This window comes from Streptomyces sp. WY228, from assembly GCF_019287315.1.
Lineage (GTDB): Bacteria > Actinomycetota > Actinomycetes > Streptomycetales > Streptomycetaceae > Streptomyces > Streptomyces caviscabies.
This window is the reverse complement of record NZ_CP079114.1, coordinates 6209047-6439732: the sequence shown is the minus strand read 5'-3', so window position 1 is coordinate 6439732 and position 230686 is coordinate 6209047. Positions and strand designations below refer to the sequence as shown.

Genomic DNA, 230686 nt, shown 5'->3' with positions numbered 1-230686 from the left:
GATCCGCACGTCCGGGCTGGCCACGGCGTACGCGATGTTCTTGGCGAGCGCCGTGATCTTCTCGACCTTCACGGCGGGGCCGAGCTCGATCTCGTAACGGGTGACCGTCGGGCCCCGGGTGAAGCCGGTGACCGCGGCGTCGACCTTGAACTCCGAGAAGACGTTGGTCAGCGAGGCGACGACCGCGTCGTTGGCGGCGCTGCGGGTCTTGCCCGGTCCGCCGCGCTCCAGCAGGTCGAGCGAGGGCAGCGAGTACGTGATGTCGCCGGACAGCTGGAGCTGCTCGGCGCGGGCGGGCAGGCCCTCGGAACGCTCCGGAGCGGGCTTGGTCAGGTCGGGAACGGCACCGGACCGGTCGGAGGCGCCACCGGAACGGTCACCACCGGTCGGCTCGTCGGTGTCACCGGACCGGCGGCCCGCCCCGCTCTTCCCCGCTCCGTCCCGCTCGGCCTCCCGGGCGCCGGGAACGGGCGTCCCGGTGCGCTCGCGGTCCACGGAGACGCCCTGGGTCAGATCGGCGACGATCGGCGAGGGCGGCATGCCGTTGAGCACGGCCCCGTCGAGCGCGGCGGCAGCGGCGGCCGCGACGTCCACCGCGTCCAGCGGCCGGTTCATCGCGGGCTGCGCGGCGGGCCTGCGGGACCTCCTGCGCTTGGTGAGCGCCTCCGCCTCGGCCTGGTCGTGGTCGTAGACCGGGTCTGCGTCCGGGTCCGTGCGGCGCGCGCCGCGCCGCTGGTGCCGCTCGGGCAGTGCCTCGCGCCACTGTTCGTCGTAGCGTTCGTCGTCGTTCTCGTCCCCCTCGCCGGCCTCGGGCAGCGGTTCCACGATGCCGAGGCGGACGCCGAGCTGGCGCAGCCGCTGCGGGATGGCGTTGACCGGGGTGGCGGTGACGACGAGGAGTCCGAACACGGTCAGCAGCACCAGCAGCGGTACGGCGAGGACCTCGCCCATCATGAAGATCAGCGGCTTGGAGGTGGCCCAGCCGACCAGCCCGCCCGCGTCCTGCATCGCCTCGGTGCCCTCGTCCCGGCCCGGCGAACCGCAGGCGATGTGGACCTGGCCGAGGACTCCGATGACCAGCGCGGACAACCCGATGACGATGCGTCCGTTGGCCTCGGGCCGCTCCGGATAGAGGATCAGCCGTACCGCCATCGCGCCCAGCAGTATCGGCGCGAGCAGATCGAGCCGGCCGAAGGCCCCGGTCACCAGCATCTCGACCAGGTCGCCGACCGGCCCCTGGAGGTTGGACCAGGTGCCCGCGGCGACGATCAGCGCCAGGCCGAGCAGCAGCAGCGCGAGGCCGTCCTTGCGGTGGGCGGGGTCAAGTCCTTTGGCGCCACGCCCTATCGAGCGGAACAGCGCGCCGACGCCGTGCGCCGCCCCGAGCCAGACCGCCCGCACCAGCCGGTAGATGCCCCCGGTGGGTGACGGTGCGGGTTTGGGCGCGGGCTTCTTGGCCGCCGCCTTCTTCGCGGGGGCCTTCTTCACGGGAGCTGCCGACTTCTTCGGCGCGGTCTTCTTGGCGGGCGCGGCTTTCTTCGCCGGGCCCGAGGTACGGCCGACGCGCTTCGCGGTGCCCGCCGTGCCCTGGGAACCCTTGCCGGACGTACGTGAGGCCATGATGCCGAGGTTACCGCTGTCGTCGCCCGTGAACACGTTCGCCTACGGGTTCACTCGACCGTGTCGCCTCCGGACGGCCGGGAACTGACGCCGCCTCACGGCAGGGGACAGCCGGTCAGCCCTGCGCGGGCAGCACGCCCGTGCCTCCGCCGGTGCCCGGCTCCAGCGCGTCGAGCGCGCGGCGCAGGCCGGTCAGCTTGCGTTCGAGATGGGCGGCGGTGGCGACCGCCGCGGCGTCGGCCGATTCGTCGTCGAGCTGCTTGGAGAGCGCTTCCGCCTGCTCCTCGACCGCCGCGAGCCGCGCGGAGAGCTCGGCCAGCAAACCGGCCGGCTCCTTCTCGTGCTCGCCGCCCGCGTGGCCGTCGCCCTCCAACTGGAGCCGCAGCAGAGCGGCCTGCTCGCGGAGCTTGCAGTTCTTCATGTACAGCTCGACGAAGACCGAGACCTTGGCGCGCAGCACCCACGGGTCGAACGGCTTGGAGATGTAGTCCACCGCACCGGCCGCGTAGCCGCGGAAGGTGTGGTGCGGACCGTGGTTGATCGCGGTGAGGAAGATGATCGGGATGTCCCGGGTCCGCTCCCGCCGCTTGATGTGCGCGGCGGTCTCGAAACCGTCCATGCCCGGCATCTGGACGTCCAGCAGAATGACCGCGAAGTCGTCCGTGAGCAGCGCTTTGAGCGCCTCCTCCCCTGACGATGCCCGGACCAGTGTCTGATCGAGCGCAGAGAGGATGGCCTCCAGCGCCAGCAGATTCTCCGGCCGGTCATCGACCAGGAGGATCTTGGCCTTCTGCACCATGGCCCGCCCTCCTCGCCCCGGAAATGCACCGGGTGCCGCCCCAGGGGACGACTCCCTTGCGCCGTCCGTCCTTGTGCCGGTCATGGTAGCCGCACCCCGCCCGTCACCACACCCTGTCACCGCGATGTCACTGTGCACATACCGCAAACGCGGTGGGAGACCAGAAGGTTCCCCGAATGCAGCGCCTTCACACCCGTTCGAGCACAGTCGGTCAACAACTCACGCCAATTCGTTCAATCCTCGATCACTCTCCGTGCATCCACTGCTCCATCACCGCGAGCAGGTGATCAGGATCGACCGGCTTCGTCACATAGTCGGAAGCCCCGCAATCGATGGCCTTCTCCCGGTCGCCCTTCATCGCCTTCGCGGTGAGCGCCACGATCGGCAGGCCGGCGAACTGGGGCATCCGCCGGATCGCGGTCGTCGTCGCGTAACCGTCCATCTCGGGCATCATGATGTCCATCAGCACGACCGTCACATCGTCGTGCTGCTCCAGCACTTCGATGCCCTCACGGCCGTTCTCCGCGTACAGCACCGACAGTCCGTGCTGCTCCAGCACGCTGGTGAGCGCGAAGACATTGCGGATGTCGTCGTCGACGATGAGCACCTTCTCGCCGCGGAAGCGGAATGTCCGCCGGGGCGCCGGCTCCTCCGCCGCGGCCTGGCCCTGAACCTGCCCATCGCCCTGGCTCCCCGGCGCCCGCTCCTCCTGCTGCGGGGCGCTCTCGGACGGGGTGCGGCCGGCCGGCAGCGCGGCCCTGCCCGCCGCCTCCCCCAGCGCCTTGCGCCGCCGCCGGAACATCCCGGCGGAGTTGGCCGGATCGCCGTACGGAGCCGACTGGCCCTGCGGGGACTGCGGCTGCCCCAGCTCGCCCGTACCGCCCAGCACCTCGGCGGAACCGGAACCCACCGGCGGGTAGCCCTGGGGCGGCAGTTCGGCGCGGTGCAGCGGCAGGTACAGGGTGAAGGTGGAACCGCGCCCCGGCTCGCTCGCCGCGTGGATCTCGCCGCCGAGCAGCCGTGCGATCTCCCGGCTGATGGAGAGACCGAGGCCGGTGCCGCCGTACTTCCGGCTCGTCGTGCCGTCCGCCTGCTTGAACGCCTCGAAGATCACCAGCATCTTGCTGGACGCGATCCCGATCCCGGTGTCGGTCACCGAGAAGGCGATCAGATCGGCGTCCGCGTCCCGCAGCGAACCCGCCTCCAGCAGGTGTTCACGGATCGCGTTGGGCACATCGGCGCCGGCCGGCCGGATCACCAGCTCCACCGCACCGCTGTCGGTGAACTTCACCGCGTTGGACAGCAGGTTGCGCAGCACCTGGAGCAGGCGCTGCTCGTCGGTGTGCAGCGTCGCGGGAAGCTCCGGCGACACCCGTACGGAGAAGTCGAGCCCCTTCTCCGCGGTGAGCGGGCGGAAGGTCGCCTCCACGTAGTCGACCAGCTGGACCAGCGCGATCCGGGTCGGGCTGACGTCCATCTTGCCCGCCTCGACCTTCGACAGGTCCAGGATGTCGTTGATCAGCTGGAGCAGGTCGGAACCGGCCCCGTGGATCGTCTCGGCGAACTCCACCTGCTTCGGCGAGAGATTGCCCTCGGCGTTGTCCGCCAGCAACTTGGCCAGAATCAGCAGTGAGTTGAGCGGCGTACGCAGCTCGTGCGACATGTTCGCCAGGAACTCGGACTTGTAGCGCATCGAGACCGCGAGCTGCTCGGCGCGCTCCTCCAGCACCTGCCGCGCCTCCTCGATCTCGGTGTTCTTCACCTCGATGTCGCGGTTCTGCTGGGCCAGCAGCTCGGCCTTCTCCTCCAGTTCGGCGTTGGACGCCTGGAGGGCCTTCTGCCGGTTCTCCAACTCCTGCGAGCGGTCACGCAGTTGCTCGGTCAGCTCCTGCGACTGCTCCAGCAGCTTCTCGGTCTTGGTGTTGACGCTGATCGTGTTGACGCTCGTCGCGATCATCTCGGCGAGCTGGTTGAGGAAGTCCCGCTGGATGTGCGTGAACGGCTGGAAGGAGGCCAGCTCGATCACGCCGAGAACCTTGCCCTCGAAGAGCACCGGCAGCACGATCACATGCGCCGGAGGGGCCTCACCCAGACCGGAGGAGATCTTCAGATAGCCCGGCGGCACGTTGTCCACCTGGATCGTCCGCTTCTCCTCGGCCGCCGTCCCGATGAGCGTCTCACCGGGCCGGAAGGAGGTCGGCATCGAACCCGCGGAGTAGCCGTAACTCCCCCGCATCCGCAGCTCGTACGCGCCGGCCTCGCCGTTGTCCGGACCCACCTCGTCCGAGTCGCCCGCGGCCATCGCCAGGAAGAACGCACCGTGCTGCGCCGAGACCACCGGCGTCAGCTCGCTCATGATCAGCGAGGCCACGTCGTCCAGATCGCGGCGGCCCTGCATCAGACCGGAGATCCGGGCCAGGTTGCCCTTCAGCCAGTCCTGCTCCTTGTTGGCGAGCGTGGTGTCGCGCAGGTTCGCGATCATCGTGTTGATGTTGTCCTGGAGGACCTGGATCTCCCCGGCCGCGTCCACATCGATCTTGAGGTTCAGATCGCCGCGGGTCACCGCGGTGGCGACGGCCGCGATGGCCCGCACCTGACGGGTCAGGTTCCCGGCCATCTCGTTCACCGACTCGGTGAGGTCGCGCCAGGTGCCGTCCACGTCCCGCACCCGCGCCTGACCGCCCAGCTGCCCCTCGGTGCCCACCTCGCGGGCGACCCGGGTCACCTGCTCGGCGAACGAGGACAGCTGGTCGACCATCGTGTTGATGGTGTTCTTCAGCTCCTGGATCTCACCGCGCGCGTCGATGTCGATCTTCTTGGTCAGGTCGCCCTTGGCGATGGCGGTGGTGACCGTGGCGATCTGCCGCACCTGACCGGTCAGGTTGGAGGCCATCGAGTTCACGGACTCGGTGAGGTCCTTCCACGTACCGGCGACTCCCGGCACCCGGGCCTGGCCGCCCAGCTCGCCCTCGGTGCCCACCTCGCGGGCCACCCGCGTGACCTCGTCGGCGAACGAGGAGAGCGTCGTCACCATCGTGTTGACCGTGTCGGCCAGCTCCGCGACCTCGCCGCGCGCCTCCACGGTGACCTTCTTCGTCAGATCGCCGTTGGCGACCGCGGAGGAGACCCGGGAGATGTTCCGCACCTGGCTGGTCAGGTTGTTGGCCATCAGGTTGACGTTCTCGCTGAGGTCCTTCCAGATGCCGGTCGCCCCGCGCACCCGCGCCTGACCGCCCAGGATCCCCTCGGTGCCCACCTCACGGGCCACCCTGGACACCTCGTCGGCGAAGTTCAGCAGCTGGTCGACCATCGTGTTGACGGTCGTGACCAGTTCGAGGATCTCGCCCTTGGCGTCGACGGTGATCTTCTTGGAGAGATCGCCCTTGGCGACCGCGGTGGTGACCTCGGCGATGTTGCGGACCTGGAGGGTCAGGTTGTTCGCCATGCCGTTGACGGACTGGGTGAGGTCCTTCCACGTACCGGACACGCCCTGCACCTCGGCCTGTCCGCCGAGGATGCCCTCCGTACCCACCTCACGGGCGACCCGCGTCACCTGCTCCGCGAAGTTGGACAGCTGGTCCACCATCGTGTTGAGGGTGTTCTTCAGCTCCAGGATCTCGCCCCGGGCGTCCACGTCGATCTTCTGCGACAGGTCACCGCGGGCCACCGCCGTGGCGACCTGCGCGATGTTACGGACCTGAGCGGTGAGGTTCCCGGCCATGCCGTTCACCGAATCGGTGAGATCGCGCCACACTCCGGCGACGCCGGGCACCTGCGCCTGACCGCCGAGCCGGCCGTCCGTGCCCACCTCGCGGGCGACCCGGGTGACCTGGTCGGCGAAGGCGGAGAGCTGGTCGACCATGGTGTTGATGGTGTTCTTGAGCTCCAGGATCTCGCCCCGGGCGTCCACGTCGATCTTCTGCGACAGGTCGCCCCGGGCCACCGCCGTCGTCACCTGGGCGATCTGCCTCACCTGTGAGGTGAGGTTGCCCGCCATGAAGTTGACGGAGTCCGTCAGCTCCTTCCACGTACCCGAGACGCCGTCCACCCGCGCCTGGCCGCCGAGGCGGCCCTCGGTGCCCACGTCGCGGGCCATCCGCGTCACCTGGTCGGCGAAGCTGGACAGCTGCGCCACCATCGTGTTGACGGTGTTCTTCAGCTCCAGCATCTCGCCGGCCACGTCCACGGTGACCTTCTGCGACAGATCACCGTTGGCGACCGCCGTGGTGACCTGCGCGATGTCCCGGACCTGACCGGTGAGGTTGCGGAACGCGGTGTTCACCGAGTCGGTGAGGTCCTTCCACGTGCCGGCGGCGCCCGGCACCTCGGCCTGGCCGCCGAGCCGTCCCTCGACGCCGACCTCCCGGGCCACCCGGGTCACCTCGGAACCGAACGACTGGAGCTGGTCCACCATCGTGTTGACGGTGTTCTTCAGCTCCAGCATCTCGCCGGCCACGTCGACCGTGACCTTCTGCGACATGTCGCCGCTGGCCACCGCCGTGGTGACCTGCGCGATGTCACGCACCTGCGTCGTCAGGTTCCGGAAGACCGTGTTCACCGAGTCGGTGAGGTCCTTCCAGGTCCCCGCGGCGCCCGGCACCTGCGCCTGACCGCCGAGCAGCCCCTCGCCACCGACCTCGCTGGCCACCCGCGTCACTTCGTCCGCGAAGGTGCGCAGCGTCTCGGTCATCTGGTTGATCGTCTCGGCGAGCTGCGCGACCTCGCCGCGCGCGCTCACCGTGACCTTCTGCGTCAGGTCACCGCTGGCGACCGCCGTCGTCACCTCGGCGATACCGCGTACCTGGGAGGTGAGGTTGCCCGCCATCGTGTTGACGGAGTCGGTGAGGTCCTTCCACACGCCGGCCACACCCGGCACGGTCGCCTGACCGCCCAGCTCGCCCTCCGTGCCCACCTCACGGGCGACGCGCGTCACCTCGGAGGAGAACGAGGACAGCTGGTCGACCATCGTGTTGACGGTGTTCTTCAGCTGGAGCATCTCACCGGCCACATGGACGGTGACCTTCCGCGACAGATCACCCTTGGCGACCGCCGTCGTCACCAGCGCGATGTCCCGCACCTGGGCCGTCAACCGGTACGCCATGGTGTTCACGGAGTCCGTGAGGTCCTTCCAGGACCCGGACATCCCGCGCACCTGCGCCTGGCCGCCGAGCTTGCCCTCGGTGCCCACCTCGACGGCGACCCTGGTCACCTGCTCGGTGAAGACCGACAGCTGGTCGACCAGGTTGTTGACCGTACGGGCGACCTTCAGGAACTCCCCGCGCAGCGGCCGGACCGTCTCGTCCTGCGTGTGCGACCGCAGCTCCATCCGCTGCTCCAGATCACCGTCGGCGACCGCCGACAGCACCCGGCCCACCTCGGACACCGGTCGCGCGAGATCGTCGACGAGCTCGTTGGAGGCGTCGATCGCGGCGGCCCAGGAGCCCTCGCAGGCGCCCGTCTCCAGCCGCTCCGTGAGTTTGCCCTCGCGCCCGACCACCCGCCGTACGCGCGCCAGCTCACCGGTGAGGTGGAGATTGCGGTCGGCGACCTCGTTGAAGACCGCCGCGATCTCCGTCATCACACCGTCGCCGGAGACGGTGAGCCGCCGGCGGAAGTTGCCGTCGCGCATCGCCACGAGGCCCGCGAGCACTCTGTTCAGAGCTGCCGCGTCCACTTCGACGGTGCCATTGCGCTGCTTTTTCACGGACTGTCCGCCTTTTGTACGCGCCTTCGAACCCTGCGCCGCCACGCCAGACTCCACCGTGTCCCTCCCGCAGGGGTTGACCGTTTCACTCGGGCCTATCCGGAAGCTTGCCCAGTTCCACTTTGGCTCACCGCCACTGCACACCGTCAACGGGCGACCGGGCGGACGTCAAATCATGGCAACGTACCAGGCCGGAACCGGTCGGCGGGCAACCTGCACCGGTTGCCCCCCATCCCTTGCACCGGGAGTCCATACTTGTGCGCCCGCGCACCACCGCCGGACCGCTCTGTCCCGAACTCGGCCCTCGTGTACCCGGCACACTCGACGAACGTCTAGCCTGGCAAGCGAATCGAAGCGGCGATAAACGGGCACAGGACTCGGGGAAGCGACGAGACACCAATATGGGGAGTGCTGTGATCACCGCGCGCGCGGCCGCCACCTTCGAACCGGTCGGACGCTCCGTCGCGACCGCCCGCGCCTTCGTCCGGGACACGCTCCAGGGGTGGGGCTACAACGATGTCGTCGACGACGCCGTCGTGCTCACCAGCGAGCTCGTGACCAACGCCGTCGTGCACGCGGGGACCGCGGCCGACGTGCTGTGCCTGCGCACCGAGGACGGCGTCCGGGTCGAGGTCTCCGACCACTATCCGGAACGCGAGGTCCCGCTCCAGAGCAACGGTCTCGACTTCGGCAGCCCCGACCGCGAGAACGGCCGCGGTCTGCTGCTCTGTGCCGCCCTGGCCTCCCGCTGGGGCGTCGAGTACTCCCCCACCCGTAAACACGTCTGGTTCCAGCTGGACCTGCCCGACCGGCCGGTGGGCATCCGCTCCGCCGGCCCGGTCCTGCCCACCTCGCTCCTCCCCGTCACCGACCAGCGGGTCCGGGTCGCCGTCGTCCAGATCGACAGCACCGGCGCGATCAGCGCGTGGAACGACGACGCCGCGTACGTCTTCGGGCACACCGCGGAGCAGGTCACGGGCAAGCAGTTCACCGACTTCGTGGCCTGGCCGCACACCCCGGGGACCAACACCGGCATCGCCGACGCCCTCCAGCTCTCCCGCTGGGAGGGCAGTTACGGGATCCGCGGCGCGGACGGCCGGACCATCGCCGTCTACGCCTCGCACCTGCGGGTCCGCGACAACGACGGCGACCCGTCCACGGTCTGCCTCCTCGTCCGCGACGACGAGCGCGCCGTGCTCCAGACCCCGGTCCGCGCCCCGGTCTCCGACGCCACCTCCGACAGCCGCGCCGCGGACCCCTTCGAGGTCTTCATCGGCTCCCCCGCCCCGGACGACCTCGACGGCCTGCTCCAGCGGACGGTCGAGCGGGCCCGCGACATGCTCGACGCCGACGCCGCGTTCCTGCTGCTCGCCACGGACGACGAGACGGAGCTGGAGGTCCGCGCCACGACGGGCCTGCCCTCGGCCCGCCAGCGCTTCGCCCGGGTCCCCGTCGAAGCCGGAACGGGACGCTACGGCTCCGCCCGGATGCCGGCCGTCCACGAGGACCTGACCGCCGTCCCCGGCGCCGTCCCGCTCCTGACCGACACCGGGATGCGCTCGGTCGTCACCGTGCCGCTGAAGGTCGAGGGCCGCCTCACCGGCTCCCTCGGCGTCGCGGCGGAGGGCGCGGGCCGCTACTCGAACGAGGAGGCCCTGCGCCTCCAGTTCGCCGCCGACCGCATCGCGCTGGCCGTGGAGTCCGCCCGCCTCGGCGAGCTGGAACGGCTGCGCCGCGGCTCGCTGTCCTTCCTCGTCGAGGCCTCCGACCTGCTGGCCGGCACGCTCGACCGGGACCAGACGCTGGCGCTGATGGCCCAGATGACGGTCCCGACGCTGGCCACCTGGTGCGCCGTCTACACGATCGCGGACCAGTCGTCCGAGCCGTACCTCTCGTACGTGCTGCACGAGGACGAGGACCTCATCGACGGCCTCAAGGCCCTGCTCTCCAAGATCGCCCCGCCGGATCCGGTCCCGACCCCGGGCGCCCGCGTCTGGGCCGCCCCCTCGGAGGCGGGCCACCGCGCGGCCCTGTCCACGTCGACCCGCAGCCTGCAGCACGACGCTCCGCTGAGCATGAGCACGGCCACCCGCACGACGCTCGCCACGGCCCAGGCCGTCGGCGGTGAGACGGTGGTCCTGCCGCTGGTCGCCCGTAACCGTGTGATCGGCATGCTGACGCTCGGGAAGCCTTCGGACGACCACTTCCGCCAGGAGATCCTGGAACTGGCCGAGGACCTCTCCCGCCGGGCCGCCCTGGCCCTGGACAACGCCCGCCTGTACTCGGAGCGCATGGCGATCAGCCAGTCCCTCCAGCGCAGCCTGCTGCCCCCGGGCCTCCCCGACGTGCCGAACGTCGAGATCGAGGTCATCTACCGCGCCGCGGGCGAGGGCAACGAGGTCGGCGGCGACTTCTACGACGTCTTCCCGATCAGCGACGGCGCGTACGGCTTCGCCATCGGCGACGTGTGCGGTACGGGCCCGGAGGCGGCCGCCGTCACGGGCCTGGCCCGCCACGCGCTGCGTCTGCTCGCCCGCGAGGGTTTCGGCGGCCCCGCGGTCCTGGAGCGCCTCAACGCGGCGATCCTCGACGAGGGCGCCCGCAGCCGCTTCCTGACCCTTCTGTACGGCGAGCTGTGGCCCCAGGAGGACGGCAGCGCCCTCCTGAAGGTCGTCTGCGCCGGCCACCCGCTGCCGCTGCGCCTGCGCCAGGACGGCTCCGTGGAGTCCGCCGCGGAACCGCAGCCCCTCCTCGGCGTCATCGAGGACCTCGACCTGTACGAGCAGGAGGTCGTCCTCAACCCCGGTGACGTCCTGCTGTGCGTCACGGACGGCGTCACCGAACGCCGCGAGGGAAGCCGCATGCTGGGCGACGACGGCCTCGCGGACGTCCTGTCGACGTGTACGGGCCTGACGGCCGGAGCGGTCGCCTCACGCATCCTGCGGGCCGTGGAACGCTTCGCCGCCGAGCCGGCCTCGGACGACATGGCCATCCTCGCCATGCGCGTCCCGGAACCGCCCCTCGTCTGAGCCCCGCTCTCCACACCACCAACGCGAAAGGCCCCCGCCAGTCGGCGGGGGCCTTTCGTTGTGTTCTGAGCCCCAATGCGGAATCGAACCGCAGACCTTCTCCTTACCATGGAGACGCTCTACCGACTGAGCTATTGGGGCCTCGTTGCGCTGTGGCAACGAGGTAAACCATACACGGGATCCGGAGATGCTCATAATCGCGCCCGGCCCCGGTCCGACAGCTCCCGCACCCCTCCCACCAGGCCATACGGTCAGGGCACAAGGCGCTTGGAGTACCGCCCGGGAAGCACAGCCCCACAGGCCGGCGACCGCACCCGGAACGCAGAAAAGCCCCGCACCAAAAAGGTGCGGGGCTTTCCCGGAAAAATTGTTCGGCGGCGTCCTACTCTCCCACAGGGTCCCCCCTGCAGTACCATCGGCGCTGAAAGGCTTAGCTTCCGGGTTCGGAATGTAACCGGGCGTTTCCCTAACGCAATGACCACCGAAACACTATGAAACTGTGAACACCGGATGTAAACACGGCCGTTCATTATTTCAGAACTAACACAGTGGACGCGAGCAACTGAGGACAAGCCCTCGGCCTATTAGTACCAGTCAGCTCCACCCGTTACCGGGCTTCCACATCTGGCCTATCAACCCAGTCGTCTACTGGGAGCCTTAACCCCTCAAAGGGGTGGGAATACTCATCTCGAAGCAGGCTTCCCGCTTAGATGCTTTCAGCGGTTATCCTTTCCGAACGTAGCCAACCAGCCATGCCCTTGGCAGGACAACTGGCACACCAGAGGTTCGTCCGTCCCGGTCCTCTCGTACTAGGGACAGCCCTTCTCAATATTCCTACGCGCACAGCGGATAGGGACCGAACTGTCTCACGACGTTCTAAACCCAGCTCGCGTACCGCTTTAATGGGCGAACAGCCCAACCCTTGGGACCGACTCCAGCCCCAGGATGCGACGAGCCGACATCGAGGTGCCAAACCATCCCGTCGATATGGACTCTTGGGAAGATCAGCCTGTTATCCCTGGGTACCTTTTATCCGTTGAGCGACAGCGCTTCCACAAGCCACTGCCGGATCACTAGTCCCGACTTTCGTCCCTGCTCGACCCGTCGGTCTCACAGTCAAGCTCCCTTGTGCACTTACACTCAACACCTGATTACCAACCAGGCTGAGGGAACCTTTGGGCGCCTCCGTTACTCTTTAGGAGGCAACCGCCCCAGTTAAACTACCCATCAGACACTGTCCCTGATCCGGATCACGGACCCAGGTTAGACATCCAGCACGACCAGGTGGTATTTCAACGACGACTCCACAACCACTGGCGTGGCCGCTTCAAAGTCTCCCACCTATCCTACACAAGCCGAACCGAACACCAATATCAAACTATAGTAAAGGTCCCGGGGTCTTTCCGTCCTGCTGCGCGAAACGAGCATCTTTACTCGTAGTGCAATTTCACCGGGCCTATGGTTGAGACAGTCGAGAAGTCGTTACGCCATTCGTGCAGGTCGGAACTTACCCGACAAGGAATTTCGCTACCTTAGGATGGTTATAGTTACCACCGCCGTTTACTGGCGCTTAAGTTCTCAGCTTCGCCAACCCGAAAGTCAGCTAACCGGTCCCCTTAACGTTCCAGCACCGGGCAGGCGTCAGTCCGTATACATCGCCTTACGGCTTCGCACGGACCTGTGTTTTTAGTAAACAGTCGCTTCTCGCTGGTCTCTGCGGCCACCCCCAGCTCAAGCAGCAAGTGCTATCACCGGTGATGGCCCCCCTTCTCCCGAAGTTACGGGGGCATTTTGCCGAGTTCCTTAACCATAGTTCACCCGAACGCCTCGGTATTCTCTACCTGACCACCTGAGTCGGTTTAGGGTACGGGCCGCCATGAAACTCGCTAGAGGCTTTTCTCGACAGCATAGGATCATCCACTTCACCACAATCGGCTCGGCATCAGGTCTCACCCTTAACGTGTGACGGATTTACCTACCACACGGGCTACACCCTTACCCCGGGACAACCACCGCCCGGGCTGGACTACCTTCCTGCGTCACCCCATCGCTTACCTACTACAAGTCTGGTTCATCGGCTCCACCACTACCCTCAACTCCGAAGAGATCGGGCCGGCTTCACGGACTTAGCATCGCCTGATTCAGTACTGGGCGTTTCAAAGCGGGTACCGGAATATCAACCGGTTGTCCATCGACTACGCCTGTCGGCCTCGCCTTAGGTCCCGACTTACCCTGGGCAGATCAGCTTGACCCAGGAACCCTTAGTCAATCGGCGCACACGTTTCTCACGTGTGTATCGCTACTCATGCCTGCATTCTCACTCGTGAACCGTCCACAACTCGCTTCCGCGGCTGCTTCACCCGGCACACGACGCTCCCCTACCCATCCGTACTCCCGTTGGGGATACATGTACGAATGACACGACTTCGGCGGTACGCTTGAGCCCCGCTACATTGTCGGCGCGGAATCACTTGACCAGTGAGCTATTACGCACTCTTTCAAGGGTGGCTGCTTCTAAGCCAACCTCCTGGTTGTCTCTGCGACTCCACATCCTTTCCCACTTAGCGTACGCTTAGGGGCCTTAGTCGATGCTCTGGGCTGTTTCCCTCTCGACCATGGAGCTTATCCCCCACAGTCTCACTGCCGCGCTCTCACTTACCGGCATTCGGAGTTTGGCTAAGGTCAGTAACCCGGTAGGGCCCATCGCCTATCCAGTGCTCTACCTCCGGCAAGAAACACACGACGCTGCACCTAAATGCATTTCGGGGAGAACCAGCTATCACGGAGTTTGATTGGCCTTTCACCCCTAACCACAGGTCATCCCCCAGGTTTTCAACCCTGGTGGGTTCGGTCCTCCACGAAGTCTTACCTCCGCTTCAACCTGCCCATGGCTAGATCACTCCGCTTCGGGTCTAGAGCGTGCAACTCAAACGCCCTATTCGGACTCGCTTTCGCTACGGCTTCCCCACACGGGTTAACCTCGCTACACACCGCTAACTCGCAGGCTCATTCTTCAAAAGGCACGCAGTCACGACACAAGGACAAGTCCTTGTGCGACGCTCCCACGGCTTGTAGGCACACGGTTTCAGGTACTATTTCACTCCGCTCCCGCGGTACTTTTCACCATTCCCTCACGGTACTATCCGCTATCGGTCACCAGGGAATATTTAGGCTTAGCGGGTGGTCCCGCCAGATTCACACGGGATTTCTCGGGCCCCGTGCTACTTGGGTGTCTCTCAAACAAGCCGCTGATGTTTCAGCTACGGGGGTCTTACCCTCTACGCCGGACCTTTCGCATGTCCTTCGCCTACATCAACGGTTTCTGACTCGTCTCACAGCCGGCAGACTGTAAAAGAGAGATCCCACAACCCCGAATGCGCAACCCCTGCCGGGTATCACACGCATACGGTTTGGCCTCATCCAGTTTCGCTCGCCACTACTCCCGGAATCACGGTTGTTTTCTCTTCCTGAGGGTACTGAGATGTTTCACTTCCCCTCGTTCCCTCCACACTGCCTATGTGTTCAGCAGCGGGTGACAGCCCATGACGACTGCCGGGTTTCCCCATTCGGAAACCCCCGGATCAAAGCTTGGTTGACAGCTCCCCGGGGACTATCGTGGCCTCCCACGTCCTTCATCGGTTCCTGGTGCCAAGGCATCCACCGTGCGCCCTTAAAAACTTGGCCACAGATGCTCGCGTCCACTGTGCAGTTCTCAAACAACGACCAGCCACCCATCACCCCGCCCTTAACAGACGAGTTCACTGGGACCGGATCAGAAGGCAGCCTCTCGGCCGTACCCTCAGACACCCAACAACGTGCCCGACACGATCAACCCGTTCCCGTTTTCCACGCCGAAGCAGTACTAACGAAACCGTGCTCACCGTGCCGAATAGTCAACGTTCCACCCATGAGCTGACCACCGTCGAACATTTGCCGACGTAGTGGCTCTGGATTCCTTGCGGAATCTAGATGCTCCTTAGAAAGGAGGTGATCCAGCCGCACCTTCCGGTACGGCTACCTTGTTACGACTTCGTCCCAATCGCCAGTCCCACCTTCGACAGCTCCCTCCCACAAGGGGTTGGGCCACCGGCTTCGGGTGTTACCGACTTTCGTGACGTGACGGGCGGTGTGTACAAGGCCGGGAACGTATTCACCGCAGCAATGCTGATCTGCGATTACTAGCAACTCCGACTTCATGGGGTCGAGTTGCAGACCCCAATCGAACTGAGACCGGCTTTTGAGATTCGCTCCGCCTCGCGGCATCGCAGCTCATTGTACCGGCCATTGTAGCACGTGTGCAGCCCAAGACATAAGGGGCATGATGACTTGACGTCGTCCCCACCTTCCTCCGAGTTGACCCCGGCAGTCTCCTGTGAGTCCCCATCACCCCGAAGGGCATGCTGGCAACACAGAACAAGGGTTGCGCTCGTTGCGGGACTTAACCCAACATCTCACGACACGAGCTGACGACAGCCATGCACCACCTGTATACCGACCACAAGGGGGGCACCATCTCTGATGCTTTCCGGTATATGTCAAGCCTTGGTAAGGTTCTTCGCGTTGCGTCGAATTAAGCCACATGCTCCGCTGCTTGTGCGGGCCCCCGTCAATTCCTTTGAGTTTTAGCCTTGCGGCCGTACTCCCCAGGCGGGGAACTTAATGCGTTAGCTGCGGCACCGACGACGTGGAATGTCGCCAACACCTAGTTCCCAACGTTTACGGCGTGGACTACCAGGGTATCTAATCCTGTTCGCTCCCCACGCTTTCGCTCCTCAGCGTCAGTAATGGCCCAGAGATCCGCCTTCGCCACCGGTGTTCCTCCTGATATCTGCGCATTTCACCGCTACACCAGGAATTCCGATCTCCCCTACCACACTCTAGCTAGCCCGTATCGAATGCAGACCCGGGGTTAAGCCCCGGGCTTTCACATCCGACGTGACAAGCCGCCTACGAGCTCTTTACGCCCAATAATTCCGGACAACGCTTGCGCCCTACGTATTACCGCGGCTGCTGGCACGTAGTTAGCCGGCGCTTCTTCTGCAGGTACCGTCACTTTCGCTTCTTCCCTGCTGAAAGAGGTTTACAACCCGAAGGCCGTCATCCCTCACGCGGCGTCGCTGCATCAGGCTTTCGCCCATTGTGCAATATTCCCCACTGCTGCCTCCCGTAGGAGTCTGGGCCGTGTCTCAGTCCCAGTGTGGCCGGTCGCCCTCTCAGGCCGGCTACCGTCGTCGCCTTGAGGCCATTACCCCACCAACAAGCTGATAGGCCGCGGGCTCATCCTTCACCGCCGGAGCTTTTAACCCCATCCCATGCGGGACAGAGTGTTATCCGGTATTAGACCCCGTTTCCAGGGCTTGTCCCAGAGTGAAGGGCAGATTGCCCACGTGTTACTCACCCGTTCGCCACTAATCCACCACCGAAGCGGCTTCATCGTTCGACTTGCATGTGTTAAGCACGCCGCCAGCGTTCGTCCTGAGCCAGGATCAAACTCTCCGTGAATGTTTACCCGTAATCGGGTGCACACATCACGAGAGCGGAACAACCGGTCGGAATAAGACCCGTTGTTCACAGCGTCCTCGCTGTGTATTGCCTACCGCCACCCACAAGGACGGAACGGCAGGACTTTCAAAGGAACCACCAACCTGCCGAAGCAGGCCGGGGTATCAACATATCTGGCGTTGACTTTTGGCACGCTGTTGAGTTCTCAAGGAACGGACGCTTCCTTCGGTCCCGTTTCACCGGGGCCCTCCGGGCGCTTCCCTTCGTTCTTGCGTTTCCGACTCTATCAGACTCTTTCGTGTCCGATTCCCGGTCGAAGCGGGGTGCTTTCGAGGTTCTTCGCTTTCGCGTTTTCCCTTTCCGGCGGTTCCAACTTTACCAGACTCTTTTTCGTTCCGTTTCCGGTCCGAATTCGATTTCCGGTGGCCTGTGGAGTGGCCTTGCCTTTCGGCGGATCCGACTTTATCAGAGATTCTGAGTCGGAATTCCCGCCCCGTTCGGGGGCCTCCGGGCACACGAGTGCGCGCGGTGCTTCCCGTTCAGGCGGAGACGTAAACGTACTGGAGCGGGGCTCCCCGATGCAAATCGAGGGCCCCGCTCCAGGTCAGGCGGTTGCGAGGGGTCAGACCTCGACGACGACCGGAAGGATCATCGGGCGCCGGCGGTAGGTGTCGGAGACCCACTTGCCGACGGTCCGGCGGACCATCTGCTGGAGCTGGTGGGGCTCCATCACGCCGTCCTGCGCCGACTTGTCCAGGGCTTCCTGGATCTTCGGGGTCACGCCGGCGAAGGCGTTGTCGTCGATGCCGGAGCCGCGGGCCTGGATGTGGGGGCCGCCCACGATCTTGCCCGAGGAGCTGTCGACCACGATGAAGACCGAGATGATGCCCTCGTCGCCGAGGATGCGGCGGTCCTTGAGGGAGGTCTCGGTGACATCGCCGACGGAGAGGCCGTCGACGTAGACGTAACCGGCCTGGACCTTGCCGACGATCTTGGCCTTGCCGTCGATGAGGTCGACGACCACACCGTCCTCGGCGATGACGATGTGGTCCTTGGGTACGCCGGTGAGCGCGCCCAGCTCGGCGTTGGCCCGCAGGTGGCGCCATTCGCCGTGGACCGGCATCAGGTTCTTCGGCTTGCAGATGTTGTAGAAGTACAGCAGCTCGCCGGCCGAGGCGTGGCCCGAGACGTGGACCTTGGCGTTGCCCTTGTGGACGACGTTGGCGCCCCAGCGGGTCAGGCCGTTGATCACGCGGTAGACCGCGTTCTCGTTGCCGGGGATGAGCGACGACGCCAGGATCACCGTGTCGCCGGGAACGATCCGGATCTGGTGGTCGCGGTTGGCCATCCGGGAGAGGGCGGCCATCGGCTCGCCCTGCGAGCCCGTGCAGACCAGCACGACCTCGTCGTCCGGGAGGTCGTCGAGGGTCTTGACGTCGACGACCAGGCCTGCGGGGACCTTCAGGTAGCCGAGGTCGCGGGCGATGCCCATGTTGCGGACCATGGAGCGGCCGACGAAGGCGACCCGGCGGCCGTACTCGTGGGCGGCGTCCAGGATCTGCTGGATGCGGTGGACGTGGCTGGCGAAGCTCGCCACGATGATGCGCTTCTGGGCGTTCGCGAAGACCGTGCGCAGGACGTTGGAGATGTCCCGCTCCGGCGGTACGAAGCCGGGAACCTCGGCGTTCGTGGAGTCGGACAGGAGGAGGTCGATGCCCTCCTCGCTGAGGCGCGCGAACGCGTGCAGGTCGGTGAGACGGCCGTCCAGCGGGAGCTGGTCCATCTTGAAGTCACCGGTGGCCACGGCCATGCCCGCGGGGGTGCGGATGGCGACGGCCAGCGCGTCCGGGATCGAGTGGTTGACCGCGATGAACTCGCAGTCGAAGACTCCGATGCGCTCGCGCTGCCCCTCCTGCACCTCAAGGGTGTACGGGCGGATGCGGTGCTCCTGGAGCTTCGCCTCGATGAGCGCGAGGGTCAGCTTCGAGCCGATGAGCGGGATGTCCGGCTTCAGGCGCAGCAGATACGGGACACCACCGATGTGGTCCTCGTGGCCGTGCGTGAGGACGATGCCCTCGATGTCGTCCAGGCGGTCCCGGATCGTGGTGAAGTCCGGGAGGATCAGGTCGATGCCCGGCTGCTCCTCCTCGGGGAAGAGGACACCGCAGTCGACGATGAGCAGGCGGCCGCCGTACTCGAAGACCGTCATGTTGCGGCCGATCTCGCCCAGGCCGCCGAGCGGGGTGACCCGCAGGGCGCCCTTCGGGAGCTTCGGCGGGGTACCGAGTTCAGGATGCGGATGACTCAAAAGACTCTCCTTACCACGCACGCCACGTACCGCTGAGGCACGTGGCGCGCATGTCATTCGTGCACTTGCTGTTGTCTTGGGGTGATGCTCGATGCGAGTCGCCTCGCGTGTTCAGTTGTGAAGTCTGTGATCAGAGCTGTACCCCGCCGGCGGCGAGATCGATCTTGAGCTGTGCCGTCTCCTGGGCGGTGAGCTCCACCAGGGGCAGGCGCAGCGGTCCGGCCGGGAGGCCCTGGAGGGTCAGGGCGGCCTTCGTGGTGATGACGCCCTGGGTGCGGAACATGCCCGTGAAGACCGGGAGCAGCTTCTGGTGGATCTCGGTGGCCTTCTGGACGTCACCGCTCAGGTGCGCCTCGATCAGGGCCCGGAGGTCCGGGGTGACCATGTGGCCGACCACGGAGACGAAGCCGACCGCGCCGACCGAGAGGAGCGGCAGGTTGAGCATGTCGTCGCCGGAGTACCAGGCGAGTCCCGATTCGGCGATGGCCCAGCTGGCGCGGCCCAGGTCGCCCTTGGCGTCCTTGTTCGCGACGATCCGCGGGTGGTCGGCCAGCCGGACGAGGGTCTCGGTGTCGATCGGGACGCCGCTGCGGCCGGGGATGTCGTACAGCATCACGGGCAGGCCGGTGGAGTCGGCGATGGCCGTGAAGTGCCGGAGCAGGCCCTCCTGCGGCGGCTTGTTGTAGTACGGCGTGACGGCGAGCAGGCCGTGGGCGCCGGTGCGCTCGGCCGTCCGGGCGAGCTCGACGCTGTGGCGGGTGTCGTTGGTGCCGATGCCGGCGACGACATGCGCCCGGTCGCCGACCGCTTCGAGCACCGCCCGTACGAGCTGGTCCTTCTCCGTGTCACTGGTGGTCGGGGACTCACCGGTGGTGCCGTTGACGATCAGGCCGTCATTGCCTGCGTCCACCAGGTGGGCGGCGAGCCGCTGGGCGCCGTCGAGGTCGAGAGCGCCGTCCGCCGTGAAGGGCGTGACCATAGCGGTGAGGACCCGCCCGAAGGGGGTCTGCGGAGTGGAGATCGGAGCCATGGGTAACACGCTACTCGCTGCTCAGCGCGCGGGGTCCCCTCGGGGGGACGGGGAAGAGGAGCCCGGCACTGCCTGCTCGGGGGTTCAAGCAGTGCCGGGTCCGTTTGATCAGCCTAGATGAACTTCTCGAAACGCCGCAATACGGACACCGCCTACGGGGCTACGCGTCCATTTTTGTTGAAGGCCGCATGAGTCAGCGGCATAAGCCGCTCCCAGTGGGATTCCATCTGCTCGCCGACCATCTCGATCTCGCGCTGCGGGAAGGACGGGACCTTCGCCAGCTCGTGCTGGGTGCGCAGGCCGAGGAAGTGCATCAGGGAGCGTGCGTTGCAGGTGGCGTACATCGAGGAGAACAGGCCGACCGGCAGGACCGCGCGGGCGACCTCACGGGCCACGCCCTCCGCCAGCATCTCCTGGTACGCCGCGTAGGAGGCCCGGTAGGACTCCTCCATGGCCCGGGTGGTGACGTCGTACTGCTCCTCGGTGCCCTCGACGAAGACGTACTTGCCGGGGCGGCCCTGCTGGACCAGCTTGCGGGAGGTTCCGGGGACGTAGAAGACCGGCTCCAGCTCCCTGTAGCGGCCCGACTCCTCGTTGTACGACCAGCCGACGCGGTGCCGCATGAACTCGCGGAACACGAAGATCGGGGCGCTGATGAAGAAGGTCATCGAGTTGTGCTCGAACGGGCTGCCGTGCCGGTCCCGCATGAGGTAGTTGATGAGCCCCTTGGAGCGCTCGGGGTCCTTGGTGACCTCTTCGAGCGACTGCTCGCCGGCGGTGGAGACCCGGGCGGCGAACAGCACGTCCGCGTCGCGCGCGTCGCTCTTCACCAGCTCGACGGTGACATCGCTGCGGAAGTGGGGCTTTGCGGGTTCGGGGGTGTCGGTCACCGACAGGGGTCCTTCCAGGGGCTTCGCTCGGGCGGCGACCACTTTACGGGCCGGAGGACCGTGCATGTACGTGGCGGTCTCGGGCAGCCGTTCGTGGAGTTCCCCCAACAAGTACGGCGATTCGGGCACCGATTCGGGCTGTCGTACGTCTGACTCAATAGCAGCACCCGTCATGCAGATCAAGGAGAGTTTCCTCATGTTCCGCCGGCGTGAAGCCGTCCCGTTCTCGTTCGTCGCCGAGTCCGACCGGTTCCGCAGTAATGTCACTCCCCCTCCCGCCACCCGCGCCACCGTTCCCGAGCTGCTGGGGCGGTCCCTCGTCGGGCTGACCGTGGTCGCCGGTCTCGTGGGCTCCCTGCTGCTGGGGCTTCCGGCGCTCGACTCCGGGCCGTCCGCGCAGCACGGCAAGCAGTCCACCGCGTCCCAGGGCCGCTGACCACGGACCGCTGTCCCCTGGTCCGCTGACTCGTACGGCCCCCCTGGGGTGGTCGGGTCGGTGGCACCCTCGGTAGCCTCACCGGGCACAGCAATCGAGCGTGCTTGTGAGTGAGGATGAGTCGTGCCCCTGCCCTTTCTGACGGCCGACCGCGCATTCGATGCGAGCGCGGAGGACGTTGCTCTGCCGTTCGACGACCACGACAGCTGGCGGCGGCCCTACCGCCCCGGCCCGTGGCGGGTCGCGGCGGCGGCCACCCTGTTGTTGCTGGCCTCGTTCGTTCTGCTCGCGGCCATGATCATCGGTGTGGCCGGAGCGCCTTCGGGCGCCACCGTGTGTCTGGTTCTGGCCGGTGCGCTGATCGCCGCTGCCCTGCGCCTGCTGCGGGTCGGCGCGTGGGTCAGCCGCCATGGTGTGCGGCGGGTCGGCTTCTTCGTGACCACCACGGTGGCCTGGAGCGGCACGTCGGCGGTTCGTACGGTCCAGCAGCCCGTGAAGTGGATGGGCTTTCCCCGTACGGTCCAGGGCCAGGCGCTCGTCGTGGTCCGGCGGAGCGGTGAGACGCTGCCGCCGCTGGCCACCGATCACAACGCGGATTTCCTCGGGCGTGAGGAAGCGTTTGAGCGGGCGACGGATGCGGTGGAGGCCTGGGCGGACGAGTATCGGCAGGGGTGAGACTCTGTCTGCCGTCGTCTGTACGTGAGTGAGCCCGGGGCCCTTGTGGGTCCCGGGCTCATCTGCGTACGGCGGGAAAGATGTCCTCAATCGCCGGACGGGCTTGATTGGTGTCCTCAAGCGCCGGACGGGCTGGAGGGTGCGGCCGGGCTGGAAGGTGCGGGGGTATCCAGCGCGCTGGAGGGGGTGGAGGTACCCGGTGCGCTGGAGGGGGTGGAGGTATCCCGTGCGCTGGAGGGAGTGGGATGGGTTGAAGGAGAGCGTGGGCCGGAGCGGTGCAGGGCGATGGCTCGCTGCATGGCCTTGCGGGCTCTGGGGGTGTCCCTCGCGTCCTGGTAGGCGACCGCCAGTCTGAACCAGGTGCGCCAGTCGTCCGGGGCATCCTCGGTCTCCTCGCGGCGCTTGGTGAAGACCGCGTCCGCCGCGTCCCGGTCGATGCGTCCGGACGGCGTGCGGGCCAGGTCGTCGACCGGGAGGCCGCCCTCTGCGTCCAGCTCGGCGGCCAGGGCGTTGGCGCGGCGGACGAACTGGGTGTTCTTCCAGAGGAACCAGACGCCGATCACCGGCAGGATCAGCACGGCGATGCCGAACGTGACCGTGACGAGCGTGCCGTGCCGGATGAGCATCAGGCCGCGGCTGCCGACCAGGACGAAGTAGAAGACCAGGACGGCGGCCGTGACGAGGTAGGTGATCTTTGCGCGCATGGTGGGCTCAGTCAGTTCAGGTCGAGGAAGTGTTCCAGGCCGAACGTGAGGCCGGGAGTGGTCGCCACGCGGCGGACACCGAGCAGGATGCCCGGCATGAAGCTGCTGTGGTGCAGGGAGTCGTGGCGGATGGTGAGGGTCTCGCCCTCGCCGCCGAGGAGCACTTCCTGGTGGGCCAGCAGGCCCCGGAGCCGGATCGCGTGGACCGGGACGCCGTCGACGTCCGCGCCGCGCGCGCCGTCCAGGGCGGTGGCGGTGGCGTCCGGCTGGGGCGCGCTGCCCGCTTCGGCGCGGGCCGCCGCGATGAGCTGGGCGGTGCGGGTGGCGGTGCCGGAGGGGGCGTCGACCTTGTTGGGGTGGTGGAGCTCGACGACCTCGACCGATTCGAAGTAGCGGGCCGCCTGCGCCGCGAACTTCATGGTCAGGACGGCGCCGATGGAGAAGTTCGGGGCGATCAGGACGCCCGTCCCCGGGGAGTTGTCCAGCCAGGTGGTCAGCTGCGCGAGCCGTTCGTCGGTCCAGCCCGTGGTGCCGACGACGGCGTGGATGCCGTGCCGGACGCAGAAGTCGAGGTTGCCCATCACCGACGCGGGGGTGGTGAGCTCGACGACGGCCTGGGCGCCCGCATCGGCGAGGGTCTCCAGCTTGTCGCCCCGGCCCAGGGCCGCCACCAGCTCCAGGTCGTCGGCGGCCTCGACCGCCCGTACGGCCTCGGAGCCGATACGGCCCTTCGCACCGAGAACGGCTACGCGCAGCTTACTCATGGTGATTCCTTAAGGGATTAGGAGACCGCTTCGTCGAGGCGGTCCGCCTGCTTGTCCTTGAGCGGGCCGATGACCGAGAGCGAGGGGCGGTGGGTGAGGAGTTCGCCCGCCACCTCCCGCACGTCGTCGGGGGTGACCTCCGCGATGCGCGCGAGCATGTCGTCGACGGACATCTGCTCGCCCCAGCACAGCTCGCTCTTGCCGATACGGTTCATCAGCGCGCCGGTGTCCTCCAGGCCGAGGACGGTGGACCCGGAGAGCTGGCCGATGGCACGGGCGACCTCGTCGTCGTCCAGGCCGTGTGCGGCGACCCGGTCCAGCTCGTCGCGGCAGATCTTCAGGACGTCGTGGACCTGGCTGGGCCGGCAGCCCGCGTACACCCCGAAGAGGCCGCAGTCGGCGAAGCCCGAGGTGTAGGAGTACACGCTGTAGGCCAGGCCGCGCTTCTCCCGGACCTCCTGGAAGAGGCGGGAGCTCATGCCGCCGCCGAGGGCGGTGTTGAGGACGCCGAGCGCCCAGCGGCGGTCGTCGGTGCGGGCGAGGCCGGGCATGCCGAGGACCACGTGGGCCTGTTCGGTCTTGCGGTTCAGCAGCTCGACCTTGCCGGCGGTGCGCAGGGTGCGGGAGCCCTCGCGGGGCGCCATGGGCGCCGCGTCCGTACGGGAGAGGGCGCCGGCCTTCTCGAAGGCCTTGCGGACCTGGCGTACGACCGTGGCGTGGTCGACGTTGCCCGCGGCGGCGACGACGAGGTGCGTGGGGTCGTAGTGCTTCTTGTAGAAGCGGGCGATCTGGCCCCGGTTCAGCGCGTTGATCGTGTCGACGGTGCCGAGGACCGGGCGGCCGAGGGGGGTGTCGCCGAGCATGGTGTGCGCGAACAGGTCGTGCACGCAGTCGCCCGGGTCGTCCTCGGTCATCGCGATCTCCTCGAGGATGACGCCGCGCTCGGCGTCGACGTCCTCGGGGGCGATCAGCGAGCCGGTCAGCATGTCGCAGACGACGTCGATGGCCAGCGGCAGGTCGGTGTCCAGGACCCGCGCGTAGTAGCAGGTGTACTCCTTCGCCGTGAAGGCGTTCATCTCGCCGCCGACCGCGTCGATCGCGGCGGAGATGTCGAGGGCGGTGCGCTTCGCGGTGCCCTTGAAGAGGAGGTGTTCGAGGTAGTGGGTCGCGCCGTTCAGGGTGGGCGTCTCGTCGCGGGAGCCGACGTTCGCCCAGATGCCGAAGGTGGCGGACCGGACGGAGGGCAGGGTCTCGGTGACGATCCGCAGACCGCCGGGGAGGACGGTCCGGCGGACCGTTCCGATGCCGTTGCTGCCCTTGAGAAGCGTTTGGGTACGGGCGACGGCCCGCCCCTCCGAGGAGGTGCGGGCCGTCGTCGCGGAACTACGGGACGTCACTTGTCGGTGTCGTCCTTCTTCTCGTCCTCTTCGCCCTCGATGACGGGGATGAGGGAGAGCTTGCCGCGGGAGTCGATCTCGGCGATCTCGACCTGGACCTTGGCGCCGACGCCGAGCACGTCCTCGACGTTCTCCACGCGCTTGCCACCGGCGAGCTTGCGGATCTGCGAGATGTGCAGCAGACCGTCCTTGCCCGGCATGAGCGAGACGAACGCACCGAAGGTGGTGGTCTTGACGACCGTGCCCAGGTAGCGCTCGCCGACCTCCGGCATGGTCGGGTTGGCGATCGCGTTGATCGTGGCGCGGGCGGCCTCGGCCTGCGAGCCCTGCTGGGCACCGATGTAGATGGTGCCGTCGTCCTCGATCGTGATGTCGGCGCCGGTGTCCTCCTGGATCTGGTTGATCATCTTGCCCTTGGGGCCGATGACCTCACCGATCTTGTCCACCGGGATCTTGACGGTGATGATCCGCGGGGCGTTCGGGGACATCTCGTCCGGGACGTCGATGGCCTCGTTCATGACGTCCAGGATGTGCAGACGCGCGTCACGGGCCTGCTTCAGCGCGGCGGCCAGGACCGAGGCGGGGATGCCGTCGAGCTTGGTGTCGAGCTGGAGCGCGGTCACGAACTGCTTGGTGCCGGCGACCTTGAAGTCCATGTCGCCGAAGGCGTCCTCCGCACCGAGGATGTCGGTGAGGGCGACGTAGTGGGTCTTGCCGTCGATCTCCTGCGAGATCAGGCCCATGGCGATACCGGCGACGGCGGCCTTGAGGGGCACACCGGCGTTCAGCAGCGACATGGTGGAGGCGCAGACCGAGCCCATGGACGTCGAGCCGTTGGAGCCCAGCGCCTCGGAGACCTGGCGGATCGCGTAGGGGAACTCCTCGCGCGTCGGCAGGACCGGCACGATGGCGCGCTCGGCGAGCGCTCCGTGGCCGATCTCGCGGCGCTTGGGCGAGCCCACGCGGCCGGTCTCGCCGACGGAGTACGGCGGGAAGTTGTAGTTGTGCATGTAGCGCTTGCGGGTCACCGGGGAGAGGGTGTCCAGCTGCTGCTCCATCCGGAGCATGTTGAGGGTGGTGACGCCCAGGATCTGGGTCTCGCCACGCTCGAACAGCGCCGAGCCGTGCACGCGCGGGATGGCCTCGACCTCGGCGGCGAGCGTACGGATGTCCGTGACGCCACGGCCGTCGATGCGGACCTTGTCCTTGATGACGCGCTCGCGGACCAGCTTCTTGGTCAGCGCGCGGTACGCGGCGGAGATCTCCTTCTCGCGGCCCTCGAAGGCCGGGAGCAGCTTCTCGGCGGCGATCTCCTTGACGCGGTCCAGCTCGGCCTCGCGGTCCTGCTTGCCGGCGATGGTGAGCGCCTGCTTCAGCTCCGTCGTGACGGCCTTGGCGAGGGCGTCCAGGACGTCGTCCTGGTAGTCCAGGAAGACCGGGAACTCGCCCTCGGGCTTGGCGGCCTTGGCCGCCAGGTCCGCCTGCGCCTTGCAGAGGGTCTTGATGAAGGGCTTCGCCGCTTCCAGACCGGCGGCGACGATCTCCTCGGTGGGAGCCTCGGCGCCGTCCTTGACGAGCTGGATGGTCTTCTCGGTGGCCTCGGCCTCGACCATCATGATCGCGACGTCGCCGTCCTCCAGGACGCGACCGGCGACGACCATGTCGAAGACGGCGTCCTCGAGCTCGGTGTGCGTCGGGAAGGCGACCCACTGGCCCTTGATCAGGGCGACGCGGGTGGCGCCGATCGGGCCGGAGAAGGGCAGGCCCGCGAGCTGGGTGGAGCAGGAGGCGGCGTTGATCGCGACCACGTCGTACAGGTGGTCGGGGTTGAGCGCCATGACCGTCTCGACGATCTGGATCTCGTTGCGCAGGCCCTTCTTGAAGGAGGGGCGCAGCGGGCGGTCGATCAGGCGGCAGGTGAGGATCGCGTCCTCGGAGGGCCGGCCCTCACGGCGGAAGAAGGAGCCGGGGATCTTGCCGGCCGCGTACTGCCGCTCCTCGACGTCCACCGTGAGGGGGAAGAAGTCGAGGTTGTCCTTGGGCCGCTTGGAAGCGGTGGTGGCCGACAGCACCATGGTGTCGTCGTCCAGATACGCGACGGCGGAGCCGGCGGCCTGCTTGGCCAGGCGGCCCGTCTCGAAGCGGATGGTGCGGGTGCCGAAGGTGCCGTTGTCGATGACGGCCTCGGCGTAGTGGGTCTCGTTCTCCACTAGTGATTTCTCCATACTCGTCGTCTTTCGTCCGCACGCCCGTGTGGCGCGGGACGGTGCGGGAGAGGCGCACCGTGGATGCGGGCCGGTCTTCGATCGAAGCTCCCGGGCATGTTCCCGGGGGCCACTACCGAGGACCGGCGGCGGCGTCGTAGCGCCTCTCCCTCGTTCTTGCTCGTTCCTGCGGGTCGCGCGGGTTCGTCGCGCGGGTCTTGCGGGTCGTGCGGGTGTCGCTACGCCCAGGTTACTGAGCTTGACACCGGTCGTGCACGTACGGCAAAGGGAGCGGTCCCCTCAAACGCGGGAACCGCTCCCTTTCCACAGCGTCCTTACTTGGCGCCGCCGGCCGCGCCACGGCGGATGCCGAGGCGGTCGACGAGCGCACGGAAGCGCTGGATGTCCTTCTTGGCCAGGTACTGAAGGAGGCGGCGACGCTGGCCGACCAGGATCAGCAGACCACGACGGGAGTGGTGGTCGTGCTTGTGCGTCCGGAGGTGCTCGGTCAGGTCCGAGATCCGGCGGGAGAGCATGGCGACCTGGACCTCGGGGGATCCGGTGTCACCCTCCTTCTGGGCGAACTCGGACATGATCTGCTTCTTCGTAGCGGCGTCGAGCGGCACGCGTACTCCTCTTGATGTTCGAAGCGCCCACGAGTGCCCCTGGTCTTGATCTCAGGGGAGCTTCCGTGACTCGGAGGCGAAGGTCCGATGAGCGCAGCCCCCAGGATGATCCGAGGACGCGTACACAAACGGCCACGGGACAGACTACCAGCCGTTCGGGTCACGCCCCGCCGCCCCGCCGCCCTGGTCAGGCGGCGGGGCGGCGGTGATCAGCCGGTGAGGGCGCGGGCCCGGACGAAGACGTCGAGGACCGCCAGGCAGAGCGGGACCAGCGAGAGCAGCACCACGCTCTCGGTCAGGTCGAGGAGACGGCCCCAGAACGGGGAGAGCCCCTTGCGCGGGATGACCAGGCCGATCGCGGTGAGCAGGGCGGCTCCGGCGGCGACGGCGGCGGAGAGCCAGATCGTACGGATGTCCAGGGCGCCGCGGTCGCCGTAGCGGACCAGTTCGTACAGGAGGTCGGTCGGCGGGTTCAGGGAGAGGCCGAGGACGAGGAGCCCGATGGCCCCGATGCCGGCCACCAGGACGCAGGCGACCTGGGAGGTGTAGCGGAAGAGGCGGGCGCGCAGCAGCATGGCGAGGCCCGCGGCCAGGGCGAGGACCTGGCCCCAGATGTTGTCGGAGAAGCCGAGGACGGCGGCCGAGCCGACGACCACGGCCGCGCAGCCGCCGACGAGGCCGAGGAGCATCTCGTGGCCGCGGCGGGCCTGGGCGGCGATGCGCTCGGCGTCCACGGGCTCCGGGTCGCCCTCGGGGGTGTTCGGGTCGGTGTCGTCGTAACCGGCCGGAGCGGTGCGCGGCGAGGCGTAGCCGATGGGCAGGCGGGCGAAGCGGGCGGAGAGACCGGGCAGGAAGGCGACGAGCCCGAGGGCGACGGGGGCGCAGACGGCGGCGGTCTCGGTGGCGGAGGCCTCGGTGAGGATCGCGACGAAGGTGGCCAGGGTGCCGACGGTGGCCAGGAAGGTGGTCGCGACGAAGGGCGCGTCGCCGCTGGGGGTCAGGGCGACCAGGACCACCGAGGCGATCAGCACGGCGACGCAGCCGAGCAGGAACTGCAGGCGGCCGGGTCCCTGACCGGCGTCCGGGCCGATGATTCCGGAGCCGGCGATGAGGACGAGCGGGAGGGCGCCGAGGCCGAGGGCGACGGCGGTGGAGCGGTCGCCGTACACCCGGGCGCGTACGCCGGCGAAGGCGGTGAGGAGCAGTCCGGCGGAACCCGCGATGATCCCGGGCAGGCTGTGCATGTCGTGGCGCACCGGGTCGGCGAACCAGATCACGAAGGCCATCAGGACGAGCAGCAGGACGCCGCCGACCAGGCCCGCGCCGCGCAGGAGTTCGTCGCTCCACAGGTGGCGGTCGCGGGTGACGGCGGAGGCGACGGCGTCGGAGACGTCGTCGAAGACCGCGGGCGGCAGCGACTGGGCGAAGGGGCGCAGGCTGAGGATCTCGCCGTCGAGGACCTGCTGGGCGCCGAGGGTGCGGGCGCCGTCCAGGACCGTTCCGTCGCGGCGGACGAGGTGGAATCCGGTGGGTGTTCCGGCGGCCTGGGTCTGGCCCGTGAGACGCAGGATCTCGGGGTAGACGTCGGCGACGGCGATGTCCTCGGGCAGGGCGACGTCGATCCGGCTGTCGGGTGCCACGACGGTGACGCGGCAGAAGCCCGTAGCTGCGGTCGTACTCACGTGTCTGGTCCCCCTGATTCGCGGTTGCGCACGGTGCGCGCGCCACCCTACCGGGAGGGCGCCGGGTGGCCTGCAAGTAGGATCGCCGTCGCGCGGACGGAAGTTGTGCGCGCACGCAGCCACGGGGGCGTCGGTGCGGATCAAGACCGGCCTTCCGCCCGTCCGTATCGAGGGATTGATGTTCCGGTGAGCCAGATCGTCGTGAAGCGACCTCCGCGGTCCCTGCCGCCGGAAGTACCGGCGGAAGAATTGACGTTGGAGACCCCTCCGGAGCTGCCGCGCGGGCAGCAGGAGGGCATGCTGATGCAGATCCTGCCGGTGCTCGGCATGGGCTCGTCGGTGGTCTTCTTCTTCTCTCCGCAGGCCCCTCCGTTCATGCGGATCATGGGTGTCCTGATGCTCGTCTCGACGGTCGGCATGGTGGTCGCCCAGCTTGTCCGGTATCGCCGCGGTACGCAGGGGCAAATGGCAGATGTCCGCCGTGACTACCTCAAGTACCTGGCGCAGACGCGGCGCACGGTCCGGCGGACGGCGCGCAAGCAGCGCGATGTGCAGCTGTATCTGCACCCGTCCCCCGAGCAGTTGTGGTCGGTGGTGGCGGAGGGCTCCCGGCTGTGGGAGCGGCGCGTGGGCGACAAGGACTTCGCGCAGGTGCGGATCGGCCTCGGCGCACAGCAGTTGTCGACGCCGCTGGTCGCTCCGGACACCGCGCCGGTGGACGAGCTGGAGCCGATGTGCGCCGGTGCGATGCAGAGGTTCCTGGCGGTGCACGGGTCGCTGGACGGGCTGCCGATGGCGGTCTCGATGCGGGCCTTCTACCACGTGACGGTCTCCGGTCATCCGGAGGCGGCGCAGTCCACGGCGCGTTCGATGGTGGCGCAGCTGGTGACGCTGCACTCCCCCGAGGATCTGATGGTGGCCGTGGTGGCGGCCCCGGGCGCGGTGGAGCGCTGGGACTGGACGAAGTGGCTGCCGCACGCGCAGGTGCCGGGTCAGATCGACGGGGCCGGTACGAAGCGGCTGTTCGGCGACGACCTCGGTGAGCTGGAGCAGCTGCTGGCGGGCCGTCTGGACGGCCGGCCGCGGTTCGGCCGGGACAGTCAGCCGGTGCTGGACCAGCCGCACATCGTGGTGGTCCTGGACGGCGGGATGGTGCCGCCGGACTCGCTGTTCGCGGCGGCCGAGGGGCTGCAGGGCGTGACCATCGTCGAGGTGGTCTCCGGCGATCTGGACGAGCAGCGCGGTGGTCTGTCGGTGGTGGTACGGCCGGGGCTGCTGCGGCTGGAGTCGGGGGCGGGTCTGGCGTACGAGGGTGTGCCGGACACCTTGTCGCTGCCGGCCGCCGAGGCGCTGGCCAGGCAGCTGGCGCCGCTGCGGACGGGCGGGGGCGACGACGACGAACCGCTGCTGGCGAACCTGGACTTCACGGATCTGCTGAATCTGGGGGACGCGGGTTCGGTCGATGTGGCGCGCACCTGGCGGCCCCGGTCGGTGTCGGAGCGGCTGCGGGTGCCGATCGGCATCGGGGAGGGCGGCGCGCCGGTGATGCTGGATCTCAAGGAGGCCGCGCAGGAGGGCATGGGGCCGCACGGGCTGTGTGTCGGCGCGACGGGTTCCGGCAAGTCGGAGCTGCTGCGGACGCTGGTGCTGGGTCTGGCGGTGACGCATTCGTCGGAGACGCTGAACTTCGTGCTCGCGGACTTCAAGGGTGGCGCGACCTTCGCCGGTATGTCCCAGATGCCGCACGTGGCGGCGGTCATCACGAACCTGGCGGACGACCTGACGCTGGTGGACCGCATGGGCGACGCGATCCGCGGTGAGCTCCAGCGGCGGCAGGAGCTGCTGCGGTCGGCGGGCAACTACGCCAACATCCACGACTACGAGAAGGCGCGGGCCGCGGGCGCGGCTCTGGAACCGCTGGCCTCGCTGGTGCTGGTGATCGACGAGTTCTCCGAACTCCTCACCGCCAAGCCGGACTTCATCGACATGTTCATCCAGATCGGCCGGATCGGCCGTTCGCTGGGTGTGCATCTGCTGCTGGCCTCGCAGCGTCTGGAGGAGGGCAAGCTGCGCGGTCTGGACACCTATCTGTCGTACCGGATCGGTCTGCGGACCTTCTCGGCGTCGGAGTCGCGTACGGCGCTGGGTGTGCCGGACGCGTACCACCTGCCGTCGGTGCCGGGTTCCGGCTATCTGAAGTTCGGTACGGACGAGATGACCCGTTTCAAGGCGGCGTACGTGTCGGGGACGTACCGCACGGGCGGTGCGGATCTGTCGGTGGGGCAGCTGTCGGTCGACCGGAGGCCCGCGGTGTTCTCGGCCGCGCCGGTCCCGGTGGTGTACCGGGCGCCGGATCCCGAGCTGCTGGCCGCGGAGGCGGCGCGGGCGCAGGCGGAGGACGACGCGCTGGCGGACACGGTGCTCGATGTGATCGTGCGGCGGCTGGAGGGCCAGGGGGTGCCGGCGCATCAGGTGTGGCTGCCGCCGCTGGACCGGGCGCCGACCCTGGACCAGCTGCTGCCGGGGCTCGCGCCGACGGCGGACCGCGGGTTCACCTCGACCGAGTACACGCGTCCGGGCGGGCTGGTCGTGCCGCTGGGTCTGATCGACAAGCCGTTCGAGCAGCGGCGCGAGGTGCTGTACCGGGACTTCTCCGGTTCGGCCGGTCATCTGCTGATCGTGGGTGGTCCGCAGTCCGGCAAGTCGACGCTGGCGCGTGCGCTGATCTCGTCGTTCGCGCTCACGCACACCCCGGCCGAGGTGCAGTTCTACGGGCTGGACTTCGGTGGTGGGGGCATGGTCTCGCTGGAGGGGCTGCCGCATGTCGGCGGGATGGCCTCGCGGCTGGATCCCGAGCGGGTGCGCCGTACGGTCGCCGAGGTCGCGGGGATCCTGAACCGGCGCGAGGAGTTCTTCCGCGCCAACTCCATCGACTCCATGGCCACCTACCGGCGCAGGCGTGCCCGTGGTGAGCTGCCCGGTGAGGCGTGGGGCGATGTGTTCCTGGTCATCGACGGCTGGAGCGCGTTCCGGACCGAGTACGAGATGCTGGAGGAGGTCGTCACCGATCTCGCCTCGCGCGGCCTCGGGTACGGCATCCACCTGATCGCCACGGCGGCCCGGTACATGGAGATGCGCGCCGCGCTGAAGGACCAGATGCTGGGCCGGCTCGAACTGCGTCTCGGTGACACCATGGACTCCGAGTTCGACCGCAAGGTCGCGGCGAACGTCCCCACGGGGGTGCCGGGCCGCGGTCAGGTGCCGGAGAAGCTGCACTTCATGGGTGCGCTGCCGCGTATCGACTCGGTCAGCGACGCGGCGGACCTGTCGGAGGGCACGGAGGCGTTCGTCTCCACGCTGCGGGCCAACTGGTCGGGCCCGTCGGCGCCCGCCGTACGGCTGCTGCCGCGCAAGCTGGACGCGGACCGGTTGCCGAAGGGGTTCGAGTTCCCGGAGCGGGGCATCGCGATCGGCATCGACGAGACGGCGCTGGAGCCGGTGTTCGTCGACTTCGAGACGGATCCGTTCTTCCTGATCTTCGGCGACAGCGAGTCGGGCAAGACGAACCTGCTGCGGCTGATCGCCAAGCAGATCGCGGAGCGCTACTCCCCCGACGAGGCGAAGCTGGTCGTCGGCGACTACCGCCGGGCGCTGCTGGGCGCGCTGCCGGAGCAGTATCTGCTGGAGTACGCGCCGATGGCGAGCTCGATGCAGATGCACATGGAGGCGCTGGCCGGGGTGTTCTCCCGACGGCAGCCGCCGACGGACGTGACGCCGCAGCAGCTGCGCGACCGCAGCTGGTGGACCGGTCCGCAGATCTTCATCATCGTGGACGACTACGACCTGGTGGCGACGAACGCGGGCAACCCGCTGGCGGCGCTCGCGGAGTATCTGCCGTTCGCCCGGGACACCGGGGTGCGGTTCATCATCGCGCGCAGTTCGGCGGGTGCGTCGCGGGCGATGTACGAGGGGTTCATGCAGCGCATCAAGGAGCTGGGCGCGCAGGGTGTGGTGCTCTCGGGCGATCCGGCCGAAGGCGATCTGATCGGCACGGTGCGCGGTCACGCGATGCCGCCGGGGCGCGGGTACTTCGTCTCGCGGCGGCGCGGGGCGCCGATGGTGCAGATCGGGCGGCTTCCGGAACAGCACTGAGACAGAACCGAGACCGGGAGCCGTACACCGAAGCGATGTACTGGAGCCCGAGGAAGGATCCATCGGTGCGCACGAAGAACCGCACCGGCCATGACCGGCGGATACGGGGATTGTGATGGGTTTCGACGAGGAGTGGGCGCAACTGCGGGCCGAGGCCACGCAGCGGCAGGCGACGAGCACGCGGCTCAACGGGGTTCCCGACGAGCCGGGCCCCGGTTTCGGGAACAACGTCCTGGCCTCGACGCCGCAGGAGAAGGCGGCGGCGTCCAAGACGATCCAGGAAGAGCTGCTGGGCAGCACCGCCAAGGCCACGAACCACGCGGACGAGTCGTCGAAGGCGGCGGCCAGGGAGTTCACCGACTGGGCCACGGGGCCGGCCATCAAGAAACTGGACGAGACCTGGGACAAGCAGGTGAAGACCTTGACGAACCGGCTCCAGACCGAGCGGGACGGCCTGAGCGGGACGGCGAAGAACTTCGCGGGGCAAGAACTGGACATCAGGTACCAGTTCTCTCCGCTCATATCCCGGTACGGCGCGGGGACGTCGGTCGGCGACGGCCAGAAATAGGCGCCGGGGGCGCGATGTCTGCGCCCATCTCCCGCCCCTCCCCGTACACGCACGTCGAAAGGTCCCTCCCTTCCATGAAACGAACACGGCTGTGCCGCGGCGGCGCGCTGGGTGTGCTGCTCGCGGCGGCACTGCTGACCGGTTGCCAGCAGGACGGTGGCGACGGCGCATCCGGTGCGGCAGCGGACGGGACCGTGAGCGTGTCCGCGCTGCGGGCGGCGGTCGACGAGGTCGGGCCGGACGGAGCGGACGAATGTCCGCTGCCGTACGACGTCGCCGAGGCGGCGAAGAAGGCCGGACTGTCCGGGAAGACGGGTGCGGGGCCCGCGCCGGGCGACGACTCGGACGATCCCGCCGTCACCGGCGAGTCCAAGTGGGCCGTGGACGGGCCCGGCGGCTTCGAGAGCCATCCCGGAGCGCTGATCAGTTGTCGGTTCCATGTCGGCGGCGAGAGCGTCGAGGTCCACACGGTCGCCACGGAGTCGCGGACGGCCGAGAACGTGCTGATGCCGGTGATCGTGAACGCCGGCGCGCTCTCGCTCGATGACGGCACGTCGTACCTCGAGCGGACGGCGTCCGCCGCGCCCGGTGAGGCGGTGGCCACCGAGAACGGGGGCTGCGTGACCGTACGGGTGAAGCCGGCCGACGACGGTGACGCCGCTCTGGTGGTGACGGCGGGCGAGGGCGACGGCGACGGGCCCGGCCGCGAGAAGCTCACCGCCCTGGCTTCGGCGCTGCACGCTCAGCTCGGCTGACCGGACGCCGCCACCGGACGGCCCGGTTCCCGCCGCCCGTCCGCTTCGACGAACACCGCATCAAGGGGGAGAGATGCTCACCTACAGCGAGGTCATGACGACCGACCTGGGCAAGCTGACGACGGCCGCGGACAAGTGGGACCACGTGGCCGCGGAGATCAAGAAGGTCGAGACCCGCTACCAGGACACCGTGCAGCGCATCAGGATCGGCCAGTCCTGGTCGGGTGCGAGCGCGATCGGCGCGGGGCTCAACTTCGCCGCCACCCGGTACGAGTACGCCGCGGCGCAGACCCAGGCCAAGGCCATCGCCTCGCTGCTGCGCGACGCGCACAACGACTTCGTACGGCTGAAGCGGAATCTGGAGAACCAGCGTGCCGCGGCGATCAAGGCGGGCATGAACGTCTCCGAGGGCGGAGTCGTCTCGTACGACTACCAACGGCTCACGGACGGCGAGCGGTCCGCCGCCCGCCACGACCCGGACTACATGGAGAGCATCCGCAAGGCCGTGGCGTCCTGGTCGAAGGCGCTCGACGACTGTGTCAAGGCGGTCGACGACGCGGACCAGGGCGTGAAGCTCGCGCTGGAGGCGGTCACCAAGGACGGTCACGGCGACAAGAACGACAACACGCTCGGCATCGGCTTCAACGGGAACGCGAAGGGCGACGTCGAGGCGTACGAGGCGGCGAACACCGCGGACATCGCCACCCGCCTCAACAACGGCGACGACGTCTCCGCGGCCGAGATCGCGGAGTTCCAGCGCTCGGTGCGGGACAACAGCCACGACAAGCGCTTCTCCGAGACGCTGCTCAACAGCCTGGGCCCGGACGGGCTGATCAAGACCAACAACAAGCTCAACGACCGCGCCTACGACTCGGACACCAAGAACAAGAGCCAGTACCTGGAGATCCAGAAGGGGCTGGCCAACACCGTCGCGACCGCCACCCGGGTGCCGGGCAGCGTCAAGGACGCGCCGCCCGGATCGAAGGCGTTCAAGGACTGGGTGGCGTCGGACCAGGGCAAGTTCTACCGGGAGTTCACCGGTGAACTGCACCGCGAGGGCACGACCAATGGGGCGAAGAACACCAACCCGCTGTACGGGTACCAGTCGTTCGTCAGCCTGATGCAGCACGCCGACACCAAGTTCGACGATCAGTTCCTCTACGAGATGGGGGACAAGATGATCGAGGTGGAGGAGGACAAGCCGGGAATCTTCACCAAGTGGGGCCCCGGCCACGACGGAATCACGACCGACGCCATCGACGGCCTGCTCGGGGTGATGAGCAAGAACCCCGACGCGGCCACCGCGTTCTTCGACCCGGACGGCAACGGCAGCGGGGAGAACCACGTCGACAACAAGCATCTCGCCTATCTGGTCGGCGACGGCGACAACTCCCGCGACTGGCCCCGCCACACGGTGACGGGCATCGCCAACGTCACCTACGACGACCCGACCAGCAGGATGGGTCTGGGGCTGGCCCTGGAAGCCGCGGCGACCGGGCGCGAGCCGTTGGCGTCGGGGCAGGACCCGTGGCCCGAGGCCAAGCACACCGAGGAGCAGGCCCGGGTCATGAACGGGATCCTCGGCCAGCTCGCCCCCGGCGAGGACGGCGGCACCGAGGCCGGAGTGCCCGCGAACCTCCGGCGCCCCGTCGCGAACGCGCTGGCGGAATACGCGTCGGACACCCACGAGATCCTCGGCCTCGTGAACGAGGACTACAACAACGCCGCGGCCGAGGGGTACTTCGGCGAGGGCGGGAACGGTCACCTGGCGACCAATTCCAAGGAACTCACCCAGGTGATGCGGGGGTTGTCCGAGGATCCGGACGCTTACGCCGCGCTGCACAAGGCCGAGGCGCGGCACATCAACAACGAACTCGACCGGATCCCCGAGGGTGCGACCGGTTTCGCCCAGAGCGGCAACTGGGACCGGGCAGGGGCGGTGCTCGGCACGTACACCGCGATCCGCGAGGACGTCATCAACGACGAGCGGATGGCCGGGTACAGCGAGGCCGACTGGAAGGCCAAGGTGGCGTACCACATCGTCGGCGGCATCGTGACCCCCATGGCCATCCCCACAGCGGGCGGTTCCCTCGTGGTCGGGGACGCCCTCCAGCGCGGTGTGGACACCTGGGCCTGGCAGTGGGGCAACGACATGAAGGCCGGGCACGACGCCAAGGCCAACGCCGCCGTCGCCGATCTGTACCTCCAGGATTCCAGCCAGATCACCAACACCGTCCAGGGCTGGGCCAACGGACGCAACGACCTCGACCTCACGAACGCGACCGACAAGGACACCGTGACCACCCTCAAGACGACGATGCTGGGCGGCTCCGACCGAGGTGAGAAGCAGGCCCACAAGTACCTTTCCGATATGTCCAACTGATCCGCCACCACGTCCGGCTCCACCTGCCCCGAGGAAACGTCCATGCCCGACTCCGCCCAGCGCCCGAGCCGTTCCCGCCGCACTCGGCGATCCGTCCTGAGCGCGGTGAGCGTCCTGGCCGCCGGGGCGCTCGCCACGGGAACGTGGCTGGTGGTCGCGGACTCCGACGACGGGCCGGCGGACTGCGGGCGTCTGGTGGAACAGCAGCGGATGCGGACCGCTCTCGGCGACCGGGCGCCGAAGGGCCCGGAGTGCAAGGAACTCGGGTCGGCGATCGTCGCTGTCACCGGCGGCGACGCCCCGGGGCCGCGCACGGCGGAGCAGGCCGGTGCGATGAAGAACGTGGTGCTCGCGGTGGAGAGCGCGGCAGGGCGGGACGGCGGAGCCGTTCCCGCGCCACTGCGCCGTCCGCTCGGGCAGGCGCTGCGGGGGTACGCCGGTGACCTCTACGAGATTCTTCACGGCCTGAACCCCGCTTACGTCAACACCGCGGCAGTCCCCTCGTCCGGTCCCTGGGAGGACGGGACGGGCGCGCATTTCGCCGTGCCCGCCGACACCGCGCTCCGGGCCGTCCGCGCCGTCTCCGACGGACCGGCGGAGTATGCCGCGCTCCGCTCCGCGCTGGACGACGAGGGCGTACGACGGTTCGCCGCCCTGGCCGAGGACGCGCGGGGAAGCGCGACGACGGCCGTGGCCGCGACCGACGCCCGCGTCACGGGAGCCCTCGCCGGAGTGGCCGACCAGGTGGCCGAGGGGGCGAGCGGAGGCGCGGACCGCTGGTACGGGGAGGTCTTCGCGGCTCTGACGGAAGGGGACCGGCAGGTCCCGTCGGCGGCGTCGGACATCGGCGGTCACCTCACGGGGTCCTGGAAGTCCTCCCTGCGGGCGGCGGCGGAGCCGGACCGTGCGGATCTGCTGCTTCAGCGCAGCGAGCGGCTGTTCGTCCTGTGGGCGGATGCCCGGAAGGTGCCCGCCCCGGAGCGAGACGCGACGCTTCTCAACTGCCGTAAGAACGCGCAGGGCGCCTTCGAGGACGCCGTCGCCGCGCTGAGCGGAGACTGATGCGTATCGGGTTCGAGGGCCTGCGCGACCACCGGCGGAACACCGGCGGGCAGGACAGGGGATGAGAGACGGGAGGGGCCTCGTGGACCGCTCCGGGAAGTGGTCGCGTCCCAGGATCCTTGTCGCCTGGTTCACCGTGCTCGCCGTGGCAGTCGGGGGCCTGTGGTTCTTCCTCGGCCCCGAGGCGAACCGCGACCGGGCCGGCTGCGAGGAGCTGGGTCGTGACGCACGTGTGCGGGCGGCTCTGGCCGAGGCGCACCGGCCGGACATGACGTGCGAGGAACTGGGCCGGGCCATGAAGCGGGCGGCCGTGCCCGGTTCTTCCGCGGACGGGCATACCCGGGAAGCCGCCGCCGCGATGAAGAACATCCTGCTGGCCGTGGACGACGACATCCGGCGCCGGGAGCAGTTGGGGGTCGACGCGGGCCTGCGGCGGCCTCTGGCGGAGTCGCTCGCCGCCTACGCGGACGTCAACGTCATGCTCACCGACCCGACGGACTCCGTCTACGTCCGGGAGAGTCTCTTCTCCCGTGGGCCGTGGGAGGCGGAGGACGGCTTTCACCTGGCGGTGAACGACGACACGCTCGTACGGGTGATCAGGGCCGTGTCCGCGGACCCGGCGGCGTACGCGGTGGTCCGTCAGGCGCAGACCTCCTGGGAGGCAGGGCGGCTGGCCGCGTTCCCGGCCGGTTCTGAGGCCCTGCGGTGGAGCGTCGGCGCTCGGGCGCTGGGGAAGCTGGACGGTGTGGCCGAGCATGTGCGAGAAGGGCTCTCCCAGGACGAGGCCCGGGAGTGGAACGCCGCCGTGGTACGGAAGTTGAGCGCCGGGACGGCCATAAGGGAGGGCACCGAGGCGGTGCCTGCCGCCGGGCGGATCGAGCGGGCCTGGCAGCGCGCGCTCGCCCGGGCGCCGGAGGCGGAGCGGGACGCGGTCGTGGAGCGTCAGTGCGCGGTGATGCTCGACGCGGCCGGTCTCACCGCGGCCACGGACCAGTGCCTCAGTAACGCGTCCGGGACCGCCTCACGTGCGCTGCGCGTCCTGCGCGCGGTGTGACCTGCCGTGCGGGGCCCGGCCGATGGCCGGTCCCCGTCCCCGCGCGCCGGGGACGGAGATAATCTGCGACGGGGCGATGAGCACGTTCCCGCGGCGCGAGAGAGAGGCAACTGATGGGCACCCAGCAGGAGAAGGACGAGCTGTACGCACTCGACATCTCGGGGGTGGAGTGGCTGAGCGCCCCGGGGACGGAGGAGGCGGAGGAGCGGGTGGAGATCGCTCATCTGCCGGGCGGCGCCGTGGCGATGCGGTCCTCGCTGGATCCGGACACCGTGCTGCGCTACACGGAGGCCGAGTGGACCGCCTTCGTCCTGGGGGCGCGGGACGGGGAGTTCGACCTGAAGTAGCCGGTACGGCATGCGAGAGGGGCACGCTCACGGTGGAGCGTGCCCCTCTGTGCCGTCCGCGCGCGTTGGTGCGGAGGGTGGTTCAGAACGCCTCGGTGAACAGGCGCGAGGACTTGACGTCCGTGGAACGGTAGCTGTCCTTGCCGTTCTCGATGATCTGGGCGACCGACTTCAGGCGCAGGTGCATGTCGTCGGCGCGCTTCTTGTACTTGCCCTGGAGGATGACGTACTCGGCGTGCGCCTCACCGTCCCAGGTGCCGGTGACGACCTTGAGGGCGGCGTCCATCTCCTGCAGGTCCTTGGCGATGTTGGCCGAGACCTGGCGGATGCGGTTCGCCATCTCCTGGACGCTGTCGTACCTGACCTTGGTGTTGCTCGGATCCGCGGCCATCAGTGTCTCCCGTGTGTGCGGCGGTAATGGGTGTGGTGGAACGGCTCAGATGCCGTTGAGCGCGGAGCTGTTCTTGGCCTTGGCGAAGGCCGCGTAGACCTCTTCGTCGTTGGCGTTGCTGAGGTTCTTGGTCTGGCCCACGGCGTCCAGGAGCACCCTCAGGAGGCGTCGGATGACGTCGTGGTCCTCGTTGAGCTGGATCTGCGCGGACGCGAATCCCGCGGCTCCGACACCCGTCCAGCCCGCGCCCGCGGTGGCGAGGATGTCGGCGAGTTCCCGGGACTGCCGGGACACGGCGGTGGCCGTCTCGATGATCTTGTTCTTCGCCTGGACGACCGGGTCGTCGGCCAGTCCGAAGTTGGCCGAGGGGTTGGGCGTGCTCATCCGAGGTCCTCTCTCTCGATTTCCGGGCCTGTCCGCGCGATGCGGGCAGGTTCTCTGTCCCCCGTGTGATCCGGATCAGGAGTGGGGTTCAGGCAGGTCCCTGAGGTGCGTGGCGGTGTTCCCACGCCCTGGACATCGGACTCGGCCACTTCTCGTTCCCCCATCACACACGTGAAGTCTGCTACCACCCTAGCCACTTCGTCATCTCACCCCAACTGCGGTTTATCGGGAGAGAGCTACCTCACCCGCCGCCCCTCCCAACGCAAAGTGCTCCGTCGCCGGACATCACGGACGACGGTCGCGGTGCCCGCCACGACGGAGACGAGGACGGCCGCGAGGGCGAGCGCGTAGGTGGCGTAGCGCTCGCTGCGCTCCTGCGAGGTCTCGGACATGGCCAGGTGGGCGGGTTCGGGCGCGGGGGCCTTCGGCATCGGCGGATCGGGCTTCGGCGCGGCCTGCGGGACGTCGTCCTTGTCGCCCGCGAGGGCGCGGACCGGGTCGACGACACCCCATCCGACGAACGGGTCGTGGCCGGTGACGGAGCGTTCGGCGGTCTGCTCGATCCGCGCGATGATCTCGGCGGGCTTCCAGGACGGGTACTTGGCGACGAGGAGGGCGGCCACTCCGGCGACGTACGGGGCGGAGAAGCTGGTGCCGTTGTCGCTGCACTGTCCGAAGCCGGGCACGGTGGAGATGATGTCGACGCCCGGGGCGGCGACTCCGACGAACTCGCCGGCCTGCGAGAAGGCGGCCCGCTCGTTGTTGCGGTCGGAGGAGGCGACGGCGAGGACTCCGTCGAAGGCCGCCGGATAGGTGTTCTTCTGCTTGCCGTCCACACCGTCGTTGCCCGCGGACGCGACGACCACGATCTCCGCCCGGATCGCCCGTGCCACGGCCCGGCCGAGCGCCGAGTCGGCGGTCAGCGGCTTGGTGGTGTCCTGCGAGATGTTGATGACGTCGGCCTTCTTGGCGATCGCGTGGTCGATCGCGGTGGCCATGGTGGTGTCCTTGCCGCTGTTCTTCTCGTCGTTCTGCCGGATCGGGATGATGGTGGCCTCGGGGGCCAGGCCCACGAATCCGGTGCCCTTGGCGGGGCGTGCGGCGATGATCCCGGCGACCTTCGTGCCGTGGCCGATCGTGTCGCCGGTGCCGTCCGCCTTGCCGCCCTTGAGGAGGTTGCGTCCGGCGCTCGTGTCGACGGCCGGCTTGAGCTGCGGATTGGCGTTGTCCACGCCGGTGTCGATGACCGCGACCCGGACGCCCTTGCCCTTGGTGTCCTGCCACAGCTCGTCGAGCAGGACCCGCTGGAGCGACCAGGGCCGCCCCTCGAACTGCTTCTTCATCGGGAAGGAGCACTCGCCGCTGCCGTCGATCCCGAGGCCCACGGCACCGGGTCCTTCGACGGCGTACGCGGCGTGCGGCACGGCCAGGACCGCCAGTGCGGCGGCCGTCACCATCGGCAGCCGTACGGTCTTCCGGTCCACCATCTGTTCCTCTCCCCCGAGTTGTACGGTATCGCGCGTCCGGCCCGGCGGCCGGTCAGGAGCCCTGCGGCTGGCGGGCGCTGTTGGTGTCGAGCCGCGGCCCCTTGGAGAGCCAGTCCGACCACTCGATCGGGACCAGCGACGGGGTCACCTTCTCGTAGCCGAGGCGGATCTGGGCCTGGCTGGGCTCGGGGCGGCCGTCCTGGGTCTTCTGGCCTCCGGTGCCGATGTCGGAGCGCTCGGCGTCACTGTCGCCGTTGGCCTGCACGGCGTACCGCAGTCCGGTGTCGGTGACCAGGAACAGCGAGCCGTCCGGCCGCGTCTGGCCGGTCCGCATCTGTGTGTAGAGGAGACCGCTGCCCGGGGTGACGTAGGTGCTGGTGCCGCCGGCGTTGATGTCGGCGGGATAGGCGGTGCCGGCCCAGGTGGTCAGTGTGGTGCGCCCGCGCTCGTCGACCTTGGTGAGCACATTGCAGACGGTGTCCCGACTGCCCTCGCCACCGGTCGAGTTGACCTGTGCCGCCTTGCGCTCCGGCCAGCGCCGGCCCTGTCCGGCGAACGTCTCGCCGTCGGGGACGAAGTCCTGGAGGCCGACCGCGCGGGCCTCGCTGTTGAGGTTCAGCTCGGCGGTCTGCGGCGAGTTGATGAGCAGCCAGGCGGTGAACTCGGAGATCGGCTGGACCTTGCCGGCCAGCACCACGTAGTGCTGAGTGCCTTCTCCGGTGCGGGTCTTGAGCACCATGCCGATCTTGTTCTCGTCGGCGGAGAGCTGCCCCTGCACTCCGGCCTGCGCGCCGATGTCACCGGGGATCTCCGGGAAGGCGACCGGGCTGCCCCGGTGGAGGGTCGCGAGCCAGTCGTCGGTGACGGGCTGCGGTGTGCGGCTGCCGACCAGCGCGTTGGTGAGGATGCCGTTGTCGGCGGCGGTCTCGTCGACCAGGTACTTGGTGCCGGTCGCGTCGACGAGATAGCGGGCCTTGCCCTTCTGGCCCTGGACGTACAGCACCTGACCGCCGCTGAGCTGCTTGGCGCCTTCGGTGAGCTTGTTGTCGCGGCCCGCGAAGACGAAGGCCGCCTTCTGCACGGTGTTGCCCTTGCCGCCCGGCTGTACGCAGACGGCCCAGCGCTTGGCGGTGCCGGCGTCGGTCGCCTCCGGCAGCCGGTCCGGCGCGTACGGGATGCCGAGGATCGGGCCGCGCGGCGGCTTGCCCGCGTCCAGGATGTTGTCGGCGACCTGGATGACGCCGAACTCCTGCGGGGTGAGCAGCAGCCGGGCCGAGGCGAGGTTGAGCACGGGGTGGAGGAGGTTCTTGCGGTCCTTGCCCTTGCCGGTGGGGAGCACCACGTAACGGGTGGTGGACTCCTTGCCGACGATCACCTTGGATCCGGCCTTGTCCCAGCCCTTGGGCGCGGTCGGCTTGAACATGCCCCAGGCGCCGAAGCCGGCCAGCACCAGCGCGCCGACGATCAGACTGGGAACGATGGCGCGCAGCGGCCGGGGGGCGCCCTCCTCGGTACCGGTGGCCGACGGTTGGAGGAATGCGGCGACCGTGCGCTTCTTCGCAAAGGTGTACGCGTTGAGCTCATCCCGCCGTGATGCCATGAGTCTGTCTGTCTCCCGTGTCTCCCCGCGCGGCCCCGGGAGCGGGCGATGCCCTCGCTCCCGTGCCGGACCCCCGATGCCGGACGCTGCTGCCGGACCGGCCCCCTACTATGCCTGCTGACGCCGGGCCCCGGTGGGCCGGGTAGGGTGATCCAGCCCCCAAGCCCCCGGCGGGGCAGGGGCGATCGGGTTGACTTGAGGCCTTACGAACGGGGGAATGCCGGAATGATGGCATCCGCAACGCGGACACGTCAGGCCGGGCGAGGGGCCTCCTCGGGGGTCCGCGGAGCAGGGGGGCCACCGGCGCGAGGCCGGGGTTCGCGCTCCGCCGCCCGGGGCGCCCCGGACCCCGCGGCCCGGACCGGCGGAGCGGCCGCCCCACGGCTGAACGGACGTGCCGGACAGTTCGGTTCGTTCCGTTTGCAACAGCTCGTACTCATCGAAATCGCCGCCGGTCTGCTGCTCACCGCCTGGGTGATCGATCCGCTGATGCTCGCCCCGGCCGGGATGATCGCGGCGGTGCTGGTGCTGCTGGCCGTGGTCCGCAGGCACCGCAGGTCGCTGCCGGAGTGGCTGAGCACGGTCATCGCGCTGCGGGCCCGTACGCGCCGGGCGGCAGCGTCGACGCTGCCGCCGGACGTCGAGCCGGGGCTGGCCCCGGCCGTCGAGTGCGATCCGGCGCTGCACACGCTCTCCTTCAGCGACGGCGACCGGCGGCCGGTCGGAATCATCGGCGACGGTACGTTCGTGACGGCGGTGGTCCAGGTCGAGTCGGACGCCACCGCGCTGCGGCCCGACCGCTCGGCCCGCCCGCTGCCGTTGACGCTGGTCCGGGACGTGCTGGAGGTCGACGGCATCCGGCTGGAGTCCGCGCAGGTCGTCCAGCACACCCAGCCCGCACCCGCTCCGCACCTCCCGCAGCAGTCCGTCGCCGCGCGCAACTACGCGCCGCTGCAGGCCCAGACCGGTTCCCCGGCGCTGCGGATCACCTGGATCGCCCTGAAGGTCGACCCGGAGCTGTGCCCGGAGGCCGTGGCGGCGCGCGGCGGCGGCATCGTCGGAGCCCAGAAGTGCGCGGTACGGGTGGCGGACCAGCTGGCGAGCCGGCTCACCGGCGCGGGATTCCGGGCGACGGTGCTCACCGAGCAGGAGCTGACGTCCGCGATCGCCACGTCGGCCTGCGTCAGCCCGATGGCGATGACCCACGCCAGTCGCGCCGAGACGCCGGGCCGGCGGACCCAGGAGACGGCGCGCACCTGGCGCTGCGACGACCGGCGGCACACCACCTACTGGGTGGCGCGCTGGCCGCAGCTGGGAGGCGGCGGTGCGTCGATGCCGCAGCTCGTGGCGCTGCTCACCTCTCTCCCGGCGCTGGCCACCACGTTCAGCCTGACGCTCGCGCAGGGCAACCGCTCCGAGGTCTCGGTCACCGGCCATGTCCGGATCACCGGCCGCAGCGACGAGGAACTCGTCGCCGCGCGCCATGAGTTGGAGCGCACCGCACGCGGTGTGAAGACGGCGCTGGTGCGGCTGGACCGCGAACAGCTGCCCGGCGTCCTGGCCACACTGCCGCTGGGCGGAACCCGCTGATGCCGGCGGCGGAGAAGACGGCAGCGGAGCCGACGAGCGCGAGGAAGCCCGCGGCGGAGAAGACGGGGAAGCACGTGGTCATGGTCACCGGGACGTACGGGAGCAGGTACTGATGTCCACTCCGACGAGGCCCGCCCAGGCGGCCGGCCGTGCCCGGCGCGGTTTCGGGCTGATCGGCCCCCGCCGCGGCCGTCACACGGTCTCCCTCGACGAACTGGCCACGCTGGGGCTGCCGGTCGGCGACGACGGCACGGTGATCGGGGTCGACGCCGAGGGCCGCCCGGCGGTGATCGGCATCAACCGGCCCACCCCGTACGAGGTGACGCTGATCGGCGGCATCTGGACCGCCCAGGTCCTGGCGCTGCGCGCCGCCGCGACCGGGGCCCGGATCGCGGTGGAGACGGGCCGGGCCCAGGCCTGGACCTCGCTGGCGCAGGCGGCGGGCGGCGGGCAGCCGTGCATGTCGCTGCACGACGTCGGCCGGGTGCCGCCGCAGGGCGCTTCCGCCGGTTCGCCGGTGGTCGTCGTCCGCGACTGCGGGATGCGGCCGCCGCGCGGCCGGGTGGTGTCGGGACCGTGGCAGTCCGTGGTGACGCTGCTCCCCTATCTGAGCCCGGTGGCGCCGCGGCTGATGAAGAAGTCGGCGCTGGTCGGCGTCCAGCGGGTCTCTCCGGACGAGGCGGCGCAGATCGGCCGCATCCTGAACCTCTCGCCCGCCGAGACCCAGGCGCTGTCCACCCTGGCCGACGGCGTCACCCTGTGGTGCACGGACCGGGACCGCCAGTTCGTGATGACCCAGGCCACGGACGCCGAATCCGGGCTGCTGGGCGCCGCGCGCCGGATGGACTGAGCGGGCGGCGGCCCCGCGCTCCGGCCCGGCGACGCTCGTCACCGTCCCGGCCGGCCGGTGGGCCGGCGTGTGCGGGTCCTGTGGGGACTTTGCACACCCGTGCCGCTCTTGGACCGTTCTCGTAGCGTTCCCTGTCCGCTCCTGGTCGGCCGGTGACGTAACGGACAGGTTGAGCGATGCCGAACGGCCTGCCTGAGTTCACCGGATGGCGATTAGGGTGGGTGGGGCGCGGCAGAGGAAACCTGCGAGCAGGTGATGCGCGTCGCAAGGGGGAGAGCCGGGCGGACCGGTACGTCGGGAACGGTCGCCCCCACCCACCACGGCACAAGGGTGCTCGACCACATCAGGAGGCAAAGTGAACGGCGATCGGAACGAGATCCGCGACGGATGGGACCTGCCCGTCGACGAGTCGTCCGACGCGGATCCCGCCGAGATGACGGGTGAGTTCACCATCGACTACACCCCTCCCGCCTGGTACACGCAGAACGCGGCGGGGGACTCGTCGGGCGGCGCGGGCTCGCATCTGGCGCCCCCTCCGCCGCCGGTCGGGGCACCCGTGGCCGCGCCCGACCTGTCGGCGGCGCCCGGCGGCTTCGACCCCAACTGGGCGCCCGCACCGCCGGCGCCGGCCGAGCCGGTGGCTCCCCCGGCTCCGGAGACCCCGGTCTCCCCCGCCGTACCGGAGACACCGCGGACACAGACACCGCAGGCACAGAGCCCGGCCGCGCAGACGCCGCCCCCTCCGGCCACCGACGCGACCGGGGACACCGGTCCGTTCGGCGGCGGGGACGTGGAGAGCGGCGCGACGATGCGGTTCTCGCCCGCCGCGCTCAAGCGGGAGATCGCGGAGCGCGAGGCGGAGGCCGCCGCCCAGGCCGGGTCCGATGCCGCGTCCGATGCCGGGGCGAAGAACGAGGAGGACAACAAGGAGGACAGGGAGGACGGCAAGGACAGGAACGACGAGAAGGCCGGCGCCTCCGTCTCCGCCCCCGTCTCTGCCTCCACCCCCGCCCCCGTCACGTCCTCGGAGGACGCGTCCCCGTCCGGCACGCCCTCCGAGCCTTCCGCCTCTCTCCCCTCGCCCGGCGACACCGACTCCTCCGCCGTCTCCCGTACGGACGCGGGCTCCGCGGATTCCGAGGACGGCGACGCGGCCGGGGCGCACTCCGACGGGGCTCCGGGCTCCGTCGCCGTAACCGACGCCGTCGCGGACGCGGGCCCCCAGGACGCGCCGCCGCAGGACGCGCCGCCGACGCCCGTCGCCGACGCCCCGCAGCCCGCCGCCGCGCCGGTGCCGTGGTCGCCGCCCGCGCAGGGCGGTGCGCTGCCGCCGCTGCCGCCCGCCTTCCAGCCCGCCGCTCCGGCGCCCTCCGCGCCGCAGCCCGCGGCGCAGTGGCCCGGTTCCGTCCCGGCGAACGAGGCGCCCGGCGGTGGCTACGGCTTTCCGCAGGCCGCCCAGACACCCCAGCCGCCGCAGGCTGCCCTGCCTCCTCAGGCACCTCAGCCGCCGCACCAGCAGCAGCCGTACCCCGGTCAGCCCGGTCAGCCCGGCGCACCGCTGCCCCCGCAGGCGCACCCCCAGGCCCCCCAGGGCGCGGGCGGCTACGGCTTCCCGCCGCAGGGCGGCTACGGCTTCCCCCAGCCCGGACAGCCGGGGCAGCCCGGACAGCCCGGACCGGCGCCTCAGCAGGGTCTGCCGGGGCAGCCCCCCAACGCGCTCCAGCCCAACGCACCGTTCCCGGCCCAGGGCACTCCGAACCTCCCCGCGCCCGTCGCCCCGCAGCAGCCGGAGGCGTACGGGCAGCAGCAGCCCCCGGTCCAGGGCCAGCCGCCGCACCAGCAGCAGCCGCCCGTCGACCCGCGTACGGGCGGGGCCTGGCCCACCCCGGTCGCGCACGACCAGCGCGAGCGGTCGGTGCCCGGCGCCCCGCTCGGGTACACCGCGGCCGTCGAGCTCTCCTCCGACCGGCTGGTGCGCGGCAAGCAGAAGGCCAAGAGCAGCCGTAACCCCTCCGCCGCCTCCCGGTTCAAGCTGGGCGGCAAGAAGGAGGAGGCCGAGCGGCTGCGCAAGCTGGAGCTGATCCGCACCCCGGTGCTGTCCTGCTACCGGATCGCCGTCATCAGCCTCAAGGGCGGCGTCGGCAAGACCACCACGACGACCGCCCTCGGTTCGACGCTGGCCACCGAGCGGCAGGACAAGATCCTCGCCATCGACGCCAACCCGGACGCGGGCACGCTGGGCCGCCGCGTGCGCCGCGAGACCGGGGCGACCATCCGCGACCTGGTCCAGGCGATCCCGTACCTCAACTCGTACATGGACATCCGGCGGTTCACCTCGCAGGCGCCCTCCGGTCTGGAGATCATCGCCAACGACGTGGACCCGGCGGTCTCCACGACGTTCAACGACGAGGACTACCGGCGCGCGATCGAGGTGCTCGGCAAGCAGTACCCGATCATCCTCACCGACTCCGGCACCGGGCTGCTCTACAGCGCGATGCGCGGGGTGCTGGACCTCGCCGACCAGCTCATCATCATCTCGACGCCGTCGGTCGACGGCGCGTCCAGCGCCTCCACGACGCTGGACTGGCTCTCGGCGCACGGGTACGCGGACCTGGTGCAGCGTTCGCTCACCGTCATCTCGGGCGTCCGCGAGACCGGCAAGATGATCAAGGTGGACGACATCGTCCAGCACTTCGAGACGCGCTGCCGCGGCGTCGTCGTCGTCCCGTTCGACGAGCACCTGGCGGCGGGCGCCGAGGTCGACCTCGACATGATGCGGCCCAAGACCCGTGAGGCGTACTTCCACCTCTCGGCGCTGGTGGCCGAGGACTTCGCGCGGGCCCAGCAGCAGCAAGGGCTGTGGACGGCGGACGGCCAGAATCCGCCGCCGCAGTACGCACCGCCGCTGCCCGGCCAGCAGGGCTATCCGGGACAGGGCCAGCCGATGCCGGGCCAGCAGATCCCGGGGCAGCCCGGAGCCGGACAGCAGGTTCCCGGACAGCCCGGAGCCGGACAGCAGATCCCGGGGCAGCCGATGCCCGGTCAGCAGCCGTACGCACCGCAGCAGCCCGGCCCCGGACAGCCCTATCCGCCACAGCAGCACCCGGGGCAGCCCGGGCAACCGCAGCCGGGGCAGCAGCCGTACGCGCCGCAACAGCCCCAGGGTGGACAGCAGCCGTACGGCGGGCAGCCGCCGTACGGGGGATATCAGGCGGCGGGTCAGCCGGGTGCTCCGCAGGCCCCCTACCCTCCGCAGCCGGCCCCGGGCGGACCGCAGAACGGATGGCAGCAGGCGCCGCCGCCGCAGGCCGGGCCGGGTGCGCCGGGGGCCGGTGCGCCGCAGCAGGGACAGCCGGAGCAGCAGGGTGGTCAGGGCAACCCGGCAGGCCAGCCCGATCTGCACGGTCCGGTGCCTCCGGCCGGCTGGCAGCAGACGCCTCCGCAGCCGCCGCCGGCGCCTCCGCAGTAGGCCCGGCGACAGGCCGCCACCCGGCCAAAGTGGTTTAGACCAATGAGGGCTCGCATCGCTCACGCGGTGCGAGCCCTTCCGCATTCCCGCAGCCCACACACGGTTTGACACACCGTTGACGAGCCTCGACCACCGCTGATAAACCTTCGCTTCACCAACTGGCGAACCAGAGATCTGCCCGCCTTCTCCCAGCGAGTGATGACGCGAGGTCCCCGTCCATGGTCACAAGAGTCCCCACCCGCTCCTCCCGGCCACGCCGACGTCTGCGCCTCCTGCTGGCCTCCGGCGCGGCCGCCCTGGCGCTCGCCGCCGGGTCCGTCGTCCCGGGAAATCCGCTCGCGCCCGCGCCCTCCGAGGCCCGCGCCGACGACGGGAAGACGACGCTCACGGTCGCCGTCGCGCAGAGCGTCGACTCGCTCAGCCCGTTCCTCGCGCAGCGGCTGGTCAGCACGAGCATCCACCGGCTGATGTACGACTACCTCACCAACTACGACGCCAAGGACAACAAGGCGATCCCGGGCCTCGCCACCGCATGGGAGCCCTCCGCCGACAAGCTGACGTGGACGTACACGATCCGCTCGGACTCGAAGTGGTCCGACGGACAGCAGGCCACCGCCGAGGACGCGGCCTGGACGTTCAACAAGATGATGACCGACGAGGGCGCCGCGACCTCCAACGGCAGCTTCGTCGGGAACTTCGAGGAAGTGACCGCGCCCAGCAAGGACAAGCTGGTCATCAAGCTCAAGGAGCCGCAGGCCACGATGGCCGCGCTCGACGTCCCGATCGTCCCGAAGCACCTCTGGGACAAGGTCGGCGACTTCTCGAAGTTCAACAACGACCAGGAGTTCCCCATCGTGGGGAACGGTCCGTTCATCCTGACGGACTACAAGGTCGACAGCTATGTGAAGCTCAAGGCCAACAAGGACTTCTGGCGAGGCTCGCCCAAGTTCGACGAGCTGGTCTTCCGCTACTACAAGGACCAGGACGCGGCCGTGGCCGCCCTGCGCAAGGGTGAGGTCTCCTTCGTCGCGGGCAGCCCCAGCCTGACGCCCGCCCAGTCCGCCTCGCTGGAGAACGCCCCGGACATCAAGGTGAACGACGCCCCGGGCCGCCGATTCTTCGCGCTCGCCGTCAACCCCGGAGCCCGGACCAAGGACGGACAGAAGTTCGGCGACGGGCACCCGGCGCTGCTGGACCAGAAGGTGCGGCACGCGCTGTTCATGGCGGTCGACCGCAAGACCATCATCGACAAGGTCTTCCAGGGCCACGCCGTCGAGGGCGAGGGCTACATCCCGCCGCGCTTCGGCGACTACTTCTGGAAGCCGGCGGACGGCCAGAAGCTCGCCTACGACCCGGCGAAGGCGGCCTCCCTCCTCGACGAGGCCGGGTACAAGAAGAACGGCGCGGGCAAGCGCGTCGGCAAGGACGGCAAGCCGCTCGACTTCCGTATCCTCTGCCACGCCACCGACCCCAACGACAAGGCGATCGGCAAGTACCTCCAGGAGTGGTGGGGCGCGCAGGGCATCGGGCTGAAGGTCGACTGCCTCGACAACGTCTCCGACCCCTGGTACGCCGGTGAGTACGACCTCGCCTTCGACGGCTGGTCCGTCAACCCCGACCCCGACTTCGTCCTCTCCATCCACACCTGCGCCGCCCTGCCGTCCAAGGCGAAGGAGTCGGCCGCGACCGACAACTTCATCTGCGACAAGCAGTACGACGAGCTCTACAAGAAGCAACTGGCGGAGTACGACCCCGCCAAGCGGGCGGATCTGGTCAAGCAACTGGAGTCGCGGCTGTACGACACCGGGTACATGAACGTCATGGCGTACCCGAATGCCGTCGAGGCCTACCGCACCGACCACATCGAGTCCATCACCACCATGCCGTCGGCCGCGGGCAACATCTACGGCCAGGACGGTTACTGGAGCTGGTGGTCGGCGGTCCCGGCCGCCGGGGCATCCTCGTCCGGTTCCTCCGACTCCGGTGGTTCCTCCACCGGGGTGCTCATCGGGGTCGGGATCGCCGTCGTCGTCCTCGCCGGTGGCGGACTCCTGTTCGCCATGCGTCGCCGCTCCACCGCGGAAGACCGTGAATAGTCCATGAGCTCAGAAAGCACTCCCGCGCTGTTGAAGAGCGCGGCAGGCGTGGAGAGCACCGCATCCGGCGGCCCGGCTCCGGCCGGGCCGTCGGCCCGCTCCCCGCGCTCCCGCTCCACCGCCGCCTACGCCCGTTACGCGGCGGGCAAGCTCGCCGGTGCGGCCGTCTCCCTCTTCGCCGTCCTCGTCACCAGCTTCTTCCTCTTCCGGCTGATCCCGGGCGACCCGGTCAAGCAGATGACCGGCGGCCGCCAGGTGTCGACCGAACAGATCGCGGCGATGCGCCGTGAGTTCGGGCTCGACCTGCCGCTGTGGCAGCAGTTCACGCAGTACTGCGGCAAGGCGCTGACCGGCGACTTCGGTACGTCGTACCAGTTCCGCGCCCCGGTCGTCGACAAGATCGCCGAGGCGCTGCCCGCCACCCTGCTGCTGACCGGCACCGCCTTCGTGATCTACACGCTGCTCGGCATCTGGCTGGGCGCGCGCTCCGCCTGGCGCAACGGCAGCGCCGGGGACCGGGCCAACACGGCGTTCGCGCTGACGCTGTACTCGGTGCCCTCGTTCTGGCTCGGTCTGCTGCTCATCATCACGCTGTCGGTGGGCATCGGCCCGATCCCCGGGATGTTCCCGACCGGCGGGATGGAGTCCGGGAACACCGAGGGCTTCGACCGGGTGCTGGACATCGCCCACCACCTGGTGCTGCCCGTGATCACGCTGGTCGCCGTGGAGTACGCGCGGACCCTGCTGGTGATGCGCTCCTCGCTGCTGGACGAGATGGGCAGCGACTATCTGACCACCGCCCGCGCCAAGGGGCTGCGCGACGACCTCGTGCGCCGCAGGCACGCCGTGCCGAACGCGATGCTGCCGACCGTGACGCTGCTCTTCGTGAACCTCGGTACGACGGTGGCCGGCGCGATCCTGGTGGAGACGGTGTTCTCCTGGCCGGGTCTCGGCGGCCTGTTCTACCAGGCGCTGAGCGTGCCCGACCTGCCGTTGGTGCAGGCGCTGTTCTTCGTGTTCGCCGCCGCGGTGATCCTGATGAACACGCTGGCCGATGTGATCTATCCGCTGCTCGATCCCCGGGTGGGCCGATGACGACGTCGATGGAGAAGCCCTCCGAACCGCGGGAGCCGGACGCCCGCAAGCCCCCCGGGGAGGTCCGGGGACCGAGCCCGCGGGCGCTCACCCGGGCCCGGCGGCGGCAGGCGGTGGCCCGCTTCTGGCGGCAGTACCGCACGCACCGGGCCGGGCTCGTCGGACTCGCCGTGCTCGCGGTGATCGCCCTGCTCGCACTGACCGCCCCGCTGCTGGTGGGGGCCGACTCGCAGAGCGTGACCAATGCTCCGGGCGGCCCGATGGAGGAGCCGAGCGGTGAATTCCCGCTCGGCACCGACCAGTTCGGGCGCAGTCTGCTGGCTCTCATGCTCTGGGGCACCCGGGTCTCCCTGACCGTCGGGCTGCTCGCCGCGTTCCTTTCGGTGGCGATCGGCACCCTGGTCGGTATCACCGCGGGGCACTTCAAGGGCTGGTACGCGACCGTCGTCATGCGGGTGACGGACTGGTTCCTGGTCATGCCGACCCTGGTGCTGGCCATCGCCCTGGCCACGGTCCTGTCCCGGTCGGTCTGGACGACGATCCTGGCGATCGGCGTGACGACCTGGCCGACGACCGCCCGGCTGGTCCGGGCCCAGACGCTGTCCGTCGAGTCCCGCCCGTACATCGAACGCTCCCGGGCGCTCGGCGGCGGGCACCGCCACATCATGTCGCGGCACGTCCTGCCCAATGTGATGCCGCTGGTGCTGGCCCAGACCACGCTCGTGATCTCCACCGCCATCCTCACCGAGGCGACCCTCGCCTTCCTCGGGCTCAGCGATCCCACGATCGTCTCCTGGGGCGGTCTGCTCCAGGACGCCCGCGAGGCCGGCGCGGTCAGCTCCGGCAACTGGTGGTACCTCGCTCCGCCCGGACTCGCCATCGCCGTCGTCGCCCTCGCCTTCACGCTGTGCGGCCGCGCCATCGAGTCCGTGCTCAACCCCAAACTGGGGGTGTCCCGTTGACCGCCGCCACCACGACCACCACACCGAACCCGGACCCGTCCGGCTCGCCCGGCACGACGAAGCCCACCGGTGATCCGCCGCTCCTGGAGGTGCGGAATCTGACCGTCACCTACGGGAGCGGGGCCGACGCCGTGCCCGCCGTACGGGGCGTCGATCTACGGGTGGAGGCCGGGCAGAAGCTCGGCATCGCCGGAGAGTCCGGCTGCGGGAAGTCGACGCTGGCCCTCGCGCTGCTGCGGCTGCTGCCGACGACGGCCACGCTGTCCGGCGAGATCCTGCTCGACGGCGAGGACGTCCTGACCATGAAGTGGGGCCGGCTGCGGGCGGTCCGCTGGGCGGGCGCGTCGATCGTCTTCCAGGGCGCGATGCACTCGCTGAACGCGGTGCACCGGGTCGGCGACCAGATCGCCGAGCCGATCCTGCTGCACAGCGGGGCCACGCCCGCCGCCGCCCGCAAGCGGGCCGGTGAGCTGCTGGAGCAGGTGGGGCTGCCCGCCGCCCGCGCCCAGGCCTATCCGCACGAGCTGTCCGGCGGGCAGCGGCAGCGCGTGATGATCGCCATGGCGCTGGCCTGCGATCCGCGCCTGATCGTCGCGGACGAGCCGACCACCGCCCTCGACGTGATGATCCAGGCGCAGATCCTGCGGCTGATCGAGCAGCTGGTGGCCGACCAGGACGTCGGGCTGATCATGATCAGCCATGACCTCGCGGTGCTCGCCGACACCTGCGACCGGCTCTCGGTGATGTACGCGGGCCGGGTCGTCGAGGAGGGCCCGGCCCGGCAGGTGTACGCGGACGCCCACCACCCGTACGGCAGGGCGCTCTCCGCCGCCTTCCCGAGGATCGGCGATCTGTCCTCCCGGCACGCCCCGCGCGGGCTGCCGGGCGATCCGCCGGACCCGGCGGCGCTGCCGGGCGGCTGTACGTTCCATCCGCGCTGTCCGGTGGCGCTCGACCCCTGCGCCACCGAGGACCAGGTGCTGCGGGCGGCCGGGGGCGAGCGCCGGGCGGCCTGTGTGCTGGTGGACGCGGACCGCGCACAGCACGGGGACGAAGATGCGAGGAGCACCCGATGAGCACCACCCCTCAGGCCGGGCCCTCCCCGGCCGGCACCGCTCCCCTGCTCAGCGCCGAGACGCTGAAGGTAGCCTTCCCCGGCCGGCGCGGAGCCGCCACCGCCCGGGCCGTCGACGGCGTCGACCTGGACATCCGGCCCGGCGAGATCGTCGCGCTGGTCGGTGAGTCCGGCTGCGGCAAGACGACGCTCGCCCGGTCGCTGCTCGGCCTGGTGCCGCCCACCTCGGGGCGGGTCACCTTCGGCGGCGCACCGCTCGACTACACGGGCCGGGCGCTCAAGGCGTACCGCAAGCGCGTGCAGCTGGTCCTCCAGGATCCGAGCGGGTCGCTCAACCCCCGGCACACGGTGTACGACGCGGTGGCCGAGGGGCTGCGCATCCACGGGTACGCGGGCGACGAGCGGGCGGCCGTCTCGGAAGCCCTCTCCCGGGCCGGCCTCCGCCCGCCGGAGCGGTTCTTCCTGCGCTTCCCGCACGAGCTGTCGGGCGGTCAGCGTCAACGCGTCGTGATCGCCGGGGCGTTGGTGCTGGAGCCGGAGCTGATCGTGGCCGACGAGCCGGTGGCGTCGCTGGACGCGTCGGTACGGGGCGAGATCCTGGCGCTGCTGCTGCGGCTCCGCGACGAGCTGGGGCTCTCCGCGCTGGTGGTCACCCACGATCTGGGGCTCGCCTGGAACATCGCGGACCGGGTGGCGGTGATGTATCTGGGCCGGATCGTGGAGACGGGCCCGGTCGAGCAGCTGCTCACGGCCCCGCGGCACCCGTACACCCGGGCCCTGCTGTCGGTGCTCCCGGAGGCGGAGGGCGAACCGGTCGTGCTGGCCGGGGAGCCTCCGGACCCCTCGAAGGTGCCCTCCGGCTGCCGGTTCCACGTCCGCTGCCAGGTGCTGGCCTCGGGCGAGGCGGAGCGGGCGGGGGTGGCGGAGGCGTGCCGCACGGTGGATCTGCCGGTGCTGGACGGAGGCGGGGCCGCCCAGGTGGCGTGCCACTGGGCGGCGGCGTGCGGGGAGAGCGCCGAGCTGCCGACGGGCTGAGGCCGGGGCTCCTCAGCGGGTCCGGTAGCAGGCGTAGATCAGCCCACTCGCGGCGAAGGCGCGCTCCTCGACGAGTTCGAGGTCGAGGCGCACGCCGTCGGGGAAGAAGCGTTTGCCGCCGCCGACGACGCTCGTGGTGATGAAGAGGTGGTACTCGTCGACCAGGCCGGCCGCGATGGCCTGGGCGGCGAGGTTCGGGCCGTCGACGGTGAGGTCGGCGTCCGCCTCGTCCTTGAGCCGCCGGACCGCTTCCGGGTCGAAGGACCGCTCGATGCGGGTCTTCGCGCTGGACACCGAGTCGAGCGTCGTGGAGTAGACGACCTTCTCCGCGGCCTGCCAGTCGCGGGCGTACTGCGCGATGTGCGGCGGCTGATCGGGCTCGTCGAGCGCGGTCTCCCAGTAGACCATCGTCTCGTACATCCGCCGGCCGTAGAGGTAGGTGCCGACGGGGCGGAAGAGGTCGTTGACGAAGGTGTGCACCTCCGGGTCCTCGGCCCCGGTGCCGAGGCCGCCCTCCGCCGCCTCGGCGTAGCCGTCGAGCGAGGTGATCATGGAGTAGATGAGCTTGGCCACGGGGTCTCCTTCAGCGGCGGGCACTTCGGTCTGCGGGTGTTCCCGGTGTGATGACCTCCGGACCGGCCGGAACTCATCGGTCCCGGTGGATCGCGCCGGTCAGAGCGCCGAGCGGGCGGCCCGTGCCGCCCCAGCGGTGCTGGATGATCTCGGCGGCGATGGAGACGGCCGTCTCCTCCGGGGTACGGGCTCCGAGGTCGAGGCCCACGGGTGAGGCGAGGCGTTCGAGGTGCGCCTCGTCCACTCCGGCCGCGCGGAGCCGGGCCAGCCGGTCGTGATGGGTGCGGCGGCTGCCCATCACGCCGATGTACGCGGCGGGCGTGCTCAGTGCCGCGACGAGCAGGGGCACATCGAACTTGGGGTCGTGGGTGAGGACGCAGATCACCGTGCGGGCGTCGACCTCGGTGGCCTCCAGATAGGTGTGCGGCCAGGCGCGGACCACCTCGTCGGCGGTGGGGAAGCGTTCCCGGGTGGCGAAGGCGGGGCGGGCGTCGCAGACGGTGACGCGGTAGCCGAGGAACGAGCCGATGCGGGCGGTGGCGGCCGCGTGGTCGATCGCGCCGAAGACGAGCATCCGGGGCGGCGGGGCGTACGTCCGGACGAAGACGGCGACCTCCTGCATCCGGCGCTGACCGTGCGCCCCGTACCGCTGGATGCCGGTGAGGCCCTGGGCCAGCAGGCCCCGCGCGTCGTCGGTGACGGCGGCGTCGAGCCCTTCGTTCCCCAGCGTGCCGGTGGTGGGCCCGGCGTCGGCGGGGCGGACCACCAGGCGGGCGCCGGTCTCCGCCGCGCCGGACAGCACGGTGGCCTCGGCGACCGGGCGGCCGGCGGCGATCAGGTCGAGCAGCGCCGCGAGCTCGGTCCGCTCGCCCTCCGAGGCGTACGCGCGCACCAGGACCTCGATGGTGCCGCCGCAGGTCAGCCCCACGCCGAACGCCTCGTCGTCGCTGATCCCGTACGACACCAGGCGCGGCCCCGACCCGGCGAGCACCTCGCGGGCCACCTCGTACAGATCGCCCTCGACGCAGCCGCCGGAGACGCTGCCGAGGACCGTGCCCGCCGCGTCGACGGCCATGACCGCGCCGGGATCGCGGGGCGCGCTGCCGTGCACGGCGACGACGGTCGCCAGGGCGAAGGGGACGCCGTCGGCGCACCGGGCACGGAGGTCGGGCAGGATGTCGCGCACCCTGTCAGCATCCGTCGTCCGGGCTCCGGGTGCACGGGGACGGCGTGCGTCAGTGGGTGACGTCAGTGGGTGACGTCAGTGCGCGCGGTCGTACGCGGCGATCAGCTCGCTGGAGCGCTTCACATCGGCGGCCATGGCGACCAGGAGGTCGTCGATCGAGTCGAACTTCAGCATGCCGCGGACGTACGCGAGGAATTCGACGGCCACGTGCAGCCCGTACAGGTCCAGGTCGACCCGGTCGATGGCGTACGCCTCCACGGTCCGGTCGACGCCGTCGAACTGCGGGTTGGTGCCGACCGAGATCGCGGCGGGCATCGACTCGCCGTTCACCTCCAGCCAGCCGGCGTAGACGCCGTCGGCGGGGATCGCGGTGTGCGGCAGGGTCTCGACGTTGGCCGTCGGGAAGCCCAGCTCCCGGCCGCGCTGCGCGCCGCGCACCACGATGCCCTCGACGCGGTGCGGGCGGCCGAGGATCTCGGCGGCCCCGGCGACATCGCCCTCGGCGATCAGCCGGCGGGTGAGCGTGGAGGAGAACGGCTGTCCGCCGCCCGCTTCGCCGGTGACGTACAGGTCGATGACCTCGACGGTGTAGTCGTAGGTGGCGCCCAGCTCGGTCAGCAGCGCGACGTTCCCCGCGGCCCTGTGGCCGAAGCGGAAGTTGGGACCCTCGATGACGGCCTGGGCGTGCAGCCGGTCGACGAGGACCTTCGCGATGAAGTCGGCGGGCGACAGCTTCGAGAACTCGGTGGTGAACGGCAGGATCAGCAGGGCGTCCACGCCCAGCTCCGCCATCAGCTCCGCGCGGCGGTGGTGCGGGGCGAGCAGCGGCGGGTGGCTGCCGGGCCGGACGACCTCGCTGGGGTGCGGGTCGAAGGTGACGACGACGGACGGAACGCCCAGCTCACGGGCGCGTTCGACGGCCCGGCCGATGATCAGCTGGTGTCCGCGGTGCACGCCGTCGTAGGAGCCGATGGTGACGACGCTGCGCCCCCAGTCCTGGGGGATGTCCTCCAAGCCACGCCAGCGCTGCACTGTGACCGCTCCTCGCCCGAACCTGTGTACGTGTGTATGTCGATTACGCAGGTCTAAGACTGCCATGCTCGCGCCCCGCCGCCTGCATCGGCATCGGCATCGGCGGACGTGATGTCTCCAACGCCTCGACCGTGCGCCGGGCGCTCGGGCCCACGACCGCCGCCCACTCCTGCGGGGCGTCGGCCAGCCAGCGGGTGACGAGGGCGGCGAATCCGGGCACCTGGCGGGCGAGTTCGACCAGGCCCCGGTCGAAGCGGGCGGCGCCCTCGGGGGTGCGGACCAGCAGCATTCCGGTGCGGTGGACGAGGGCGCGGGTACGGATCTCCGGGCGGTGCCCCGAACCCTCGGCGGCGGCCCGGAGCAGGGCCTCCAGCACCTCCGGGTCGCGGCCGGTGACCTGCTCGAACTCCAGCAGGACCTCCAGCAGCTCGGCCCGCAGCGGCCCGGACGCGGGGCTTCCGGCCCCGGCGAGGACCCGGGCGAGCGCGGCCCGCACCGGCGGCGGGGCGGGGCGGTCCCGCAGCAGCCCGGTGACCAGGGGCAGCAGGAGCGCCCGGGCGGCGGGACCGTGCTCCAGGCGGAGGTCGACGTACTCGGCGGCGTGCGTGCCGTCCTCGGGGTGGGCGTCGATGTACTCCCGTACGAGCCCGGCGACGTGCAGCGCGAGCGCGGGCGTGTCGAGGCCGGCCAGCGCCCGCAGCACCGCTCCCCCGCCGTCGCCGGGGCGGGCGAGGCGGGCGCGGAGGGCGGCGAGGACCGGCTCCGGGTGGGCCGGGAAGACCTCGGCGAGCAGTTCGACGGAGAGCCGGGAGTCTCCGGCGGCGAACGCGCGCAGGGCCGCCGGGAGGTGGCTCCTCCTGGCCACCGGGTCGCGGACGAGGAGGGCGAGGGCGGCGGCGTGCAGCTCGGCGTCCTCGGCCCGGTCCAGCAGCACGAGGGCGGCGGAGCGCAGCAGGGCCCGGTCGCCCTCGGCGGTGACCCGCTGCTGGAGGAGTCCGGCGTAGCGGGCGGCGGCCGAGCGCCGGGCCGGGCGGTCCTCGTCGCGGGCCCAGCGCTCGACGGCCCGGCAGAGCGCGGTGGGCTCGTCCTCCGCGAGGGCCAGCAGCAGCTCCCCGGCCCGCTGGTGCGGGGTGGCGATCAGCGCGTCGGTCAGATCGTCGACGGCGAGGTCGCGGCGGGCGTAGAGCAGGGCCTGCGCGGCGGCGGCGACGGTGGGCCGTAGCGGGACGTCCGGCGCGTCGGGGCCCACGAGCAGCGGGCGTTCGTCGGTGAACCAGCGGCACAGCAGCGGCTGCACGGCCGGGGCGTCGAGGGCGAGGCGGCGGGCGACCGCGTCCAGATAGCGCTCGTCGCCGTCGGTGCGGGGCAGTCCGTCGGCGGGCACCAGGCGGCGGAGCAGGTCGATCCGGTCCTCCTCGGGCAGCCGCAGCCGCCGCCAGAACCAGGGCCCGAACTCGCCGTACGCCCCGAGGTCGCCGGGTCCGTCGGGGGCGGCGGAGCGGCGGGTGATGCGTCCGGCGAGGACCCGCAGGACGCCGAGGTACGGGCGGGCGTCGGGCACCCGCAGCAGGCTCCCGTTCAACAGGTGGGCCGCCCACCAGGCGGCGTCCTCGTCGCGCGGGCCCTCGTCGGTCCACAGCCGGTCCAGCGCCTCGATCAGGTCGGCCATCCGGTGCGCGAGCGCGGCGGTGCCCTGGCGGCGGCCGAGGAGCACCATCGCCTGGATCACCGGCCCGATGCGGTGCCGGGGCACGGGCAGGCTGCGGGGCTCGCCGCCGCTGTGGGGGTGCGGGGCGGGGCCCGTGCTCCCCCGGTGCCAGCGGTGCACCAGGGAGCGCAGGGCGGCGTCCAGGTCGAGGTGGGCGCCCTGCACCCAGTCGCCCAGCTCCTCGTGGGCGAAGCGGTAGCCGGCTCCGGCGGGCACGAGGAGGCCCTCGGTGAGCACGGCGGAGGCCCAGCCGGTGCGCCAGGGGAAGATCTCCTCGAACGCCGCCCGGTCCAGCTCGCCCTGGCCGGGGCCCAGACAGCGGCGGGCCGCCTCGTGGACCTGGCCCGCGACCCGGGCGGCGAGCCGGCGCACGGCCGCGCCGCGTGGCTGCTCGTCGGCGGCGGCCGCGATCCGGACGGCGGCGCGCACGCACAGCAGGTCGAGGTGGGCGCCGAAGACGTCCTCGGTGTCGGGGCGGCCCGGCACCCCGGGCGGCAGGGCGGCGCGGACCTCGGCGAGGAGCCGCAGGGTGAGCGGGTGCCGGTCGTGGCCGGGGGCGAGGGCGGCGGGCGGGATGCCGTACGCCTCCTTGGCGCTCTCGGCCTGCTCGGGGGTGAGGTCGCCGAGCCGCAGGGCGGGCGGCAGCCGGCGGGCGGGGCGGTGCGGGCGGTGCAGGGCGTCAGGGGGCCAGAGGGCGCCCGCGGTCTCCCAGTGTTCGGGGCGGCAGGCCACGACGAGCCGGACGCCGTGCTCGCGCAGCCAGCGCGCGGTGCCGGCGGTCCAGTCGGCGAGCCGGTGGGCCAGCAGCGGCGGCATCTCCTCGGGGCCGTCGAGGACCACCAGGAGCGGGTGCCCGGCCTCGGCGGCGAGCCGGGCGACGCGCTCCGGGGTGGCGGTGCCCATGTCGCCGCGGGTGCCCGCGGCCGAGACGATCCGGCCGGAGCGGATGAGCGTACGGCTCGCGGCGTCGGCGACGGAGGTGTCGTCGGCCAGCAGGTCCGCGCCGCGCAGCCAGAGGGTGGGGGCGGGCGCTCCGCCGTCGGCGCGGCGGTCGGCGAGGGCGGCCAGCTCGGTGGTGCGGCCGGTGCCGGGCGCTCCGACGAGGCCGAGGACCGGCCCCGTACCGGCGGTGAAGGCGGCGAGCTCGGTGTGCACGTCGTCGCGCTCGACCGGTGCGGTGCGGGCCCCCGGGCCGTCCGCCGAGCCGACGGAGGTGGCGGTGAGCTGGAGCGCCCCGGCGAGGTTGAGGTCGGGGCCGTAGGCGGGGGCGGCGGTGGCGTTGCGGCGCAGCAGGGCGTCCAGGGTGTCGTCCGTGCCCCGGACGATCGGCAGGGCGAGGCCGGCCGCCTCGTGCGGGGCGGTGAGGGCGGTGCAGAGGATGCCGAGGACCGCGCCGGTGGCCGGGTCGGTGACCGGTCCGCCGATGGCCGCCCCGCCCGAGCGCAGGGCGTCGCGCCCGTCGGTGCCGAGGGCCAGCTCCAGGGCGGCGGGGACCGGGTGGGCGGTGCCGTCCGGTGCGGTGCAGGTGGCGGGGGTGGTGCCGAGCACGCGGGCCTCGCGCCGTCCGTGGGCGGCGATGTCCACGTAACCGCCCGGCTCGGCGCGGTCGCGTCCGGCGATGGGCAGGGGTTCGGCGTCGAGGACGTCGGGGCCGCCGGTGCGCAGGAGGGCGAGGCCGAGGGCGGGCAGCGCGGTGATGTCGTCGGGGGCGACGGAGCAGGTGCGGCCGTCGGTGCCGTGGAGGAGGAGCGGGCCCGGGGAGGTGACGGCCTGATGGGCGGTGACGACCGTGCCGCGGTCGTCCGCGACGAATCCCGTCCCGCGCGGCCGGCCGGCCTGATCACAGATTCTTACCAGCTTCGACCGGTCCCCACTGCCCATGGTCCGACGGTAGGCCGCCGGTGATCTCCTGGAGCCCACGGACAGGGAAAGCGCCCCCCACGCCCCCGGTATTCACTCCGAGCGCCCGTCCGTTGGGGTGAATAAGCGTGTCCTGCGAGGAGCAGGGATGGTGCCGGGGAGGGGAAACGTGGAGCGGGCACCGGTTGGGGGTGGTGCCCGCTCCACAACGATCGGTCGGCGCGTCCGCCGGACACGCCCCGGGTCAGGCGAAGACGGCGAGGCTCTTGGCCTTGCCCTTCTCCTCCTCGACGAGCACGAGGAACGTGCCGTCGGGCCCGAAGACCGCGACCGGCCCCCGCGGATGCGCGGGCATGTCCAGCCGTACGCCGTTGAGGAGCAGCTTGGCGCGCTTCTCGTCCACGTCCCAGCGGGGGAACGCGGTGGCGGCCGCCTCGGCGACCGGCATCACGGTCAGCGCCTCCTGGTGCTGATCGAGCGTCCGGGCCGCGTCCAGTCCGTACGGGCCGACCCGGGTGCGGCGCAGCGCGGTCAGATGGCCGCCGACGCCGAGTCCGGCGCCGAGGTCGCGGGCCAGCGCCCGGATGTACGTCCCGGAGGAGCAGACGACGGAGACGACCAGATCGAGAACGGGGGTGCCGTCCTCGGCGACGGCCTCGCGGACGTCGTAGACCCGGAAGGAGGAGACGGTCACCGGGCGGGCCGGGATCTCGAACTCCTCGCCGCCGCGCACCCGCGCGTAGGACCGCTTGCCGTCGATCTTGATGGCGCTGACCTTGGACGGCACCTGCATGATCGCACCGGTCAGGGCGGCCACGCCCGCGTCGATGCCGTCACGCGTCACACCGGAGGCGTCGGTGGACGAGGTGATCTCGCCCTCGGCGTCGTCGGTGACGGTGTCCTGGCCGAGCCGGATCGTGCCGAGATACTCCTTCTCGGTCAGCGCGAGGTGACCGAGCAGCTTGGTGGCCCGCTGGACGCCGAGCACGAGCACTCCGGTCGCCATCGGGTCCAGGGTGCCGGCGTGGCCGACGCGGCGGGTGCGGGCGATGCCGCGCATCTTGGCGACGACGTCGTGCGAAGTGAAGCCGGACGGCTTGTCGACGATGACAAGGCCGTCCGGCGTGGTGGTCTGCTCGGTCATGCGGAGGCGGGGCCCTCGTTCTTGTCGGTCGAGCCGGGGGTGTCCGCCTCGTCGTCCTCGTCCTCGGGCTTGCGGTACGGGTCGGCGTCGCCGGCGTACGTCGCGCCCGTGGACACCTGGCGCACCTCCGCGTCCTTGGCCCGCGCCTTGTCGAGGAGGTCCTCGATGGTGCGGGCGTTGTCCGGGAGGGCGTCCGGGACAAAGGCCAGGCTCGGCGTGAACCGGACCCCGGTCTGCCGTCCGACCTCGGAGCGGAGGACGCCCTTGGCGCTCTCCAGCGCGGCGGCGGAGGCCGCGCGCTCCTCGTCGTCGCCGTAGACCGTGTAGAAGACCGTGGCCTCCCGCAGGTCGCCGGTGACCCGGGCGTCCGTGATCGTCACGAATCCCAGCCGCGGATCCTTGATTCGCCGGTCCAGGGTCTCCGCGACCACGACCTGGATGCGATCGGCCAGCTTGCGGGCCCGCGCGTTGTCGGTCACCGGTCCGTCACTCTTCCTTCTGATTTCGCTCGACTGTCAGTCTTCGTCACTGTGCAGCCGCCGTCTCACCGACAGCAGCTCCACCTCCGGGCGTCCCGCGACCAGCCGCTCGCAGCGGTCCAGTACGTCCGTGAGGTGTCCGGTGTCACCGGAGACCACGGCAAGGCCGATCTCGGCCCTGCGGTGGAGATTCTGTCCGCCGGTCTCGGCCACGCTCACCGCGTACTTGCGCTGGAGCTCGGCCACGATCGGGCGGACGACGGAACGCTTCTCCTTCAACGACCGTACGTCGCCGAGGAGCAGATCGAAGGACAGGGTCCCCACATACATGCGTGTCCGGATGTCCCGCCGGTTCGGGTTCGCGCCCCGCCAGAGCTTGCCGGGGACATCAGAACCGTACCGGAACGGCCGGAGCCGATCGACGGAAATACGCCCCGTCGACCGGCCCCGACCGTGGTGGCCGGGTTCCGGGGGCGAACCCCCGGGACCCGGCCCAATCCTTGCGGATCAGCCTCGCGGCTTCTCGCGCATCTCGTACGTCGCGATGACGTCGTCGATCTTGATGTCGTTGAAGTTTCCGAGGTTGATACCGCCCTCGAAGCCTTCGCGGATCTCGGTGACGTCGTCCTTGAAGCGGCGCAGACCGGAGATGTTGAGGTTCTCCGCGATGACCTTGCCATCGCGCAGCAGGCGCGCCTTGGTGTTGCGCTTGACCTCGCCGGAGCGGACCAGCACACCGGCGATGTTGCCCAGCTTGGACGAGCGGAAGATCTCGCGGATCTCCGCCGTGCCGAGCTCGACCTCTTCGTACTCCGGCTTGAGCAGGCCCTTGAGGGCCGCTTCGATCTCTTCGATCGCCTGGTAGATGACCGAGTAGTACCGGACGTCCACGCCTTCGCGCTCGGCCATCTGCTCGGCACGCCCTGCGGCGCGCACGTTGAAGCCGATCACGATGGCGTCGGAACCCGTCGCCAGGTTGATGTCCGACTCGGTGACCGCACCCACACCGCGGTGCAGGATCCGGATGTCGACCTCTTCACCGACGTCGAGCTGGAGCAGCGAGGACTCGAGAGCCTCCACCGAACCGGACGCGTCGCCCTTGATGATGAGGTTGAGCTCCTGGACCAGACCGGCCTTGAGCGCCTCGTCCAGGTTCTCCAGGGAGAACCGGACGCCCTTGCGGGCGAAGTTGGCGTTGCGCTCACGGGCGGCACGCTTCTCGGCGATCTGACGGGCCGTACGGTCCTCGTCGACGACCAGGAGGTTGTCGCCGGCGCCCGGGACGTTGGTGAGACCGAGCACCAGGACGGGGGTCGAGGGGCCCGCTTCCTGGACGTTCTGACCGCTGTCGTCGAGCATCGCCCGGACCCGGCCGTACGCGTCGCCCACGACCACCGTGTCGCCGATGCGCAGCGTTCCGCGCTGGACCAGGACGGTCGAGACGGCACCGCGACCGCGGTCGAGGTGGGACTCGATCGCAATACCCTGCGCGTCCTGCTCCGGGTTGGCCCGCAGGTCGAGCGAGGCGTCGGCGGTGAGGACGACGGCCTCCAGGAGAGCCTCGATGTTGAGGCCCTGCTTGGCGGAGATGTCGACGAACATCGTGTCGCCGCCGTACTCCTCGGCCACCAGACCGAACTCGGTGAGCTGACCGCGCACCTTGGTCGGGTCGGCGCCCTCGACGTCGATCTTGTTGACCGCGACCACGATCGGCACGTCGGCCGCCTTGGCGTGGTTCAGCGCCTCGATCGTCTGGGGCATCACACCGTCGTTGGCCGCCACCACGAGGATCGCGATGTCGGTCGACTTCGCACCACGGGCACGCATGGCGGTGAACGCCTCGTGACCCGGGGTGTCGATGAAGGTGATCTTGCGGTCCTCGCCGTTGACCTCGGAGGAGACCTGGTAGGCACCGATGTGCTGGGTGATGCCACCGGCCTCGCCCGCGACGACGTTCGTCTTGCGGATCGCGTCGAGGAGTCGGGTCTTACCGTGGTCGACGTGACCCATGACGGTCACGACCGGCGGACGCGAGACCAGAGCCTCTTCGCCGCCCTCGTCCTCGCCGAACTCGATGTCGAAGGACTCGAGCAGTTCGCGGTCCTCCTCCTCGGGGCTGACGATCTCCAGGACGTAGTTCATCTCCTCGGCGAGAAGCCGGAGCGTCTCGTCGGAAACGGACTGCGTGGCGGTGACCATCTCGCCGAGGTTCATCATCACGGCGACGAGCGACGCCGGGTTGGCGTTGATCTTCTCCGCGAAGTCGGTGAGCGAGGCGCCGCGCGACAGCCGGACGGCCTGTCCGTTGCCGCGAGGCAGCATGACGCCGCCGACCGACGGGGCCTGCATGGCCTCGTACTCCTGGCGCCTCTGCCGCTTCGACTTACGGCCACGACGCGCCGGACCGCCGGGACGGCCGAACGCACCCTGTGTGCCACCGCGGCCACCGGGACCACCCGGACGGCCACCGAAGCCGGGACGACCGCCGAAGCCGCCGCCGCCACCGGGACGACCGGCACCGCCGCCGCCACCGGGACCGGCCGGACGACCGGCGAAGCCGCCGCCGCCACCGCCACCGGGACGACCTGCGAAGCCGCCGCCACCGGGACGACCGCCGCCACCGGCACCGCCGGGACGACCGCCACCGCCGGGACCACGGCCACCGCCGGGGCCACCACCGGGACGCGGGCCCGCGGCGGGACGCTGCGGCATCATGCCCGGGTTCGGGCGGTTACCGGCGGGACCGCCGCCGGGACGCGGAGCCTGCGGGCGGGGCATGCCGCCCGGAGTGGGACGGGCACCGCCCTGACCCTGACCACCCTGCGGACGCGGGGCGCCGCCGGGGCCGCTGCCCTGGGGGCGCGGGGCGCCGGGGCGCTCCTGGCCGCCACCGGGGCGCGGGGCACCGCCGGGACGGGGCGCCGAGGGGCGCGCCATGCCGGTGGAACCGCCGGAGGTGAAGGGGTTGTTGCCCGGACGGGGACCGGCCGGACGGGCGCCGCCGGGGCGCGGTGCGCCCTGGCCCGCGGGACGTGCGGGGCGGTCGCCGCCACGCTCGCCGCCACGGCCGCCGTCACGCTGGCCACCGTCGCGCTGACCGCCGGACGGAGCCGGACGGGCGGGGGCGGGACGGGGACCCGGGGTGGCGCCCGCGGGACGCGGGGCCTGGGGCTGCTGGGGGGCAGCCGGCTGGGCCGGAGCCGGAGCCGAGAACTCGGCGGCCGGGACCGGGGTCACCGGGGCCGCCTTCGGCGCGGGCTTCGGGCCCGGACGGGGGCCCGCCGACGGCGCGGAGGGCGCCGCCGGGGTGCTGCTCGGGGCCTCGGCGGCGGCCGGCTTGGGAGCCGGTGCGCCGGGCTTGGGGGCAGCGGGACGTGCCGCAGCGGCCGGGGAGGGCGCTGCGGGCTTCGCGGGCGCCGCCTTGCGGGGCGCACCGGGCTTGGCAGCGGACTTGCCGGCGTTGCCGCCGGGCCCCTGCAGTGCGTCGGTCAACTTACGTACAACCGGCGCCTCGATCGTCGAGGACGCCGAACGGACGAATTCACCGAGTTCTTGGAGCTTGGCCATGACGACCTTGCTCTCGACGCCGAACTCCTTGGCGAGTTCGTATACCCGGACCTTAGCCACTTCGCTCCTTTTAGGTCCGGGTTACCGCCGGACCGTCGCTACTTCATGGGCGTACTCATCGCGTACTCATCGAGTGCTCATCGCAATCTCGACCTACTTCCAACTCGCGAGGTACCTGACCGCACGGGGTCCCGTGCCGTTCACTTTTCTTACGGTGTCGCCCGCTCGACGAACCGCGTGAGTGCCGCGGTGTCGAACGGCCCCTTGGCCTTGAAGGCCCGGGGGAACGCCCGGCGGCGAACCGCCAGGTCGAGACAGACAGAGACAGGGTGCACGTAAGCACCCCGGCCGGGCAGCGTACCGCGTGGATCAGGGGCGCAGGCGCCCTCGTCCACCACGATGCGCAGCAGCTCGCTCTTGGCCGCCCGCTCCCGGCATCCCACACAGGTTCGCTCGGGGCAAGCGCGTGCTTGCGTCCGGCCAGACACGTTTAAGTCTACCTCCCCGTACCGACCTCACCCCTTTGGGGCAAAAATCGAACGGATGTTGTCGTGATCTCAGCGACGTACGGCCAAGATCTATTCCCTGGACCCGCTCCGGGTCAACGCCTTTCCGAGCGCTCGCGGGCCCGCTCGGCCCGCTCGCGGTCGGCGTTCTCGCGCTCCTCGTCCGTCTCGGTGTCGGGACGGATGTCGATGCGCCAGCCGGTGAGGCGGGCGGCGAGCCGGGCGTTCTGGCCCTCCTTGCCGATCGCCAGCGACAGCTGGTAGTCCGGCACGGTGACCCGGGCGGAGCGGGCGCCGAGGTCGACGACCTCGACCTCGCTCACCCGGGCGGGCGACAGGGCGTTGGCGACCATCTCGGCCGGGTCGTCGGACCAGTCCACGATGTCGATCTTCTCGCCGTGCAGCTCGGCCATGACGTTGCGCACCCGGCTGCCCATCGGGCCGATGCAGGCGCCCTTGGGGTTCAGGCCGGCGCGGGTGGAGCGTACGGCGATCTTGGTGCGGTGGCCGGCCTCGCGGGCGATGGCCTCGATGACCACCGAGCCGTCCGCGATCTCCGGGACCTCCAGCGCGAAGAGCTTCTTCACCAGGTTGGGGTGGGTGCGCGAGAGCGTCACCGACGGACCGCGCACGCCCTTGGCGACCCGTACGACATACGTACGAAGGCGCAGACCGTGGGTGTACTCCTCGCCCGGGACCTGCTCCTGGACCGGAAGCATGGCTTCCATCTTGCCGATGTCCACCAGGACGTTCTTGGGGTCCTTGCCCTGCTGGACGACGCCCGTGACGACATCGCCCTCGTGGCCCGCGTACTCCCCGAAGGTGCGGTCGTCCTCGGCGTCGCGCAGCCGCTGCAGGATGACCTGCTTGGCGGTGGTCGCGGCGATCCGGCCGAATCCGGACGGGGTGTCGTCGAACTCCTTGGGCTCCTGGCCCTCTTCGAGGTCGGCCGGGTCCTCCTTGGCCCACACGGTGACGTGGCCGTTCTCGTCGAGCTTCACGCGCGCCCGGCGGTGGCTGCCGTCGGTGCGGTGGTACGCGATGAGGAGGGCCGACTCGATCGCCCCGACGAGCACGTCGAAGGGGATCTCCTTGTCCTGCGCCAAGCCCTTCAGAAGCTTCACATCGATGTCCACGGCTACGCCTCCTCTTCCTTCTTGTCCTTGCGGTTGAATTCGATCTCCACGCGCGCCTTGGCGATCTCGTCGAAGGCCAGGCGGCGGGCGGTGGGCTTGCGGCCCTTGACGCCGGGCACTTCGAGGTCGAGCCCGTCCTCGTCGACGGTGAGGATGCGGGCGACCAGCTCACCGGATCCGTCGCCGGCCAGGTGGAACCTGGCCAGCCGGCCGATGGCGCGTACGTAGTGGCGGTGCTCGGTCAGCGGGCGGTCCGCGCCGGGGGAGCTGACTTCGAGGACGTACTCGCCGTCGCCCATCGCGTCGGTCTCGTCCAGCTTCGCGGAGATCGCGCGGCTCAGCTCCGCGCAGGCGTCCAGCTCCACGCCCTCCTCGGAGTCCACGATGATCCGCAGCACTCCCCGTCGGCCGGCCCGGGACACCTCGATCTCCTCGAGGTCCAGCTGCTGCGCGCTGACGAGCGGTTCCAGCAGCCCGCGCAGCCTCTCGCTCTGGGTGGTGCTCATCCGGGTGACTCCTCGGCCGCGTGTGCTGTTGTGGGGATCGTCGTGCGTCAGGTCAAAGGGTATCCGGTCGCCAGGGGTGTTGCCGTCCGCCTGCCGCTCGGCCGCGGGTACGCTCGCCTGCGGTGATCACATCAGGACAGATCCTGTCAGGACCGGTCCAGGCCCGAAGGAGAAACGTGCGGCGCACGGGGACGACGCGCAGGGGGGCGCTCACCACGACGGGAGCCCTCGCCCTGGGTGCGGTGCTGACCGGCTGCGGGGGCGGCGACGGGGCGAAGGAGAGCGGAAGACCGGCGCACTCCGGCGCACGGGCGACCGCCGCGAAGGCCGAGAGGACGCTCCGCGAGAAGGCGGTGCGCGACGGCGCCCTCCTGCTCGCCCAGTACGACCTGGTGGCCGGGGCCCATCCGGCGACCGCCGCGGGCCTGGCGCCCCTGCGGGCAGCCGTACGGGAGCACGGGAAGGCGCTGGCGCCGCCGCGCGAGAAGGGCCGCCCGAAGACCGGCGCTCCTGCAGCGGCGCCCGGGCCGGTGTCCGCCGAGCCGAAGGCGGCGGTGAGGGAGCTGGCGGCCGCCGAGCGACGCCGGGCGGACGCGTACGCCGAGGTCCTGCTGACCGCGGAGCCGGAGCTGGCCCGGCTGCTGGCCTCGGTGGCCGCCGCCGCGGCGGCGCACGCCTATCTGCTGACCGAACTGGCCGAGGAGACAGCCGCATGAGCATCCGTTCCGAACGGCGATCCGATGACGCCGACGAGTCGGACGCCGACTCCCCCGAGCTGACCGCCGTCCAGGCGGCCCTGGCCGCCGAGCACGCCGCGGTGTACGGCTACGGGGCGCTGGGCGGCCGGCTCGACGGGAAGCGGGGCGCCGAGGCCCGTGCCGCGTACGACGGGCACCGGGCCCGCCGGGACGCGCTGGCGCGCACCGCCCGGGACCTGGGCGGGCGGCCGGTGGCCTCGGACGCCGCGTACGCTCTGCCGTTCGCCGTCGCGGACGCTCCGTCGGCGGAGCGGCTGGCCGCGGTGCTGGAGGACCGGATCGCGGGCGCGTACGCCGATCTCGTACGGGCCACCGAGGGCGACCGGCGCAAGGACGCCGCGGGCGCGCTGCGGGAGGCCGCGGTGCGGTCGGCCCGCTGGCGGGGCGGCAACGTAGCCTTTCCGGGGCTCGCGGAGCGGGCCGCCGGTGCGGATCCGGCCGCGACGGGCCCGGTGGAGGCCGCCGGCGCGGACGGCACGCGCTGAGACGAAGGACCGGAAAGGGAACACACGACGTATGGGTTTCGAACCGCCGCAGCGCCTGGTGCGCGCGCTCGGTGAGATGTACGGGGACGGTGCGGCGGCCGACTGGCTGGCCGGGCTCCCCGCGCTGACCGAACGGGCGCTCACCGCCGGGGACGACCTCACCGCGGAGCGGGTGGCCGCCCCCGGCGGGCGCAGCTCCCTGGTGGTTCTGGTGCGGCGGGCCGACGGGACCCCGGCCGCGCTGAAGATCGCCCCGCCGGTCGCCGGTCCCGAGCTGGAGCGGGCCGCGCTGGAGCACTGGAACGGCTGGGGCGCGGTGAAGCTGCTGGAGGCCCCGGAGACCGACGCGTCGGGGGCCCTGCTGCTGGAGCGGCTGCACCACGAGGTGTCGCTGCGCTCGCTGCCGGAGGCGAAGGCCCTGCTGGAGGCGGCGGGGACGCTGCGCCGGCTGTGGGTGGAGCCGCCCGCCGGGCACGCCTTCGAGAGCGTGGCCGGGCGGACCGAGCGGCAGAGCGCCGGGATGCGGGCGGCCGCCGAGGCGGACGCGGAGCTGGCCCCGCTGGTGGACGCGGCGCTCGCGGCGCGGGCGGAGCTGGTCGAGGGCTCGCCCGAACTGCTCCTGCTGCACGGCAACTTCCGGCAGAGCAAGGTGCTGTCCGGGGAGCGGGCGCCGTGGCTGACGGTGGGTCCGGAACCGCTGGTGGGTGAGCGCGCCTATGACCTGGCGCGGCTGGTGCGGGACCGGGTGGAGGATCTGATCGCCTCCCCGGGCGGCCCGGTGACGGCCCGGCGGCGGGTCAAGAGGCTGGCGGAGTCGCTGGAGGTGGAGCAGGCACGGCTGCACGGCTGGACGCTGTTCCGGGCGGTGGAGTCGGGCACCCGCGCGCTGGCCGAGGGGCGGCGGCAGATGGGCGAGGTCAATCTGGAGTTCGCGGGCTGGCTGTGAGCCGAGCACGTACGAGGAGGGCCCCCGCGCAGCGTGCGCGGGGGCCCTCCTCGTGGGCGGTGTGCGTGATCAGGCCAGGTCGGCCGTCAGGCGGGCGATGGCCTCGTCGACGGTCAGCTCCTCGCGCTCGCCGGTGCGGCGGTCCTTCAGCTCCAGGACGCCGTCGGCGGAACGGCGGCCCGCGACGAGGATCTTGGGCACGCCGATGAGCTCGGAGTCGGTGAACTTCACGCCGGGCGAGACGCCGGGGCGGTCGTCGACCAGGACGCGCAGGCCGGCCGCGTTCAGCTTCTCGGAGACCTCCAGGGCCAGCTCCGTCTGGAGGGCCTTGCCGGCGGCGACGACGTGGACGTCGGCCGGGGCGATCTCGCGGGGCCAGCACAGGCCCTTGTCGTCGGCGGTCTGCTCGGTGAGGGCGGCCACGGCGCGGGAGACGCCGATGCCGTACGAGCCCATCGTGACGCGGACGGGCTTGCCCTGCTGGCCGAGCACGTCGAGCTGGAAGGTGTCGGCGTACTTGCGGCCGAGCTGGAAGATGTGGCCGATCTCGATGGCGCGGTCGAGGGTGAGGCCGGTGCCGCACTTGGGGCAGGGGTCGCCCTCCTCGACGACGACGACGTCGAGGTACTGGTCGACCTCGAAGTCACGGCCCGCAACGACGTTCCTCGCGTGCTTGCCCTCCTTGTTGGCGCCGGTGACCCAGGAGGTGCCGGGGGCGACGCGGGGATCGGCGAGGTAGCGGACCTTCTCCAGCCCCTGGGGGCCGACGTAGCCGCGTACGAGGTCGTCACGGCCGACGAAGTCCTCGGCGGTGACCAGCTCGACGACGGCGGGGGCGAGGTGCTCGCCGAGCTTGCCGAGGTCGACCTCGCGGTGGCCGGGGACGCCGACGGCGACGATCTCGCCGTCCACCTTGACCAGCAGGTTCTTCAGGGTGGCGGAGGCGGGGACGCCGAGGTGCGCGGCGAGCGTCTCGATGGTCGGGGTGTCGGGGGTGTCCAGCTCCTCGACCGCGCCGTGCGCCGAGCCGTCGACCGGGGCGAGCGCGAAGGTCACGGCCTCGGTGTTGGCGGCGTAGTCGCAGTTCGGGCAGTCCGCGAAGGTGTCCTCACCGGCGGCGGCGGGGGCCAGGAACTCCTCGGAGGCCGAGCCGCCCATCGCGCCGGAGACGGCGGAGACGATGCGGTGGTCCAGGCCCAGGCGCTCGAAGATCTTGATGTACGCGGCGCGGTGCAGGGCGTAGGAGTGCGCGAGGCCCTCGTCGGTGGTGTCGAAGCTGTACGAGTCCTTCATCTGGAACTCGCGGCCGCGGAGCACGCCGGAGCGGGGGCGGGCCTCGTCGCGGTACTTCGTCTGGATCTGGTAGAGCATCACCGGCAGGTCCTTGTAGGACGTGCACTGGTCCTTGACGGTCTGGGTGAAGATCTCCTCGTGGGTCGGGCCCAGGAGGTAGTCGCCGCCCTTGCGGTCCTTGAGGCGGAAGAGCAGGTCGCCGTACTCCTCCCAGCGGCCGGACGCCTCGTAGGGCTCCTTGGGCAGCAGGGCGGGCAGCAGGACCTCCTGGGCGCCGATGGCGTCCATCTCCTCGCGGACCACGTGGGAGATGTTGTCCAGGACCTTCTTGCCGAGCGGCAGCCAGGACCAGATGCCGGCCGCGTTGCGGCGCACGTACCCGGCGCGGACCAGCAGCTTGTGGCTGAGCGTCTCGGCGTCCGCCGGGTCGTCGCGCAGTGTCTTGATCATCAATCGGGACATGCGCTGGACCTGGGCCATGGTGAACTCCTGCTCGCGAAAGTGGTGAGCCCGAGGTTAACCGGGCGGCGCGGGCGGGCGGAAATCCATAAGTCCTACCGAAGCAGCGGGAGAGGCGCTCCCATGACCGCGTACGGCTGCGGTGCGCTCGGGAAGACGACCTGGCGGGCCAGGTCGCGGTAGCCCAGCGAGCGGTACAGCGTGCGGGCCGGGCTGTCCTTGTCGATCGCCGAGAGGATCGACCGGGGGTGGCCGACGGCGTCGGTGATGGCGGTGATCAGGGCGCGGCCGATGCCGCGCTGCTGGTGGTCGGGGTGGACGTGGAGTTCGGTGATGACGAAGGAGTCGTCGAGCCAGCCGTCGGAGCCGGTGGCCCGCAGATAGGGCTCGACGACGGTGGACCACCACTGGGCGCGGTCGTTGGGCAGCCCGTAGACGAAGCCGACGAGCCTCCCGTCGGGGGCGAGGGCGCCGAGGGCGCGGGCGTGGGGGTGTTCCAGGTGCCTGAGGACGATGTGGCGGCGTACGTCGATCTCGTCCTGGCTCAGTCCGAAGGCGGCCGCCTGGACGTGCAGGGCTTCGTCGACGCGGGCGGCCAGGTCGACGGGGCCGATCTCGACGTCGGGTGCTGCGGGGCCTTCTGCGGGGGCTGCCATGCCGGAACCCTACTGGCCGCCGCGGACGCCCGGGTAAGCGCGGCGGTTCAGAACAGGACGCTCATGAACGCGCCGACCTCGCGGAAGCCGACGCGGCGGTAGGCCTTGCGGGCGGGGGTGTTGTAGTCGTTCACGTACAGGCTGACGACGGGGGCGACATCCGCCAGGGCGTAGCGCAGCACGGCGGCCATGCCCGTTTCGGAGAGGCCCTTGCCGCGGTGTTCGGGGGCGACCCAGACGCCCTGGATCTGGCAGGCCTGGGCGGTGGCCGCGCCGATCTCCGCCTTGAAGACGACCTTGCCGTCGTCGATGCGGGCGAAGGAGCGGCCGGTGCCGATGAGTTCGGCGACGCGGGCCTGGTAGAGGAGGCCGCCGTCGCCGGCCAGCGGGGAGATGCCGACCTCCTCGGTGAACATCGCCACGCAGGCCGGCATCAGGATCTCGGTCTCGTCCTTGCGGATGCGGCGGACCAGCGGGTCGGGCGTGACGTCGGCGGAGAGGCTCTCGGTGACCATGAGGGGCTGGTTGCCGCGGACCTCGCGGGCGGGGCCCCAGCTGGGTTCGAGGAGCCGCCAGAGCTGGGTGGTGGGTTCGGCGGGGCCGACGATGGAGGAGCAGCGGCGGCCGGCCCGGCGGGCCCGGTCGGCGAAGGCGCGGACGGCCTCGGGTCCGGCGCAGATGGGGACGAGGTTGGCGCCGGAGTAGCACAGGGAGCGGAGCCTGCCGTCGGCGTACCAGCCCCACATCTCGCCGCCGAGGCGCCATGGATCGAGTCCCGCGACCTGGACGCGGGACGTCACAAAGGCGTTGGCCACGGGCTCGCTCTCCAGGATGGCGAGCGCTGCGCCGAGGTCGCTGGGTTCGAGGACCCGGGTGGTGGTCTGCGTCAACACGAGGGGGCCTCACCATGCGGTCTGCTGATTTCCGCACTGTAACCGACACGGCCCTCGAACGCTGCTCGAGTCCGGGGGCCGGATTTCCGGGACCGGCCCCGGTACGCCGCCGCCCCGCCGGGCACAGGGCCCGGCGGGGCGGCGAAGGCGTGGAAAGGGGTTGGTCAGGCGCCGATGGAGACCTGGGGTTCGCCGGACGCGATGCCGTCCTTCTCCATCTGCTCGGCGATCTTCATGGCCTCTTCGATGAGGGTCTCGACGATCTTCGACTCGGGGACGGTCTTGATGACCTCGCCCTTCACGAAGATCTGGCCCTTGCCGTTGCCGGAGGCGACGCCGAGGTCGGCCTCGCGGGCCTCGCCGGGGCCGTTGACGACGCAGCCCATGACGGCGACGCGGAGCGGGACCTCCATGCCCTCCAGTCCGGCGCTGACCTGGTCGGCGAGCTTGTAGACGTCGACCTGGGCGCGGCCGCAGGACGGGCAGGAGACGATCTCCAGGCGGCGCTGCTTGAGGTTCAGCGCCTCCAGGATCTGGAGTCCGACCTTGACCTCCTCGGCCGGCGGGGCCGAGAGCGAGACGCGGATGGTGTCGCCGATGCCCTCGGAGAGCAGGGCGCCGAAGGCGACGGCCGACTTGATGGTGCCCTGGAACGCCGGTCCGGCCTCGGTGACGCCGAGGTGCAGCGGGTAGTCGCTCTGGGCGGCGAGCTGGCGGTAGGCGTTGACCATGACGACCGGGTCGTTGTGCTTGACCGAGATCTTGATGTCGCCGAAGCCGTGCTCCTCGAAGAGCGACGCCTCCCAGAGGGCCGACTCGACGAGGGCCTCGGGGGTGGCCTTGCCGTACTTCTTCAGGAGCCGCGCGTCCAGGGAGCCGGCGTTGACGCCGATCCGGATCGGGGTGCGGGTCTCGGAGGCCGCCTTGGCGATCTCCTTGACCTTGTCGTCGAACTGCTTGATGTTGCCCGGGTTCACCCGGACCGCCGCGCAGCCCGCGTCGATCGCGGCGAAGACGTACTTCGGCTGGAAGTGGATGTCGGCGATCACCGGGATCTGCGACTTCCGGGCGATCGTGGCGAGGGCGTCGGCGTCGTCCTGGGTCGGGCACGCGACCCGGACGATCTGGCAGCCGGACGCCGTCAGCTCGGCGATCTGCTGGAGCGTCGCGCCGATGTCCGACGTACGTGTCGTCGTCATCGACTGCACGGATACGGGTGCGTCGCCGCCGACCGCGACCGTGCCGACCTGGATCTGTCGGCTGACCCTTCGGTCGGCGAGCTTGGTCGGAACGGCCGGCATTCCGAGAGAAATCGCAGTCATGCGCTGTGCATCCCCAAGGTGTGGATCAAGGTCCCGAGATCGGCGGGCTCCAGCCTTCGAGGTTACGGCACCGGAGCCGGGACGGCCGCACCGTGTCGACAAGTCCACCCATTGGTGAGCGGCCGGACACAACGCGTGTGCCCGGCCGCAACCCGTGGGACGGAAGGGACGATCAGGTGATCTTGACGGGGTTCACGATGTCGGCCACCAGGACCAGCAGCGTGAAGCAGATGAAGAGTCCGGCGACCACATAGGCGACCGGCATCAGCCGGGCCACGTCGAACGGGCCCGGGTCGGGGCGCCGGAAGACCCTGGCCAGATTGCGCCGCAGGGACTCCCAGAGCGCGCCCGCGATGTGCCCGCCGTCGAGCGGGAGCAGCGGGAGCATGTTGAACAGGAACAGCGAGAGGTTGAAGCCCGCGAGCAGGAACAGCATCATCGCGACCTGGTTCTGCGCCGGGATGTCGAGGTTCATCACCTCGCCGCCGATCCGGGCCGCGCCCACCACGCCGACCGGCGAGTCGTCGGCGCGTTCGCCGTCGCTGAAGGCGGCGTCCCACAGGGCCGGGATCTTGCCGGGCAGGGCGATGATCGAGTCGACGCCGTTCTCGATCATGTCGCCCATGCGGACGACGGAGTCGCCGAAGCCGAGCGGCACGATCTCGGTCTGCGCGGCGAAGCCGAGGTAGCCCGCCTTGACGAACTTCTCCGGGATGACCTCGCCCTTGCTGTCCTTCTCGGCGACCACGTTCTCGCGCAGGACCGCGTTGAGCGTGACTTCCTTGCCGTCGCGTTCGACGACGATGGTGGCGGGGCCGATGGTCTCGCGGATGCGGTCCGAGAGCGTCGCCCAGTCGTCGACCTTCGCACCGGCGAAGGCGACGATCCTGTCGCCCTCCTGGAGCCCGGCGGCCTTGGCGGGCGAGGGGTCGTCGCCGGCCTTGCAGGTCTGGCGCTTCTCGCTCTGCGCGATCACGCACTGCTGGACGCCGCCGACCTCGGTGGTCTGGGTCTGGAAGCCGAAGGTCATCGCGACGCCCATGAAGATGGCGACCGCGAGGATCAGGTTCATGAAGGGACCGGCGAACATCACGATGACGCGCTTCCACGGCTTGCGCGTGTAGAAGAGCCGCTTCTCGTCGCCCGGCTCCAGCTCCTCGAAGGCGGCGGAGCGGGCGTCCTCGATCATGCCGCGCCACGGGGAGGTGGAGCGGGCTTCGAGGCGGCCGTCGGGTCCGGGCGGGAACATCCCGATCATGCGGATGTAGCCGCCGGCCGGGATGGCCTTGATGCCGTACTCCGTGTCGCCCTTCTTCTTCGACCAGATCGTCGGGCCGAAGCCGACCATGTACTGCGGCACCCGGATGCCGAACATCTTGGCCGTGGAGAGGTGGCCCAGCTCGTGCCAGGCGATGGAGAAGAGCAGCCCCACGACGAAGACGGCGATCCCCAGGACCGTCAGCAGGACCGAGGTCAGACTCATGCGCGCGCCTCCGCTGTCGCTTTCGCCGTCAGTTCCCGGGCCCGTGCGCGGGCCCAGGTTTCCGCTTCGAGGACGTCCGCGACGCTGAGCGAGGTTCCCGGGGCGGGGGTGCCGTGTTCGGACACCACAGCCGTGACCGTATCCATGATTCCGTTGAAGGGCAGCTGTCCGGCGAGGAAGGCGTCGACGCATTCCTCGTTCGCCGCGTTGAAAACGGCCGGCGCGGTGCCGCCGAGGGTGCCGACGTGCCGGGCGAGACCGACCGACGGGAACGCCTCGGTGTCCAGCGGGAAGAACTCCCAGCTGGAGGCCTTCGACCAGTCGAAGGCCGGGGCGGCGTCCGGGACGCGCTCGGGCCAGCCGAGGCCGATGGCGATGGGGCCGCCCATGTCCGGCGGGGTGGCCTGGGCGAGCGTGGAGCCGTCGCTGAACTCCACCATCGAGTGCACGTAGGACTGCGGGTGGACCACGACCTCGATCCGGTCGAACGGGACGTCGTAGAGGAGGTGCGCCTCGATGACCTCAAGTCCCTTGTTGACCAGGGTCGCGGAGTTGATGGTGATCACCGGGCCCATCGCCCAGGTCGGGTGGGCGAGCGCCTGCTCCCGGGTGACGTCGGCCAGTTCCGCGCGCGTACGGCCCCGGAAGGGTCCGCCGGAGGCGGTGACGACGAGTTTGCGGACGTCGGCGCGGGTGCCGGCGGCCAGCGCCTGGAAGAGCGCGGCGTGCTCGGAGTCGACCGGGATGATCTGGCCGGGGGCGGCGAGCGCCTTCACCAGCGGGCCGCCGACGATCAGCGACTCCTTGTTGGCGAGGGCGAGCGTGCGGCCCGCCTTCAGCGCGGCCAGGGTCGGGGCGAGCCCGATGGAGCCGGTGATGCCGTTGAGCACGGTGTGGCAGGCGCTTCCGGCGAGGGTGGTGGCCGCGTCGGGTCCGGCCAGGATCTCGGGGAGCGGCTCGCCGGCCCCGTACTGGTCCCGCAGCGCCTCGCGCAGGGCGGGGACCGCGTCCTCGGCGGCGACGGCGACCGTGTTCACCCGCAGTCGGCGGGCCTGCTCGGCCAGCAGGGCGACCCGGCCGCCTGCGGCCGAGAGCGCCGTGACCCGGAAGCGGTCGGGGTTGCGCAGGACCAGGTCGATGGCCTGGGTTCCGATGGACCCGGTGGAGCCGAGGATCACGAGATCCCGGCGGCCGTCCGCGGCGTCGAAGACGAGATGCGGATCGGCGAGGGGGGCGGGGCTGTCGCTCATGCCCCCCATTGTTGCCGCTCCGGCTGTGTGCGGGGACAGCGCGTCCCGGTGGGCCGTACCCGTGCCCCCGTTCAGCGCCCCCGGAGGTCGTGCGCGAAGTCCGCGAACACCTCGTGGAAGCGCGGGAACGTCTTGCGTACGCAGCCGGGGTCGTCGTACGTCAGACCCGGGGTGCGCAGTCCGGCGACGGCGAAGGACATCACGATGCGGTGGTCGCCGTGGGTGGCGATCTCGGTGGGCTTCGGCGTGCCGGGGTGGATCTCGATCCGGTCGGGCCCGGTGTGCACGGTGACGCCCATGGCGCGCAGGTTCTCGGCGCACGCCTCCAGCCGGTCGCACTCCTTGACCCGGGTGTTGGCGACGTCCTCGATCGTGACGGGCCCGTCCGCGTACGGCGCGATGGCGGCGAGGGTCGGCATGGTGTCGGAGATGTCGCGCATGTTGACGGTGATCCCGCGCAGCCGGCCGGTGGAGCGGACGGTGGTGGCGTCGGCGCCCACCGCCACCTCGGCGCCCATGTCCCGCAGCACGTCGACGAAGCGCAGATCGCCCTGGAGCGCGCCGGTGCCGAGACCGGGGACGGTGACCTCGCGGCCGGTGAGGGCGGCGGCGGCGAAGAAGTAGCTCGCGGTGGAGGCGTCGGGCTCGACGGCGTAGGCGGTGGCCCGGTAGCCGCCGGGTGGGACGGTGAAGGTGTTCCCCTCCCGCTCCACGTCCACGCCGAAGTCGCGCATCATCGCGAGGGTGATCTCGACGTACGGCGCGGAGACCAGTTCGGTGACCTCGATGCGCAGCCCCTTCGCGGTGAGCGGCCCGAGCATCAGCAGCGCGGTGAGGTACTGGGAGGACTCCCCCGCGTCCAGGGTGAGTTCGCCGCCCTCGATCCCGGCGGCCCGGACGGTCAGTGGATGGTGCCCTTCTTCTCCCCCGTGGCGCAGGTCGACGCCGAGGGCGGTGAGGGCCCGGGTGAGCGGGGCGAGCGGGCGGCGGCGCATCTGGGCGGAGGCGTCGAAGCGGTACGTGCCGGAGGCGGCGGCCGCGACGAGCGTGGGCAGGAAGCGGGCGGTGGTCGCGCCGTCGCGGCAGAAGACGTCGGCCTCGGTGGCGGCGGGCCCGGCCGGGCGGCCCTCGACGCGCCAGCGGTCGGCCTCCTGCTCGACCGCGTAACCGAGGTTCTTCAGCCCCTCGGCGAAGCCCTCGGTGTCGTCCGAACGCAGCGGCCGCAGGAGGGTGGTGGTGCCGTCCGCGGCGGCGGCCAGGAAGAGGGCGCGGGCGGTGACGGACTTGGAGCCGGGGATGTCGATGACGGTCACGGCGCTCATCCTGCCCTGCGGCGGGCGGGGCGTACGGGGTACGTCCGGTGCGTGGACGTACCCCGTACGACTGTCCCTAGCGGACCGGTCGGTGCTGGTTCTCCTGGACGGAGGGGCCGGGGGTGGCGTCCGCGATCCAGGGGCCTTCGCCGCTGGGGTCGACGACGCCCTCCTCCAGCCAGGTGTACGTCCCCGACAGGACGCCGTCGACCACGCGCCGGTCGAGGTCGTCGGTGTTGGACCACAGCCGGGTGAACAGCTCCTCCACCCGGATGCGGGACTGCCGGCAGAACGCGTCGGCGAGCTGGTAGGCCTCACGCCCGTGCTCCCCGGTCCCGCGCAGATGCTCGGCACGGACGCAGGCGGCGCTCATCGCGAAGAGCTCCGCGCCGATGTCGACGATCCGGCCGAGGAAGCCCTGCTTGGTCTCCATCCGCCCCTGCCAGCGGGACATGGCGTAGAAGGTCGACCGGGCGAGCTTGCGCGAGCACCGCTCGACGTACCGGAGGTGCCCGGAGAGGTCGCGATGCCCGGCCGGGTGGAACTCACCGTACGTACGCGGGAGTTGCCCGGCGCCCGTCACCAGCTGGGGCAGCCAGCGGGCGTAGAACCCGGCGGCGTTGGCGCCCGCCTTCGCCTTGGCGGAGAGCGGCTTGTCGGGGTCGATGATGTCGCCCGCGACCTTGAGGTGGGCGTCGACGGCCTCGCGGGCGATCAGCAGGTGCATGATCTCGGTGGAGCCCTCGAAGATCCGGTTGATGCGCATGTCGCGGAGCATCTGCTCGGCCGGGACGGCCCGCTCGCCGCGGGCGGCCAGCGACGCGGCGGTCTCGAAGCCACGCCCGCCACGGATCTGGACCAGTTCGTCGGCGATCAGCCAGCCCATCTCGGAGCCGTACAGCTTGGCGAGGGCGGCCTCGATGCGGATGTCGTTGCGGTCCTCGTCGGCCATCTGCGAGGAGAGGTCGACGACGGCCTCCAGGGCGAAGGTGGTGGCCGCGATGAACGAGATCTTCGTGGCGACCGCCTCGTGCCTGGCGACGGGCCGGCCCCACTGCTCGCGTACGGCGGACCATTCGCGGGCGATCTTCAGCGACCACTTGCCGACGCCCACGCACATCGCGGGCAGCGAGAGCCGGCCGGTGTTGAGGGTGGTCAGGGCGATCTTCAGCCCGGCCCCCTCGGGCCCGATCCGGCAGGCGCCGGGCACCCGGACCCGGTGGAAGCGGGTGACGCCGTTCTCGATGCCGCGCAGGCCCATGAAGGCGTTGCGGTGCTCCACGGTGACGCCGGGCGCGTCGGCCTCGACGACGAACGCGGTGATGCCGCCGGGGTGCCCCTCGGAGGCGGGCACCCGGGCCATGACGACGAGCAGATCGGCGACGACCCCGTTGGTGGTCCAGAGCTTCACCCCGTCCAGGACGTAGTCCGGCCCGTCGGGCACCGCGGAGGTGGCGAGGCGGGCCGGGTCGGAGCCGACGTCCGGCTCGGTCAGCAGGAAGGCGGAGATGTCCGTGGTGGCCAGCCGGGGCAGGAAGACGTCCTTCTGCTCCTGGGTGCCGAAGATCTTCAGGGGCTGCGGTACGCCGATCGACTGATGCGCGGAGAGCAGCGCGCCGATCGCGGGGCTGGCGGAGCCGACCAGGGCGAGCGCCTTGTTGTAGTACACCTGGGTGAGTCCGAGCCCGCCGTACCTGGTCTCGATCTTCATCCCGAGCGCGCCGAGCTCCTTGAGCCCGCTGATCACTTCATCCGGGATCCGCGCCTCGCGCTCGATCCGCGCACTGTCGATGTGCGCCTCGCAGAACGCCCGCAACCGCGCCAGGAACTCCTCGCCGCGCCGGATGTCGTCGGGCGGCGGCAGGGGGTGCGGGTGGATCAGGTCGAGCCGGAAACGCCCGAGGAACAGCTCCTTGGCGAAGCTGGGCTTGCGCCAGTCCTGCTCCCGGGCGGCCTCGGCGACCCGGCGCGCTTCGCGCTCGGTGACCTTGGGGGCCCTGGGGACCTGGGGGGTGTTGTGTGGTGCGGACATGAGGGACCTCACCTCGCCGCTCGTCGCTGCTGCTTCTGGGCTGCTGCTGGGCTGCTCTGGTCCGTATGTAACCCGTGTACCCGTGGTTCGGCACCCGCACCAGCCCCCGCGCACGAGGTGGGCCGCCCGGGCGGAGGTTCGTTGTGCGTACGGTGCGTCCTTCGCACCCTGGAGGCAGCCGCATGTCCCTGATAGAGACGGAAACGGCCTGAGCCCCCGCACAGCGGGCTCAGGCCGTTCCTTCGCGCGCCCCCGCCCGCACCCGCTGTCCGGGCGGGGGCGCGGGCGGGGGTCGTCCGGGGTGTTACAGGGCGAGGCCGGTGAGGACCAGGACGCGCTCGTAGGTGTAGTCGTCCATGGCGTAGCGGACGCCCTCGCGGCCGACGCCGGACTGCTTGGCGCCGCCGTACGGCATCTGGTCGGCACGGTACGAGGGGACGTCGCCGATGATCACGCCGCCGACCTCCAGGGCGCGGTGGGCGCGGAAGGCGGTCTGGAGGTCGTGGGTGAAGACGCCTGCCTGGAGGCCGTACTTGGAGGAGTTGACGGCGGCGAACGCCTCGGCCTCGCCGTCGACCTTCTGGAGCGACATGACCGGGCCGAAGACCTCTTCGCAGGAGAGCTTCACGTCGTCGGGGAGGCCGGCCAGGACCGTGGGGGCGTAGGTGGCGCCGTCGCGCTTGCCGCCGGTGAGGAGTTCCGCGCCGCCCCGGACGGCCTCGTCGACCCAGGACTCGACGCGCTTGGCGGCGTCCTCGCTGACGAGCGGGCCGACGTCGGTGGTGGCGTCGGCCGGGTCTCCGGTGACCAGGGCCTCGACGGCGGCGACGATCTTCGGGACGAGCCGGTCGTAGACCGAGGTGTCGGCGATGACGCGCTGCACCGAGATGCAGGACTGGCCGCCCTGGTAGTTGGAGAAGGTCGCGATCCGGGTGGCCGCCCAGTCCAGGTCCTCGTCCGAGGCGTAGTCGCCGAGGACGACCGCCGCGCCGTTGCCGCCGAGCTCCAGGGTGCAGTGCTTGCGGGGCACCGACTCCATGATCGAGTAGCCGACCGGGCCGGACCCGGTGAAGGAGATGACCGGCAGCCGCTCGTCCTGGACCAGGGCGGGCATCCTGTCGTTCGGGACCGTCAGGACGGACCAGGAGCCGGCCGGGAGGTCGGTCTCGGCCAGCAGCTCGCCCAGGATGAGCGAGGAGATCGGGGTGGCCGGGGCCGGCTTCAGGATGATCGGGGCGCCGACGGCGATGGCCGGGGCCACCTTGTGGGCGCTGAGGTTGAGGGGGAAGTTGAAGGGGGCGATGCCCAGGACCGCCCCGCGCGGGAAGCGGCGGACCAGGCCCAGGCGGCCGGTGCCGCCGAGGTCGGTGTCGAGCCGCTGGGCCTCGCCGCCGTTGAAGCGGCGGGCCTCCTCGGCGGCGAACCGGAACACGGACACGGCCCGGCCGACCTCGCCACGCGCCCACTTGATCGGCTTGCCGTTCTCCGCCGAGATCAGCTGGGCGATCTCCTCGGTGCGCTCCGTCAGCCGCCGTACGACGTGGTCGAGGGCCGCGGCCCGGACATGCGCCGGGGTGGCGGCGAACTCGTCGCGTACGGCGTGGGCGGCGGCGACGGCCTCCTCGACCTGGGCGTCGGTCGGCACGCTGACGGTGCCGACGAGGCGTCCGTCGTACGGGTTGGTGACGTCGAAGCTGTCGGCACCGGTGGCCCGGCGGCCGGCCACCCAGAAGGCGTGGGGCGAAGTCATGGAGGTTCCGGCCCTTCGGAGGTCGTGAGTTCGGAGGTCGTGAGGAGGTGGGGGTGTGTCTCGTCGTGGGCGCCCGGAAGGCTCCCCTCTGTGGTCCCACGGTAGGGCGGACAGGCGCTCAGGGCGTTTGTCCGGCGTGGAGCGGAGCGGGTGCCGGGTGCTCCGAAATGGCGGAGGGGCCGCCCGGTCCGGCCGCGCCCGGCTTCTCCGTACGCCGGAGCAGATCCGGTACGAGGGTGAGCAGGCCGGTCACCGCGAGGCCCGCGCCGAGCCAGAGCGGGGCCCGCAGGCCGAAGCGGTCGAGGCCCAGGCCGCCCAGTGCGGAGCCGAGGACCACACCGAGGGTGATGAAGGAGCTGTGCACGGTGTTGACGAGCGGGCGGGCGTTGCCGGTCCGCTGCACCCGCGTGACCAGGGCCGGGTTCATGGTGACCCCGACGAGGCCGATGCCCAGCATGCAGAGCACCGCCCAGGCCTCGATCCGGGCCAGCAGGGCGAAGCCGGCGAGGAACACCGCGTTCAGGGAGAGGCCGAGGAGCAGGACGGGAAGGGTGTGGCGGTCGGCCAGTCGGCCCACGACGGTGTTGCCGATGACGGTGGCGGCGCCGTACGCCAGGAGCAGCAGCGGGACCGCGCCCGAGGAGAATCCGGTGACCCGGGTGAGGATCGGGTTGAGGTAGCTGAAGGCGGAGAAGGTCGCGCCGATGACCATCGTGCTGGTCAGCAGGGTGAGCCAGAGCCTGGGTGCGCGGAAGGCCGTCAGCTCGGAGCGGAAGGTGCCGCTGCCCTCCGGCCGGCCCGTCCGGCGTACGCCGATCGCGGTGCACAGGGCGGCGGCGACCGTCAGCGCGGAGATGGCCCAGAACGCGGCCCGCCAGCCGTACCGTTCGCCGGTCAGCGTGGCCAGCGGCAGCCCCAGCAGGGTGCCGAGCATCAGCCCGTTGAGGATGACCGCCACGGCCCGACCGCGTATCTCGGGGCGGGTGAGCTGGGAGCCGAGCGAGATCGCGACGCCGAAGAAGGCCTGGGACGCGACCCCGGTGATGATCCGCGCGACCACCATCGCCGAGTAGCCGGACGCGGTGGCGGCCAGCACGTTGCCGGCCAGGAAGAGCGGGAAGAGGACCATGAGCGCGGTCTTCGGCGGGAGCCGCAGCAGGGCGATGGAGAGCAGTGGGCCGCCGAGCGCCATGGAGAGGGCGAAGACGGTGATCAGGTAGCCGATCTGCGGGACGGTGACGCCGAGGCCGTCGGCCATCTGCGGCATCAGTCCGGCGACGACGAATTCGCTGGTGACCATGGCGAAGATGCCGAAGGCCAGGACGTGGACGGCACGAGGCACGGAGTTCCCCCTGTAGGTGCGTACGGTTGTGCGGAGGTGGTTTTGGATAGATCGGTTCAAAACTTGGACATGGGTCGGCCCGCCTTCACACGGCAGGCGGGCGGCCTTCAGCGGGTCAGGGCGTCCATGGCCGTGTCGGCGACGGCCTGGACGGCGGCGCGGTCGGCTCCGCCCTGTGCGGTGACGCGCATGCCGCCGATGACGGCGTTGACATAACGGGCGAGGGCGTTGGGGCCGCGCGTGGCGGCGATGGAACCGTCGCGCTGCCCGGCGGCGATGACGGCGGACAGGGTCCGCAGCCGACGGGCGGCGTCGCGGCCCAGGAGCCGGGCGGCCTCGGGGTCGCGGGCCGCGAGCTCCACCGTGCTGTTGACGCCCAGGCAGCCGAGGCTGCTGCCGCCGGGGCGGTTCTCGAACTCGTCGGCCACGATCTTGTCGAACAGGGCCCGGACCCGCTCGACGGGCGGACGTGTGGCGTCCTCCAGCACGGCGTCCTGGGCGTCGGCCATGGCGTCCAGATAGCGCGCGAGCGAGCGCGAGAACAGCTCACGCTTGCTGCTGAAGGTGTTGTAGATGCTGCTGCGCCCCAGCCCCGTGGCGGCGCACAGGTCCTGGGTGGAGGTGGCCTCGTAGCCGTACTCCCAGAATGCGCGCATCGCGGCGTCCAGGGCCCGTTCCTCGTCGAACTGTCTCGGTCGGGCCATGGCAGCACTCTAGGGTTTTGGACCGGTCGTTGCAATACGGTTCGGGCCGGTCGCTCAGTCCTCGGCGGTCGCGGTCGCCGCCGTCGCCTTGAGGGCGAGCCACAGCTCCATGCGGACGTCCGGGTCGTCCAGCGAGCGGCCGAGGATCTCCTCCACCCGGCGCATCCGGTAGCGCAGGGTGTGCCGGTGCACGCCCAGGTCGGCGGCGGCGGCGTCCCACTGGCCGTGGCGGGAGAGCCAGGCGCGCAGGGAGGCCACGAGGTCGCCGCGGCCCTTGGCGTCGTGCTCGTACAGCGCACGGAGCATGCCGTCGGCGAAGGCCCGTACCGCGTCGTCGGCGAGCAGCGGCAGGACGGATCCGGCGGCCAGCTCCTCGTGCTCGACCAGCGCCCTGCCCCGGCGGCGGGCGACGGAGAGGGCCTGTTCCGCCTGCTTGTACGCGGCGGAGACGGCGATCGGGCCGGAGGGGGCGGAGAGCCCCACCACGACGTCGCTGTCCTCGGCGCCGCCCTCGCGCGGGGCGCGGTCGTCCTGGGCCTCGGCGTAGGAGGCGCAAGCGGCCACGGCGGAGCCGCCGTCCGCGGCGAGCACGACGACGCGCTCGCCCTCGGGGACCAGGAGCAGCGCCTCGCCGGTACGGGCGGCGGCGGCCTCCATGGTCTCGGTGAGCAGTTCGGGCCCGGCGGGCGCGGCGGCCTCGGCGATGAGCAGCCGGAACGGGGCGTCGAGCAGGTCGCCGTAGAGGTCTCCGGCGACGGCCCGCGCGTGGTCGGGCTGTCCGGCGAGCAGCATTCGCAGGACGGCGGCGCCCAGGCGCTGTTCGGCGCCCTGGAGGGAGCGGGAGCGGGCGGTGGTGAGGGTGAGCAGGGCGACGGCGGAGTGCACGGCGTACCGCCCGGCGGTGCCGAGTGCGGCTCCGGTGCCGACGGCGAGCGCACCGCGGGCCCGGCGGCCGGTGCCCAGCGACTGGAGCTCGACCCGGTCCTCGCTGTCGGCGACGACGATGCTGGCGGGGGCGGGGCGGTCCCGGAGGCGTTCGACGTCGGGGGTGAGGCGGGCGGCGCGGCGGGCGGCCCAGTCGGGGGCGGCGGCGAGGACCGCGCCGGAGGTGTCGTACAGGGCGGCCCAGCCGTCGATGTGGGCGGCGAGCCGGGCGAGGAGATCGGCGGGCCCGTCCCCGGCGAGCGCGGCCCTGGTCAGCTCGCGCTGGGCCTCGAAGCCGGCGGTGACCGCGCGGTACTGGTCGGCGGCGATGGCGGCGGAGACGGCCTTGCTGATGGCGAGGAACGGGGTGCGGCGGGGCACTTCGAGGAGCGGCAGGCCGGCTTCCTCGGCGGCTTCGACGAGCGCTTGCGGGATGTCCTCGTAGTTCACCCCGACCCCGAATCCGACCCCGGCGACCCCGGCTCCGGCCAGCCGCCGCACGTATCGCCGCATGGTCTCGGCGTTCTCGGCGTCGAGGTTGGTGGCGGTCACCAGGAGGAGTTCGCCGCCGTCCATGTACGGGACGGGGTCGGCGAGCTCGCTGGCGTGGGCCCAGCGCACAGGCGTGTCGAGCCGGTCCGCGCCCGCCCGCACGGTGAGCTTGAGCGCCGAGTGCTGGACGAGCGAGGCGAGCGTGGGGGGCATGGGCCGGGAACCCTCGGGGTCGGGGATGAGGTCGCGCGCGCCGCCGTACGGACGACCGGTCCCCCGGCCATGACGGCGACCCCGCATTGCGCCGTCCCGTATGAACGGCTGCCTCCGATTCTGCCAGGCTGGCAGGGTGCCGGTAGCCGCTCTCCGTCGACCGTCGCGTTACTTCCGGGTAGCCGGCTCGGTCGTCTCAGCCGTCTCAGCCGTCTCAGCCGTCTCAGCCGTCTCAGCCGTCTCAGCCGTCTCAGCCGTCTCAGCCGTCTCAGCCGTCGAGGTGAACGAGGAGGGGGGGTGCGTGTTCGCCATCGACATTGGCCAACCGGATGACCGCGTGACCGGCCGGGACCGCGTACGCCAGCTCCGAGGCCGACCAGCGCTCCCGCTCGACCTGCCGCACGGTCACCGCGTCCGTGGTCACGGCCTTGCCGGTGACGAGCTTGCGCAGGGCGTGCAGGGCGCGGGTGAACGGCTGGTCGGCGAAGACGGTGTGCTGGGCGACCTCGCGGGTCTCGACCCATTCCTTGCCCCAGGCTTCGGCGAAGCGCTTGCCGTCCCAGGTGGTGATGCCGGAGAAGGCCGCCGTGCAGCCGACCGCCCCGAGCAGCGGGGTGTGCAGGGCCTCGGGAACGTCGTCGACGGTGCGCAGGGCGAGCACCGCCCCGGCGTTGACCGAGCGCAGCCGGCGGATGCCGCGGACGGTCTCGGCGGTCACGGCGTGGGTGGCGTCGTCCAGGACGAGGCAGGCGAAGAGGGTGGTGTCGGTACGGGCGGCTGTGATCGCGGTGAACTGGGCGAGAAGCAGCCGGGTGAGCAGCCGGGACGCCTCCGCGTGGCCGCGCTCCGGCAGGTCGACGCGGACCCTCAGCGGGTGCTGGCCGAGCGCGCGCAGCGAGAACGGGCGGGCGTCCGGGCCGGTGGCGAAGAACCCGGCGAACGCGGGCCGGTCGAGCAGGGCGACCCGGTCGGCGAGGGCCGGTGCGGGGTCGCCGGGGCCGCCCGCCTGCCGGGACCGTGCGTCCAGCTCACGCACCATCGCGTGTTGGCCGGCGGCTTCGAGGGTGGCGCGGAGCCCGGCGAGTGCGGCCGGTGTGCCGTCGAGGAGTTCGCGCAGCTCGGGCACGGAGGGGAAGTGCCCGTGGGCCGCGTGGTACGGGCCGAGCAACTGGGCGAGGACGGTGGCGGCGCGGCGGCTGTCGAGGCTGCCGACATCGCCGACGAGCCCTTCGGCGAGGACGGCTGCCGCCTCGTCGGGGTCGGTGGTGCCGCCGTACAGGTCGATGTCGTGGGCGGAGCCGGGGTGGCCGACGCGGACGACCACGTCGAAGGCGTCGTCGGGGCCCAGCGGCGCGCCCGCCCCGCCGACTGCGAGAACCGCGGCCTGTCCGGCCAGGGCGCGCAGCGCGAGGGCCTCGACGACCGGCCGGATCAGCCGGGCGGACTTCCCCGAGCCGGGCGGTCCGACCGCGAGCAGGGAAGTGCCCAGCAGCGCGGGTTCCAGGGCGAGGCCGGTGCCTCGGCGGACATAGGGGTTGTGCGGGTCGTCCGCGCACCGGCCGATCCTGACTTGGCCGGTGAGGACGTCGTGGCGGGCGGTGCGGCGGGGCAGGTCGCGGTCGCCCGAGGGATGCAGTGCGGCGGCACCCCCGGTGCGCAACACGGCCTCCGTGAGAGGGGCGAGCCGGTCGGGCCGCCGGGTGGCGAGCGTCCACGCGTGGCGCAGCCGGGCCACGTCCACGTCGTTCATCCGGCCGGTGCGGACCTCGGCGGTGAGGGTGTCCGCGGCATCGGTCCAGCCCGCGGCGCGCAGTTCGGGCCACTGGTCGGCGGAGGTCGAGGTGGCGGGAGCGGCGTGGGCCGGGTCCGGGGCGGCGCTCCCCCGGCGGGCGGCGCTCAGTTCGCGCCAGCGGCCGAGGCGGGCGAAGGGCCAGAGGACGGCGGCGGCGATCAGACCGTAGATCACGTTGACGACGGTCTGGCTCTGATAGATCTCGCCGCCCGCGACAGCGGCGACCAGGACCAGGATCGGACGGACGACCGGAAGTGTCTCCTTCCAGACCAGCAACTGGGTCAGGCCCGCCGCGGCGGCTGCCGCGACGGCGAGGAAGGGTTGCCCCCGCTCGACGACGTGGCGGTGGAACAGCTCGGAGAAATTGCCGATCCGGCCGCAGCCGTAGGCCAGCAGCCCGAACAGGATCGACTCGTAGACGGTGAGGGCGTCGCTGCCCTCGATGGTGCGCGGGCCACCGGACGTTCCCGGGTACCACCACTCGCCCGGGGTGAAGAGCTTCAGCGGGACGAGGCGGTACGGGAGATAGCCGTTGCGCCACAGCGACCACAGCAGCAGCGCGGTGAGCAGTGAGATCAGCGCGCCGACCAGCAGCGACCGGTCGGACACCCGCTCGGACGCCTCGGGCGGAGGCGGGGTGTACCCGTACCGCCAGACGCCCGGTTCCTGCGGCGGGCGGGGGGTGCGCAGCCAGGCGTCTACCGGGGCGCCGGGGGGCGGCTGCCCGATGGACGGGGCCGTTGCGGGCCGGGCCGGGCGGTGTTCGACCGGCGGGGCCGGGTGCGGGGCCGGCACGTACGGGCCGGCAGTCGTCGGCGGTACCCGCGGCGGGGCCGTGGGCGGTGGCGGGACGGCCGGTCCGGGCACCTTGTCCGCGCTCGATCCCCGTACGCCCCGCGTGCCGTCGTCGTCCATGAACCACTGCCCCCTTGACCTGCCGGTCCGTCCGCTGCCCCGGTCAATGTAGTGCGCGCACACGGTGAGTTCAGCAACGCGCCCGGATAGTCACCGTCGGAGGCGCCGTGGATGCGGACCACGCCGACGTGGCGGGCGGGTTCCGCCATCTGTCCGCCAAGGACAAGGACACACCCCCACCACTCCCGATCGGAGCATGCCCGCACCCCTCCCCCACCCCTAGCCTGCGAGGACAAGAGCGTCCGAAACATCCCCCAGGAGCCCCTCATGACCGCAATCCCGCAGGAGCGCCGCGTCGTCACTGCCATCCCCGGCCCTAAGTCGGTCGAGCTGCAGGCTCGCCGGGTCGCGGCCGTCGCCGCAGGTGTGGGCTCCACCCTGCCGGTGTTCACCGCCCGTGCGGGCGGCGGGATCATCGAGGACGTGGACGGCAACCGGCTGATCGACTTCGGGTCCGGGATCGCCGTGACCTCCGTCGGCGCGTCCGCCGAGGCCGTCGTGCGCCGGGCCTCCGCGCAGCTCGCGGACTTCACCCACACCTGTTTCATGGTCACGCCGTACGAGGGGTACGTCGAGGTCTGCGAGCAGCTCGCCGAGCTGACGCCGGGTGACCACGCGAAGAAGTCCGCGCTGTTCAACTCGGGCGCCGAGGCCGTCGAGAACGCGGTGAAGATCGCCCGCGCCTACACCAAGCGCACCGCCGTCGTCGTCTTCGACCACGGCTACCACGGCCGCACCAACCTCACCATGGGCATGACGGCGAAGAACATGCCGTACAAGCAGGGCTTCGGCCCGTTCGCGCCCGAGGTCTACCGGGTCCCGGTCGCCTACGGCTACCGCTGGCCGACCGGTGCCGAGAACGCCGGGGCCGAGGCGTCCGCGCAGGCCATCGACGCGATCACCAAGCAGATCGGCGCGGACAACGTCGCCGCGATCATCATCGAGCCGGTGCTCGGCGAGGGCGGCTTCATCGAGCCCGCCAAGGGCTTCCTCCCGGCGATCGCGCAGTTCGCCAAGGACAACGGCATCGTGTTCGTCGCGGACGAGATCCAGTCCGGCTTCTGCCGCACCGGCCAGTGGTTCGCCTGCGAGGACGAGGGCATCGTCCCGGACCTGATCACCACCGCCAAGGGCATCGCGGGCGGTCTGCCGCTGTCCGCCGTGACCGGCCGCGCCGAGATCATGGACGCCGCGCACGCGGGCGGCCTGGGCGGTACGTACGGCGGGAACCCGGTGGCCTGCGCCGGTGCGCTCGGGGCCATCGAGACGATGCGCGAGCTGGACCTGAACGGGAAGGCCAAGCGGATCGAGGAGGTCATGAAGGGCCGCCTCTCCGAGATGCGGGCGAAGCTCCCGAACGGCGACATCATCGGCGACATCCGCGGCCGCGGCGCGATGATCGCGATCGAGCTGGTGAAGTCCGGCACGAAGGACCCGAACCCGGAGGCGGCCGGCGCGCTCGCGAAGGCCTGCCACGCCGAGGGGCTGCTCGTCCTGACCTGTGGCACGTACGGCAACGTCCTGCGTTTCCTGCCGCCGCTGGTGATCGGCGAGGACCTGCTGAACGAGGGCCTCGACCTGATCGAGCAGGCTTTCGGCCGGCTCTGATCCGTCGAAGATCTCAGCGAACCGGAAGGCGGGCGGAGCGGCCTTTCGCCGCTTCCGTCCGGCATCCGGGTGAGGGCCTGTGAAGAACGTGTGCGAGGGCGATGGCGGGAGGCGGTGGCGACTGTCGGCCGCCCTTCCGCTGCCGTACGGTTTCTGCAGATGAGAGAAACACCTCGGCCCCGGGAAACCGCGGCCGACTCCGGACCGGGGCTTCCCCAGCGCCGTCCGGGGCGTGCGTTCGCGCACACCGGAGCCTCCGGCTCCGGGACTCCTCACCGATCGGACGGCCGCCCGCCCCACACCCCCCGGGGCGCGCGGCGAACCGATCTCGCCGGCCATCCCGGAACAACCCCCCCTGTTCCCGGGTGGCCGGCCCCCCTCGTTTCCGGATACGTCTCCGGCTTCCTCGGTCTGCTCGCGGTCCTCTTCGCGCTGATCACCTGGCAGGTCGTCGTCGAGGGTCCGCTGCTGCGGCTGGACGAGCGGGTGGGCCCGAAGCTCTTCGGGCAGGGGCCCGGCGCGCTGACCCAGGTGCTCTCCGATCTCGGCGGGACGGCGGTGGCGCTTCCCGTGCTGACCGTCGTGATCGCGTACGCGCTGTGGCGTCGCGCCCTGCGGCTCGCCGTGTACGCGGCCCTCACCATGGCGGCGGTGCCCGCGCTGGTGATCCCGCTGAAGGTGGCCACCGCCCGGCAGGGCCCGCTGACCGAGGCGGTCAACTACTACCCGTCCGGCCATACGGCGACGGCCGCCGTGGCGTACGGGGCCTCGGCCCTGGTGCTGCTGGCCCTGCCCCGTCCGTCGTGGCTGCGCCGGGCGTCCTGGCCCCGGGCGTGGATGATGCCCGTCGCCGCGATCCTGTTGACCACGGCGACGGGCATCGGTCTGGTGCTGCACGGCTACCACTGGCCGCTGGACGTGCTGGCCAGTTGGTGCCTGGGGCCCTTGGTGCTGGCGCCCCTGTGGTGGGTCAGTTGCCGAAGTAGCCGTCGAAGTTCCGGCTGAACTCCCCGTTGTTGAAGCGGTCCCAGTTGATCGACCAGGTCATCAGGCCGCGCAGGTCGGACCAGGTGCCGTGGGTCTGGTAGGAGCCGCAGGACGTCTTCTTGATCAGGCAGTCGAGCGCCTTGTTGACCTCGGCCGGGGTGGTGTGGCCGTTGCCCGCCTGGGTGGAGGCCGGGAGGCCGATGGCGACCTGGTCGGGGCGCAGGCCCGGGAAGACCTTGCCGGTGTCGCCCGCCACCGGGAAGCCCGCGAGCAGCATGTCGGTCATCGCGATGTGGAAGTCCGCGCCGCCCATCGAGTGGTACTGGTTGTCCAGGCCCATGATCGGGCCCGAGTTGTAGTCCTGGACGTGCAGCAGGGTCAGGTCGTCGCGCAGCGCGTGGATGACCGGCAGATAGGCGCCGGCGCGCGGGTCCTGGCCGCCCCAGGGGCCGGAGCCGTAGAACTGGTAGCCGAGCTGCACGAAGAAGGTCTCGGGCGCCATCGTGAGGACGAAGTCGGAGCCGTACTTCGCCTTGAGCGACTTCACCGCGGAGATCAGGTTGACGATCACCGGTGAGGTGGGGCTGCGGAAGTCGGTGTCACCGGTGTTGAGAGAGAGCGAGTGGCCCTCGAAGTCGATGTCGAGGCCGTCGAGACCGTAGGTGTCGATGATCTTCGAGACCGAGGTGACGAAGGCGTCCCGGGCGGCGGTGGAGGCGAGCTGCACCTGTCCGTTCTGGCCGCCGATGGAGATCAGCACCTTCTTGCCCGCCGCCTGCTTGGCCTTGATCGCGGCCTTGAACTCCGCCTCGGACTCGACGTTCGGGCACTCGGCGACCGGGCAGAGCGAGAAGCGGATGTCGCCGGAGGTGACGGAGGTGGGTTCGCCGAAGGCGAGGTTGATGACGTCCCAGGAGTCGGGCACGTCCGCCATCCGCGTGTAGCCGGAGCCGTTGGCGAAGCTGGAGTGCAGATAGCCGACGAGCGCGCGGGCCGGGAGCTTGGTGTCGCCGCCTCCGCCGCCCTCCGTGGTGGTCGCCGTGATCGCGGCCGACTTCGCGGACTCGCCGGCCGCGTTGGTGGCGGAGACCTGGAAGCTGTACGCGGTGGAGGGCGTCAGGCCCGTCACGGTGGCGGAGGGGCCGGTGGCCGTGGCCACCTTCGTACCGCCGCGGTAGACGTGGTAGCCGCTCGCACCCGATACGGCGTTCCAGGAGAGCGCCACGGACGACGAGGTGAGCGCGGTGGTCTTGAGGCCCGCGGGGACGGCCGGGATCACGACGGGCTCGCCGCCGGGGCCGATGAGGGTGAGGTCGTCGACGTAGTGGGCGGGGGTCCCGTACCAGCCGTGGGTGTAGACGCTCACGGAGGTGGTGGAGGGGCCGGTGGTGAAGGTGGTGGTGAGCTGCTTCCACGCGTCGGGCGACTGGGTCCAGGTGGAGACGTCGGTGGTGCCGGTTCCGGACGCGCCGAGGTAGACGTGACTGCCCTGCACCCAGGCGCCCAGTGTGTACGTGGAGTTGGGCTTGACCGCGATGGTCTGGGAACACTTGGCGTGGTCGCTGCCGGCCGGGGTCGCCTTGAGCGCGTGGTCACCGGTGCGCTTGGGCGCGGTGACGGCCGCCCCGCTCTGGTTGGCGCAGTTCCAGCCGTCCAGGCCCGCCTCGAAGCCGCCGTTGCGCACCAGATCCGCGTCGGCGGCGCTCACGGCCGGGGCGGAGGCCACCAGGGTGGCGGCCGCCAGCAGGGTGGCCGAACAGACGGCCAGAAGTCCGGAAAATCTGACGGTTGGTCCGGTGCGTTCCACAACAGCCTCCGCGCAGGGGGAAATTCGGGGTGTGGCGTGCGCACAACATGGTCCAGACCAATCAGGTTGTCAAGACCTCTGGCGGCCGGCTCAGCTCTCCGGCCGCTCCTGCCGGGCGTCCCGGGCGGCCGCGCCCGCCGCCTCGTGCATCGCGAGTTCGAGGATTCCGGCGTCGGTGAGGGTCCCCGAGCCGTCCGGCGGAACCAGCCAGCGCACTCCCCCGGTGGCCCGCCCCGGATACGGGACGACGATCCAGGTGCCCTGGCCGCAGCCCCTGATGCCGGTGCCGATCCAGCGGGAGACGGTGCCCGGCGGGACGAAGAAGCCCATGCGGGACTCGCCGAAGTCGGCGAGGACGGGGCCCGGTCGGTCGATCAGCCGGGCGAGGACGTCGAGCGTCGGATAGCCGAGAGCGCCCGGAAGGATCAGGACGTCCCAGCGCTTGCCGGCGGGAAGGAGCGCGATCCCCTGGGGATTGCGCTCCCACTCCCACCGGCAGGCGGCCGGGTCCGGCGCCACCGCTGTGAGCCATTCGACCGCGGCCTTCGTTTCCGAGCCAGTCATGACCAGCCTCCCGTTGACGTGGGCACCGGCAGGGTTCTGCGGTGCGTACACAGGCGAGAGAGCGGTCGGCGCCGACTATGACGCGGGTTGAGGCTACTTGTTGGTAGTGAACTGGGTCACAGCAGCGGTGACCCGGGTCAGCTGTCGAAGCCGAGGCCCAGCTTGTCCATGGTCTTCAGCCACAGGTTGCGGTGCCCGCCGTGGCTGTCGGCGTGGGCCAGGGACCGCTTGGTGATCTCGATGCCGGCCCAGGCGAAGGGCTCCGGCGGGAAGGGCATCGGCTTGGAGCGGACCATCTCCAGCCGGGTCCGCTCGGTCTCCTCGCCGGAGAGGAGGTCGAGCATGACATCGGCGCCGAAACGGGTGGATCCGACGCCGAGTCCGGTGAATCCGGCGGCGTACGCGACCCGCCCCTGGTGCGCCGTTCCGAAAAAAGCGGTGAAGCGGGAACAGGTGTCGATCGCACCGCCCCAGGCGTGCGTGAAATTCAGCCCGGAAAGCTGCGGGAAACAGGTGAAGAACTGCTCGGCCAATTTCAGGAACGTCTCCGGACGCTGGTCGAGATCGGCGCTGAGCCGGCCCCCGTACGGATAGATCGCGTCGTATCCGCCCCACAGGATCCGGTTGTCCGCGGAAAGCCGGAAGTAGTGGAATTGGTTGGCGCTGTCGCCGAGCCCCTGGCGGCCCTTCCAGCCGATGGATTCCAGCTGCTCGGGGCTGAGCGGCTCGGTCATCAGCGCGTAGTCGTAGACCGGCACGGTGTACGGCCGGACCCGCTTGACGAGCGAGGGGAAGACATTGGTGCCGAGCGCGACGCGCCGGGCGAAGACCCGGCCGTACGGGGTGCGGACCGCCATGCCCGTACCGGAGCGGACGAGATCGAGGCCGCGGGTGTGCTCGTGGATCCGTACGCCGAGCTCCAGGCAGGCCCGCTTCAGGCCCCAGGCGAGCTTCGCCGGGTGCAGCATCGCGACGCCGCGCCGGTCCCAGAGCCCGCCGAGGAAGGTGGGCGAGTCGACCTCGGCGCGCAGGGCGTCGCGGTCCAGGAAATCCACGCCCGTGATGCCGAGCCGCACGAGCTCCTCGTGCCATTCCCGCAGCTCTTCGAGCTGGTGGGGCTCGGTGGCGACATCGATCTCGCCGGTCCGCTCGAACTCGCAATCGATGCCATAGCGGGCGACGGCGGCCTCGATGGCGTCGAGGTTCCGCTCCCCCAGCTCCTCCAGCTTCGCGATCTCGTCGGGCCAGCGCTCCACACCGTTGGCCAGGCCGTGGGTGAGGGAGGCGGCGCAGAAGCCGCCGTTGCGGCCCGAGGCGGCCCAGCCCACCTCGTGCCCCTCGATGAGGACGACGTCGCGGTCCGGGTCGCGCTCCTTGGCGATGAGCGCGGTCCACAGGCCGCTGTAGCCGCCGCCGATGACCAGCAGATCGGTGTGCTCGTCGCCGGTGAGGGCGGGAAGCGCGTCGGGTTTGGCCGGGTCGTCGAGCCAGTAGGAGACCGGCTTGGCGCCGGCGATCGATGGTGCGGCCGTACGCATGGCAGCTGGGGCCATGGTTTCCAACTCCTTCAGGACTTTCAGGTTCGAGCGGTGCTCTTTCGCCGGTTCGCGATGAGCTGGCCGACGAGAACCATCAGTACCGCAATGATGAACATGGCGGTGCCGATGACATTGATCTGCACGGGCGTGCCGCGCTGTGCCGAACCCCAGACGAACATGGGGAACGTGACGGTGGAGCCCGCGTTGAAATTCGTGATGATGAAATCGTCGAACGAGAGCGCGAAGGCGAGCAGGGCTCCCGCCGCGATTCCCGGTGCTGCGATCGGAAGGGTGACCCGGACGAAGGTCTGCACCGGACCGGCGTACAGGTCGCGGGCTGCTTCCTCCAGTCTCGGGTCCATCGACATGACGCGCGCCTTGACGGCCGTCACCACGAAACTGAGGCAGAACATGATGTGCGCGATCAGCACGGTCCAGAAACCGAGCTGGGCGCCCATGTTCAGGAAGAGCGTGAGCAGCGACGCGGCCATGACGACCTCGGGCATCGCCATCGGCAGGAAGATCAGCGAGCTGATCGCGCCGCGCGCCCGGAAGCGGTAGCGGACCAGCGCGAAGGCGACCGCCGTGCCGAGCGCGGTGGCCCCGAGCGTCGCCCAGAAGGCGATCTGCAGCGAGAGGGAGAGCGAGCCGCAGAGGTCGGCGACGCCGCACGGGTCCTTCCAGGCGTCCAGCGAGAACCGCTGCCACTCGTAGTTGAAGCGGCCGTTGGGCTTGTTGAACGAGAACACCATCACGACGATGTTCGGCAGGATCATGTACGCGAGGGTCAGCAGACCCGCGATGACGACCAGGTTCCGGCGTATCCAGCGCAGTACGGGCATCAGACCAGGTCCTCCGTCCCGGAGCGGCGGATGTAGAAGGTGACCATCAGCAGGACGATCGCCATGAGGATGAACGAGAGCGCGGCGGCCGTCGGATAGTCCAGGACCCGCAGGAACTGGCTCTGGATGACGCTGCCGACCATCTTGGTGTCGGTGGAGCCCAGCAGTTCCGCGTTCACGTAGTCGCCGCTGGCCGGGATGAAGGTCAGCAGCGTGCCGGAGACGACGCCGGGCATGGAGAGCGGGAACGTCACCTTGCGGAAGGTGGTGGCGGGGGTGGCGTAGAGGTCGCCCGCCGCCTCGTGCAGCCGGCCGTCGATCCGCTCCAGCGAGGTGTAGAGCGGCAGGATCATGAACGGCAGGAAGTTGTACGTGAGGCCGCAGACGACCGCCATCGGGGTGGCCAGGACCCGGTTGGACTCGGTCCAGCCGAGCCAGCTGGTGACGTCCAGGACGTGCAGGGTGTTCAGCACGTCCACGACCGCGCCGCCGTCGGCGAGGATCGTCTTCCACGCCAGCGTACGGATGAGGAAGCTGGTGAAGAACGGGGCGATGACCAGCACCAGGACCAGGTTGCGCCAGCGGCCCGCCTTGAACGCGATGAGGTAGGCGAGCGGGTAGCCCAGCAGCAGACACAGGATCGTGGCGGTGCCCGCGTACAGCAGGGACCGGATGAACTGCGGGTAGTACTCGCGCAGCGCGTCCACGTACGTCTGGAAGTGCCAGGTGACCTCGAAGCCCTGCTCCAGCGAGCCGGTCTGTACGGAGGTGGAGGCCTGGTAGACGAGCGGCAGGGCGAAGAAGACCAGCAGCCAGAGGATGCCGGGCAGCAGCAGCCAGTACGGGACGAGCCGTTTACGGGTGGAGGGCTTGCGGAGCTTGAGCTCCCGGGGCTCCTCGGGGCCGGGGGACGGCGCGGGCGGCGCCTCGGTGAGGCTCACTCCGCGTCCTCCACGCTCGTCGCGCCCGCGTCGATGTCCTGGGCCGCGTCGAGTCCGAAGGTGTGGGCCGGGTTCCAGTGCAGGACCACCTCGGCGCCGGGGACCAGTCGCGTGTCCCTCTCGATGTTCTGTTCGTACACCTGGAGCGCCTTGCCCGCCGGGCTCTCGACCACGTACTGGGTGGAGACGCCGATGAAGCTGGAGTCGGTGATGCGGCCGGTGACGCGGTTGCGGCCGGCGGCTATGGCGTCGGCGTCGTCCGCGTGGGCCAGGGATATCTTCTCGGGCCGGATGCCGAGGAGCAGCCGTCCGCCGTTGTCGGTGGGGGCCGAACATCGCTCGCGGGGCAGCGTGAGCTTTCCGCCGCCCGCGGCTACCACCGGGTCGCCGCCCGTGGACACGACCTCGCCCTCGATGAGGTTGGAGGTGCCGAGGAAGTTGGCGACGAAGGTGGTGCGCGGGTTCTCGTAGAGGTCGGCCGGCGCGCCGAGCTGCTCGACCCGGCCGCCGTTCATCACCGCGACGGTGTCGGCCATGGTCATGGCCTCCTCCTGGTCGTGGGTGACGTGCACGAAGGTGATGCCGACCTCGGTCTGGATCCGCTTGAGCTCCAGCTGCATCTGGCGGCGGAGCTTGAGGTCGAGGGCGCCGAGCGGTTCGTCGAGCAGCAGGACCTGCGGGTGGTTGATGAGCGCGCGGGCGACGGCGACGCGCTGCTGCTGGCCGCCGGAGAGCTGGTGCGGTTTGCGGCGGGCGAAGTCGCCGAGCTGGACCAGTTCCAGCATGTCGTCGACCTGCTTCTTCACCGACTTGATGCCGCGCCGCCGGAGTCCGAAGGCGACGTTCTCGGTGATGTCCAGGTGCGGGAAGAGCGCGTAGCTCTGGAAGACGGTGTTGACCGGCCGCTTGTACGGGGGCAGGTCGGTGATGTCCTTGTCGCCGAGGAAGACCGTGCCGGTGGTGGCCTCCTCCAGGCCCGCGATCATCCGCAGGGTGGTGGTCTTGCCGCAGCCGGACGCGCCGAGCAGGGCGAAGAAGGAGCCCTGCGGCACGGTCAGGTCGAGCGGGTGCACGGCGGTGAAGGAGCCGTAGGTCTTGCTGATCCCGGCGAGGCGGACATCGCCGCCCGCGGTCTGCTGCTGCTGCTGTGTCATGGGTCGCAGTCCCAGTGTGTTCGGGGAGGGAGTTCGAGGAAGGGGTGACCGGGCGCGGGAGCGTGCCGGGTCAGGCGCCGATGAGTTTGGCGAACTTCTCTTCGTACGCGGTCTCTTCCTCGGTGCTCAGGGAGCGGAAGGAGCGGGACTTCGCCGCCATCTCCTTGTCGGGAAGGATCAGCGTGTTGGAGGCCATCGACTCGTCGATCCTGGCGAGTTCCTCGCGTACGCCGTCGACCGGGCAGACGTAGTTGATGTACGCGGCGAGCTGGGCGGCGACCGGCGGCTCGTAGTAGTAGTCGATGAGCTTCTCGGCGTTGGTCTTGTGCCGGGCCTGGGCGGGGACCAGGAGGCTGTCGCTGGAGGTGATGTATCCGGCGGCCGGGATGGCGTACTCGATGTCCGGGTTGTCGGCCTGGAGCTGGATGATGTCCCCGGCCCAGGCGACGCAGGCGGCGATGTCGCCCTTGCTGAGGTCGGCGGTGTAGTCGTTGCCGGTGAAGCGGCGGATCTGCTTCTTGTCGACGGCCTTCTGGAGGCGGCCGATCGCCCCGTCGAAGTCGGCGTCGGTGAACTTCCCCGGGTCCTTGCCCTGGTCGAGCAGGGTCATGCCGACGGAGTCGCGCATCTCGGAGAGGAAGGAGACCCGGCCCTTGAGCTTCGGGTCGTCGAGCAGCTGGGTGACGGAGTCGACCTTGCGGCCGCCGGTCGCCTTCTTGTTGTACGCGATGACGGTCGGGATGCCGGTCCACGGATAGGAATAGGCGCGGCCGGGGTCCCAGTCGGGGCTGCGGAACTGGGCGGAGACGTTGGCGAAGGCGTGCGGAAGGTTCGACGGGTCGAGCTTCTGCGCCCAGCCGAGCCGGATGATGCGGGCGGCGAGCCAGTCGGTGACGCAGATGAGGTCGCGCCCGGTGTCCTGCCCCGCGGCCAGCTGGGGTTTGATCTTGCCGAAGAACTCGACGTTGTCGTTGATGTCCTCGGTGTACTTGACCCTGATCCCGGTGCGCTTCGTGAACGCCTCCAGGGTGGGGCGGCTCTTCTCGTCCTCGCTGACGTCCATGTACTCGGTCCAGTTGGAGAAGTTCACCACCTTCTCCTTCGCCGAGTGGTCGTCGGCGGCCGCTGCTCCCTCGGTGCGCCCGGCGGGCGGGATGCCGCACGCGCCGAGGGTGGCTATGCCGCCGATGGCCAGCGCGCCCATGCCGGAGGCGCGCAACAGCGACCGGCGGGTGAGGGCTCCCCTGCCGCTGGTCAGGGATCGCCTCATGGCCGCCAGTTGGACCGGCGTGAGGCGCTCGGGCTCGTAACTCTCCATACGCGTTTGCCCTTTCGGGTGGGAGGCCGCCGGGGCCCGCCGTCGTGGACGGGCCCCGCTCGTGCGGCAGCTGCTATCGGTCCCCGAAGATCGTGCGGTGCCAGTCCTTGCGGGCGACCGCGGTGTTGTCGTACATGACGTGCTTGACCTGCGTGTACTCCTCGAAGGAGTACGCCGACATGTCCTTGCCGAAGCCGCTGGCCTTGTATCCGCCGTGCGGCATCTCGGAGAGGATCGGGATGTGGTCGTTCACCCACACACAGCCCGCCTGGATCTCGCGGGTGGCGCGGTTCGCGCGGTACAGGTCGCGGGTCCAGGCGGAGGCGGCCAGTCCGTACGGGGTGTCGTTGGCGAGCGCGATGCCCTCGTCGTCGGTGTCGAAGGGCAGGACGACCAGGACCGGGCCGAAGATCTCCGACTGGACGATCTCGCTGTCCTGGGCGGCGTCCGCGACGAGGGTCGGCCGGTAGTACGCGCCGTCGGCGAGGTCGCCGCCGGGGGCCTCGCCGCCGGTGACGACGCGGGCGTAGCCGCGGGCCCGCTCGACGAAGGCGGCGACGCGGTCGCGCTGGGCGTGGCTGATGAGGGGGCCGAGGTCGGTCGACGCGTCGAAGGGGTCGCCGAGCCGGACGGTCTCCATGAGCGCGGCGACGTCCCGCACGAAGGCGTCGTAGAGGGGGCGTTGGACGTAGGCGCGGGTGGCGGCGGTGCAGTCCTGGCCGGTGTTGATGAGGGAGCCGGCGACCGCGCCGTGGACGGCGGCCTCCAGGTCGGCGTCGTCGAAGACCACGAAGGGGGCCTTGCCGCCGAGCTCCAGGTGGAGGCGTTTGACGGTGGCGGTGGCGATCTCGGCGACGCGCTTGCCGACGGCGGTGGAGCCGGTGAAGGAGGTCATCACGACGTCGGGGTGGCCGACGAGGTGCTCGCCGGCGTCCTTGCCCGCGCCGGTGACGATGTTGATCACGCCGTCGGGGATGCCCGCCTCGGTGGCGGCCTGGGCGAACATCAGCGAGGTGAGCGGGGTCAGCTCGGCGGGCTTGAGGACGATGGTGTTGCCCGCGGCGACGGCCGGGAGGACCTTCCAGGCGGCCATCTGGAGCGGGTAGTTCCAGGGGGCGATGGAGCCGACGACTCCGATCGCCTCGCGGCGTACGTAGGAGGTGTGGTCGCCGTCGTACTCGGCGGCGGCCTTGCCCTCCAGGTGGCGGGCCGCGCCCGCGAAGAAGGCGGTGTTGTCGACGGTGCCGGGGACGTCGAACTCGGTGGAGAGCTTGATCGGCTTGCCGCACTGGAGGGACTCGGCGTACGCGAAGTCGTCGGCCTGCTCGGCGAGGACGGCGGCGAAGCGGTGCATCGCGTCGGAGCGTTCGCCGGGCGTCGTGCCGGACCAGCCGGGGAAGGCGGCGCGGGCGGCGGCGACCGCCGCGTCCACGTCGTCGGCGCCCGCCAGCTCGTAGCGGAGCACGCTCTCGCCGGTCGCGGGGTTCACGATGTCGTGGTGGCGGCCGGATGTGCCGGGGAGCAGCTTGCCGCCGATGTACTGCGCACCTTCCGCGAAGCGGTCCTGAACCTGGAAGCCGTTGCTCATGACGCTCTCCTCCGCCGCTGTACCCGCTGGGCGGGGTCGGCGTAGCTTCTTCCTGAATTGAGTGCCGATCCTGACAGAGGGGTTCACGCCCAACAAGTGATTCCGTTGTTTCCTTTTGGTTACGCGACGGAATCTGTCGACCATGTGTCGTGTCGGTGCGGAAATCCCCGTACGGAGTGTCAGTGGCGGATGCCACACTCACATGCATGGGACCGATCGATGAGCTTCTGGCGGACGTGGCGCGGGGCAAGCGGGTGAAGTATCTGCCGTTCTGGGGGCACCGGCCGCGGCCCGACGGACGGATCGGTGCGAGCAGCCTGAGCCAGTGGTGGCCGTCGCCGTTCACCGTGGACGGGGTGACGTATGCGAGCGCCGAGCACTGGATGATGGCGGGCAAGGCGCGGATCTTCGGCGATCCGGAGGCGGAGCGGGCGGCGGTGACGGCGAAGAGCCCGGCTGCGGCGAAGAAGGCGGGGCGGCTGGTGCGCGGCTTCGACGAGGACGTGTGGATACGGGAGCGGTTCGCCCTCGTCGTGGCGGGCAGCGTGCACAAGTTCGGGCAGGACCCGGAGCTGGGCGGCTATCTCCTGTCCACCGGTGACCGGGTGCTGGTGGAGGCGTCTCCGCTGGACCGGATCTGGGGCGTCGGGCTGGCGGCGGACGACGAGCGGGTGGAGCGGCCGCAGCAGTGGCGGGGGCTGAATCTGCTGGGCTTCGCGCTGATGGAGGCCCGACAGAGGCTGCGGGCGGGCTGAGCCCGCTTCCGGTACGGCGCGGGGCCGAGCCCTTTACGTACGGATGCCGCTCGCGACGCCTCTCGTACGGGCGCCGCTACGACGTCCGGCCGGGCGGGGAGCGCTTCCCCTGCCCGGCCGGGATCGACACGACGTCCCTGGGGTGTCCGCCCTAACGGCGGTCCTCCACGACCAGTGACGTGGCGAACGGGTCGTCGTAGCTGTCGCCGTATTCGCTGTCGCTGTCCGCGTTCGTGGCGGCCCAGATGATCAGGCCGAGGATCGCGGCGCCGACGACGATGCCGACGGAGCCGAGGATGACCCCGGCGAGCGCCATGCCCCGGTTGGTGGCCTCGCCGCGCTTGGCACGGCCGAGGCCGATGATGCCGAAGATCAGCGCGAGGATGCCGAGGATGATGTTGACGCCGTACATGCAGAAGCCGACCACCGAGATGATGCCGATCACCATCGCGGCGGTGCCCAGACCGTTGTTGGGCGCCGGGCCCCAGGCGGCCGGACCCATGCCGTAGGCGCCGTAGCCCGGGTAGCCGCCGTACGGCTGCGCGGGCGGGGCCGGGTAGCCGTAGTGGCCGGCGGCGGGCGGCGGGGCCGCCTGGCCGGGGCCGTTCGGGCCGATCGGCGGCGGCGGTACGTCCGAGGGCGCGGGCCCGAAGCCGGGCTGCGGCTGGGGTATCGGCCCGGTGCCGTCCCCCGCGGCCGGCATCGACGTCACGGTCGGCTGGTCGTGGACCGCGGGCGGCGTGTGCGCGGCGGGCGGCGGCGTCTGTGCGCCCGGCTTGTTCAGCTCCACCCGGCCGCTGTCCGGCGGTGCCCATGGATCGCGCGGCGCGGCCCCGCCCCCGGGCTGCTCTGTGTTGTCTGACATGGGCCTCCCCCATCGTGGTCCCGTCATGCTACGGCCAGGCCCGACGGCCCCGGACCCCGCCTACGATGATCGGTGCGGCCGGTACGCCCGGCCGACGTCACGCCGAACCGGGAGATTTCCGATGACCGATCCGCATCCCTTCATCGCCGGGCTGCCCAAGGCCGAGCTCCATGTCCACCATGTCGGGTCGGCCTCGCCCCGGATCGTCGCGGAGCTGGCCGCCCGCCACCCGGACTCCAAGGTCCCCACGGACCCGGAGGCGCTGGCCGACTACTTCACCTTCACCGACTTCGCGCACTTCATCGACGTCTACCTGTCGGTGGTGGACCTGGTCCGCACCCCCGAGGACGTCCGGCTGCTCACCTTCGAGGTGGCGCGGGACATGGCCCGGCAGAACATCCGGTACGCCGAGCTGACGGTGACCCCGTACAGCTCGACCAAGCGGAACATCCCCGAGGTCGGGTTCATGGAGGCCATAGAGGACGCCCGCAAGGCGGCCGAGGCCGAGCTGGGCGTCGTCCTGCGCTGGTGCTTCGACATTCCGGGCGAGGCCGGGCTCCACGCGGCCGAGGAGACCGCCCGGCTCGCGGTGGAGCGGCGGCCCGACGGGCTCGTCTCCTTCGGTCTCGGCGGGCCCGAGATCGGGGTGGACCGCCCGCAGTTCAAGCCCTACTTCGACCGGGCCATCGCCGAGGGCCTGCACTCGGTGCCGCACGCCGGGGAGACCACCGGGCCGCAGACGATCTGGGACGCGCTGACCGCACTGCGCGCCGAGCGCATCGGGCACGGCACCAGCTCCGTGCAGGACCCGAAGCTGCTGGAGCACCTGGCCGAGCACCGTATCGCCCTGGAGGTCTGCCCGACGTCGAACATCGCCACCCGCGCGGTCACCGACATCGAGCGTCATCCGATCCGCGAGATGGTCCAGGCGGGTGTGCTGGTGACCGTCAACAGCGACGACCCGCCGATGTTCGGCACCGACCTCAACAACGAGTACGCGGTGGCCGCCCGGCTGCTGGAGCTGGACGAGCGCGGCATTGCGGACCTCGCGAAGAACGCCGTGGAGGCCTCGTTCCTCGACCCGGCGGGCAAGCGGAAGCTGGCCGAGGAGATCGACACGTACACGGCGAACTGGCTCCGGACCCCCGGCCGCTGACCCGGTCGTCGACAATGGACCCATGGCCAACTCCGTCACCAGCGTCACCGCCGTGGGACATCGCGGCGACCCGTATCTCGCCCGCGAGAACACCCTGCCCTCGATCCGCTCCGCCCTCGAACGGGGGGCGGACGCGGTCGAGATCGACGTACGGGTGACCCGCGACGGGGTGCCCGTCCTGCTGCACGACGCGACGCTGGAGCGGCTGTGGGGCCACGACCGGCGACTGGAGAGGATCGACCACGCGGAGCTGAAGGAGCTGACCGGCGGCGGGGTGCCCACGCTCCGCGAGGCGCTGCTCGCCGTCGGAGCGCACCGGGTGATGGTGGACCTGCCCGGCTCCACGGACGCCTCGGTGAAGAAGATCGTGGGGACCGTCCGTGAGTGCGGGGCGGGCGACCGGGCCTACTACTGCGCGAGCGCGGACGCGATGCTGCGGGTGCGTGCCGCCGACCCGTCCGCCGAGATCGCCCTGACCTGGACCACGCTGGCCCCGCCGCGTCCGGAGCTGCTGGCCGCGGTGAAGCCGCGCTGGCTGAACTACCGCTTCGGCCTGGTCAGCCGGGAACTGACGGACCGGGCACACCGGGACGGGCTGCTCGTCTCCGCGTGGACGGCCGACACCAAGCGCACGATGCGTCGGCTGATCGAGCGCGGCGTCGACTCGATCACCACCAACCGGATCGACACGCTCCACCAGCTGCTCGCCAACTCGCCCGGGCGCGGGGGCTCTTGATCGGTCCGGCATGATGGAGAGCCCGCACGACCACGCGAGAGCCCGCACCGCCCGCCGCCGCACCGCCCCACGCGGCACGCGGGCCCCTCCGTCACCGAGGAGCCAGACGTCATGGACCCCCGCCCGCAGACCGCCACCGCCCGGATACGTTCCGACGTCGCGCACAACGCGCGGGTGTGGAACTACTGGCTGGGCGGCAAGGACAACTACCCGGTGGACCGGGCGGTGGGCGACCGGGTCACCGGGATGTACCCGAGCATCGGTGAAGTGGCCCGCGCGGACCGGGCGTTCCTCGGCCGGGTGGTGCGGCAGCTGGCGGGCGACGCGGGCATCGACCAGTTCCTCGACGTCGGCACCGGGCTGCCGACCGGGAACAACACCCATGAGATCGCCCAGCACACCGCGCCGCACGCGCGCATCGTGTACGTGGACAACGACCCGATCGTGCTGGCCCACGCCCGGGCGCTGCTGACCAGTTCGCTGGAGGGCGCGACCGAGTACATCGACGCGGACGCGCGCCGCCCGGAGCAGATCCTGCGGGCCGCCGAGCCCACCCTGGACCTGGGCCGGCCGGTCGCGGTGATGATGCTCGGCATCCTGAACTTCGTGCTGGACACGGACGAGGCCCGCTCGATCGTGCGGACCCTGATGGCGGCCGTGCCGTCGGGCAGCCACCTGGTGCTGACCCACCCGACGCTGGAGCTGGGCGGCGAGGGCAACGAGGCGGCGATGCGCTTCTGGAACGAGAACGCCACCCCGCCCATCACCGCCCGCAGCCGCGAGGAGTTCGCCTCGTTCCTGGACGGTCTGGAGATCCTGGAGCCGGGCATCGTCTCCTGCTCCCGCTGGCGGACGAACCCGCGGGAGCCGGAGGTCGCTCAGTTCGGTGCGGTGGCCCGGAAGCCCTGAAGCTCGGGCGGCCACCGGGAGGGCTCAGGCGCTCGCCGGAACAGCCGGCGGGTTCGCGGCGGTCGCCGCCCGCTCCAGCACCTCGAGCCGCTTGATCATGCGGCGGACGACCAGCAGCGGGATGACGCCGAAGACCCCGAAGGACATGTCGATCACGCTCCACCAGAACGGGATACCGCGGATCGGGCCGCAGATCAGGGCGAGCGGGATGATCCCGGCGCAGGCGATCATGCCGAACTCGATGACCCAGATGTTGCGGACCGGGTCACGGTAGGGGCCGTAGAAGGCGACCGCGATGACCAGGTGGGCGAAGGCGAGCCAGTCGGTGCCGTACAGCATGAAGGGCTGCTCGCGGTCGATGGTGTCGAGCCCTTCACGGACCCGGGTGATCCACTCCATCAGCCCGGGGAAGTGCTCGGGGACCGGGGAGGCGGAGGCGCTCAGCAGGTCCTCCGTCCAGCGGAGTTCGGTGACGAGCGGGAAGGCCGTGAGCCCGCTCAGCACCAGACAGACGATGAAGAAGACCAGCCACCTGCGTATCCCCCGTGTGAGGGCTTGTCGCTCGCTCATATCCGCAGCGTACGCCCGTGTTTACCGCCCCTTTACGCCACCCCTGTTACCGCTTCACAAGCCAACGATCCCGTTCCACTTCTTGGCGAAGTCCATCCGTTCGTCGGAGGTGATGTCGCGGGCGATGGCGAGCCGTTCGCGCATCGCGTCGTCGGGGAAGATCAGCGGATCCTCGGCGAGCGCGGCCGTCTCCTCGTCCTTGGAGGAGGCCAGGACGTCACGGGCGGCGGGCACCGGGCAGACGTAGTTGACCCAGGCGGCGAGTTCGGCGGCGACCTCGGGGTCGTAGTAGTGGTCGATCAGCCGCTCGGCGTTGCGCTTGTGGCGGGCGAGGTTGGGGATCATCAGGGACTCGGCCCAGAGTTCGGCGCCCTCCTCGGGAACGACGAACTCGATGTCGGGGTTGTCGGCCTGGAGTTGGATGACGTCGCCGGAGTAGGCCTGGCAGGCGAGCACATCGCCGGTGGCGAGGTCCTTGATGTAGTCGTTGCCGGTGAAGCGGCGGATGTGCTTCGAGCGGACGCGCTTCTCGGTCTGCTCGCAGATCTCGTGGAAGTCGTCGGCCGTCCAGCGGGTGATGTCGACGCCGTTGCCCTGCATCAGCAGCGCGAACGACTCGTCGAGCCCGGAGAGCAGGGTGACCCGGCCGCGCAGGTCGTCCGCCCACAGGTCGCCCGTGGACCGGATCTCGCGGCCGAGCTTCTTGCGGTTGTACGCGATGCCGGTGATGCCGGACTGCCAGGGGACGCTGTGGCGGCGGCCCTCGTCGAACGCGGGCGAACGCAGCTGCGGATCCAGGTACTTGGCGACATTGGGCTGCTTCGCCCGGTCCATCTCCTGGACCCAGCCGAGCCGGACGAAGCGGGCGGCCATCCAGTCGCTGATGACGATCAGGTCCCGGCCTGTCTGCTGGTGGTTCATCAGGGCGGGGCTGATCTTCCCGAAGAACTCGTCGTTGTCGTTGATCTCCTCGGTGTACGTCACGGAGATCCCGGTCCGCTTCGAGAAGGCTTCCAGGGTGGGCCGCTTCGACTCGTTGTCGTCGTCGGTGTCGATGTAGAGCGGCCAGTTGGCGAAGTGGAGCGTGTGGTCGGTGGCCGAACTGTCGTGTCCGGCCCGGTCCCCCGGCTCGACGAAGGCCGCGGGCACCCCGCAGCCGGCCAGGGTGGCGCCGGCCGCTCCCGCCCCGAGGGCGCGCAGCAGGGAACGGCGGGACATGGGGTTCTTCCTGATCGCTCGCACCCGCGCAGAATGCCGGTCGGCGCTCGCGCGGGCAATGGACCAAGCGTCCAGCGGGGCGGGCCCGCCCCGCACACCTTGTCCAGACACGCGTACGGCCCCGGGCCGGAGCCCGGGGCCGTACGACGCGACGGCGATGGCGAGATCAGTCCTCGATGGACGTCATGACGTGCTTGATGCGGGTGTAGTCCTCGAAGCCGTACGCGGAGAGGTCCTTGCCGTAGCCGGACTTCTTGAACCCGCCGTGCGGCATCTCGGCGACCAGCGGGATGTGGGTGTTGATCCACACGCAGCCGAAGTCGAGGTTCTTGGACATCCGCATGGCGCGGGAGTGGTTCTGCGTCCAGACCGAGGAGGCGAGCGCGTACTCGACGCCGTTGGCGTAGGCGACGGCCTGGTCCTCGTCGGTGAAGGACTGGACGGTGATGACGGGGCCGAAGACCTCGTTCTGGATGATCTCGTCGTCCTGCTTGAGGCCGGAGACGACGGTGGGGGCGTAGAAGTAGCCCTTGTCGCCGACCCGGTGGCCGCCCGCCTCGACCTTGGCGTGGGCGGGGAGCCGCTCGATGAAGCCGCTGACCTGCTTCAGCTGGTTGGCGTTGTTGAGCGGGCCGTACGCCACGTCCTCGTCGTCCGGCTGCCCGGTCTTCGTGTCGGCGGCGGCCTTGGCGAGCGCGGTGACGAACTCGTCGTGGATCGACTCGTGGACCAGGACGCGGGTGGCGGCCGTACAGTCCTGGCCCGCGTTGAAGAAGCCCGCCTCGGAGACGCCCGAGACCGTCTTGGCGATGTCGGCGTCCTCGAAGACCACGACGGGCGCCTTGCCGCCGAGCTCCAGGTGGACGCGCTTGACGTCCTTGGCGGCGGACTCGGCGACCTGCATGCCGGCCCGGACCGAACCGGTGATGGAGGCCATCGCCGGGGTCGGGTGCTCGACCATGGCGCGGCCGGTGTCCCGGTCGCCGCACAGGACGTTGAAGACGCCCTTGGGCAGGATCTGCCCGATGATCTCGGCCATGAGGACCGTCGACGCCGGGGTGGTGTCGGACGGCTTGATGACGACCGTGTTGCCCGCGGCGAGCGCCGGGGCGAACTTCCACACGGCCATCATCATCGGGTAGTTCCACGGCGCGACCTGGGCACAGACGCCGACCGGCTCGCGGCGGATGATGGAGGTCAGGCCCTCCATGTACTCGCCGGCCGAGCGGCCTTCGAGGAGGCGGGCGGCCCCCGCGAAGAAGCGGATCTGGTCCACCATCGGCGGGATCTCTTCACTGCGGGTGAGACCCAGCGGCTTGCCGGTGTTCTCCGACTCGGCGGCGATCAGGTCCTCGGCCCGCTCCTCGAAGGCGTCCGCGATCTTCAGCAGGGCCTTCTGGCGCTCGGCGGGCGTGGTGTCGCGCCAGGCGGGGAAGGCCGCCGCTGCGGCCTCCATGGCGGCATCGACGTCGGCCTGGCCGGAGAGCGGCGAGGTTGCGTAGACCTCTTCCGTCACCGGGCTGACCACATCGATGGTCCGCCCGTCCGCGGCGTCCCGGAACTCTCCGTTGATGTAGTTGCGCAGACGGCGCACCTCGGTGGTCACAACCACCCCTCCTGTCGGCTGTCCGATGGGTGAGACATCCACCCTAATCGGTTCGGCGACGCTTTCGACATACCCAACCGCCCCCAACTTCGGATTCAGTCGGTTTCGAGCATCTCTTCAACGAATTTCATCGATCTGGGGTTGCGAGACAGACGAGGAGCGGTGCATGGTGGGTCCGTGGCCAGTCGCAGCGCAGACTCCAGGACAGGGAACGGATCACCGGCAGCGGTCGATGCCGTCTCCCTCGCAATCATCGAGCAGCTCCAGGAGGACGGACGGCGTCCGTACGCCGCGATCGGCAAGGCCGTCGGCCTCTCCGAAGCGGCGGTGCGCCAGCGCGTCCAGAAGCTGCTCGACCAGGGCGTGATGCAGATCGTCGCCGTCACCGACCCGCTCACCGTGGGCTTCCGGCGGCAGGCGATGGTCGGCATCAATGTCGAGGGCGACCTCGACCCGGTGGCCGAAGCCCTGTCGGCCATGGCCGAGTGCGAGTACGTGGTCATGACCGCGGGCTCCTTCGACCTGATGGTGGAGATCGTCTGCGAGGACGACGACCACCTGCTGGAGACGATCAACAAACGCATCCGGACCCTTCCCGGCGTGCGCTCCACCGAGAGCTTTGTTTACCTCAAGCTCAAGAAGCAGACCTATATGTGGGGAACCCGATAGCCGTGAGCAAGGACCTCAGCCGAACCGCGTACGACCACCTGTGGATGCACTTCACCCGCATGTCGGACTACGAGAACGCGCCCGTTCCCACCATCGTGCGTGGCGAGGGAACGTACATCTTCGACGACAAGGGCAAGCGCTACCTGGACGGTCTCTCCGGCCTGTTCGTGGTCAACGCCGGTCACGGTCGTCACGAGCTCGCCGAGACGGCGTACAAGCAGGCCCAGGAGCTGGCCTTCTTCCCGGTGTGGTCCTACGCCCACCCGAAGGCCGTCGAGCTGGCCGAGCGGCTCGCCGACTACGCCCCGGGCGACCTCAACAAGGTCTTCTTCACCACCGGTGGCGGCGAGGCCGTCGAGACCGCCTGGAAGCTGGCCAAGCAGTACTTCAAGCTCAAGGGCCAGCCGACCAAGTACAAGGTCATCTCGCGTGCCGTCGCCTACCACGGCACCCCGCAGGGCGCGCTGTCCATCACCGGCCTCCCGGCCCTGAAGGCCCCCTTCGAGCCGCTGGTCCCCGGCGCGCACAAGGTGCCGAACACCAACATCTACCGCGCCCCGCTCTTCGGCGACGACCCGGAGGCCTTCGGCCGCTGGGCCGCCGACCAGATCGAGCAGGAGATCCTCTTCGAGGGCCCCGAGACCGTCGCGGCCGTCTTCCTGGAGCCCGTGCAGAACGCGGGCGGCTGCTTCCCCCCGCCGCCCGGCTACTTCCAGCGGGTCCGCGAGATCTGCGACCAGTACGACGTACTGCTCGTCTCCGACGAGGTCATCTGCGCCTTCGGCCGGCTCGGCACGATCTTCGCCTGCGACAAGTTCGGCTACGTGCCGGACATGATCACCTGCGCCAAGGGCATGACCTCGGGCTACTCCCCGATCGGCGCCTGCATCGTCTCGGACCGCATCGCCGAGCCGTTCTACCAGGGCGGCAACACCTTCCTGCACGGCTACACCTTCGGCGGCCACCCGGTCTCCGCCGCGGTCGGCCTCGCCAACCTCGACATCTTCGAGCGCGAGAACCTCACCCAGCACGTCCTCGACAACGAGAACGCCTTCCTCACCACGCTGCAGAAGCTGCACGACCTGCCGATCGTCGGCGACGTCCGCGGCAACGGGTACTTCTACGGCATCGAGCTGGTGAAGGACAAGGCCACCAAGGAGACGTTCACCGACGAGGAGACCGAGCGCGTCCTGTACGGCTTCCTCTCCAAGGCGCTGTACGAGAACGGCCTGTACTGCCGGGCCGACGACCGCGGCGACCCGGTCGTCCAGCTCGCCCCGCCGCTGATCTCCGACCAGTCGACGTTCGACGAGATCGAGGGCATCCTGCGGACCGTCCTCACGGAGGCCTGGTCGAAGCTCTGACCGTCACCAGGCCCCCCGGCCGATCGCCGTCCGGCGGTCATTTCATACGGTTCACCGGCCCGGATACGCCCCTTCGAGTGAGAAGGGACGTATCCGGGCCGCGTGCTGTGCGCTCACACCGGTCCGACTATCTACGGTGCCCAGTGACCGATCGGCCGCGTCTTCGTTCCCCCGTACGGGGGAACGGGAAATCTGACCTGAACCGAGGTGTACGCCATGGTGGCCCCGCCGGACAACGACGTGATCTGGGCGCGTTCCCTGCACCACTCCCACAACGGATCGCCCGGTCTCGGCGGTGTCTCCATCGGCGTCCGGGACGCGGAGATCCTCGCCGTGACCGGCCCGCGCGGCAGCGGGAAGACCACCCTGCTGCACTGTCTCTCGGGCCGGCTGGTGCCCCAGCAGGGCGAGGTCTGGTTCAACAGCGTCCCCGTCCACACCATGGCCCCCCGGGTCCGCGAACAGCTGCGCCGGGAGCGCTTCGGCTGGATCGCCTCCGATCCCGAGCTGGTCCCGGAGCTGACCGTCTGGGAGAACACCGCGCTGCCCCTGCTGCTGCGCGGCGTCTCGCACCGGGCGGCCCGCAAGGCCGCCACCGAGTGGCTGGAGCGCCTGGACATCGCCGCCTTCGCCAAGAAGCGGCCGCACGCCCTGCTCCAGGCGCAGCGCCAGCGGGTCTCGGTGGCCCGCGCCCTGTGCGGCACACCGACCGTGATCTTCGCGGACGAGCCCACCGCGACCCTGCACCGCGCGGACCGCGCCCAGGTGCTGCGCACGTTCACCACGGCGGCCCGCTCGCACGGCATCACCGTCGTGCTGGCCACGCACGACGCGGAGGTCGCCGCCCTCGCCGACCGGTCCGTGGCGCTGCTGGACGGCCGTCGCGTCGCCACCGTCACCCTGCCCCCGGAACCGGAAGCGGAGGGCCGCGCGGCGTGCTCGCTCTCCGTCTAGCCCGCGGTTCCCATCCCCTCGTCCTGGTCCGGCGGCTGCTGGTGGCCGCCGCCTCGGCCGGCGTCGGATTCCTCCTCCTGTGCGCCCTCGGGTACGCCGCCGCGCACCCGGCCTCCGCGGGTTCGGTGCTGCGGCTGCTGTGGTGCTTCGTCCCGCTGGCCGCCACCGTGCAGTTCGCCGTGGCGGTCGCCCGCACCGACCCGAGCACCCGGCCCCGGCCGGGTCTCTCCTCCGTGGGCCTCGGCCCGGTCCGGCTCTCCGCGCTGGCCGCGGTCTCCACGGCCGTATCGACCACCCTCGGCTCCATGGTGGCGCTGCTCTTCTTCCTGCATCTGCGCGGCGATCTGACCGGGATGCCGTTCGACGGCGGTGCGGCGGAGTTCCTCGGCGCGGGCAGCCCGCTGCCGCTGGCCGCCGCCCTGGTGCTGCTGGCCCTCGTGCCGGTGGCCGCGTCGACGGCGAGTGCGCTGGCGCTGCGGTCGCGGCCCGACCCGGCACGGGACACCTTCGGCTCGGAGGAGCTGCCGGAGCCCGCACCGGCTCCGGCCGGGCTGCCCTGGGGCGTGGCGCTGACGGCCGCCGGGCTCGCGGTGGAGGCGTACGCGTCCCGGGGGGCCACCGGCAACGCGTTCCCGCTGCCCGGCCGGTTCGACGCCACCCCGGTGGCGGTGCTGATCGGGTGGACGCTCACGGCGGTCGGCCTGGCGATGGCGGGCCCGAGCCTGACGTATCTGTGCGGGCGGGCGCTTCAGGCGGTACGCCCCGGGGCCGTACGGCTGCTCGCCGGGCGGGTCCTGATGGACGAGGCGCGCCGGATCGGCCGCCCGCTCGGGGTCGTCTGCGCGGTGGTGTCCGCGGCGATCGCCGCTTCGGCGCTGTACGGGGGCGACGAGCGCCCGTACGGCCCGCTCACCGCACTCGGCGCGGTGCTGGTCCTCGGCTGTACGACGGCGACGCTGCTGACCTCGGCGCTGGAGGCCAAGCACGCCCGCGCCCACACCGTCGAGGCGCTGCTCAGGATGGGCGCCCCGGCCGCGACGCTGCGCAGGGCGACGGCACTGCGCGCGGGCGCGCTGCTGGCCCTGTTCGCCCCGCTGACCTGGGTGATCGCCCAGCTCGCGGCGCTTCCGCTGACCTAGGGCCTGTCGTCAGGGGTGGGCGGCGAGGCGGGCGGCGAGAGCGTCGAAGAACGCCTCCCAGCCGTCCTCGGCCGCCGCGTACTGCTCGGGGGTGAGGTTGCCGCCGCGCTGCTGGAAGGCCAGCTCGGTCCGGCCGCCCCCGAGATCGCTGAAGGTGACCGTCACGGTCTCGCCCTCGGCGTCCTCGGGGGCGGAGCGGTCCTTCAGCGTGAAGACGAGCCCGTCGGGCTCGCTCACCTCGCGGTAGACCCCGTGGAAGGGCATCTCGACGCCCGGCATCACGATGACCAGGCTCCATGAGCCGCCGGGCCGTACGTCCATCGCCACCCGGTCCAGCGGAACGTCCGCCTCGCCCCCGTACCAGGCGGCGAAGTCCTCCGGCGAGGTCCAGGCGGCGAAGACCCGCTGCTGCGGGGCGTCGAGGACGCGGGTGAAGTCGATGCCCTCGCGGTTGCCACCGGTCATGATCACGGTCCTTGTCCGATCCTGCCGTCCCCACGGAGCCCGGACGGCCGGCCGCGGGATGGTCCGCCTCCAGCTTGCCCGGCCCGTCGCCCGCCTGCCACGCCACGCTCAGGAGCGACCGGGGTCCGCCAGCACCACCGTCTCCGCCGCGTCGAAGCGGACGCCCACGACCGCGCCCTCGTCCGGGGTGTCCCGCAGGGCGCACTCGGCCTCCAGCACCGGCGCGTTCTCGGGCAGCAGCCGTACGGTCACGTGGTTCCCGCGGAAGGTGCGGACGCCGACCGCGCAGCGCAGGCCGTCCTCGGGGGCGCCGAACCGGACTCCGGCGGGGCGGACCAGCAGATCGACCTCGCCCTGCGGGGAGCCCTCGGGCACCGGGACCTTGCCCCAGGCGGTGGCGGCGGCCTGTCCGGTGACCGTGGCCGCGGTGACGTTGTCGAAGCCGAGGAAGCGGGCGACGAAGGCGGAGGCGGGGCGCTGCCAGACGTCCAGCGGGCTGCCCTCCTGTGCGATCCGGCCGTCCCGCATCACGACGACCCGGTCGGCGAGCGCGAACGCCTCGCCCTGGTCGTGCGTCACGGCCAGCACGGTCGTCCCCAACTCCTGGAAGAGCGTGCGCAGTTCGACGACGAGCCGTTCGCGCAGGCTCCGGTCGAGCTGACCGAGCGGCTCGTCCAGCATCAGGAGTTTCGGGCGCGGGGCGAGCGCGCGGGCCAGGGCGACGCGCTGCTGTTCGCCGCCGGAGAGGGCGGCGACCGCGCGGCGTTCCGCGCCCGGCAGGCCGACCAGCTCCAGCAGTTCACGGACCCGGGCGTCCGTCTCGGCCCGCCCGACCCCGTGCATCCGCAGCCCGAAGGCCACGTTGGCGCCGACGTCCCGGTGCGGGAAGAGCTGGTGGTCCTGGAACATCAGGCCGAGGCCGCGCCGGTGCACCGGGACGCCCGCCTGGTCCTGGCCGGCCAGCAGCACCCGGCCGCCGTCCATGGGCTGGAGTCCGGCGACGGCCCGCAGCAGGGTGGACTTCCCGCTGCCGCTGGGCCCCAGCACGCAGACGATCCGGTGGTCGGCGACCTCCAGGTCGACCGCGTCGAGCGCGGCCCGCTTCCCGAACCGTACGGTGGCGGCCTGCAAGCTCAGCATGTCGTTCAGAACTCCCCGGATCGGTCGGTGCGGATACGCTCCAGGAGCAGCAGCGACACCGCGCACACGAGCATCAGAATCGTGCTCAGGGCCATCGCCTGCCCGTAGTTGAGCTCCCCCGACCGGCCCAGCAGCCGGGCCACGGCCACCGGCAGGGTCGGGTTGTCGGGCCGGGCGATGAAGACCGTCGCGCCGAACTCCCCGAGGGAGACGGCGAAGGCGAAGCCCGCGGCGACCAGCACGGCCCGTCGCACCAGCGGCAGATCGACCTCCCGCCAGGCCCGCAGCGGCGAGGCCCCGAGCACGGCGGCGGCCTCCCGCAGCCGCTCGTCGACCGCGCGCAGCACCGGCAGCATGGTCCGTACGACGAAGGGGACGCCGACCAGCGCCTGGGCCAGCGGGACCAGGATCCAGGAGGTCCGCAGGTCGAGCGGGGGTTGGTCCAGGGTGATCAGGAAGCCGAAGCCGACGGTGACGGCGGAGACCCCGAGCGGCAGCATCAGCAGCGCGTCGAAGCCGCGGACCAGCCGCCCGGCCCGCCGGGTCAGGGCCGCCGCGGCGAGCCCGCCGACGACGAGGGCGATGAGCGTCGCGACGAGCGCGTACCGCAGGGAGTTGCCGACGGCCTCCAGCGGCGGCACCAGGAAGGTGGAGGAGCCGCCCGCCCCGGCCGACTGGAGGGCCCGGTAGTAGCCGAAGCCGTAACCGCCGGCTCCGCCCGCTCCGTCGAAGGAGCGCTCCACCAGCACGCCGAGCGGCAGCAGGATCAGCAGCAGGGCGGTGAGCAGAACGCCGCCGAGCAATGCCCACTGGCCCGCGCCACGCGGCCTCCGCGAGGTCTGCGCCGGATCGACCAGCTTCAGCGCCCGCTCCCGGCGGCGTACGGTCGCGGCGTGCACGGCGAGGATTCCGCCGACCGCGGCGAACTGCACCAGGGTCAGCACGGCGGCCGTCGGCAGGTCCAGCAGTTGCGCGGTCTGCCGGTAGATCTCCACCTCCAGGGTGGAGTACGCCGGTCCGCCGAGGATCTGTACGACGCCGAAGGAGGTGAACGTGAAGAGGAAGACCATCAGCGCGGCGGCGGCCACGGCCGGGGCGAGCGCGGGCAGCGTCACCCGGCGGAACGCGGCGAACCGTCCGGCGCCCAGCACCCGGGCGGCCTCCTCCTGACGCGGGTCCAGCTGGGACCAGAGCCCGCCCACCGTCCTGACGACCACGGCGTAGTTGAAGAAGACATGGGCCAGCAGGATCGCCCACACGGTGGTGTCGAGACGGACGCCCCACAGCTCGTCGAGGAGCCCGCCGCGTCCGAGCAGCGCCAGGAACGCGGTGCCGACGACGACGGTCGGCAGCACGAACGGCACGGTGACGACCGCGCGCAGCACCTGCTTGCCCGGGAAGTCGAAGCGCGCGAAGACATACGCCCCGGGCAGCGCGATCAGCAGGGTGAGCGCGGTCGAGGCGAGGGCCTGCCAGGTGGTGAACCAGAGGACGTCGAGGATGTCCGGGCGGCTCAGCACGTCACCGATCCGCCCGAACTGCCAGTCGCCGCCCGCCTTGAGGCCGCGGCCGACGATCGCGGTCACGGGGTAGGCGAAGAACACCGCGAAGAACGCGACGGGCACGGCCATCAGGCCGAGCCGCACCGCGGCCCCGCGCCGCCCGGCCCCCCGGACGGACGGCGCGGGCCGGGCGGTGCGCTCCTCGGGCCCTACTTCAGGACCAGCGACTGCCACGACTGGATCCACTGCTCACGGTTGGCGGTGATCTTCTCGGGCGCGACGGTGGGAGGCGTCTCGACGCTCTCGCCGTGCTGCGTGAACAGCTCCGGCAGCTTCGCGTCCTTCACGACCGGGTTCACGAACATGGTGAGCGGCATGTCCTCCTGGAACGTCTTGCTGATCATGAAGTCCAGCAGCGCCTTGCCGCCCGCCTCGTTCTTCGCCCCGGTCAGCAGCCCGGCGTACTCGGTCTGCCGGAAGCAGGTGCCGGTGGCGACCCCGGTGGGGGCCTCCTTCGGCTGCGGGTCGGCGTAGAGCACCTCGACGGGCGGGCTGGAGGCGTAGGAGACGACGAGCGGCCGGTCGGCCTTGGCCTTCTTGCCGCCCGCGGAGCCGGAGAACTCCTCGTTGTACGCCTGCTCCCAGCCGTCGACGACCTTGACGCCGTTGGCCTTGAGCTTCTTCCAGTACGCCTCGTAGCCGTCCTCGCCCTCGGCGGCGATGGTGCCGAGGAGGAAGCCGAGACCGGGCGAGGAACTGGCGGCGTTCTCGGTGACGAGGAGGTCCTTGTACGCGGGCTTGATCAGGTCCGCGAAGGTCTTCGGCGGCGCGAGCTTCTTGTCGGCGAAGTACTTCTTGTCGTAGTTCACGCAGATGTCGCCGGTGTCGACGGGCGTGACCCGGTGCTTCTCGTCCGTCTGCGTGTCCGCCGCGACGCGGTCCAGGCCCTTGGCCTCGTACGCGGTGAACAGGCCGTTGTCGAGGGCGCGGGAGAGCAGGGTGTTGTCGACGCCGAAGAAGACGTCGCCGCGCGGGGAGCCCTTGGTCAGGATCTCCTGGTTGAGCGCGGCCCCGGCGTCGCCGCTCTTGAGGGTCTTGACCGTGTAGCCGGTCTCCTTCGTGAACGCCTTCAGCACGTCCTCCGAGACGTTGAAGGAGTCGTGGCTGACCAGGGTGACGGTCTTGGAGCCGCTGCCCTTGGAGGCGCCGGAGCCCGCCGAGCCGTCGTCGCCGCAGCCCGCGAGCAGGGTGACGCCGAGGGCGGCGGCGAGCGCGGTCGCCGCGTACTTCGTGGTGGTGTTCATCTGATTCCTCCTGGAGGTGACCAGGAAGAGACGCGGCCCCGCCCGCTGTCCGGCGAACCGGAAGCGGGCAGGGCGCAACAGCTTGAGTAAGGTCCGAACTTCCTACCCGGAATGACCCGGGCGAGGTTCAGAGGGTCTGCGGCCAACCTGTCCTTGGTGCCGCACTCTCAGCGCTGTGGCGCTCCCCTGTCGGAATATGAAGTTGATTTCGGGCCCAGGCTACACCGGCGGTTTCCGGCCGCCCGGGGAGGCTAGCGCTCGGAGGCCGCCAGCTGACCGCAGGCCCCGTCGATCTCCTGGCCCCGGGTGTCCCGGACCGTGACGGGCACGCCGTGCGCCGCGATGGCCTCGACGAACGCCTTCTCGTCCTCGGGTCGCGAGGCGGTCCACTTGGAGCCGGGCGTGGGGTTGAGCGGGATCAGGTTGACGTGCACCCGCTTGCCCTTGAGCAGCCGGCCGAGCAGGTCGCCGCGCCAGGCCTGGTCGTTGATGTCCCGGATCAGGGCGTACTCGATGGAGATCCGGCGGCCGGACTTCTCCGCGTACTCCCAGGCGGCGTCCAGCACCTCGCGGACGTTCCACCGGGTGTTGACGGGGACCAGGGTGTCGCGCAGCTCGTCGTCCGGGGCGTGCAACGAGACGGCGAGGCGGCACTTGAAGCCCTCGTCGGCGAAGCGCAGCATGGCCGGGACCAGGCCGACGGTGGAGACGGTGATCCCGCGCTGCGAGAGGCCGAGGCCGTCCGGCTCGGGGTCGGTGAGCCGGCGGATCGCGCCGACGACGCGGTTGTAGTTGGCGAGCGGCTCGCCCATGCCCATGAAGACGATGTTGGAGAGCCGCGCGGGGCCGCCGGGCACCTCGCCGTCGCGCAGGGCGCGCATGCCGTCGACGATCTGGTGGACGATCTCGGCGGTCGACAGATTGCGGTCGAGGCCGGCCTGTCCGGTGGCGCAGAAGGGGCAGTTCATGCCGCAGCCGGCCTGCGAGGAGATGCACATCGTGACGCGGTCCGGGTAGCGCATCAGGACGGACTCGACGAGCGTGCCGTCGTGCAGCTTCCACAGGGTCTTGCGCGTGGTGTCGTCGTCGCAGCTGATGTGCCGGATCACGGACATCAGGTCGGGGAACAGCGCCTCGGCGAGCTTCTCCCGCGACGCGGCCGGGATGTTGGTCCACTGGGCCGGGTCGTGCGCGTACCGCGCGAAGTAGTGCTGCGAGAGCTGCTGGGCGCGGAACGGCTTCTCACCGGTCGCGGCGACCGCTTCCTTGCGCTCGGCGGGCGTGAGGTCGGCGAGGTGCCGCGGCGGCTTCTTGGCTCCGCGGGGCGCGACGAAAGTGAGTTCTCCGGGCTTAGGCATGGTTCATCCAGTGTCGCAGACAGACGGGTGAGGGCCCGCCGCCCTGTGGACGACGGACCCTCACTCGTGGAACGTGCAGGTGGGACAGGGTGCCGGAGTGCCGGGAGACTCAGCCGGAGCCCACGAACAGCACCAGCAGCAGCCAGACGACCGGTGCGGTCGGCAGCAGCGAGTCCAGCCGGTCCATGATGCCGCCGTGGCCGGGGAGCAGGGTGCCCATGTCCTTGATCCCGAGGTCCCGCTTGATCATGGACTCGCCCAGGTCGCCGAGGGTGGCGCTGACGGCGACCGCGAGGCCGAGCAGCAGACCCTGCCACCAGGCGCCGCCGTCGATCAGGAACTCCATGCACAGCGCGCCGGCGACCATCGCGAAGGCGACGGCTCCGAACAGGCCCTCGCGGGTCTTGCCGGGGCTGATGCGCGGGGCGAGCTTGTGCGTGCCGAAGCGCCAGCCGACGGCGTAGGCCCCCGTGTCGCTGACCACGGTGAGGACCAGGAAGGTCAGCACGCGCCACGATCCGTCGTCCGCCGTCAGCAGCAGGGCGACGAAGGTGGCCAGGAACGGCACGTAGAACGCCGCGAAGACCCCGGCCGTGACGTCCTTCAAATACCCGTCCGGCGGTTCGGTCATCCGCCAGACCAGCACCGCGAGGGCCGTCAGGGCCATCGCGATCCAGGCCCCCTCGGGCCCCCGTGCGTAACCGGCGACGACCATCGCGGCTCCGCCGACGGCCAGCGGCACCAGGGGCGCCTTGATGCCCTTGCGTTCCTGGAGGCGGGAGGTGAGCTCCCACAGGCCGACGACGACGGCGATCACTATCACGCCGATGAAGACGGCCTTCACGATGAACAGCGAGAGGCCGATGACGGCGCCGAGACCCACGCCGACCCCTATGGCGGCGCGCAGATCACGCCCCGCACGCTTCTTCTGCGGCGGGGGCGGCAGCGGGGTGGACATGGGCTCCTGCGGCATCTCGTCACGGAACAGGGGGCCGCTGACGTGAGCGGCATCCCTGTCCCGGTCGTCGCGGTCGGCTGCGTCTCTACCTGCGTCGGGAACGTCCGGCACGTTGGGCATGGGCCGAGTCTGCTGGGCATCACGCACATCGTGGGCAGGACCCGCCGGGGCGGCGCTCATCTCGGGCGTGCCCCAGTAACCGGCTCCCTGCGGGGCGCCCCAGGAAGAGTCGTTCATCAGACTTCGAGCAGCTCGGCTTCCTTGTGCTTGAGCAGCTCGTCCACCTGCGCGACGTACTTCGCGGTGGTGTCGTCGAGCTCCTTCTCGGCGCGGCGCACCTCGTCCTCGCCGGACTCCTTGTCCTTGACGAGCTTGTCGAGGTTCTCCTTGGCCTTGCGGCGGATGGAGCGGATCGAGATCTTGGAGTCCTCTGCCTTGGTCTTGGCGACCTTGATGTACTCCTTGCGGCGGTCCTGGGTGAGCTCGGGGAAGGTCACCCGGATGATGTTGCCGTCGTTGCTCGGGTTGACGCCGAGGTCGGAGTCGCGGATCGCCTGCTCGATGTTGCGCAGCGCGGTCTTGTCGAACGGCGTCACGACGGCCATCCGCGGCTCGGGAACCGAGAACGAGGCCAGCTGGTTGATCGGGGTCAGCGCGCCGTAGTAGTCGGCGACGATCTTGTTGAACATCGCCGGGTGCGCACGGCCGGTACGGATCGCGGCGAAGTCCTCTTTCGCGACGACAACGGCCTTCTCCATCTTCTCCTCGGCCTCGAGGAGGATTTCTTCGATCACCACGTGCTCCTGCGTGTCTTGGGTGGGCCCGGCGTCGTCATCGCCGCGCCCTGCGGGTCCTGCGTCGCGTCCTCACCTGCACGGTGTCCGACCGGCAGGCCGTTGTCCATCCTGGGGGGCCGTCAGGCCCGGGTGCTCACGTCGCTCACGAGCGTGCCGATCTTCTCACCCTTGACCGCGCGGGCGATATTGCCCTCGGCGGTCAGCTCGAAGACGAGGATCGGGAGTTCGTTGTCACGGCAGAGCGTGATGGCGGTGGCGTCGGCGACCTTCAGGTCGCGGGTGATCACCTCGCCGTACTCCAGAGCGTCGAACTTGACCGCGTCGGGGTTGGTCTTGGGGTCGGAGTCGTAGACCCCGTCCACGCCGTTCTTCCCCATGAGCAGCGCCTCGGCGTCGATCTCCAGGGCGCGCTGGGCGGCGGTGGTGTCGGTGGAGAAGTACGGCATGCCCATACCGGCGCCGAAGATCACGACGCGCCCCTTCTCCAGGTGCCGGACGGCCCGGAGCGGGATGTACGGCTCGGCGACCTGGCCCATGGTGATGGCGGTCTGGACGCGCGAGTCGATGCCCTCCTTCTCCAGGAAGTCCTGGAGTGCCAGGCAGTTCATGACGGTGCCGAGCATGCCCATGTAGTCGGACCGGGCCCGGTCCATGCCGCGCTGCTGGAGCTCGGCACCACGGAAGAAGTTGCCTCCTCCGATGACCACCGCGATCTGGGCGCCGTCGCGGACGACGGCGGCGATCTCGCGGGCGATGGTGTGCACGACGTCGGGGTCGACGCCGAGGCCACCGCCACCGGCGAACGCCTCACCGGAGAGCTTCAGCATGAAGCGCCCGGAACCCTTGTCGTCGTCGCGCTTGTCGTCGGCCTGAATGGCGTCCGCGCCCTTGTCCATGGAAATTCTCCTCGTGCACATACGAAGAAGGCCATTGCCGGTGGGTCTGGTGTCCCTACAGCGGCAATGGCCTCCTCGTCAGATCTGCGGTCGTCCGGCGTGGGTGCGGCCGTCGACTGCGTCAGACCCTATCGGGTCCGGCGCTGTTCGCCCGGACGGACTCAGATGCCGACCTTGATGCGCGAGAAGCGCTTCAGGGTGACACCGGCCTCGTCCAGGACCTTCTGGACGGACTTCTTGGCGTCCAGCGCGTACGGCTGGCCGAGGAGGGTGGCCTCCTTGAAGAAGCCGTTGACGCGACCCTCGACGATCTTCGGGAGCGCGGCTTCGGGCTTGCCCTCGGCGCGCGTGGTCTCCTCGGCGACGCGGCGCTCGGCCTCGACGACCTCGGCCGGGACGTCCTCGCGGGAGAGGTACTTCGGGGCGAAGGCGGCGATGTGCTGCGCGATGCCCTTGGCCAGCTCGGCGTCGGCCTTGTCCAGCTCGACCAGAACACCGATCTGCGGGGGCAGGTCGGGCATGGTGCGGTGCATGTACACACCGACGTAGGCGCCGGTGAACTGCGCGAAGCGGTCCAGGACGATCTTCTCGCCGAGGTTGGCGTTGGCCTCGTCGACGTACGCCTGGACGGTCTTGCCGGCCTCGATCTCGGAGGCGAGCAGCGCCTCGATGTCGGCCGGGGAGGTCGCGGCGACGTGCGCGGCGAGCGTGTTGGCGACGGCCTGGAACTTGTCGCCCTTGGCGACGAAGTCCGTCTCGCACTTCAGCTCGAGGATGACGCCGGACGTCTGGTCCTCGGAGATCAGGGAGACGACGGCACCGTTCTCGGCAGAACGGCCCTCGCGCTTGGCGACGCCCTTCTGACCCTTGATACGGAGCGCCTCGACGGCCTTGTCGACGTTGCCGTCGGCCTCGTCGAGCGCCTTCTTGCAGTCCATCATGCCGGCGCCGGTGAGCTCGCGGAGCTTCTTGACGTCAGCGGCGGTGTAGTTCGCCATGAGTCTGTATGTCTCTCTCGAAGTCTGAAAGATCTACGGGTGAACGGCGGGGGCGACGCTTGTGGCGTCGGCCCCCGCCGTCAGCAGCCGTGACGGGTGTCAGGCCTGCTCGGCGTCCGCGTCGGCGGCCGGGGCGTCGGCGGCCGGAGCCTCGACAGCGGCCTCGGCCTCGGCGACGGCCTCGGCCGGCTTCTCGGCGTCGGCGACCTTCTCGGTCTCGGCGGAGGACTGGACCTCGGCGGCAGCCGCGGTCTCGTCCTTCTTGTCGCCCTCGAGCAGGTCGCGCTCCCACTCGGCCAGCGGCTCGCCGGCGGCCTTCTCGCCCGGCTTCGAGTCACCGGTGGCGGCACCGGAGCGGGCGATGAGGCCCTCGGCGACGGCGTCGGCGATCACGCGGGTGAGCAGGGTGACGGAGCGGATCGCGTCGTCGTTGCCCGGAATCTTGTAGTCGACCTCGTCGGGGTCGCAGTTGGTGTCGAGGATCGCGACGACCGGGATGTGGAGCTTGCGCGCCTCACCGACGGCGATGTGCTCCTTCTTGGTGTCGACGATCCAGACGGCGCTGGGCACCTTCTGCATCTCGCGGATACCACCGAGGGTCTTCTCCAGCTTGGCCTTCTCGCGCGAGAGGACCAGGAGCTCCTTCTTGGTGAGGCCGGAGGCGGCCACGTCCTCGAAGTCGATGAGCTCCAGCTCCTTCAGGCGCTGGAGGCGCTTGTAGACGGTGGAGAAGTTGGTGAGCATGCCACCGAGCCAACGCTGGTTGACGTACGGCATGCCGACGCGCGTCGCCTGCTCGGCGATGGCCTCCTGGGCCTGCTTCTTCGTACCCACGAACATGATGGAGCCGCCGTGGGCGACGGTCTCCTTGACGAACTCGTAGGCGCGGTCGATGTACGACAGCGACTGGAGCAGGTCGATGATGTAGATGCCGTTGCGCTCGGTGAAGATGAAGCGCTTCATCTTCGGGTTCCAGCGACGGGTCTGGTGACCGAAGTGGACGCCGCTTTCCAGCAGCTCCCGCATCGTGACGACGGCCATGGCCGTACTCCTTGAGGTACTCGGTTATCGCGACCGCAGGTTTGCGGTCGCGCCTGACGCCCCGACGCGCCGTGCCACGAGGGACCGAGGAGCGCGGCCACCTCCGCGAAGAGGGAGGTGGCGGGGCGTGCGAAGTCGACCCGGTGACCCGGATCGCCGTAAGAAGTGTACGGGACCGGCTGAGTGCCGGGTGACCGCGATGTCCACAAGCGCGTGACCCCGATCTCCACGGTCGGGTGACCGGGATATCCACAACCGGCGAGTAGCCCACAGGAACGGTGCGTGATCCCCGGAATCCCGGCCTCCGGGTCATCGTGGCGACATGCGCCATCAGCCCGCACCGCACCGCTCCCCCACCCACCGCACCCTGCTCCCGCTCGCGCTCCTGACCCTGCCGCTGTCCCTGCTCGTGCTGTGCGGGCTGCTCCCGGCCGGGCCGCCCGCGCCGGGCCCGGCGGTCGCACCGGCCGGAGCCGTGGCGGCCTTGCCGGGCGCGGACGCCGACGTGGACGAAGACGCTGATGCGGATGCAGACGCGGATGCGGATGCGGATGCGGAGCCAGATACGGCCCCCGACGCAGACGCAGACGCGAGTGCCGACGACGGCGGCCGGAGCTGGCCGCTGGCCGGGAGACCCGCGGTGTTACGGGGGTGGGAGCCGCCCGCCGGTCCGTACGGGCCCGGCCATCGCGGCGTGGACCTCGGGGCCCGGCCGGGCGCTCGGGTGCTGGCGGCCGCCGGGGGCCGGGTGTCGTTCGCGGGGCGGGTGGCGGGCCGCGGGGTGCTCGCCGTCGAGGTGGCCGACAGCGGTTCGCCGCCGCTGCGCACCACGTACGAACCGGTGCGGGCACTGGTCGAGGAGGGGGCGCGCGTACGGGCCGGGCAGCCGGTCGGGGTGCTGGAGGACGGGCCGTTCCACTGCGCGGAGGGCTGCCTGCACTGGGGCCTGCGGCGCGGGGACGCCTATCTGGACCCGCTCTCGCTGCTGCCGCCCGCGCTGCTGCGCACAGGCCCCTCGCGGCTGCTTCCGGTGTTCGGTGTGCCGGAGCCGGAAGCGGTCCGGGTCAGCCGCTCAGGCCGCCGGTCACACCGTGCAGGACCATCGCGACGACGGTGTCCGCGATGACGCCCGGCTCCTCCGCGACGCCCAGTTCGATTCGGCGCACGGCGGCGTCGACCGAACCCTGCAGGAGCATGGCGGACAGCCTGGGCTGCTCGTTGCCGAGGTCGCCCAGCGCTTCGACGATCATGGCGATCAGTCCGCCGTGCGCGGCGCGGATCTTCTCCCGGGCGCCCGCGTCCAGCTCGCTCGCGGAGATCGCGACGACCGCGCGGTGGCGGCGGTCCCCTACGAGGTCGAGCTGCCGGCGCACATACGCCTCGATCTTCGCCTCGGGCGTATCGGCGCGCTCCATGGCGTTCTCGACCTCGGCCGCCCAGACGGGGAAGTCGACGGCGCACAGCTCCTCGACGACGGCGGCCCGGGAGCGGAAGTACTCGTACACGGAGGACCGGGCGAGGCCCGTGCGCTCGGCGAGTGCGGGGAAGGTCAACGCCTCCGTACCGCCCTCGGACAGCAGGGAGCGCGCGGCGTCCAGGAGGGCGCCGCGCTGCATGGTCCGGTGCTCGGCCACGGAGGCCGCTCGAATCCTGGGCACATGTCCACTCTACGGCGGCAGACGTGCGGGGGAAGGGCATGGCCACCGACCGGATGGCCGGAGAGGGCAGGGGTGGGCTCGGGAAAGGGCCGGGAAGGCGTCTGTCAGCGGCCCGCGTCGGCGAGCTTCGCGCGGAGCTGCAGCACGGACTTGGTGTGGATCTGGCTGACCCGGCTCTCGGTCACCCCGAGGACGTTGCCGATCTCCGCGAGAGTGAGGCCTTCGTAGTAGTAGAGGGTCACCACGGTCTTCTCACGGTCGGGGAGGGTGTTGATGGCCCGCGCGAGCAGCCGTCTCAGCTCACGGTCCTCGGCGACCTCCACCGGATTGTCGGCGGCGGTGTCCTCCAGCGTGTCCATCAGGCTCAGCCGGTCGCCGCCCTCGCCGCCGACGTGCAGCAACTCCTCCAGGGCGACCACATTCGCCAGCGACAACTGGCTGAAAACCGCGTGCAGTTCCTCCAGCGCGATGCCCATCTCCGAGGCCACCTCGGCCTCCGACGGCGTGCGCCGGAACCGCGCCTCCAGCGTGGCGTAGGCGCGCTCCACGTTCCGCGCCTTCTGCCGGACGGACCGTGGGATCCAGTCCAGCGCCCGGAGTTCGTCGATCATCGCGCCGCGGATCCGGGTGATCGCGTACGTCTCGAACTTGATGGCCCGCTCGATGTCGAACTTCTCGATGGCGTCGATCAGTCCGAAGACCCCGGAGGAGACGAAGTCGGCCTGCTCGACGTTGGACGGCAGCCCCACGCTCACCCGGCCCGCGACGTACTTCACGAGCGGCGAGTAGTGCAGGATCAGCTGCTCCCGCAGTCGCTCGTCGCCCGTGGTCTTGTAAGAACGCCACAACTCGTCGAGGGAGGAGGGAGCGGGAGGGCGCACAGTGCCACGCGCAACCGGTGGTACTGCCGCGCGGTCAGACCCGGAGGTGTGCTGGGGCATGTGGTGCCTTGAGCCGTTCTGCCGTGAAGTGCTGGGGGACTTTTGTCTGGGGCGGAATCCTTGTGAGCGTAGCGTGACTGAGGCGTCGCAGTCCGCGCAGGACGGGAGTTCCCTGCCGCGTGACGGCGTGCCGCCGTTCACGCCGCCCGCGCCCGCCGGGGGCCGGGGCCGCCACCGTGGGCATGGGTCCCGGGCAGGTCACCGATCGATCGTGCGAGGTCATCGGCCTTACCTTTTCACCCGAATGCTCCAGGTCAAGAACCGCCTCGCCGCGCGTCGTCGTTGCGTACCGAAGGAAGCGTCAACCGCCAGCCGTCGCCTTCGCGTTCGACGAACCCCAGTGAGTGCAGTTCGTACAGTCGACCGAGGGTTTCGTCGGCCGAAGTCCCCGCGGTGCGGGCGAGGTCGCGGGGGTGGCTGACACCGTGGTACGGAAGCGCTTCGAGGACTCTCGCGGTGACCGCGTCCAGGTGGTCCCTGGGCAGCACCGGGCCGCGTCGGACCGGTGGGAGGTCGCCGATGTCCCCGACCAGCTCGACGACTTCGTCGGCGTCGGTGACGAGCGCACCCTCGCCGCGCAGCAGCTCGTGAACCCCTGCCGACAGCCCGCTGGTGGCGGGTCCGGGCACCCCCATCGCGAAGCGGCCGAGCCGTTGGGCCTGGCGGGCGGTGACCAGCGAACCGCTGCGGTATTCGGCCTCGACCACGACCGTTCCCCTGGTCAGTGCGGCGATGACGCGGTTGCGCAGGACGAATCTGCTGCGGGTGGGGTGCGAGGAAGGCGGCAACTCGGCGACGATGAGACCCTGTTGGGCCAGCCGCCCGAGCAACTCGGCGTGCCCGCGCGGGTAGGGTACGTCGACACCGCAGGCCAGCACGGCCGTCGTCGCCCCGCCCGCCGCGAGCGCGCCCCGGTGGGCGGCCCCGTCCACCCCGAACGCGGCCCCCGACACCACCACCCAGCCGCGCTCCGCGAGCCCGGAGCCGAGGCTCGCCGCCATGTGCGCCCCGTACGGGGTGCAGGCTCTCGCTCCGACCACCGCGACCGAGCGCAGGGACCACAGCCGCAGGTCGGGCCGTCCCCGCACCCAGAGTCCGACGGGCCGCGCGTCGCCCAGGTCGTCCAGCTGGCTCGGCCACTCCCGGTCCCCCGGGCAGACGAAGCGCCCGCCCACCGCGGCGACCGCCGCCAGATCCCGTTCCGGCTCCGCGGCGGCCGCCCGCAGCCGGTAGCCACCGAGCCGGAGAGCGGTCATCCCCGGCAGCCTCTCGGCGGACCCGTCCTCGACGGTGAGCCGCCGCAGCAGCTCGACCGCACCGGTCGCCCGCAGCCAACGCCCGGCCCGCTCGTCCCCCGGCTCCAGCACCCGCGTCAACGCGGCCCTGGCCACCCGCTCCCGCTCCCGCTCCCGCTCCCGGCCTGCTGCCCGGTCGCCATCGCGGCCGTCGCCCCGGTCGCCATCGTGACCGTCTCGCCGCTCCCGGCCTCCTGCCCGGTCGCCATCATGACCATCGCCCCGTTCGCGGCCGTCGCCCCGGTCGCCACCCCCGTGCCCCTCGCCCCGGTCGCCGTCCCCGTCGCCGTCATCCGGGCCGGGGGCGTGATCCCGGCCCGGACGCCCATGGCGACCACGGTCCCGGTCGGGCTCCGGCGAGTGGCCCCACAGCGGCTCCGGCAGGCACGCCCGTTCCACCTCCGGCGCACGCACCCGCGCGGGCTCCGGCAGGCGCGCCCGCGCCGGCTCGGCCCCGCCCTCCCGGTCCGCCTCCGCGCCTCCCCCGTACTCTCCTCGTCCTGGTCCGCAGCCCGACTCGCGCTCGCGGCCCACAGGGCGCTGCCCGCCCCGCTCCGGCCCGTGCGCGGGGTCCGTGCCGCGCTCCCGGTCGCGGCCGGGCGTTCCGCTCTTCCCGGGCCCGGAGCCCGGCTCCTGCTCCCTCATGACACCGCTCACCGCTCCCCCGCCCCCATCGGCACCCCGCGCTGGATGCCCGTCCGCAGTTCCAGGGCGACCGCCACATCGGAGTCGTCCGGGCGGTCCGCACCCCGCAGGTCCGCCACGGTCCAGGCCACCCTCAGCACCCGGTCCAGGCCCCGGGCCGTGAGGATGCCGCGCTCCAGGTCCCGCTCCGCCGCCGCCAGCGCTCCCGGGGCCGCGAGCAGCCGGGTCCGCAGCTCATGGCCGGGCACCTCGCTGTTCGTGGTCCACGGGGTGCCGGCCAGCCGCTCGGCCGCCCGCGCCCTGGCGTCCCGTACCCGAGCGGCGACGACGGCCGTCGACTCGCCCCGGCCGCCCTGCCCCAGCAGGTCCGCGCGGTCGACCGGCTCCACCTCGACCCGCAGGTCCACCCGGTCGAGCAGCGGCCCGGACAGGCGCGCCTGGTAGCGGCGGACCACCGAGGGCGGGCATTCGCAGCCCGCGCCGGTGAGCGTGTGCCGGCCGCACGGACACGGGTTGGCGGCCAGCACCATCAGGAACCGGGCGGGCAGCCGCACCACGCCAGCCGCCCGCGCGACCACCACATGACCGGACTCCAGGGGCTGGCGCAGCGCGTCCAGGGCCTTGCCCGAGAATTCCGGGGCCTCGTCGAGGAAGAGGACCCCGCGATGGGCCAGGGACACCGCCCCGGGCCTCGGGATGCCATTGCCGCCGCCGACCAGGGACTGCATGGTCGCCGAGTGGTGCGGGGCGCAGTAGGGCGCTCTGGAGACGAGCGGTTCACCCGGGGGGAGGATGCCCGCCACGGAGTGGACCGCCGTCACTTCGAGGGATTCCTGCCGGGTCAGCGGCGGCAGGACCGCCGACAACCGCTCGGCCAGCATGGTCTTGCCCGCGCCCGGCGGGCCCGAGAAGAGCAGATGGTGTCCGCCGGCCGCAGCCACCTCCAGGGCCCGGCGCGGGCGCGGCTGCCCCGCGACGTCCGCCAGGTCCGGCCGGTGACCGTCACCGCGCGCGGCGGCCGGGGCAAGCCCCGCGCCGAGGCCCGTACCGGGAATCATGAGCCCGGCCAGCATGGCGTCGGGGCGCCCCTGGTCGTCCGCGGGTTCCTCGGGCACCGGTTCGTCGCACAGAACCGCGATGAGCTGGCGCAGGCTCCGGACCCCGAGGACCGAGATCCCCGGCACCAGCGCCGCCTCCCCGGCCGACTGCTCGGGAACGACGACCTGCTCGTACCCCGCTTCGGCCGCCGCCAGGACGGCGGGCAGCACGCCCCGGACCGGACGGACCCGGCCGTCCAGACCCAGTTCGCCGATCATCACCACTTCGGCGATCGCCGCGGGGTCGATCCGCTCCGCCGCGCCGAGGACCGCGCTCGCGACGGCGAGATCGAAGCCCGAGCCGCTCTTCGGCACGGAGGCCGGCGAGAGCCCGACCGTGAGCTTCTTCTGCGGCCACTCGGCCCCGGAGTTGACCACCGCGGCCCGCACCCGGTCCCGGCTCTCCACCAGGCTCTTGTCCGGCAGCCCGACCAGGGTGAAGGCCGCCACCCCCGGCTCCAGATCCGCCTGGACCTCCACCACCACACCCTCGACGCCGACCAGCGCCACGGAACACGCTCGTGCGAAGCCCATCAGGACACCCCCCGGGCGTGCTCCGTGACCGGGGCCCCGCGCCGGGGCACGATCACCCCGACCAGGTCGATGCGGACGCCGCCGGGCGGTGGCCCGCCGTGCCGGTCGAGCCAGATCTCGGCGAGCCGCCGCAGGCGGTCCGCCTTGACCGGGCCGACCGCCGCCATGGGGTGTTCGAAAGCGTCTGACCTGCGGGTCTTCACCTCGCAGAAGACCAGGGCGTCACCGTCCCTGGCCACGATGTCGATCTCTCCGGCGCGGCAGCGCCAGTTGCGCTCGACCACCGCCATTCCGGCTTCGGCCAGCAGCCGTGCCGCCAGATCCTCGCCGTACCGCCCGAGTGCCCCCCGTGCGTTCATATCGGCACCACCTCCGGCACCGACTGTGACCCGGCCCGCCCGAAGTTGTGGATCTTGGTGGACAACTCCGTGGATGTGGAAAACCCGGCCACCCACATGGGTGACCGGGTCGCTCACCGCGACGCGCGTATCGGCGGCCCGGCGGCGCGGGCCGCGCGGGGTCAGCCTCCCGGAAGTTCCAGATCGCTCTTGTTGAGCTCTTCGATGTTGACGTCCTTGAAGGTCAGCACGCGGACCTGCTTGACGAATCTCGCGGGCCGGTACATGTCCCAGACCCAGGCGTCCGCCATGGACACCTCGAAGAAAACCTCACCCTGGACGGAGTGCACCTGCATCTCGTAGTCGTTGGTGAGGTAGAAGCGCCGTTCGGTCTCGATCACATATTTGAACAGACCGACGACATCGCGGTACTCCCGGTAGAGCTTCAGCTCCATCTCGGTCTCGTACTTCTCGAGGTCCTCGGCGCTCATGGCATGTTTCCCCTTCAGCCGTGCGTGCCCCCATTGTGCGTCAGCCTCCGGCACCCCTGGACGATTAGACGATTTCGGGGGCCAGAACCAACGGATCACGCGGGGGACCCTCGTCGAGAAGCGTGCGCAGCAGCTCGGCGAGTCTGGTCGGGTACACCGTCTCACGCGTCGCGAGCAGTTCGGCGGAAGTCCACCACCTCAGACCGGCGACGCTGCGCAGTTCCAGGTCGGTGAGGCCCTGCGGGGCGGTGGCGGTCTGTGTCGTACGGGCCAGGAAGTACCACTCGTCCTGGTCCCAGCGCCGCCCGTCGAACGGGAAGGAACAGATCCGGGTCCAGAGCAGCGGGCCCAGCGCGATGTCCGTGATGCCGGTCTCCTCGGCGAGCTCGCGGCGGGCCGCCTGCTCCCGGGTCTCCTCGCCCTCCAGACCGCCTCCCGGGGTGAACCACCAGGTGTCGGCCGGGTCGTCCGGCTCATGGCCGTGCAGCAGCAGTACGCGGTCGTCGGGGTCCAGCAGGACCACCCTGGCGACCCTGCGGGGCTCCGAGGTCACCGGGCCCCTCCGGCGGCCGTCCTGCGGCGGGCCAGACGCGCCGCCACGGGCCCGTACACCGCGCCGCCGAGGATCAGGACCACGCCCACCAGGATCGCGCCCAGCTGGAGCGGCAGCGGCCCCGCGGCGGACACCCCGCCGGGCAGCGCGGCGAAGGAGGAGGGTCGGGCGATCATGCCGTTCATCGGCCAGGCCACCGCGTCCACCCGGGCCTGTACGGCGCTCAGCGGTACGGAGCCCTGGCCGGCGTCCTGGAGGTGGACCCGGGAGTCCAGGGAGGTGGCCCGTTCGTCGCCGAGCAGGAAGATCTGGCCCTTGGGCACGGTGGCGGAGAAGTCCTGGGGCGAGGCGGGGGCCGCCGAGCCCGCGGCGGCCTGTCCGCGGTCGAGATACGGCTCGTCGACGGGGGTTCCGTTGACGGTGAGCCGCCCGTCCTCGTCGCAGCAGGCCACCTTGTCGCCGCCGACCCCGACGACGCGCTTCACCATCGCCGTGGCGCCCCAGACCTCATCGGTGAAGACCACCACGTCACCGCGCCGGACGTCGGCGCCGTCTATCCGCTCGGCGAGCACCCGGTCGCCGGGTTTCACCGTCGGCGCCATGGAGTCGGTCGGAATGGTGTACGGCTGGTAGACCACCGCCGCCCAGACGAAACCACCGAGGAAGAGCACACAGCCGACGGCCACGGCCAAGCCCGACATCATGGCGCCGAGCCGGCCGCGGCCGTCGTCCTTGCGTCCTGTACCGCTCATCCCAGCGCTCCCCCGTCGGAGATCGACAATCGCTGATCCGAGCGGCACCCTACCCGGCGGTACGCCCGGCGGTCAGCCTCCGGCGGCGCCACAACACGAGGGGCACCGCTCCGGCTACGCCCAGTGCCGCCGGGGCCATCGCCGCGGCCGCGTTCAGACCGGGCTGGTCGAAGGTGTCCGGGACCGGGAGGGTCGCCCAGCGGCCCAGCGGCCAGGCGACGACGACGGCGCGGCCGACGACCTCGTCCGTGGAGACCGTGCCCTCTCCGGGGAGCTCCTGGTGGTAGCGCGAGTCCAGGGAGTTCTGCCGGTGGTCGCCCATGACGAAGATCCGGCCGTCCGGCACCTTGATCGGGCCGAAGGGCTTGTCGTTGCACGGGGTGTTCCCCGGGAAGATGAACGACTTCTCGTCCAGGCTCTTCCCGTTGACCGTGACCGGCCCGTTCTCCTTGCACTCCACGGTGTCGCCGCCGACCGCGATGACCCGCTTGATCAGGTCCTTCTCCTCGGAGGACGGCATCAGGCCGATGAAGCTCAGGAACTTCTGCACCGCGTTGGGCTCCGGGGTAGCGGTGTCCTCCAGCCAGCCGCCCGGATCGTGGAAGACCACGACCTCGCCGCGCTCCGGCTCGGAGCCGAACCACGGGGTCAGCTTGTCGACCAGCACCCGGTCGCCCCGCTGCAGCGTGTTCTGCATGGAGTCCGAGGGGATCGAGAAAGCCTGGACCAGGAAGGTCTTGATCAGCAGCGCCAGGACCAGGGCGATGCCGACGAGCAGCGGCAGCTCCACCCAGAAGGAACGCTGCTTCTTGGGACGACTGCCGCCACCGCCCGGGTTGTCACCGCCGTCGTCAGGGGGGCCGTCACCGCCCTCCGGCGGGACCGCCGCCCCGCCCGCGGGAGACTCGTCGCGCTCCGGCCGGTCCTCGGGTTCGTCGTGTCCGGATCGTGCGCCGACCGCCAAATCCCCCACATCCACTCCTCAGTACGTGCCACTGCCCGCGCCCCATCGGACGCAGGCCCACCACTCCCATAACGAGCGGGAGTTCCGCAGGGGTCGGGAGCCGGACCATTCCATCGCGATCCGGAGGTGCCACACTATTCGACGGGGCCGGAGCCGCTGCCTCCGATCCGCGCCCGTCCGGGACCGCGGTGAAGGTGTCGCGCTCTTCCAGGGTGCTCCAGTGGCCGAACGGCCAGGCGATCACGACGGCCCGCCCCACCACCTCCTTCTCGGAGACCGTGCCCCGGTCGGGTTCGTCGAGGTGGAAGCGGGAGTCGGCGGAGTCGGACCGGTGGTCGCCCATCACGAACAGCCTGCCCTCGGGGACCTTCACCTCGAACGAGATGGCCGAGGGCCGGTCGTCGGGGTGGAGGTACGTCTCGGCCAGCGGTACGCCGTTGACGGTGATCCGGCCGTCCTCGCCGCAGCACTTCACGGTGTCGCCGCCGACCGCGATGACCCGCTTGATCAGGTCCTGCTCGTCGTCGGACGGCAGCAGCCCGATGAAGGTCAGCAGTTCGGTGGCCTGCTTGACGCCGATCGGCGGGTCCTTCTTCTCTCCGGGGTTCTCCTGCTGGAGCCAGCCGCCGGGGTCCTTGAACACCACGACGTCGCCGCGCTCGGGCTTCGATCCGAACCACGGGGTCAGCTTGTCCACGAGCACCCGGTCGCCGATCCGGATGGTCTGCTCCATCGACCCGGACGGGATGACGAACGCCTGGACCAGGAAGGTCTTCAGGACCAGCGCGATCAGCAGCGCCACGACGACGAGGACGGGTATCTCCCGCATCGCGGACCTGCGGCGCTTGCGCCGGACCTTCTTGGCGAGCTTGCGGCGCTCCGCCCGGGTGGGCAGCGAGCGCGGCCCGGTGGGCCTGGTCCCGGTCGGCAGGGACGCGTCGGGGTCGGGTGCGCCGCGCGGACGTCCGCGGTTACCCATGCGCCCCGCCGGGCGCCCGTACGCCGCCGAAGGCGCCGGTCCCCTCCAACGAGCCCGTCCGGGCGGGCGGCCAGCCCAGCCAGTCCACCCGGCCGGTCACCCGCTCGACGGGGACCATCCCGCCGCCGGGCGAGCCGAGATGGTCCCGGGAGTCGCTGGAGCGGCTGCGGTGGTCGCCCATCATCCACAGGGTGCCGGCGGACACCACGATGTCGAAGGGCGCCCGGGAGGCGGTGTCACCGGGGTACAGATACGGCTCGTCCACCACGGTGCCGTTGACCGCGAGCCTCCCCTTCGCGTCGCAGCACACGACGCGGTCGCCGCCCACACCCACCACCCGCTTCACGAAGTCGGTGTCGGCAGGCTCCGCGAGCCCCAGGGAGGCCGCCGCTCCGCGCACCAGTCCGGTCAGCGGGTTCGCGTCGAGGTCCTCCCGTACGAACGAGCCGGTGCCGTCGAAGACCACCACGTCGCCGCGCTCGGGCTCGGCGCCGAAACGGTACGCCAGCTTGTTGACGAGGACCCGGTCCCCGACCTGCAGCGTGGGCTCCATCGAGCGGCTGGGGATCAGGAAGGGCTGGACCACGTAGGAGCTGAACAGCAGCAGGGCGACGGTGGCCAGGACCGCCCCGGTCAGCACCCGCCGCCAGGTCAGTACGGAGGCGACGCGGTCCCGCGTACGCGAAAAGCGCGACCCCTCCCCGGACCCCGCGTCGGGTTCCGAGGAGCGGTCGCGCTCCGAGTGCTGTGCTTGCGTGTCCATCGCGGCCGAAGCTTATCCGGCCGCGCTGTGAACGCGGGAAGCAGCTCAGTTGTCGCGCTTCTCCTTGATCTTCGCGGCCTTGCCGCGCAGCTCACGGAGGAAGTACAGCTTGGCGCGGCGGACGTCACCGCGGGTGACGAGCTCGATCTTCTCGAAGATCGGGCTGTGCACCGGGAAGGTGCGCTCGACGCCGACGCTGAAGGAGACCTTGCGGACCGTGAAGGTCTCGCTGACGCCCGCGCCCTGGCGGCGGATGACAACACCCTTGAACTGCTGGATACGGGAGCGGTTGCCCTCGATCACGCGCACGTGGACGTTGACGGTGTCACCGGGGCGGAACGCCGGGACGTCCGACCGCAGGGTGGCGGCATTGACGTCATCGAGCAGGGAAGCCATGGTTTCTGCTTTCTTCGCCGATGCCACAGGTCATCGACGGGATATCGAGAGGAGTTCGGAGTGCTGATCGCGTCGGGCGGGCGTCTTTCCCCCTGTGGCAGGGGCGCACACCGGACGTACAGCAGCGGCCTATTCTTCCACGGCGGTGGGCCTGCGCCAAAATCGGCCGCCGGGCTCCGGCGCGAAGCCCAGGATGGAGAGGATCTCGCGGTCCTTCTCGTCGAAGGCGCTCGCCTCGCACCGCTCGATCAGGTCGGGCCGGTTGAGGGCGGTCCGGGCGAAGGCCTGGTCCCGCCGCCAGCGCGCGATCTTCCCGTGGTGGCCGCTGAGCAGCACGTCCGGGATGGACCGGCCGCGCCACTCGGGCGGCTTGGTGTAGACGGGCCCCTCCAGGAGGTTCGCCATCGCGCCCGGCGCGAAGGAGTCGTCCCGGTGGGACTCGGCGTTGCCGAGGACGCCGGGCAGCAGCCGGGCCACGGCCTCCGTGATCACCAGGACGGCCGCTTCCCCGCCGGCCAGGACGTAGTCACCGATGGAGACCTCGACGACCCGCAGCCGGGTGGCGTACTCGTCGATCACCCGGCGGTCGATGCCCTCGTACCGCGCCGGGGTGAAGACCAGCCAGGGTGCGGCGGAGAGTTCGACGGCCAGTTCCTGGGTGAACGGGCGGCCGCTGGGCGTGGGCACGACGAGCACCGGGGAGTGCGCCCCGGCCTCGTAGCCGTCGGCCAGCGCGTCGTCCAGCGCCTCGCCCCAGGGTTCGGTCTTCATGACCATGCCGGGGCCGCCGCCGTAGGGGGTGTCGTCGACCGTGTTGTGCCGGTCGTACGTCCACTCCCGCAGGTCGTGGACGTGGACGTCCAGGACGCCGCGGGCGCGGGCCTTGCCGACCAGGGAGACGTTCAGCGGTTCCAGGTACTCCGGGAAGATCGTGACGACGTCGAGCCGCATCAGGCGTCGCCCTTCGGCGCCTCGTCCGCGTCCGCGGGGGCCGCATCGCCGGTCACCTCGTCGCGGGAGGAGGCGACCACGGCCTCGCTCTCGTCGATCAGGCCGGGCGGCGGGGTGATGACCGCGCGCTGCTCCTCCAGGTCGATCTCGGTGACGATCTCCTCCACGAAGGGGATCATCACCTCGCTGCCGTCGGGGCGCTCCACGATGAACAGGTCCTGCGAGGGCAGGTGCGAGATCTCGGTGATCCGGCCGATCTCGGTGCCGTCGGCGAGCACCACGTCGAGGTCGATCAGCTGGTGGTCGTAGAACTCGTCCTCTTCCTCGGGCAGTTCCTCCGGGTCCACCTCGGCGATCAGCAGGGTGTTGCGCAGCGCTTCGGCGGCGGAGCGGTCGCGTACGCCCTCGAAACGCAGCAGGAGCCTGCCGCTGTGGACCCGGCCGGTCTCGATCGTCAGCGGACCCGTCTCCGCCGGTTCGGTGGCCAGGACGGCGCCGGGTCCGAGCCGCAGCTCCGGCTCGTCCGTTCGTACCTCGACGGTGACCTCGCCCTTGATGCCGTGGGCGCGGCCGATCCGCGCGACTACCAACTGCACGCTGTTCTCCGATTGATGGGGTGCGGACGTGGAGGAGGAGACGTCCGGGTGGCCGACGACAAAGGCCGGGGACGGCCCGAAGGCCCTCCCCGGCCCTGGCCGGTGTTCAACTCGCTGATCAGCGAACCTGGTCCACATCGACGAGGTCGACACGGATCCCGCGGCCGCCGATGGCACCCACGACCGTACGCAGAGCGCGAGCGGTGCGGCCGTTACGGCCGATCACCTTGCCGAGGTCGTCGGGGTGGACCCGGACCTCCAGCACGCGTCCGCGACGCAGGGTGCGCTCGGCAACCTGCACGTCGTCGGGGTTGTCGACGATGCCCTTCACGAGGTGCTCGAGAGCCTCCTCGAGCATGCTCAGGCCTCGGTCGACTCGGTGGACGCGGGGGCCTCAGCCGCCTCGTCCGCCTTCTTGTCGGACTTCTTGGCCTTGGGGGTGATGGCCTCACCCTTGGCCTCGTCGCCGTCCGCGGACAGCGCCTCGAACAGCGCGCGCTTGTCAGCCTTGGGCTCCGGCTGCAGCAGCGGCGCGGGGGCCGGGAGGCCCTTGTGGGCCTGCCAGTCACCGGTGAGCTTCAGGATCGCGAGGACCGGCTCGGTCGGCTGGGCGCCGACGGACAGCCAGTACTGCGCGCGCTCCGAGTTGACCTCGATGCGCGAGGGGTTCTGCACCGGGTGGTACAGGCCGATCTCCTCGATGGCCCGGCCGTCACGGCGGGTACGGGAGTCGGCGACGACGATGCGGTAGTGAGGCGAACGGATCTTGCCCAGACGCTTCAGCTTGATCTTGACTGCCACGGAAGTGGTGTCTCCTGGTCTATGACGTGGTTGGGCACAACTAGATGCCACGTGGGGTTGCGGTACTCGGAGTGCCCGATGGACGCGTCAGCCGGAGGAGAGAGGGGTCCTGTGCGACTGTCGAGTACAGCTAGCCATTGTGCCACACCACATCGGCTCACCCCACCGCGACCGCCGCTTCCGGGATCCGGAACGGCTTGCCGCAGCCACCGCAGACGATCGGCGCCTGCGCCAGGACCGACGGGACGACGCGGACGTTGCGTCCGCAGTCGCAGACGGCCTTGACCCGCACACCGCCCCCGGAGGAACCGTGCCGGGCGGCAGGTCCGCGGAAGGAGCGCTTGGTGTCGGCGGCGGTGGCGACGGTGTGCGCCTTGAGGGCGCGCTGCAGCCGTTCGGTGGTCGGACGGTACCGGCGCTTGGCTTCCGGATTCAGCGTGACCAGGGAGAATCCGCTGCTGGGATGGGGTTCCTCGGCATGATCGAGGCCCAGCTCCTCGGCGATCGCAAGGAAACGTCGGTTGTGGTAGCGGCCGGCGCGGGAGGTGTCACGGACTCCTCTCGCGGCGGCGATGCCGTGGACTGCCTCGTGGAGCAGTCGCTCGAAGGAGAGCTCGGCGCCACAGGCGGACGAGGACTCTCCGATCAGGGACTCGGGCGCGGCAAGATCGGGCAGCTCGGGGTGGTACCGCTGAATGTCGGCCCACGCCTGTGCCAGCTCTGCGGCAAGTACAGGTGGTGTCGTGCTCACGTCGTGATAACGAGCCCGAGTGCTCCGGTGTTCCTATTCCGGGGCATCCCAAATAATTTGCACGTACCAGTCAGTTGCCGTTGATGCGTCCGGACGAGGGCGGGTACGCAGAACTGCGGAGAAGGCGCACAGCTCGCACCAAGGTGGTGCACAGCGCGCGGTGCGCCCGGCGCTTCGGATGTGAGGTGCGCGGGCGGCCCGCGGTCCTGACGAATCCGCCCGAGAGACTACCCGCCCCGGCGCTCGACGTGCCCGGCGCGGGGTGTCGGGTAAGACTGGTCGGAGAGCAGACGCGGGACGGGGCGCACGAACGGTGCACGCAAGCACTGCCCCACACCCCCTGGACGGAACGGCGGATGCGCAGTTCTCTGGCTAGGGGGGTGCGGAACATACGCACACGGGGGAGTCCACTCGGGCACGACCGACCTCTTGGCGGATTGGGGCACTTTCCATGACACCAACGCTCGTCCGGAACCAGCCGGCCGCGGACGTCTCCGCGCCGGCGGACGCCGGTACCCGCGCACGCGACTGGGCCGAGATCCAGGAACGCATGCTCGCACCGCTGTACGAGGCGGTGTACGACCGGATGGAAGTCGGGGCCGCCACCCGGATGCTGTCCCTCGGCTGCGGCTCGGGCCTCGCGATGCTCGTCGCGGCGGCCCGGGGGGCGCAGGTCACGGGTGTGGACTCCGACCGGGAGCGCCTGGCGCTAGCCCGCGCGCGGCTGCTGCCGGACGACGGCTGGGACGACGCGCCCGCGCACTCCCCGCAACCGGCCCGCCGTCGGGCCCGGCTGCTGGAGGACGGGCGGCCCGCGCCCGCCGGCGCGGACGGTGCTCCGTACAACCTGATCACGGTCTTCGAGCCGATCGGCTGCGCGGCCGGGGACTCCGAGGGGCTGGTGCCGGCGCTGCGGTCGGCGGTGCCGCTGGCCGTCCGGGGCGCCTCGGTGGTGCTGACCGGCTGGGGTCCGCCGGAGCGCTGCGCCACGGCGGCGGTGCTGCGGGTGGCCGCGCGGCTGGCGGAGTCGGCGCGTCCGCCGCGTACGGAGCCCGGCAGGTGGCGGCCCACGCTCCGGGACGATCTGGAGGACGTGGCGGCGCGGGCCGGGCTGAAGCCGGACGGTTCGGGGCGGGTGTCCTGCCCGTTCGGGTACGCGGACGTGAACAGCGCGGTGCGCGGGCTGCTGTCCACCGGGCTCTTCGACGCCGCCGTACGGGCCACGGACCGCTCCCAGGTGGAGAAGGAGGTCGCCGAGGCCCTGCATCCGCACCGGCGGCAGGACGGCACGGTGTGGATGCCGAACGTCTTCCGCTATCTGGTCTGCGTGACCTGAGCCCGTACGTCCTTCGGACATGCGTAAGGGGCGCCCTCTCTCAAGGGCGCCCCTTACGCATGTCTCGTGCCGTGCCGCTTACATGAACTTCTTGAACTCGTCCGGCAGCTCGAAGTTCTTGTCGCCCTGGGCGGGCAGACCGAACGCGCCGCCCTGGGCGGCCTGCTCGCGGCGCTCCGCGGCGGCGGCCTCCTCGGCCTTGCGCTTCATGGGGTTGCCGCTCTTGCGCTTGCCCTTGGCCTGCTTGACCTGCTTCTTCTGCCGGCCGGGACCGCCGCCCATGCCGGGCATCCCCGGCATCCCGGGCATGCCGCCGCCCTGGGCCATCTTCGACATCATCTTGCGGGCCTCGAAGAAGCGCTCCACCAGGCTCTTGACCGCGGAGACCTCGACGCCCGAACCCTTGGCGATACGGGCCCGGCGCGAGCCGTTGATGAGCGTCGGCTCGGCGCGCTCCTTGGGGGTCATCGACTTGATGATCGCGGCGGTGCGGTCGATGTCGCGCTCGTCGATGTTGTTGATCTGGTCCTTGATCTGCCCCATGCCGGGCAGCATCCCGAGCAGCTTGGAGATGGAGCCCATCTTGCGGACCTGCTCCATCTGGGCCAGGAAGTCGTCGAGGGTGAAGTCCTTTCCACCCTTGCTCGACTGCAGCTTCGAGGCCATTTTGGCGGCCTCTTCCTGGCTGAACGTCTTCTCCGCCTGCTCGATCAGGGTGAGCAGGTCACCCATGTCGAGGATGCGGGAGGCCATCCGGTCCGGGTGGAACGCGTCGAAGTCCTCCAGCTTCTCGCCGTTCGACGCGAACATGACCTGCTTGCCCGTGACATGGGCGATCGACAGGGCGGCGCCACCGCGGGCGTCGCCGTCGAGCTTGGAGAGGACCACGCCGTCGAAGCCGACGCCGTCGCGGAAGGCCTCGGCGGTGTTGACCGCGTCCTGACCGATCATCGCGTCGACGACGAAGAGGATCTCGTCCGGGCTGACGGCATCGCGGATGTCCGCGGCCTGCTGCATCAGCTCCTGGTCGATGCCGAGGCGGCCGGCGGTGTCGACGATGACGATGTCGTGGACCTTGGCCTTGGCGAACTCGATGGAGTCCTTGGCGACCTGGACCGGGTCGCCGACGCCGTTGCCCGGCTCGGGGGCGTACACCGCGACGCCGGCGCGCTCGGCGACGACGCTCAGCTGGTTGACGGCGTTGGGGCGCTGGAGGTCACAGGCGACGAGCAGCGGGGAGTGGCCCTGGCCCTTGAGCCAGAGGCCGAGCTTTCCGGCGAGCGTCGTCTTACCGGCGCCCTGGAGGCCGGCGAGCATGATCACGGTGGGCGCGGTCTTGGCGAACCGCAGCCGCCGGGTCTCGCCGCCGAGGATGGCGACGAGCTCCTCGTTGACGATCTTGACGACCTGCTGGGCGGGGTTCAGCGCCTGGGAGACCTCGACGCCGCGCGCCCGCTCCTTGACGTTGGCGATGAAAGCCCGGACCACGGGCAGGGCGACGTCGGCTTCCAGCAGGGCGATACGGATCTCGCGTGCCGTGGCGTCGATGTCCGCCTCGGACAAGCGGCCCTTGCCCCTGAGGTTCTTGAAAGTCGCGCTAAGGCGGTCGGAGAGAGTATCGAACACGGCGCTCGTCGGTCCTCAGGGTCGGGGGCGGGGCAGGTCAATCGCCCTCCAGGGTATCCGTCCCCCGGAGAACACCAAGCCCTCGCCCGGATCCGGTGCCGGGCGAGGGCTTGAAAAAGCGTCCCGCACGTCAGCCGAGGGCTTTCTCGACCTCCCGGGCGACCTCGGCGGCCCGGTCCGGGAACAGGGGTTCGCCGTCGGTGCCGGTGACGTAGAAGGCGTCCACGGCGTTGGCGCCGAGGGTGGAGACATGGGCGCTCCGCACCCGTACCGCACTCCCCTCCAGGGCCCGGCCGATCCGGTGCAGCAGGCCCGGGGCGTCCTGGGCGCGGACCTCGATGACGGTGGCCCGGCGGGAGCCCGCGGCGGCCACGGTGACCCGGGGCGGCGGGGCCTTCACCCCGCGCCGGCGCGGATAGGCGGCCTCGCGCTCGGCGAGCCGGGCCCGGATGTCCAGGGAGCCGTCCAGGGCGCGTACGAGGTCGGCGCGGAGCCGGGCGGCCTGCGGGAGGGAGCCGTACTCGGCGGCGACCCGCCAGCTGAGCAGCAGCAGGTCCGCCCGCTCCCCCAGCTCGTTCGGCAGCTCCACCGCGCGCAGGTCGGCGGCGCGCACGGTGAGGCGGTGCAGGGCGAGGACTCCGGCGGCGGCGGGCAGCACGCCGGGGCGGTCGGGCAGGGCGATGAGGAGTTCGACGCCGACGGGTTCCACCTCGCCGTCCCCGGCGGGCTCCTCGGGCTGGGTGTGCAGGGCGAGGACGGGTTCGCCGGTGCGCAGGGCCTCGATGGCGAGGCGTTCGTGCTCGGCGCTGGGGGCCGCGTCGTCGGGCTCGTCGGGGAACTCTCCGGCGAGCACCGCTGCGACCCGTTTGACCAGGTCGGCGACGAGAGAGGCGCGCCAGGCGGACCAGGCCGCGGGCCCGGTGGCGAGCGCGTCGGCCTCGGTGAGGGCGTGCAGCAGCTCCAGGGTGGAGGCGCTGGAGACGGCGGCGGCGACGGCCTGGACGGTGGCGGGGTCGTCGAGGTCGCGCCGGGTGGCGGTGTCGACGAGCAGCAGATGGTGGCGTACGAGGGTGGCGATGACGCCCACGTCCTGCTTGTCGAAGCCGATCCGGGTGGCCATGTCGCGGGCGATGACCTCGCCGGCCACGGAGTGGTCGCCGGGCCAGCCCTTGCCGATGTCGTGGAGCAGGGCGGCTACCAGGAGGAGGTCGGGGCGGTGGACGCGGCGGGTGAGGGAGGCGGCGCGGACGGCGGTCTCCACCAGGTGCCGGTCGACGGTCCAGGTGTGGACGGCGTTGCGCTGGGGGCGGCAGTGGACGCGTTCCCAGTCGGGCAGCAGCCGGGTGATGATCCCTTCCGCTTCGAGCGCCTCCCAGACGCCGACGGTGGCCTCGCCCGCGCCGAGCAGCGTGACGAGTTCCTCGCGGGCCTCGGGGGGCCACGGGACCGGCAGCGGCTGGGCGGTGGTCGCCAGGTGGCGGACGAGGTGGCGGGAGAGCGGGAGTCCGGCCTCGGCGGCGGCCGCGGCGGCGCGCAGGGTGAGGACCGGGTCGCGTTCGGGGCGGGCGGCGCGGGCGAGGACCACTTCGCCGTCCGCGTCGACCACGCCGTCGGCGAGCGGGGTGCGTTCGGGGGCGGCCTTGGAGCCGAGGCCGCCGCTGAGCATGGCGCGGAGCTTCGGGCGGGCCGAGCGGGCGCGCAGGACCCGGTTGACCTCGCGCCAGGTGACGTCGGTGGCGTACGAGACGGTGCGGGCGGCCTCGTAGACCTTGCGCAGCAGGACGTCGGCGTCGAGCAGGCCGAGGGCCTCGGCGACCTGGTCCTGCTCCTGGAGGGCGAGCCGGTCGGTGGCGCGCCCGGTGGTGAGGTGGAGGGCGTCGCGGGCGTCGAGGAGGGTGCGGCGGGCCTCGGCGAGTCCTTCGCGGGGCGCGTCGGCGACCCAGGAGGCGGCGACCGCGCGCAGGGCGGTGGCGTCGCGGAGGCCGCCGCGGGCCTCCTTGAGGTCGGGTTCCAGGAGGAACTGGAGCTCGCCCATCCGTTCCGCGCGTTCCCGGCAGAGCTCGTGGAGCGCGGGGAGGCGTTTGGGCGCCTGGTTGCGCCAGTCGGCGAGGATCGCGGTGCGCAGGGAGGCGACGAGGCCGAGGTCGCCGGCGACCGGGCGGGCGTCCAGCAGGCCGAGCTGGACCTTGAGGTCCTCGCCCGCCGTCCTCCGGGCCTCGCCGGGGGTGCGTACGGAGTGGTCGAGGGCCAGGCCCAGGTCCCAGACCGGATACCAGACGGCGTCGGCGAGGGCGGCGAGGGCCGCCGCGTCGGCGCTGCCGTCGTGCAGGAGCAGCAGGTCGAGGTCGCTGCGCGGGGAGAGTTCGCCGCGGCCGTAGCCGCCGACGGCGACGAGGGCGGCGCCGCGTACCCCGGCCCGGGTCGCGGCGGTGGTGAACAGGCCGGTGAGCCAGTCGTCGGTGAGGCGGGCGAGGGCCGCACGGCGCGGCGGCCCGGACCGCGCCTCCTGCTGGAGGAGGCGCAGCCGGGCCGCCGCGTAGCCGCTGGGTCCCGAGCCTTCGGTTTCGGTGGTCACTTCGGTACTCGTCACCCAGCTGCCTTCCGTTTGCGGGCCGTCGGTCAGAGGGCGTCCGGGCCGCGCTCGCCGGTCCGTACCCGGACGGCGGTGTCGACCGGGACGCTCCAGACCTTGCCGTCACCGATCTTGCCGGTACGGGCGGCCTTGACGACGACCTCGATGAGCTGTTCGGCGTCCTCGTCCTCGACGAGGACCTCGATGCGGATCTTGGGCACCAGATCGACGGTGTACTCGGCGCCCCGGTAGACCTCGGTGTGGCCGCGCTGCCGCCCGTAACCGCTGGCCTCGGTGACGGTGAGCCCCTGGACGCCGAAGGCCTGGAGGGCCTCCTTGATCTCGTCCAGCCGGTGGGGCTTCACGACCGCGGTGATGAGCTTCATGCGTCCACCTTCTTTGCCTTCGGTGCTGCCGTCGTGTCGGGGGCGGGGGCGGGGGCGGTGGTGCGGGAGACCGAGCCGCCGCCGGTGCCGCTGAAGTCGTACGCCGTCTCGGCGTGCTCGACCTGGTCGATGCCGGAGATCTCGTCGTCCTCGGAGACCCGCATCCCGATGGTCTTGTGGAGCAGGAGGGCGATGAGGCCGGAGACGACCAGAGAGTACGCGAGGACCGCGACGACGCCGACGACCTGCTTGCCGAGCTGATCGACGCCGCCGCCGTAGAAGAGGCCCTTGGCGTCGGACTGGACACCGCCGGTGGCGAAGAAGCCGACCAGGATGGAGCCGATGATGCCGCCGACGAGGTGGACGCCGACGACGTCGAGGGAGTCGTCGTAGCCGAACTTGTACTTCAGGCCGACCGCCATGGCGCACAGGACACCGGCGATGGCGCCGACCGCGATCGCGCCGAGCGGGGAGACGGAACCACCCGCCGGGGTGATGGCGACGAGTCCGGCGACCGCGCCGGAGGCGGCGCCCAGGGTGGTGAAGGAGCCGTGGCGCAGCTTCTCGTAGACGAGCCAGCCGAGGACGGCCGCGGCGGTGGCGACCTGGGTGTTCAGGAACATGACCGCGCCGACGCCGTCGTCGTTGCCGAGCCAGGATCCGGCGTTGAAGCCGAACCAGCCGAACCACAGGAGGGCCGCGCCGAGCATGACGAGCGGCAGGCTGTGCGGCCGCATCGGGTCCTTCTTGAAGCCGACGCGCTTGCCGATGACCAGGATGACGCCGAGGGCGGCGGCGCCGGCGTTGATGTGGACGGCCGTACCGCCGGCGAAGTCGATGACGCCCATCTCGAAGAGCCAGCCGCCGGTGCCCCAGACCCAGTGGGCGACGGGGAAGTAGACGATGCTGACCCACAGGACGATGAATACCGCCCAGGCCGTGAACTTCACCCGGTCGGCGAGGGCGCCGCTGATCAGGGCCGGGGTGAGGACGGCGAACATCAGCTGGAAGACGGCGAAGACGTAGACCGGGATGGTGTAACCGTCCCAGAGTTCGGTGACGCCGATGTTGCTGAGGCCGACGTAGTCGGAGCTCCAGCCGATGACCGAGCCGACATCGGAGCCGAAGGCGAGGCTGAACCCGTAGAGCACCCACAGGATCGTGACGATCCCGAGGCTGATGAAGCTCATCATCAGCATGTTCAGGGTGCTCTTGACGCGGACCATGCCTCCGTAGAAGAAGGCCAGGCCGGGGGTCATGAGCATCACCAGGGCCGAGCAGATGAGCATGAACCCGGTGTTGGCGGCAGACAGCTCAGGGGCGTCTGCGGCAAGCGTCGTGATGCCTGGGGGCATCGGCGTCTCCTCGTCGTCGGTGCGGCCGCGGCGTGCGGGGGAATGCTGCGGGACCACTGGGAAGGTGCGGGCCGGTTATGAGCCACGAGGTTGGCCGAGGGCCGTTTCCGGGGATGCCGCACGATGTTTCGCGAGCGTGACGAAGAGGGATCGCGTGTTACGGCCGAATGAATCCGGGGTGGCGCGTCCGGTGCCCTGCCTATCCTGCGGCGCACGCCGCATACGGCACGGTGGAAACGCCGGGGAGCCGGTGAACACGAAACCGGCCACGGCGGCCCTCCGTGTGACCAGGCGATGGGGGAGCCGAGTCGGGCTGTACGGAAGGGGCGCCGCGGCCGGGGCCGGTGGTGCCGGTCAGACCGCCTCGGCGGTCTCCGGCAGCTGTTCGTGGAGCAGCTCGGTGAGCCGGGCGACGTCGGCGACATCGCCGAAGTCCCTGGCAGCGGTGTCGACGGTCTTGCGCAGGCGGGTGTTCACGCGCTCGGAGCGGACCTTCTTGGCGATCTTCAGGGCGCGGGTGGCGAGCACGGTGGACTCCTCGGGCTCGCGCTGGAGGAGGTGGACGGTGGCCATGCCGATGAGGTTGAGCGCGTAGGAGCGCTGGTGCTCGTCGTCCTCGCCGAACAGCTCGACGGCCTTCTCCATGACGGGCTCGGCGAGCGAGGCGTAGGTGGGGCTGCGGCCGGCCACATAGGCCAGGTCGCGGTAGGAGTGGGCGTTCTCGCCGTTCAGCTCGGCCTCGGAGAAGAACCGGATCCAGTCGGGCTCGGGCTCGCCGTCGAGACCGGCGTCCAGGAAGGTGTCCTCGGCCATCCGGACGGCCCGCTTGCACTTGCTGGGCTGGCCCATGTTGGCGTAGGCGCGGGCCTCCATCGCATACAGCATGGCCTGCGTACGGGAGGTGGCGCAGTCGCGGCTGCCGTACTGCGCGAGGTGGATCAGCTCCAGGGCGTCGTCGGGGCGGCCCAGGTGGATCATCTGGCGGCTCATGCTGGAGAGGATGTAGCTGCCGAGCGGCTTGTCCCCGGCCTCCTTGGCGGCGTGCAGCGCGAGCACGAAGTACTTCTGGGCGGTGGGCTGGAGGCCGACGTCGTAGCTCATCCAGCCCGCCAGCTCGGCCAGTTCGGCGGCGCAGCGGAAGAGCCGCTGGGCGGTGGGGCCGGGCTGGGGTTCCTGGAGCAGGTCGGTGACCTCGTGCAGCTGCCCGACGACGGCCTTGCGGCGCAGCCCGCCGCCGCACTGGGCGTCCCACTGCCGGAACATCGCGGTGGTCGACTCCAGCAGGTCCAGCTCGGGCCGGGAGAGCCGGGAGGGGCGGTGGTCGGCGGCCGGGGCCTCCGGTTCGCCGGGGCTCTGGGTGGGGACGGGCACCAGCCAGCGCTGCATCGGCTCGATGAGCGCGGGCCCGGCGGCCAGCGCCAGCGAGCTGCCGAGGAAGCCGCGCCGGGCGAGCATCAGGTCGCTGCGGGAGAACTCGCTGAGCAGGGCGACGGTCTGCGGGCCGGCCCAGGGCAGGTCGACCCCGGCCACCGAGGGTGACTGGTGGGCGGTGCGCAGCCCGAGCTGCTCGACGGCGACGACGGCGCCGAAGCGCTCCGAGAACAGCTCGGAGAGGATGCGCGGGATCGGCTCGCGCGGCTGCTCGCCGTCGAGCCAGCGCCGCACCCGGGAGGTGTCGGTGCTGATGTGGAGGGCGCCCATCTGCCGCGCCCGCCGGTTCACCTGGCGCGCCAGCTCGCCCTTGGACCAGCCACTGCGCACGAACCACGACCCCAACTGTCCGTTGGGACGCTTTCCGGCATCCGTGTCGCCTGCGCCGCTGCCACTCACTGGAACGCCCCCATTCCGCTGAAACCTCATCGCGCGAACCATTATCAGAATGCCGTGCATCGGCGCTGTCCGTCCGGGAGTTACCCCCGTCGACATCACGACTTCACCGACATCGTCGAACAGGAAATCGGGTTGCCCGCGGCATACCCGTGGGTGCACATACTCCCAGGGTTCGTGTACCGACGGTAATCCTACGATCACCCCTCCCGCGAGGGGAATTGAGGAAACGCCACCATTCGCCACCCCTTCGAATGAACCCGACTGCCGCCGGGCGCGCTTGACTTGAGCGCACAGGACCGAGGGCGAGCGGGCGGAAGCACTCGGGGGCGCGTACACCGTGTCGCACTCCCTTTCGCGCTACCGCGCACGCCACTCGATCGAGTTGCGGCGACGGAGGGTTACCCGAGCGACGCGGGTCGTAACCACCGACGATCCGGACCCGTTGGAGGGGGCATGGGCTTCACGATCGGCGGCATCCGCGAGATGCGATCCGGTGCGCGGCGACGCCACCGCGGCACCGAGGGCACGGCGGTGGCCGAGTACACAGGGCTGTGGGGCTGGGCGGTGACGCCCGGGGCCCGGGCCGCGGCCGGCTCCTGCTCGTGCGGCGAGCCGGCCTGCCCGGCGCCGGGAGCCCACCCGCTGGGCTTCGCCCGCGAGGTCCCGGCCGGCACCGGCCTGGACCGTGCGTCGGACGCCTGGGCGGAGACGCCCGGAGCAGCGATGCTGCTGCCGGTGGGCCGCTCCTTCGACGTCCTGGAGGTCGCGGAGCAGGCCGGGCGACGGGCGCTGGTGCGGCTGGAGCGGATGGGGCTGCCGTCGGGGCCGGTCGCGGTGACGCCGACCGGGCGGGCACAGTTCCTCGTCGCCCCCGGAGCCGCCGCCGAGCTGCCCGAGCTGCTCTACCGGATGGGCTGGGACGACGCCGCTCTCGACCTGCGCGCCCTGGGCCCGGGTACGTACATCACCGCCCCGCCCTCCGACCTCGGCGGCCTCGGCCCGGTCCGCTGGCTGCGGCCCCCGGTGCTGGACACGGCGGCCGCTCCCCCGCAGGCGCGGCTGCTGCTGGGGACGCTGGCGTACATCTGCCACCGCTCGTAGGGGTCCGGGAAACGGCGGATCCGAGCGGTCCTGGAAACGGCGGACGGGCGGCGGGCCCCTCGCAGGAGCCGCCGCCCGTCGGTACCGGACCCGGTGCGGTTCAGTCGCCGATCAGGGCGTCCACGAAGGCGCCCGGCTCGAACGGGGCGAGGTCGTCCGCCCCTTCGCCGAGGCCGATCAGCTTCACCGGTACGCCCAGCTCGCGCTGGACCGCGATGACGATGCCGCCCTTGGCGGTGCCGTCGAGCTTGGTGAGGACGATGCCGGTGATGTCCACGACCTCCGCGAACACCCGGGCCTGGACGAGACCGTTCTGCCCGGTGGTGGCGTCGAGGACGAGCAGCACCTCGTCCAGCGGGCCGTGCTTCTCCACGACGCGCTTGACCTTGCCGAGCTCGTCCATGAGACCGGTCTTGGTGTGCAGCCGGCCGGCGGTGTCGATGAGGACGACGTCCGCGCCCTCGGCGATGCCTTCCTTGACCGCGTCGTAGGCGATCGACGCCGGGTCGCCGCCCTCCGGCCCGCGGACCGTACGGGCGCCGACGCGCTCGCCCCAGGTCTGGAGCTGGTCGGCGGCGGCGGCGCGGAAGGTGTCGGCCGCGCCGAGCACCACACTGCGGCCGTCGGCGACGAGCACCCGGGCCAGCTTGCCGGTGGTGGTGGTCTTGCCGGTGCCGTTGACGCCGACGACCATGACGACGCCGGGGGTCTCGGCGCCGCCCTCGGTCTTGACCTCGCGGTCGAAGTCGGGGCCGAGCAGGGTGATCAGCTCTTCGCGGAGCAGGGTGCGCAGGTCCTCGGGGGTACGGGTGCCGAGCACCCGGACGCGCTCGCGGAGCCGCTCGACCAGTTCCTGGGTGGGGGCGACGCCGACGTCGGCGGTGAGGAGCGTGTCCTCGATCTCCTCCCAGGTGTCCTCGTCGAGGTTGTCGCGGGAGAGCAGGGTGAGGAGCCCCTTGCCCAGCGAGTTCTGCGAGCGGGCGAGCCGGGCCCGCAGACGGACGAGCCGGCCGGCGGTGGGCTCGGGGACCTCCAGCGCGGGGGCCTCGACGACCGGAGCCTCCTCCTCCACGGGCGCGGTGGCGTCCGGGAGGCCGACTTCGTCGATGGTGCGCCGCGCTTCGTCGCGCGGCGTCTCGGCCTCCTCGCCGACCTGCGGCTCGGCGGGAGGAGTGATGGTCGGCGCGCTCGGCGGCGGGGGCGGCAGCTGCTTCTTCTTGCGACTGCCCACCACAAGCCCGCCGACCACGCCGACAGCGACCAGGGCGATGACTACAGCGAGGATGACGATTTCGACGAGTTCCATAACCCGTCCAGTATCGGCCACGGCCGTGCCGCGGGCGCTGCCCCGGCTGGCCCCCGGCGATCCGCCCGCCCCTTATGCACCTTTTGGCGGCAATCCGGAGGCGAGCCTCTACACTTCTGACGCTCCGTCAGGTACGGTGCCGCCGCCCGCCTGCCCGTACAGCAGCCCGCTCCGGCGAAGGGACGCCCCCGATGGCCTTCACAGTGGTCCGGTTCAATCTCGTCGACCCGGCGGCCGAACCCGTGGCGCTCTCGGCCCGCTATCGCGCCGCCCTGGAGATGGCGGCGTACGCGGACGAGCACGGCGTCGACACGGTGCAGACCGAGGAGCACCACGGGGTGGCGAACTCCTGGCTGCCCTCCCCGTTCACCTTCGCCGGGGCAGTCTTCGGCGCCACCCGCCGGATCGCGGTGACCGTCTCGGCGATCATCGGGCCGCTGCACGATCCGCTGCGGCTGGCGGAGGACATCGCGGTGCTGGACCTGCTGAGCGCGGGCCGGCTGGTGACGGTGGCGGGGATCGGCTACCGCCCCGAGGAGTACGAGCGGGCCGGGGTCGAGTGGGGGCGGCGCGGCCGGCTCCAGGACGAGCTGCTGGAGACGCTGCTGGCCGCGTGGACCGGGGAGCCTTTCCCGTACCGGGGCCGCACGGTACGCGTCACCCCGCGCCCGTACACGAGGCCGCACCCGTTGCTGCTGGTCGGCGGCAGCTCGCGGGCGGCGGCGCGGCGGGCGGCCCGGCTGGGGCTGCCGCTGTTCCCGAGCGCACATCTGCCGGAGCTGGAGGCGTACTACCACGAGCAGCGCGCGGTCCACGGGACGGAGGGCTTCTGCATGATGCCCGCGGCCGAGACGCCGCTGCTGCACGTGTCCGAGGATCCGGACCGTACGTGGGCGGAGTACGGCGAGCACTTCCTGCACGAGGCGCGGACGTACGCCTCCTGGCAGTCCAAGGACATCCGCTCGGCCGTCCGCTCGGCGGCGACGACGGTGGCGGAGCTGCGCGAGGAGGGCGTGTACCGGATCGTCACCCCGGACGGGCTGGCGGACCTGGAGGCGGAGAGCCTGGTGCTGCATCCGCTGTGCGGCGGGATGCCGGTGGAGGAGGGGTGGCGGAGCCTGCGGCTGTTCTGCGAGGCGGTCACCTGAAACGGCACCGCCCCGGCTCGGGTGAGCCGGGGCGGTGCCGTGAGGAGAGGGACAGCGGGGCAGGGGGCGCCCGGCCCAGCCGACCGGGCGCCCCCTCAGCCCATCTCCTCGAGCGTTTTGCCCTTGGTCTCCTTCACGAACTTGAGCACGAAGGGGATCGAGAGCACGGCGAAGCAGGCGTAGATGATGTACGTCCCCGAGAGGTTCCAGTCGGCCAGGCTCGGGAAGCTGGCGGTGATCGCCCAGTTGGCGATCCACTGCGCGAAGACGGCCACACCGAGGGCGGCGGCGCGCAGGCGGTTCGGGAACATCTCGCCCAGGAAGACCCAGACGACGACACCCCACGACAGGGCGAAGAAGAGCACGAAGGTGTGGGCGGCGATCAGGGCCACGGCGCCCTGCGCGGTGGGCAGCTTGCCGTCGACCAGGTCGGCGGAGAAGGCCCACGCCTCGACGGCCAGCGCGACCGCCATGCCGACGGAGCCGACGAGGGCGAGCGGCCTGCGGCCCACCCGGTCCACCAGCACCATCGCGATCACCGTGCCGATGATGTTGATGATCGAGGTGGTGAACGAGTAGAAGAACGAGTCGGTCGGGTCGACGCCGACGGACTGCCACAGCGTCGCCGAGTAGTAGAACGCGACGTTGATGCCCACGAGCTGCTGGAACATCGAGAGGCCGATACCGACCCAGACGATGGGCAGGAAGAAGAAGCGGTTGCCGAGCAGGTCCTTGAAGGAGGACTTGTGCTCGCGGTGCATGGCGGTCTCGATCTCGGTCACCCGCGCGTCGAGGTCGATCTTCTTGCCCTCGACCTCTTCGAGGATCTTGCGGGCCTCGGCCTTCTTGCCGACCGAGATGAGGAAGCGCGGCGACTCGGGGATGGCGAAGGAGAGCAGCCCGTACAGGACGGCCGGGACGACCATCACGCCGAGCATCCACTGCCAGGCCTCCAGACCCAGGATCTTGCCGCGCTGGTCGCCGTCGGCGATCTGGAGGACGGCGTAGTTGACCAGCTGGGAGATGGCGATGCCGATGACGATCGCGGCCTGCTGGAAGGAGCCGAGCCGGCCGCGGTAGGCGGGCGGGGAGACCTCGGCGATGTAGGCCGGGCCGATCACGGAGGCCATGCCGATGGCGAAGCCGCCGATGATGCGCCACATCGCCAGGTCCCAGAGGGCGAACGGCAGCGCGGAGCCGATCGCGCTGGCCGTGAAGAGCACCGAGGCGATCTGCATGCAGCGGATGCGGCCGATCCGGTCCGCGATCCGGCCGGCGGTGGCGGCGCCGATCGCACAGCCGATCAGCGCGATGGCGATGACCTGGGCGAGGGTTCCGGAGCCGATGTCGTACCGGTCGCGGATCGCCTCGACCGCGCCGTTGATGACGGAGCTGTCGTAGCCGAAGAGGAAGCCGCCCATCGCCGCGGCCGCGGTGATGAAGATGACATGGCCGAGGTGGTCCGGATGGGCCGCCCTGGCCCCGGACTCGGGTCCGTTCGCTGTGCTGGTCACGTGAACTCCTGATGCCTGGCCGCAAGTCAGACGTGGGGGGTGAGCCTTCCCAGTGGGGCACAACTTCCGGCCCGCCACCACTTGAAGGCGAAATCAACTTTGCAGAGGCTATGCGTTCAAGAAACGAAGTCAAACAGCGGGTCCGGCGCCGCCTGCCCAGGAGTGCACAAAAGGTGCATTGAACCTCTGATGGTTCGGTCGTTCCGGTAAACGGGTCGTGCCGGTAAGGATCAGCGCAGCCGCTGGCTGATGACCTTCGAGACCCCGTCGCCCTGCATGGACACGCCGTACAGCGCGTCGGCGACCTCCATCGTCCGCTTCTGGTGCGTGATCACGATCAGCTGGGAGCTCTCCTGGAGCTCCTCCATGATCCGGATCAGCCGCTGCAGATTGGTGTCGTCGAGCGCGGCCTCGACCTCGTCCATCACGTAGAACGGACTGGGCCGGGCCTTGAAGATCGACACCAGCAACGCCACGGCCGTCAGGGACCGCTCGCCGCCCGACAGCAGGGAGAGCCGCTTCACCTTCTTGCCCGGCGGACGCGCCTCGACGTCCACTCCGGTGGCCAGCATGTTGTCCGGGTCGGTCAGGATGAGCCGCCCCTCGCCGCCGGGGAAGAGCCGCGAGAAGACACCCTCGAACTCACGGGCGGTGTCCCGGTAGGCCTCCGTAAAGACCTGCTCGACCCGCTCGTCGACCTCCTTGATCACCTGGAGCAGATCGGCCCGGGTCTTCTTCAGGTCTTCAAGCTGCTCGGACAGGAACTTGTGCCGTTCCTCCAGCGCCGAGAACTCCTCCAGGGCGAGCGGATTCACCTTCCCGAGTTGCTGATACGCCCGTTCGGCCGCCCGCAGCCGCTTCTCCTGCTCGGGCCGCCGATACGCCTTCGGCTGGTTACGCGGGTGCTCGGGGTCCTCCGGCAGTTCCTCGCCCTCCGCGGCGGGCGAGGGCGGCACGAGCTGGTCGGGGCCGTACTCGGAGACCAGCCCCGCGGGCTCCACGCCCAGCTCCTCCAGGGCCTTCGTCTCCAGCTGCTCGATCCGCAGCCGCTTCTCCGCGCCCAGCACCTCGCCCCGGTGGACCGAGTCGGTGAGCTTGTCCAGCTCGCCCTTGAGCGCCCGGCCCCGGTCGCGCTCGACGGCCAGCTCACGCTCCCGCTCGCCCTTCGCCGCCTCGGCCGACGTCCGTTCCTGGTCGGCCCGTACGAGGGACACCTCGACATGCGCCAGCAGCTGACGGGCGCCCGAGGCCACGGCGGAGGCGACCTCGGCCTCGTACCGCAGCCGGGCCCGGCGCTGTTCGGCACGGGTGCGTGCCTCGCGTTCGACGCGGGCGGCCCGGTCCAGCGAATCGGCGCGGCCGGCCAGCGCCTTGACCCGCTCCTCGTGCGTACGGGCCTGGAGCCGGGCCTCCATCTCGGTCTGGCGGGCGTTGGCCCCGTCGGCGGCGAGCCGGTCCCGCACCGAGGTGTCCGGCTCCTCCTCGGCCGGGGCCTCCTCGGCGACCAGCAACCGCTCCGCCAGCTCCTCGGCCTCCTCGGTCGCCCGTTCCAGGGCCTCCTGGGCGCGGGCGGCGGAGGCGGTCATCCGCTCGGCCTCGCCCGCCGCGCCCCGGGCCTGCCCGGCGAGCCGCCCGAGCTGCTGGGCGACACCGGACTTCTCCCGCTCGGCCGCCCGGCGGCGCTCACCCAACTCCTCGACGAGCGCGGTGCGCTCCGTGCGCCGCTCCCCCGCCAGCCGCTGGGCCTCCGCCAGCTCCTCGCACCGTACGGCCAGGTCGGCCAGGTCGGCGGCGGCCTCGTCGACGGAGGCCTGCACCTCCAGGAGGCTGGGCGCCCCGGCGGACCCGCCGTGCGCGAAGTGGGCGGAGAGCACGTCCCCTTCACCGGTCACCGCGGTCAGCCCGGGGTGCGCGGCCACCAGCGCCTCGGCGTCCTCCAGCGTCCCGACGACCACCATGTCCGGTACGAGGCGGCGCACGGCCCCGACGAGCGCGGCGGGCCCGCGCACGAGGTCGGCGACGGCGGGCGCGGCGAGGGCGGTGACCGCCTCGGCTCGGCCACCCGGGAGGGCGACGCCCGCGGGCGAGGCACTGTGCCGCGCGGACGGCCCGGGTTCGGTGGCGTTGTGGGTGCCGCCCTGACCGGGCAGCACGGCGGACGCGGGAAGCGGAGCGCCTTCCCGTTCAGGCGTCGGTGTCTGCTCACCGGACTGCTCAGGCACGGGCGTCTGCACACCGGACCCCTCCGGCACGGGCGTCTGCACACCGGACCCCTCCGGCACGGGCGGCTGCTCCCCCGGCTGCTCCGGTACGTGGTGGGGCCGGGTCCCCGCGCCCTCGGCCGCCGCCGTGCCCAGCAGCATCGCCGCGCGCCCCGCGTCCCGTTCGCGCAGCAGCCTGATCGCGTCGGCGGCCGTGGCCGGGTCCGTGACGGCCACCGCGTCCGCCGCCGCTCCGAGGGCGGCCGCGACGGGGATCTCGTACCCGGGCTCCACGGTCAGCAGTTCGGCGGCCGGGCCGAGGAGCCCGGCCAGCCGGTCGCGGGCGCCGAGCAGCACGCCCGTGCCGTCCTTGCGGCGCAGCCCGAGGGCCAGCGCCTCGTGCCGGGCGGCGACCGCCGCCCGTCTGCGCTCGGCGGCCGTGGCCTCGTCACGGGCCGCGCTGTGGGCGGACCGGGCCTCGGCGAGGGCCTCCTTGGCCTCCTCGTGGCGGGCGGCCAGCTCCTCGTCGACGTCGTCCAGTCCGTCGACCTCGGCCTTCAGCTGCTCGTACTCCTCCTGCGCGGCCACCGCGCGCTCCTGCGCCTCGTCGCGCGCGGCGGCCAGCCGGTCGATCTCGGCCTGGGCCGAACCGGCCCGGCTGCGGGCCGCGTTGACCTGACCGTTCAGCCGGGCCAGCCCCTCGCGCCGGTCCGCGATGGCGCGGGCGACGTCCTTGAGGCGGCGCTCCTCGGCGGCCAGCTCGCGTTCCAGGTCGGCGCGGTGGGCCGCGGTGTCCTCCAGCGCGTGTTCGGCCGCCTCCAGGGCCGCCGTCAGCTCCGCCTCCTGCTCGCGGATCCGGGCGGCCTCGCGCTCCATGTCCTCGGGGTCACGGCCCCGGCGCTCCTCGGCGGGCGGCTGTGAGGCGCTGCGGACCCGGGCGTCGGCCAGCGAGATCGTGCCGCGGACCCGTTCGGCCAGCTGCGACAGCTCGTACCAGGTCTGCTGGGCTCGCTGGAGCCGGGGCGCGAGCCGGCGCACCTCGCCCTCCAGCTCGGCCTCCCGGGCGAGCGCCGCGCTGAGCTCGGCCTCGGCCGCGTCCTTGCGCTTCTTCAGCTCCGCCTCGTCGGCGATCTCGTCGCGCAGCGCGTCCCGCAGGGTCACCAGGTCGTCGGCGAGGAGCCGGAGCCGGGCGTCGCGCAGATCGGCCTGGATGACGGCGGCCCGGCGGGCGACGGCGGCCTGTCGGCCGAGCGGTTTGAGCTGGCGGCGCAGTTCGTCGGTGAGGTCCTGGACCCGGGCCAGGTTGGCGCCCATCGCGTCCAGCTTCCGCAGCGCCTTCTCTTTCCGCTTGCGGTGCTTGAGGACACCCGCGGCCTCCTCGATGAAGGCCCGGCGACCCATCGGGTCGGCGTGCAGCACGGAGTCCAACTGGCCCTGGCCGACGATGACGTGCATCTCGCGGCCGATGCCGGAGTCGGAGAGGAGTTCCTGGATGTCGAGCAGCCGGCAGGTGTCGCCGTTGATCTGGTATTCGCTGCCGCCATTGCGGAACATGATCCGAGTGATCGTCACTTCGGCGTACTCGATGGGCAATGCGCCGTCGGAATTGTCGATGGTCAGCGACACTTCTGCGCGGCCGAGCGGGGGCCGCCCGGTCGTCCCGGCGAAGATCACGTCTTCCATCTTGCCGCCGCGCAGGGATTTGGCGCCCTGTTCCCCCATGACCCAGGAGAGCGCGTCCACCACGTTGGACTTTCCGGATCCATTGGGTCCGACGACGCAGGTGATCCCCGGTTCGAACCGCAGGGTGGTGGCGGACGCGAACGATTTGAAACCACGCAGGGTCAGGGCCTTGAGGTGCACGCCGCCGGACTCTACCTTTCGCTCTCGGTTTCGCTGATGAAGGTGCAGGGCACATCAGACGGTAAGCGAAGGCCGGTAGGTCCCGGGTGGGGGTCGGGCAAAGAAAAAGGGACGCCGAAGCGTCCCTGTGAATCTTGCTGGCGACACGGTGGATCCAGCTGCGGTCCTGCGCGGTGCATCGCAGAGCGACCGGACAACGACGTCCCCGGTGCTGCGGGGACCCCGGTGTTCGGGGACGGCGATCCGTGACGCAGGACGAATCAGAGGTGTTCCGAGGCTGCTGAGCGTGCCCGGCCCGACCGGCCCGAAGGGGCCATCATGGTCAGGTCAGCGCAGGCTCGCCCTGGGGTACGTCGATGTCGATGCTGTCGAGCAGCGACTCTTGGTGCTGGGCGGCGGCGTTCAGCGCGTCGTTCTCGTCCTGGATCCGGGTGAGTTCGGATTCCAGGTCCTGGACGCGCTGCTGGAGCCGTCGCATCTCGGCGAGGAGTCGCGGGTCGGAACCGCCGACGTAACCGAGAAGCGCCTTTGCCATGATGGATGGTCCTCCACAATGAGTGACCGACCGATGCGGTGTGGGTCGTCTGGGAATCGCACCCGCGGTGCTCGGCAGGGCTCTGTCACCACTGCGGTTCTGCTGCTAATCAGCTCTACCGAACAGCTAAGGTGCGCGGGGTTTTCAGCGTCTCACCAAAAAGTTTGACGGTCAACACGATCACACCCTGTGTACCCGGGTGTCCCGGGGGCGCGCGGCCGGACGATCATGCGGCGCGACTCTCCTGCGGGACCCCGAGGGGTGTGCGGATCTTCGTCAATGCCGCAGCCTTGCACGACATCCCGTATCTGGCAACCATCGGTCGCCACCGGGTCCCGTCGCAGGTCATTTCGGGTGCGGGGCCCCGGCCGGCGTTCCGGTGACCGTTCGGGGCGCGGCGTTCACCGAGCGGATCCGAGGGGGCCTCACGGGGCGGGATCAGCGGATGGCGAATCCGTCGTATCCACCGCGCGGGGTGTCCCAGATCTCAGTGACGCCGTCCACGCGCCCGGGAGTGTCGTCGGACCGCAGCCAGTCCAGCAGACGGTGGCAATTCTCACGTGACCCTTCGGCCACGATCTGCACTCTGCCGTCGTCGAGATTGAGGGCGAACCCGATGAGGCCGCCGATCTCCAAAGCATTTGCCCTGGTGAACCAGCGGAATCCTACTTGCTGTACTCGGCCGCGTACCCACACGACGAGGCGCGCTTCTTCGTTCATGCCCGAACGCTAACCGGCCAATTGCTCTCGAAGCACGTCGCCCCCTTTCGCCCATGGGCTACAGTCCCGTCGCAACAGCCTCACTCGATCGGGTGAGTATCGGATGGACGTGGACGGAAAGTCGATCAATCGGCATTCGCTTCGCGTGCGACCGAATTCGATCATCGGGGCAGTTCAGCAACGGGGCAGTCGCGTGACGTCACAACGGCGTCCGGAGCATCAGGAAGGCACAGCGCATGGGACGCCACCGACGATCCGCCGCAGGCCCCGCCGCTGAAGAACCCGCGGCCGGGGCCGCTTCCCGGCGCCGGGGCACGCGCCGGAAGAAGTCCGCCGTGCCGATCCGCACCGGGCTCCTCGGCGTCTCGGCGGCCGTGGCCGTCGGCGCGGTGGCCGTCGCTTCCGGCCTGCTGCCCGGCGGCGACACCTCCACCTCCGGCAACACCACCGCCGCCGACCAGGTGCGCACCGGCGGCGCTCCGGACCTGCTGACGCAGGGCGGCAGCTCCACGGCGCCGGCCGACCGGTCCTCCTCCCCCGCGAGCCGGGGCAGCGAGCGCCCTGAGGCGCCCGGCACGTCCCCGTCGAAGTCGCCGTCCACGACGCCCTCGGCCTCGGACTCCCCCTCGAAGACGCCGTCGAAGTCGGCCGCGCCCGCCACCTCGAAGAAGGCGGAGGAGTCGAAGAAGCCGGCCGCCACCCCGTCGAAGAAGTCGAAGGCGCCCACCTCCACCCCGGAGAAGAGCACCGCCCCGGCGAAGACCCCGGCCCCGCCGAAGACCTCCACGGCCCCGCCGCCCACCAAGAAGCCGAGCCCTTCCCCCACCGACGCCTCCGCACGCTCCGAGGTGCTGGCGCTGGTGAACCAGGAACGCGCGAAGGTCGGCTGCTCCCCGCTGTCCACCAGTGCCCCGCTGACCTCGCTCGCGCAGAACTTCAGCGAGGACATGGCGGCCCGCGGCTTCTTCGACCACACGGACCCGGACGGCGACACCCCCTGGGACCGGGCCGCCCAGGCCGGCGTGCAGGGGCTCGGCGCGGAGAACATCGCCCGCGGCCAGGCGGACGCCCAGGCCGTGATGGAGGCCTGGATGAACAGCGAAGGCCACCGCGCGAACATTCTCAACTGCGACTACAAGACCATCGGCATCGGCGTCCACGAGGGCTCCGGCGGCCCGTGGTGGGTCCAGAACTTCGGCTTCTGACCCACGCCGGACCCACCGGTCCACTTACTCCCGCACAGCGCTCCCTCGGGGTGAGCACTGTGCGGGAGTAAGCTTTTGGTATGGCCAGCGATACGGGTGCGGACAGCACGAGTACGGACAGCTTCGACAGCCTCGCGTTCGACGTCTTCTCCCGCGCGTGCCCCTCGCGCTCGACGCTGGAGCACGTCACCGGCCGCTGGGGCGGTCTGACGCTCGGCGCGCTGTACGAGGAGAGCCTCCGCTTCAACGAGCTGCGCCGCCGGGTCGACGGGGTCAGCGAGAAAATGCTCTCCCAGACCCTGCACGCGCTGGAGCGCGACGGGCTCGTCCTGCGGGAGGCCCAGCCGGTCAATCCGCCGCGGGTGGACTACGAGCTCACCCCGTTCGGCCGCGAGGTCACGGAGAAGCTCCTCGGGCTGATCCATCTCGTGGAGGGGCGGATGGGCGAGGTGCTCACCGCCCGTGCGCGTTACGACGAGGCGCGCGGCGGCCGCTGACAGCGCGGGCAGTAGTAGCTGGAGCGGTTCATCCAGGCTCGCCGGCGCATCGGGGTGGAGCACCGGTTGCAGGGCTCGCCCTCCCGGCCGTACGCGTCGAGCGACCGGTCGAAGTAGCCGGACTCGCCGTTCACGTTGACGTACAGGCTGTCGAAGCTGGTGCCGCCCTGGGCGAGCGCCGCGTTCATGACGTCGCGGGCGTGGCCGAGCAGTTCGGCGGACTTGGGGCGGGTCAGGGTCGCGGTGGGCCGGTCGTAGTGCAGCTTGGCGCGCCAGAGCGCCTCGTCCGCGTAGATGTTGCCGACGCCGCTGATCAGCGACTGGTCGAGCAGGGCGCGCTTGACCGTCGTACGGCGCAGGCGCAGTGCGGTGTGGAACGCGGCGTCGTCGAAGAGCGGGTCGAGCGGGTCCCGGGCGATGTGCGCGATGGTGTCCGGCAGGCCGTCGGGGGTGTTGTCGTGCAGCGAGAGCCCGCCGAAGGTGCGCTGGTCGACGAAGCGCAGCTCGGTGCCGAGCGCGTCGTCGAACCGCATCCGGATCCGCAGGTGCTTCTCGTCGGGGGCGTCGGCGGGCTGCACCAGCAGCTGTCCGCTCATGCCGAGGTGGCCCAGGAGCGAGGCGGAGGCCTCCTCGATCGGCACCCAGAGGTACTTGCCGCGGCGCATCGCCGCCCCCATGCGGGCTCCTCGGAGCCGGGCGGCGAAGTCGACGCCGCCCGCGAGGTGCCGGCGGACCGAGCGCGGGTGCAGGACCTCGACCTCGGTGACCGTGCGACCGCTGACCCAGCGCTCCAGGCCCCGGCGGACGACTTCGACCTCGGGCAGCTCGGGCACGGTGCACCACTCCAGACACATCGACGGTAGTACGGGGCGGCGCGGATACGCGAGGACCGCGGTGGCCACAGCGATCCGGGAGCCGCCCCCGGACAGGGAAAACCCCTCGGTGCGCAGGGCGCCGAGGGGTTTCCTTCGTGCTTCAGGCCGGAGCGGCGTCCGTGTTGGGCGACGGGTCGGCAGGGGTGTCGGCGGCCCCTCCGTCGGCCGCGGACTTCTCCGCGGCCTGCCGTGCCTCTGCGGCGGCGCTGATCTCGCGCCAGGCGGACTCGGCCGCCTGCTGCTCCGCTTCCTTCTTGCTACGGCCGGTGCCGGTGCCGTACGAGACACCACCGACGCGAGCGGCAGCAGTGAAGGTCTTCTCGTGATCCGGACCGGTCTCCGTGACGAGGTACTCGGGGACTCCGAGGCTCTCGCTCGCGGTGAGCTCCTGGAGGCTGGTCTTCCAGTCCAGGCCGGCGCCGAGGTTCGAGGACCTGTCGATCAGCGGGTCGAAGAGCCGGTGGACCAGCTCCGAGGCCGCGCCGAGGCCCTGGTCGAGATAGACCGCACCGATCACTGCTTCCAGTGTGTCGGCGAGGATGGAAGCCTTGTCCCGGCCCCCCGTGCCCTCTTCACCGCGGCCGAGCCGGATGAAGGAGCCGAGTTCGAGGCCGCGGCCCACTTCCGCAAGCGCACGCGAGTTGACCACCGCGGCCCGCAACTTGGCCAGCTGGCCTTCGGGCAGGTCGGGGTGGGTGCGGTACAGCGTGTCCGTGACCACCAGGCCGAGCACCGAATCCCCGAGGAATTCGAGCCGCTCGTTGGTGGGCAGACCGCCGTTCTCGTATGCGTACGAACGGTGGGTCAGCGCACGCACCAGAAGGGCGGACTCGAGGTGATACCCGAGCCGCCCTTCCAGAAGCGTGTGGGACGAGGCTGTGTTGACGTTGTCTGCCTGCTTCTTGGCGCTGGACAACTCAGACATCGGGCCTCTCACCAGCCGCTCAGACCTCGAGGACCTGGCGCTTGTTGTAGGTGCCGCAGCTCGGGCACGCAATGTGCTGGAGCTTGGGCTCCTGGCAACGCTCGCACGAAACCAGGGTGGGGACCGCAGCCTTCCACTGCGACCGGCGGTGGCGCGTGTTGCTGCGCGACATCTTCCGCTTCGGAACAGCCACGGCTACTTCTCCTGCTTCTCGTCGACGCCCGGTTCGGCGCCGCCCATGTTGTCCTTCTCGCCGTCCTGAACGGTCTCGGCGAGTCCTTGCAGTGCCGCCCAACGGATGTCGACGGCATCGTGGTGATGGTCCGGATTCTCGTCCAGCCTGATTCCGCATTCGGAACACAGACCGGCGCAGGTCTCCTTGCACACCGGCTGCATGGGCAGTGCGAGCACTACCGCGTCACGCAGCATTGGTTCGAGGTCGAACAAGCCGTCCTCGAGGAAGAACCTGTCCTCGTCGTCCTCGGCGTCGTCGGCCGGTTCCGCAGTGCTGCGGCCCCGGTCATCGGCGTCAGGGTACGAGAACATTTCCTGGAAGTCCGCGTCGACCTCTACGGTCAGCGGCTCCAGACACCTTACGCACTCCCCCTCGGCGGTCGCACGGGCGGTGCCTGTGACAAGCACCCCTTCCATGACCGATTCGAGGCGGAGGTCCAGCTCCACCGGTGCGCCTTCCGGCACACCGATGACGCCGTCGATGCCCAGGACCGGTGAACCGGGTGCTTCCACCGAGCGGGTCAGCCGCTTCATGGCACCGGGACGCCGGCCCAGCTCGTGCGTATCGAACACGAGAGGGTTGCGGTGGTCGAGGTGGCCGTTCAGGGCTTTTCCTGCTTTCGAATCATGGGTGTCGTCCTGCGAAGGAAGGGTCGTCTGCGGTCCGGGACGAACCGCCTCCGTTCCGAGACGAAACGGGCAGCCGAGATCGCGGACCTATGTGCGACCGAGGATTCAGGATACTGGACGGACCGCTCAGCACCCAATCGGGTCGGCCCGCCCCGGGGTCAGCGGCCCTCTTCGTACCGGCGCAGCTGCTCCAGGTCGATCATGCTGGTGTCGAAGAGGCTGGTCTCGTCCAGCGCGCCGCCGCCCTGCTGGACCGGTCCCTGGGGCTGCTGGGGCTGTTGCTGCCAGCCGTAGTCCGGCTGGGCGGCCGGCTGGGGCGGGTAGCCGTTCGGGTCGTACCCCTGCTGCTGGTAGGCCGCGTACGGGTCGGGCTGCTGCTGGTAGCCGTACGCGTCCTGCATGCCCTGCTGGACCGGCTGCTCCTGGTAGCCGTACGACGCCTGCGCGTAGCTCGGCTCGCCCTGCGGCTGTACGGGGTACTGCGGCTGCTGGGGCGCCTGCTGCGGTTCCGGGGTGGCGAGCTCGGCGAGGCCGGCCAGATAGTCGGCGTCGCTGGTGTGGCCCTGGCCGCCCGCCGCGTCCTGGGCGGCGATGTGCGCGCCGAGGTCGTCGGTGGCGACCCGGCCGTGCAGCTTCTGCCGGCCCCGGCCGACCGCCTCCAGGGTCTTGGCGAGGACGGCCTCGAAGGCGCCGAACTTGGCGTCGACATAGGCGTCGGCCCGCTGCCGCAGGGTCTCCGGGTCGGCGCTGCGCTCGGGGGCCTCGGCGAAGTCGGGGTCCTGGTAGCCCTGCTCGTCCAGGCCCTGGCCACGGCCGAGGAGCTTCTCGCGGCCGCGGTCGACGGAGCCGATGGTCTTGGTGAGGACGACCTCGAAGTTGGCGAGCTTGCTGTCGACGTAGTCGTCGGCCTCGGCCCGGACCTCCTCGGCCTCGCGGCGGGCCTCGGACAGGATCCGGTCGGCCTCGCTCTGCGACTGGCGGACGATCTCGGTCTCGGAGATCAGCGAGGAGCGCTGGGTGTGCGCGGACTCGATGATCCGCTCGGCCTCCTGCCGGGCCTGCTCGGCGAGCTGCTCATGGCCGCCGAGCAGCTCCTGCGCCTGGGCGAGCGAGCCGGGCAGCGCCTGGCGCACCTCTTCGAGCATGGCGAGCAGCTCGGCGCGGTTGACCACGCACGAGGCCGACATGGGCATGGATCGGGCGCTCCCGACCGCTTCGACGATCTCGTCGAGCTTCTTCTGCACGTCCACCGTGTGCTCGCCACTCTCTGCTGCTCTGTTGAAGCTGCTGCTCCGTTGGAGACGGACGGGACGACTGTAAGGCCAGTCGGCCACCGCCCGACACCTGGTGACGGCCCGTCAGGATCTCAGCGTTCGCCGAGGCGCTTCACCAGGGCCTCGTGGACGGCCGGCGGCAGCAGGTGGGAGACGTCGCCGCCCCAGGTCGCCACCTCCTTGACCAGCGAGGACGACAGGAAGCTGTACGTCGGGTTGGTCGGCACGAAGAGCGTCTCGACGCCCGAGAGCCCGTTGTTCATCTGGGCCATCTGGAGCTCGTAGTCGAAGTCGCTGACGGCCCGCAGGCCCTTCACGATCGCCGGGATCTCCCGCTGCTTGCAGAAGTCGACCAGCAGGCCGTGGAAGGACTCCACCTCGACGTTGCCGAAGTCGGCGGTGACCTCGCGGATCAGCTCGATCCGCTCGTCGACGGTGAACAGTCCCTTCTTGGACTGGTTGATCATCACCGCCACGTGCACCACGTCGTACAGCTTCGAGGCTCGTCCGATGATGTCGAGATGTCCGTTGGTGATGGGGTCGAACGACCCCGGACAGACGGCGCGGCGCACTGTGATTCCCTCGCTCTCCGGTCCGGTCATCGTGCGTCTTCGCACGTAGCGGCGGCGCGACCGTACCAAAGCGTTCCCTCGCCGTAGCGACGGGACCGCAGTGGTTCGAATCCCGCGGGCCAGCCGAATTCTCCGCCCCGGGTGCCCCGTTCCACGGTGACGAGCGCATCGTCCGTGAGCCACCCCTGAGCACGGAGTGTGAGCAGGATCTCGCGAAGATCGTCATCGGTGACGGCGTACGGCGGGTCCAGGAAGACGATGTCGTACGGGTCCGAGGGCGCCGGTCCTGTCACGATCTGCTCGGCTTTGCCGGCCCGGACCTCGGCGCCGGGGAGGCCGAGGGTGCGGACGTTGTCGCGGACGGTGCGGACGGCCTTCGGGTCGGCCTCGACGAGCAGCGCGTGGACCGCGCCCCGGGAGAGCGCTTCGAGGCCGACCGCGCCGGATCCGGCGTACAGATCGGCGACACGGCTGCCTTCCAGGGTGCCGAGCAGCGCCTGCCAGGTGGAGAAGAGGCCCTCGCGCGCACGGTCGGAGGTGGGGCGGGTGCCGGTGCCGGGCGGGACGGCCAGGCGGCGTCCGCCGGCCGAGCCGGCGATCACGCGGGTCATGGGTGTGGGGTCCTCGGGGTCGGGGGCGTGCGGAGGGGCTCGCGGTGTGCGCGGGCCGTGCGTCCACGATATGGCGTGCGGCCCGCACCGGCAGGACGCCCCCGCGTCCTCACCCCTTGTCGAGATACCCCTCGCGCTCCTTGTCCAGCAGGGCGGCCAGCACCGTGCGCAGCTCCGGCAGGTGCTCCAGCTCCGGGTCGGCGGCGACGATCGCGACGGCCTCCTCGCGGGCGGCGGCGATCACCTCCTCGTCGTCGATGACGGTGAGCATCCGCAGCGAGGAGCGCACTCCGGACTGGGCCTGGCCCAGCACATCGCCCTCGCGACGCTGTTCGAGGTCGATCCGGGAGAGCTCGAAGCCGTCGAGGGTGGCGGCGACGGCGGAGAGCCGGGCGCGGGCGGGGCTCGCCTCGTGCGCCTCGCTGACCAGCAGGCAGAGCCCCGGGGCGGATCCACGCCCGACGCGGCCGCGCAGCTGGTGGAGCTGGGAGACGCCGAAGCGGTCGGCGTCCATGATCACCATGGCGGTGGCGTTGGGGACGTTGACGCCGACCTCGATGACGGTGGTGGCGACCAGGACGTCGACGTCACCGGCGGCGAACCGGCGCATGACGTCGTCCTTCTCGTCGGGGTGCATCCTGCCGTGCAGCACCTCGACGCTCAGCCCGGCCAGCGCGCCCTTGCGCAGCTCGTCGGCGATCTCCAGGACGGCGAGCGGCGGGCGCTTCTCCGGATCCTCCTCGGCGGTCTTCTTCTTCGCCCTGCCCTTCTTCCCCTCGGCCTCCTCCGCGTCGTCGCCGATGCGGGGGCAGACGACGTACGCCTGGTGGCCGTTCTCCACCTCCTCGCGGACGCGCTCCCAGGCGCGGGCGAGGAAGTGGGGCTTGTCCTTGGCGGGGACGACATGGCTGGCGATCGGGGAGCGGCCGGCCGGGAGCTGGTCCAGGACGGAGGTCTCCAGGTCGCCGAAGACGGTCATCGCGACCGTACGGGGGATGGGGGTGGCGGTCATGACGAGGAGGTGGGGCGGCTGCTTCCCCTTGGAACGCAGGGCATCGCGCTGTTCCACGCCGAAGCGGTGCTGTTCGTCCACGACGACCAGGCCCAGGTCGTGGAACTGGACCTTGTCCTCGATGAGGGCGTGGGTGCCGATGACGATGCCCGCCTCGCCGGTGACGAGGTCGAGCAGGGCCTGGCGGCGGGCCGCCATGCCCATGGACCCGGTGAGCAGCACGACCTTGGTACCCCGGTCCGAGCCGCCCAGCATGCCGCCCTCGGCCAGCTCGCCCATCATCTCGGTGATCGAGCGGTGGTGCTGCTGGGCGAGGACCTCGGTGGGGGCGAGCATCGCGGCCTGGCCGCCCGCGTCCACCACGGCGAGCATGGCGCGCAGGGCCACCATGGTCTTTCCGCTGCCCACCTCGCCCTGGAGGAGCCGGTGCATCGGGTGCTCGGTGGCCAGGTCGTCGAAGATCTCCTTGCTGACCTTCTCCTGGCCCTCGGTGAGGGTGAAGGGCAGCTTGGCGTCGAACGCGTCCAGCAGGCCGTCCGCGACGGGGCGGCGGGCGACGGCGGGCAGCTGGGTGTCGGCGTACCGGCGGCGGGCCAGGGCGACCTGGAGGACGAACGCCTCGTCCCACTTGAGCCGGGCCTTGGCGTCCTCGATGTCCGCCTTCGTCTGCGGGCGGTGCACCTTCAGCAGCGCCTCGGGCAGCGGGGTGAAGCCGCGGCCCTCGCGGAGCGAGGCGGGCAGCGGGTCCACCGCGTCCCGCGCGCTGGGCAGCACGGCGTCGACGGCCTTGGCGATCCGCCAGGAGTCGAGCTGTTTGCAGGCGGGGTAGATCGGCAGCAGCCGTCCGGCGAAGGCGTCCACGACCTCGGTCGCCTCGTCGGCGTCGGAGGCGTCGAGGAGTTGGTACGTGGGGTGGGCGAGCTGCATCTTGCGGTTGAAGACGGAGACCTTGCCCGCGAACATCGCCTGGCGGCCCGGCAGCAGCTCCTTGTGCGGCTTGTGGACGCCGTGGCCGAAGAAGACCAGCTGGAGGCGGCCGCTGCCGTCGGTCAGGGTGACCTCCAGGCGTTTGCCCCGGCCGTTGTTGAACATCAGGATCCGGGCGTCGGCGACCTGGGCGACGACCGTGACGTGCTCGTCCAGCGGGAGGTCGGCCAGCGCGGTCAGCTTGCCGCGCTCCTCGTACCGCCGCGGGTAGTGGTGCAGCAGATCACCGACCGTGTGCAGGTCGAGGTGTTCGGCCATCACCTTCGCGGTGGCTCCGCCGAGCAGCTTCTTGAGAGGTTCATCGAACGAGGACACGCGATCCATTGCACACCACGGCACTGACAGCTGTCCGCCGGGCACGCACGGCCGGTCGGTGCCACGCGCCGCTACTCGACGCCGATCAGCAGCGGTGCGCGCTGGTGCCCGCCCCGGTAGACCACGGTGTCCACGGCGAGATGGCCCTCGCGTACGTGCTCCTCCAGCGCGTCGGCCAGCGCGTCCGGGACGTCCTCGCCGAGGACGAGGGTGACCAGTTCGCCGCCGGCCGCCAGCATCCGGTCGAGCACGGTGCGGGCGGTGGCCGGGACGTCGGCGCCGATCACGGCCACGTCGCCGTCGATCAGACCGAGGATGTCGCCGGCCTGGCAGACCCCGGCCATGGTCCACGACTGGCGTTCCGCGACGGCCAGTTCGGCGTAGCGGGTGGCCCCGGCGGCGGCGGTCATGGCGACCACGTCCTCGTCGAAGCCCCGGTCCGGCTCGTGGACGGCGAGGGCGGCGATGCCCTGGACGGCGGCGCGGGTCGGCACGAGCGCGACCCTGACCCCCTCGGTCCTGGCCTGTTCGGCGGCGGCTGCGGCGGTGTGGCGCAGGGCCGCGTCGTTGGGCAGGAGCACCACCTCGCGGGCGTGGGCGCGGCGGATGGCGTCGACCAGTTCGCCGCTGGCGGGCGGTTCGCCGGGGCGGGCGATCACGGTGGTGGCGCCGGCCTCGGTGCAGAGCCCGGCCAGGCCGTCGCCGGGGACCACGACGACGACGGCGCGCTGGGCGGGTTCGGCCTGGACGCGGACGTCGTGGCCGCTCTCGGTGGCGAAGTGGGTGATCCGGATCCGGTACGGCCGGCCGGCCTCGACGCCCGCCTCCACGGCGGCCCCGGCGTCGTCGACGTGGACGTGGACGTGCCAGAGCCCGTCGCCGCCGACCACGACCAGGGAGTCGCCCAGCGCGTCGAGCCGGGTCCGCAGCCGGGCCACCTGCTCGTCGCGGGCCTCCAGGAGGTAGATCACCTCGAACGCGGGCCCGGCGCCGCCGTCCTCGGGGCAGTCGAGCGGCCCTTCCACCGGAGCGCTCGCCGCGAGGCCCCCCTCCGTGACGCCCTCCACCGGAGTGCCGCCCACCGGCAGCCCCACCACGGAACCGCCGTCCACGGTCACGGGCGCCCTCCCGGAGTTCCCGGAGTTCCCCGAACCGGTACGGGGTCCCCGTACGGGAGGCCGCCCGGTCACCGTCTCCACCAGCGCGCCCAGCACCGCCACCAGACCCCGGCCCCCGGCGTCGACCACGCCCGCCCGGCCGAGGACGGCGAGCTGCTCGGGGGTGCGCGCGAGGGCGGCGCGCGCCCCCTCGTAGGCGGCGGTGACGACGGCGCCCAGGTCGGCGTGGTCCCCCCGGGCGGCCTCGGCGGCCTCGGCGGCGACGGTGAGCACGGTGCCCTCGACGGGGTGGGCGACGGCCTGCCGGGCCGCGTGGGCGGCGCTGGTGAGGGCGAGGCGCAGATGGGCCGCGTCGCCGCCGTCGGCCAGCACCCCGGCCATGCCGCGCAGCAGCTGGGCGAGGATCGTGCCGGAGTTCCCGCGGGCGCCGATCAGGGCGCCGTGCGCCATGGCGCGTACGGCGTCGGCGGTGGCGGGTGCGGTGGTGCCGGTCTCGTGCGCGGCGAACACCGCTTCGACGGCCGCGGCGGCGGACTCGACGGTCAGATAGAGGTTGGTGCCGGTGTCCCCGTCGGCGATGGGGTAGACGTTGATCGCGTCGATCTCCGCGCGTTCCCGGCCCAGTGTCTCCAGGGCCAGTGAGCACCATGTGCGTACCGCGACGGCGTCCAGGTCGTCGGGGAGCTGCGGCACCGATGGTCCTCCTTGAAGCGGCCGTGGCAACGGGCTGCACCGCAGGTTAGCCCGCCTGCCGGGGTCCCGGCAGGGACAGGGGCCGGGAGGGCGGGCGGCCGAGCCGTGGTAGTTTCGTATCTCCGAAGCAGGCGTTGTATGCTGCTCCGGTTGCCCGATGAGAGTCGGGCCATCCCTCCGGTACCGCCACTTCAGTCGAACTGATTCCGGCGCGCCGGAATTCACTGTAAGTGCATCTGAAGTCTTTGGAGTGACCCGTGGCTGCCAACTGCGACGTTTGCGGCAAGGGGCCGAGCTTCGGCAACAGCGTTTCGTTCTCGCACCGCCGTACGTCCCGTCGCTGGAATCCCAACATCCAGCGCGTGCGTGCCGTGGTCGGTCGGACGCCGAAGCGGCTCAACGTCTGCACCTCGTGCATCAAGGCCGGCAAGGTCGCGCGCTGACGTCCCCGTCGTAGCGCAGCCTTCCGGTTGCCCAAAAAGCCGGTCCATCTCGGTGGACCGGCTTTTTGCTGCGCTCAGACAGCTGTCCGGGTCAGCCAGCCGTGGTCGACCGGACCGATACCGCCGCCGAGCGGGAAGCCGGCCTCGATCGCGCCGGTGACGTACGTCTTCGCACCCTGGACCGCCGTGGGGACGTCCATCCCGAGCGCGAGCCCGGAGGCGATGGCGGAGGCCAGGGTGCAGCCGGTGCCGTGGGTGTGGCGGTTGTCGTGCCGGGGGGCGCGCAGCCAGTGTTCCGCGCTGCCGTCGGTGAGCAGGTCCACCGCCTCGCCGGGCAGATGGCCGCCCTTGATCACGACCCAGCGCGGTCCGAAGCCGAGGATCTCCTCGGCGGCGCGGCGCATTCCGCTCTCGTCGGTGACCCGGACGCCGGTGAGCTGGGCCACTTCGTCGAGGTTCGGGGTGGCGACGGTGGCGACGGGCAGCAGCTTCGTCCGTACGGAGTCGAGCGCCTCGGCGGCGAGCAGCGCGTCGCCGTGCTTGGAGACGCCGACCGGGTCGACGACCACCGGGGCGTCGGTTCCGGCGAGGAGTTCGGCGACGGTCTCCACGAGGGCGGCCGAGGCGAGCATGCCGGTCTTCACGGCCTGGACGCCGATGTCGTCGACGACGCTGCGGTACTGGGCGCGTACGGCGTCCACCGGAAGCTCCCACGCGCCCTGGACGCCGAGGGAGTTCTGTGCGGTGACGGCGGTGAGCACGCTCATGCCGTGCACGCCGAGGGCGAGCATCGTCTTCAGATCGGCCTGGATCCCCGCACCGCCGCCGGAGTCGGATCCGGCGACGGTGAGCACACGGGGCGGGACAGCGGTACGTATGGGCATACGCAGCAATCTAACGGTCACCGGTGCTGGTGGGTGTCCTCGATGGAGCCGAAGTGGTCCCAGCCGCCCTTGCTGGTCCAGGGCGCGCCGTCGACGGTGACCTGGGGCAGGGCGGAGGGGTTGAGGACCTCGCCGATCACCTTCCAGCGGGCGGGCAGCTTCACGTCCGGCGGGAAGGTCGCCACGATCGCGTGGTCCTCTCCCCCGGTCAGCACCCACTGGAGCGGGTCGACGCCGACGGCCTGGCCGATGTCGGACATCTGCGAGGGGATGTCGATCAGGCCGGAGCGCAGGTCTATGCGGACCTTGCTGGACTCCGCGATGTGGCCGAGGTCGGCGACGAGGCCGTCGCTGACGTCGGTCATCGCGGTGGCGCCGAGTCCGGCGGCCGCGGGGCCCGCGTGGTACGGCGGTTCCGGCCGCCGGTGGGCCTCGACGAAGGCGCGCGGCGAGCGGAAGCCGCGGGAGAGCACGGCGTATCCGGCGGCGGACCAGCCGAGCCAGCCGGTGACCGCGACGACGTCGCCGGGGCGGGCGCCGCCCCGGGTGACGGGTTCGTGGTTGCGCAGATCGCCGAGCGCGGTGATCGCGACGGTGATCGTGTCGCCGCCGACCACATCGCCGCCCACCACGGCCGCGCCCGCCACCTGGCACTCGTCGCGCAGCCCGTCCATCAGCTCGGCGGCCCAGGTGACGGGGAGGTCGGCGGGGACGACGAGGCCGAGGAGCAGCGCGGTGGGCACGGCGCCCATCGCCGCGATGTCGGCGAGGTTCTGGGCGGCGGCCTTGCGGCCGACGTCGTACGCCGTCGACCAGTCGCGGCGGAAGTGCCGCCCTTCCAGCAGGATGTCCGTACTGGCCACGACCCTGCGGTCGGGGGCGGCCACGACCGCGGCGTCGTCGCCGGGCCCCAGCCGTACCGCCGGAGTGGTGGTGAGCCGGGACGTGAGCTCTCTGATGAGCCCGAACTCCCCCAACTCGCCCACGGTTCCCTTCACCGAGTCTCACCTCTCCTTTATCGCCCCGGACACCCGTCCGGGCCCCCGGTCGCGAGCCGTCTGTGCTGTCGGTACCGTCAAGAGATACGTCAACTTCTGCGCCCTGTACGCCACGCTGTGGGCGTCATCCGGCCCGTAGGTCTCCCCGCGGCCCGCGGCAACGCGATAACGTGGCGTCCCTTTCCCCCACATGATCCTCGTGGCCGCCCTGGAGGTTCCGTGGTACAGGCGTACATCCTCATCCAGACCGAGGTGGGCAAGGCGTCGATCGTCGCCGAGACCATCTCCAAGATTCCGGGAGTCATCCAGGCAGAGGACGTCACCGGTCCGTACGACGTGATCGTGCGGGCCCAGGCAGACACGGTCGATGAACTCGGCCGCATGGTGGTCGCCAAAGTGCAGCAGGTGGACGGCATCACACGAACCCTGACCTGCCCGGTCGTCCACCTCTGACCCCCGTCTAGGCTGGGCCGGTGACGTCATCCGCCCGCCGTTCCCCACGCTCGATATTCCTCGGTCCGTCCGCTGCCGTGCTCGTGCTGGCCGCGGCGGGCTGTTCCCTCAGCGACGCGCAGCCCTCGGTCACGGTTCCCACACCGTCCTCGGAGGCCGCAGCGTACTGCGAGGCCCTGCACGAGGAACTGCCGGAGGCCGTCCTCGAACTCGAACGCAGCGACCCCTCCCCGGCTTCGGAGCTGACCGCCGGCTGGGGGGACGGGGCGATCGTACTGCGCTGCGGGGTCCCCCGGCCCGCGAAGATGGACGACCCCCAGTCACAGGGCGTCGAGGCGGACGGGGTGCAGTGGATGCTGGAGGAGCCCGAGGACTCCGGGCCGCGGTTCACCACCACGTACCGCAAGGCGTACGTCGAGGTCACGCTCTCCTCGGCGTACGCCCACGACATCACGCCGCTGGCCTCGTTCGCCGGCCCCATCGCGAAGACGGTCCCGAGCCGGTTCTGAGGCCCGCGGGCATTTCCGTCAGCGCAGTCCGGTGGAGCGGTTCAACGCGGCCTGGATCAGCCGGTCGACCAGCTCCGGGTAGTCGACGCCGCTCTCCTGCCACATGCGCGGGTACATCGAGATCGGGGTGAAGCCCGGCAGGGTGTTGATCTCGTTGATGACGAAGGTGCCGTCCTCGGTGAGGAAGAAGTCGGCGCGCACCAGGCCCTCGCAGGAGACGGCGTCGAAGGCGGCGACGGCGAGCCGCTGCACCTCGGCGGTCTGCTCATCGGTGAGCGGGGCGGGCACCAGACCGGCGGCCGAGTCGATGTACTTGGCCTCGAAGTCGTAGAAGTCGTGCGCGGTGACCGGCGGGATCTCGGCGGGCACGCTGGCGCGCGGGCCGTCCTCGAACTCCAGCACCCCGCACTCGATCTCGCGGCCGCGCAGCAGCGACTCGACGAGGAACTTCGGGTCGTGGCGGCGGGCCTCCTCGATCGCCTCGTCGAGGCCTTCGAGTCCGTCGACCTTGGTGATGCCCATCGAGGAGCCGCCGCGGGCGGGCTTGATGAACAGCGGCCAGCCGTGCTCGCCGGCGAAGTCCACGATCCGCTTGCGGGCGGCGGCCGGGTCGCTCTCCCACTCGCGGGGGCGGACGACCTCGTAGGGTCCGACCGGCAGCCCGAAGGAGCGGAAGACCCGCTTCATGTACTCCTTGTCCTGGCCGACGGCGGAGGCGAGGACCCCCGCGCCGACGTAGGGCACTCCGGAGAGCTCCAGCAGCCCCTGGAGGGTGCCGTCCTCGCCGTACGGGCCGTGCAGCACGGGGAAGACGACGTCGACCTCGCCCAGCGCCTTGGGCACCGAGCCCGGTTCGCTGTAGAGAACCTCGCGGCTGCCGGGGTCGACGGAGAGCGTGACGCTGCCCTCGGCGGACTCGGCGAGCCCGTCCACATCGGGGACCTTGCGGTCGGCGATGGCCATGCGTTCGGGCTCGTCCGCGGTGAGCGCCCAGCGGCCGTCCGTCGTGATGCCGATCGGCAGGACGTCGTACGTGGTCCGGTCGATGGCCTTCATGACGGCGCCGGCCGTGACGACCGAGATGCCGTGTTCGGAACTGCGGCCGCCGAACACGACCGCCACACGGGGCTTGCGACGCTGCTGCTCAGGGCTCTCGCGGCGCTCAGGGCTCTGGGGGAGGTTCTCGCTGCTCATATCGCGATGAGCGTACCTGCTGGTAGAGGAGGAGTCAGCGTCGCTCGGCCTTGGCGCTCCGCGACATCAGCTCCTTCACCGCGACGACCGGGGACTTGCCCTCGTGGACGATGGAGACGACCGTCTCGGTGATGGGCATGTCGACCCCGTGCCTGCGGGCCAGGTCGAGGACCGATTCGCAGGACTTGACGCCCTCGGCGGTCTGCTTGGTGACGGCGATCGTCTCCTGGAGCGTCATGCCGCGGCCGAGGTTGGTGCCGAAGGTGTGGTTGCGCGAGAGCGGCGAGGAGCAGGTCGCCACCAGGTCGCCCAGTCCCGCGAGTCCGGAGAACGTCAACGGGTCCGCGCCCATGGCCAGACCCAGACGGGTGGTCTCGGCGAGGCCCCGGGTGATGAGGGAGCCCTTGGTGTTGTCGCCGAGGCCCATGCCGTCCGCGATGCCGACGGCGAGGCCGATGACGTTCTTCACGGCGCCGCCGAGCTCGCAGCCGACCACGTCGGTGTTGGTGTACGGGCGGAAGTACGCGGTGTGGCAGGCGGCCTGGAGGCGCTGGGCGACGGACTCGTCGGCGCAGGCGACGACGGCCGCGGCGGGGCGGCGCTCGGCGATCTCCTTGGCCAGGTTGGGGCCGGAGACGACGGCGATACGGTCGGCGGAGACCTTGGTGACGTCCGCGATCACCTCGCTCATCAGCTCGGCGGTGCCCAGCTCGACGCCCTTCATCAGGGAGACCAGGACGGTGTCCGGCCCCAGGTGCGGGGCCCAGTCGGCGAGGTTGGCGCGCAGCGTCTGCGAGGGCACCACGAGGAAGGCGAACTCGGCGCCGCGCAGGGCCTCGGCGGCGTCGGTGGTGGCGCGGACGGTGTCGGGGAGCGCGATGCCCGGGAGGTAGTCCGGGTTGGTGTGCGTGGTGTTGATGGTCTCGGCGACCTCGGCGCGGCGCCCCCAGAGGGTGACGTCGCAGCCCGCGTCGGCGAGGATCACGGCGAAGGCCGTACCCCATGAGCCGGTTCCGAAGACGGCTGCTTTTACGGGGTGCGTCACGTGGGTCCCTTTCCCTGGGCCCTGCGCCGTTGTTCAGCACGGGCTTTGCGGTGATCGTAGAGCTCGGCGGGCGCCTTCTCGCCGCGCAGGTCCTCCAGCTCGCGGGTGATGGCCGCCATGATGGCCTCGGTCGCCTCGCGCAGCACCTCGGGGGTGGGCTCCAGGCCGTGGAAGCGGCTGAGGTCGACGGGCGGTCCGGCCTGCACCCGGAGCGTCTTGCGGGGGAAGAGCCGGAACTTGTTCTCCTTGGCGTACGGCGGCATCGCGTGGTTGGCGCCCCACTGGGCGACCGGGATGACGGGCGCCCGGGTCATCAGGGCGACCCGGGCGGCCCCGGTCTTGCCGGCCATCGGCCACATCTCGGGGTCGCGGGTGAGGGTGCCCTCGGGATAGAAGGCGACGCACTCGCCGCGCTCGATGGCCTCCACGGCGGCCCGGAAGGCGTCCAGGGCGTTGGTGGTCTCGCGGTAGACGGGGATCTGGCCGGTGCCGCGCAGCATCATCCCGACGAACGGGGTGCGGAAGAGGCCGGCCTTGGCCAGGAACCTCGGCACCCGGCCGCTGTTGTACTGGAAGTGGCCGTAGGAGAGCGGGTCCAGATAGGAGTTGTGGTTGACGGCGCTGATGAATCCGCCGTCGGCCGGAATGTGTTCCATCCCCCGCCAGTCGCGCTTGAACAGAACCACCAATGGCGGCTTGGCGATAACCGCCGCCAGGCGGTACCAGAAGCCGATTCTGCGGCGGGACACTCGGACACCTTCCTTAGGGACTTTGACCTGCTGGCTGGCTACTGACGGTCAAGTCTCGCCCCAGGCCCCTGCTCTGTCGAGAACACCGTACGCCTCACGTTGCGGAGTGGTCCTCCGGGTTGTCGTACCGGCAGGCGAGAATAGGCGCTGATGCGTACGGAGGGGGAGATCGCCACGAACACCGATCCGGCCGGGCCCTGGTCCCTGGTCGTTCCGCTGAAGCCGCTCGCACGGGCCAAGAGCCGCCTGGGGCGGGCGGCGGGCGAGGCCGCGCGGCCCCTGCTGGCCCTGGCCTTCGCCCAGGACACGGTGGCGGCGGCGCTGGCCTGTGCCCGGGTGCGGGATGTGGTGGTCGTCACGGACGACGCCGCGGCCGCGGCGGCCCTTTCCGCGCTCGGGGCGCGCATCGTGCCGGACGCTCCGGGGGCCGGGCTCAACGCGGCGCTCGCGCACGGCGCCCGCTCGGTGCGGGCCGTCCGGCCCGCCGCCGCGGTGGCCGCGCTCAACGCCGATCTGCCCGCGCTGCGCACCGGTGAATTGGAGCGGGTGCTCGATTTTGCTTCCGCTTTTCCCAGCGCATTTCTCCGGGACGCGGCAGGAATCGGTACGACATTTCTGTCCGCCGCGAGCGGTGCGGAATTCCGTCCGGCTTTCGGTGGCCCGTCCGGGTCACGGCACCTGGCGTCGGGGGCGGTGGAAATAGTGCTGTCCGGTGTCGACTCGGTGCGCCGGGACGTCGATACGGGCGAGGATCTGCGGGTGGCCCTGGCCCTGGGGGTGGGGCCGCACACGGCGCGGATCGCGGCCGTGTCCGCCCCGGCGGCCGACCGATAGGCTGCCGCCCATGCAGGCGACCTCGTACACGTACGACCCCGAGACCCGCAGCGGCAGCGTGCTGCTGGACGACGGCACCCCGGTGGAGTTCGGCGCCCCGGCCTTCGACGCGGGCGGTCTGTTGCTGCTGCGTCCGGGGCAGCGGGTGCGGATCGAGGGCGAGGGCGAGGGGGCGGCGCTGCGGATCACGCTGGTGACCCTGCAGACGTTCTAGAAGCTGTTCGCCGGGGCCTGGGCCGAACGGGGCCCGGACAGCCCGCGGGCCGGGCTCCCCCGGAGGGGAGCCCGGCCCGGCGCGTTGTGAGGTGCGAGCGGGTGGCCCGGTCTCACTTCTTGCGTGCGGTGGCCTTCTTGGCCGTGGTCTTGCGCGCCGTGGTCTTCTTCGCGGGCGCCTTCTTCGCCGTGGTCTTCTTGGCGGGCGCGGTCTTGCTGGCGACGGTCTTCTTGGCCGCGGCGGAGGTCTTCTTCGCCGGGGTCGCCTTCTTCGCGGCCGCGGACGCCTTCTTGGCGGTCGCGGTGGTCTTCTTCGCGGTGACCTTCTTGGCCGCGGCGGTGGTCTTCTTCGCCGGGGTCGCCTTCTTGGCGGTGGTCTTCTTCGCGGTGGCCTTCTTGGCGGCCGACTTCTTGGCGGCGGCGGCCTTCACCGTCGTACGGGCGGCGGAAGATCCGCCCGAGAGGCTGCCCTTGGGGGCCTTCTTGACGGCCACGTCGTTCTTGGGGAGCTTCTTCGAGCCGCTCACCAGGTCCTTGAAGCCCTGACCCGCGCGGAAGCGGGGCACCGAGGTCTTCTTGACCCGGACGCGCTCACCCGTCTGCGGGTTGCGGGCGTACCGGGCGGGGCGGTCGACCTTCTCGAACGAGCCGAAGCCGGTGACCGAGACACGGTCCCCGGCGACCACGGCACGGACGATCGCGTCGAGTACCGCGTCGACGGCGTCCGCGGCCTGCTGACGGCCGCCGACCTTGTCGGCAATCGCTTCTACGAGCTGCGCCTTGTTCACGTCTTCCCCTTCGGAGACATTGCCAGAACGAAAGTGTTCAAGCTTTTTCGCACGTTAGGCAGATATATACCGCAAATCAAACACGAAACGGGCTAATCACCCTAGTGCCGCAACGAAGTCGACCGATGCGCAGTTCCACGTGTCAGTCACCTTCGGGGAATCGGCCCTCATCGAGGTCCTTCATCAACCGGTCCAGACGCCTTGCCGCGTCCGGGAGATCGTGCTTCGCCGCGGCCGTGACGACCAACAGCTTCCGGGTCAGCGCCATCCGTACGCCCTCCGGGACTTGCAGTGCACGCACCTTCGCGTGCGCTTCCTTCAATCGGTCGGCGACTTGGCCATAGAGCTTGAGTTGGCTGTCGCGTTCCATGCACCGATTGTGCCATCTGGGGCGAGTTGTCGCCCGACGGGGTCTCAACAAGCGACTGCGCCCCCTGCCGGGAGGCAGGGGGCGCAGTCCTGGAAAAGTGCTGCTCAGGCGGCAATGGTACGCGGCTTGAAGGCCGGCCTGGCCGCCTCGTACGCGGCGATGTCCGCTTCGTTCTGAAGGGTGAGGCTGATGTCGTCGAGGCCGTTGAGCAGGCGCCAGCGGGCGTTCTCGTCGAGCTCGAAGTCGGCGGTGACGCCCTCGGCGCGGACCTGGCGGGCTTCCAGGTCGACGGTCACCTCGGCGGTCGGGTCGGCCTCCGTCAGCTCCCAGAGCGCGTCGACGACCTTCTGCTCCAGCACCACCGTGAGCAGGCCGTTCTTCAGCGAGTTGCCGCGGAAGATGTCGGCGAAGCGGGAGGAGATGACCGCCTTGAAGCCGTAGTTCTGCAGGGCCCAGACGGCGTGTTCGCGGGAGGAGCCCGTACCGAAGTCGGGACCGGCGACGAGGACCGACGCGCCCTGGCGCTCGGGGCGGTTGAGGACGAAGTTCTCGTCCTTGCGCCAGGCTTCGAAGAGCCCGTCCTCGAACCCGTCGCGGGTGACCTTCTTCAGCCAGTGGGCGGGGATGATCTGGTCGGTGTCGACGTTGCTGCGGCGCAGCGGGACGACCCGGCCGGTGTGCGTGGTGAAGGCTTCCATGGCTATCGGACTCCGGCGGGGGTACGGGCGTCGGACAGGTCGGCGGGCGAGGCCAGATGGCCCAGCACCGCGGTGGCGGCGGCGACCTGGGGCGAGACCAGGTGGGTGCGGCCGCCCTTGCCCTGCCGGCCCTCGAAGTTGCGGTTCGAGGTGGAGGCGGAGCGCTCGCCGGGGGCCAGCTGGTCGGGGTTCATGCCGAGGCACATCGAGCAACCCGCGTGCCGCCATTCGGCGCCGGCCTCGGTGAAGACCTTGTCCAGGCCCTCGGAGACGGCCTGGAGCGCGACCCGGACCGAGCCGGGGACGACCAGCATCCTTACGCCGTCGGCGACTTTGCGGCCGTCCAGGATCGAGGCCGCGTTGCGCAGGTCCTCGATGCGGCCGTTGGTGCACGAACCTACGAAGACGGTGTCGACGCTGATCTCGCGCAGCGGCTGTCCGGCGGTCAACCCCATGTACTCCAGGGCCTTTTCGGCGGCGAACCGCTCCGAGGCGTCCTCGTACGAAGCAGGGTCGGGGACGTTGGCCGACAGGGGCGCGCCCTGGCCGGGGTTGGTGCCCCAGGTGACGAACGGGGCGAGTTCGGCGGCCTCGATGACGACCTCGGCGTCGAACACCGCGTCGTCGTCGGAGCGCAGCGTGTTCCAGTACGCGACGGCGGCGTCCCAGTCCTCGCCCACGGGGGCGTGGTCGCGGCCCTTGAGGTAGTCGTAGGTGGTGGCGTCCGGGGCGATCATGCCCGCGCGGGCGCCGGCCTCGATCGACATGTTGCAGATGGTCATCCGGGCCTCCATCGAGAGCTTCTCGATGGCGGAGCCGCGGTATTCGAGGATGTAGCCCTGGCCGCCGCCGGTGCCGATCCGGGCGATGATCGCCAGGATCAGGTCCTTCGCGGTGACCTCGTCGGGCAGTTCGCCCTCGACCGTGATGGCCATGGTCTTCGGGCGGGCCAGCGGCAGCGTCTGGGTGGCCAGGACGTGCTCCACCTGGCTGGTGCCGATGCCGAACGCCAGCGCGCCGAACGCGCCGTGCGTGGAGGTGTGGGAGTCGCCGCAGACCACGGTGGTGCCCGGCTGGGTCAGCCCCAGCTGCGGGCCCACCACGTGGACGACGCCCTGCTCGACGTCGCCCAGCGGGTGCAGCCGGACGCCGAACTCCGCGCAGTTCTTGCGCAGGGTCTCCAGCTGGGCACGCGAGACCGGGTCGGCGATCGGCTTGTCGATGTCGAGGGTCGGGGTGTTGTGGTCCTCGGTGGCGATGGTGAGGTCGAGGCGCCGCACGGGACGTCCGGCCTGCCGCAGACCGTCGAAGGCCTGCGGGCTGGTCACCTCGTGCAGCAGGTGCAGATCGATGAAGAGAAGGTCGGGCTCGCCCTCCGCGCGCCGGACGACATGGTCGTCCCAGACCTTCTCCGCGAGTGTCCTACCCATCGCTTTCCCTCCGGCCGGCGTCTTCGCCGGCCCAACTAGAGATTGGTGTGCCTCCGTCCGGACCCCCGTGCGGGGCGGTGGCTACGAGCCGTTGTGGGGCCGCCCGTACAGGTTCGCAACTTCCGCCGAAAATTGAACTTGCGTTTCACAGAGTGAGACGGGAGTATCGTCGTATGGACAACTCTAGCGGCGTCGGCGTTCTCGACAAGGCAGCTCTGGTATTGAGCGCCCTGGAGTCCGGTCCGGCCACCCTCGCCGGGCTGGTCGCGGCGACCGGGCTCGCACGGCCCACGGCCCATCGACTGGCCGTGGCACTGGAACACCACCGGATGGTGGCGAGGGATATGCAGGGCCGGTTCATTCTCGGCCCCCGGCTGTCGGAACTGGCAGCCGCGGCGGGCGAGGACCGCCTGCTGGCCACGGCCGGACCGGTGCTCACCCACCTGCGCGACATCACCGGCGAGAGCGCGCAGCTCTACCGCCGGCAGGGCGACATGCGGATCTGCGTGGCGGCGGCGGAAAGGCTGTCCGGACTCCGGGACACGGTGCCGGTCGGTTCCACGCTCACCATGAAGGCGGGCTCCTCCGCCCAGATCCTGATGGCCTGGGAGGAGCCGGAGCGGCTGCACCGGGGCCTCCAGGGCGCCCGGTTCACGGCGACGGCGCTCTCCGGCGTACGGCGACGGGGCTGGGCCCAGTCGATCGGCGAGCGGGAGCCGGGCGTGGCCTCGGTCTCCGCCCCGGTGCGCGGCCCCTCGAACCGGGTGGTCGCCGCCGTCTCGGTCTCCGGGCCGATCGAGCGGCTGACCCGCCACCCGGGCCGGATGCACGCCCAGGCCGTCATCGACTCGGCAGCGCGGCTGAGCGAGGCCCTGCGCCGCACGGGCTGACCCCGCCCGCCCGTCACCGGCTCCGCTCCCCCGCTCCCCCCTCTCCCCGTCTCTTCTTCTCACCGTCTCCCGGAAGGCCGCCCCAGCGCCGTGGCGGCCCTTTTTCTTTCCCCTGCCAACAGCGTTGCCACATGGGCCACTTGGCCCGGGACGCCCTGGTCCGGGCAAGCGGAAAGGCCCTTCACCGAGGTGAAGGGCCTTTCCGTACCGCTCTGTTGTACCCCCGACCGGATTCGAACCGGCGCTACTGCCGTGAGAGGGCAGCGTGCTAGGCCGCTACACAACGGGGGCGTGATTACTGCTGACTTGCGCTGGGCTACCAGGACTCGAACCTAGAATGACGGTACCAGAAACCGTAGTGTTGCCAATTACACCATAGCCCATGGTGTGACAAGTACCCCCGACCGGATTCGAACCGGCGCTACTGCCGTGAGAGGGCAGCGTGCTAGGCCGCTACACAACGGGGGCCCTAGCGATCCTGCATCGAGAGCGATGGGTGCGACCCATGATGTTCTCGCGGGAAGGATCTGTACCCCCGACCGGATTCGAACCGGCGCTACTGCCGTGAGAGGGCAGCGTGCTAGGCCGCTACACAACGGGGGCTTGTCCTGCTGGTCGTGCTCGTACTGCTTGGTCTTACGCTGGGCTACCAGGACTCGAACCTAGAATGACGGTACCAGAAACCGTAGTGTTGCCAATTACACCATAGCCCACTGAAATGCAACCCCTGGAGGGGGCTTCACTTCTGTCTGCGCTTCCCGGCCGGATCTTTCGGCCCGCTCGGGCGGCGCAGAAAGAACATTACCCGAAGGTGTCCGGCGCTCCAAAACGGGTATCGCCTGCAAGCAGGCCGGGGAGCTGGTCCAGCCCGGTGATCGTCACGAGGTCCGGTCGCCCGCCCCTCCCCCGCCGGTCGAGCCAGATCCCCGTCAGCCCGGCGGCCACGGCCCCGCTCGCGTCGATGTCGGGTTCGTCGCCCACGTACGCCACCTCGTGCGGCTCCAGCGCGAGCGCCTCGCAGGCCGCGTGGAAGGCGCCGGCCTCCGGTTTGGAGATCCCGAGCTCCACGGCGCAGACCATCGCCTCGAAGCGGTCCCGGACACCGAGCGCGGTGAGCTTGCGGTGCTGGTTGTGGCCGCTGGAGTTGGAGAGGATCGCGTGGCGGTAGTCGGGCGCCAGGCGGTCCAGGACCGGCAGCACGTCCGGGAAGAGCGTCCAGGCGGCCTCGTAGTGGGTCAGATGACCGGCGAACCAGGCGTCGGCCTCCGCGTCCGCCATCGTCCGCGCGAGGAAGTCCCGCACCCGGTCCCGGCGCTGGCCGAGGAAGTCCGTCTCCCCGGCGGCGACGCGCGCCCAGTGCACGGCGGTGATCGCCTTCCAGGCGGCCAGCGCCTCGTCCACCGACGCGTACGCCTCGGGCAGCCCCGTGCTCTCCAGGTGGAGCCGCATTCCGGTCCGGTCGGCGCCCGCGTAGTCGAAGATCGTGTCGTCGATGTCCCAGAGCACGGCGCGGATCGGCATGGATCTCACGGTAGCCGCCCGGAGGACCCGAGAGGAGGGCCGCAGCCGGTCGGCTGCGGCCCTCCCCGGGGCGTTCCGTGCTTGCTTACGCGGTCAGCTTCGCCAGCGCCGCATCCACCCGGGCCAGGCTCTTCTCGCGGCCCAGGATCTCCAGGGACTCGAAGAGCGGCAGGCCGACCGTGCGGCCGGTGACGGCGACGCGGACCGGGGCCTGGGCCTTGCCGAGCTTGAGGCCGTGGGCCTCGCCGGCGGTGAGGACGGCGTTCTTCAGCGACTCCGGGTCGCTCCAGTCGGCCGCTTCCAGGTTGGCGCGGGCCGTGGTCAGCAGGGCCACCGGGTCGCCCTTCATCGCCTTGGTCCAGGACGCCTCGTCCTCCACCGGCTCGTCGAGGAAGAGGAAATCGACGTTGTCGGTGATGTCGGAGAGCACCGTGACCCGGGTCTGGGCGTACGGGGCGATCCGGGTCCACTTCTCCGCGTCGAAGGCCTCGGGGGCCCAGGGTGCGAAGGGGGCCTTCAGCCAGGGGCCGCAGGCCTCGGTGAAGGTCTTCACGTCGAGCATGCGGATGTGCTCGGCGTTGATGTGCTCGGCCTTCTTCAGGTCGAAGCGGGCCGGGTTGGCGTTGACGTCCTTGATGTCGAACGCGGCGATCAGCTCGTCCATGGAGAAGATGTCGCGGTCCTCGGCGATCGACCAGCCGAGCAGCGAGAGGTAGTTCAGCAGGCCCTCGGGGAGGAAGCCGCGCTCCCGGTAGAGATTGAGCGAGGCCTGCGGGTCGCGCTTGGAGAGCTTCTTGTTGCCCTCGCCCATGACGTACGGCAGGTGACCGAAGGCGGGGGTGTCCTTGGCGATGCCCAGCTCGATGAGCGCCCGGTACAGGGCGATCTGGCGCGGGGTGGAGGAGAGCAGGTCCTCGCCGCGCAGGACGTGGGTGATCTCCATCAGGGCGTCGTCGACCGGGTTGACCAGCGTGTAGAGCGGGGCCCCGTTGGCGCGGACGATGCCGTAGTCCGGGACGTTCTCCGGCTGGACGGTGATGTCGCCGCGGACCAGGTCGGTGAAGGTGATGGCCTCGTCGGGCATCCGGAAGCGGACGATCGAGGTGCGGCCCTCGGCCTCGTACGCCGCCTTCTGCTCGGCGGTGAGGTCGCGGCAGTGGCCGTCGTAACCGGACGGCTTTCCGGCGGCGCGAGCGGCGTCGCGGCGGGTGTCCAGCTCCTCGGTGGTGCAGTAGCAGGGGTAGGCGTACCCGCCGGCGAGGAGCTTCTCGGCGACGTCCTTGTACAGGTCCATCCGCTGCGACTGGCGGTAGGGGGCGTGCGGGCCGCCGATCTCGGGGCCCTCGTCCCAGTCCAGGCCCAGCCAGCGCATCGAGTCGAGCAGCTGCTGGTAGGACTCCTCCGAGTCGCGCGCCGCGTCGGTGTCCTCGATCCGGAAGACCAGGGTGCCCTGGTGGTGCCGGGCGAAGGCCCAGTTGAAGAGCGCCGTCCGGACCAGGCCCACGTGGGGGTTGCCGGTCGGGGAGGGACAGAAACGTACACGGACTGGTGCGTTAGCCACGCTTGATCACCTTGTTGGTGAGAGTGCCGATGCCTTCGATGGTGACGGCGACCTCGTCGCCGACGTGCAGGGGACCGACCCCTGCGGGGGTGCCCGTGAGGATCACATCGCCCGGGAGCAGCGTCATGGCCTCCGTGATGTGGACGACCAGGTCCTCGATGGAGCGGACCATGTCGCTGGTGCGGCCGAGCTGTCGCTGCTCGCCGTTGACCGTCGCCTGGATGGTGAGGTCGTGCGGGTCGACGTCGGTCTCCACCCAGGGGCCCAGCGGGCACGAGGTGTCGAAACCCTTGGCGCGGGCCCACTGCTTCTCGCGCTGCTGCACATCCCGGGCGGTGACGTCGTTGGCGCAGGTGTAGCCGAGGATGACGTCCTTGACGCGCTCGCGCGGGACCTCGCGGCACATGCGGCCGATGACCACGGCCAGCTCGGCCTCGTGGTGCAGCTCGTTGGAGAAGGAGGGGTACTCGATCGCGTCGCCGGAGCCGATCACCGAGGTGGTGGGCTTGAAGAAGGTGATCGGCGCGTCGGGGACCTCGTGGCCGAGTTCGGCGGCGTGCTCCGCGTAGTTGCGGCCGATGGCCACGACCTTGTTGGGGAGCACGGGGGGCAGCAGCCGGACCTTGTTCAGCGGGACCTTGGTGCCCGAGAGCTCGAAGTCGGCGTACGGAATGCCCTTGATGATGTCGAGGACGAGGTCACCGGATTCCACGGTGCCCTGCCCCTCGACGGCGCCGAAGGCGACATTGCCGTCGATGGAGAACCTGGCGATGCGCACGGGATGCTGTCGCCCCTCACTTGCTGGCTGGCTGAAGACTGACGCTCCAGGCTAACTCCGCGGGAGGGGCACAGCTCGCGTATACCGACGGTGGCTACTGGGCGGCCGCGACCGGGGCTTCCATCAGGATGGTGCGGCGCGGGTTGGCCGTCACGTTGGGCAGGTCGGCGGCGTGCTCCGGGGCCGGCGGCGTCTGCAGCGCTTCGGCGTCCTTGAGGTGCGCCAGCGTGGTGCGCCGGGGGTTGGCAATGTTGCGGAACATCGTCGTCGTCTTCATCTGCCGTCAGGACCCTGTCGGTGAGGGCACCGCTCGTCGCGGCGCCGGCTTGTCGGATTCGCCATCCCTGTAAAGCGTCAGGCTAAACATCCGATTCCCCGCGCGAGCCGGGATGAGGCGACGATCATCATGTGAGTTTGCTCACGAACTAATCGACAATTCACTCATTACGGACAGTCGATCGTGATCCAGAAAACGGACATTGCACCACTGAATCCACCATTCCGCTCCTGATCATCGCGACTGGGACACCCCCCACCCCTAGATGACTCGCCCCTAATAGTCCGCTTTACCCACGATCACTCTCCACTGCTTGTTACTCATTCATCACAACGTGTCACCCAGGTCACAGCCCGGTACATGGGCCTTGTTGGAGATCCTGCACTGTGCTGGAATTCCACGCACCGCCGCGGGCTTCAGATCCGGCGCGCCGGGGCGCAACGCAGCGCCGAGTGGCGGCGGGAGGGGGAAGTACGCCGGTCACTCATACGACCACCATGGGGCGCGTCCAGCGCCCCACGACGCCGACACCGTTCTTGTCCGCATACCTGCGGGCGGGACGCCTGGTCCAGAGGTTGCGACGCTAGTGCAGGGACGTTTCAAGAGGGATGGCAGCGCTCCGGCGGAACAGGAGCCGCGCGGCGGGACCGACCGCGGTTCCTCGCCCCAGCACGCCCAGAGCCCCGGGCCGGCCGCTGCCGGCGACAACAGCGACCGTGCGCAGCGCCCGGGCTCCACGACGGGCGGCGGCGCCGAGCCGAACACGCCCGCACAGCCGCGTGGCCCGATCGACACGGGTTCGCGAATAGCGCTCCGTAACTGGCGCATCAGTACGCGACTGGTCTCGCTCCTCGCCCTCCCCGTGGTCGCGGCGACCACGCTGGGCGGTCTGAGGATCAACGAGTCCATGAACGACATGCAGCAGCTGGAACACATGCAGCTGCTGACGAAGATGACCAAGCAGGCGACCACGCTCGCCCGGGAACTCCAGGTGGAGCGCGACCAGTCGGCCGGTCCGCTGTCGAACAAGACCAAGGCCACCGACTACAAGGTCACCGGGCCCCGGGACAAGACGGACCGGGCCAAGGACGCCTTCCTCGACGAGACCGACTCGATCGGTGACTCCGAGGGCGACGAGGCGCTCGACAGCATCCACGCGAGCATCTCGCAGATCGCTTCCCAGCTCGGCACCATCCGTACGATCCGCAAGACGGCGTACGAAGAGGGCACGCCGAGTCTCAACACGATCGACCAGTACAACCAGCTGATCACCTCGCTGCTGAGCCTCTCGCAGGACATGGCGCAGGCGACCAACAACCCGGACATGATCAAGCGGACCCGGGCCCTGGCGGCGTTCTCCTCCGCCAAGGAGTACGCCTCGGTCCAGCGCGCGATCATCGCCGCGGCGCTGCCCGGCGGTTCGGTCAAGGAGCCGCACCTCAACCCGAACGACCGGCAGTTCGGCTCCAACGCGCTCGCCAAGGAGTCCCGCGCCCTCACCTCGTTCAAGACGATCTACGGGACGACCGGGGAGAGCGCCGAGGAGCTCATGGCTCCCCTGGACAACGGCAACCCGGAGATCAACGCCGGGAACATGTACGCCAAGCGGATCCTGGACACCACGAACGGGATCGAGGGCAAGCAGGTCCGGTCCTACCTCGACTGGTACGACCAGAGCAGTATCAAGATCAAGGCCATGGAGACGATCGAGGCCACCCTCCTCAGCGACATGGAGGCCAAGGCCCGCGAACTGCGCCAGGCCTCCCAGCGCGAGGCGATCGTCAACGGTGCGGTCATCCTCCTCGTGCTCGGCGTCTCGCTCGTCGGCGCCTTCGTGGTGGCCCGCTCCATGATCCGCTCGCTGCGCCGCCTCCAGGACACCGCCACCCGGGTCGCCCAGGACCGGCTGCCCGAGCTCGTCAAGCAGCTCTCCGAGACCGACCCGCAGGACGTCGACACCTCCGTCGAGTCGGTCGGTGTGCACTCCCGGGACGAGATCGGCCAGGTGGCCGCGGCCTTCGACGACGTGCACCGCGAGGCCGTCCGCCTCGCCGCCGAGCAGGCCCTTCTCCGGGGCAACGTCAACGCGATGTTCACCAACCTCTCGCGCCGCTCCCAGGGCCTCATCCAGCGCCAGCTCTCGCTCATCTCCGAACTGGAGTCCCGCGAGGCCGACCCGGACCAGCTCTCCTCGCTCTTCAAGCTCGACCACCTCGCGACCCGCATGCGCCGTAACGGCGAGAACCTCCTCGTCCTCGCGGGCGAGGAGCCGGGTCGCCGGTGGACCCGCCCCGTCCCGCTGGTCGACGTGCTCCGTGCCGCCGCCTCCGAGGTGGAGCAGTACGAGCGCATCGAGCTCTCCGCGGTGCCCGCCACCGAGGTCGCCGGCCGGGTCGTCAACGACCTCGTGCACCTGCTCGCCGAGCTGCTGGAGAACGCCACGTCGTTCTCCTCGCCGCAGACGAAGGTCCGGGTCACCGGTCACGCGCTGCCCGACGGCCGGGTGCTCGTCGAGATCCACGACACCGGCATCGGCCTCTCGCCCGAGGACCTCGCCGCGATCAACGAGCGGCTCGCGCAGCCGCCGACGGTGGACGTCTCCGTCTCCCGCCGCATGGGTCTGTTCGTGGTCGGCCGTCTTTCGCTGCGTCACGGCATCCGGATCCAGCTGCGCCCCTCCGACTCCGGCGGTACGACCGCGCTGGTCATGCTGCCCGTCGACGTCGCGCACGGTGGCAAGCAGCCGCCGTCCAAGCAGGGTTCCGGGCAGCAGTCCGGCGCACCGGGCGGACTGCTCGCGGGCAACGGGAACGGCGCGGGCAGCGGCCAGCGCGCCGGTCTCGGCAGTGGTCCGGGCGGTCCGGGTGCCAAGAGCCTCGGCGGTGGGCCCGGCGCCCAGCGCGGCCAGGTCGGCGCCGGCGCGGGTCCCCGGGCGGCGCTGCCGTCCCGGGACGGTTCGGCGGGCCGGCAGCAGGGCCCGCAGGGCGGCGGCCAGCCGAACAACGACGGCCCGGGTCAGGACTTCCCGGCCCAGGGCCAGGCGCCCCAGCGCCAGGGCGGCGGTCTCTCCGGCGCCTTCGGCAACAGCGCCCGGCTCGGCGCCCGCGGCGCCCAGGGCGGCTCCCCGAGCGAGGCCCCGGCGCAGCCCAACCTGTTCGGGCACGGCGCTCCGCCCTCCCCCGGGCAGAACGGCCGCCCGGGCCCGTTCGCACCGCAGAACCAGCAGAACCAGCAGGCCCCGTCCGGCTGGCAGAACCAGCAGGGCCAGCAGAACCCGTCGAACCAGCAGGGCCCCGGGGCGCAGCAGCCCCAGGGACGGCCGGGACAGAACGGCCCCGCCCAGGGCGGTTTCCCGCAGTCCGGCGGCCCCGGCCGTCAGCTGCCGCCGCCCGGTGGACCGCGTGCCGAGCTGCCCGGGGGCAACCCGCAGCCGCAGCGTCCGGCGGCCACCAGCTGGGGCGCCGACACCCCGCGCGGTCACGAGGAGCACGACACGACCGGGCAGTTCGCCCGGCCGGCGGGCCCCGGCCAGGACCCGTTCGCCCCGCCGAACCAGCGGCCGGCGGACGACCGGCAGGGCCCGGGCGCGACCTCCGAGTTCGCCCGTCCCGACTTCTCGGCTCCCGGGGCTCCGCAGGACCGCTCGTACCCGCAGCAGGCTCCGCAGGGCCAGGACCCGGCGAGCACCGCGCAGTTCGCGCGGCCCGACTTCGGTGTCCCGCAGCAGCCGCACCAGGACCAGCAGGGCCAGGGCGGCAACCAGCAGGGCCAGGGCGGCTATGACCAGGGCCAGGGCGGTTACGACCAGGGTCAGCAGCAGCTGCCCGCGCCGCGTCGGCGTGGCCCGGAGGGCAACGACTTCGGCGCCCCGCGTCCGGCGCTGCCGTCCCAGCCTCAGCAGCCGGAGGCCCTGCCGCCGGCCGGTCCCGGGGACGGGCGTACGCCGCTGTACGACACGCTGGAGACGAACTGGTTCCACGGTCCGGGCCAGGGCGGCCAGCAGCAGCCCGCCGAGCCGCAGGCGCCGGCCGCTCCGGAGCCGACCGGTGTGCCCGTTCCGCCCATGCCTCAGCGTGGTGCGGCCGACCCCTCGGTCACCAGTTCCTGGCGGGCCTCGCCCAACGACGAACTCGTACGCCAGGCCGAACGGGTCAAGAAGCCCGCGGCCGGCGGTGTCACCACTTCCGGGCTGCCCCGCCGTGTTCCCCGCGCCAATTTGGTTCCGGGGACCGCACAGCAGCAGAATCACCAGTCCGGACCTCAGGTTTCGCGTGCGCCCGATGACGTGCGCGGTCGTCTGACCAATCTCCGCCGGGGCATCCAGCAGGGTCGGCAGGCCAACAACGGCTCGCAGACCGGCAGTATCCATCTCGGCCCCACTCACCAGCAGGAGCGTTAGTTGAGCCCCATGAGTCAGGCCGCGCAGAATCTGAACTGGCTGATCACCAACTTCGTGGACAACACCCCAGGGGTGTCCCACACGGTGGTGGTCTCCGCGGATGGCCTGCTGCTGGCGATGTCCGAAGGATTCCCGCGCGACCGCGCCGACCAGCTCGCCGCTGTGGCGTCCGGGCTGACCTCGCTGACCGCGGGCGCGTCCCGGATCTTCGAGGGCGGCGCCGTCAGTCAGACGGTTGTGGAGATGGAGCGGGGATTCCTCTTCCTCATGTCCATCTCCGACGGCTCGTCCCTCGCCGTTCTTGCCCACCCGGACGCCGACATCGGTCTGGTCGGGTACGAAATGGCCCTCCTGGTCGACCGTGCGGGCACCGTCCTCACGCCCGACCTCCGCGCCGAACTCCAAGGCAGTCTGCTCCACTAGACGGCCATCCAGCGGATTCACGACACGATCCCCCCAGGTAATGCCCACAACCCTCACCCGACAGGCCGCTTTAGTCCCCTCACCGGCCCCTTGCAGACGGCAAGCCGAGAACCTGCTGTCACGCCCGGAGGATTCATGACCCCGCCACCCGCCTCACCCGATCCGTACGGCGCACTGCACCACGCGTCGTACGACGGGGAAGGCGACCAGCCGCTGGTACGTCCTTATGCCATGACCGGCGGCCGGACCCGGCCGCGCTACCAGCTCGCGATAGAGGCTCTGGTCAGCACGACGGCAGACCCGGCGCATCTGGGGACCCTGCTCCCCGAGCACCAGCGGATCTGCCACCTCTGCCGTGAGGTCAAGTCGGTGGCGGAGGTGTCGGCACTGCTGTCGATGCCGCTCGGCGTCGCCCGAATCCTGGTGGCGGACCTGGCGGAAGCCGGCATGGTGGCCATCCACCAGCCGGGCAACGGAGAGGCCGGCGGCGCGCCGGATGTGACACTGCTCGAAAGGGTGCTCAGTGGACTTCGCAAGCTCTAGCGGCGGTACGGGCCGCGCCACCACCTCGGCGAAGATCGTGGTGGCGGGCGGCTTCGGCGTGGGCAAGACCACGTTCGTCGGGGCCGTGTCGGAGATCAACCCGCTGCGCACCGAGGCCGTCATGACGTCCGCGTCCGCGGGCATCGACGATCTGACCCACACCGGGGACAAGACGACGACCACCGTCGCCATGGACTTCGGCCGCATCACGCTCGACCAGGACCTGATCCTGTACCTCTTCGGTACGCCGGGTCAGGACCGTTTCTGGTTCATGTGGGACGACCTGGTCCGCGGCGCGATCGGCGCCGTCGTCCTGGTCGACACCCGCCGTCTCGCCGACTGCTTCCCGGCCGTCGACTACTTCGAGAACAGCGGCCTCCCGTTCGTCATCGCCCTCAACGGCTTCGACGGACACCAGCCCTACACGCCCGACGAGGTACGTGAGGCGCTCCAGATCGGTCCGGACGCGCCCATCATCACCACGGACGCCCGCCACCGCGCGGACGCCAAGAGCGGCCTGATCACCCTGGTCGAGCACGCTCTGATGGCACGCCTGAAGTAGTCCTTCCACCAGGCGTAAGTCGATATCGGTATACGGAAGTTGCAGTAGTCACGCGGGGGCGGCCTGTGTCGTTTGACACGATCCGCCCCCGCGTTCATAACGTTTCGACAGAGAATTGACTCCACTCCGCCACCCGATGCATCCATTCGGTGCCACTGCGCTCACATGAGCCCCGCCTTTTGACGGGGCTCACTCTTTATGTCCGTTTTATCTGAGGCCTGGGCCACTCGGAATCAACGATTCCGAGTGTTTGGAACGGGGCCGGTACCCGTGCTGCAATTCGACGAACTCCCCAGTAGTACGGCCCTGAACGAAATAATCCGGCACAGCGTAGGTGCCGACGCCGAGAGGTTGTTGGTCGAGTGAGGCGAAGCAACGAGGGCTCCGCGGCGCAGCCCGAGCGGGGCAACTTCACCCCGCCCTCGCGCGCTGCGGCGTCCCCTGCGGATGTGCCCGGCACGGAGCCCGCCGAGGGCGGCAGCACCAGTCGGCTGTCCCCGCGCAACTGGCGCGTGGCCACCCGGCTGAACGCGATCCTCCTGATCCCGGTGCTGGTCGGCCTGGTCATGGGCGGTTTCCAGGTGAAGGGCTCCATCGACACCTGGGGCGAGGCGCAAGAGGCCGAGAAGATCGCGGTTGTCGTGCGTGCCGCGTCCGACTACGGGCAGGCGCTGCTGAACGAGCGCGACCTCACCGCGGAGCCGCTGCTCTCGGGCGACCGTGACGCCGATGTGGTCGAGCAGACCCGGGCCACCACGGACGAGGCGGCGCGGAAGTTCGACGCCGCGGTCAAGGACATGCCGTCGAAACCGGGCCTGGAGCGCCGGCTGAAGCTGTTCAAGGGCGAGGAGCCCAAGCTTCCCGAGCTGCGCAAGGCCGCCTACTCGCAGGCCCTGGACCCGGTGAAGACCGAAGAGGGCTACGTCCAGGTCCAGCACTCGCTGATGGAGTTCTCCAACGAGCTCGGCCTCGGCACCGGCAACATCACCAGCTACGGCCGTACCGTCTACGCGATCGAGCTGTCCAAGGCTGCAGAATCGCTTCAGCGCTCGATCGGCATGCACCTTCTGGTGCGCCCGAGCCAGAAGCCGGGCACGTACAACGACCAGGTCAAGGCCTTCGGCTCGTACAACTACCTGGAGCAGATCGCCCTCGGCGAGTTCAACTCCGGTGGCACCCAGGCGGACGTCGACCGGCTCAAGCAGGTCATGACGGGCAAGGCCGCCGAGGGCGCCAAGCAGCTCAAGGCCGCCAAGGAGCAGGCCGAGGCCGCGGGCAAGCCCTTCGTGGCGCCGCCGAGCATCGACGGTTCGGTCTTCGACGGCATGGCCCAGGAGATCGGCAAGGGCCAGGACCCCAAGGACCTGGCGGCCAAGGGCATCACGCCCGAGACCTGGATGGCGGCGGCCACCGCGAAGTTCGAGGGGTACGCCACCGTCGAGGACGAGCTCGTCACGAAGGCGGTGGACGAGGCCGCGGACATCTCCTCCGACGCCAAGACCGACGCCATCGTCGACGGCCTCATCGTCGTCATCGCGCTGCTGGCCGCGTTCATCCTGGCCGGGCTCATGGCCCGCCAGATGAGCCGCTCGATGCGCCAGCTGCGTACCGCCGCCTTCGGCATCGCCGAGCAGCGGCTGCCCTCCCTCGTCGACCAGCTCTCGCGCACCGACCCGGGCCGGGTCGACACCCGGGTGCAGCCGATCCCGATCACCACGCAGGACGAGATCGGCGAGGTCGCCCGCGCCTTCGACCAGGTGCACCGCGAGGCCGTCCGGCTCGCCGCCGAGCAGGCCATGCTGCGGGGCAACGTCAACGCGATCTTCACCAACCTCTCGCGCCGCAACCAGTCGCTCATCGAGGGCCAGCTGACCCTCATCACCGACCTGGAGAACAACGAGGCCGACCCGGACCAGCTGGAGAGCCTCTTCAAGCTGGACCACCTGGCGACCCGTATGCGCCGCAACGGCGAGAACCTCCTCGTCCTCGCGGGCGAGGAGCCCGGCCGCCGCTGGGACCAGCCCGTGCCCCTGGTCGACGTCCTGCGCGCCGCCTCCTCCGAGGTGGAGTCGTACGAGCGCATCGAGCTGTCCGGCGTTCCCGAGGCCGAGATCCACGGCCGGGCCGTCACCGACCTCGTGCACCTGCTGGCCGAGCTGCTGGAGAACGCCACCACGTTCTCCTCGCCGCAGACCAAGGTCAGGGTCACCGCGACCCGGCTGCCCGACGGCAGGGTCATGGTCGAGATCCACGACAAGGGCATCGGCCTCACCGCCGAGGACTTCGCCGACATCAACCACAAGCTGGCCAACCCGCCGACCGTGGACGCCGCGGTGTCCCAGCGCATGGGCCTGTTCGTGGTCGGCCGGCTGGCCGACCGGCACGGGATCCGGGTCCAGCTGCGCCCCTCGGGCGAGCAGGCCGGGACCACCTCGCTGGTCATGCTGCCGGACGCCATCACCCACGGTGGCGGTGGCGAACCGGGCGGCGGCCAGGACGACTTCACCGTCTCCTCGATCATCCCCGAGCAGCAGCAGGCCTTCGAGCCGGCGCCGCAGCAGGCTCCGATGCGTACGGCGGCGGAGCTCGGCTTCGACGACTCCCGCTACGAGATCCCGGCGGACCCGGGTCAGCTGGACCCGGTCAACCGCTCGCTGATGCGCGAGGAGCGCAGGGCGGCCCTGGAGGCCCAGACGGGCACCGGCGGCCCGTTCGGCGACAACTCCCAGGAGCAGCAGGGCTACGCAACGGATCCGTACGCGGGCGACCCGTACGGCGGGCAGCAGCAGCCGCAGCAGGGGTACGCCGACGAGCAGTACGGCCAGGACCAGTACGGGCAGCAGCCGCAGCAGGACCAGTTCCAGGGCTCCTACGAACAGCAGCAGCAGTACGGCGCCGGGGACGGCTATCCGCAGCAGGAGCAGCAGCCGCAGCAGGGTCAGCAGCGCCCCGGAGACGGCTTCCAGGAATCGGCATATGCAGTGCCCGACGACCGGCAGGGCCCGTACGCCGACGCGTACGCGGCTCCGGCCGCCGACCAGTCCCACCAGGACGACTGGCCTGTTCAGAGCGGTTTCCAGAACACTTATGAGCCGATTGCTCCCGCCGCATCGGAATCTGTTCCGAGCACGCCCGCGGAGCCGTCGGAGCGCGTAGGCTTCGACCGTCCGGGACCCACCCCGAACGTCGGCCACGAGCTGACCGAAGCCGGTCTGCCGCGCCGCGGCGGTCAGCAGCACTGGCAGCCCGGCCCCGGCGGCCGCGCCGACGACCAGCCCGCTCCGACTCCGCAGCGCCGGCCGCAGCAGGAACAGCGGCAGGACCCGCAGACGGACGGGGACGGCACCGACGACTGGCGCTCGACGAACGACGAGCGCTGGGAGCGGGCCGAGAAGCTCCGTGAGCCGAAGGCGGGCGGAATCACCCCCTCCGGTCTCCCCCGGCGCGTACCCAAGGCCAACCTGGTCGAGGGCACGGCGGAGCAGACCCAGCAGGGCGGCCCACAGGTCTCCCGCGCTCCCGAGGACGTCCGCGGCAGGTTGAGCAACCTGCGGCGGGGGATCCAGCGGGGACGCAGCGCGGGGTCGGACACCAGTACCACCTACAACCAGGAGCGTTAGTGTGAGCCCGATGAGCCAGGCGGCGCAGAATCTCAACTGGTTGATCACCAACTTCGTGGACAACACCCCCGGGGTGTCGCACACGGTGGTGGTCTCCGCCGACGGACTCCTGCTGGCGATGTCCGAAGGTTTCCCGCGCGACCGCGCCGACCAGCTGGCGGCCGTCGCCTCCGGTCTGACGTCGCTGACCGCGGGCGCCTCGCGGATCTTCGAGGGCGGCGCCGTGAATCAGACCGTTGTGGAGATGGAGCGGGGATTCCTGTTCATCATGTCCATCTCCGACGGATCCTCGCTCGCCGTTCTGGCCCACCCGGACGCCGATATCGGTCTGGTTGGGTACGAAATGGCCCTTCTGGTCGACCGCGCGGGCAGTGTCCTGACTCCGGACCTCCGCGCCGAACTTCAGGGAAGTCTTCTTAACTAGTAGACAGACAGTGCGTTTCTCGCCACCGCGCCATAAAGTGCGGTGGCGCGGCCCCACTGGGATCGGCGACCGGCAGTCGGAGGAGGAAACGTGGCAGCACCCACAGGCGGGCACCCATACAACGGTGACCAGAGGGTTCCGGGTGAGCACGGTGACAACCGTTTCGGCTTCCCTGCCGCTCCTGGCGGGCAGGGCCCCGGGCAGTATCAGCCATATCAGCAGCCGCAGCAGCAACAGCCGCAGCAGGGTGCTCACGGCGCGCAGGGGTCCGAGTGGCCTCCGCAGCAACCGGGGTCGGGGTGGCCGCAGCAACCGCAGCAGCCCCAGCGGTACGACGCGCCCCAGCGGTCGCGTATTCAGCCGGTGCAGCAGCAGCGGCGGGCTCCCGAGCCCGAGAAGCCCGCCGCCCACAACCCGTTGGTCCGTCCGTACGCCATGACCGGCGGCCGGACCCGACCGCGTTACCAGCTCGCCATCGAGGCGCTGGTCAGCACCACGGCCGATCCGTCCCGGCTGCAAGGGCAGTTGCCCGAGCACCAGCGGATCTGCCGGCTCTGCATCGAGATCAAGTCGGTCGCCGAGATCTCGGCCCTTCTCTCGATCCCCCTCGGCGTTGCCCGGATCCTCGTCGCCGACCTGGCCGAGGCCGGACTCGTCGCTATCCATCAGCCCGGCGGCGACGAGGCCGCCGGCGGCCAGCCAGATGTGACACTGCTCGAAAGGGTGCTCAGTGGACTTCGCAAGCTCTAGCGGCGGAGCGGCCCGCTCCACTACCTCGGCGAAGATCGTGGTGGCAGGGGGCTTCGGCGTGGGTAAGACCACGTTTGTCGGTGCCGTTTCGGAGATCAACCCGCTGCGCACCGAAGCCGTGATGACGTCCGCCTCGGCGGGCATCGACGATTTGACCCACACCGGGGACAAGACCACCACGACGGTGGCCATGGACTTCGGACGTATCACCCTGGACCAGGACCTGATCCTGTACCTCTTCGGTACGCCGGGTCAGGACCGTTTCTGGTTCATGTGGGACGACCTGGTCCGCGGCGCGATCGGCGCCGTCGTCCTGGTCGACACCCGCCGTCTCGCCGACTGCTTCCCGGCCGTCGACTACTTCGAGAACAGCGGCCTCCCGTTCGTCATCGCCCTCAACGGCTTCGACGGGCACCAGCCCTACACGCCCGACGAGGTGCGTGAGGCGCTCCAGATCGGTCCGGACACCCCGATCCTGACGACGGACGCCCGCCACCGCGCGGACGCCAAGAGCGCGCTCATCACGCTGGTCGAGCACGCCCTGATGGCACGGCTGCGCTGAGCCTCCGGGTTACGGCACGACGGAAGGGCCCCGCACTCCTGAGGAGTGCGGGGCCCTTCCGTATGAGGTGGAGCGGGCGGGTGGTCAGCCCTGCCAGCTGTGCGGGGCGCGGAAGCCCGGCGTGCGCTCCAGACGGCGCCAGCCGGCGGTGTCACGGCCCCGGTGGGCGGGGGCGGCGGGCTGGGCGGCGGCGCGGGCCATCAGGACGGCGGTGATGGCCGCCAGCTCCTCGGGGTCGGCGTGACCCTTCTCGACGCGCAGGACGGACTCGGCGGACGTCAGGCTCATGGTGGGGTGTCTCCGTCTTCTCGGCAGGATGTCGTGGACCGTGCGGCGGATCGCGCCGCTGCGGCGGAGGACTACTGCGGGGGGTTGCCGTGCTTGCGGGACGGCAGGTCGGCGTGCTTGGTGCGGAGCATGGCGAGCGAGGCGATGAGGACCTCGCGGGTCTCGGCGGGGTCGATGACGTCGTCGACGAGGCCGCGCTCGGCCGCGTAGTAGGGGTGCATCAGCTCGGCCTTGTACTCCTTGACCATGCGGGTGCGCATGGCCTCGGGGTCCTCGGCGTCCGCGATCTGGCGGCGGAAGATCACGTTGGCCGCGCCCTCGGCGCCCATGACCGCGATCTCGTTGGTCGGCCAGGCGTAGGTGAGGTCCGCTCCGATGGACTGGCTGTCCATGACGATGTACGCGCCTCCGTAGGCCTTGCGGAGGATGAGCGAGATCCGCGGCACCGTGGCGTTGCAGTAGGCGTACAGGAGTTTGGCCCCGTGGCGGATGATCCCGCCGTGCTCCTGGTCGACGCCCGGCAGGAAGCCGGGGACGTCCAGAAGGGTGATGATCGGGATGTTGAAGGCGTCGCACATCTGGACGAAGCGGGCGGCCTTCTCGGAGGCCTCGATGTCCAGGACGCCGGCCAGGGCCTGCGGCTGGTTGGCGACGATGCCGACGACCTGGCCGTCGAGGCGGGCCATCGCGCAGATGATGTTGCGGGCCCAGCGCTCGTGGATCTCCAGGTAGTCGCCGTCGTCGACGAGCTCCTCGATCACCTGGTGCATGTCGTACGGACGGTTCCCGTCCGCCGGGACCAGGTCGAGGAGGACGTCGCTGCGGCGGTCGGCCGGGTCGTCGCTCTGAGCCGTCGGCGGGTTCTCGCGGTTGTTGGAGGGCAGCATCCCGATGAGGTACCGGACCTCCGCGATGCACGTCTCCTCGTCGTCGTACGCGAAGTGCGCCACGCCCGAGGTCTCGGCGTGCACGTCCGCGCCGCCGAGACCGTTCTGGGTGATCTCCTCGCCGGTGACCGCCTTCACCACGTCCGGCCCCGTGATGAACATCTGCGAGGTCTCCCGGACCATGAACACGAAGTCCGTCAACGCCGGGGAGTACGCCGCACCGCCCGCGCACGGGCCCAGCATCACGCTGATCTGCGGAATCACACCGGAAGCGCGGGTGTTGCGCTGGAAGATACCGCCGTAACCAGCGAGCGCCGAGACGCCCTCCTGGATACGGGCGCCCGCGCCGTCGTTCAGCGACACCAGCGGCGCACCCGCCGAGATCGCCATGTCCATGATCTTATGGATCTTCGTCGCGTGCGCCTCACCCAGCGCCCCGCCGAAGATCCGGAAATCGTGCGCGTACACGAAGACCGTCCGGCCCTCGACCGTCCCCCACCCGGTGATCACACCATCGGTGTACGGCTTCTTCGCCTCCAGCCCGAACCCCGTCGCCCGGTGACGCCGCAGCTGCTCGACCTCCTTGAACGAACCCGAATCCAGCAGCAGCTCGATCCGCTCCCGCGCGGTCAGCTTCCCCTTGGCGTGCTGCGCCTCGGTCGCCCGCTCACTCGGTCCGCGCAGCGCCTGCTCGCGCAGGGCCAGCAGTTCGGCCACCCGGCCTCGGGCGTCGGTCGGCTCGCCCTGGGTTTCGTCCACAACGGTCATGTACCGACCCTACGAACCCCGACCCAGAAATCGTGCCGTCGACTCCGAACAGTCTCCTGCCCGGTTTCGTGGTGGGAGTGAACAGAACCACGGCATCGTGCACGCGATCCACCAGCGAAACGCCGCCTCGCCTTGTGGAGACCCCACAAATGGCGGATGTGCCGTGGACCACATGCCCCTGAGGGGGCCCGAAGGCCCCCTCAGTATGGCCCAGCACGGTTCAGCCCGGCTCCACCACGGAACGACCGCCGTTCGGCGTAGGTTCAACTTCCGCAGTGGAAGCGGGCGTTGCCCCAGTCGGCGTGGTCGTTTCCGTTGCCGTCGCCGCCGTCCCGGACGACCAGCTCGACGTACTTCGCGCCCGTGACGTCGGCGGTGAGCTTCCAGGCGGGGTCGGCCGCCCCCAGTACGGGCGACACCACCTTCTCCGTACCGTCTGCCGCGACCGAGAACCGTACGCTGCCCCGGGTGGCCTGGACGTCGTCCACGCCCACCTCGGCGGTGAAGGAGGTGCACTTCCCGCCCAGGTAGTAGCGGATCTTCGCCGGGGCGTGCGTGCCCAGGCCCTTGTCGTAGGCGACGCCGCCGATCTTCAGCGGTCCGCCGTCGCCGGCCCCTGCCTCCCCGTTGGACCGGTCGCGCTCGACCGGGCCCCAGCCGTTCTCCGAGGCCGTCCAGTCGAGATCACTGGCCCAGCCGTCCTCGGTGGGCGGCGGCGGGAGCGTACGGACCGAGGTTCCCGCGCCGAGCGTACGACCGGCTCCCGCGACGGCGTACGTGGCCCGGGCGTCCAGCGCGTACGTGTCGTAAGGGGCGTCCACCGGCGGGGTGACCCGCCAGCTGCCGGTGACCTTCGCGCCCGGGGCCACCGAGTCGAAGGCGACCGCGCCCACGGGCTCGGCCTGCCAGCCCTCGGGCACGGTCAGCGCGAGCTCCACGCCGGTGGCGGCGCTCGCCTCGTCGTTGCCGAAGGTCGCCTTCACCGTGTTCGGGGCCCCGGGCTCCAGGGTCTCGGCGTCCGCCGCCACGTCGAGCGTGCCGCAGACGGCCTCCTGCCCGGCGGGGGCCGGTCCGAGGTCGGTCACGGTGAAGTCGTCGAGGACGAAGTCCGCGCCCTCGGGTGCTCCGGCGAGCTTGCGCAGCCCGGTCCAGGTGTCGCCGCAGCCCGCGGTGAGGGTCCGGCTGAACCGCCCGGTGGTGCGCTGCTGCCCGACCGGGGTGGCCCGGGTCTCGGTCGAGGCGGCCTTGCCGTCGGCGACCCGGTCGTAGCCCTCGACCCAGCTGTAGGCGCCCGCGTGGCTGGACTGGTAGGCGAAGTCCACCTGGTAACGGTGGCCGTTCTTCATCGGGACGGTCCAGGGGGCGGTGCGGTAGACGAGGCCGGTGTTCTCCTCGTGCGACTTCAGCGACTCCTTCCCCCCGAGCACGTCGTCGATCAGCTTTCCGTTCCAGCCGGACTGGGTGTACGGGGCGTTCAGCTGCGAAACGCTGGTGCGGGGGTCGGTGGAGCCGCCCGCGTTGCCCTTGAGGAAGGGGCCCCAGCCCTGGTCGACGGCCTCGAAGTCCTCGTACGCCACCGTGCCGGGGCGGGTCGCCGGGGCGTTCGCGACGATCCGTACGTCATCGGCGCGGACCTTCGCCGTGGAACCCGCCGCCGCCTCGATCCGCAGGGTGGTTCGGCCGTTCGCGGGGGCGGTGAAGGTGACCTTGGCGCGCTGGAAGGAGGTGCCGTGCCAGTCGGACGCGGCGACGAAGTCCTCGGCCGTGGACCGCTCGACGGCCACCGACGTGCCGCCCGCGCTCAGCACCGTACGGCGGCTCTCGCCGGGCTCGACCTCGATCAGGGCGGAGGCGGTGTAGCGCTTGCCGGGTGTGAGGCCGGTGACGGTCTGGGCGAGCGCGGCCGTGCCGGAACCGGACAGCTCGGCGCTGTTGCGGCCCTGCTCGTCGGTGTCGCGTACGGCGGTGCCGGTCTTCGTCCAGCCCGTGAGGTCGCGGTCGTTGAAGCCGGGGTCCTTGAGACCGGTCCCCTGTCCCCAGTCGGCGGCGGTCTCCTTCGGGGCGCGGTCGGGGTAGAGGACGTAGGCCTGTCCGGCGGTGGCGGTCAGCGTGATCTTCCCGCCGGAGGGGCGGACCGTGGCGGCCTTCTTCCGGCCGTTGTCGCTCAGCTCATAGACGGTGTACGCGCCCTTGCCGGGCACCTCCCAGCTGCTGGTGCCGCCGGTCTCGCTGTAGTGGTAGAGCTTCTTGCCGCCGTCCCACGGCAGCAGGTAGTCGGTGCCGCTGAGCACCTTGCGGCCCTGGTCGTAGAAGGTCCGCTGCCCGTTCTCGACCGTGCCGCGCACCCCGCCGGTGAAGGTGATGTCGTTGCCGTCCCAGCGGGTGATCCGCTGCTGCTGGAGGTACTTGGCGGGGAGGTTCTTCTGCCAGATGTTGGCGGTGAAGGCGTTCCAGTCGGTCTCGCCGGTCCAGCCCTCGAAGTCCTCCAGGGCGCTCTGGCCGAGGACCGGGTGGTTGTTCCAGATGTCCTTCTCGCCGTTGCGGATGAACCGGATGATCTGCGAGTTCAGACCCTTGTTGGTGGCTCCGCCGTAGTTGAGGTCGTTGGCCCAGTGCGACCAGAGCGAGGCGCGCTCGAACTTGTCGGCCCACTCGGTGCCGACGGTCCAGCCCTGCTTCTGGACGGCCTGGATCGTCTTGTCGGCGATCCAGCCGTGGCTGTAGTAGACGTCGATGTAGAGGAAGTCGAGGTTCTGGTCGGTCTCGTCGCGCAGCTGCCGGAAGCGCTTCTCCAGGTCGCCGCTGTTGATGTCGCGGCGCTGGTCGATGTAGTAGCTCTGGTTGAGCCAGTTCCAGCCGGGCTTGGTCTTGTCGACGAGCTGCTCGGAGAAGGCGTTGGCCTCCGGGTAGGACTCGGTGGCGTTCACGTGGACGCCGAAGTCGGCGCCCCACTTCTTGCCGGCCTTGAGCAGGGTGTTGAGGTCCTTCAGCCCGCCGGCCCGCTTGTTGTAGTTGCCGCCGTAGTCCGGGTGGGCGGAGTCGTGGCCCTCGGAGCCGTAGCCCTTGAGGACGGCGAGCTGGCCGAGGCCGTCGGTGGCCTTGGAGATCCGCTTGACGTCGTCCAGGGTGCGCAGGAAGGGGTGGGTGGCCTGGCTGGCGAAGTTGAACGGGATGTGGGTGACGACGCGCTTGGCGGTGTCCTCGCTGCCGGGCGCGGTGACGCCGATGGAGCGGAAGGCGACGGCCCCGTCCTGCCAGTCGACGGCCTGGTCGCCGTTGGCGTCCGGGGTGACGACGACCTTGGCCCACGGCAGGTTCGCGCCGCTCTCGGGCTTCGGCGCTCCCTCGCCCCGGTAGGTCCACTGGCCGGACCAGACGCCGACCCGGACGCCGCCGCCCTCCTCGGTGCGCGCTTGGCGCCAGAAGCGGGCGTCGTCGCCGCCGGTGGGCCCGGAGGGCTTGTCGTACGAGGAGTTCGACTCGATCGCCGCGGCGAGGGAGCCGTTGTTGAGGATCGCGTAACTGGCCCCGACGGGCGCGGTGTCGGGCTTCGTCTCCGCGGTCACCTTGCCGAAGACATCGGCGGTGCGGGTGGAGTCCGGGTCGAGCGTGGTGAACGCGGTGGCGGCGCCGGCCTCGGTGGACCCGACGGAGATCAGGTCGTGCCCGGGGATGTCGATGGTCCCGACCCGGAAGGCGGACGTGTCGCGGACGGCGGTGACCTTGAAGGTGGTGACCCGCCCGGAGACGGTGAGCGAGGCGTCGATCTCGACGCCCGGCAGCGCGTCGAAGGCGAGGGTGTAGCGGGCGGCGTCGCCGCTGATCCTCGGCGCGCCCTTGAGCTTCACCGGGCGGGCGGTCCCGTTGAGGGTGACGGCGGTGACCGGCCGGGTGGAGCCGAGCAGCTGCTCGCCGCTCGCCCGGTCGGTGTACGACAGGACGCGCGGGAAGTCGTCGGCGACGGCGACGGCGAGCCGGTCGGACCGGATCACGGCGGACCCGGTGACCTCCGCCGCTTCGGCCGGGGTGGGAGACGGCGGGGCGGCTGCGGCGGGGAGGGCGGCCCCCACGAGCGCCAGGACGGCGGTGGAGGCCGCGGCGACCAGGCCGGGGCGAGGGAATCTTGGCGACATGGCCCCTGAGTAGTCGCCCTGTCCGGACACCGTCAACGAACTTCGGCCGCGGGGGCCGACTCCGTCCAACAACCCCGGTGCGTTAGTCCAAGTCAGGAGAGGGCGGAGGCGTACCGGGGGCATGTCCGCCTCCTGGCGGCCGACTTCATCTCTTGGCGGTCGCCGTCCTCCGACGGTCACGGTTCGCACCCGCTCGGTTCCGGCAAGTACCGCTTCGGGGCGTCGAGTTGTGAAGACTCGGAATTTTTGAGAGCGCTCTCAGTCACAAGTCTTGACGCTCGTGCCGGGCCTGGCGAGAGTGGTGCGCACCGCAGGCACCCCCACGGTTCCTGACCCTCCCCGCGCCACCCCCCACCCCCGCCTGCGGCCCCCCACCATCTCGGGAGTCCCCTCGTGATTTCACGCCGAATGTTCCTGACCGGCGCCGCCGCCTCGGCCGCGGCGCTCACGTACCCCGCCTGGGGCACCGCCCTCAGCCCGCGTGCCTCGGCGGCGCCCGCCACCTGCGAAATCGCCCTGGAGAACAAGTCGTTGCCGGGCACGGTGCACGCGTACGTCACCGGCCACGAGCTGGGCACCGACCGCTGGGTGCTGCTCCGGCCGAACGGCGAGGTCTACCGCCCCGACTCCCCCGGCGCCCCGCAGACCCCGCTGCCCGTCGACTGCGCGATCCCGCTCAACGGCGCGGGCGCGGCCCCGGTGGTGCTGACCCTGCCGCAGATGTACGGCGCGCGGGTCTACTTCGTCCGCGACGACAAGCTGGACTTCTTCCTCAACCCGGGCCCGTCCCTGGTGGAACCGGCCTTCGCGACGCCGACGGACCCGAACTACGGGCGGACCTGGGCCTTCGCCGAGTTCACCTTCAACACCGAGCAGCTGTACTCCAACATCAGCTACGTGGACCTGATCACCGCGCTTCCGATCGGCATCACGCTGGAGGGCGACGGCACCCACGTGGTGGCCCCGCACCCCGAGGGCGCGGTGGAGCGGATCGCCGAGGACCTCACCGCCCAGGCCGCCGCCGACGGGCAGCCGTGGGACAAGCTGATCACCCGGGGCGACGACGGCAAGGTGCTGCGGGTCGTCTCGCCGCAGAACATCATGGCCCCGTACTTCGACCGGCCCGCCGAGATGCCGTTCCGGGACCTGTTCACCGCCCAGATCGACGAGGTCTGGGAGAAGTACCGCTCCGAGGACCTGCGCATCGACCTCCAGGGCGGCCGGGGCACGCTGGCCGGCCGGGTGAGCGGTGACGTCCTCACCTTCGAGGGCGGCCACACCTTCACCAAGCCGGAGACGAAGGACATCTTCACCTGCAACCACGGCCCGTTCACCAACAACCCGGGCGACTCCGACGACAAGAAGGCGATCCTGGCCCGGCTGGCGGCGGGCTTCAACCGCTCGATCATGCTGAGCCACCCGAGCCAGCCGAACGGCACGTCGACGGCGGACTACTACAAGACCCCGGTCACCAACCACTGGTCCCGGGTGGTCCACGCGAACAGCCCGATCGGTTACGCGTTCCCGTACGACGACGTCCGCCCGGACGGCGAGCCGGACGTCTCGGGCGCGGCGCACGACGGAAACCCGCGCCGCTTCACGGTGAGCGTGGGCGCCTGACGCCCGCCCGGTAGGACCGTGTGCCCCCCGTCCGTGCGGCGGGGGGCACACGCATGTCCGGAGTCGGCGGGTGCGGACTCGGCGTGTCCCGACTCCGGCCCGCCCGGCATCCGATACCTCATCAATTGACACGGTGTGCGGCGTTCTTGACTTCGGCCCGGCGCCCCGGGACGGTTCCGTATGCGAATGAACCGACTCCCCCGCCGCATGCTCGCGGCGGTCGCCGCCGGATTCCTGCTCACCGCGGCGGCTCCGGCGCACGCGGACCCCGCCCCGCCGCCCTCGCCCGCCCCGCAGGCCCCCGGCGCGCACGGCCTGCCCGCCTTCCAGAAGAGCTACGGGCTGCCTCCGACCGGCCGGATCGACACGGCCACCGCCCACCTCCTCAAGACCGCCCCGGACAGCGAGCTGCGGGCGTTCTTCGCCGCCCCGTCCGACCTCGGCCCGGAGCAGCTGGCCCACGCCCGGACGGTCATCGGCGTCGGAAAGGGGGCGGACCTCTCGGAGGAGGCGCAGATCATCGCCCTGATGACGGCGATGCAGGAGTCGAAGTTCGTCAACCACACCACGGCGGTCGACCACGACTCGCTCGGTGTCTTCCAGCAGCGCCCCAGCATGGGCTGGGGTACGCCGGCCCAGATCACCCACGTACCGACCGCGTCCAAGTCCTTCTACGGACTGCCCTCGCCCAGCGCCAACCCCGGGCTGCTCCAGATCGACGGCTGGGAGTCGATGGACCCGGGCGACGTGTGCCAGGCGGTGCAGCGGTCCGCGTACCCGGACCGGTACGCGCAGTGGGAGGACTTCGCCCGGGACCTGCTGGCGCAGGAGGGCCCGGACGCCGATCCGATCCCGTGACGCGGTGGGGGCCGCCCTTGGTGCGGGGCGGCCCCCGGGCCTGCGCCGCGGTCAGCAGCCGCCGCAGTTGTAGTACGTGACGTCCCAGTGGTTGCCCTCGTCGGCGTAGATGTTGCCGGAGCCGGACTGGTACTGACGGGCGCCGTCGCCCCGGGTGCCGATGTAGGTGAAGGTGCCGGTGACGTAGTTGTTCAGGCAGGTGCTCTTGGCGAAGTCGAGCTTGTAGCCGTTCCAGTGGGAGTACGTGCCGCCGGCGTGCCCGGTCTCGGTGCCTCCGGTGATCCTGAGCGCGCAGCCGGTGGCGCTCTTGAGGGTCTGCGCGCCCTGGGCGCTGGGCAGGTTGAGCTGGTCGAAGGACGTGCAGGTGGGGTTGGACCGGTCGGAGCAGCCGCCCGAGGACGACCAGGTGATCCCGGACGAGCTGAACCGGGAGGTCGCCTGCGCGTGGGTCAGCTTGGTCACGGCGTGCGCCTCGGTGGCGCCGCTGCCGAGGGCGCCGATCCCGGGCACGAAGAGCGCGCCGAGGACGAGGGCCAGGGCGGTGAGGGCGGAGCGGAGTCGTGGACGGGTCACCATGGGGGGATTCCTCCTGCTCATGACAAAACAGTGGGCGTACGGACACGGGGCCGCGCACGCCGGGCAGGGAGATAGTGCCCGAGTTCTACGCGCGTCCGCCAGAGGGCGGGGCGCCCCGCCCTCGACGGCGACGGCAGGGCCGCGAGGACCGCGCGCGGGACACCCGCGACGGAAAGGTTGAACTTTGAACAAGATGGAGTTACAGTCAATCTCGTTGAAGGTTAAACAACCTCCACGAACACGTCCCCCGAGGAGGAGCCATGGCTCTGTTCACCCGCAAGTCGACCGCCACCACCGTCACCGAGGCCCCCGCGGTGGACCCGGCACTTGCCGCCCTGACCGGCACGTACACCCTGGACCCGGCCCACAGCAGCATCGGCTTCACGGTGCGCCACGCCATGGTCACCAACGTGCGCGGCTCCTTCGGTGAGCACGAGGGCACCCTGGTGCTGGACGGCACGGACCCGGCGAACTCCTCCGCCTCCATCGACGTGAAGATCGCCAGCATCGACACCGGCATCGCCGACCGCGACGGCCACCTGGTCAGCGGCGACTTCTTCGACGCCGAGAAGTTCCCGCTCATGACGTTCCGCTCGACCAAGGCCGAACAGCGCGGCGGCGACACCTACCGGGTCACCGGCGACCTGACCATCAAGGACGTCACGCGCCCGCTCTCCATCGACCTGGAGTTCAACGGCTCCGCCACCGACGTCTACGGCAACGAGCGCGTCGGCTTCGAGGGCAGCACCGACATCCTTCGTTCGGACTGGGGCCTGACCTGGAACGCGGCGCTGGAGACCGGCGGTGTGATGGTCAGCGACAAGGTGAAGCTGACCTTCGACATCTCCGCGATCAAGGCGGCCCCGGCGGCCTGACCTCCTCCGTACACACGCGCAGCGCCCCGCACCCGGATCTCCCGGGGACGGGGCGCTGCGCGTGTGTACGCCGGGCGGCTACTTCGCGACCTTCTCCGCGAAGAGCGGGACGACCTTCTCCAGCGCGTACGAGACGGACAGGATCGAGTCCGTGGCGAACGCCTGCGAGATGTCCTTGTCGTCGAAGACGATGTCGTTGCCCGCCTTCACCGACGGGACGGCCTTGTACAGCGGGTCGTCGCTGATGTCCGTGGCCGGGATGCCGATCGGGGTCATGACCGTCAGATCGGCGTCGAGCAGGTCCAGGTTCTCCTTGGAGACGGAGACGGAGAAGCCCTCGCCGGCCTGGGCCTCGGCCTTCGGGTTGTTCGTGAAGCCGAGCCGCTCGACGAAGTCGATGCGTCCGGTGCCGCCGACGTAGACGCCGAAGCCCTCGGACGTGCGCGAGCCGACCGTGATCGTCTTGTCCTTGAACTCGGGGTGGGCCTTCGCGGCGGCCTCGAACTTCTTCCCGGTCTCCGCGATCAGCTCCTTGCCCTTCTCCGGCACGCCCATGGCAGCGGCGATCATCGTGGTCTGCTGCTCCCACGAGATCTTGTACTGGTCGCCGCCCTTCGGCACGCCCACCGTCGGGGCGATCTTCTTCAGGGTGTCGTAGCGGGTCTGGTCGCCGCTCGACTTGGTGTCCAGGATCAGGTCGGGCTGGAGGGAGGCGATCTTCTCGAACTCCGGCTCCATCGTGCCGATGAGCTCGGGCTTCTTGTCGTACATGCCCTTGGCCCACGGGCCGACGCCCTCGCCGCCGAACGGCAGCCAGTCACTGGCCCCGACCGGCTGGCCGCCGAGCGCGAGCACGGTCTCGGCGTCGCCCCAGCCGAGCGCGACGATGCGCTTGGGCTGCTTGTCGACGGAGACCTCGCCGAACTTCGTCTCGACCTTGGCCGGGAAGGCGCCTTCGGAGGCGCCGCCGGAGGCGGAGGAGGACGCGGAGCTGTCGGAGTCGTCCGACGAGCCACAGGCCGAGAGGCCGACGAGGAGGGCGGCGACGGCACCGGCCATGAGGATGGGGGTGCGGCGGGGGCGCCGGGCACGGGGAGCGGAAGCGTTCATACCCTTTAGGTTAGCCTCACCTAATGACAACGGTGCCATCGGGTTGGCCCGAAGAGCTCCTCCCCGTACGTACGCGGCTCAGGCGGCCGGGTCCTTGATGTGGTGGCGGCCCAGCGGCACGACCATGGGGGTGGCCGACGCCGGGTCCTCGATCACCGAGCAGCGCATCCCGAAGACCTCGCCGACCAGCTCCTCCGTGACGATGTCGACCGGCCGGCCCTCCGCGACGATCCGCCCCGCCCGCATCGCGATCATGTGGTCGGCGTACCGGCAGGCCAGGTTCAGGTCGTGCAGCACGGCCACCATGCTGACGCCCCGCTCGCGGTTGAGGTCGGTGAGCAGGTCCAGGACGTCCAGCTGGTGGCTGGCGTCCAGGAAGGTCGTCGGCTCGTCGAGCAGCAGGATGTCCGTGCGCTGGGCCAGTGCCATCGCGATCCACACCCGCTGGCGCTGGCCGCCGGAGAGCTCGTCCACGGAACGGTCGGCGAGTTCGAGGACGTCGGTGGAGAGCAGCGCCTGCGCGACCGCCTCGTCGTCCTCGGAGCTCCACCGGCGGAACCAGCCCTGGTGCGGGTAGCGGCCGCGCCCGACCAGGTCGGAGACGGTGATGCCCTCCGGGGCGGTGGGGCTCTGCGGCAGGATCCCGAGCACGGAGGCGACCTCCTTGGTCGGCATCTCCTGGATGGACCGGCCGTCCAGGAGCACCGCCCCGGCGGAGGGGGCCAGCAGCCGGGCCATCGCCCGCAGCAGGGTCGACTTCCCGCAGGCGTTGGGGCCGACGATGACGGTGATCTTCCCGGGCGGCACGGTCACGCTCAGACCGGGGACGATCTCGCGTTCGCCGTAGCCGAGCCGGACGTCCCGGGCTTCCAGAGTGTGTTCGGCCACGGCAGGGCCACGCCTTTCGTCGTCGTCTTCGTCGTCTTTCCGAACCATCTGCTCCTCCATGTCAGCCCCCGCTGCCGACGCGGTTGGCGCGGGCCAGGAGCAGGAGCAGATACGGGGCGCCGATGATGCTGGTGGCCACGCCCACCGGCAGCTGCACCGGGAACAGGTGCTGTGCCCCGAAGTCGGCGACCAGGACGATCAGCGCCCCGGTCAGGGCCGCCTGCGGCAGGGCGGCGCCCCGGCCCGGGACCAGGCGGCGGGCGATCGGCGCGGCGACGAACGCCACGAACCCGACGGGTCCGGCGGCGGCGGTCGCGATCCCGGCGAGCGCGGTCGCGCAGCCCAGCAGCGCGAGCCGACCGCCCTCGACCTTCGCGCCGAGCCCGGCGGCCGCGTCGTCCCCGAGCTGGAGGGGGCGCAGCGCGTGGGCGGCAAGGACGGTCAGCGGGACGAGCAGGCCGAGGGCGATGAGCAGCGGCCACACCTGGTTCCAGGAGCGGCCGTTGAGGCTGCCCGCCAGCCAGCGGAACGCCTCCTGCGCGTCGGTGACCTCGGAGCGGGCCATCACGTACCAGACGATGCTGGAGAGCCCCATGCCGACGCCGATGCCGACGAGGACCAGGCGCTGACCGGCGATGCCCTGCCGCCAGGCGAGCAGATAGATGGCGGCTCCGGCGACCAGCGAACCGGTGAGGGCGCTGGCGGAGAGCGCGAGTCCGCTGACCTGGAAGAGCAGGGCGGCGGTGACGGCGACCGCGCTGGCCCCGGCGCTGATGCCGATGAGGTCGGGGCTGGCGAGCGGGTTGCGCAGCACGGTCTGGAAGACGGCTCCGGAGAGCCCGAAGGCGGTGCCGACGAGGATCGCGAGGAGGGCCCGGGGCAGTCGCAGCTCCAGCACGACGAACTGCGATCCGCCGTCGCCGCCGCCGAACAGGGTGGCCACCACCTTGTCGATCGGCGTCACCAGATCGCCGTAGCTGAGCGAGACGCCGAACATGACGATCACGGCGGCGAGCAGGCCGGTGCCGACGAGGACGGAGCGTCGCAGGCTCCGGCCGCGTACGGCGGAGACCCGGCGTACGGCGTCGGCGAGCCGGGCGTCGGACGCGGACGCGGTCTCCTTCGGGCGGGACCCGGTCACGGTGGTTCCGGTCACCGGGCTGCCGTTCATCGGGCTGTCGTTCATCGGGCCGTCGGGGCGGGGCGCGGTCACAGCTCCACCAGCTTTCTGCGCCGGACCAGCCAGATGAACGGGATGCAGCCGATCGCGGCGGTGATCACGCCGACCTGCACCTCGCCGGGGCGGGCGATGACCCGGCCGACGATGTCGGCGACGAGCAGCATGATCGGGGCGAGCACCATGCTGTACGGGAGCACCCAGCGGTAGTCGGGTCCGGTGATGAGGCGGGCGGCGTGCGGTACGGCGAGCCCGACGAAGCCGATGGGCCCGGCGACGACGGTGGCCGCGCCGCACAGGATCACCACGGCGAGGGCGGACACCATCCGGATCGCCCCGACGCGCTGGCCGAGGCCGCGGGCCAGGTCGTCGCCGAGGGAGAGGGCGTTGAGCTGCGGTCCGAGGGCCAGCGCGAGGACGGTGCCGACCGCGATGAACGGCGAGACCTGCCACAGCACCTCGGAGCTCCGCGCGGTCAGCGCACCGAGCTGCCAGAACCGGAACTGGTCGTAGCTGCCCCGGTCCTGGAGCAGGATCGCACTGGTCACCGAGGTGAGGACCGCGGCGGTCGCGGCCCCCGCCAGCGCGAGCTTCACGGGCGTCGCGCCTTCCCGCCCGAGCGAGCCGACCCCGTACACGAGGAGGGCAGCGAGCAGCGCGCCGAGGAAGCCGAACCAGATGAACTGGGTGGCGACCGTGAACCCGAGCAGGGTGATCGAGCACACGACGGCGACGGACGCGCCCGCGTTGATGCCGAGGAGCTGGGGGTCGGCGAGCGGGTTACGGGCGACGCCCTGCATCACCGTGCCCGCGAGGCCGAGCGCCACGCCGGCGAGCAGCCCGGCGACGGTGCGCGGGATGCGGACCTCCTGGACGATGAGCTGCCCCTTGACGGAGACGTCCGGGTCGAGGACCCCGTCGACGACATCGCGGAAGGGCACATCGCCGGAACCGACGGCGAGGCTGGCGACCACGGTGAGGAAGAGCACGGCAAGGGCGGCCAGAAGCCCGAGGGCGAGCACGGGCCGACTGCGCCTGCGCCGCGTCTCCTTGTCGCCGCCCGGCGGCTTCTCCTTCACCAGGAGGGCCGAGCCGCTCACGACCCGGCCACCGGGGCGGCCGGAATGCGGTGCTGCACTTGTCGTTCCTCACGCTTGTTCGTCGGCGCCGGGGGCACCCCAGGGGTACGGGAGACGCCCTCGTCGACCGGTCCACCCCGGACGGGGAACACAAGGGGGCCCAAAGTAAGGTCACCCTAACAGCGTCAGTTCGACAGCGCGCTGCCGCACCCCACGAGCTTCGGAGCCCCTTCCTTGTCGTACGCCGACCCCACCGACACCACAGCCCCCGCCACCGGTCCGCTGGCCGGGGCCGTGCCCCTGGGCTCGGCGGACGAACTGCGCGAGCTGCTGGGCACCCCGCACCCGATCGTCATCGACAAGGTCCACGACCGGCTCACCGACGAGGACCTCGCCCTGCTGGCCCGCTCCCCGTTCTGCACCCTGGCCACGTCCGACGCGGCCGGCAACTGCGACGCCACCCCGCGCGGCGATACCCCCGGCTTCACCCACGTCCTGGACCGGGGCACCATCGCCCTGCCCGACCGCCCGGGCAACCGCCGCGCGGACAGCTTCCACAACATCCTGGCCAACCCGCACGTGGGCCTGCTCTACCTGATACCCGGCGCGATGGACGTCCTGCGCATCAACGGCAGGGCCCGCATCCTCACGGACGCCCCGTTCTTCGACGCGATGACGCTGAAGGGCCAGCGCCCGAAGCTCGCCCTGGTCGTCGAGATCGACGAGATCTTCCGCCACTGCCCGGCGTCGCTGAAGCGGTCGGGGGTGTGGGCGCCGGAGACGTGGGCGGGGGCGGAGGCCCGCGTCGGCGGCGAGTGACGCGCGCGGCCTCGGTCGGCAGGTGACGACGCGACCTCGACCGGCGGGTCGGCGGCACGCCCCTGTCCGACAGGTGACGGCAGGGCCTCCGGCTGCCGGGAGTCTCGACCACCGGAGCCCATGTAAGCCTGGGCTTACGGGACTTGCGCGGGTTCTCGCGGGGCCGCGACGCTGTTCCCACCGCTGAGCCGCCCGTCTCCGCACACGGAGAACGGCTCCACCGGCTCAGCGCCGACCGGCTCGCCGCCCCGCCCGGTAGCTGTTCCCGGTAGCCGCTCCGCCCGACCCGTGGAACGGCTCCCGCCGGGCATCGACCTGTTCACCGCTTCCCGACCCTGGAGTCCGTGTTGAACACCGCCCGCCCCAGCCGCCGAGGTGTGATGAAGGCCGCCGCCTCGCTCACCGCCCTGACCGCGCTCGGCGCGGGAGGAGTCCTGGCATCCGCCTCGGCCGCCCACGCCGCCGGCGACGGATTCGGCCTGCGCATCGTGGACCGCAACGAGTCCGACGCCCGGATGCGCTACTACCGCTTCGCCACCTCCGCCATCGGCTGGAACCCCGGCGTCAACGTCCTCCTCCCGGACGGGTACCACACCTCCGGCCGCAGATACCCGGTCCTCTACCTGTTCCACGGGGGCGGCACCGACCAGGACTTCATCACCTTCGACCGGATGGGCATCCGCGCGTGGACCGCCGGGAAGCCGCTCATCGTCGTGATGCCGGACGGCGGGCACGCCGGCTGGTACTCCAACCCGGTCAGCTCCAACGTCGGCCCGCGCAACTGGGAGACCTTCCACATCGCCCAGCTGCTGCCCTGGGTCGACGCCAACTTCCGTACGTACGCCGAGTACGACGGCCGGGCCGTCTCCGGCTTCTCCATGGGCGGCTTCGGCGCCCTGAAGTACGCGGCCAAGTACTACGGCCACTTCGCCTCGGTCAGCTCGCACTCCGGCCCGGCCAGCCTGCGCCGCGACGCGGGCCTCGTCGCCCACTGGGCCAACCTCTCCTCGGCCGCCGTGGAGCTGGGCGGGGGCACGGTCTACGGCGCGCCGCTGTGGGACGAGGCGCGGGTCAGCGCCGACAACCCGGTGCAGCGGGTGGAGAGTTACCGCAACAAGCGGGTCTTCCTGGTGGCCGGGATCAGCCCGGACCCGGTCAACTGGTTCGACACCGTCAACGAGACGCAGGTCCTCGCCGGGCAGCGGGAGTTCCGGGGCCGTCTCGGCTCGGCCGGCATTCCGCACGAGTGGCACGAGGTGCCCGGCGGGCACTTCGTACGCCCCGACCTCTTCCGCCGTGACCTCGACGGGATCGTCGCCCGCCTCCGTAAAGCCTGATGCTCACCTCGCCCCCTTCCTCCGTCCAACCCAGCAGGGAGCCCGCCATGCAGAGGACGCCTCCGCCCAGCCCGGCCCCGTACGAGGCCGGCGGTCCGAGCCGGCGTGCTCTGCTGCGCTCCGCCGCGATCGGCGGGCTCGCCGTGGCGGGTGTGGGCGCCGGCGGGCGCGGGGCGGTCGCCGCCCCGCGCGTCACCGGGGCGAAGGTGCGCGACCTCACCGGGCCCGCGCATACGGGGCGGTTCGCCGCGCCGTGGACGGACCTCGGCATCCCGGTCCGGTGCCCCGACGGGTCGGTGCTCCTCGTCTGCGGTGACACCTTCGACGGCGAGGGCGTCGGCGGACCGGACTGGCGCTCGCCCGTGGGACTGCGGTCCTCGAACGCCGCGCCGGGGGCGCTGCTGGTCGACGGCGCGGTAGGGGGAACCCGCGCCGTCGGCCTGGTCCCGGAAAGCCATGACGGGGGCACCACCGCCATCCCGTCCGATGTGTTCACCGTCGGCTCCACGATGTACATGCACCTGATGCGCGGGGTGATCTACCGCACCCACCACACGGACTTCTGGCGCTCCGACGACAACGGCGCGACCTGGCACTACCTCTGCCAGTGGCCGGGCGACCAGTACGGCGGCCAGTTCCAGCAGAAGACCTACGCGGTCGCCGACGACGGCTACTGCTACGTCCTGTCCACCGCGTTCGACCGGGACGCGGTGTCGGGCCTGCTGCTCCACCGGGTGCCGCAGGACGCGCTGGGCACCCCTGCGGCCTACCAGCCCTGGGGGTACGCGGACGGCCGGTGGGACTGGGGCAATCCGCCGACGACGGTGACCGGGGCCAGGCGCTGGGGCGAGATCTGCTTCCGGGCGATGGACGGCCGGTACGTGCTCAGCTGGCTGAACATGAGCCCGTTGGACCTCAGGGCCCAGGTTTTCGCCGGGCCCACCTCGAACCTGTTCACCACGCCGGAACAGACGACGATCGTCCCGACCGTCCCGGGCCGGGAGACCGGCAACGCCGTGGCGAGCCCGTACGGCGGATTCATCGTTCCGGGCTCCACCGTCGCCGATCTCCACCTGACCGTCAGCCAGTGGTACGACAACCGCAACTACCGGGTGATGCTGTACCGGGTGAACGGTGTGGCCGGGTGAGCGGGCGAGCGGGTGAGCGCCGTGGCCGCCTGAACGCTGTGGCCGGCTGATCCGCCGGCCCGTCCGACGATCGGTCAGCCGGACACCGCGTCCAGGAGTCCGTAGAGGCTCTGGTACGTGAGGAAGGACGCGGGAATCGCCACGGCGAGGCTCAGACCGCGTTCCTTCCAGGTGCGCCCCAGCAGCAGCGGAAGGCCGCAGGCGAAAGCCCCGCAGGCCACCGCCTGAGGCGCGTACCCCAGGCCGAGCCAGTAGTGGAGGCCCTCACTGCCGAAGAGGCCGCCGAGTGCGCCGAGCGCCACGTAACGCCGCCAGGGTTGCGTGGCGCGCCTCGACCACGCGCCCGCGATGCCGAACAGCGGCCCCGCGACACAGGCCATGGCGAGCCAGAGCAGCGGAAAGGTGAGCGAGCCCATTCCGTCCCGCCCGAACTCGGCGTACCCGTAGTAGCCGACGACGAGCCCGATCTCCGCCAGGGCTCCGGCTGCCGCCGGAACGCGACGGTCGTCGGTACGGCTCGCGAGGACGACGCCCGCGGCGAACGCGAGCATCGTCCACACCGCGCCGGAGTTCGCCAGGTTGTTCCACGCCCCGGGCAGCCAGCCCTGCAACAGGTTCGTCAGGATGCCCCCGGCGAGCCCGGCGCCGAGGCACAGAGCAGACGCGCCCGGAGCGTTCTTCAAGCGCAGGCGGGGCGGAGCGATCGCATCGGTAGCAGCCATGCCCTGACTATACACAGAGTCTATACACCTGGTTTATACGCGTGGTTCATAGTCGGGCGCCGCTCGGGACGGGCGTGCACGGCAGGCGGCGGCAGGTGAGGGGCGAGGGCCCTGTACGGCGGTCAGTCCCGCCGCCGCGGCCAACTGTCCGGCGGGAGCAGGTCCCAGGAGTCGCGCCCCAGCCATTCGCCGAAGGTCACGGGCCGTGCGCCGCCCGCGTGGTCCAGGGACAGCGGGACGATCAGGTCGCAGGTGGCCCGGCCGTCCCACCACACGGTGCCGGACAGCGGGCCGGTGAGGGCCAGCAGGGTGGCGAAGCCGCAGCCGTGCTCCTTGAGGACGACGGCTCCGGCGGTCTTCCGGTCCTCGAACTCGCCCGCCTCGTCGTCCCATGCGGTCCAGGCCCGCGAGAACGCTTCCTCGTCGTCCGGACAGTCCTCGGCCCGGGGCTCACGCAGGAGGAGCGCGTCGTCGGCCTCGTCGTAGGAATCGGGGTGCGGGAAGGGCAGGGCCAGCAGATCGCGTCGCGTGGCGGTGTTGTCCGTCCACCACCAGACGCCCTCGGTCCGCTCCAGCCGGGCGAACGCCTCGCCGCCGGCGCTCACCTCCAGCAGGTGACGGCGGTACTCCGGAGGGAAGGTGACGCCGAGCTGGGCCTCCGCTTCGGCCGTCTCCGCCTCGGTGAGCGGCGGTGGCCCGGCCGGCCGCCGTACGGGATCCGCGGCGAGGCGGGCGCGTACCGCCCTCAGCAGGCGGGTCACGACCACGTCCGGGTGGACAGCACCAGCAGATAGCCATCCGGGTCCCGGAGCGTGACGCCCCAGGTGTCCCAGTACGGATTGTGCGCGGGCACCCGCGTGCCGCCGTGCTGTTCGAGCCGCTCCACGAGAGTGTCCGGCACCTCTTCGCCGAGGTAGACCACGAGCAGGTCCTCGGGCGTCGGGCGCGGTTCCACGGGGTCCGCCGGATCGTGGACGAGTTCCAGGTGCCAGGCGGCGCCGGGCCAGCCGACCATGAGCAGCGAGTGGCGACCCGGCGTGCCGTCCGCCTCATGGCGGTACCGGACGTCGAGGCCGAGCCCCGCGACCCAGAAGCGTTCCGCCGCCGCGAGGTCGCGGGACGGGCGGGCGATGCGCACGTGAGCCGTGGCGTCTGCCGGCATCGCGCTACCTCCTGATCTGCGTGGATCGGCCGGCCGTGGACGGCCGGTCGTCCGGGGAGCTTATGGAGTGAGCGATCATGCGCGCATCGGCCGCTCGGCCTAGGCGGTGTCTTCAAATGATCATCGTTGGTGGATCATGGTGTCGTGATACGTCGTCATGAACTGTCTGATGCTGAGTGGGAGTTCGTCCGGCCGTTGCTGCCCGTGTCGTTGCGGGGGCGGAAGCGGCTGGATGACCGCAGGGTCCTGAACGGGATCGTGTGGAAGTTCCGGACCGGGACGGCCTGGCGGGATGTGCCCGAGCGCTACGGGCCGTGGGCCACGCTGCATACGCGTTTTCGCAGGTGGGCGGCGGACGGGACGTTCGAACGGATGCTGCGGGCCGCGCAGGCGAGGGCCGACGCGGCGGGCGACATCGAGTGGCTGGTGTCGGTCGATTCCACGGTCGTCCGGGCCCACCAGCATGCTGCCGGGGCTCGAAAAGGGGGCTCTGCGACCCGGCCCTCGGCCGGTCCAGGGGCGGTCTGACCAGCAAGGTGCACCTGGCCTGCGACGGCCGGGGCCGTCCGCTCGGCTTCGTCGTGACGGGCGGCAACACCAACGACTGCACCCAGTTCACCGCCGTGATGGACGCGATCAGGGTGCCCCGGATCGGCCCCGGCCGTCCCCGCGTCCGGCCCGATCACGTCCTGGGCGACAAGGGCTACAGCTCCAAGGCGATCCGCACCTGGCTCCGCCGCCGCGGCATCCCCCACACGATTCCCGAGCGGGCCGACCAGATCGGCAACCGGGCCCGGCGGGGCAGCCGCGGTGGCCGCCCGCCGGCCTTCGACCGCGAGGCCTACAAGCACCGCAACGTCGTGGAGCGGTGCTTCAACCGTCTGAAGCAATGGCGCGGCATCGCCACACGCTACGACAAGACCGTCCAGTCCTACGAAGCAGCCGTCACCCTCGCCTCACTCCTGATGTGGGCGTGACATTTGACGACAGAACCTAGGACCGCGGCCGCACAGGCAGCTCGCGCCGGGCGTCCACGCGCCCCGGCACGCCTCTGTGCGCTCACTCGAACGCCACGTTCCCTCGACCCGGCCATGTCGTTGTCGGGATGTGGCAGCAGAAGTCTCTCGGAGGAACGCGGCACCCCATGACTGAAGAACACATCCTGCTCAGGGACTTCCTCGCCACGATGAACCGTCTCCAGGCGGACTTCGAACGGCGACTCGACGGCATCGAGTACGACGCCCTGTCGGGGGCCGCGCCGGGGACACCGGCGTACGGCGACTCCCAGGAGACAGCCGACCTCCGGCAGCCCTGGCACGCTCACGAAACGCGGCGGCCCCTCGGGCTGGAGGCCATCTGGACCGAGGCACGCCGTTCACCGGACGGGCGGACCGGCGGACACGAAGCGCGGAGAAACCATTCTTCTCCGCGCTCCCCGTCCCACGGTGCTTTCCCACCGGCAGATCCAGAAAGAAACGTTTCCTTCTGAGCCTTCCGAGACCGCTACGCCGCGTCCACCGGGCGCGGCTCCCGTCGCATCACCCACAGCGCCGGGCCGCCGCCGGGAAGGGCCGCCTCGCCGAGCACCGTGAAGCCGAAGTGCTCGTAGAACGGCAGGTTGTCCGGCTTGGAGGACTCCAGATAGACCGGCAGGCCCGCCGCGTCGGCCTTGGCCAGTCCGGAGCGCAGCAGCGCCGCCCCGTGCCCCTGGCCCCGGGCGGCCGGGTCCGCGCCGACGACCGCCAGGTACCAGTGCGGCTCCTTGGGGCCCTGCTCGGCGGCGGCCGCGACCGCGTCCCGGAACAGCGGCGCCCGGTCGCCGAGGATCTCCTCCAGCTCCGCGACCGTCTCCGCGTCGGGAACGGTCTTCTCCTGGCCCTCCGGCGCCACCCAGAACGCGGCCGCCGACGCGGTGCGCTCGCACACCCCGTGGCGGCCGTACTGCCGGGTGAAGATCGTGGTGAAGTAGCGGACCAGGTCCGGCTCGCGCGAGGCTCCGCCGGGGAAGAACCACTCCATCATCGGGTCGTCCTGGAAGGCGCGGGCCAGCGTGCCGCTGATCGCCGCGGCGTCGTCGAGCGTGGCCGCCCGAGGCGTGTTCGATATCGACATACAGGTCATTCTGCACCTTGATGATCTTGAACGGTGCGCGGGGGTGTCTGCTCGCCGTGCCCCGCGTATAGCCTCGCGCGATGGATCGACGACTGGCCGCGTACGCGGTGTGCATCGAGGACGGGCGGGTGCTGCTCGCGTTGGCCGTGGGCCCGGACGGCGACCGCACCTGGACCCTTCCGGGCGGCGGGGTCGAGCACGCGGAGGACCCGTTCGACGCGGTGATCCGGGAGGTCGCCGAGGAGACCGGTCTGGAGGCCGTGGTCGAGCGGCTGCTCGGCGTGGACTCACGGGTGGTTCCGGCGGGCGAGCGCCGCCGGCCCGGGGCGCCCGAGTTGCAGAACATCGGCGTCTTCTACCGCGTCCGCGTCACCGGCGGCCGGCTCCGGCCCGAGCCGAACGGCGACACCGCCGAGTCGGTGTGGACCCCGCTGCCCGACGTCGCCCGCCTGCGCCGGTCCTCGCTGGTGGACATCGGGCTCGATCTCGCGCGGACGCTGCCGCCCACCGGGCACGTCGACCCCGTCCCGGTCGGCGGCCCGGTCCAGCACTGAGGAGGACCGGGCGGCGGCGGCGCGTGCCGAGGAATCACCGCCCCTGGGCCGGATCAGTGGCGGCTGGATATCCAGGCCCAGGCCACCGCCACCACCACGCCCAGCAGGATCGCGCCCGCCACGACCGCCAGCAGCACCGTCAGCCCACAGCCTCCCGCGATACCGGCGTGGACCTTCGCCCTCAGCGCCTCGGCCTCGGCGTCCGGATTCCGCTCGGACTCCTCGCCGCCGTACCAGTCGTATCGCTGCATCGTCGCCCCCCCCTGGGATCGCAGCCAGCCTAGAACCGGCGACCCGGCACGGTCTCCCCGGCCCCCGGCCCCCGGTACGCGGTACGCGGGCGACCGAGCGGGGAAACGCCGCGGGCCCTCATCCGTCGGCCGACGAAGCCGACGGATGAGGGCCAGCATGTCGTACGGCCCGGAAGCGGGCAGCGGCCCGGGCCTCAGGCCTTGCGCTGCATCGACGTGCGCGCCGGATTGGCCTGTTCCGCCGCCTTCGGGTCCTTCTCGCCCGCCTTCGCGCGCACCCCCTGCTCGATGCGCTTGCCGAGCGTGCCGTCGACGTTCGACCAGTACTGGAACGCCCGCTGGAGGACCGGCTCGGTCACCCCGTTCAGCAGGTGGCCCACCACGTTGTCCACCAGCCGGTCCCGCGCCGCGTCGTCCAGGACCTCGCGGACCATGGTGCCCGCCTGGCCCCAGTCGTCGTCCTCGGCGTGGTCGACGTACGCCGCCCGGGTGATGTCACCGTCGGCGTACCAGCTCGGCGGGGTGCCGTAGCGTGCCGTGTCCGCCTCCGGGCCGCCCTTGGAGTTCGGGGCGTAGACCGGGTCGCTGGTCTTGCGGTACGCCATCGCCCCGTCCTTGGAGTACGTGTTCACCGGCGCGACGGGGGCGTTGACCGGCAGCTGCTGGTAGTTGCCGCCGATGCGGTGGCGGTGCGCGTCCGCGTAGCTGAACAGCCGCGCCAGCAGCATCCGGTCCGGGCTCGGGCCGATGCCGGGGACGAAGTTGTTCGGCTGGAACGCCGCCTGCTCGATCTCGGCGTGGTTGTCCGTGGGGTTGCGGTCCAGCGTCATCCGGCCGACCTCGATCAGCGGGTAGTCGCCGTGCGGCCACACCTTGGTCAGGTCGAACGGGTTGAACCGGTAGTCCTTGGCGTCCTCGTACGGCATGATCTGGACCTTCAGCGTCCAGCTCGGGAATGCGCCGTCGCGGATGTGCTCGAAGAGATCACGCGTGTGGTAGTCCGTGTCCGCCGCCGCCATTTGGTCGGCCTCGTGCTGCGTGAACGTCTCGACGCCCTGGTCGGTCTTGAAGTGGTACTTCACCCAGAACCGCTGTCCCTGCGCGTTGATCCACATGTACGTGTGCGAGGTGTAGCCGTTCATGTGGCGCCAGCTGCGCGGGATGCCCCGGTCGCCCATCAGCCAGGTGACCTGGTGGGCCGACTCCGGCGAGAGCGTCCAGAAGTCCCACTGCATGTCGTGGTCGCGGAGGTTGTTGTCCGCCCGGCGCTTCTGCGACCGGATGAAGTGCTGGAACTTCATCGGGTCCTTCACGAAGAACACGGGGGTGTTGTTGCCCACCATGTCGTAGTTGCCTTCGCTGGTGTAGAACTTCACCGCGAAGCCGCGCGGGTCCCGCCAGGTGTCCGGGCTGCCCCGCTCCCCCGCCACGGTGGAGAACCGGATCACCAGGTCGGTGGTGACGCCCGGCTGGAAGAGCGCGGCCTTCGTGTACGCGGACACGTCCGCGGTCACCTCGAACTTCCCGAACGCGCCGCTGCCCTTGGCGTGCGGCTGGCGTTCGGGGATGCGTTCGCGGTTGAACTGGGCCATCTGCTCGATCAGGTAGGAGTCCTGGAGCAGGATCGGCCCGCCCGGGCCGACGGTGAGCGAATGCTCGTCGCTCTCCACCGGGGCGCCGGAGTCGGAGGTGGTCGGCTTGCGCGAGGTGTCGGTCATGTCGTCGTTTCCTCTTGTTCGTCTTCCGCAGACGCGTCGGCGTTGGCTCCCACTACGGCTGCCCTACTGACCCCCTGCCAATGTAGGCAAACGCGGACGAATGCACTCGTCGAGGAGGCCCTCGTTCCCGGTCTCCCGGGGCCCTGCGCGTATCCCCGTCACGGAAGCTCACACCTGTCCCGGCCCCCGGGCCCCGGCCTCGCCCCACGGCCCGGCCATTCACGGGCCCGCGTTACGCCGGACGGGAAACGGGACTGAGTACCTGCCCCTACCTCTCTGAGTACGGCACCGCCTCCGCCGGCCCGCCCCGGCCGTGCGACTCTTCACCCCACGGAGCCGGGGGGCTCCGGTCACCGGTCGCCGCTCGTGCGTGGCGGGTGATGGGGCGGGACAGGAGCGGTCGTGGATCTTTTCGATGCGGAGCTGGGCGGACAGGACGAGCCCGAGGCCGGCGACGGGCGCGGCTGCTCCTGGGTCACCGCCGTGATCCTCGGGATATTCGTGCTGCTGGCGGTGCTGATCCATACGTTCTTCGGGTGGGCGCGCGACCTCCTCGGCGCCCTGTTCTCGTAACCGCGCCCGATCAGCCGCGCCGCCGCGCCGCCACCGCGTCACGGGTGTCCTCGGCGATCAGGTCGCCGTTGATCGCCCCGCCCGCCATGAGGCCCGCGGCAGCGGCACCGATCACCTGTTCGGTGAGGCGGGTGACGTTGCCCGCCGCCCAGACCCCGGGCACCTCCGTCGCACCGGTCGGGTCGGCCGGGACGTACGAACCGATCACCACCCCGCCCATCTCCTGCGCCACGGCCTTCAGCCCCAGCGACTCCAGGACCGCCGAGCGGGCGGTGAACCGGGCCTGCACCACCAGCGCCTCGCGCGCGACCACCCGGCCGGACGCCAGCCGTACGCCGGTGAACCGGTCGTCCGCGACCTCCAGGCCCGCCACCTCGCCGTCCACGACCGCGACGCCGCGGGCCGCCAGCTGCTCGTACTCCTCCTCCGACGGCTCGGGACCCGTGTGGAGGAAGAGGGTCACGTCCTCGCTCCACTGCCGCCACATCAGCGCCTGATGTACGGCGAGGGGGCCGGTGGCCAGCACGCCGATCGGGCGGTCCGCCACCTCGTGCCCGTGGCAGTACGGGCAGTGCAGCACCTCGCGGCCCCAGCGCTCCGCCAGCCCCGGCACGGGCGGCAGCTCGTCGACGAGCCCCGTCGTCACCAGCAGCCGCCGCGCCTCGACGCTCCGGCCGTCCTCGGTCACCACTCGGAAGCCGTGATTCCCGTCCCCGGGCAGCCGCTCGGCCGAGGCCACCCGGCCCTCGACGATCTCCGCCCCGTACCCGGCCGCCTCGCCGCGCCCGATCGCCAGCAGCTCGCCGGGCGGGGTCGACTCGCGGCCCAGGTAGTTGTGCACGTGCGAGGCGGGCGCGTTACGGGGCTCGCCCGCGTCGATCACCAGAACCGAGCGCCGGGCCCGCGCCAGGGTCAGCGCCCCGCTGAGACCGGCCGCACCGCCGCCCACGATCACCACGTCGTACCGCTGCTGCTTCATGTCGCTCCTCCTTCGTCACGCGGCATCACCACCGCTCGATGACGAGAGTGCGCCCGTTCAGGCCGAAACGACAAACACCCTTGCCGAAACGGCAAATCATTCGATGCTGAACTCGCACCACACGATCTTGCCGGGGTTCCGCTCGGCCACGCCCCACTTGTCGGCCAGCGCCGCGACGAGCAGCAACCCGCGCCCGCCCTCCTCGTCGGCCCCCGGCACCCCGTCCGCCGGCCGCACCTCACCGTCGCCGCTGTCGTGCAGCTCGACGCGGATCATGTTCTCGACCCGCTCCAGGTAGATGTGGACCTTGAAGCCACGCCCCGGCGGCACACCGTGACGGAGGGCGTTGGTCGCCAGCTCGGTTACGCAGAGCAGCACGTCGTCGGCACGCCCTTCGCACTCCCACTCGACCAGCGCCTTACGGGTGAACTTCCGTACGACCGGGATCGACCTGCGCTCACGGCAGTAGAAGGCGGCGCGGTAGTACGGAAGTTGAGTTGTCTCGTTCATGCTTCCACGCTCACACGGTGTAACTACGCTGAAGCAGAGCGGACAGGCGTACAAAAGCTTTTGTACGGGTTCTGACGGGTAGACAGCAGGGTCAATGGGGGGATAGCCACGTCATGCAACCGGGAACACACAGCATCAGGCGAGTCACTTCATGGCAGTTGATCGGCGCGCAGCTGCGCCACTTCCGCAAACTCGCCGGGCTGACGCAGGCCGCCCTTGCCGAACAACTCGGGGTGGGCGAGGACACGATCGCCTCGATCGAGCAGGGGCGACGGGCGCTCCAGCTGGACTTGGCGGTCCAACTCGATGAGCTGCTGGACACCAAAGGGGCGCTCAAGGTCGCCGTGGAGCGGGTGCCGAAGAAGGAGCGCTACCAGGCGCTGGTCAAGGACTTCGTGCAGTACGAGCAGGGCGCGGTGAGCCTGTTCTCGTACGAATCCCAGCTCATCCCCGGGCTGCTGCAGACCGAGGCGTATGCGCGGCTGGTCTTCTCCAGCCACTACCCGCCACTCGAAGAGGACGTGATCGAGGAGCGGGTGGCGACCCGCCTCAACCGACAGAAGATCCTGAATCGCAAGCCCCGGCCCATCCTCCACTTCATCCTGGAGGAGAGCATCCTGTACGCCGAGTTAGGCGATCCCGAGGTCATGCGCGAGCAGCTCATCCACTTGCGACGCTGCATGGATCTGCCCTTCGTCAGCATCCAGATCATGCCGCGGAAGACGCCGAAGCACGCGGGGCTCGCGGGACCGCTGGTCCTACTGGAGACCCCCGATCACGATCAGCTCGCGTACGTCGAAATGCACCTGCGAGCAGAGCTGTACGACGATCCGGCCGACGTCAGCGCTCTCATGCAGAAATATGGGATGCTGCGGACGCAGGCGCTGACCGCCGAGGAAAGCGCCCGGCTTCTGGACGCACTGCTCGCAGCCTTGCTTGGAGAGACATGAACCGCGCCGCCCTCCCCGTCTCCCGTTCCGCCGCCCTCCATTGGTTCAAGTCGAGCTACAGCAGCGACCAGGGCGGCAACTGCATCGAAGTCGCCTACCACTGGCGTAAGTCCAGCTACAGCAACGGTGACGGCGGAGCCTGCGTAGAAGTAGCCGCCCACCCCGCCGCCGTCCACATCCGCGACTCCAAGGTGACCGACGGTCCCGTCCTCACCGTCGAGCCCGCCGCCTGGAGCGCCTTCGTCCACGGCAGCGGCGCCGCCCTCTGAACGCCCGGCACCGCCCCGGCCGCCGCCGCGGCCGGGGCGGTTCGCTGTCCGCCCGCTACCTCAGTAGCGCACCCACAACTCGTACACGCTCGGATTGCCCGCGAACGGGTTGCAGATGAAGACACGGCTCCAGAGGGCGTTGTCGGCGCCTGCGTTCCCCACCGCCTGGCATTCCGCGAGGCTGGCGTGATGGCTGCGGAGCCAGAAGCCGGGGCCCGTGGCGGAGGCGGTCGAGGCGGTGCCGAGGAGCATCGCTCCGGCGGTCGCCACGGTCACCGCGAGAGCGGCAATACGTCTGTGCATGTCGGTAACTCCGTTTTCAGTCAACGCACATGACTGTGCGTCAGTGAATGAATGAGTCGGGCCGATCCGAACAGCGCGCGCCGCCAGGAGAAAGCTAGCGAGCCGGGCACGCCCGCACAATAGGTCTGGACCAATAAGGCGTTGCATATGCCCCATGGCCGTAAACCTCTGTCATGAGCGAAGGTGGCCGGGTGACTCTCCTGCTGACCCGTTCCCAGATCACCGGCCTGCTCGACCCCGACACCGTGATGGCCGGGCTTCGCGCGGGCTTCACCGCGCCCGCTCCGGACGTCCGGCCGCTGCGGATCCGTACGGACCTGCCCGGTCCGGGCACGGCGACCGCGCTGCTGCCCGGGGTGATCGACGGGGTTCCGGCCTACACGGTGAAGGTCAACGCGAAGTTTCCCGACGCCGCTCCCGCGCTGCGGGGTCTCGTCTGCCTGCACGACCTGGCGGGCGGGGAGTTGCTGGCCGTACTGGACTCGGTCTCGGTCACCGCTTGGCGCACCGGCCTGGCCGCCGCCCTGGCGACCCACGAGCTCGCCGCCGAGCACGCCGACTCGGTGAGCGTCGTCGGCGCGGGGGCGCAGGCCCGGATGGTGCTGCGGGGTCTCGTCCGGCTGCGCACGGTGTCCAGGCTGACCGTGTGCGACACCGACCCCGTGCGGGCGGCCGCGTTCGCGGCGGAACACGAAGAGCTTCTGGGCATCGAGGTCGAGACGGTCGGCGAGCCGCGGAGTGCCGCCGCGCGCGCGGACATCGTCGTCCTAGCGACCTGGTCACGCGGCCCTCTGCTGACTGCCGCCGATCTGCGCCCGGGCATACACGTCACGACGCTCGGCGCGGACGAGCCCGGCAAGGTCGAGCTCGCTGCCGACGCCCTGCGACGCGCCCGCACGGTGGTCGACGACGTCGAGCTGGCCGTCTCCATGGGGGCGCTCGGCAACAGCGGGCTGAGCGCCGACGCGGCGCACGCGACGCTCGGGCAGGTGCTCGGCGGTGAGCGGACCGGCCGCGAAACGAGCGAACAGATCACCGTCTACGCGCCCGTCGGGCTGCCCTGGCAGGATCTGGCCCTGGCCTGGCCCGTCTACCGGGCCGCCGCCGACGCGGGCTCCTGCCGGAGCGTCGACTTCCTGGCCTGACCAGACAGGACAGGAGAAGGGCGGCAGGGAGGCGGATTCGCCTCCCTGCCGCCCTTGGCGTGTTCGCCGGTCGGCTCAGCTGAACCGGGCGTCCTCCACCGTGCTGGTGACCGTGCCGGCGGTGGAGGTGGTCGCCCCGGCCGCGCCGTCGACCAGCTTGCCGAGGTCGCCGACGTCGTCCAGCGCGCCGAGGCTGACCGGCGGTTCGGCGGCGTGCGCCGCGTCGCCGCCTCCCGGGGGCGGGCTGATCGCGGCGATGACCGCTCCGGCGGCGAGGGTGACAACGGCGAGTACGCTTCGCTTCTTCATGCCCCGTTCAACGGCCGAGACCCCGCAAAGGGCACGCCCCGATCGGCGATCACTGTCGCGGACACGCACACGGACGCCGTCACACCGGGCCGCGGGGGCACCGTCACCGTCACGGTGCGGCGGACGCGTCGTCCGCCCGGCGCAGCTCTCCGGCCCCCATCACGATGACAGCCACGCTCGTCGCGGCCAGGAACCCGGAGGCCCGTCTGCCCCCTGCCCGGCAGGCGGCGGAAGGCACGGCAGCCGCCCTGGCGTGCAGCGTGCAAGCTCCCTCTCATGGGCCGGAGCCCTGGCCGGAGCCCGTCGGCGGTCGCCACGCCCCCGCGGCGCTCCGCTTCCTCCTCGGCGGCGTGGCCGCCTGGTACCCGGCTCAGGCGGCCCGCCTTCCCGGTTCGTCTGAGCGGGGACGGCAGGCACGCTCATGTGCACGGACGGCAGCCGGGCTCAGGAGAAGTCCAGGACCACGCGGCCCCGCAGGCCGCCCGCTTCCAACAGGCGGTGCGCCCGGGCGGCTTCGGCGGCGGGCAGCACCTGCGCGACGCGCGGCGTCAGAACGCCCGCCTCGGCCTGACGGCAGAGTCTGTCCAGGCCGGCCGTGTCGCCGATGCGCTCGGGCACCATCACCGGGCACACCCTGATGCCCCGCCCGGCCGGCCCCGGCCACCCCCGGAGCTCGACGAGCGTGCCACCGTCCCTGATCGCGGGCACCAGCTCGGCGGTCTGGGCCGACCCGTCCACCGCACCGGCCACGCCTTCCGGCACGAGCGTACGGATACGGTCGGCGATTCCGGCACCACGCTCGACGACGTGGTCGGCCCCGAAGCCACGCACCGTTTCGACATCGCGCCCGGCCGCGTCGGCGATCACCGTCAGCCCGTCCGCCCGGGCCAGCTCGACCGCGTAGCCGCCCACCGCACCCGCGGCACCGCTCACCGCGACCGTTCCGCCCGGCGGCAGGTCCAGCACGTCGAGGGCCAGTCGCGCGGTCATGGCGTTCATCGGCAACGTCGACGCCTCGGGGAAGCCCATCCCTTCCGGCGCCGGCACGACCGACGCGGCCGGTACGACGACCTGTTCCGCGTAGGCGCCCCCGTGCGGACCGGTGAACAGCACCAGCGCCACCACGCGTTGGCCCACCGCGAGCCGGCCCCCGGCCCCGGGCCCGATCTGGTCGATCACCCCGGCGGCGTCCATGCCCGGTACGAACGGAGGCCGCCGGCCGGGCATCCGTACCGCGTGCCCGCCCGTACGCAGCATGACGTCCGTGGGACTCACCGCGGCCGCGTGCACCCGGACGCGGACCTCACCGGGGCCTGCCTGGGGTTCGGGCAGATCCAGCACCCGCAGGGCTTCCGGTCCGCCGAACTCGCACACGCCGACAGCTCTCATGCCTCGCCCAACCGGCTGTGCCCGGCGGGCATTCCCGGTATCTCCAGGAGATCCGCCATGGACAAGAATCCTCGCCCGCCTCGGCGTTGTCAGAGCCACCTGGCACCATGATCGGCATGACCGATACAACTGAGCCTGAAGAGAATGAAGTTGCTGACGCTCCGACCACACCGGAGGAGTGGCGTGTCTTCCTGGAGCGGTACGGCGAGCTGTACGTGAAGGTCCGTGCCGACGAGGAAGAGTTGGTCGACCTGCTGGACGAGGATCAGCTGGACGCCCTGGACCAGGACGAGCGGGTCGAGGCGTGGCTGGGTGAAGCCCCTGCCCGGGAGGAAGCCCTGGCGGCGGCCGAGGAGCGGCTCGGCGTGCGGTTCCCGGCCGGCGTGCGGGGGTTCTTCCTGGCGAGCGACGGGTGGACGCGCCTCGACGGCTGGGTGGACGGTGTCCATCCGTGCGACCGCGTCGTGTGGATGCGGGACAGCGAGGCCGGCGGACGCGTGACCGAGATCTACGCCTCGATACCCGGCAACGAGGAGGACGTCGAGCTCTTTCGCCGGTGCATCGAGATCGCCCGGGGAGAGGACTTCTGGCTGCTCGACCCGACCGACGTCGGGCCGGACGGCGAGTGGGCGGCCCACGAGTTCACACCGAAGTACGGCGACACCACGAAGTACGCCAGCTTCTCGGCGTTGTTCCGCTCCGGGTTCGAGAGCATGGAGGAGGACGAGGACTGAGTCCGCCCGAAGCAAGAACCCGGGTCCCGGCTGAGGGGATCCGCCGGAACCCGGGGCGCTGCGGGAAGACCGTGACGCCCGGCGCGCTGCGGACCGGCCGTGCTGCCGGGAGGCTCGGACAGCGCCGCCGGTCTCAGAAACCGCCGCCGTCGAAGCCGCCGCCCCCGAAGCCTCCGCCGTCGCCGAAGCCGCCCCCGCCGAATCCGGAGGAGTCGAAGTCGGAGCCGGAGAAGTCGCCGCCGCCCCAGTCACCGCCCGCGCCGCCGCCGAAGTCACCGCCGCCGTACTCGGAGGCGTACGCCGGGGTGGCGAGCATCGAGCCGAGCATGGTGCCGACCAGGAGGCCGGGGAGCAGGCCGCCGCCGAAGTAGCCGCCGGCCCAGGGGCCGTACGCGGGGCCCGCCTCCCAGTACGGGCGGCGGTTGCCGTCGCCCACGTCGACCGTACGGCTCAGGGGGTCCTCGCCCCGGCTCAGCCGGACCTCGTCCGCACCGCAGACCGGGACCTCGCGGGCCGCGCCGCCGGACGGGGTCCACACGACCTCCGTGACCGCGGGGCCGTGGCGCGGGTCGAAGAAGCACGGCGGGCGGCGGGCCGGGATCTCCGCGCCGGTGCGGCGGGCTTCCAGGACCGCGAGGGAGTAGCGGCCGTCCTCCAGGGACTGGGTGACTCCGCGGACGTCCGAGGGGTGCGTGGCCTTGTCCATCCTGGTCTTGGCGGTCTCGTAGGAGTCCAGGGCCCGTTCGTAGTCGGCGCGCATGGTGTCGTCCGCGCCCTTCTCGGCGGGGTGGAAGTCCAGGCGCTCCAGGGTTTCGCCGTACGCCGTGATGTCCTCGTCGACGACGACCCGGAGCTTGTCGAGCGCGATGCGCTCCTCTTCCTCCTTGCGGCGCTTGTTGCGGCGGGAGATCGCGTACGCGCCCGCGCCGCCCGCCGCGACCAGCGCGCCGAGCGTGATCAGGCCGCCGACCGGGGCTCCGGTCCGGTCCGCCGCGCCTCCGCCGCCGGACCAGGAGGCGGGGGCGGTGCCCCGGGCCTGCTCGACGGCGCGGTCGACGAAGGCGTTGAGCTGGGTGTTCGGGTCGGCAGCGGTGGCCGGGTTCTCCACCGACGCGGTGAGGTTCTCGACCGCCCGGGTGGGCATGACCTGCGGGTCCGCGCCCGCGTCGAAGCCGTCGCCGAGCCGTATCGCGTACACGCCGGTGATGCCGGTGTCGCTGCGCAGGGTCGGGAGGAGGCCTTCCTCGGGGAAGGCGGAGGTATCGGGGAGGACGGCCACGAACACCGGCTTGTCGGCGTCCGTGATCTTGTTCTCCAGGGCCTTCTCGTCAGCGACGGAGAGCTGATCGCGAGCGCCCGGGTCCACGTAGACCGGGTCGTCGCGCAGGGCCTGGGCGGCGTCCTGGATGGTCGCGGCGGGCGCGGCCGACGCGGGGGAGGTCAGGGCGAGAGCCGCCGCTGCGATGATGAGCAGCAGGCCCGCCAGCAGCGCGGGGAAGAGCCTTTTCCTCATACTTCACGCTACTCCAGACGGGCGACGAACGCCGTCGCCCGTCCGGAGAGCGGGGTGCCTACGCGGCCCGGTAGGCCGTGCGCAGCTTGGCGACCGCGCCGGTCAGGTCGCCCTTGAGCAGCAGGTGGTCCGCCTCCGCGAAGGGCTTGGCCACCGCCTGGCCGAACTTTCCGTCGATCTTCTGCTGGACCAGCAGCCGGGCCTGGTCCACGATCGCCTTGCCCGCCGGGGTCTTCCCCAGCTTCGCCTTCTCGGCGACCTGGGCGGCGACGGCGAGGGCCGCGAGGGTGAGCTCGCCGCCGGCCGGGGGCTTCTTCAGGGTGGTCAGGCCCCAGCCGTACGGGAACTGGGGGTCGTACGCCGTGTCCCCGACGTTGATCGGGAGCTGGGCCTCCGACTTCGGCCAGGTCACCGGCAGCTGTCCGGTGAAGGCGCGCCTGCCGTAGAGGACGTCGGCCACGCCGTCGCCCTCGGAGCCCGGCAGCCAGGAGGCCACCAGCGCGTCCATGTCCCCGAGCCGGTCGCCGATGAGCTGCGGGCGGCCCGAGACGATGAGCACCGCGCACTTCATCGCCGCGCAGACCTTGTCGACCGCCGCCTTGTCGGCCGCCGTCAGCTCCAGGTCGTGGCCGTTGCCGACGTCGCCGATGCCCTCGGCGTACGGGGTCTCGCCGACGACCACCACACCGACGTCGTAACCGTCCGTGGCGGCGGAGGCGTCGCGCGAGTAGGTGACGGACCCCGGGCTCCTCGCCGCCTTCTTCATGCCCTCCAGGATCGTCGTGCCGGTGGTGGTCTTCCCGGAGGAGCCCTGCCAGCTGATGGTCCAGCCGCCGGCCTGGTTGCCGATGTCGTCGGCGTTGGACCCGGCGACG

General features: G+C 70.9%; 195 protein-coding genes, 6 tRNA genes, 3 rRNA genes, 1 pseudogene and 1 riboswitch (2 of these 206 running past the window's edge). Of the genes and pseudogenes, 64 read left to right on the top strand and 141 right to left on the bottom strand.

The window, feature by feature from the left end; translation table 11 throughout:
• The 3 genes from KV381_RS28235 to KV381_RS28225 all read right to left on the bottom strand — a co-directional run.
• On the bottom strand, nucleotides 1-1620 hold the 5' portion of the coding sequence (locus KV381_RS28235) for a DNA translocase FtsK (RefSeq protein WP_050495578.1). The gene continues 1212 nt to the left of window position 1, outside the view; the window shows 1620 of its 2832 coding nt (coding positions 1-1620); the start codon lies at nucleotides 1618-1620; the stop codon falls past the left edge of the window.
• Between the two features lie 115 nt (nucleotides 1621-1735).
• Nucleotides 1736-2419, bottom strand: coding sequence for a two-component system response regulator (locus KV381_RS28230; RefSeq protein WP_030080218.1), 684 nt, complete (start codon nucleotides 2417-2419; stop codon nucleotides 1736-1738).
• A 244-nt stretch (nucleotides 2420-2663) separates the two neighbouring features.
• Entirely contained in the window at nucleotides 2664-8123 is a 5460-nt protein-coding gene (locus KV381_RS28225) for a HAMP domain-containing protein (RefSeq protein WP_030633408.1), read from the bottom strand.
• Nucleotides 8124-8524: 401 nt separating this feature from the next.
• Between KV381_RS28225 and KV381_RS28220 the strand changes: the two genes are divergently transcribed.
• Nucleotides 8525-11152 (top strand): SpoIIE family protein phosphatase, encoded by a 2628-nt coding sequence (locus tag KV381_RS28220; RefSeq protein WP_086778678.1) that lies wholly within the window; start codon nucleotides 8525-8527, stop codon nucleotides 11150-11152.
• 68 nt (nucleotides 11153-11220) lie between these two features.
• Here KV381_RS28220 and KV381_RS28215 read toward each other — a convergent pair.
• From KV381_RS28215 to thyX, 7 genes are all read right to left on the bottom strand, one after another.
• A tRNA-Thr gene (locus KV381_RS28215) sits at nucleotides 11221-11293 on the bottom strand.
• Between the two features lie 228 nt (nucleotides 11294-11521).
• Nucleotides 11522-11638: ribosomal RNA gene (gene rrf, locus KV381_RS28210) — 5S ribosomal RNA — on the bottom strand.
• Nucleotides 11639-11716: 78 nt separating this feature from the next.
• Nucleotides 11717-14836 (bottom strand): 23S ribosomal RNA (locus KV381_RS28205).
• A 296-nt stretch (nucleotides 14837-15132) separates the two neighbouring features.
• Nucleotides 15133-16654 (bottom strand): 16S ribosomal RNA (locus KV381_RS28200).
• The 16S, 23S and 5S rRNA genes sit together here with 1 tRNA gene alongside, the layout of an rRNA operon.
• A gap of 622 nt (nucleotides 16655-17276) precedes the next feature.
• A complete protein-coding gene (locus KV381_RS28195; protein WP_003965846.1) occupies nucleotides 17277-18962 on the bottom strand; it encodes a ribonuclease J in 1686 nt (561 codons plus the stop codon).
• A gap of 130 nt (nucleotides 18963-19092) precedes the next feature.
• Nucleotides 19093-19992, bottom strand: coding sequence for a 4-hydroxy-tetrahydrodipicolinate synthase (dapA, locus tag KV381_RS28190; protein ID WP_030085310.1), 900 nt, complete (start codon nucleotides 19990-19992; stop codon nucleotides 19093-19095).
• Nucleotides 19993-20144: 152 nt separating this feature from the next.
• Nucleotides 20145-20882: an FAD-dependent thymidylate synthase gene (thyX, locus tag KV381_RS28185; RefSeq protein ID WP_030085308.1), complete on the bottom strand. Its 738-nt coding sequence runs from the start codon at nucleotides 20880-20882 to the stop codon at nucleotides 20145-20147.
• Between the two features lie 196 nt (nucleotides 20883-21078).
• Between thyX and KV381_RS28180 the strand changes: the two genes are divergently transcribed.
• Both KV381_RS28180 and KV381_RS28175 read left to right on the top strand, forming a co-directional pair.
• Nucleotides 21079-21318, top strand: a complete 240-nt coding sequence (locus tag KV381_RS28180; RefSeq protein ID WP_030085306.1) for a hypothetical protein — start codon at nucleotides 21079-21081, stop codon at nucleotides 21316-21318.
• Between the two features lie 123 nt (nucleotides 21319-21441).
• Nucleotides 21442-21993 carry a hypothetical protein gene (locus tag KV381_RS28175; protein WP_030629688.1) on the top strand — a complete coding sequence of 184 codons (552 nt, stop codon included), beginning with the start codon at nucleotides 21442-21444 and terminating at the stop codon, nucleotides 21991-21993.
• Nucleotides 21994-22109: 116 nt separating this feature from the next.
• Here the strand turns inward: KV381_RS28175 and KV381_RS28170 are convergent, their stop codons facing one another.
• The 6 genes from KV381_RS28170 to eccD all read right to left on the bottom strand — a co-directional run bounded on the left by KV381_RS28170 (nucleotide 22110) and on the right by eccD (nucleotide 29370).
• Nucleotides 22110-22697 carry a tetratricopeptide repeat protein gene (locus KV381_RS28170; protein ID WP_086778267.1) on the bottom strand — a complete coding sequence of 196 codons (588 nt, stop codon included), beginning with the start codon at nucleotides 22695-22697 and terminating at the stop codon, nucleotides 22110-22112.
• A gap of 11 nt (nucleotides 22698-22708) precedes the next feature.
• The gene (gene dapB, locus KV381_RS28165; protein WP_030085300.1) at nucleotides 22709-23461 is read right to left on the bottom strand and encodes a 4-hydroxy-tetrahydrodipicolinate reductase; all 753 of its coding nucleotides are present in this window, start codon (nucleotides 23459-23461) and stop codon (nucleotides 22709-22711) included.
• A gap of 17 nt (nucleotides 23462-23478) precedes the next feature.
• On the bottom strand, nucleotides 23479-24858 hold the full coding sequence (locus KV381_RS28160) for a pitrilysin family protein (protein WP_030629682.1): 1380 nt from the start codon (nucleotides 24856-24858) through the stop codon (nucleotides 23479-23481).
• Entirely contained in the window at nucleotides 24855-27068 is a 2214-nt protein-coding gene (locus KV381_RS28155) for a polyribonucleotide nucleotidyltransferase (RefSeq protein ID WP_030085296.1), read from the bottom strand. Before KV381_RS28155 ends, KV381_RS28160 begins: the two co-directional genes overlap by 4 nt.
• A gap of 329 nt (nucleotides 27069-27397) precedes the next feature.
• Nucleotides 27398-27688 (bottom strand): 30S ribosomal protein S15, encoded by a 291-nt coding sequence (gene rpsO / locus KV381_RS28150; protein ID WP_030085294.1) that lies wholly within the window; start codon nucleotides 27686-27688, stop codon nucleotides 27398-27400.
• Between the two features lie 209 nt (nucleotides 27689-27897).
• On the bottom strand, nucleotides 27898-29370 hold the full coding sequence (eccD, locus tag KV381_RS28145; RefSeq protein ID WP_030085292.1) for a type VII secretion integral membrane protein EccD: 1473 nt from the start codon (nucleotides 29368-29370) through the stop codon (nucleotides 27898-27900).
• Nucleotides 29371-29556: 186 nt separating this feature from the next.
• Here eccD and KV381_RS28140 point away from each other — a divergent pair, with 186 nt between their 5' ends.
• The 7 genes from KV381_RS28140 (at nucleotide 29557) to KV381_RS28110 (ending at nucleotide 39691) form a co-directional block, all read left to right on the top strand.
• Nucleotides 29557-33522 carry a type VII secretion protein EccC gene (locus tag KV381_RS28140; protein WP_030085290.1) on the top strand — a complete coding sequence of 1322 codons (3966 nt, stop codon included), beginning with the start codon at nucleotides 29557-29559 and terminating at the stop codon, nucleotides 33520-33522.
• Nucleotides 33523-33637: 115 nt separating this feature from the next.
• On the top strand, nucleotides 33638-34090 hold the full coding sequence (locus KV381_RS28135) for a hypothetical protein (RefSeq protein WP_030085288.1): 453 nt from the start codon (nucleotides 33638-33640) through the stop codon (nucleotides 34088-34090).
• A 74-nt stretch (nucleotides 34091-34164) separates the two neighbouring features.
• Complete coding sequence (locus KV381_RS28130; RefSeq protein WP_030085286.1) at nucleotides 34165-34845, top strand: hypothetical protein; 681 nt, start codon at nucleotides 34165-34167, stop codon at nucleotides 34843-34845.
• 73 nt (nucleotides 34846-34918) lie between these two features.
• Entirely contained in the window at nucleotides 34919-37228 is a 2310-nt protein-coding gene (locus tag KV381_RS28125) for a hypothetical protein (RefSeq protein ID WP_218786651.1), read from the top strand.
• A gap of 42 nt (nucleotides 37229-37270) precedes the next feature.
• Nucleotides 37271-38290 (top strand): hypothetical protein, encoded by a 1020-nt coding sequence (locus tag KV381_RS28120; RefSeq protein ID WP_218786650.1) that lies wholly within the window; start codon nucleotides 37271-37273, stop codon nucleotides 38288-38290.
• Nucleotides 38291-38351: 61 nt separating this feature from the next.
• Nucleotides 38352-39344, top strand: coding sequence for a hypothetical protein (locus KV381_RS28115; protein ID WP_218786649.1), 993 nt, complete (start codon nucleotides 38352-38354; stop codon nucleotides 39342-39344).
• Between the two features lie 113 nt (nucleotides 39345-39457).
• Entirely contained in the window at nucleotides 39458-39691 is a 234-nt protein-coding gene (locus tag KV381_RS28110; RefSeq protein WP_030085280.1) for a DUF397 domain-containing protein, read from the top strand.
• Nucleotides 39692-39773: 82 nt separating this feature from the next.
• On the opposite strand, the gene KV381_RS28105 is transcribed toward KV381_RS28110, so the two are convergent.
• From KV381_RS28105 to eccB, 4 genes are all read right to left on the bottom strand, one after another.
• Nucleotides 39774-40082 (bottom strand): WXG100 family type VII secretion target, encoded by a 309-nt coding sequence (locus tag KV381_RS28105; protein ID WP_086778270.1) that lies wholly within the window; start codon nucleotides 40080-40082, stop codon nucleotides 39774-39776.
• Nucleotides 40083-40127: 45 nt separating this feature from the next.
• The gene (locus KV381_RS28100) at nucleotides 40128-40466 is read right to left on the bottom strand and encodes a hypothetical protein (RefSeq protein WP_086778271.1); all 339 of its coding nucleotides are present in this window, start codon (nucleotides 40464-40466) and stop codon (nucleotides 40128-40130) included.
• A 236-nt stretch (nucleotides 40467-40702) separates the two neighbouring features.
• Nucleotides 40703-41953, bottom strand: coding sequence for a type VII secretion-associated serine protease mycosin (gene mycP / locus KV381_RS28095; RefSeq protein WP_030629670.1), 1251 nt, complete (start codon nucleotides 41951-41953; stop codon nucleotides 40703-40705).
• Nucleotides 41954-42005: 52 nt separating this feature from the next.
• Nucleotides 42006-43553, bottom strand: a complete 1548-nt coding sequence (gene eccB / locus KV381_RS28090) for a type VII secretion protein EccB (protein WP_218786648.1) — start codon at nucleotides 43551-43553, stop codon at nucleotides 42006-42008.
• 228 nt (nucleotides 43554-43781) lie between these two features.
• Between eccB and eccE the strand changes: the two genes are divergently transcribed.
• The 8 genes from eccE (at nucleotide 43782) to KV381_RS28050 (ending at nucleotide 55725) form a co-directional block, all read left to right on the top strand.
• Nucleotides 43782-45143, top strand: a complete 1362-nt coding sequence (gene eccE, locus KV381_RS28085) for a type VII secretion protein EccE (RefSeq protein ID WP_218786647.1) — start codon at nucleotides 43782-43784, stop codon at nucleotides 45141-45143.
• 112 nt (nucleotides 45144-45255) lie between these two features.
• Nucleotides 45256-45993: a hypothetical protein gene (locus KV381_RS28080; protein WP_218786646.1), complete on the top strand. Its 738-nt coding sequence runs from the start codon at nucleotides 45256-45258 to the stop codon at nucleotides 45991-45993.
• 355 nt (nucleotides 45994-46348) lie between these two features.
• Nucleotides 46349-49462, top strand: a complete 3114-nt coding sequence (locus KV381_RS28075; protein WP_218786645.1) for an SCO5717 family growth-regulating ATPase — start codon at nucleotides 46349-46351, stop codon at nucleotides 49460-49462.
• A 218-nt stretch (nucleotides 49463-49680) separates the two neighbouring features.
• Complete coding sequence (locus KV381_RS28070) at nucleotides 49681-51558, top strand: ABC transporter substrate-binding protein (protein WP_218786644.1); 1878 nt, start codon at nucleotides 49681-49683, stop codon at nucleotides 51556-51558.
• 3 nt (nucleotides 51559-51561) lie between these two features.
• The gene (locus KV381_RS28065) at nucleotides 51562-52653 is read left to right on the top strand and encodes an ABC transporter permease (protein ID WP_030085263.1); all 1092 of its coding nucleotides are present in this window, start codon (nucleotides 51562-51564) and stop codon (nucleotides 52651-52653) included.
• Nucleotides 52650-53615 (top strand): ABC transporter permease, encoded by a 966-nt coding sequence (locus tag KV381_RS28060; protein ID WP_030085261.1) that lies wholly within the window; start codon nucleotides 52650-52652, stop codon nucleotides 53613-53615. Before KV381_RS28065 ends, KV381_RS28060 begins: the two co-directional genes overlap by 4 nt.
• Nucleotides 53612-54691 (top strand): ABC transporter ATP-binding protein, encoded by a 1080-nt coding sequence (locus KV381_RS28055; protein WP_218786643.1) that lies wholly within the window; start codon nucleotides 53612-53614, stop codon nucleotides 54689-54691. The genes KV381_RS28060 and KV381_RS28055 overlap by 4 nt, the downstream gene beginning before the upstream one ends.
• The gene (locus KV381_RS28050; RefSeq protein WP_218786642.1) at nucleotides 54688-55725 is read left to right on the top strand and encodes an ABC transporter ATP-binding protein; all 1038 of its coding nucleotides are present in this window, start codon (nucleotides 54688-54690) and stop codon (nucleotides 55723-55725) included. The genes KV381_RS28055 and KV381_RS28050 overlap by 4 nt, the downstream gene beginning before the upstream one ends.
• Nucleotides 55726-55737: 12 nt before the next feature.
• On the opposite strand, the gene KV381_RS28045 is transcribed toward KV381_RS28050, so the two are convergent.
• The 11 genes from KV381_RS28045 to rimP all read right to left on the bottom strand — a co-directional run bounded on the left by KV381_RS28045 (nucleotide 55738) and on the right by rimP (nucleotide 69422).
• Entirely contained in the window at nucleotides 55738-56298 is a 561-nt protein-coding gene (locus KV381_RS28045; protein ID WP_218786641.1) for a dihydrofolate reductase family protein, read from the bottom strand.
• 73 nt (nucleotides 56299-56371) lie between these two features.
• Nucleotides 56372-57484: an XdhC/CoxI family protein gene (locus tag KV381_RS28040; RefSeq protein ID WP_218786640.1), complete on the bottom strand. Its 1113-nt coding sequence runs from the start codon at nucleotides 57482-57484 to the stop codon at nucleotides 56372-56374.
• A 75-nt stretch (nucleotides 57485-57559) separates the two neighbouring features.
• The gene (locus KV381_RS28035) at nucleotides 57560-58516 is read right to left on the bottom strand and encodes a bifunctional riboflavin kinase/FAD synthetase (RefSeq protein WP_030085251.1); all 957 of its coding nucleotides are present in this window, start codon (nucleotides 58514-58516) and stop codon (nucleotides 57560-57562) included.
• Between the two features lie 43 nt (nucleotides 58517-58559).
• Nucleotides 58560-62105, bottom strand: coding sequence for a trypsin-like peptidase domain-containing protein (locus tag KV381_RS28030; protein ID WP_218786639.1), 3546 nt, complete (start codon nucleotides 62103-62105; stop codon nucleotides 58560-58562).
• 223 nt (nucleotides 62106-62328) lie between these two features.
• Nucleotides 62329-63228, bottom strand: a complete 900-nt coding sequence (truB, locus tag KV381_RS28025) for a tRNA pseudouridine(55) synthase TruB (protein WP_086779058.1) — start codon at nucleotides 63226-63228, stop codon at nucleotides 62329-62331.
• The gene (gene rbfA / locus KV381_RS28020) at nucleotides 63225-63707 is read right to left on the bottom strand and encodes a 30S ribosome-binding factor RbfA (RefSeq protein WP_030085246.1); all 483 of its coding nucleotides are present in this window, start codon (nucleotides 63705-63707) and stop codon (nucleotides 63225-63227) included. The genes truB and rbfA overlap by 4 nt, the downstream gene beginning before the upstream one ends.
• Before the next feature lie 36 nt (nucleotides 63708-63743).
• On the bottom strand, nucleotides 63744-64037 hold the full coding sequence (locus KV381_RS28015) for a DUF503 domain-containing protein (protein ID WP_030085244.1): 294 nt from the start codon (nucleotides 64035-64037) through the stop codon (nucleotides 63744-63746).
• A 177-nt stretch (nucleotides 64038-64214) separates the two neighbouring features.
• Entirely contained in the window at nucleotides 64215-67334 is a 3120-nt protein-coding gene (infB, locus tag KV381_RS28010) for a translation initiation factor IF-2 (RefSeq protein WP_030629639.1), read from the bottom strand.
• A 149-nt stretch (nucleotides 67335-67483) separates the two neighbouring features.
• Entirely contained in the window at nucleotides 67484-67762 is a 279-nt protein-coding gene (locus tag KV381_RS28005) for a YlxR family protein (RefSeq protein ID WP_167396332.1), read from the bottom strand.
• A 113-nt stretch (nucleotides 67763-67875) separates the two neighbouring features.
• Nucleotides 67876-68916: a transcription termination factor NusA gene (gene nusA / locus KV381_RS28000; protein ID WP_030629635.1), complete on the bottom strand. Its 1041-nt coding sequence runs from the start codon at nucleotides 68914-68916 to the stop codon at nucleotides 67876-67878.
• Between the two features lie 2 nt (nucleotides 68917-68918).
• Nucleotides 68919-69422 carry a ribosome maturation factor RimP gene (rimP, locus tag KV381_RS27995; protein WP_030085236.1) on the bottom strand — a complete coding sequence of 168 codons (504 nt, stop codon included), beginning with the start codon at nucleotides 69420-69422 and terminating at the stop codon, nucleotides 68919-68921.
• Between the two features lie 176 nt (nucleotides 69423-69598).
• Between rimP and KV381_RS27990 the strand changes: the two genes are divergently transcribed.
• The 3 genes from KV381_RS27990 to KV381_RS27980 are packed head-to-tail and all read left to right on the top strand — an operon-like array spanning nucleotide 69599 to nucleotide 71611.
• A complete protein-coding gene (locus KV381_RS27990; RefSeq protein WP_086778694.1) occupies nucleotides 69599-70138 on the top strand; it encodes a hypothetical protein in 540 nt (179 codons plus the stop codon).
• Complete coding sequence (locus KV381_RS27985) at nucleotides 70135-70665, top strand: ferritin-like domain-containing protein (protein WP_030085232.1); 531 nt, start codon at nucleotides 70135-70137, stop codon at nucleotides 70663-70665. The genes KV381_RS27990 and KV381_RS27985 overlap by 4 nt, the downstream gene beginning before the upstream one ends.
• 31 nt (nucleotides 70666-70696) lie before the next feature.
• On the top strand, nucleotides 70697-71611 hold the full coding sequence (locus tag KV381_RS27980) for an aminoglycoside phosphotransferase family protein (RefSeq protein WP_030085230.1): 915 nt from the start codon (nucleotides 70697-70699) through the stop codon (nucleotides 71609-71611).
• A gap of 69 nt (nucleotides 71612-71680) precedes the next feature.
• Here KV381_RS27980 and KV381_RS27975 read toward each other — a convergent pair whose 3' ends face one another.
• The 13 genes from KV381_RS27975 to KV381_RS27915 form a co-directional block, all read right to left on the bottom strand.
• Nucleotides 71681-73384, bottom strand: coding sequence for a proline--tRNA ligase (locus KV381_RS27975; RefSeq protein ID WP_086778695.1), 1704 nt, complete (start codon nucleotides 73382-73384; stop codon nucleotides 71681-71683).
• Between the two features lie 74 nt (nucleotides 73385-73458).
• Nucleotides 73459-74019 carry a GNAT family N-acetyltransferase gene (locus KV381_RS27970; RefSeq protein ID WP_218786638.1) on the bottom strand — a complete coding sequence of 187 codons (561 nt, stop codon included), beginning with the start codon at nucleotides 74017-74019 and terminating at the stop codon, nucleotides 73459-73461.
• Between the two features lie 47 nt (nucleotides 74020-74066).
• Nucleotides 74067-74912, bottom strand: coding sequence for a GNAT family N-acetyltransferase (locus KV381_RS27965; RefSeq protein WP_030629617.1), 846 nt, complete (start codon nucleotides 74910-74912; stop codon nucleotides 74067-74069).
• A 164-nt stretch (nucleotides 74913-75076) separates the two neighbouring features.
• Nucleotides 75077-76234, bottom strand: a complete 1158-nt coding sequence (gene ispG, locus KV381_RS27960) for a flavodoxin-dependent (E)-4-hydroxy-3-methylbut-2-enyl-diphosphate synthase (protein WP_030629615.1) — start codon at nucleotides 76232-76234, stop codon at nucleotides 75077-75079.
• 172 nt (nucleotides 76235-76406) lie between these two features.
• Nucleotides 76407-77717 (bottom strand): RIP metalloprotease, encoded by a 1311-nt coding sequence (locus tag KV381_RS27955; RefSeq protein ID WP_218786637.1) that lies wholly within the window; start codon nucleotides 77715-77717, stop codon nucleotides 76407-76409.
• Nucleotides 77714-78967, bottom strand: a complete 1254-nt coding sequence (gene dxr / locus KV381_RS27950) for a 1-deoxy-D-xylulose-5-phosphate reductoisomerase (RefSeq protein ID WP_030085218.1) — start codon at nucleotides 78965-78967, stop codon at nucleotides 77714-77716. Before dxr ends, KV381_RS27955 begins: the two co-directional genes overlap by 4 nt.
• Before the next feature lie 71 nt (nucleotides 78968-79038).
• Nucleotides 79039-80280, bottom strand: coding sequence for a 3-phosphoshikimate 1-carboxyvinyltransferase (aroA, locus tag KV381_RS27945; RefSeq protein WP_218786636.1), 1242 nt, complete (start codon nucleotides 80278-80280; stop codon nucleotides 79039-79041).
• 76 nt (nucleotides 80281-80356) lie between these two features.
• A complete protein-coding gene (locus KV381_RS27940; protein ID WP_030085214.1) occupies nucleotides 80357-82312 on the bottom strand; it encodes an acyl-CoA dehydrogenase family protein in 1956 nt (651 codons plus the stop codon).
• A gap of 304 nt (nucleotides 82313-82616) precedes the next feature.
• Nucleotides 82617-84062 (bottom strand): aldehyde dehydrogenase family protein, encoded by a 1446-nt coding sequence (locus KV381_RS27935; RefSeq protein ID WP_098026407.1) that lies wholly within the window; start codon nucleotides 84060-84062, stop codon nucleotides 82617-82619.
• Between the two features lie 118 nt (nucleotides 84063-84180).
• Entirely contained in the window at nucleotides 84181-85404 is a 1224-nt protein-coding gene (locus KV381_RS27930) for an MFS transporter (RefSeq protein WP_218786635.1), read from the bottom strand.
• A 107-nt stretch (nucleotides 85405-85511) separates the two neighbouring features.
• On the bottom strand, nucleotides 85512-86108 hold the full coding sequence (locus KV381_RS27925) for a TetR/AcrR family transcriptional regulator (protein ID WP_218786634.1): 597 nt from the start codon (nucleotides 86106-86108) through the stop codon (nucleotides 85512-85514).
• 54 nt (nucleotides 86109-86162) lie between these two features.
• Nucleotides 86163-87737, bottom strand: coding sequence for a PucR family transcriptional regulator (locus KV381_RS27920; RefSeq protein WP_103536789.1), 1575 nt, complete (start codon nucleotides 87735-87737; stop codon nucleotides 86163-86165).
• Nucleotides 87738-88005: 268 nt separating this feature from the next.
• Nucleotides 88006-90444: an ATP/GTP-binding protein gene (locus KV381_RS27915; protein ID WP_218786633.1), complete on the bottom strand. Its 2439-nt coding sequence runs from the start codon at nucleotides 90442-90444 to the stop codon at nucleotides 88006-88008.
• Between the two features lie 267 nt (nucleotides 90445-90711).
• On the opposite strand from KV381_RS27915, the gene gabT reads away from it, so the two are divergent.
• A complete protein-coding gene (gene gabT / locus KV381_RS27910; RefSeq protein WP_030085202.1) occupies nucleotides 90712-92052 on the top strand; it encodes a 4-aminobutyrate--2-oxoglutarate transaminase in 1341 nt (446 codons plus the stop codon).
• 159 nt (nucleotides 92053-92211) lie between these two features.
• Complete coding sequence (locus KV381_RS27905) at nucleotides 92212-93057, top strand: phosphatase PAP2 family protein (protein WP_030085200.1); 846 nt, start codon at nucleotides 92212-92214, stop codon at nucleotides 93055-93057.
• Here KV381_RS27905 and KV381_RS27900 read toward each other — a convergent pair.
• The 8 genes from KV381_RS27900 to KV381_RS27865 form a co-directional block, all read right to left on the bottom strand.
• Nucleotides 93023-94846, bottom strand: a complete 1824-nt coding sequence (locus KV381_RS27900; protein ID WP_218786632.1) for a chitinase — start codon at nucleotides 94844-94846, stop codon at nucleotides 93023-93025. The two genes, KV381_RS27905 and KV381_RS27900, sit on opposite strands and share 35 nt — an antisense overlap.
• A gap of 90 nt (nucleotides 94847-94936) precedes the next feature.
• Nucleotides 94937-95410: a hypothetical protein gene (locus KV381_RS27895; protein ID WP_086777409.1), complete on the bottom strand. Its 474-nt coding sequence runs from the start codon at nucleotides 95408-95410 to the stop codon at nucleotides 94937-94939.
• Nucleotides 95411-95547: 137 nt separating this feature from the next.
• Complete coding sequence (locus tag KV381_RS27890) at nucleotides 95548-96963, bottom strand: FAD-binding oxidoreductase (protein ID WP_030085194.1); 1416 nt, start codon at nucleotides 96961-96963, stop codon at nucleotides 95548-95550.
• Between the two features lie 23 nt (nucleotides 96964-96986).
• Nucleotides 96987-97790 (bottom strand): ABC transporter permease, encoded by an 804-nt coding sequence (locus tag KV381_RS27885; RefSeq protein WP_030085192.1) that lies wholly within the window; start codon nucleotides 97788-97790, stop codon nucleotides 96987-96989.
• Entirely contained in the window at nucleotides 97790-98731 is a 942-nt protein-coding gene (locus tag KV381_RS27880) for an ABC transporter permease (RefSeq protein ID WP_030085190.1), read from the bottom strand. The genes KV381_RS27885 and KV381_RS27880 overlap by 1 nt, the downstream gene beginning before the upstream one ends.
• Nucleotides 98728-99885, bottom strand: a complete 1158-nt coding sequence (locus tag KV381_RS27875; RefSeq protein WP_218786631.1) for an ABC transporter ATP-binding protein — start codon at nucleotides 99883-99885, stop codon at nucleotides 98728-98730. Before KV381_RS27875 ends, KV381_RS27880 begins: the two co-directional genes overlap by 4 nt.
• 70 nt (nucleotides 99886-99955) lie before the next feature.
• Entirely contained in the window at nucleotides 99956-101203 is a 1248-nt protein-coding gene (locus tag KV381_RS27870) for a PotD/PotF family extracellular solute-binding protein (protein ID WP_030085184.1), read from the bottom strand.
• 73 nt (nucleotides 101204-101276) lie between these two features.
• Nucleotides 101277-102791: a gamma-aminobutyraldehyde dehydrogenase gene (locus tag KV381_RS27865; protein ID WP_030085182.1), complete on the bottom strand. Its 1515-nt coding sequence runs from the start codon at nucleotides 102789-102791 to the stop codon at nucleotides 101277-101279.
• A gap of 206 nt (nucleotides 102792-102997) precedes the next feature.
• Here KV381_RS27865 and KV381_RS27860 point away from each other — a divergent pair, with 206 nt between their 5' ends.
• A complete protein-coding gene (locus KV381_RS27860) occupies nucleotides 102998-103546 on the top strand; it encodes an NADAR family protein (protein ID WP_103536782.1) in 549 nt (182 codons plus the stop codon).
• A 151-nt stretch (nucleotides 103547-103697) separates the two neighbouring features.
• On the opposite strand, the gene KV381_RS27855 is transcribed toward KV381_RS27860, so the two are convergent.
• Nucleotides 103698-104411 (bottom strand): DUF4190 domain-containing protein, encoded by a 714-nt coding sequence (locus KV381_RS27855; protein WP_032790765.1) that lies wholly within the window; start codon nucleotides 104409-104411, stop codon nucleotides 103698-103700.
• Nucleotides 104412-104532: 121 nt separating this feature from the next.
• Between KV381_RS27855 and KV381_RS27850 the strand changes: the two genes are divergently transcribed.
• The 3 genes from KV381_RS27850 (at nucleotide 104533) to KV381_RS27840 (ending at nucleotide 107212) form a co-directional block, all read left to right on the top strand.
• Nucleotides 104533-105567 (top strand): adenosine deaminase, encoded by a 1035-nt coding sequence (locus KV381_RS27850; RefSeq protein WP_098024449.1) that lies wholly within the window; start codon nucleotides 104533-104535, stop codon nucleotides 105565-105567.
• A gap of 22 nt (nucleotides 105568-105589) precedes the next feature.
• Nucleotides 105590-106303, top strand: coding sequence for a glycerophosphodiester phosphodiesterase (locus KV381_RS27845; RefSeq protein WP_103536702.1), 714 nt, complete (start codon nucleotides 105590-105592; stop codon nucleotides 106301-106303).
• A 111-nt stretch (nucleotides 106304-106414) separates the two neighbouring features.
• The gene (locus tag KV381_RS27840) at nucleotides 106415-107212 is read left to right on the top strand and encodes an SAM-dependent methyltransferase (RefSeq protein ID WP_030085172.1); all 798 of its coding nucleotides are present in this window, start codon (nucleotides 106415-106417) and stop codon (nucleotides 107210-107212) included.
• Between the two features lie 24 nt (nucleotides 107213-107236).
• On the opposite strand, the gene KV381_RS27835 is transcribed toward KV381_RS27840, so the two are convergent.
• The 3 genes from KV381_RS27835 to KV381_RS27825 all read right to left on the bottom strand — a co-directional run bounded on the left by KV381_RS27835 (nucleotide 107237) and on the right by KV381_RS27825 (nucleotide 110606).
• A complete protein-coding gene (locus KV381_RS27835; RefSeq protein WP_030085170.1) occupies nucleotides 107237-107782 on the bottom strand; it encodes a hypothetical protein in 546 nt (181 codons plus the stop codon).
• Nucleotides 107783-107836: 54 nt separating this feature from the next.
• Nucleotides 107837-109000 (bottom strand): spermidine/putrescine ABC transporter substrate-binding protein, encoded by a 1164-nt coding sequence (locus KV381_RS27830; RefSeq protein WP_030085168.1) that lies wholly within the window; start codon nucleotides 108998-109000, stop codon nucleotides 107837-107839.
• Nucleotides 109001-109166: 166 nt separating this feature from the next.
• Nucleotides 109167-110606, bottom strand: coding sequence for a gamma-aminobutyraldehyde dehydrogenase (locus KV381_RS27825; RefSeq protein ID WP_030085166.1), 1440 nt, complete (start codon nucleotides 110604-110606; stop codon nucleotides 109167-109169).
• 177 nt (nucleotides 110607-110783) lie between these two features.
• Here KV381_RS27825 and KV381_RS27820 point away from each other — a divergent pair, with 177 nt between their 5' ends.
• The 4 genes from KV381_RS27820 (at nucleotide 110784) to KV381_RS27805 (ending at nucleotide 114732) form a co-directional block, all read left to right on the top strand.
• Nucleotides 110784-111275 (top strand): Lrp/AsnC family transcriptional regulator, encoded by a 492-nt coding sequence (locus tag KV381_RS27820; RefSeq protein WP_030085164.1) that lies wholly within the window; start codon nucleotides 110784-110786, stop codon nucleotides 111273-111275.
• Entirely contained in the window at nucleotides 111260-112639 is a 1380-nt protein-coding gene (locus tag KV381_RS27815; protein ID WP_030629567.1) for an aspartate aminotransferase family protein, read from the top strand. Before KV381_RS27820 ends, KV381_RS27815 begins: the two co-directional genes overlap by 16 nt.
• A gap of 216 nt (nucleotides 112640-112855) precedes the next feature.
• The gene (locus tag KV381_RS27810; RefSeq protein WP_218786630.1) at nucleotides 112856-113593 is read left to right on the top strand and encodes an ABC transporter ATP-binding protein; all 738 of its coding nucleotides are present in this window, start codon (nucleotides 112856-112858) and stop codon (nucleotides 113591-113593) included.
• Nucleotides 113575-114732, top strand: a complete 1158-nt coding sequence (locus KV381_RS27805; RefSeq protein WP_218786629.1) for a hypothetical protein — start codon at nucleotides 113575-113577, stop codon at nucleotides 114730-114732. The genes KV381_RS27810 and KV381_RS27805 overlap by 19 nt, the downstream gene beginning before the upstream one ends.
• Nucleotides 114733-114741: 9 nt before the next feature.
• Here KV381_RS27805 and KV381_RS27800 read toward each other — a convergent pair whose 3' ends face one another.
• From KV381_RS27800 to rpsB, 10 genes are all read right to left on the bottom strand, one after another.
• Nucleotides 114742-115197 (bottom strand): SRPBCC domain-containing protein, encoded by a 456-nt coding sequence (locus KV381_RS27800; RefSeq protein ID WP_218786628.1) that lies wholly within the window; start codon nucleotides 115195-115197, stop codon nucleotides 114742-114744.
• 108 nt (nucleotides 115198-115305) lie between these two features.
• Nucleotides 115306-116337: an ABC transporter ATP-binding protein gene (locus KV381_RS27795; RefSeq protein WP_030085154.1), complete on the bottom strand. Its 1032-nt coding sequence runs from the start codon at nucleotides 116335-116337 to the stop codon at nucleotides 115306-115308.
• Nucleotides 116338-116342: 5 nt separating this feature from the next.
• The gene (locus KV381_RS27790; protein WP_218787312.1) at nucleotides 116343-117968 is read right to left on the bottom strand and encodes an iron ABC transporter permease; all 1626 of its coding nucleotides are present in this window, start codon (nucleotides 117966-117968) and stop codon (nucleotides 116343-116345) included.
• An 80-nt stretch (nucleotides 117969-118048) separates the two neighbouring features.
• Complete coding sequence (locus tag KV381_RS27785) at nucleotides 118049-119143, bottom strand: thiamine ABC transporter substrate binding subunit (protein ID WP_030085150.1); 1095 nt, start codon at nucleotides 119141-119143, stop codon at nucleotides 118049-118051.
• An 81-nt stretch (nucleotides 119144-119224) separates the two neighbouring features.
• Nucleotides 119225-119341: riboswitch (TPP riboswitch) on the bottom strand.
• A 53-nt stretch (nucleotides 119342-119394) separates the two neighbouring features.
• The gene (rlmN, locus tag KV381_RS27780) at nucleotides 119395-120501 is read right to left on the bottom strand and encodes a 23S rRNA (adenine(2503)-C(2))-methyltransferase RlmN (RefSeq protein WP_030085148.1); all 1107 of its coding nucleotides are present in this window, start codon (nucleotides 120499-120501) and stop codon (nucleotides 119395-119397) included.
• A 109-nt stretch (nucleotides 120502-120610) separates the two neighbouring features.
• Nucleotides 120611-121696 carry a phosphatidate cytidylyltransferase gene (locus tag KV381_RS27775; RefSeq protein WP_086779251.1) on the bottom strand — a complete coding sequence of 362 codons (1086 nt, stop codon included), beginning with the start codon at nucleotides 121694-121696 and terminating at the stop codon, nucleotides 120611-120613.
• On the bottom strand, nucleotides 121696-122253 hold the full coding sequence (gene frr, locus KV381_RS27770) for a ribosome recycling factor (protein WP_006127917.1): 558 nt from the start codon (nucleotides 122251-122253) through the stop codon (nucleotides 121696-121698). Before frr ends, KV381_RS27775 begins: the two co-directional genes overlap by 1 nt.
• Nucleotides 122254-122375: 122 nt before the next feature.
• Nucleotides 122376-123152: a UMP kinase gene (pyrH, locus tag KV381_RS27765; RefSeq protein ID WP_030085085.1), complete on the bottom strand. Its 777-nt coding sequence runs from the start codon at nucleotides 123150-123152 to the stop codon at nucleotides 122376-122378.
• Nucleotides 123153-123313: 161 nt separating this feature from the next.
• Entirely contained in the window at nucleotides 123314-124150 is an 837-nt protein-coding gene (gene tsf / locus KV381_RS27760; RefSeq protein ID WP_030629547.1) for a translation elongation factor Ts, read from the bottom strand.
• A 99-nt stretch (nucleotides 124151-124249) separates the two neighbouring features.
• Complete coding sequence (rpsB, locus tag KV381_RS27755) at nucleotides 124250-125191, bottom strand: 30S ribosomal protein S2 (protein ID WP_030629544.1); 942 nt, start codon at nucleotides 125189-125191, stop codon at nucleotides 124250-124252.
• A gap of 322 nt (nucleotides 125192-125513) precedes the next feature.
• Here rpsB and KV381_RS27750 point away from each other — a divergent pair, with 322 nt between their 5' ends.
• Nucleotides 125514-126317 carry a murein hydrolase activator EnvC gene (locus KV381_RS27750; protein WP_218786627.1) on the top strand — a complete coding sequence of 268 codons (804 nt, stop codon included), beginning with the start codon at nucleotides 125514-125516 and terminating at the stop codon, nucleotides 126315-126317.
• Here the strand turns inward: KV381_RS27750 and KV381_RS27745 are convergent.
• The 17 genes from KV381_RS27745 to KV381_RS27665 form a co-directional block, all read right to left on the bottom strand.
• A complete protein-coding gene (locus KV381_RS27745) occupies nucleotides 126256-126825 on the bottom strand; it encodes a TetR/AcrR family transcriptional regulator (RefSeq protein ID WP_218787311.1) in 570 nt (189 codons plus the stop codon). The genes KV381_RS27750 and KV381_RS27745 overlap by 62 nt on opposite strands.
• A 128-nt stretch (nucleotides 126826-126953) precedes the next feature.
• Nucleotides 126954-127790, bottom strand: coding sequence for an RNA polymerase sigma factor WhiG (gene whiG / locus KV381_RS27740; RefSeq protein ID WP_030085080.1), 837 nt, complete (start codon nucleotides 127788-127790; stop codon nucleotides 126954-126956).
• Between the two features lie 254 nt (nucleotides 127791-128044).
• Nucleotides 128045-129157 (bottom strand): DNA-processing protein DprA, encoded by a 1113-nt coding sequence (gene dprA, locus KV381_RS27735; RefSeq protein WP_103538706.1) that lies wholly within the window; start codon nucleotides 129155-129157, stop codon nucleotides 128045-128047.
• 581 nt (nucleotides 129158-129738) lie between these two features.
• Entirely contained in the window at nucleotides 129739-131361 is a 1623-nt protein-coding gene (locus KV381_RS27730; RefSeq protein ID WP_030085074.1) for a YifB family Mg chelatase-like AAA ATPase, read from the bottom strand.
• Nucleotides 131361-131720: a YraN family protein gene (locus KV381_RS27725; RefSeq protein ID WP_218786626.1), complete on the bottom strand. Its 360-nt coding sequence runs from the start codon at nucleotides 131718-131720 to the stop codon at nucleotides 131361-131363. Before KV381_RS27725 ends, KV381_RS27730 begins: the two co-directional genes overlap by 1 nt.
• 161 nt (nucleotides 131721-131881) lie before the next feature.
• A complete protein-coding gene (locus KV381_RS27720; RefSeq protein ID WP_003965949.1) occupies nucleotides 131882-132190 on the bottom strand; it encodes a DUF2469 domain-containing protein in 309 nt (102 codons plus the stop codon).
• 64 nt (nucleotides 132191-132254) lie between these two features.
• Nucleotides 132255-132743: an NUDIX hydrolase gene (locus tag KV381_RS27715; protein ID WP_030085070.1), complete on the bottom strand. Its 489-nt coding sequence runs from the start codon at nucleotides 132741-132743 to the stop codon at nucleotides 132255-132257.
• Nucleotides 132740-133495, bottom strand: coding sequence for a signal peptidase I (lepB, locus tag KV381_RS27710; protein WP_030629533.1), 756 nt, complete (start codon nucleotides 133493-133495; stop codon nucleotides 132740-132742). The genes KV381_RS27715 and lepB (KV381_RS27710) overlap by 4 nt, the downstream gene beginning before the upstream one ends.
• Before the next feature lie 49 nt (nucleotides 133496-133544).
• A complete protein-coding gene (lepB, locus tag KV381_RS27705; RefSeq protein ID WP_030085066.1) occupies nucleotides 133545-134459 on the bottom strand; it encodes a signal peptidase I in 915 nt (304 codons plus the stop codon).
• Nucleotides 134359-135438 carry a signal peptidase I gene (lepB, locus tag KV381_RS27700; RefSeq protein ID WP_030085064.1) on the bottom strand — a complete coding sequence of 360 codons (1080 nt, stop codon included), beginning with the start codon at nucleotides 135436-135438 and terminating at the stop codon, nucleotides 134359-134361. Before lepB (KV381_RS27700) ends, lepB (KV381_RS27705) begins: the two co-directional genes overlap by 101 nt.
• A complete protein-coding gene (lepB, locus tag KV381_RS27695) occupies nucleotides 135431-136201 on the bottom strand; it encodes a signal peptidase I (protein ID WP_030085062.1) in 771 nt (256 codons plus the stop codon). Before lepB (KV381_RS27695) ends, lepB (KV381_RS27700) begins: the two co-directional genes overlap by 8 nt.
• A 45-nt stretch (nucleotides 136202-136246) precedes the next feature.
• A complete protein-coding gene (gene rplS / locus KV381_RS27690) occupies nucleotides 136247-136597 on the bottom strand; it encodes a 50S ribosomal protein L19 (protein WP_006127901.1) in 351 nt (116 codons plus the stop codon).
• Nucleotides 136598-136726: 129 nt separating this feature from the next.
• Nucleotides 136727-137548 carry a tRNA (guanosine(37)-N1)-methyltransferase TrmD gene (gene trmD / locus KV381_RS27685; protein WP_218786625.1) on the bottom strand — a complete coding sequence of 274 codons (822 nt, stop codon included), beginning with the start codon at nucleotides 137546-137548 and terminating at the stop codon, nucleotides 136727-136729.
• On the bottom strand, nucleotides 137548-138144 hold the full coding sequence (rimM, locus tag KV381_RS27680) for a ribosome maturation factor RimM (RefSeq protein ID WP_218786624.1): 597 nt from the start codon (nucleotides 138142-138144) through the stop codon (nucleotides 137548-137550). The genes trmD and rimM overlap by 1 nt, the downstream gene beginning before the upstream one ends.
• Before the next feature lie 118 nt (nucleotides 138145-138262).
• Entirely contained in the window at nucleotides 138263-138502 is a 240-nt protein-coding gene (locus KV381_RS27675) for an RNA-binding protein (protein WP_003965959.1), read from the bottom strand.
• Between the two features lie 2 nt (nucleotides 138503-138504).
• Nucleotides 138505-138945, bottom strand: coding sequence for a 30S ribosomal protein S16 (gene rpsP / locus KV381_RS27670; protein ID WP_030085056.1), 441 nt, complete (start codon nucleotides 138943-138945; stop codon nucleotides 138505-138507).
• Nucleotides 138946-139102: 157 nt separating this feature from the next.
• Entirely contained in the window at nucleotides 139103-139696 is a 594-nt protein-coding gene (locus KV381_RS27665; RefSeq protein ID WP_003965961.1) for a hypothetical protein, read from the bottom strand.
• Nucleotides 139697-140147: 451 nt separating this feature from the next.
• Between KV381_RS27665 and KV381_RS27660 the strand changes: the two genes are divergently transcribed.
• A complete protein-coding gene (locus KV381_RS27660) occupies nucleotides 140148-141032 on the top strand; it encodes a methyltransferase domain-containing protein (protein ID WP_086779143.1) in 885 nt (294 codons plus the stop codon).
• 78 nt (nucleotides 141033-141110) lie between these two features.
• On the opposite strand, the gene ffh is transcribed toward KV381_RS27660, so the two are convergent.
• The 5 genes from ffh to KV381_RS27635 all read right to left on the bottom strand — a co-directional run bounded on the left by ffh (nucleotide 141111) and on the right by KV381_RS27635 (nucleotide 148801).
• Complete coding sequence (gene ffh / locus KV381_RS27655; protein WP_030629521.1) at nucleotides 141111-142658, bottom strand: signal recognition particle protein; 1548 nt, start codon at nucleotides 142656-142658, stop codon at nucleotides 141111-141113.
• Between the two features lie 130 nt (nucleotides 142659-142788).
• Nucleotides 142789-145248 (bottom strand): [protein-PII] uridylyltransferase, encoded by a 2460-nt coding sequence (locus tag KV381_RS27650; protein ID WP_218786623.1) that lies wholly within the window; start codon nucleotides 145246-145248, stop codon nucleotides 142789-142791.
• Between the two features lie 29 nt (nucleotides 145249-145277).
• On the bottom strand, nucleotides 145278-145616 hold the full coding sequence (locus KV381_RS27645) for a P-II family nitrogen regulator (protein ID WP_006127894.1): 339 nt from the start codon (nucleotides 145614-145616) through the stop codon (nucleotides 145278-145280).
• Nucleotides 145613-146971 carry an ammonium transporter gene (locus tag KV381_RS27640; RefSeq protein WP_218786622.1) on the bottom strand — a complete coding sequence of 453 codons (1359 nt, stop codon included), beginning with the start codon at nucleotides 146969-146971 and terminating at the stop codon, nucleotides 145613-145615. The genes KV381_RS27645 and KV381_RS27640 overlap by 4 nt, the downstream gene beginning before the upstream one ends.
• 354 nt (nucleotides 146972-147325) lie before the next feature.
• On the bottom strand, nucleotides 147326-148801 hold the full coding sequence (locus KV381_RS27635; protein WP_030085044.1) for a hypothetical protein: 1476 nt from the start codon (nucleotides 148799-148801) through the stop codon (nucleotides 147326-147328).
• Nucleotides 148802-149254: 453 nt separating this feature from the next.
• Between KV381_RS27635 and KV381_RS27630 the strand changes: the two genes are divergently transcribed.
• Nucleotides 149255-149902, top strand: coding sequence for a bifunctional DNA primase/polymerase (locus tag KV381_RS27630; RefSeq protein WP_030085043.1), 648 nt, complete (start codon nucleotides 149255-149257; stop codon nucleotides 149900-149902).
• Between the two features lie 100 nt (nucleotides 149903-150002).
• Here the strand turns inward: KV381_RS27630 and ftsY are convergent, their stop codons facing one another.
• On the bottom strand, nucleotides 150003-151208 hold the full coding sequence (gene ftsY, locus KV381_RS27625) for a signal recognition particle-docking protein FtsY (protein WP_030629509.1): 1206 nt from the start codon (nucleotides 151206-151208) through the stop codon (nucleotides 150003-150005).
• Between the two features lie 191 nt (nucleotides 151209-151399).
• Between ftsY and KV381_RS27620 the strand changes: the two genes are divergently transcribed.
• Nucleotides 151400-152356 (top strand): LLM class flavin-dependent oxidoreductase, encoded by a 957-nt coding sequence (locus KV381_RS27620; protein WP_086779140.1) that lies wholly within the window; start codon nucleotides 151400-151402, stop codon nucleotides 152354-152356.
• Nucleotides 152357-152451: 95 nt separating this feature from the next.
• On the opposite strand, the gene KV381_RS27615 is transcribed toward KV381_RS27620, so the two are convergent.
• The 4 genes from KV381_RS27615 to KV381_RS27600 form a co-directional block, all read right to left on the bottom strand.
• Nucleotides 152452-153870: a sugar porter family MFS transporter gene (locus KV381_RS27615; RefSeq protein ID WP_218786621.1), complete on the bottom strand. Its 1419-nt coding sequence runs from the start codon at nucleotides 153868-153870 to the stop codon at nucleotides 152452-152454.
• A 230-nt stretch (nucleotides 153871-154100) separates the two neighbouring features.
• Complete coding sequence (locus KV381_RS27610; RefSeq protein WP_218786620.1) at nucleotides 154101-157934, bottom strand: AAA family ATPase; 3834 nt, start codon at nucleotides 157932-157934, stop codon at nucleotides 154101-154103.
• A gap of 322 nt (nucleotides 157935-158256) precedes the next feature.
• Complete coding sequence (locus KV381_RS27605; protein ID WP_006127885.1) at nucleotides 158257-158469, bottom strand: hypothetical protein; 213 nt, start codon at nucleotides 158467-158469, stop codon at nucleotides 158257-158259.
• A gap of 438 nt (nucleotides 158470-158907) precedes the next feature.
• Nucleotides 158908-159189 carry an acylphosphatase gene (locus tag KV381_RS27600; protein ID WP_030085033.1) on the bottom strand — a complete coding sequence of 94 codons (282 nt, stop codon included), beginning with the start codon at nucleotides 159187-159189 and terminating at the stop codon, nucleotides 158908-158910.
• Between the two features lie 236 nt (nucleotides 159190-159425).
• Here KV381_RS27600 and KV381_RS27595 point away from each other — a divergent pair, with 236 nt between their 5' ends.
• Both KV381_RS27595 and KV381_RS27590 read left to right on the top strand, forming a co-directional pair.
• Entirely contained in the window at nucleotides 159426-160394 is a 969-nt protein-coding gene (locus KV381_RS27595) for a CAP domain-containing protein (protein ID WP_218786619.1), read from the top strand.
• Nucleotides 160395-160474: 80 nt separating this feature from the next.
• Nucleotides 160475-160891: a helix-turn-helix domain-containing protein gene (locus KV381_RS27590; protein WP_030085029.1), complete on the top strand. Its 417-nt coding sequence runs from the start codon at nucleotides 160475-160477 to the stop codon at nucleotides 160889-160891.
• Here KV381_RS27590 and mutM read toward each other — a convergent pair.
• The 9 genes from mutM to KV381_RS27545 form a co-directional block, all read right to left on the bottom strand.
• Nucleotides 160864-161724, bottom strand: coding sequence for a bifunctional DNA-formamidopyrimidine glycosylase/DNA-(apurinic or apyrimidinic site) lyase (mutM, locus tag KV381_RS27585; RefSeq protein ID WP_218787310.1), 861 nt, complete (start codon nucleotides 161722-161724; stop codon nucleotides 160864-160866). The genes KV381_RS27590 and mutM overlap by 28 nt on opposite strands.
• A 142-nt stretch (nucleotides 161725-161866) precedes the next feature.
• Nucleotides 161867-162691: a ribonuclease III gene (rnc, locus tag KV381_RS27580; protein WP_030085026.1), complete on the bottom strand. Its 825-nt coding sequence runs from the start codon at nucleotides 162689-162691 to the stop codon at nucleotides 161867-161869.
• A 19-nt stretch (nucleotides 162692-162710) separates the two neighbouring features.
• A complete protein-coding gene (gene rpmF / locus KV381_RS27575) occupies nucleotides 162711-162884 on the bottom strand; it encodes a 50S ribosomal protein L32 (RefSeq protein ID WP_003965982.1) in 174 nt (57 codons plus the stop codon).
• 2 nt (nucleotides 162885-162886) lie between these two features.
• Nucleotides 162887-163498, bottom strand: a complete 612-nt coding sequence (locus KV381_RS27570) for a DUF177 domain-containing protein (protein WP_050495735.1) — start codon at nucleotides 163496-163498, stop codon at nucleotides 162887-162889.
• Between the two features lie 215 nt (nucleotides 163499-163713).
• Nucleotides 163714-164805: an ATP synthase F0 subunit B gene (locus KV381_RS27565; RefSeq protein WP_218786618.1), complete on the bottom strand. Its 1092-nt coding sequence runs from the start codon at nucleotides 164803-164805 to the stop codon at nucleotides 163714-163716.
• A gap of 116 nt (nucleotides 164806-164921) precedes the next feature.
• The gene (coaD, locus tag KV381_RS27560) at nucleotides 164922-165401 is read right to left on the bottom strand and encodes a pantetheine-phosphate adenylyltransferase (RefSeq protein ID WP_032787127.1); all 480 of its coding nucleotides are present in this window, start codon (nucleotides 165399-165401) and stop codon (nucleotides 164922-164924) included.
• A 26-nt stretch (nucleotides 165402-165427) separates the two neighbouring features.
• Nucleotides 165428-166012 carry a 16S rRNA (guanine(966)-N(2))-methyltransferase RsmD gene (gene rsmD, locus KV381_RS27555; RefSeq protein WP_030085018.1) on the bottom strand — a complete coding sequence of 195 codons (585 nt, stop codon included), beginning with the start codon at nucleotides 166010-166012 and terminating at the stop codon, nucleotides 165428-165430.
• Between the two features lie 109 nt (nucleotides 166013-166121).
• The gene (gene recG, locus KV381_RS27550; RefSeq protein WP_218786617.1) at nucleotides 166122-168335 is read right to left on the bottom strand and encodes an ATP-dependent DNA helicase RecG; all 2214 of its coding nucleotides are present in this window, start codon (nucleotides 168333-168335) and stop codon (nucleotides 166122-166124) included.
• Nucleotides 168336-168397: 62 nt separating this feature from the next.
• The gene (locus tag KV381_RS27545; RefSeq protein WP_098024851.1) at nucleotides 168398-170137 is read right to left on the bottom strand and encodes a DAK2 domain-containing protein; all 1740 of its coding nucleotides are present in this window, start codon (nucleotides 170135-170137) and stop codon (nucleotides 168398-168400) included.
• Between the two features lie 257 nt (nucleotides 170138-170394).
• On the opposite strand from KV381_RS27545, the gene rpmB reads away from it, so the two are divergent.
• Nucleotides 170395-170580, top strand: a complete 186-nt coding sequence (gene rpmB, locus KV381_RS27540; RefSeq protein ID WP_006127872.1) for a 50S ribosomal protein L28 — start codon at nucleotides 170395-170397, stop codon at nucleotides 170578-170580.
• A 74-nt stretch (nucleotides 170581-170654) separates the two neighbouring features.
• Here the strand turns inward: rpmB and thiD are convergent, their stop codons facing one another.
• Both thiD and KV381_RS27530 read right to left on the bottom strand, forming a co-directional pair.
• Nucleotides 170655-171464, bottom strand: a complete 810-nt coding sequence (thiD, locus tag KV381_RS27535; protein ID WP_030085015.1) for a bifunctional hydroxymethylpyrimidine kinase/phosphomethylpyrimidine kinase — start codon at nucleotides 171462-171464, stop codon at nucleotides 170655-170657.
• 17 nt (nucleotides 171465-171481) lie between these two features.
• On the bottom strand, nucleotides 171482-172462 hold the full coding sequence (locus KV381_RS27530) for a thiamine-phosphate kinase (RefSeq protein WP_030085013.1): 981 nt from the start codon (nucleotides 172460-172462) through the stop codon (nucleotides 171482-171484).
• A gap of 219 nt (nucleotides 172463-172681) precedes the next feature.
• Between KV381_RS27530 and KV381_RS27525 the strand changes: the two genes are divergently transcribed.
• Nucleotides 172682-172915, top strand: a complete 234-nt coding sequence (locus tag KV381_RS27525) for an Lrp/AsnC family transcriptional regulator (protein WP_006127869.1) — start codon at nucleotides 172682-172684, stop codon at nucleotides 172913-172915.
• A 20-nt stretch (nucleotides 172916-172935) separates the two neighbouring features.
• Nucleotides 172936-173424: a DUF3515 domain-containing protein gene (locus KV381_RS27520; protein WP_086780054.1), complete on the top strand. Its 489-nt coding sequence runs from the start codon at nucleotides 172936-172938 to the stop codon at nucleotides 173422-173424.
• A gap of 18 nt (nucleotides 173425-173442) precedes the next feature.
• Here the strand turns inward: KV381_RS27520 and KV381_RS27515 are convergent, their stop codons facing one another.
• The 3 genes from KV381_RS27515 to KV381_RS27505 are packed head-to-tail and all read right to left on the bottom strand — an operon-like array spanning nucleotide 173443 to nucleotide 176412.
• Nucleotides 173443-174618 (bottom strand): D-alanine--D-alanine ligase family protein, encoded by a 1176-nt coding sequence (locus KV381_RS27515; protein WP_030085009.1) that lies wholly within the window; start codon nucleotides 174616-174618, stop codon nucleotides 173443-173445.
• Between the two features lie 34 nt (nucleotides 174619-174652).
• Nucleotides 174653-175663 carry an NAD(P)H-dependent glycerol-3-phosphate dehydrogenase gene (locus tag KV381_RS27510; RefSeq protein WP_030085007.1) on the bottom strand — a complete coding sequence of 337 codons (1011 nt, stop codon included), beginning with the start codon at nucleotides 175661-175663 and terminating at the stop codon, nucleotides 174653-174655.
• On the bottom strand, nucleotides 175660-176412 hold the full coding sequence (locus KV381_RS27505) for a 1-acyl-sn-glycerol-3-phosphate acyltransferase (protein WP_030085005.1): 753 nt from the start codon (nucleotides 176410-176412) through the stop codon (nucleotides 175660-175662). Before KV381_RS27505 ends, KV381_RS27510 begins: the two co-directional genes overlap by 4 nt.
• Before the next feature lie 150 nt (nucleotides 176413-176562).
• Here KV381_RS27505 and cofC point away from each other — a divergent pair, with 150 nt between their 5' ends.
• Nucleotides 176563-177246, top strand: coding sequence for a 2-phospho-L-lactate guanylyltransferase (cofC, locus tag KV381_RS27500; RefSeq protein WP_030629479.1), 684 nt, complete (start codon nucleotides 176563-176565; stop codon nucleotides 177244-177246).
• A 10-nt stretch (nucleotides 177247-177256) separates the two neighbouring features.
• Entirely contained in the window at nucleotides 177257-177460 is a 204-nt protein-coding gene (locus KV381_RS27495) for a hypothetical protein (protein ID WP_030085001.1), read from the top strand.
• A gap of 112 nt (nucleotides 177461-177572) precedes the next feature.
• On the opposite strand, the gene KV381_RS27490 is transcribed toward KV381_RS27495, so the two are convergent.
• The 4 genes from KV381_RS27490 to leuC all read right to left on the bottom strand — a co-directional run bounded on the left by KV381_RS27490 (nucleotide 177573) and on the right by leuC (nucleotide 180745).
• Nucleotides 177573-178247, bottom strand: coding sequence for an HU family DNA-binding protein (locus tag KV381_RS27490; RefSeq protein ID WP_030084999.1), 675 nt, complete (start codon nucleotides 178245-178247; stop codon nucleotides 177573-177575).
• 142 nt (nucleotides 178248-178389) lie between these two features.
• The gene (locus KV381_RS27485; RefSeq protein WP_030084997.1) at nucleotides 178390-178617 is read right to left on the bottom strand and encodes a hypothetical protein; all 228 of its coding nucleotides are present in this window, start codon (nucleotides 178615-178617) and stop codon (nucleotides 178390-178392) included.
• Between the two features lie 104 nt (nucleotides 178618-178721).
• Nucleotides 178722-179315: a 3-isopropylmalate dehydratase small subunit gene (gene leuD / locus KV381_RS27480; protein WP_030084995.1), complete on the bottom strand. Its 594-nt coding sequence runs from the start codon at nucleotides 179313-179315 to the stop codon at nucleotides 178722-178724.
• 2 nt (nucleotides 179316-179317) lie between these two features.
• The gene (leuC, locus tag KV381_RS27475) at nucleotides 179318-180745 is read right to left on the bottom strand and encodes a 3-isopropylmalate dehydratase large subunit (RefSeq protein WP_030629472.1); all 1428 of its coding nucleotides are present in this window, start codon (nucleotides 180743-180745) and stop codon (nucleotides 179318-179320) included.
• A 173-nt stretch (nucleotides 180746-180918) separates the two neighbouring features.
• On the opposite strand from leuC, the gene ndgR reads away from it, so the two are divergent.
• The gene (ndgR, locus tag KV381_RS27470) at nucleotides 180919-181635 is read left to right on the top strand and encodes an IclR family transcriptional regulator NdgR (protein ID WP_003966003.1); all 717 of its coding nucleotides are present in this window, start codon (nucleotides 180919-180921) and stop codon (nucleotides 181633-181635) included.
• A 218-nt stretch (nucleotides 181636-181853) separates the two neighbouring features.
• On the opposite strand, the gene KV381_RS27465 is transcribed toward ndgR, so the two are convergent.
• The 9 genes from KV381_RS27465 to KV381_RS27425 all read right to left on the bottom strand — a co-directional run bounded on the left by KV381_RS27465 (nucleotide 181854) and on the right by KV381_RS27425 (nucleotide 185772).
• A tRNA-Glu gene (locus tag KV381_RS27465) sits at nucleotides 181854-181926 on the bottom strand.
• 20 nt (nucleotides 181927-181946) lie between these two features.
• A tRNA-Gln gene (locus tag KV381_RS27460) sits at nucleotides 181947-182018 on the bottom strand.
• 12 nt (nucleotides 182019-182030) lie between these two features.
• Nucleotides 182031-182103: transfer RNA gene (locus tag KV381_RS27455), tRNA-Glu, on the bottom strand.
• A 62-nt stretch (nucleotides 182104-182165) separates the two neighbouring features.
• Nucleotides 182166-182238 (bottom strand) — tRNA-Glu (locus tag KV381_RS27450).
• A 38-nt stretch (nucleotides 182239-182276) separates the two neighbouring features.
• A tRNA-Gln gene (locus KV381_RS27445) sits at nucleotides 182277-182348 on the bottom strand.
• An 88-nt stretch (nucleotides 182349-182436) separates the two neighbouring features.
• The gene (locus tag KV381_RS27440; protein WP_098024847.1) at nucleotides 182437-183156 is read right to left on the bottom strand and encodes an HAD family hydrolase; all 720 of its coding nucleotides are present in this window, start codon (nucleotides 183154-183156) and stop codon (nucleotides 182437-182439) included.
• Between the two features lie 85 nt (nucleotides 183157-183241).
• Nucleotides 183242-184717, bottom strand: a complete 1476-nt coding sequence (gene gltX / locus KV381_RS27435; RefSeq protein WP_218786616.1) for a glutamate--tRNA ligase — start codon at nucleotides 184715-184717, stop codon at nucleotides 183242-183244.
• A complete protein-coding gene (locus tag KV381_RS27430) occupies nucleotides 184710-185495 on the bottom strand; it encodes a fumarylacetoacetate hydrolase family protein (RefSeq protein ID WP_137234502.1) in 786 nt (261 codons plus the stop codon). The genes gltX and KV381_RS27430 overlap by 8 nt, the downstream gene beginning before the upstream one ends.
• Nucleotides 185496-185589: 94 nt before the next feature.
• Nucleotides 185590-185772 (bottom strand): hypothetical protein, encoded by a 183-nt coding sequence (locus KV381_RS27425; protein WP_030084985.1) that lies wholly within the window; start codon nucleotides 185770-185772, stop codon nucleotides 185590-185592.
• Nucleotides 185773-186358: 586 nt separating this feature from the next.
• Here KV381_RS27425 and KV381_RS27420 point away from each other — a divergent pair.
• The 8 genes from KV381_RS27420 (at nucleotide 186359) to KV381_RS27385 (ending at nucleotide 197055) form a co-directional block, all read left to right on the top strand.
• Nucleotides 186359-190171: a nitrate- and nitrite sensing domain-containing protein gene (locus KV381_RS27420; protein ID WP_218786615.1), complete on the top strand. Its 3813-nt coding sequence runs from the start codon at nucleotides 186359-186361 to the stop codon at nucleotides 190169-190171.
• 9 nt (nucleotides 190172-190180) lie between these two features.
• The gene (locus KV381_RS27415; RefSeq protein ID WP_006127850.1) at nucleotides 190181-190594 is read left to right on the top strand and encodes a roadblock/LC7 domain-containing protein; all 414 of its coding nucleotides are present in this window, start codon (nucleotides 190181-190183) and stop codon (nucleotides 190592-190594) included.
• 135 nt (nucleotides 190595-190729) lie between these two features.
• Nucleotides 190730-191137, top strand: a complete 408-nt coding sequence (locus KV381_RS27410; protein ID WP_003966010.1) for a DUF742 domain-containing protein — start codon at nucleotides 190730-190732, stop codon at nucleotides 191135-191137.
• Nucleotides 191118-191699 carry an ATP/GTP-binding protein gene (locus KV381_RS27405; protein ID WP_003966011.1) on the top strand — a complete coding sequence of 194 codons (582 nt, stop codon included), beginning with the start codon at nucleotides 191118-191120 and terminating at the stop codon, nucleotides 191697-191699. The genes KV381_RS27410 and KV381_RS27405 overlap by 20 nt, the downstream gene beginning before the upstream one ends.
• A 362-nt stretch (nucleotides 191700-192061) precedes the next feature.
• Nucleotides 192062-195319, top strand: a complete 3258-nt coding sequence (locus tag KV381_RS27400; protein WP_086779665.1) for a nitrate- and nitrite sensing domain-containing protein — start codon at nucleotides 192062-192064, stop codon at nucleotides 195317-195319.
• Nucleotides 195320-195329: 10 nt separating this feature from the next.
• Nucleotides 195330-195743 (top strand): roadblock/LC7 domain-containing protein, encoded by a 414-nt coding sequence (locus tag KV381_RS27395; protein ID WP_006127847.1) that lies wholly within the window; start codon nucleotides 195330-195332, stop codon nucleotides 195741-195743.
• A gap of 90 nt (nucleotides 195744-195833) precedes the next feature.
• The gene (locus KV381_RS27390; RefSeq protein ID WP_193464776.1) at nucleotides 195834-196493 is read left to right on the top strand and encodes a DUF742 domain-containing protein; all 660 of its coding nucleotides are present in this window, start codon (nucleotides 195834-195836) and stop codon (nucleotides 196491-196493) included.
• Entirely contained in the window at nucleotides 196474-197055 is a 582-nt protein-coding gene (locus KV381_RS27385; RefSeq protein ID WP_014048542.1) for an ATP/GTP-binding protein, read from the top strand. Before KV381_RS27390 ends, KV381_RS27385 begins: the two co-directional genes overlap by 20 nt.
• 84 nt (nucleotides 197056-197139) lie before the next feature.
• Here KV381_RS27385 and KV381_RS27380 read toward each other — a convergent pair whose 3' ends face one another.
• From KV381_RS27380 to KV381_RS27370, 3 genes are all read right to left on the bottom strand, one after another.
• Nucleotides 197140-197343, bottom strand: a complete 204-nt coding sequence (locus KV381_RS27380; protein WP_030076048.1) for an acyl-CoA carboxylase subunit epsilon — start codon at nucleotides 197341-197343, stop codon at nucleotides 197140-197142.
• 71 nt (nucleotides 197344-197414) lie between these two features.
• Nucleotides 197415-198998, bottom strand: coding sequence for an acyl-CoA carboxylase subunit beta (locus tag KV381_RS27375; protein ID WP_218786614.1), 1584 nt, complete (start codon nucleotides 198996-198998; stop codon nucleotides 197415-197417).
• 263 nt (nucleotides 198999-199261) lie between these two features.
• Nucleotides 199262-203131, bottom strand: coding sequence for an endo-alpha-N-acetylgalactosaminidase family protein (locus KV381_RS27370; RefSeq protein WP_218786613.1), 3870 nt, complete (start codon nucleotides 203129-203131; stop codon nucleotides 199262-199264).
• A 408-nt stretch (nucleotides 203132-203539) separates the two neighbouring features.
• On the opposite strand from KV381_RS27370, the gene KV381_RS27365 reads away from it, so the two are divergent.
• Nucleotides 203540-204751: a glycoside hydrolase family 64 protein gene (locus tag KV381_RS27365; protein ID WP_030078832.1), complete on the top strand. Its 1212-nt coding sequence runs from the start codon at nucleotides 203540-203542 to the stop codon at nucleotides 204749-204751.
• 186 nt (nucleotides 204752-204937) lie between these two features.
• The gene (locus KV381_RS27360; RefSeq protein WP_373307573.1) at nucleotides 204938-205609 is read left to right on the top strand and encodes a peptidoglycan-binding protein; all 672 of its coding nucleotides are present in this window, start codon (nucleotides 204938-204940) and stop codon (nucleotides 205607-205609) included.
• 51 nt (nucleotides 205610-205660) lie between these two features.
• Here KV381_RS27360 and KV381_RS27355 read toward each other — a convergent pair whose 3' ends face one another.
• Nucleotides 205661-206185, bottom strand: a complete 525-nt coding sequence (locus tag KV381_RS27355; RefSeq protein ID WP_030078836.1) for a hypothetical protein — start codon at nucleotides 206183-206185, stop codon at nucleotides 205661-205663.
• 260 nt (nucleotides 206186-206445) lie between these two features.
• On the opposite strand from KV381_RS27355, the gene KV381_RS27350 reads away from it, so the two are divergent.
• On the top strand, nucleotides 206446-207060 hold the full coding sequence (locus KV381_RS27350) for a YceI family protein (protein ID WP_030632798.1): 615 nt from the start codon (nucleotides 206446-206448) through the stop codon (nucleotides 207058-207060).
• A gap of 78 nt (nucleotides 207061-207138) precedes the next feature.
• Here the strand turns inward: KV381_RS27350 and KV381_RS27345 are convergent, their stop codons facing one another.
• From KV381_RS27345 to KV381_RS27330, 4 genes are all read right to left on the bottom strand, one after another.
• Nucleotides 207139-208170, bottom strand: a complete 1032-nt coding sequence (locus KV381_RS27345) for an iron-siderophore ABC transporter substrate-binding protein (RefSeq protein ID WP_030632797.1) — start codon at nucleotides 208168-208170, stop codon at nucleotides 207139-207141.
• 78 nt (nucleotides 208171-208248) lie between these two features.
• Nucleotides 208249-209106, bottom strand: coding sequence for an ABC transporter ATP-binding protein (locus tag KV381_RS27340; protein ID WP_032787626.1), 858 nt, complete (start codon nucleotides 209104-209106; stop codon nucleotides 208249-208251).
• Between the two features lie 13 nt (nucleotides 209107-209119).
• Complete coding sequence (locus KV381_RS27335) at nucleotides 209120-210229, bottom strand: FecCD family ABC transporter permease (protein ID WP_373461216.1); 1110 nt, start codon at nucleotides 210227-210229, stop codon at nucleotides 209120-209122.
• Nucleotides 210230-210267: 38 nt separating this feature from the next.
• A complete protein-coding gene (locus KV381_RS27330) occupies nucleotides 210268-211335 on the bottom strand; it encodes an iron ABC transporter permease (RefSeq protein ID WP_030078845.1) in 1068 nt (355 codons plus the stop codon).
• Nucleotides 211336-211548: 213 nt separating this feature from the next.
• On the opposite strand from KV381_RS27330, the gene KV381_RS27325 reads away from it, so the two are divergent.
• The 3 genes from KV381_RS27325 to KV381_RS27315 all read left to right on the top strand — a co-directional run bounded on the left by KV381_RS27325 (nucleotide 211549) and on the right by KV381_RS27315 (nucleotide 214618).
• Nucleotides 211549-212133 (top strand): MSMEG_1061 family FMN-dependent PPOX-type flavoprotein, encoded by a 585-nt coding sequence (locus KV381_RS27325; RefSeq protein WP_098027371.1) that lies wholly within the window; start codon nucleotides 211549-211551, stop codon nucleotides 212131-212133.
• A gap of 347 nt (nucleotides 212134-212480) precedes the next feature.
• Nucleotides 212481-213470: an alpha/beta hydrolase family protein gene (locus KV381_RS27320; RefSeq protein ID WP_181008012.1), complete on the top strand. Its 990-nt coding sequence runs from the start codon at nucleotides 212481-212483 to the stop codon at nucleotides 213468-213470.
• A gap of 47 nt (nucleotides 213471-213517) precedes the next feature.
• The gene (locus KV381_RS27315; RefSeq protein ID WP_218786612.1) at nucleotides 213518-214618 is read left to right on the top strand and encodes a DUF4185 domain-containing protein; all 1101 of its coding nucleotides are present in this window, start codon (nucleotides 213518-213520) and stop codon (nucleotides 214616-214618) included.
• Nucleotides 214619-214692: 74 nt separating this feature from the next.
• Here the strand turns inward: KV381_RS27315 and KV381_RS36700 are convergent, their stop codons facing one another.
• From KV381_RS36700 to KV381_RS27300, 3 genes are all read right to left on the bottom strand, one after another.
• Nucleotides 214693-215340, bottom strand: a complete 648-nt coding sequence (locus tag KV381_RS36700; protein ID WP_219819020.1) for a DUF6518 family protein — start codon at nucleotides 215338-215340, stop codon at nucleotides 214693-214695.
• A gap of 122 nt (nucleotides 215341-215462) precedes the next feature.
• Nucleotides 215463-216101, bottom strand: a complete 639-nt coding sequence (locus KV381_RS27305) for an SMI1/KNR4 family protein (protein ID WP_247595081.1) — start codon at nucleotides 216099-216101, stop codon at nucleotides 215463-215465.
• A complete protein-coding gene (locus KV381_RS27300; protein WP_030078859.1) occupies nucleotides 216098-216502 on the bottom strand; it encodes a VOC family protein in 405 nt (134 codons plus the stop codon). The genes KV381_RS27305 and KV381_RS27300 overlap by 4 nt, the downstream gene beginning before the upstream one ends.
• A 147-nt stretch (nucleotides 216503-216649) precedes the next feature.
• Here KV381_RS27300 and KV381_RS27295 point away from each other — a divergent pair.
• Nucleotides 216650-217479: pseudogene (locus KV381_RS27295) on the top strand (IS5 family transposase).
• Between the two features lie 526 nt (nucleotides 217480-218005).
• Here KV381_RS27295 and KV381_RS27290 read toward each other — a convergent pair.
• On the bottom strand, nucleotides 218006-218623 hold the full coding sequence (locus KV381_RS27290; RefSeq protein ID WP_218786611.1) for a GNAT family N-acetyltransferase: 618 nt from the start codon (nucleotides 218621-218623) through the stop codon (nucleotides 218006-218008).
• A 71-nt stretch (nucleotides 218624-218694) separates the two neighbouring features.
• On the opposite strand from KV381_RS27290, the gene KV381_RS27285 reads away from it, so the two are divergent.
• Complete coding sequence (locus KV381_RS27285; RefSeq protein WP_218786610.1) at nucleotides 218695-219168, top strand: NUDIX hydrolase; 474 nt, start codon at nucleotides 218695-218697, stop codon at nucleotides 219166-219168.
• A 53-nt stretch (nucleotides 219169-219221) separates the two neighbouring features.
• Here KV381_RS27285 and KV381_RS27280 read toward each other — a convergent pair whose 3' ends face one another.
• Both KV381_RS27280 and KV381_RS27275 read right to left on the bottom strand, forming a co-directional pair.
• A complete protein-coding gene (locus tag KV381_RS27280) occupies nucleotides 219222-219419 on the bottom strand; it encodes a hypothetical protein (protein WP_030632788.1) in 198 nt (65 codons plus the stop codon).
• A 194-nt stretch (nucleotides 219420-219613) separates the two neighbouring features.
• Nucleotides 219614-221137, bottom strand: coding sequence for a catalase (locus tag KV381_RS27275; protein WP_030078867.1), 1524 nt, complete (start codon nucleotides 221135-221137; stop codon nucleotides 219614-219616).
• A 402-nt stretch (nucleotides 221138-221539) separates the two neighbouring features.
• On the opposite strand from KV381_RS27275, the gene KV381_RS27270 reads away from it, so the two are divergent.
• Nucleotides 221540-221710 carry a hypothetical protein gene (locus KV381_RS27270; RefSeq protein ID WP_181007975.1) on the top strand — a complete coding sequence of 57 codons (171 nt, stop codon included), beginning with the start codon at nucleotides 221540-221542 and terminating at the stop codon, nucleotides 221708-221710.
• A gap of 10 nt (nucleotides 221711-221720) precedes the next feature.
• Here the strand turns inward: KV381_RS27270 and KV381_RS27265 are convergent, their stop codons facing one another.
• Both KV381_RS27265 and KV381_RS27260 read right to left on the bottom strand, forming a co-directional pair.
• Nucleotides 221721-222689 (bottom strand): NAD(P)/FAD-dependent oxidoreductase, encoded by a 969-nt coding sequence (locus KV381_RS27265; protein WP_086779854.1) that lies wholly within the window; start codon nucleotides 222687-222689, stop codon nucleotides 221721-221723.
• 96 nt (nucleotides 222690-222785) lie between these two features.
• Nucleotides 222786-223199, bottom strand: a complete 414-nt coding sequence (locus KV381_RS27260) for an ATP-binding protein (protein ID WP_030078872.1) — start codon at nucleotides 223197-223199, stop codon at nucleotides 222786-222788.
• Between the two features lie 158 nt (nucleotides 223200-223357).
• Between KV381_RS27260 and KV381_RS27255 the strand changes: the two genes are divergently transcribed.
• Together KV381_RS27255 and KV381_RS27250 are read left to right on the top strand one after the other, a co-directional pair.
• Entirely contained in the window at nucleotides 223358-224149 is a 792-nt protein-coding gene (locus KV381_RS27255; RefSeq protein ID WP_306438428.1) for a helix-turn-helix transcriptional regulator, read from the top strand.
• Complete coding sequence (locus tag KV381_RS27250) at nucleotides 224146-224418, top strand: DUF397 domain-containing protein (protein ID WP_218786608.1); 273 nt, start codon at nucleotides 224146-224148, stop codon at nucleotides 224416-224418. Before KV381_RS27255 ends, KV381_RS27250 begins: the two co-directional genes overlap by 4 nt.
• A gap of 60 nt (nucleotides 224419-224478) precedes the next feature.
• Here KV381_RS27250 and KV381_RS27245 read toward each other — a convergent pair whose 3' ends face one another.
• Nucleotides 224479-224721, bottom strand: coding sequence for a hypothetical protein (locus KV381_RS27245; RefSeq protein WP_030078876.1), 243 nt, complete (start codon nucleotides 224719-224721; stop codon nucleotides 224479-224481).
• A gap of 191 nt (nucleotides 224722-224912) precedes the next feature.
• On the opposite strand from KV381_RS27245, the gene KV381_RS27240 reads away from it, so the two are divergent.
• A complete protein-coding gene (locus tag KV381_RS27240; protein ID WP_086779857.1) occupies nucleotides 224913-225866 on the top strand; it encodes an ornithine cyclodeaminase family protein in 954 nt (317 codons plus the stop codon).
• Between the two features lie 75 nt (nucleotides 225867-225941).
• Here the strand turns inward: KV381_RS27240 and KV381_RS27235 are convergent, their stop codons facing one another.
• On the bottom strand, nucleotides 225942-226175 hold the full coding sequence (locus KV381_RS27235) for a hypothetical protein (RefSeq protein WP_030078880.1): 234 nt from the start codon (nucleotides 226173-226175) through the stop codon (nucleotides 225942-225944).
• Nucleotides 226176-226619: 444 nt separating this feature from the next.
• Nucleotides 226620-227564 (bottom strand): NADP-dependent oxidoreductase, encoded by a 945-nt coding sequence (locus KV381_RS27230; RefSeq protein WP_193462431.1) that lies wholly within the window; start codon nucleotides 227562-227564, stop codon nucleotides 226620-226622.
• Between the two features lie 107 nt (nucleotides 227565-227671).
• Here KV381_RS27230 and KV381_RS27225 point away from each other — a divergent pair, with 107 nt between their 5' ends.
• Nucleotides 227672-228298 (top strand): SMI1/KNR4 family protein, encoded by a 627-nt coding sequence (locus KV381_RS27225; protein ID WP_193462432.1) that lies wholly within the window; start codon nucleotides 227672-227674, stop codon nucleotides 228296-228298.
• 133 nt (nucleotides 228299-228431) lie between these two features.
• Here KV381_RS27225 and KV381_RS27220 read toward each other — a convergent pair whose 3' ends face one another.
• Together KV381_RS27220 and KV381_RS27215 are read right to left on the bottom strand one after the other, a co-directional pair.
• A complete protein-coding gene (locus tag KV381_RS27220; RefSeq protein ID WP_218786607.1) occupies nucleotides 228432-229811 on the bottom strand; it encodes a hypothetical protein in 1380 nt (459 codons plus the stop codon).
• 58 nt (nucleotides 229812-229869) lie between these two features.
• On the bottom strand, nucleotides 229870-230686 hold the final stretch of the coding sequence (locus KV381_RS27215; RefSeq protein WP_218786606.1) for a glycoside hydrolase family 3 N-terminal domain-containing protein. Its footprint extends 2285 nt past the window's final position; the window shows 817 of its 3102 coding nt (coding positions 2286-3102); its start codon lies off the right edge, out of view; it ends in the stop codon at nucleotides 229870-229872.

Coding starts and splice junctions, on each gene's coding strand:
- KV381_RS28230 (WP_030080218.1), bottom strand. CDS start 2,419: ATGGTGCAGAAGGCCAAGATCCTCCTGGTCGATGACCGGCCGGAGAAT.
- KV381_RS28220 (WP_086778678.1), top strand. CDS start 8,525: ATGGGGAGTGCTGTGATCACCGCGCGCGCGGCCGCCACCTTCGAACCG.
- dapA (WP_030085310.1), bottom strand. CDS start 19,992: ATGGCTCCGATCTCCACTCCGCAGACCCCCTTCGGGCGGGTCCTCACC.
- KV381_RS28180 (WP_030085306.1), top strand. CDS start 21,079: ATGTTCCGCCGGCGTGAAGCCGTCCCGTTCTCGTTCGTCGCCGAGTCC.
- KV381_RS28170 (WP_086778267.1), bottom strand. CDS start 22,697: ATGCGCGCAAAGATCACCTACCTCGTCACGGCCGCCGTCCTGGTCTTC.
- dapB (WP_030085300.1), bottom strand. CDS start 23,461: ATGAGTAAGCTGCGCGTAGCCGTTCTCGGTGCGAAGGGCCGTATCGGC.
- KV381_RS28135 (WP_030085288.1), top strand. CDS start 33,638: ATGGGTTTCGACGAGGAGTGGGCGCAACTGCGGGCCGAGGCCACGCAG.
- KV381_RS28130 (WP_030085286.1), top strand. CDS start 34,165: ATGAAACGAACACGGCTGTGCCGCGGCGGCGCGCTGGGTGTGCTGCTC.
- KV381_RS28125 (WP_218786651.1), top strand. CDS start 34,919: ATGCTCACCTACAGCGAGGTCATGACGACCGACCTGGGCAAGCTGACG.
- KV381_RS28120 (WP_218786650.1), top strand. CDS start 37,271: ATGCCCGACTCCGCCCAGCGCCCGAGCCGTTCCCGCCGCACTCGGCGA.
- KV381_RS28115 (WP_218786649.1), top strand. CDS start 38,352: ATGAGAGACGGGAGGGGCCTCGTGGACCGCTCCGGGAAGTGGTCGCGT.
- KV381_RS28110 (WP_030085280.1), top strand. CDS start 39,458: ATGGGCACCCAGCAGGAGAAGGACGAGCTGTACGCACTCGACATCTCG.
- KV381_RS28105 (WP_086778270.1), bottom strand. CDS start 40,082: ATGGCCGCGGATCCGAGCAACACCAAGGTCAGGTACGACAGCGTCCAG.
- KV381_RS28100 (WP_086778271.1), bottom strand. CDS start 40,466: ATGAGCACGCCCAACCCCTCGGCCAACTTCGGACTGGCCGACGACCCG.
- mycP (WP_030629670.1), bottom strand. CDS start 41,953: ATGGTGGACCGGAAGACCGTACGGCTGCCGATGGTGACGGCCGCCGCA.
- eccB (WP_218786648.1), bottom strand. CDS start 43,553: ATGGCATCACGGCGGGATGAGCTCAACGCGTACACCTTTGCGAAGAAG.
- eccE (WP_218786647.1), top strand. CDS start 43,782: ATGGCATCCGCAACGCGGACACGTCAGGCCGGGCGAGGGGCCTCCTCG.
- KV381_RS28080 (WP_218786646.1), top strand. CDS start 45,256: ATGTCCACTCCGACGAGGCCCGCCCAGGCGGCCGGCCGTGCCCGGCGC.
- KV381_RS28070 (WP_218786644.1), top strand. CDS start 49,681: ATGGTCACAAGAGTCCCCACCCGCTCCTCCCGGCCACGCCGACGTCTG.
- KV381_RS28065 (WP_030085263.1), top strand. CDS start 51,562: ATGAGCTCAGAAAGCACTCCCGCGCTGTTGAAGAGCGCGGCAGGCGTG.
- KV381_RS28060 (WP_030085261.1), top strand. CDS start 52,650: ATGACGACGTCGATGGAGAAGCCCTCCGAACCGCGGGAGCCGGACGCC.
- KV381_RS28050 (WP_218786642.1), top strand. CDS start 54,688: ATGAGCACCACCCCTCAGGCCGGGCCCTCCCCGGCCGGCACCGCTCCC.
- KV381_RS28030 (WP_218786639.1), bottom strand. CDS start 62,105: ATGGGCAGTGGGGACCGGTCGAAGCTGGTAAGAATCTGTGATCAGGCC.
- truB (WP_086779058.1), bottom strand. CDS start 63,228: ATGACCGAGCAGACCACCACGCCGGACGGCCTTGTCATCGTCGACAAG.
- KV381_RS28015 (WP_030085244.1), bottom strand. CDS start 64,037: ATGTATGTGGGGACCCTGTCCTTCGATCTGCTCCTCGGCGACGTACGG.
- rimP (WP_030085236.1), bottom strand. CDS start 69,422: ATGAGCACCACCCAGAGCGAGAGGCTGCGCGGGCTGCTGGAACCGCTC.
- KV381_RS27985 (WP_030085232.1), top strand. CDS start 70,135: ATGAGCATCCGTTCCGAACGGCGATCCGATGACGCCGACGAGTCGGAC.
- KV381_RS27980 (WP_030085230.1), top strand. CDS start 70,697: ATGGGTTTCGAACCGCCGCAGCGCCTGGTGCGCGCGCTCGGTGAGATG.
- KV381_RS27975 (WP_086778695.1), bottom strand. CDS start 73,384: ATGGCCCAGGTCCAGCGCATGTCCCGATTGATGATCAAGACACTGCGC.
- KV381_RS27970 (WP_218786638.1), bottom strand. CDS start 74,019: ATGGCAGCCCCCGCAGAAGGCCCCGCAGCACCCGACGTCGAGATCGGC.
- ispG (WP_030629615.1), bottom strand. CDS start 76,234: ATGACTGCGATTTCTCTCGGAATGCCGGCCGTTCCGACCAAGCTCGCC.
- KV381_RS27955 (WP_218786637.1), bottom strand. CDS start 77,717: ATGAGTCTGACCTCGGTCCTGCTGACGGTCCTGGGGATCGCCGTCTTC.
- dxr (WP_030085218.1), bottom strand. CDS start 78,967: ATGAGCGACAGCCCCGCCCCCCTCGCCGATCCGCATCTCGTCTTCGAC.
- KV381_RS27940 (WP_030085214.1), bottom strand. CDS start 82,312: ATGTCCGCACCACACAACACCCCCCAGGTCCCCAGGGCCCCCAAGGTC.
- KV381_RS27935 (WP_098026407.1), bottom strand. CDS start 84,062: ATGACTTCGCCCCACGCCTTCTGGGTGGCCGGCCGCCGGGCCACCGGT.
- KV381_RS27925 (WP_218786634.1), bottom strand. CDS start 86,108: ATGGCCCGACCGAGACAGTTCGACGAGGAACGGGCCCTGGACGCCGCG.
- KV381_RS27920 (WP_103536789.1), bottom strand. CDS start 87,737: ATGCCCCCCACGCTCGCCTCGCTCGTCCAGCACTCGGCGCTCAAGCTC.
- KV381_RS27915 (WP_218786633.1), bottom strand. CDS start 90,444: ATGGACGACGACGGCACGCGGGGCGTACGGGGATCGAGCGCGGACAAG.
- gabT (WP_030085202.1), top strand. CDS start 90,712: ATGACCGCAATCCCGCAGGAGCGCCGCGTCGTCACTGCCATCCCCGGC.
- KV381_RS27905 (WP_030085200.1), top strand. CDS start 92,212: ATGAGAGAAACACCTCGGCCCCGGGAAACCGCGGCCGACTCCGGACCG.
- KV381_RS27895 (WP_086777409.1), bottom strand. CDS start 95,410: ATGACTGGCTCGGAAACGAAGGCCGCGGTCGAATGGCTCACAGCGGTG.
- KV381_RS27890 (WP_030085194.1), bottom strand. CDS start 96,963: ATGGCCCCAGCTGCCATGCGTACGGCCGCACCATCGATCGCCGGCGCC.
- KV381_RS27885 (WP_030085192.1), bottom strand. CDS start 97,790: ATGCCCGTACTGCGCTGGATACGCCGGAACCTGGTCGTCATCGCGGGT.
- KV381_RS27875 (WP_218786631.1), bottom strand. CDS start 99,885: ATGACACAGCAGCAGCAGCAGACCGCGGGCGGCGATGTCCGCCTCGCC.
- KV381_RS27870 (WP_030085184.1), bottom strand. CDS start 101,203: ATGGAGAGTTACGAGCCCGAGCGCCTCACGCCGGTCCAACTGGCGGCC.
- KV381_RS27865 (WP_030085182.1), bottom strand. CDS start 102,791: ATGAGCAACGGCTTCCAGGTTCAGGACCGCTTCGCGGAAGGTGCGCAG.
- KV381_RS27860 (WP_103536782.1), top strand. CDS start 102,998: ATGGGACCGATCGATGAGCTTCTGGCGGACGTGGCGCGGGGCAAGCGG.
- KV381_RS27855 (WP_032790765.1), bottom strand. CDS start 104,411: ATGTCAGACAACACAGAGCAGCCCGGGGGCGGGGCCGCGCCGCGCGAT.
- KV381_RS27850 (WP_098024449.1), top strand. CDS start 104,533: ATGACCGATCCGCATCCCTTCATCGCCGGGCTGCCCAAGGCCGAGCTC.
- KV381_RS27845 (WP_103536702.1), top strand. CDS start 105,590: ATGGCCAACTCCGTCACCAGCGTCACCGCCGTGGGACATCGCGGCGAC.
- KV381_RS27840 (WP_030085172.1), top strand. CDS start 106,415: ATGGACCCCCGCCCGCAGACCGCCACCGCCCGGATACGTTCCGACGTC.
- KV381_RS27835 (WP_030085170.1), bottom strand. CDS start 107,782: ATGAGCGAGCGACAAGCCCTCACACGGGGGATACGCAGGTGGCTGGTC.
- KV381_RS27830 (WP_030085168.1), bottom strand. CDS start 109,000: ATGTCCCGCCGTTCCCTGCTGCGCGCCCTCGGGGCGGGAGCGGCCGGC.
- KV381_RS27810 (WP_218786630.1), top strand. CDS start 112,856: ATGGTGGCCCCGCCGGACAACGACGTGATCTGGGCGCGTTCCCTGCAC.
- KV381_RS27800 (WP_218786628.1), bottom strand. CDS start 115,197: ATGACCGGTGGCAACCGCGAGGGCATCGACTTCACCCGCGTCCTCGAC.
- KV381_RS27795 (WP_030085154.1), bottom strand. CDS start 116,337: ATGCTGAGCTTGCAGGCCGCCACCGTACGGTTCGGGAAGCGGGCCGCG.
- KV381_RS27790 (WP_218787312.1), bottom strand. CDS start 117,968: ATGGCCGTGCCCGTCGCGTTCTTCGCGGTGTTCTTCGCCTACCCCGTG.
- KV381_RS27785 (WP_030085150.1), bottom strand. CDS start 119,143: ATGAACACCACCACGAAGTACGCGGCGACCGCGCTCGCCGCCGCCCTC.
- rlmN (WP_030085148.1), bottom strand. CDS start 120,501: ATGCCTAAGCCCGGAGAACTCACTTTCGTCGCGCCCCGCGGAGCCAAG.
- KV381_RS27775 (WP_086779251.1), bottom strand. CDS start 121,696: ATGAACGACTCTTCCTGGGGCGCCCCGCAGGGAGCCGGTTACTGGGGC.
- pyrH (WP_030085085.1), bottom strand. CDS start 123,152: ATGGACAAGGGCGCGGACGCCATTCAGGCCGACGACAAGCGCGACGAC.
- tsf (WP_030629547.1), bottom strand. CDS start 124,150: ATGGCGAACTACACCGCCGCTGACGTCAAGAAGCTCCGCGAGCTCACC.
- rpsB (WP_030629544.1), bottom strand. CDS start 125,191: ATGGCCGTCGTCACGATGCGGGAGCTGCTGGAAAGCGGCGTCCACTTC.
- KV381_RS27750 (WP_218786627.1), top strand. CDS start 125,514: ATGCGCCATCAGCCCGCACCGCACCGCTCCCCCACCCACCGCACCCTG.
- whiG (WP_030085080.1), bottom strand. CDS start 127,790: ATGCCCCAGCACACCTCCGGGTCTGACCGCGCGGCAGTACCACCGGTT.
- KV381_RS27730 (WP_030085074.1), bottom strand. CDS start 131,361: ATGGGCTTCGCACGAGCGTGTTCCGTGGCGCTGGTCGGCGTCGAGGGT.
- KV381_RS27725 (WP_218786626.1), bottom strand. CDS start 131,720: ATGAACGCACGGGGGGCACTCGGGCGGTACGGCGAGGATCTGGCGGCA.
- KV381_RS27720 (WP_003965949.1), bottom strand. CDS start 132,190: ATGAGCGCCGAGGACCTCGAGAAGTACGAGACCGAGATGGAGCTGAAG.
- lepB (WP_030629533.1), bottom strand. CDS start 133,495: ATGAGCGGTACAGGACGCAAGGACGACGGCCGCGGCCGGCTCGGCGCC.
- lepB (WP_030085064.1), bottom strand. CDS start 135,438: ATGGGTAACCGCGGACGTCCGCGCGGCGCACCCGACCCCGACGCGTCC.
- lepB (WP_030085062.1), bottom strand. CDS start 136,201: ATGGACACGCAAGCACAGCACTCGGAGCGCGACCGCTCCTCGGAACCC.
- rplS (WP_006127901.1), bottom strand. CDS start 136,597: ATGGCTTCCCTGCTCGATGACGTCAATGCCGCCACCCTGCGGTCGGAC.
- trmD (WP_218786625.1), bottom strand. CDS start 137,548: ATGCGGCTCGACGTCGTCACGATCTTCCCGGAGTACCTGGAACCGCTG.
- KV381_RS27675 (WP_003965959.1), bottom strand. CDS start 138,502: ATGCTCGAGGAGGCTCTCGAGCACCTCGTGAAGGGCATCGTCGACAAC.
- KV381_RS27660 (WP_086779143.1), top strand. CDS start 140,148: ATGACACCAACGCTCGTCCGGAACCAGCCGGCCGCGGACGTCTCCGCG.
- KV381_RS27645 (WP_006127894.1), bottom strand. CDS start 145,616: ATGAAGCTCATCACCGCGGTCGTGAAGCCCCACCGGCTGGACGAGATC.
- KV381_RS27640 (WP_218786622.1), bottom strand. CDS start 146,971: ATGCCCCCAGGCATCACGACGCTTGCCGCAGACGCCCCTGAGCTGTCT.
- KV381_RS27630 (WP_030085043.1), top strand. CDS start 149,255: ATGGGCTTCACGATCGGCGGCATCCGCGAGATGCGATCCGGTGCGCGG.
- ftsY (WP_030629509.1), bottom strand. CDS start 151,208: ATGGAACTCGTCGAAATCGTCATCCTCGCTGTAGTCATCGCCCTGGTC.
- KV381_RS27620 (WP_086779140.1), top strand. CDS start 151,400: ATGGCCTTCACAGTGGTCCGGTTCAATCTCGTCGACCCGGCGGCCGAA.
- KV381_RS27605 (WP_006127885.1), bottom strand. CDS start 158,469: ATGGCAAAGGCGCTTCTCGGTTACGTCGGCGGTTCCGACCCGCGACTC.
- KV381_RS27600 (WP_030085033.1), bottom strand. CDS start 159,189: ATGAACGAAGAAGCGCGCCTCGTCGTGTGGGTACGCGGCCGAGTACAG.
- KV381_RS27595 (WP_218786619.1), top strand. CDS start 159,426: ATGGGACGCCACCGACGATCCGCCGCAGGCCCCGCCGCTGAAGAACCC.
- KV381_RS27590 (WP_030085029.1), top strand. CDS start 160,475: ATGGCCAGCGATACGGGTGCGGACAGCACGAGTACGGACAGCTTCGAC.
- rnc (WP_030085026.1), bottom strand. CDS start 162,691: ATGTCTGAGTTGTCCAGCGCCAAGAAGCAGGCAGACAACGTCAACACA.
- rsmD (WP_030085018.1), bottom strand. CDS start 166,012: ATGACCCGCGTGATCGCCGGCTCGGCCGGCGGACGCCGCCTGGCCGTC.
- recG (WP_218786617.1), bottom strand. CDS start 168,335: ATGGATCGCGTGTCCTCGTTCGATGAACCTCTCAAGAAGCTGCTCGGC.
- thiD (WP_030085015.1), bottom strand. CDS start 171,464: ATGCCCATACGTACCGCTGTCCCGCCCCGTGTGCTCACCGTCGCCGGA.
- KV381_RS27515 (WP_030085009.1), bottom strand. CDS start 174,618: ATGAGCAGCGAGAACCTCCCCCAGAGCCCTGAGCGCCGCGAGAGCCCT.
- cofC (WP_030629479.1), top strand. CDS start 176,563: ATGCGTACGGAGGGGGAGATCGCCACGAACACCGATCCGGCCGGGCCC.
- KV381_RS27495 (WP_030085001.1), top strand. CDS start 177,257: ATGCAGGCGACCTCGTACACGTACGACCCCGAGACCCGCAGCGGCAGC.
- KV381_RS27485 (WP_030084997.1), bottom strand. CDS start 178,617: ATGGAACGCGACAGCCAACTCAAGCTCTATGGCCAAGTCGCCGACCGA.
- leuD (WP_030084995.1), bottom strand. CDS start 179,315: ATGGAAGCCTTCACCACGCACACCGGCCGGGTCGTCCCGCTGCGCCGC.
- leuC (WP_030629472.1), bottom strand. CDS start 180,745: ATGGGTAGGACACTCGCGGAGAAGGTCTGGGACGACCATGTCGTCCGG.
- ndgR (WP_003966003.1), top strand. CDS start 180,919: ATGGACAACTCTAGCGGCGTCGGCGTTCTCGACAAGGCAGCTCTGGTA.
- KV381_RS27440 (WP_098024847.1), bottom strand. CDS start 183,156: ATGCCGATCCGCGCCGTGCTCTGGGACATCGACGACACGATCTTCGAC.
- KV381_RS27425 (WP_030084985.1), bottom strand. CDS start 185,772: ATGAAGACGACGACGATGTTCCGCAACATTGCCAACCCCCGGCGCACC.
- KV381_RS27415 (WP_006127850.1), top strand. CDS start 190,181: ATGAGTCAGGCCGCGCAGAATCTGAACTGGCTGATCACCAACTTCGTG.
- KV381_RS27410 (WP_003966010.1), top strand. CDS start 190,730: ATGACCCCGCCACCCGCCTCACCCGATCCGTACGGCGCACTGCACCAC.
- KV381_RS27395 (WP_006127847.1), top strand. CDS start 195,330: ATGAGCCAGGCGGCGCAGAATCTCAACTGGTTGATCACCAACTTCGTG.
- KV381_RS27380 (WP_030076048.1), bottom strand. CDS start 197,343: ATGAGCCTGACGTCCGCCGAGTCCGTCCTGCGCGTCGAGAAGGGTCAC.
- KV381_RS27375 (WP_218786614.1), bottom strand. CDS start 198,998: ATGACCGTTGTGGACGAAACCCAGGGCGAGCCGACCGACGCCCGAGGC.
- KV381_RS27370 (WP_218786613.1), bottom strand. CDS start 203,131: ATGTCGCCAAGATTCCCTCGCCCCGGCCTGGTCGCCGCGGCCTCCACC.
- KV381_RS27365 (WP_030078832.1), top strand. CDS start 203,540: ATGTTCCTGACCGGCGCCGCCGCCTCGGCCGCGGCGCTCACGTACCCC.
- KV381_RS27360 (WP_373307573.1), top strand. CDS start 204,938: ATGAACCGACTCCCCCGCCGCATGCTCGCGGCGGTCGCCGCCGGATTC.
- KV381_RS27355 (WP_030078836.1), bottom strand. CDS start 206,185: ATGGTGACCCGTCCACGACTCCGCTCCGCCCTCACCGCCCTGGCCCTC.
- KV381_RS27350 (WP_030632798.1), top strand. CDS start 206,446: ATGGCTCTGTTCACCCGCAAGTCGACCGCCACCACCGTCACCGAGGCC.
- KV381_RS27345 (WP_030632797.1), bottom strand. CDS start 208,170: ATGAACGCTTCCGCTCCCCGTGCCCGGCGCCCCCGCCGCACCCCCATC.
- KV381_RS27340 (WP_032787626.1), bottom strand. CDS start 209,106: ATGGTTCGGAAAGACGACGAAGACGACGACGAAAGGCGTGGCCCTGCC.
- KV381_RS27335 (WP_373461216.1), bottom strand. CDS start 210,229: ATGAACGGCAGCCCGGTGACCGGAACCACCGTGACCGGGTCCCGCCCG.
- KV381_RS27315 (WP_218786612.1), top strand. CDS start 213,518: ATGCAGAGGACGCCTCCGCCCAGCCCGGCCCCGTACGAGGCCGGCGGT.
- KV381_RS36700 (WP_219819020.1), bottom strand. CDS start 215,340: ATGGCTGCTACCGATGCGATCGCTCCGCCCCGCCTGCGCTTGAAGAAC.
- KV381_RS27300 (WP_030078859.1), bottom strand. CDS start 216,502: ATGCCGGCAGACGCCACGGCTCACGTGCGCATCGCCCGCCCGTCCCGC.
- KV381_RS27290 (WP_218786611.1), bottom strand. CDS start 218,623: ATGACCTGTATGTCGATATCGAACACGCCTCGGGCGGCCACGCTCGAC.
- KV381_RS27285 (WP_218786610.1), top strand. CDS start 218,695: ATGGATCGACGACTGGCCGCGTACGCGGTGTGCATCGAGGACGGGCGG.
- KV381_RS27280 (WP_030632788.1), bottom strand. CDS start 219,419: ATGCAGCGATACGACTGGTACGGCGGCGAGGAGTCCGAGCGGAATCCG.
- KV381_RS27275 (WP_030078867.1), bottom strand. CDS start 221,137: ATGACCGACACCTCGCGCAAGCCGACCACCTCCGACTCCGGCGCCCCG.
- KV381_RS27265 (WP_086779854.1), bottom strand. CDS start 222,689: ATGAAGCAGCAGCGGTACGACGTGGTGATCGTGGGCGGCGGTGCGGCC.
- KV381_RS27260 (WP_030078872.1), bottom strand. CDS start 223,199: ATGAACGAGACAACTCAACTTCCGTACTACCGCGCCGCCTTCTACTGC.
- KV381_RS27250 (WP_218786608.1), top strand. CDS start 224,146: ATGAACCGCGCCGCCCTCCCCGTCTCCCGTTCCGCCGCCCTCCATTGG.
- KV381_RS27245 (WP_030078876.1), bottom strand. CDS start 224,721: ATGCACAGACGTATTGCCGCTCTCGCGGTGACCGTGGCGACCGCCGGA.
- KV381_RS27235 (WP_030078880.1), bottom strand. CDS start 226,175: ATGAAGAAGCGAAGCGTACTCGCCGTTGTCACCCTCGCCGCCGGAGCG.
- KV381_RS27230 (WP_193462431.1), bottom strand. CDS start 227,564: ATGAGAGCTGTCGGCGTGTGCGAGTTCGGCGGACCGGAAGCCCTGCGG.
- KV381_RS27225 (WP_193462432.1), top strand. CDS start 227,672: ATGATCGGCATGACCGATACAACTGAGCCTGAAGAGAATGAAGTTGCT.
- KV381_RS27220 (WP_218786607.1), bottom strand. CDS start 229,811: ATGAGGAAAAGGCTCTTCCCCGCGCTGCTGGCGGGCCTGCTGCTCATC.